231 protein-coding genes and 15 pseudogenes (1 of these 246 running past the window's edge) are annotated in these 223,264 nt (G+C 62.2%); 133 read left to right on the top strand and 113 right to left on the bottom strand.

Annotated features, from left to right (window positions below):
• The first annotated feature begins 330 nt into the window (after window positions 1-330).
• The 4 genes from DCN14_RS37065 to DCN14_RS39200 all read left to right on the top strand — a co-directional run bounded on the left by DCN14_RS37065 (window position 331) and on the right by DCN14_RS39200 (window position 4,101).
• Window positions 331-1,038, top strand: a complete 708-nt coding sequence (locus tag DCN14_RS37065) for a succinate dehydrogenase/fumarate reductase iron-sulfur subunit (RefSeq protein WP_096508777.1) — start codon at window positions 331-333, stop codon at window positions 1,036-1,038.
• A gap of 29 nt (window positions 1,039-1,067) precedes the next feature.
• Window positions 1,068-1,403: a cupin domain-containing protein gene (locus DCN14_RS37060; protein ID WP_012218134.1), complete on the top strand. Its 336-nt coding sequence runs from the start codon at window positions 1,068-1,070 to the stop codon at window positions 1,401-1,403.
• 1,109 nt (window positions 1,404-2,512) lie between these two features.
• Window positions 2,513-3,586, top strand: a complete 1,074-nt coding sequence (locus tag DCN14_RS37050) for a VIT1/CCC1 transporter family protein (protein WP_012218132.1) — start codon at window positions 2,513-2,515, stop codon at window positions 3,584-3,586.
• Between the two features lie 92 nt (window positions 3,587-3,678).
• Entirely contained in the window at window positions 3,679-4,101 is a 423-nt protein-coding gene (locus DCN14_RS39200; protein ID WP_012218131.1) for a DUF3331 domain-containing protein, read from the top strand.
• Window positions 4,102-4,547: 446 nt separating this feature from the next.
• Here DCN14_RS39200 and DCN14_RS37040 read toward each other — a convergent pair whose 3' ends face one another.
• On the bottom strand, window positions 4,548-5,042 hold the full coding sequence (locus tag DCN14_RS37040; protein ID WP_012218130.1) for a response regulator: 495 nt from the start codon (window positions 5,040-5,042) through the stop codon (window positions 4,548-4,550).
• A gap of 101 nt (window positions 5,043-5,143) precedes the next feature.
• On the opposite strand from DCN14_RS37040, the gene DCN14_RS37035 reads away from it, so the two are divergent.
• Complete coding sequence (locus DCN14_RS37035; RefSeq protein ID WP_011880236.1) at window positions 5,144-5,443, top strand: H-NS histone family protein; 300 nt, start codon at window positions 5,144-5,146, stop codon at window positions 5,441-5,443.
• A 659-nt stretch (window positions 5,444-6,102) separates the two neighbouring features.
• Here DCN14_RS37035 and DCN14_RS37030 read toward each other — a convergent pair.
• Complete coding sequence (locus tag DCN14_RS37030) at window positions 6,103-6,741, bottom strand: response regulator transcription factor (RefSeq protein ID WP_011880238.1); 639 nt, start codon at window positions 6,739-6,741, stop codon at window positions 6,103-6,105.
• Between the two features lie 983 nt (window positions 6,742-7,724).
• On the opposite strand from DCN14_RS37030, the gene DCN14_RS37025 reads away from it, so the two are divergent.
• From DCN14_RS37025 to DCN14_RS37000, 6 genes are read left to right on the top strand one after another with little or no spacing between them, the layout of a single operon-like run.
• The gene (locus DCN14_RS37025; protein ID WP_226103178.1) at window positions 7,725-8,336 is read left to right on the top strand and encodes a c-type cytochrome; all 612 of its coding nucleotides are present in this window, start codon (window positions 7,725-7,727) and stop codon (window positions 8,334-8,336) included.
• A complete protein-coding gene (locus tag DCN14_RS37020) occupies window positions 8,333-9,676 on the top strand; it encodes a cytochrome c (protein WP_007182915.1) in 1,344 nt (447 codons plus the stop codon). The genes DCN14_RS37025 and DCN14_RS37020 overlap by 4 nt, the downstream gene beginning before the upstream one ends.
• Window positions 9,677-9,685: 9 nt before the next feature.
• Complete coding sequence (locus DCN14_RS37015) at window positions 9,686-9,886, top strand: hypothetical protein (protein WP_007182914.1); 201 nt, start codon at window positions 9,686-9,688, stop codon at window positions 9,884-9,886.
• A gap of 10 nt (window positions 9,887-9,896) precedes the next feature.
• Window positions 9,897-10,484 carry a cytochrome c oxidase subunit II gene (locus DCN14_RS37010; RefSeq protein ID WP_011880240.1) on the top strand — a complete coding sequence of 196 codons (588 nt, stop codon included), beginning with the start codon at window positions 9,897-9,899 and terminating at the stop codon, window positions 10,482-10,484.
• Entirely contained in the window at window positions 10,474-12,099 is a 1,626-nt protein-coding gene (locus DCN14_RS37005) for a b(o/a)3-type cytochrome-c oxidase subunit 1 (RefSeq protein ID WP_007182912.1), read from the top strand. Before DCN14_RS37010 ends, DCN14_RS37005 begins: the two co-directional genes overlap by 11 nt.
• Window positions 12,096-12,896, top strand: coding sequence for a c-type cytochrome (locus tag DCN14_RS37000; protein WP_007182911.1), 801 nt, complete (start codon window positions 12,096-12,098; stop codon window positions 12,894-12,896). Before DCN14_RS37005 ends, DCN14_RS37000 begins: the two co-directional genes overlap by 4 nt.
• A 254-nt stretch (window positions 12,897-13,150) precedes the next feature.
• On the opposite strand, the pseudogene DCN14_RS36995 reads toward DCN14_RS37000, so the two are convergent.
• A pseudogene (locus tag DCN14_RS36995) lies at window positions 13,151-13,351 on the bottom strand (IS30 family transposase); the annotation flags it as partial.
• Between the two features lie 43 nt (window positions 13,352-13,394).
• Entirely contained in the window at window positions 13,395-14,933 is a 1,539-nt protein-coding gene (locus DCN14_RS36990) for an IS3-like element ISBmu11 family transposase (protein ID WP_012218041.1), read from the bottom strand.
• 296 nt (window positions 14,934-15,229) lie between these two features.
• Between DCN14_RS36990 and DCN14_RS36985 the strand changes: the two genes are divergently transcribed.
• The 5 genes from DCN14_RS36985 (at window position 15,230) to DCN14_RS36965 (ending at window position 19,682) form a co-directional block, all read left to right on the top strand.
• On the top strand, window positions 15,230-15,682 hold the full coding sequence (locus tag DCN14_RS36985; RefSeq protein WP_011880243.1) for a hypothetical protein: 453 nt from the start codon (window positions 15,230-15,232) through the stop codon (window positions 15,680-15,682).
• Window position 15,683: 1 nt separating this feature from the next.
• Window positions 15,684-16,433, top strand: coding sequence for an acetoacetyl-CoA reductase (phbB, locus tag DCN14_RS36980; RefSeq protein ID WP_012218127.1), 750 nt, complete (start codon window positions 15,684-15,686; stop codon window positions 16,431-16,433).
• A 106-nt stretch (window positions 16,434-16,539) separates the two neighbouring features.
• The gene (locus DCN14_RS36975; protein WP_226189492.1) at window positions 16,540-17,163 is read left to right on the top strand and encodes a hypothetical protein; all 624 of its coding nucleotides are present in this window, start codon (window positions 16,540-16,542) and stop codon (window positions 17,161-17,163) included.
• Window positions 17,164-17,219: 56 nt separating this feature from the next.
• Window positions 17,220-18,398 carry an acetate/propionate family kinase gene (locus DCN14_RS36970; RefSeq protein ID WP_011880246.1) on the top strand — a complete coding sequence of 393 codons (1,179 nt, stop codon included), beginning with the start codon at window positions 17,220-17,222 and terminating at the stop codon, window positions 18,396-18,398.
• 516 nt (window positions 18,399-18,914) lie between these two features.
• Window positions 18,915-19,682 (top strand): helix-turn-helix transcriptional regulator, encoded by a 768-nt coding sequence (locus tag DCN14_RS36965; RefSeq protein ID WP_011880248.1) that lies wholly within the window; start codon window positions 18,915-18,917, stop codon window positions 19,680-19,682.
• Window positions 19,683-19,725: 43 nt separating this feature from the next.
• On the opposite strand, the gene DCN14_RS36960 is transcribed toward DCN14_RS36965, so the two are convergent.
• Together DCN14_RS36960 and DCN14_RS38320 are read right to left on the bottom strand one after the other, a co-directional pair.
• Window positions 19,726-20,757, bottom strand: coding sequence for an AraC family transcriptional regulator (locus DCN14_RS36960; RefSeq protein ID WP_011880249.1), 1,032 nt, complete (start codon window positions 20,755-20,757; stop codon window positions 19,726-19,728).
• A 248-nt stretch (window positions 20,758-21,005) separates the two neighbouring features.
• A complete protein-coding gene (locus DCN14_RS38320; RefSeq protein WP_143331245.1) occupies window positions 21,006-21,494 on the bottom strand; it encodes a hypothetical protein in 489 nt (162 codons plus the stop codon).
• Window positions 21,495-21,554: 60 nt separating this feature from the next.
• Between DCN14_RS38320 and DCN14_RS36955 the strand changes: the two genes are divergently transcribed.
• The 10 genes and pseudogenes from DCN14_RS36955 (at window position 21,555) to DCN14_RS36910 (ending at window position 34,598) form a co-directional block, all read left to right on the top strand.
• Window positions 21,555-22,553 (top strand): HlyD family efflux transporter periplasmic adaptor subunit, encoded by a 999-nt coding sequence (locus DCN14_RS36955; RefSeq protein ID WP_011880250.1) that lies wholly within the window; start codon window positions 21,555-21,557, stop codon window positions 22,551-22,553.
• Window positions 22,554-22,556: 3 nt separating this feature from the next.
• On the top strand, window positions 22,557-25,385 hold the full coding sequence (rbbA, locus tag DCN14_RS36950; RefSeq protein ID WP_011880251.1) for a ribosome-associated ATPase/putative transporter RbbA: 2,829 nt from the start codon (window positions 22,557-22,559) through the stop codon (window positions 25,383-25,385).
• 2 nt (window positions 25,386-25,387) lie between these two features.
• Window positions 25,388-26,515 carry an ABC transporter permease gene (locus DCN14_RS36945; protein ID WP_011880252.1) on the top strand — a complete coding sequence of 376 codons (1,128 nt, stop codon included), beginning with the start codon at window positions 25,388-25,390 and terminating at the stop codon, window positions 26,513-26,515.
• A gap of 7 nt (window positions 26,516-26,522) precedes the next feature.
• The gene (locus DCN14_RS36940) at window positions 26,523-28,049 is read left to right on the top strand and encodes a TolC family protein (RefSeq protein WP_012218122.1); all 1,527 of its coding nucleotides are present in this window, start codon (window positions 26,523-26,525) and stop codon (window positions 28,047-28,049) included.
• Between the two features lie 124 nt (window positions 28,050-28,173).
• Window positions 28,174-30,399 (top strand): annotated as a pseudogene (locus DCN14_RS36935) (DUF3141 domain-containing protein); the annotation flags it as partial.
• A 50-nt stretch (window positions 30,400-30,449) separates the two neighbouring features.
• Window positions 30,450-30,644 (top strand): hypothetical protein, encoded by a 195-nt coding sequence (locus DCN14_RS36930; protein ID WP_012464895.1) that lies wholly within the window; start codon window positions 30,450-30,452, stop codon window positions 30,642-30,644.
• Between the two features lie 8 nt (window positions 30,645-30,652).
• A complete protein-coding gene (locus DCN14_RS36925; protein ID WP_011880255.1) occupies window positions 30,653-31,594 on the top strand; it encodes a phosphate acetyltransferase in 942 nt (313 codons plus the stop codon).
• Between the two features lie 11 nt (window positions 31,595-31,605).
• Window positions 31,606-32,784: an acetate/propionate family kinase gene (locus DCN14_RS36920; RefSeq protein ID WP_012218121.1), complete on the top strand. Its 1,179-nt coding sequence runs from the start codon at window positions 31,606-31,608 to the stop codon at window positions 32,782-32,784.
• The gene (fabI, locus tag DCN14_RS36915) at window positions 32,785-33,564 is read left to right on the top strand and encodes an enoyl-ACP reductase FabI (RefSeq protein ID WP_011880257.1); all 780 of its coding nucleotides are present in this window, start codon (window positions 32,785-32,787) and stop codon (window positions 33,562-33,564) included. It abuts the gene before it with no gap.
• A gap of 86 nt (window positions 33,565-33,650) precedes the next feature.
• Window positions 33,651-34,598 (top strand): IS5-like element ISBvi6 family transposase, encoded by a 948-nt coding sequence (locus tag DCN14_RS36910; RefSeq protein ID WP_059890401.1) that lies wholly within the window; start codon window positions 33,651-33,653, stop codon window positions 34,596-34,598.
• 39 nt (window positions 34,599-34,637) lie between these two features.
• Here DCN14_RS36910 and DCN14_RS36905 read toward each other — a convergent pair whose 3' ends face one another.
• Window positions 34,638-35,099, bottom strand: coding sequence for a TniQ family protein (locus DCN14_RS36905; protein ID WP_012218119.1), 462 nt, complete (start codon window positions 35,097-35,099; stop codon window positions 34,638-34,640).
• Between the two features lie 112 nt (window positions 35,100-35,211).
• On the opposite strand from DCN14_RS36905, the pseudogene DCN14_RS36895 reads away from it, so the two are divergent.
• The 7 genes and pseudogenes from DCN14_RS36895 to DCN14_RS36860 all read left to right on the top strand — a co-directional run.
• Window positions 35,212-35,604 (top strand): annotated as a pseudogene (locus DCN14_RS36895) (DDE-type integrase/transposase/recombinase); the annotation flags it as partial.
• A 54-nt stretch (window positions 35,605-35,658) separates the two neighbouring features.
• Window positions 35,659-36,057, top strand: a pseudogene (locus tag DCN14_RS36890) (IS5 family transposase); the annotation flags it as partial.
• Window positions 36,058-36,547: 490 nt separating this feature from the next.
• A complete protein-coding gene (locus tag DCN14_RS36880) occupies window positions 36,548-37,081 on the top strand; it encodes a helix-turn-helix domain-containing protein (RefSeq protein WP_012218115.1) in 534 nt (177 codons plus the stop codon).
• 32 nt (window positions 37,082-37,113) lie between these two features.
• A complete protein-coding gene (locus tag DCN14_RS36875) occupies window positions 37,114-37,782 on the top strand; it encodes a hypothetical protein (RefSeq protein WP_012218114.1) in 669 nt (222 codons plus the stop codon).
• The gene (locus DCN14_RS36870) at window positions 37,779-38,366 is read left to right on the top strand and encodes a hypothetical protein (RefSeq protein WP_143331197.1); all 588 of its coding nucleotides are present in this window, start codon (window positions 37,779-37,781) and stop codon (window positions 38,364-38,366) included. The genes DCN14_RS36875 and DCN14_RS36870 overlap by 4 nt, the downstream gene beginning before the upstream one ends.
• A 25-nt stretch (window positions 38,367-38,391) precedes the next feature.
• Window positions 38,392-38,580 (top strand): hypothetical protein, encoded by a 189-nt coding sequence (locus DCN14_RS36865; protein WP_226146541.1) that lies wholly within the window; start codon window positions 38,392-38,394, stop codon window positions 38,578-38,580.
• Window positions 38,577-39,023, top strand: coding sequence for a hypothetical protein (locus DCN14_RS36860; RefSeq protein WP_226146540.1), 447 nt, complete (start codon window positions 38,577-38,579; stop codon window positions 39,021-39,023). The genes DCN14_RS36865 and DCN14_RS36860 overlap by 4 nt, the downstream gene beginning before the upstream one ends.
• Here the strand turns inward: DCN14_RS36860 and DCN14_RS36855 are convergent.
• A protein-coding gene (locus tag DCN14_RS36855; RefSeq protein ID WP_115531492.1) for an IS5-like element IS402 family transposase occupies window positions 39,011-39,828 on the bottom strand; the annotation gives its coding sequence in 2 pieces (ribosomal slippage) (window positions 39,011-39,480 and window positions 39,480-39,828; 819 coding nt in all). The two genes, DCN14_RS36860 and DCN14_RS36855, sit on opposite strands and share 13 nt — an antisense overlap.
• Before the next feature lie 97 nt (window positions 39,829-39,925).
• On the opposite strand from DCN14_RS36855, the gene DCN14_RS36850 reads away from it, so the two are divergent.
• The 3 genes and pseudogenes from DCN14_RS36850 to DCN14_RS36840 all read left to right on the top strand — a co-directional run bounded on the left by DCN14_RS36850 (window position 39,926) and on the right by DCN14_RS36840 (window position 41,576).
• On the top strand, window positions 39,926-40,450 hold the full coding sequence (locus tag DCN14_RS36850) for a hypothetical protein (RefSeq protein WP_226146168.1): 525 nt from the start codon (window positions 39,926-39,928) through the stop codon (window positions 40,448-40,450).
• A gap of 137 nt (window positions 40,451-40,587) precedes the next feature.
• Window positions 40,588-40,686: pseudogene (locus DCN14_RS38520) on the top strand (transposase); the annotation flags it as partial.
• A gap of 65 nt (window positions 40,687-40,751) precedes the next feature.
• A complete protein-coding gene (locus DCN14_RS36840; protein ID WP_012218110.1) occupies window positions 40,752-41,576 on the top strand; it encodes a tyrosine-type recombinase/integrase in 825 nt (274 codons plus the stop codon).
• A gap of 91 nt (window positions 41,577-41,667) precedes the next feature.
• Here DCN14_RS36840 and DCN14_RS36835 read toward each other — a convergent pair whose 3' ends face one another.
• Window positions 41,668-42,087 carry a hypothetical protein gene (locus tag DCN14_RS36835; RefSeq protein WP_012218109.1) on the bottom strand — a complete coding sequence of 140 codons (420 nt, stop codon included), beginning with the start codon at window positions 42,085-42,087 and terminating at the stop codon, window positions 41,668-41,670.
• Between the two features lie 280 nt (window positions 42,088-42,367).
• On the opposite strand from DCN14_RS36835, the gene DCN14_RS36830 reads away from it, so the two are divergent.
• Genes DCN14_RS36830 through DCN14_RS38315 form a run of 3 tightly spaced genes read left to right on the top strand, consistent with a single transcriptional unit; the run spans window position 42,368 to window position 46,626 of the window.
• Entirely contained in the window at window positions 42,368-45,076 is a 2,709-nt protein-coding gene (locus tag DCN14_RS36830; protein WP_038442301.1) for a type VI secretion system Vgr family protein, read from the top strand.
• A complete protein-coding gene (locus DCN14_RS36825; RefSeq protein ID WP_230943711.1) occupies window positions 45,054-46,052 on the top strand; it encodes a hypothetical protein in 999 nt (332 codons plus the stop codon). Before DCN14_RS36830 ends, DCN14_RS36825 begins: the two co-directional genes overlap by 23 nt.
• Window positions 46,027-46,626: a hypothetical protein gene (locus DCN14_RS38315; protein WP_143331196.1), complete on the top strand. Its 600-nt coding sequence runs from the start codon at window positions 46,027-46,029 to the stop codon at window positions 46,624-46,626. The genes DCN14_RS36825 and DCN14_RS38315 overlap by 26 nt, the downstream gene beginning before the upstream one ends.
• A 347-nt stretch (window positions 46,627-46,973) precedes the next feature.
• Here DCN14_RS38315 and DCN14_RS38950 read toward each other — a convergent pair.
• Window positions 46,974-47,159 (bottom strand): annotated as a pseudogene (locus DCN14_RS38950) (cell division protein); the annotation flags it as partial.
• Window positions 47,160-47,423: 264 nt separating this feature from the next.
• Here DCN14_RS38950 and DCN14_RS38305 point away from each other — a divergent pair.
• From DCN14_RS38305 to DCN14_RS36800, 4 genes are read left to right on the top strand one after another with little or no spacing between them, the layout of a single operon-like run.
• Window positions 47,424-47,561 carry a hypothetical protein gene (locus DCN14_RS38305; RefSeq protein WP_009692939.1) on the top strand — a complete coding sequence of 46 codons (138 nt, stop codon included), beginning with the start codon at window positions 47,424-47,426 and terminating at the stop codon, window positions 47,559-47,561.
• 59 nt (window positions 47,562-47,620) lie between these two features.
• Window positions 47,621-48,742, top strand: a complete 1,122-nt coding sequence (locus DCN14_RS36810; protein WP_226189267.1) for a site-specific integrase — start codon at window positions 47,621-47,623, stop codon at window positions 48,740-48,742.
• Window positions 48,743-48,750: 8 nt separating this feature from the next.
• Complete coding sequence (locus DCN14_RS36805; RefSeq protein ID WP_009692941.1) at window positions 48,751-50,652, top strand: hypothetical protein; 1,902 nt, start codon at window positions 48,751-48,753, stop codon at window positions 50,650-50,652.
• On the top strand, window positions 50,649-51,470 hold the full coding sequence (locus DCN14_RS36800) for a hypothetical protein (RefSeq protein ID WP_240327519.1): 822 nt from the start codon (window positions 50,649-50,651) through the stop codon (window positions 51,468-51,470). Before DCN14_RS36805 ends, DCN14_RS36800 begins: the two co-directional genes overlap by 4 nt.
• A gap of 75 nt (window positions 51,471-51,545) precedes the next feature.
• Here the strand turns inward: DCN14_RS36800 and DCN14_RS38300 are convergent, their stop codons facing one another.
• From DCN14_RS38300 to istA (DCN14_RS36785), 4 genes are all read right to left on the bottom strand, one after another.
• On the bottom strand, window positions 51,546-51,704 hold the full coding sequence (locus DCN14_RS38300; protein WP_162826291.1) for a hypothetical protein: 159 nt from the start codon (window positions 51,702-51,704) through the stop codon (window positions 51,546-51,548).
• A 191-nt stretch (window positions 51,705-51,895) separates the two neighbouring features.
• A complete protein-coding gene (locus DCN14_RS36795) occupies window positions 51,896-52,207 on the bottom strand; it encodes a hypothetical protein (RefSeq protein WP_096509064.1) in 312 nt (103 codons plus the stop codon).
• Window positions 52,204-53,037 carry an IS21-like element helper ATPase IstB gene (istB, locus tag DCN14_RS36790; protein WP_115531503.1) on the bottom strand — a complete coding sequence of 278 codons (834 nt, stop codon included), beginning with the start codon at window positions 53,035-53,037 and terminating at the stop codon, window positions 52,204-52,206. The genes DCN14_RS36795 and istB overlap by 4 nt, the downstream gene beginning before the upstream one ends.
• A complete protein-coding gene (gene istA / locus DCN14_RS36785; protein ID WP_096509060.1) occupies window positions 53,034-54,515 on the bottom strand; it encodes an IS21 family transposase in 1,482 nt (493 codons plus the stop codon). The genes istB and istA (DCN14_RS36785) overlap by 4 nt, the downstream gene beginning before the upstream one ends.
• Before the next feature lie 242 nt (window positions 54,516-54,757).
• On the opposite strand from istA (DCN14_RS36785), the gene DCN14_RS36780 reads away from it, so the two are divergent.
• Entirely contained in the window at window positions 54,758-55,897 is a 1,140-nt protein-coding gene (locus DCN14_RS36780) for a hypothetical protein (RefSeq protein ID WP_240327517.1), read from the top strand.
• A complete protein-coding gene (locus DCN14_RS36775) occupies window positions 55,894-56,331 on the top strand; it encodes a TetR family transcriptional regulator (protein ID WP_009692943.1) in 438 nt (145 codons plus the stop codon). The genes DCN14_RS36780 and DCN14_RS36775 overlap by 4 nt, the downstream gene beginning before the upstream one ends.
• A gap of 66 nt (window positions 56,332-56,397) precedes the next feature.
• Here DCN14_RS36775 and DCN14_RS36770 read toward each other — a convergent pair whose 3' ends face one another.
• On the bottom strand, window positions 56,398-56,706 hold the full coding sequence (locus tag DCN14_RS36770; RefSeq protein WP_009692944.1) for a P-II family nitrogen regulator: 309 nt from the start codon (window positions 56,704-56,706) through the stop codon (window positions 56,398-56,400).
• 36 nt (window positions 56,707-56,742) lie between these two features.
• On the bottom strand, window positions 56,743-57,300 hold the full coding sequence (locus tag DCN14_RS36765) for a PCYCGC motif-containing (lipo)protein (protein WP_012211070.1): 558 nt from the start codon (window positions 57,298-57,300) through the stop codon (window positions 56,743-56,745).
• Between the two features lie 232 nt (window positions 57,301-57,532).
• On the opposite strand from DCN14_RS36765, the gene DCN14_RS36760 reads away from it, so the two are divergent.
• A complete protein-coding gene (locus tag DCN14_RS36760; protein ID WP_003158660.1) occupies window positions 57,533-60,448 on the top strand; it encodes a Tn3-like element IS1071 family transposase in 2,916 nt (971 codons plus the stop codon).
• Window positions 60,449-60,770: 322 nt separating this feature from the next.
• On the opposite strand, the gene DCN14_RS36755 is transcribed toward DCN14_RS36760, so the two are convergent.
• From DCN14_RS36755 to DCN14_RS36715, 9 genes are all read right to left on the bottom strand, one after another.
• Window positions 60,771-60,998 (bottom strand): DUF2933 domain-containing protein, encoded by a 228-nt coding sequence (locus tag DCN14_RS36755; RefSeq protein ID WP_012464982.1) that lies wholly within the window; start codon window positions 60,996-60,998, stop codon window positions 60,771-60,773.
• Window positions 60,999-61,050: 52 nt separating this feature from the next.
• On the bottom strand, window positions 61,051-61,338 hold the full coding sequence (locus tag DCN14_RS36750) for a hypothetical protein (protein ID WP_012211071.1): 288 nt from the start codon (window positions 61,336-61,338) through the stop codon (window positions 61,051-61,053).
• Window positions 61,339-61,457: 119 nt separating this feature from the next.
• The gene (locus DCN14_RS36745) at window positions 61,458-61,820 is read right to left on the bottom strand and encodes a hypothetical protein (protein ID WP_012211072.1); all 363 of its coding nucleotides are present in this window, start codon (window positions 61,818-61,820) and stop codon (window positions 61,458-61,460) included.
• A 51-nt stretch (window positions 61,821-61,871) separates the two neighbouring features.
• A complete protein-coding gene (gene dsbD / locus DCN14_RS36740; RefSeq protein WP_012211073.1) occupies window positions 61,872-63,743 on the bottom strand; it encodes a protein-disulfide reductase DsbD in 1,872 nt (623 codons plus the stop codon).
• Between the two features lie 75 nt (window positions 63,744-63,818).
• Window positions 63,819-64,169, bottom strand: coding sequence for a copper-binding protein (locus tag DCN14_RS36735; protein ID WP_012211074.1), 351 nt, complete (start codon window positions 64,167-64,169; stop codon window positions 63,819-63,821).
• The gene (locus DCN14_RS36730; RefSeq protein WP_012211075.1) at window positions 64,166-67,372 is read right to left on the bottom strand and encodes an efflux RND transporter permease subunit; all 3,207 of its coding nucleotides are present in this window, start codon (window positions 67,370-67,372) and stop codon (window positions 64,166-64,168) included. Before DCN14_RS36730 ends, DCN14_RS36735 begins: the two co-directional genes overlap by 4 nt.
• A complete protein-coding gene (locus DCN14_RS36725) occupies window positions 67,369-68,898 on the bottom strand; it encodes an efflux RND transporter periplasmic adaptor subunit (RefSeq protein WP_012211076.1) in 1,530 nt (509 codons plus the stop codon). The genes DCN14_RS36730 and DCN14_RS36725 overlap by 4 nt, the downstream gene beginning before the upstream one ends.
• An 11-nt stretch (window positions 68,899-68,909) precedes the next feature.
• On the bottom strand, window positions 68,910-70,202 hold the full coding sequence (locus DCN14_RS36720; protein ID WP_012211077.1) for a TolC family protein: 1,293 nt from the start codon (window positions 70,200-70,202) through the stop codon (window positions 68,910-68,912).
• A gap of 90 nt (window positions 70,203-70,292) precedes the next feature.
• Window positions 70,293-70,661, bottom strand: coding sequence for a hypothetical protein (locus DCN14_RS36715; protein ID WP_012464980.1), 369 nt, complete (start codon window positions 70,659-70,661; stop codon window positions 70,293-70,295).
• A 170-nt stretch (window positions 70,662-70,831) separates the two neighbouring features.
• Between DCN14_RS36715 and DCN14_RS36710 the strand changes: the two genes are divergently transcribed.
• Complete coding sequence (locus tag DCN14_RS36710) at window positions 70,832-71,161, top strand: four-helix bundle copper-binding protein (RefSeq protein ID WP_009688002.1); 330 nt, start codon at window positions 70,832-70,834, stop codon at window positions 71,159-71,161.
• 377 nt (window positions 71,162-71,538) lie between these two features.
• Here the strand turns inward: DCN14_RS36710 and DCN14_RS36705 are convergent, their stop codons facing one another.
• The 8 genes from DCN14_RS36705 to DCN14_RS36670 all read right to left on the bottom strand — a co-directional run bounded on the left by DCN14_RS36705 (window position 71,539) and on the right by DCN14_RS36670 (window position 77,514).
• A complete protein-coding gene (locus DCN14_RS36705; protein ID WP_080512418.1) occupies window positions 71,539-71,871 on the bottom strand; it encodes a DUF4148 domain-containing protein in 333 nt (110 codons plus the stop codon).
• 256 nt (window positions 71,872-72,127) lie between these two features.
• On the bottom strand, window positions 72,128-73,069 hold the full coding sequence (locus DCN14_RS36700) for a CopD family protein (protein ID WP_009688003.1): 942 nt from the start codon (window positions 73,067-73,069) through the stop codon (window positions 72,128-72,130).
• The gene (gene copC, locus DCN14_RS36695) at window positions 73,069-73,443 is read right to left on the bottom strand and encodes a copper homeostasis periplasmic binding protein CopC (RefSeq protein WP_009688004.1); all 375 of its coding nucleotides are present in this window, start codon (window positions 73,441-73,443) and stop codon (window positions 73,069-73,071) included. Before copC ends, DCN14_RS36700 begins: the two co-directional genes overlap by 1 nt.
• A 61-nt stretch (window positions 73,444-73,504) precedes the next feature.
• Window positions 73,505-73,852, bottom strand: coding sequence for a copper-binding protein (locus DCN14_RS36690; RefSeq protein WP_009688005.1), 348 nt, complete (start codon window positions 73,850-73,852; stop codon window positions 73,505-73,507).
• Window positions 73,853-73,917: 65 nt separating this feature from the next.
• Window positions 73,918-75,213 (bottom strand): copper oxidase, encoded by a 1,296-nt coding sequence (locus DCN14_RS36685; protein WP_012211080.1) that lies wholly within the window; start codon window positions 75,211-75,213, stop codon window positions 73,918-73,920.
• A 1-nt stretch (window position 75,214) separates the two neighbouring features.
• The gene (locus tag DCN14_RS36680) at window positions 75,215-76,711 is read right to left on the bottom strand and encodes a TolC family protein (RefSeq protein WP_012211081.1); all 1,497 of its coding nucleotides are present in this window, start codon (window positions 76,709-76,711) and stop codon (window positions 75,215-75,217) included.
• Window positions 76,708-77,025 carry a hypothetical protein gene (locus DCN14_RS36675; RefSeq protein WP_009693501.1) on the bottom strand — a complete coding sequence of 106 codons (318 nt, stop codon included), beginning with the start codon at window positions 77,023-77,025 and terminating at the stop codon, window positions 76,708-76,710. The genes DCN14_RS36680 and DCN14_RS36675 overlap by 4 nt, the downstream gene beginning before the upstream one ends.
• 87 nt (window positions 77,026-77,112) lie before the next feature.
• Entirely contained in the window at window positions 77,113-77,514 is a 402-nt protein-coding gene (locus DCN14_RS36670; protein WP_012211082.1) for a hypothetical protein, read from the bottom strand.
• A 290-nt stretch (window positions 77,515-77,804) separates the two neighbouring features.
• Between DCN14_RS36670 and DCN14_RS36665 the strand changes: the two genes are divergently transcribed.
• From DCN14_RS36665 to DCN14_RS36655, 3 genes are all read left to right on the top strand, one after another.
• Window positions 77,805-78,476, top strand: coding sequence for a heavy metal response regulator transcription factor (locus DCN14_RS36665; protein WP_012211083.1), 672 nt, complete (start codon window positions 77,805-77,807; stop codon window positions 78,474-78,476).
• The gene (locus DCN14_RS36660; protein WP_009693503.1) at window positions 78,473-79,867 is read left to right on the top strand and encodes a heavy metal sensor histidine kinase; all 1,395 of its coding nucleotides are present in this window, start codon (window positions 78,473-78,475) and stop codon (window positions 79,865-79,867) included. Before DCN14_RS36665 ends, DCN14_RS36660 begins: the two co-directional genes overlap by 4 nt.
• A gap of 211 nt (window positions 79,868-80,078) precedes the next feature.
• The gene (locus DCN14_RS36655; protein WP_044582804.1) at window positions 80,079-80,414 is read left to right on the top strand and encodes a DUF305 domain-containing protein; all 336 of its coding nucleotides are present in this window, start codon (window positions 80,079-80,081) and stop codon (window positions 80,412-80,414) included.
• An 89-nt stretch (window positions 80,415-80,503) separates the two neighbouring features.
• Here DCN14_RS36655 and arsN2 (DCN14_RS38945) read toward each other — a convergent pair whose 3' ends face one another.
• From arsN2 (DCN14_RS38945) to DCN14_RS36610, 9 genes are all read right to left on the bottom strand, one after another.
• Window positions 80,504-80,932, bottom strand: coding sequence for an arsenic resistance N-acetyltransferase ArsN2 (gene arsN2, locus DCN14_RS38945; protein ID WP_009693505.1), 429 nt, complete (start codon window positions 80,930-80,932; stop codon window positions 80,504-80,506).
• Window positions 80,933-80,953: 21 nt separating this feature from the next.
• Window positions 80,954-81,691 (bottom strand): arsenical resistance protein ArsH, encoded by a 738-nt coding sequence (gene arsH, locus DCN14_RS36645; RefSeq protein WP_012211085.1) that lies wholly within the window; start codon window positions 81,689-81,691, stop codon window positions 80,954-80,956.
• Window positions 81,669-82,091, bottom strand: a complete 423-nt coding sequence (gene arsC / locus DCN14_RS36640; protein WP_009693508.1) for an arsenate reductase (glutaredoxin) — start codon at window positions 82,089-82,091, stop codon at window positions 81,669-81,671. The genes arsH (DCN14_RS36645) and arsC (DCN14_RS36640) overlap by 23 nt, the downstream gene beginning before the upstream one ends.
• Window positions 82,088-83,320: an MFS transporter gene (locus DCN14_RS36635; protein WP_009693509.1), complete on the bottom strand. Its 1,233-nt coding sequence runs from the start codon at window positions 83,318-83,320 to the stop codon at window positions 82,088-82,090. The genes arsC (DCN14_RS36640) and DCN14_RS36635 overlap by 4 nt, the downstream gene beginning before the upstream one ends.
• A 1-nt stretch (window position 83,321) precedes the next feature.
• Window positions 83,322-84,395: an ACR3 family arsenite efflux transporter gene (gene arsB / locus DCN14_RS36630; RefSeq protein ID WP_012210993.1), complete on the bottom strand. Its 1,074-nt coding sequence runs from the start codon at window positions 84,393-84,395 to the stop codon at window positions 83,322-83,324.
• A 63-nt stretch (window positions 84,396-84,458) separates the two neighbouring features.
• Window positions 84,459-84,953 carry an arsenate reductase ArsC gene (locus tag DCN14_RS36625; RefSeq protein WP_012210994.1) on the bottom strand — a complete coding sequence of 165 codons (495 nt, stop codon included), beginning with the start codon at window positions 84,951-84,953 and terminating at the stop codon, window positions 84,459-84,461.
• Between the two features lie 17 nt (window positions 84,954-84,970).
• Window positions 84,971-85,465: an arsenate reductase ArsC gene (locus tag DCN14_RS36620; protein WP_009693514.1), complete on the bottom strand. Its 495-nt coding sequence runs from the start codon at window positions 85,463-85,465 to the stop codon at window positions 84,971-84,973.
• A 9-nt stretch (window positions 85,466-85,474) separates the two neighbouring features.
• Complete coding sequence (locus DCN14_RS36615; RefSeq protein ID WP_009693515.1) at window positions 85,475-85,954, bottom strand: ArsI/CadI family heavy metal resistance metalloenzyme; 480 nt, start codon at window positions 85,952-85,954, stop codon at window positions 85,475-85,477.
• Window positions 85,951-86,286 carry a metalloregulator ArsR/SmtB family transcription factor gene (locus DCN14_RS36610; RefSeq protein ID WP_009693516.1) on the bottom strand — a complete coding sequence of 112 codons (336 nt, stop codon included), beginning with the start codon at window positions 86,284-86,286 and terminating at the stop codon, window positions 85,951-85,953. Before DCN14_RS36610 ends, DCN14_RS36615 begins: the two co-directional genes overlap by 4 nt.
• Before the next feature lie 599 nt (window positions 86,287-86,885).
• Between DCN14_RS36610 and DCN14_RS36605 the strand changes: the two genes are divergently transcribed.
• Together DCN14_RS36605 and DCN14_RS36600 are read left to right on the top strand one after the other, a co-directional pair.
• Complete coding sequence (locus DCN14_RS36605) at window positions 86,886-89,471, top strand: heavy metal translocating P-type ATPase (RefSeq protein ID WP_012210995.1); 2,586 nt, start codon at window positions 86,886-86,888, stop codon at window positions 89,469-89,471.
• A gap of 153 nt (window positions 89,472-89,624) precedes the next feature.
• Window positions 89,625-90,301, top strand: a pseudogene (locus DCN14_RS36600) (NAD(P)H-dependent oxidoreductase).
• Here the strand turns inward: DCN14_RS36600 and DCN14_RS38295 are convergent.
• Window positions 90,298-90,489: a hypothetical protein gene (locus tag DCN14_RS38295; RefSeq protein WP_143331195.1), complete on the bottom strand. Its 192-nt coding sequence runs from the start codon at window positions 90,487-90,489 to the stop codon at window positions 90,298-90,300. The pseudogene DCN14_RS36600 and the gene DCN14_RS38295 sit on opposite strands and share 4 nt — an antisense overlap.
• 22 nt (window positions 90,490-90,511) lie before the next feature.
• Between DCN14_RS38295 and DCN14_RS36595 the strand changes: the two genes are divergently transcribed.
• Genes DCN14_RS36595 through DCN14_RS36575 form a run of 6 tightly spaced genes read left to right on the top strand, consistent with a single transcriptional unit; the run spans window position 90,512 to window position 98,747 of the window.
• Entirely contained in the window at window positions 90,512-91,819 is a 1,308-nt protein-coding gene (locus tag DCN14_RS36595; RefSeq protein WP_059888138.1) for a TolC family protein, read from the top strand.
• A gap of 25 nt (window positions 91,820-91,844) precedes the next feature.
• Window positions 91,845-93,320, top strand: a complete 1,476-nt coding sequence (locus DCN14_RS36590) for an efflux RND transporter periplasmic adaptor subunit (protein ID WP_009693522.1) — start codon at window positions 91,845-91,847, stop codon at window positions 93,318-93,320.
• On the top strand, window positions 93,313-93,456 hold the full coding sequence (locus DCN14_RS38290; protein ID WP_155295626.1) for a hypothetical protein: 144 nt from the start codon (window positions 93,313-93,315) through the stop codon (window positions 93,454-93,456). The genes DCN14_RS36590 and DCN14_RS38290 overlap by 8 nt, the downstream gene beginning before the upstream one ends.
• Complete coding sequence (locus DCN14_RS36585; RefSeq protein WP_012210997.1) at window positions 93,449-96,661, top strand: CusA/CzcA family heavy metal efflux RND transporter; 3,213 nt, start codon at window positions 93,449-93,451, stop codon at window positions 96,659-96,661. Before DCN14_RS38290 ends, DCN14_RS36585 begins: the two co-directional genes overlap by 8 nt.
• A complete protein-coding gene (gene irlR, locus DCN14_RS36580; protein ID WP_012464978.1) occupies window positions 96,661-97,344 on the top strand; it encodes a heavy metal response regulator transcription factor IrlR in 684 nt (227 codons plus the stop codon). Before DCN14_RS36585 ends, irlR begins: the two co-directional genes overlap by 1 nt.
• Window positions 97,341-98,747 (top strand): heavy metal sensor histidine kinase, encoded by a 1,407-nt coding sequence (locus DCN14_RS36575; RefSeq protein ID WP_012210999.1) that lies wholly within the window; start codon window positions 97,341-97,343, stop codon window positions 98,745-98,747. The genes irlR and DCN14_RS36575 overlap by 4 nt, the downstream gene beginning before the upstream one ends.
• A gap of 82 nt (window positions 98,748-98,829) precedes the next feature.
• On the opposite strand, the gene DCN14_RS36570 is transcribed toward DCN14_RS36575, so the two are convergent.
• Complete coding sequence (locus tag DCN14_RS36570; RefSeq protein WP_009693528.1) at window positions 98,830-99,114, bottom strand: DUF4148 domain-containing protein; 285 nt, start codon at window positions 99,112-99,114, stop codon at window positions 98,830-98,832.
• Window positions 99,115-99,319: 205 nt separating this feature from the next.
• Between DCN14_RS36570 and DCN14_RS36565 the strand changes: the two genes are divergently transcribed.
• Entirely contained in the window at window positions 99,320-99,637 is a 318-nt protein-coding gene (locus DCN14_RS36565; RefSeq protein WP_012211000.1) for a hypothetical protein, read from the top strand.
• 199 nt (window positions 99,638-99,836) lie between these two features.
• On the opposite strand, the gene DCN14_RS36560 is transcribed toward DCN14_RS36565, so the two are convergent.
• A complete protein-coding gene (locus DCN14_RS36560; RefSeq protein WP_012211001.1) occupies window positions 99,837-100,997 on the bottom strand; it encodes a porin in 1,161 nt (386 codons plus the stop codon).
• 316 nt (window positions 100,998-101,313) lie between these two features.
• Here DCN14_RS36560 and DCN14_RS36555 point away from each other — a divergent pair, with 316 nt between their 5' ends.
• Both DCN14_RS36555 and DCN14_RS36550 read left to right on the top strand, forming a co-directional pair.
• A complete protein-coding gene (locus DCN14_RS36555; protein ID WP_009693531.1) occupies window positions 101,314-101,589 on the top strand; it encodes a DUF4148 domain-containing protein in 276 nt (91 codons plus the stop codon).
• Between the two features lie 26 nt (window positions 101,590-101,615).
• Window positions 101,616-102,119: a hypothetical protein gene (locus DCN14_RS36550; protein ID WP_009693532.1), complete on the top strand. Its 504-nt coding sequence runs from the start codon at window positions 101,616-101,618 to the stop codon at window positions 102,117-102,119.
• A gap of 22 nt (window positions 102,120-102,141) precedes the next feature.
• On the opposite strand, the gene DCN14_RS36545 is transcribed toward DCN14_RS36550, so the two are convergent.
• The 3 genes from DCN14_RS36545 to DCN14_RS36535 all read right to left on the bottom strand — a co-directional run bounded on the left by DCN14_RS36545 (window position 102,142) and on the right by DCN14_RS36535 (window position 104,401).
• Entirely contained in the window at window positions 102,142-102,867 is a 726-nt protein-coding gene (locus DCN14_RS36545) for a hypothetical protein (protein ID WP_012211002.1), read from the bottom strand.
• 285 nt (window positions 102,868-103,152) lie between these two features.
• The gene (locus DCN14_RS36540; RefSeq protein WP_059888140.1) at window positions 103,153-103,944 is read right to left on the bottom strand and encodes an SOS response-associated peptidase family protein; all 792 of its coding nucleotides are present in this window, start codon (window positions 103,942-103,944) and stop codon (window positions 103,153-103,155) included.
• A 130-nt stretch (window positions 103,945-104,074) separates the two neighbouring features.
• A complete protein-coding gene (locus DCN14_RS36535) occupies window positions 104,075-104,401 on the bottom strand; it encodes an H-NS histone family protein (protein WP_012464905.1) in 327 nt (108 codons plus the stop codon).
• A 164-nt stretch (window positions 104,402-104,565) separates the two neighbouring features.
• On the opposite strand from DCN14_RS36535, the gene DCN14_RS36530 reads away from it, so the two are divergent.
• The 5 genes from DCN14_RS36530 (at window position 104,566) to DCN14_RS36510 (ending at window position 106,804) form a co-directional block, all read left to right on the top strand.
• Window positions 104,566-105,246 carry a site-specific integrase gene (locus DCN14_RS36530; RefSeq protein WP_012218083.1) on the top strand — a complete coding sequence of 227 codons (681 nt, stop codon included), beginning with the start codon at window positions 104,566-104,568 and terminating at the stop codon, window positions 105,244-105,246.
• A gap of 191 nt (window positions 105,247-105,437) precedes the next feature.
• Window positions 105,438-105,689 (top strand): AbrB/MazE/SpoVT family DNA-binding domain-containing protein, encoded by a 252-nt coding sequence (locus tag DCN14_RS36525; protein ID WP_012218082.1) that lies wholly within the window; start codon window positions 105,438-105,440, stop codon window positions 105,687-105,689.
• Window positions 105,683-106,033 carry a type II toxin-antitoxin system ChpB family toxin gene (locus tag DCN14_RS36520; protein ID WP_012218081.1) on the top strand — a complete coding sequence of 117 codons (351 nt, stop codon included), beginning with the start codon at window positions 105,683-105,685 and terminating at the stop codon, window positions 106,031-106,033. The genes DCN14_RS36525 and DCN14_RS36520 overlap by 7 nt, the downstream gene beginning before the upstream one ends.
• A gap of 10 nt (window positions 106,034-106,043) precedes the next feature.
• Window positions 106,044-106,556, top strand: a complete 513-nt coding sequence (locus DCN14_RS36515) for a hypothetical protein (protein WP_012218080.1) — start codon at window positions 106,044-106,046, stop codon at window positions 106,554-106,556.
• A 65-nt stretch (window positions 106,557-106,621) separates the two neighbouring features.
• Window positions 106,622-106,804: a hypothetical protein gene (locus DCN14_RS36510; RefSeq protein WP_012218079.1), complete on the top strand. Its 183-nt coding sequence runs from the start codon at window positions 106,622-106,624 to the stop codon at window positions 106,802-106,804.
• On the opposite strand, the gene DCN14_RS38285 is transcribed toward DCN14_RS36510, so the two are convergent.
• Window positions 106,801-106,962 carry a hypothetical protein gene (locus tag DCN14_RS38285; RefSeq protein ID WP_155295622.1) on the bottom strand — a complete coding sequence of 54 codons (162 nt, stop codon included), beginning with the start codon at window positions 106,960-106,962 and terminating at the stop codon, window positions 106,801-106,803. The two genes, DCN14_RS36510 and DCN14_RS38285, sit on opposite strands and share 4 nt — an antisense overlap.
• Window positions 106,963-107,046: 84 nt before the next feature.
• On the opposite strand from DCN14_RS38285, the gene DCN14_RS38280 reads away from it, so the two are divergent.
• The 12 genes from DCN14_RS38280 to DCN14_RS36460 all read left to right on the top strand — a co-directional run bounded on the left by DCN14_RS38280 (window position 107,047) and on the right by DCN14_RS36460 (window position 115,928).
• Entirely contained in the window at window positions 107,047-107,379 is a 333-nt protein-coding gene (locus DCN14_RS38280; protein ID WP_096508413.1) for a hypothetical protein, read from the top strand.
• Between the two features lie 23 nt (window positions 107,380-107,402).
• The gene (locus tag DCN14_RS38275) at window positions 107,403-107,972 is read left to right on the top strand and encodes a hypothetical protein (RefSeq protein ID WP_012218078.1); all 570 of its coding nucleotides are present in this window, start codon (window positions 107,403-107,405) and stop codon (window positions 107,970-107,972) included.
• 213 nt (window positions 107,973-108,185) lie between these two features.
• A complete protein-coding gene (locus DCN14_RS36505; RefSeq protein WP_012218077.1) occupies window positions 108,186-109,130 on the top strand; it encodes a hypothetical protein in 945 nt (314 codons plus the stop codon).
• Window positions 109,131-109,185: 55 nt separating this feature from the next.
• Complete coding sequence (locus tag DCN14_RS36500) at window positions 109,186-109,440, top strand: hypothetical protein (protein WP_038442290.1); 255 nt, start codon at window positions 109,186-109,188, stop codon at window positions 109,438-109,440.
• 9 nt (window positions 109,441-109,449) lie between these two features.
• Entirely contained in the window at window positions 109,450-109,893 is a 444-nt protein-coding gene (locus DCN14_RS38270; protein ID WP_143331194.1) for a hypothetical protein, read from the top strand.
• 18 nt (window positions 109,894-109,911) lie between these two features.
• A complete protein-coding gene (locus tag DCN14_RS36495; protein ID WP_012218076.1) occupies window positions 109,912-110,271 on the top strand; it encodes a hypothetical protein in 360 nt (119 codons plus the stop codon).
• A gap of 17 nt (window positions 110,272-110,288) precedes the next feature.
• A complete protein-coding gene (locus DCN14_RS36490) occupies window positions 110,289-110,498 on the top strand; it encodes a hypothetical protein (RefSeq protein ID WP_038442273.1) in 210 nt (69 codons plus the stop codon).
• A gap of 20 nt (window positions 110,499-110,518) precedes the next feature.
• Window positions 110,519-110,908, top strand: coding sequence for a hypothetical protein (locus DCN14_RS36485; protein WP_080512399.1), 390 nt, complete (start codon window positions 110,519-110,521; stop codon window positions 110,906-110,908).
• A 25-nt stretch (window positions 110,909-110,933) separates the two neighbouring features.
• A complete protein-coding gene (locus DCN14_RS36480; protein WP_089454094.1) occupies window positions 110,934-111,485 on the top strand; it encodes a hypothetical protein in 552 nt (183 codons plus the stop codon).
• Window positions 111,486-111,866: 381 nt separating this feature from the next.
• Window positions 111,867-112,187, top strand: a complete 321-nt coding sequence (locus DCN14_RS36475; protein WP_038442271.1) for a hypothetical protein — start codon at window positions 111,867-111,869, stop codon at window positions 112,185-112,187.
• 372 nt (window positions 112,188-112,559) lie between these two features.
• Window positions 112,560-112,790 (top strand): hypothetical protein, encoded by a 231-nt coding sequence (locus DCN14_RS36465; protein WP_012464914.1) that lies wholly within the window; start codon window positions 112,560-112,562, stop codon window positions 112,788-112,790.
• 204 nt (window positions 112,791-112,994) lie between these two features.
• A complete protein-coding gene (locus DCN14_RS36460) occupies window positions 112,995-115,928 on the top strand; it encodes a Tn3 family transposase (RefSeq protein WP_059888142.1) in 2,934 nt (977 codons plus the stop codon).
• An 83-nt stretch (window positions 115,929-116,011) separates the two neighbouring features.
• On the opposite strand, the gene DCN14_RS36455 is transcribed toward DCN14_RS36460, so the two are convergent.
• Complete coding sequence (locus DCN14_RS36455; RefSeq protein WP_081062881.1) at window positions 116,012-117,325, bottom strand: site-specific integrase; 1,314 nt, start codon at window positions 117,323-117,325, stop codon at window positions 116,012-116,014.
• Between the two features lie 407 nt (window positions 117,326-117,732).
• Between DCN14_RS36455 and DCN14_RS36450 the strand changes: the two genes are divergently transcribed.
• The 3 genes from DCN14_RS36450 to DCN14_RS36440 are packed head-to-tail and all read left to right on the top strand — an operon-like array spanning window position 117,733 to window position 120,171.
• A complete protein-coding gene (locus DCN14_RS36450) occupies window positions 117,733-118,221 on the top strand; it encodes a transposase (protein ID WP_111946431.1) in 489 nt (162 codons plus the stop codon).
• A complete protein-coding gene (tnpB, locus tag DCN14_RS36445; protein ID WP_027810102.1) occupies window positions 118,197-118,547 on the top strand; it encodes an IS66 family insertion sequence element accessory protein TnpB in 351 nt (116 codons plus the stop codon). The genes DCN14_RS36450 and tnpB overlap by 25 nt, the downstream gene beginning before the upstream one ends.
• A 31-nt stretch (window positions 118,548-118,578) precedes the next feature.
• A complete protein-coding gene (locus DCN14_RS36440; protein WP_059888143.1) occupies window positions 118,579-120,171 on the top strand; it encodes an IS66 family transposase in 1,593 nt (530 codons plus the stop codon).
• Here the strand turns inward: DCN14_RS36440 and DCN14_RS39195 are convergent.
• From DCN14_RS39195 to merT, 12 genes and pseudogenes are all read right to left on the bottom strand, one after another.
• Window positions 120,168-121,172 (bottom strand): annotated as a pseudogene (locus DCN14_RS39195) (nucleotidyltransferase family protein). The gene DCN14_RS36440 and the pseudogene DCN14_RS39195 sit on opposite strands and share 4 nt — an antisense overlap.
• Window positions 121,173-121,490: 318 nt before the next feature.
• A pseudogene (locus tag DCN14_RS36425) lies at window positions 121,491-122,375 on the bottom strand (LysR family transcriptional regulator); the annotation flags it as partial.
• Window positions 122,376-122,558: 183 nt separating this feature from the next.
• Window positions 122,559-123,428, bottom strand: a complete 870-nt coding sequence (locus DCN14_RS36420) for a patatin-like phospholipase family protein (protein WP_081062883.1) — start codon at window positions 123,426-123,428, stop codon at window positions 122,559-122,561.
• Window positions 123,429-123,442: 14 nt separating this feature from the next.
• Entirely contained in the window at window positions 123,443-124,516 is a 1,074-nt protein-coding gene (locus DCN14_RS36415) for a patatin-like phospholipase family protein (protein ID WP_059888147.1), read from the bottom strand.
• Between the two features lie 18 nt (window positions 124,517-124,534).
• Window positions 124,535-124,753, bottom strand: coding sequence for a DUF3330 domain-containing protein (locus tag DCN14_RS36410; RefSeq protein ID WP_115531502.1), 219 nt, complete (start codon window positions 124,751-124,753; stop codon window positions 124,535-124,537).
• Between the two features lie 85 nt (window positions 124,754-124,838).
• A complete protein-coding gene (gene merE, locus DCN14_RS36405) occupies window positions 124,839-125,072 on the bottom strand; it encodes a broad-spectrum mercury transporter MerE (RefSeq protein WP_059888149.1) in 234 nt (77 codons plus the stop codon).
• A complete protein-coding gene (gene merD, locus DCN14_RS36400; RefSeq protein WP_059888151.1) occupies window positions 125,065-125,436 on the bottom strand; it encodes a mercuric resistance transcriptional repressor MerD in 372 nt (123 codons plus the stop codon). Before merD ends, merE begins: the two co-directional genes overlap by 8 nt.
• Window positions 125,433-126,074 (bottom strand): organomercurial lyase MerB, encoded by a 642-nt coding sequence (merB, locus tag DCN14_RS36395; RefSeq protein ID WP_059888153.1) that lies wholly within the window; start codon window positions 126,072-126,074, stop codon window positions 125,433-125,435. Before merB ends, merD begins: the two co-directional genes overlap by 4 nt.
• 68 nt (window positions 126,075-126,142) lie before the next feature.
• Window positions 126,143-127,822, bottom strand: coding sequence for a mercury(II) reductase (merA, locus tag DCN14_RS36390; protein ID WP_059888155.1), 1,680 nt, complete (start codon window positions 127,820-127,822; stop codon window positions 126,143-126,145).
• Between the two features lie 39 nt (window positions 127,823-127,861).
• The gene (merC, locus tag DCN14_RS36385; RefSeq protein WP_059888157.1) at window positions 127,862-128,287 is read right to left on the bottom strand and encodes an organomercurial transporter MerC; all 426 of its coding nucleotides are present in this window, start codon (window positions 128,285-128,287) and stop codon (window positions 127,862-127,864) included.
• Between the two features lie 25 nt (window positions 128,288-128,312).
• Complete coding sequence (gene merP, locus DCN14_RS36380; protein WP_059888158.1) at window positions 128,313-128,588, bottom strand: mercury resistance system periplasmic binding protein MerP; 276 nt, start codon at window positions 128,586-128,588, stop codon at window positions 128,313-128,315.
• A gap of 12 nt (window positions 128,589-128,600) precedes the next feature.
• Window positions 128,601-128,966: a mercuric ion transporter MerT gene (gene merT / locus DCN14_RS36375; RefSeq protein WP_059888160.1), complete on the bottom strand. Its 366-nt coding sequence runs from the start codon at window positions 128,964-128,966 to the stop codon at window positions 128,601-128,603.
• A 71-nt stretch (window positions 128,967-129,037) separates the two neighbouring features.
• Here merT and merR point away from each other — a divergent pair, with 71 nt between their 5' ends.
• Window positions 129,038-129,457, top strand: a complete 420-nt coding sequence (merR, locus tag DCN14_RS36370; RefSeq protein ID WP_059888162.1) for an Hg(II)-responsive transcriptional regulator — start codon at window positions 129,038-129,040, stop codon at window positions 129,455-129,457.
• A gap of 282 nt (window positions 129,458-129,739) precedes the next feature.
• Here merR and DCN14_RS36365 read toward each other — a convergent pair whose 3' ends face one another.
• The 3 genes and pseudogenes from DCN14_RS36365 to DCN14_RS36355 form a co-directional block, all read right to left on the bottom strand.
• Window positions 129,740-130,150: a DUF4148 domain-containing protein gene (locus tag DCN14_RS36365; protein ID WP_081062886.1), complete on the bottom strand. Its 411-nt coding sequence runs from the start codon at window positions 130,148-130,150 to the stop codon at window positions 129,740-129,742.
• Between the two features lie 386 nt (window positions 130,151-130,536).
• A complete protein-coding gene (gene merC / locus DCN14_RS36360) occupies window positions 130,537-130,959 on the bottom strand; it encodes an organomercurial transporter MerC (protein ID WP_059888164.1) in 423 nt (140 codons plus the stop codon).
• A gap of 28 nt (window positions 130,960-130,987) precedes the next feature.
• Window positions 130,988-131,158: pseudogene (locus DCN14_RS36355) on the bottom strand (cation transporter); the annotation flags it as partial.
• Window positions 131,159-131,498: 340 nt separating this feature from the next.
• On the opposite strand from DCN14_RS36355, the gene DCN14_RS36350 reads away from it, so the two are divergent.
• Window positions 131,499-132,491 (top strand): DNA-binding protein, encoded by a 993-nt coding sequence (locus tag DCN14_RS36350; RefSeq protein WP_059888169.1) that lies wholly within the window; start codon window positions 131,499-131,501, stop codon window positions 132,489-132,491.
• Here the strand turns inward: DCN14_RS36350 and DCN14_RS36345 are convergent.
• The gene (locus DCN14_RS36345; protein ID WP_226146177.1) at window positions 132,452-133,510 is read right to left on the bottom strand and encodes a LysR family transcriptional regulator; all 1,059 of its coding nucleotides are present in this window, start codon (window positions 133,508-133,510) and stop codon (window positions 132,452-132,454) included. The two genes, DCN14_RS36350 and DCN14_RS36345, sit on opposite strands and share 40 nt — an antisense overlap.
• A gap of 125 nt (window positions 133,511-133,635) precedes the next feature.
• On the opposite strand from DCN14_RS36345, the gene DCN14_RS38265 reads away from it, so the two are divergent.
• The 5 genes from DCN14_RS38265 (at window position 133,636) to DCN14_RS36325 (ending at window position 137,811) form a co-directional block, all read left to right on the top strand.
• Window positions 133,636-133,983, top strand: a complete 348-nt coding sequence (locus DCN14_RS38265) for a hypothetical protein (RefSeq protein ID WP_143331728.1) — start codon at window positions 133,636-133,638, stop codon at window positions 133,981-133,983.
• Complete coding sequence (locus DCN14_RS36340) at window positions 133,983-134,525, top strand: hypothetical protein (RefSeq protein WP_096508093.1); 543 nt, start codon at window positions 133,983-133,985, stop codon at window positions 134,523-134,525. The genes DCN14_RS38265 and DCN14_RS36340 overlap by 1 nt, the downstream gene beginning before the upstream one ends.
• Window positions 134,526-134,599: 74 nt before the next feature.
• Complete coding sequence (locus DCN14_RS36335; RefSeq protein WP_060121541.1) at window positions 134,600-135,904, top strand: gallate dioxygenase; 1,305 nt, start codon at window positions 134,600-134,602, stop codon at window positions 135,902-135,904.
• 124 nt (window positions 135,905-136,028) lie between these two features.
• Entirely contained in the window at window positions 136,029-137,378 is a 1,350-nt protein-coding gene (locus tag DCN14_RS36330; protein ID WP_060121550.1) for an aromatic acid/H+ symport family MFS transporter, read from the top strand.
• A 73-nt stretch (window positions 137,379-137,451) separates the two neighbouring features.
• A complete protein-coding gene (locus DCN14_RS36325; RefSeq protein WP_240327532.1) occupies window positions 137,452-137,811 on the top strand; it encodes an amidohydrolase family protein in 360 nt (119 codons plus the stop codon).
• 118 nt (window positions 137,812-137,929) lie between these two features.
• On the opposite strand, the gene DCN14_RS36320 is transcribed toward DCN14_RS36325, so the two are convergent.
• The gene (locus DCN14_RS36320) at window positions 137,930-140,866 is read right to left on the bottom strand and encodes a Tn3 family transposase (RefSeq protein ID WP_059559649.1); all 2,937 of its coding nucleotides are present in this window, start codon (window positions 140,864-140,866) and stop codon (window positions 137,930-137,932) included.
• A 371-nt stretch (window positions 140,867-141,237) separates the two neighbouring features.
• Here DCN14_RS36320 and DCN14_RS36315 point away from each other — a divergent pair, with 371 nt between their 5' ends.
• From DCN14_RS36315 to DCN14_RS36270, 10 genes are all read left to right on the top strand, one after another.
• On the top strand, window positions 141,238-142,020 hold the full coding sequence (locus DCN14_RS36315; protein ID WP_096508092.1) for a hypothetical protein: 783 nt from the start codon (window positions 141,238-141,240) through the stop codon (window positions 142,018-142,020).
• A 33-nt stretch (window positions 142,021-142,053) separates the two neighbouring features.
• Entirely contained in the window at window positions 142,054-142,506 is a 453-nt protein-coding gene (locus DCN14_RS36310) for a hypothetical protein (RefSeq protein ID WP_045577997.1), read from the top strand.
• Window positions 142,507-142,653: 147 nt separating this feature from the next.
• Entirely contained in the window at window positions 142,654-145,062 is a 2,409-nt protein-coding gene (locus DCN14_RS36305) for an HAD-IC family P-type ATPase (protein ID WP_052691545.1), read from the top strand.
• Between the two features lie 168 nt (window positions 145,063-145,230).
• A complete protein-coding gene (locus DCN14_RS38940) occupies window positions 145,231-145,803 on the top strand; it encodes a DUF4148 domain-containing protein (RefSeq protein WP_224383344.1) in 573 nt (190 codons plus the stop codon).
• A 464-nt stretch (window positions 145,804-146,267) separates the two neighbouring features.
• Window positions 146,268-146,957 (top strand): response regulator transcription factor, encoded by a 690-nt coding sequence (locus DCN14_RS36295; RefSeq protein WP_045577996.1) that lies wholly within the window; start codon window positions 146,268-146,270, stop codon window positions 146,955-146,957.
• The gene (locus tag DCN14_RS36290) at window positions 146,947-148,260 is read left to right on the top strand and encodes a HAMP domain-containing sensor histidine kinase (protein WP_045577995.1); all 1,314 of its coding nucleotides are present in this window, start codon (window positions 146,947-146,949) and stop codon (window positions 148,258-148,260) included. Before DCN14_RS36295 ends, DCN14_RS36290 begins: the two co-directional genes overlap by 11 nt.
• Window positions 148,261-148,337: 77 nt before the next feature.
• Entirely contained in the window at window positions 148,338-149,735 is a 1,398-nt protein-coding gene (locus DCN14_RS36285; protein WP_059464115.1) for a TolC family protein, read from the top strand.
• Complete coding sequence (locus tag DCN14_RS36280) at window positions 149,732-150,796, top strand: metal transporter (protein WP_045577993.1); 1,065 nt, start codon at window positions 149,732-149,734, stop codon at window positions 150,794-150,796. Before DCN14_RS36285 ends, DCN14_RS36280 begins: the two co-directional genes overlap by 4 nt.
• 53 nt (window positions 150,797-150,849) lie before the next feature.
• Window positions 150,850-153,987, top strand: a complete 3,138-nt coding sequence (locus DCN14_RS36275) for an efflux RND transporter permease subunit (protein ID WP_059464114.1) — start codon at window positions 150,850-150,852, stop codon at window positions 153,985-153,987.
• A 140-nt stretch (window positions 153,988-154,127) separates the two neighbouring features.
• Window positions 154,128-154,424, top strand: a complete 297-nt coding sequence (locus tag DCN14_RS36270) for a hypothetical protein (RefSeq protein ID WP_059889796.1) — start codon at window positions 154,128-154,130, stop codon at window positions 154,422-154,424.
• A gap of 189 nt (window positions 154,425-154,613) precedes the next feature.
• Here the strand turns inward: DCN14_RS36270 and DCN14_RS36265 are convergent, their stop codons facing one another.
• The 4 genes from DCN14_RS36265 to DCN14_RS36250 all read right to left on the bottom strand — a co-directional run bounded on the left by DCN14_RS36265 (window position 154,614) and on the right by DCN14_RS36250 (window position 160,528).
• Complete coding sequence (locus DCN14_RS36265; protein WP_096508091.1) at window positions 154,614-157,682, bottom strand: efflux RND transporter permease subunit; 3,069 nt, start codon at window positions 157,680-157,682, stop codon at window positions 154,614-154,616.
• On the bottom strand, window positions 157,679-158,773 hold the full coding sequence (locus DCN14_RS36260; RefSeq protein ID WP_096508090.1) for an efflux RND transporter periplasmic adaptor subunit: 1,095 nt from the start codon (window positions 158,771-158,773) through the stop codon (window positions 157,679-157,681). Before DCN14_RS36260 ends, DCN14_RS36265 begins: the two co-directional genes overlap by 4 nt.
• A 4-nt stretch (window positions 158,774-158,777) precedes the next feature.
• Window positions 158,778-160,169 carry a TolC family protein gene (locus DCN14_RS36255; RefSeq protein WP_096508089.1) on the bottom strand — a complete coding sequence of 464 codons (1,392 nt, stop codon included), beginning with the start codon at window positions 160,167-160,169 and terminating at the stop codon, window positions 158,778-158,780.
• 170 nt (window positions 160,170-160,339) lie between these two features.
• The gene (locus DCN14_RS36250) at window positions 160,340-160,528 is read right to left on the bottom strand and encodes a hypothetical protein (protein WP_240327530.1); all 189 of its coding nucleotides are present in this window, start codon (window positions 160,526-160,528) and stop codon (window positions 160,340-160,342) included.
• Between the two features lie 361 nt (window positions 160,529-160,889).
• Here DCN14_RS36250 and DCN14_RS36245 point away from each other — a divergent pair, with 361 nt between their 5' ends.
• Window positions 160,890-161,195 (top strand): DUF4148 domain-containing protein, encoded by a 306-nt coding sequence (locus DCN14_RS36245; RefSeq protein ID WP_096508088.1) that lies wholly within the window; start codon window positions 160,890-160,892, stop codon window positions 161,193-161,195.
• A 217-nt stretch (window positions 161,196-161,412) separates the two neighbouring features.
• On the opposite strand, the gene DCN14_RS36240 is transcribed toward DCN14_RS36245, so the two are convergent.
• The gene (locus DCN14_RS36240) at window positions 161,413-161,655 is read right to left on the bottom strand and encodes a hypothetical protein (protein WP_096508087.1); all 243 of its coding nucleotides are present in this window, start codon (window positions 161,653-161,655) and stop codon (window positions 161,413-161,415) included.
• Window positions 161,656-162,039: 384 nt separating this feature from the next.
• A complete protein-coding gene (locus tag DCN14_RS38260; RefSeq protein ID WP_143331727.1) occupies window positions 162,040-162,237 on the bottom strand; it encodes a hypothetical protein in 198 nt (65 codons plus the stop codon).
• A gap of 30 nt (window positions 162,238-162,267) precedes the next feature.
• On the opposite strand from DCN14_RS38260, the gene DCN14_RS36235 reads away from it, so the two are divergent.
• Together DCN14_RS36235 and DCN14_RS36230 are read left to right on the top strand one after the other, a co-directional pair.
• Entirely contained in the window at window positions 162,268-162,930 is a 663-nt protein-coding gene (locus tag DCN14_RS36235) for a response regulator (RefSeq protein WP_045577986.1), read from the top strand.
• Window positions 162,927-164,258: an ATP-binding protein gene (locus tag DCN14_RS36230; protein ID WP_045577985.1), complete on the top strand. Its 1,332-nt coding sequence runs from the start codon at window positions 162,927-162,929 to the stop codon at window positions 164,256-164,258. The genes DCN14_RS36235 and DCN14_RS36230 overlap by 4 nt, the downstream gene beginning before the upstream one ends.
• A gap of 93 nt (window positions 164,259-164,351) precedes the next feature.
• Here the strand turns inward: DCN14_RS36230 and pstS are convergent, their stop codons facing one another.
• From pstS to DCN14_RS36215, 3 genes are all read right to left on the bottom strand, one after another.
• Window positions 164,352-165,353 (bottom strand): phosphate ABC transporter substrate-binding protein PstS, encoded by a 1,002-nt coding sequence (gene pstS, locus DCN14_RS36225; RefSeq protein WP_230943411.1) that lies wholly within the window; start codon window positions 165,351-165,353, stop codon window positions 164,352-164,354.
• Between the two features lie 485 nt (window positions 165,354-165,838).
• A complete protein-coding gene (locus DCN14_RS36220; protein ID WP_059464112.1) occupies window positions 165,839-166,282 on the bottom strand; it encodes a hypothetical protein in 444 nt (147 codons plus the stop codon).
• Window positions 166,283-166,841: 559 nt separating this feature from the next.
• Window positions 166,842-167,171: a hypothetical protein gene (locus DCN14_RS36215; protein WP_264159813.1), complete on the bottom strand. Its 330-nt coding sequence runs from the start codon at window positions 167,169-167,171 to the stop codon at window positions 166,842-166,844.
• A gap of 315 nt (window positions 167,172-167,486) precedes the next feature.
• Between DCN14_RS36215 and DCN14_RS36210 the strand changes: the two genes are divergently transcribed.
• From DCN14_RS36210 to DCN14_RS38255, 4 genes are all read left to right on the top strand, one after another.
• Window positions 167,487-168,455: a trypsin-like peptidase domain-containing protein gene (locus DCN14_RS36210; RefSeq protein WP_080938607.1), complete on the top strand. Its 969-nt coding sequence runs from the start codon at window positions 167,487-167,489 to the stop codon at window positions 168,453-168,455.
• Between the two features lie 51 nt (window positions 168,456-168,506).
• Window positions 168,507-168,941, top strand: a complete 435-nt coding sequence (locus DCN14_RS36205) for a hypothetical protein (protein ID WP_045577974.1) — start codon at window positions 168,507-168,509, stop codon at window positions 168,939-168,941.
• Window positions 168,942-169,038: 97 nt separating this feature from the next.
• A complete protein-coding gene (gene petA, locus DCN14_RS36200; RefSeq protein WP_045577973.1) occupies window positions 169,039-169,665 on the top strand; it encodes a ubiquinol-cytochrome c reductase iron-sulfur subunit in 627 nt (208 codons plus the stop codon).
• 159 nt (window positions 169,666-169,824) lie between these two features.
• On the top strand, window positions 169,825-170,217 hold the full coding sequence (locus DCN14_RS38255; RefSeq protein WP_140994548.1) for a hypothetical protein: 393 nt from the start codon (window positions 169,825-169,827) through the stop codon (window positions 170,215-170,217).
• Window positions 170,218-170,789: 572 nt separating this feature from the next.
• Here the strand turns inward: DCN14_RS38255 and DCN14_RS36190 are convergent.
• The 8 genes and pseudogenes from DCN14_RS36190 to DCN14_RS36150 form a co-directional block, all read right to left on the bottom strand.
• A pseudogene (locus DCN14_RS36190) lies at window positions 170,790-171,101 on the bottom strand (chloride channel protein); the annotation flags it as partial.
• 208 nt (window positions 171,102-171,309) lie between these two features.
• On the bottom strand, window positions 171,310-171,657 hold the full coding sequence (locus DCN14_RS36185; RefSeq protein ID WP_045578425.1) for a carboxymuconolactone decarboxylase family protein: 348 nt from the start codon (window positions 171,655-171,657) through the stop codon (window positions 171,310-171,312).
• 92 nt (window positions 171,658-171,749) lie between these two features.
• Window positions 171,750-171,953 (bottom strand): DUF2892 domain-containing protein, encoded by a 204-nt coding sequence (locus DCN14_RS36180; RefSeq protein WP_045578424.1) that lies wholly within the window; start codon window positions 171,951-171,953, stop codon window positions 171,750-171,752.
• A 512-nt stretch (window positions 171,954-172,465) separates the two neighbouring features.
• On the bottom strand, window positions 172,466-174,514 hold the full coding sequence (locus DCN14_RS36175; RefSeq protein WP_052691542.1) for a c-type cytochrome: 2,049 nt from the start codon (window positions 174,512-174,514) through the stop codon (window positions 172,466-172,468).
• Window positions 174,515-174,684: 170 nt separating this feature from the next.
• Entirely contained in the window at window positions 174,685-175,479 is a 795-nt protein-coding gene (locus DCN14_RS36170; protein ID WP_045577970.1) for a hypothetical protein, read from the bottom strand.
• A gap of 732 nt (window positions 175,480-176,211) precedes the next feature.
• Window positions 176,212-176,622, bottom strand: coding sequence for a group II truncated hemoglobin (locus DCN14_RS36165; RefSeq protein WP_059559668.1), 411 nt, complete (start codon window positions 176,620-176,622; stop codon window positions 176,212-176,214).
• Window positions 176,623-176,769: 147 nt separating this feature from the next.
• Window positions 176,770-177,579: a hypothetical protein gene (locus tag DCN14_RS36160; protein ID WP_140993534.1), complete on the bottom strand. Its 810-nt coding sequence runs from the start codon at window positions 177,577-177,579 to the stop codon at window positions 176,770-176,772.
• A 1,340-nt stretch (window positions 177,580-178,919) separates the two neighbouring features.
• Window positions 178,920-179,099 (bottom strand): annotated as a pseudogene (locus DCN14_RS36150) (hypothetical protein); the annotation flags it as partial.
• 208 nt (window positions 179,100-179,307) lie between these two features.
• Between DCN14_RS36150 and DCN14_RS36145 the strand changes: the two are divergent.
• Both DCN14_RS36145 and DCN14_RS36140 read left to right on the top strand, forming a co-directional pair.
• A pseudogene (locus DCN14_RS36145) lies at window positions 179,308-180,180 on the top strand (CaiB/BaiF CoA-transferase family protein); the annotation flags it as partial.
• A 4-nt stretch (window positions 180,181-180,184) separates the two neighbouring features.
• Window positions 180,185-180,451 carry a hypothetical protein gene (locus DCN14_RS36140; protein WP_060067705.1) on the top strand — a complete coding sequence of 89 codons (267 nt, stop codon included), beginning with the start codon at window positions 180,185-180,187 and terminating at the stop codon, window positions 180,449-180,451.
• A gap of 253 nt (window positions 180,452-180,704) precedes the next feature.
• Here the strand turns inward: DCN14_RS36140 and DCN14_RS36135 are convergent, their stop codons facing one another.
• The 19 genes from DCN14_RS36135 to DCN14_RS36055 all read right to left on the bottom strand — a co-directional run bounded on the left by DCN14_RS36135 (window position 180,705) and on the right by DCN14_RS36055 (window position 190,678).
• The gene (locus tag DCN14_RS36135; RefSeq protein WP_096508084.1) at window positions 180,705-181,748 is read right to left on the bottom strand and encodes a PDDEXK nuclease domain-containing protein; all 1,044 of its coding nucleotides are present in this window, start codon (window positions 181,746-181,748) and stop codon (window positions 180,705-180,707) included.
• Between the two features lie 600 nt (window positions 181,749-182,348).
• On the bottom strand, window positions 182,349-182,669 hold the full coding sequence (locus DCN14_RS36130; RefSeq protein WP_143331726.1) for a hypothetical protein: 321 nt from the start codon (window positions 182,667-182,669) through the stop codon (window positions 182,349-182,351).
• 188 nt (window positions 182,670-182,857) lie between these two features.
• Window positions 182,858-183,022, bottom strand: coding sequence for a hypothetical protein (locus tag DCN14_RS38250; RefSeq protein WP_162826292.1), 165 nt, complete (start codon window positions 183,020-183,022; stop codon window positions 182,858-182,860).
• Between the two features lie 16 nt (window positions 183,023-183,038).
• Window positions 183,039-183,329 carry a hypothetical protein gene (locus DCN14_RS38245; protein ID WP_096508083.1) on the bottom strand — a complete coding sequence of 97 codons (291 nt, stop codon included), beginning with the start codon at window positions 183,327-183,329 and terminating at the stop codon, window positions 183,039-183,041.
• Between the two features lie 12 nt (window positions 183,330-183,341).
• On the bottom strand, window positions 183,342-183,995 hold the full coding sequence (locus DCN14_RS36125) for a hypothetical protein (protein WP_096508082.1): 654 nt from the start codon (window positions 183,993-183,995) through the stop codon (window positions 183,342-183,344).
• Window positions 183,996-184,048: 53 nt separating this feature from the next.
• Entirely contained in the window at window positions 184,049-184,363 is a 315-nt protein-coding gene (locus DCN14_RS36120; protein WP_096508081.1) for an H-NS histone family protein, read from the bottom strand.
• Window positions 184,364-184,467: 104 nt separating this feature from the next.
• On the bottom strand, window positions 184,468-185,061 hold the full coding sequence (locus tag DCN14_RS36115; RefSeq protein ID WP_143331725.1) for a hypothetical protein: 594 nt from the start codon (window positions 185,059-185,061) through the stop codon (window positions 184,468-184,470).
• A gap of 198 nt (window positions 185,062-185,259) precedes the next feature.
• Window positions 185,260-186,384: a hypothetical protein gene (locus tag DCN14_RS36110; protein ID WP_143331724.1), complete on the bottom strand. Its 1,125-nt coding sequence runs from the start codon at window positions 186,382-186,384 to the stop codon at window positions 185,260-185,262.
• A gap of 81 nt (window positions 186,385-186,465) precedes the next feature.
• A complete protein-coding gene (locus tag DCN14_RS36105; RefSeq protein WP_096508078.1) occupies window positions 186,466-186,660 on the bottom strand; it encodes a hypothetical protein in 195 nt (64 codons plus the stop codon).
• An 11-nt stretch (window positions 186,661-186,671) separates the two neighbouring features.
• Entirely contained in the window at window positions 186,672-186,908 is a 237-nt protein-coding gene (locus DCN14_RS36100; RefSeq protein WP_115531500.1) for a hypothetical protein, read from the bottom strand.
• Between the two features lie 6 nt (window positions 186,909-186,914).
• Window positions 186,915-187,334: a DUF2513 domain-containing protein gene (locus DCN14_RS36095; protein ID WP_096508076.1), complete on the bottom strand. Its 420-nt coding sequence runs from the start codon at window positions 187,332-187,334 to the stop codon at window positions 186,915-186,917.
• Window positions 187,335-187,352: 18 nt separating this feature from the next.
• The gene (locus DCN14_RS36090) at window positions 187,353-187,760 is read right to left on the bottom strand and encodes a hypothetical protein (protein WP_096508075.1); all 408 of its coding nucleotides are present in this window, start codon (window positions 187,758-187,760) and stop codon (window positions 187,353-187,355) included.
• A gap of 74 nt (window positions 187,761-187,834) precedes the next feature.
• Window positions 187,835-188,044, bottom strand: coding sequence for a hypothetical protein (locus tag DCN14_RS36085; protein WP_096508074.1), 210 nt, complete (start codon window positions 188,042-188,044; stop codon window positions 187,835-187,837).
• A gap of 17 nt (window positions 188,045-188,061) precedes the next feature.
• The gene (locus tag DCN14_RS36080; RefSeq protein ID WP_240327536.1) at window positions 188,062-188,349 is read right to left on the bottom strand and encodes a hypothetical protein; all 288 of its coding nucleotides are present in this window, start codon (window positions 188,347-188,349) and stop codon (window positions 188,062-188,064) included.
• A gap of 285 nt (window positions 188,350-188,634) precedes the next feature.
• Complete coding sequence (locus DCN14_RS36075) at window positions 188,635-188,886, bottom strand: hypothetical protein (protein ID WP_096508073.1); 252 nt, start codon at window positions 188,884-188,886, stop codon at window positions 188,635-188,637.
• A 15-nt stretch (window positions 188,887-188,901) separates the two neighbouring features.
• Entirely contained in the window at window positions 188,902-189,087 is a 186-nt protein-coding gene (locus DCN14_RS36070) for a hypothetical protein (RefSeq protein WP_096508072.1), read from the bottom strand.
• 158 nt (window positions 189,088-189,245) lie between these two features.
• On the bottom strand, window positions 189,246-189,644 hold the full coding sequence (locus tag DCN14_RS36065) for a type II toxin-antitoxin system VapC family toxin (RefSeq protein WP_096508071.1): 399 nt from the start codon (window positions 189,642-189,644) through the stop codon (window positions 189,246-189,248).
• Window positions 189,641-189,886, bottom strand: coding sequence for an AbrB/MazE/SpoVT family DNA-binding domain-containing protein (locus DCN14_RS36060; RefSeq protein WP_096508070.1), 246 nt, complete (start codon window positions 189,884-189,886; stop codon window positions 189,641-189,643). Before DCN14_RS36060 ends, DCN14_RS36065 begins: the two co-directional genes overlap by 4 nt.
• A 102-nt stretch (window positions 189,887-189,988) precedes the next feature.
• Complete coding sequence (locus DCN14_RS36055; protein WP_096508069.1) at window positions 189,989-190,678, bottom strand: site-specific integrase; 690 nt, start codon at window positions 190,676-190,678, stop codon at window positions 189,989-189,991.
• A 168-nt stretch (window positions 190,679-190,846) separates the two neighbouring features.
• On the opposite strand from DCN14_RS36055, the gene DCN14_RS36050 reads away from it, so the two are divergent.
• Window positions 190,847-191,173, top strand: coding sequence for an H-NS histone family protein (locus DCN14_RS36050; protein WP_096508094.1), 327 nt, complete (start codon window positions 190,847-190,849; stop codon window positions 191,171-191,173).
• Between the two features lie 127 nt (window positions 191,174-191,300).
• Window positions 191,301-192,092: an SOS response-associated peptidase family protein gene (locus DCN14_RS36045; RefSeq protein ID WP_096508068.1), complete on the top strand. Its 792-nt coding sequence runs from the start codon at window positions 191,301-191,303 to the stop codon at window positions 192,090-192,092.
• Between the two features lie 172 nt (window positions 192,093-192,264).
• Here DCN14_RS36045 and DCN14_RS36040 read toward each other — a convergent pair whose 3' ends face one another.
• A complete protein-coding gene (locus DCN14_RS36040; RefSeq protein WP_012464904.1) occupies window positions 192,265-192,459 on the bottom strand; it encodes a hypothetical protein in 195 nt (64 codons plus the stop codon).
• A gap of 892 nt (window positions 192,460-193,351) precedes the next feature.
• Between DCN14_RS36040 and DCN14_RS36030 the strand changes: the two genes are divergently transcribed.
• The 10 genes from DCN14_RS36030 to arsN2 (DCN14_RS35985) all read left to right on the top strand — a co-directional run bounded on the left by DCN14_RS36030 (window position 193,352) and on the right by arsN2 (DCN14_RS35985) (window position 201,084).
• Window positions 193,352-193,858, top strand: coding sequence for an arsenate reductase (azurin) small subunit (locus tag DCN14_RS36030; protein WP_012218086.1), 507 nt, complete (start codon window positions 193,352-193,354; stop codon window positions 193,856-193,858).
• A gap of 11 nt (window positions 193,859-193,869) precedes the next feature.
• Window positions 193,870-196,359, top strand: coding sequence for an arsenate reductase (azurin) large subunit (locus DCN14_RS36025; protein ID WP_012218087.1), 2,490 nt, complete (start codon window positions 193,870-193,872; stop codon window positions 196,357-196,359).
• Between the two features lie 144 nt (window positions 196,360-196,503).
• Window positions 196,504-196,845 carry a metalloregulator ArsR/SmtB family transcription factor gene (locus tag DCN14_RS36020; RefSeq protein WP_012218088.1) on the top strand — a complete coding sequence of 114 codons (342 nt, stop codon included), beginning with the start codon at window positions 196,504-196,506 and terminating at the stop codon, window positions 196,843-196,845.
• Window positions 196,842-197,321 (top strand): ArsI/CadI family heavy metal resistance metalloenzyme, encoded by a 480-nt coding sequence (locus DCN14_RS36015; protein WP_012218089.1) that lies wholly within the window; start codon window positions 196,842-196,844, stop codon window positions 197,319-197,321. The genes DCN14_RS36020 and DCN14_RS36015 overlap by 4 nt, the downstream gene beginning before the upstream one ends.
• Window positions 197,322-197,330: 9 nt before the next feature.
• The gene (locus DCN14_RS36010; RefSeq protein WP_012218090.1) at window positions 197,331-197,825 is read left to right on the top strand and encodes an arsenate reductase ArsC; all 495 of its coding nucleotides are present in this window, start codon (window positions 197,331-197,333) and stop codon (window positions 197,823-197,825) included.
• 16 nt (window positions 197,826-197,841) lie between these two features.
• Complete coding sequence (locus DCN14_RS36005) at window positions 197,842-198,336, top strand: arsenate reductase ArsC (protein ID WP_021156950.1); 495 nt, start codon at window positions 197,842-197,844, stop codon at window positions 198,334-198,336.
• Between the two features lie 64 nt (window positions 198,337-198,400).
• Complete coding sequence (gene arsB, locus DCN14_RS36000; protein ID WP_012218092.1) at window positions 198,401-199,474, top strand: ACR3 family arsenite efflux transporter; 1,074 nt, start codon at window positions 198,401-198,403, stop codon at window positions 199,472-199,474.
• A gap of 21 nt (window positions 199,475-199,495) precedes the next feature.
• Entirely contained in the window at window positions 199,496-199,918 is a 423-nt protein-coding gene (gene arsC / locus DCN14_RS35995; RefSeq protein ID WP_012218093.1) for an arsenate reductase (glutaredoxin), read from the top strand.
• Complete coding sequence (gene arsH, locus DCN14_RS35990; RefSeq protein ID WP_012218094.1) at window positions 199,896-200,633, top strand: arsenical resistance protein ArsH; 738 nt, start codon at window positions 199,896-199,898, stop codon at window positions 200,631-200,633. Before arsC (DCN14_RS35995) ends, arsH (DCN14_RS35990) begins: the two co-directional genes overlap by 23 nt.
• 22 nt (window positions 200,634-200,655) lie before the next feature.
• On the top strand, window positions 200,656-201,084 hold the full coding sequence (gene arsN2, locus DCN14_RS35985; protein ID WP_012218095.1) for an arsenic resistance N-acetyltransferase ArsN2: 429 nt from the start codon (window positions 200,656-200,658) through the stop codon (window positions 201,082-201,084).
• Window positions 201,085-201,223: 139 nt separating this feature from the next.
• On the opposite strand, the gene DCN14_RS35980 is transcribed toward arsN2 (DCN14_RS35985), so the two are convergent.
• From DCN14_RS35980 to DCN14_RS35970, 3 genes are read right to left on the bottom strand one after another with little or no spacing between them, the layout of a single operon-like run.
• Window positions 201,224-201,661, bottom strand: coding sequence for a hypothetical protein (locus DCN14_RS35980; RefSeq protein ID WP_012218096.1), 438 nt, complete (start codon window positions 201,659-201,661; stop codon window positions 201,224-201,226).
• A complete protein-coding gene (locus tag DCN14_RS35975) occupies window positions 201,658-203,610 on the bottom strand; it encodes an integrase (protein ID WP_012218097.1) in 1,953 nt (650 codons plus the stop codon). The genes DCN14_RS35980 and DCN14_RS35975 overlap by 4 nt, the downstream gene beginning before the upstream one ends.
• The gene (locus DCN14_RS35970; protein WP_240327529.1) at window positions 203,607-204,590 is read right to left on the bottom strand and encodes a hypothetical protein; all 984 of its coding nucleotides are present in this window, start codon (window positions 204,588-204,590) and stop codon (window positions 203,607-203,609) included. Before DCN14_RS35970 ends, DCN14_RS35975 begins: the two co-directional genes overlap by 4 nt.
• Window positions 204,591-204,889: 299 nt before the next feature.
• Between DCN14_RS35970 and istA (DCN14_RS35965) the strand changes: the two genes are divergently transcribed.
• The 6 genes and pseudogenes from istA (DCN14_RS35965) to DCN14_RS38240 all read left to right on the top strand — a co-directional run bounded on the left by istA (DCN14_RS35965) (window position 204,890) and on the right by DCN14_RS38240 (window position 209,716).
• Window positions 204,890-206,371 (top strand): IS21 family transposase, encoded by a 1,482-nt coding sequence (gene istA, locus DCN14_RS35965; RefSeq protein ID WP_096509060.1) that lies wholly within the window; start codon window positions 204,890-204,892, stop codon window positions 206,369-206,371.
• A pseudogene (locus tag DCN14_RS35960) lies at window positions 206,368-206,739 on the top strand (ATP-binding protein); the annotation flags it as partial. The gene istA (DCN14_RS35965) and the pseudogene DCN14_RS35960, both read left to right, overlap by 4 nt.
• A gap of 430 nt (window positions 206,740-207,169) precedes the next feature.
• Entirely contained in the window at window positions 207,170-208,531 is a 1,362-nt protein-coding gene (locus DCN14_RS35955; RefSeq protein WP_011875602.1) for an IS110 family transposase, read from the top strand.
• A gap of 47 nt (window positions 208,532-208,578) precedes the next feature.
• A pseudogene (locus DCN14_RS35950) lies at window positions 208,579-209,058 on the top strand (ATP-binding protein); the annotation flags it as partial.
• Complete coding sequence (locus tag DCN14_RS35945; RefSeq protein WP_096509064.1) at window positions 209,055-209,366, top strand: hypothetical protein; 312 nt, start codon at window positions 209,055-209,057, stop codon at window positions 209,364-209,366. The pseudogene DCN14_RS35950 and the gene DCN14_RS35945, both read left to right, overlap by 4 nt.
• A 191-nt stretch (window positions 209,367-209,557) precedes the next feature.
• Window positions 209,558-209,716: a hypothetical protein gene (locus DCN14_RS38240; RefSeq protein WP_162826291.1), complete on the top strand. Its 159-nt coding sequence runs from the start codon at window positions 209,558-209,560 to the stop codon at window positions 209,714-209,716.
• Window positions 209,717-209,768: 52 nt separating this feature from the next.
• Here the strand turns inward: DCN14_RS38240 and DCN14_RS35940 are convergent, their stop codons facing one another.
• From DCN14_RS35940 to DCN14_RS35930, 3 genes are read right to left on the bottom strand one after another with little or no spacing between them, the layout of a single operon-like run.
• Window positions 209,769-210,662: a hypothetical protein gene (locus tag DCN14_RS35940; protein ID WP_240327527.1), complete on the bottom strand. Its 894-nt coding sequence runs from the start codon at window positions 210,660-210,662 to the stop codon at window positions 209,769-209,771.
• A gap of 14 nt (window positions 210,663-210,676) precedes the next feature.
• A complete protein-coding gene (locus DCN14_RS35935) occupies window positions 210,677-211,792 on the bottom strand; it encodes a site-specific integrase (RefSeq protein ID WP_021156948.1) in 1,116 nt (371 codons plus the stop codon).
• 59 nt (window positions 211,793-211,851) lie between these two features.
• Complete coding sequence (locus tag DCN14_RS35930; RefSeq protein ID WP_021156947.1) at window positions 211,852-212,142, bottom strand: hypothetical protein; 291 nt, start codon at window positions 212,140-212,142, stop codon at window positions 211,852-211,854.
• Between the two features lie 127 nt (window positions 212,143-212,269).
• Between DCN14_RS35930 and DCN14_RS39085 the strand changes: the two genes are divergently transcribed.
• The 8 genes from DCN14_RS39085 to DCN14_RS35895 all read left to right on the top strand — a co-directional run bounded on the left by DCN14_RS39085 (window position 212,270) and on the right by DCN14_RS35895 (window position 220,284).
• Complete coding sequence (locus tag DCN14_RS39085) at window positions 212,270-212,392, top strand: hypothetical protein (protein ID WP_009692938.1); 123 nt, start codon at window positions 212,270-212,272, stop codon at window positions 212,390-212,392.
• A 73-nt stretch (window positions 212,393-212,465) separates the two neighbouring features.
• On the top strand, window positions 212,466-213,182 hold the full coding sequence (gene imuA / locus DCN14_RS35925) for a translesion DNA synthesis-associated protein ImuA (RefSeq protein WP_096506495.1): 717 nt from the start codon (window positions 212,466-212,468) through the stop codon (window positions 213,180-213,182).
• Entirely contained in the window at window positions 213,103-214,581 is a 1,479-nt protein-coding gene (locus DCN14_RS35920) for a DNA polymerase Y family protein (RefSeq protein WP_205212628.1), read from the top strand. The genes imuA and DCN14_RS35920 overlap by 80 nt, the downstream gene beginning before the upstream one ends.
• Before the next feature lie 6 nt (window positions 214,582-214,587).
• Entirely contained in the window at window positions 214,588-217,737 is a 3,150-nt protein-coding gene (locus DCN14_RS35915) for an error-prone DNA polymerase (RefSeq protein WP_096506494.1), read from the top strand.
• Window positions 217,738-217,864: 127 nt separating this feature from the next.
• A complete protein-coding gene (locus DCN14_RS35910; RefSeq protein WP_096506493.1) occupies window positions 217,865-218,164 on the top strand; it encodes an H-NS histone family protein in 300 nt (99 codons plus the stop codon).
• Between the two features lie 98 nt (window positions 218,165-218,262).
• Window positions 218,263-218,655 (top strand): DUF2471 family protein, encoded by a 393-nt coding sequence (locus DCN14_RS35905; protein ID WP_096506492.1) that lies wholly within the window; start codon window positions 218,263-218,265, stop codon window positions 218,653-218,655.
• Between the two features lie 149 nt (window positions 218,656-218,804).
• Entirely contained in the window at window positions 218,805-219,734 is a 930-nt protein-coding gene (locus DCN14_RS35900) for a tyrosine-type recombinase/integrase (protein ID WP_096506491.1), read from the top strand.
• Window positions 219,735-219,804: 70 nt separating this feature from the next.
• Window positions 219,805-220,284, top strand: coding sequence for a hypothetical protein (locus DCN14_RS35895; protein WP_096506490.1), 480 nt, complete (start codon window positions 219,805-219,807; stop codon window positions 220,282-220,284).
• 131 nt (window positions 220,285-220,415) lie between these two features.
• Here DCN14_RS35895 and DCN14_RS35890 read toward each other — a convergent pair whose 3' ends face one another.
• The 3 genes from DCN14_RS35890 to DCN14_RS35880 all read right to left on the bottom strand — a co-directional run.
• Window positions 220,416-222,218, bottom strand: coding sequence for a hypothetical protein (locus tag DCN14_RS35890; protein ID WP_096506501.1), 1,803 nt, complete (start codon window positions 222,216-222,218; stop codon window positions 220,416-220,418).
• A 71-nt stretch (window positions 222,219-222,289) separates the two neighbouring features.
• Window positions 222,290-222,853, bottom strand: a complete 564-nt coding sequence (locus DCN14_RS35885; protein ID WP_096506489.1) for a phospholipase D family protein — start codon at window positions 222,851-222,853, stop codon at window positions 222,290-222,292.
• Window positions 222,854-222,940: 87 nt separating this feature from the next.
• Window positions 222,941-223,264, bottom strand: the 3' portion of a protein-coding gene (locus DCN14_RS35880) for a hypothetical protein (RefSeq protein ID WP_096506488.1). The gene runs 84 nt beyond the window's last position; the window shows 324 of its 408 coding nt (coding positions 85-408); the start codon falls outside the window, past its right edge; its stop codon occupies window positions 222,941-222,943.

The following is a 223,264-nucleotide window of genomic DNA, read 5'->3' as shown; positions in this document are numbered from 1 at the left end:
GCGGCCGGCTTCCGGCTATTACCATTACTACCAATATACGTCATGACGTGATATAACTTGAGCATCTTGGCAGCACAGGACTCGATGTGCCTGCCGCCGCAAGTCGGACGGAACATGGCCCAGCCCCTCGTGCGAAATCGCGTTCAATTTATGGCGGAATAGCCATGGCCTTCGCGTCTTGATGGGATCTGGCCGCGATGAAGTTTCAGCGGTGTCCAGCGGTGAGCAGATTCGCCGATTTGGATACCATCGGTTCGCAGGTGATCGCCGTGGAGTGGCGTAGCGGACAACGGGCTAGCTACGAAATCCTTTCCACGGAGGAGAAACATCGTGAGCGACACAAGAACCTTCGAGATTTTTCGCTACGATCCGGAGCGGGATTCCCGGCCGTACATGCAAAAATACGAGATAGTGGTTGCCGACGATGATCGGATGTTGCTCGATGTACTTGTCCGGCTCAAGGCATGGGACGAGACGCTCAGCTTTCGGCGGTCGTGTCGCGAGGGCGTGTGCGGCTCGGATGCGATGAACATTAACCGCAAGAACGGGCTCGCCTGCATCACCAACCTTAATGACCTTCCCCGCCATACGGTGCTGCGTCCGCTGCCCGGGTTGCCGGTCGTTCGCGACTTGATCGTGGATATGACCGCGTTCTTCAAGCAGTACCACTCGATCAAGCCCTACCTCGTCAACGACACTCCGCCACCCGAACGGGAACGGCGCCAGTCCCACGAGGAACGCGATCAGCTCGACGGTCTCTATGAGTGTATTTTGTGTGCATGCTGTTCCAGCGCGTGCCCGTCGTACTGGTGGAATCCGGATAAGTATGTCGGTCCTGCAGGCCTCCTTCAGGCTTACCGCTTTCTGGTGGATTCGCGCGACGAGGGCACGGGTGAGCGGCTGGACAATCTCGATGATCCATATCGCCTCTTCCGATGTAGGACGATACTGAACTGCACGGACGTTTGCCCCAAAGGCCTGAATCCGGCCAGGGCGATTGCGGAGATTCGCACTATGCTCGCGCGCCGGATGATGTAGTTCACGCAAACTGACAATGGGAGGCTGTTATGGCTGTGCCACGGGTGACGCAAGGGGAACTGATCGACGTTCGGCCCTTGGGTGAGACACTGCAAAACTCAAAATCCGTCACGCTCATGCGCTCGGACCACCTTGAGGTCGTTCGACTTGTGCTTCTGGCGGGCAAGCGGATCCCCGAGCATCGGGCGCCCGGAGAAATAACGGTGCAGTGCCTCGAGGGCGCCGTCAAATTCGGCACCGACATGGAAGCGCGGCTGATGCGCAGCGGAGATATGCTGTTTCTGCTGGCTGAGGAACCCCATTGGCTCGAAGCCGTGGAAAATTCCTCGCTGCTGGTAACCCTTTATCTCCCAAATGGCGATTAGTCCAGCCAGGTTCGGCAGCGGGACAAATTGCGGGAGCCCGGCCCGCAACTCGATTCCGATGCGAACATGAGCGAGCAGAGACGCTGTGCTTCTTATTGAACGCGAAGGACTCGCGCCAGCGCGACGCGCCCTGGGAGTCCTCTGTACTAGTCGCGCTCGAAGTTGGCGCGGCTGCTCCGTCTTGATGCAACGCGTTCGATTACGCGGCGCGTTCTATCTACGCCTGCCTACCATTGACGAGCACGTCATGGCGTATGGACGTGGCGGATGCCCGTTGGGTGAAAAGATCTGGAATCGAAGGACGAGCGGCTCAAATGCATGGTTGCAGAGCTATCGCTGATCATCGACGGCTAGAAACAAGATCGATCGAAAAAATGGGCGCCCGACGGGCCCGCGGGAAGTGCTAGAAATCGTGAGCCAGTAGCGGATCTGGCAACGCATGCGTGTTGCAATTTTAGGCTCAGTCGCGGTGTGCCAACCAATACACTGAAGCTCTATGGTTCGGAGACCTCTACGAAAAGCTGACCGGTCCTGCATTGACCAAAATTCTGACCCTAACGCCGGAGCTTTTCGAGCTTGGCAAGCAATTCGTTCGCTTGAACCGTGAGATGTCCGTAGTTATGGTGTATGGTGAGGTCGCGGATGGCATGGAGCCTTGTGATCCAATACCTTGGCTCACAGACTTCTAATCGCGGCGGAAACTGCCCTCGCCCCTCATCAAGAACTTGGGTCGCATTTCTCACATGCGCTAATTCCGTCTCGATCCTGTGGTACTGGTTCATGGCTTGCCCGAGTGAGTGCAGGGATGATGGTGCACGTCGTTCACGCGATACGAATGATCTGACGCAAAGAAATCGACACAGATCGCTTATCGGGGAGTGATCTCGGATGCAGATTGTAGACCGGCCCACCTTTCATAGACCTCTCCGGCTCATAATGTATGGTAGCAGAGTAGGTCAGAATGAGCGGGGAAAGAATTTCGGAATTCACGTTACTCCGTCATCGAGTATCGTTCTGCTATTGTCCAACCATTCCGTGGAGCGCGGTCAGCCATGCCGTCGTCCGACAAATCAGACATCGTTAGGCTTCGAACCAACCTGCGGGACGAGATGGACGGGGCCGCGCTATATGAAGCGCTTGCCGCTGCGGAACCAGACCCATCGCGCCGCGACGTATTTATGCAATTGGCCGAGGCCGAACATGAACACGCGGAAATATGGCGCGCCAAGCTACAGCAACGGGGTGTCGATGTAGCGACCATGAGACCGACATTCAAAACCAGAGCATTGCGTACGCTTATACGCGGCTTCGGTCCTCGCTTTGTACTGCCGGCGCTCGCCGCCGCGGAGTTCGCCGACCGGGACAAATATGCTCAGCAAACCGATGCGGGGGCACTGTCCGCTGACGAATCCACACATGCGGCGGTGGTTGCCGCCGTCGCGCGGAGCAACCCTTCTGGTGGCGTGAAGGGCTCCGATATCGCGCGCGCGGAGTCATGGCATCGCGGCGCGTCAGGTAACGATTTGCGAGCGGCGGTCCTAGGTGCCAACGACGGCCTCGTGTCGAATTTTTGCCTCATCATGGGCATTGCCGGAGCGGGTGCCTCCAACAAGACAATCCTTCTGACGGGACTGGCTGGACTCATTGCAGGTGCATCTTCAATGGCACTTGGAGAATGGTTGTCGGTCACGAACGCGTACGAGCTCGCGCAAACCCAGATTGCGCGGGAAAACGAAGAACTCCAGAGAACGCCAAAGGCGGAATTGCGGGAACTCGCGCTTATCTATCAGGCAAAGGGGCTCGATAGAGATGATGCGCGTCGGGTGGCCGAGGAAATGATGCGCAATCGTGACAAGGCGCTCGATACGCTCACACGAGAAGAGCTGGGCCTCGACCCGGAGGAGCTGGGCGGAAATCCCTGGCGTGCCGCTGGCACGTCGTTCGGTTTGTTTGCTCTCGGAGCGATATTTCCTGCTGTCCCGTTTTTCTGGGCTCGCGGAGTGGTGGGTATCGGAATCAGTGTTTCACTCAGCGTGCTTTGCTTGGCCGTGATCGGCGTAGTGACATCGTTGTTCAACGGCCGCTCTTCGTGGTTTTCTGTAACCCGCCAGATCGTGATTGGTTGCGTCGCTGCCGGCTTCACGTATGGTGTCGGCGCGCTGCTCGGTGTGTCCATGTCGTGACACCCGACAGCTCAAAAAAAGCGGGGCGTTCTTCGTTTCTATTATAGAAAAGTTGTGGTATTTTTATTCTAGAGCCGAGAGGAGCACGGAACATGGGATATGTCTGCCAAAAGAGTGACGCTTGGGCGAAGATCGTCGCGACGCTTGACAGACCTAACGACGTGGACCGTTTTACGCCAATAGGTCAAATAGTAGGCAAGAATCTTGGTGCGACCGAGCAGTTCAATACAAAAGGATCAGTTACGTACGACGTAATGCGCGTAGTAAAGATCGTTGACAGGCCGTCTCAAGGAACACTGTTGGTCTCGTGGAGCGACGCACAAAAATGTGTCTACCTCGAGCAAACCTGGAAATTGCGGGTGGCGAATAAACGTGGGCGCTGTGTTCTCAGTGGGCGAGAAATCCAGATCGGCTCGAGCGTATTCGTGCCGTTTTGCCGCCCCCGGCCACTTAATGCTGGGGCGATGATAATAGAAGAAGTGGCACCGATATTTTTCCATGCTAGCAAAGCGTAGGCTCACGCCAAAGCGTCCAAACCGGGCTCGACTCGCGGGGCTTGAAGTCTGCGAACTATTTTCCCGTCAGTCGGCTGTATGCTCCGCGAGCCTATGTGAGGCTAGTCCAATTCCGACGCACAATGCGGTCCGATGGGACGCAGAATTCCGACAGTACGTTTTTTGATTTAAACCACGTACGCCGGAAAAAATGCGGCGTTGTGAGAACGTCACGGGCACCTGTGTCCGACGGCTTTCAGTCGTCAGCGATGTTGGCATCGCCCTGCGACTGGGCGTTTGGGCGACGGCTACGTACTCTTCGGCAGATCTCTAAACGCGGTTCTGTACCCGAGATAGCGAGACGCGGGGCGTTGGCCAAAGGTGTTGACGGATCTCGTTAGGCGGCAGGTCGATGCTGACACAATTGACGGCATGGGTGCTACGCGCAATCGCTGCGTTGTTGCCCATTATCGACCACGCCCGAGCGACAATTTCGCCAGTAGCAGCTGAAGATTCATTGGTTTCGGCAGGTGATCGTCAAACCCGGCCGCGTTCGCTGCGTCTCGATCTTGAATCGAAGCGAGGCCTGTGAGCGCTAGAGCGTAGATGCGTCGCCGGTTCCCTTCTTGCTGCCGGATGCGGCGCAGCAGCGTGTGACCGTCCGCGCCCGGCATGGCAAGGTCGGTTATAAGAATGTCGAACGAGCCGGCCTCAAGACAGTTGAGTGCATCTGCTGCGCCGGTCGCAGTGTGGACTTGCGCACCTAGGTTGCGCAGCAAGTGAGCCAACACCTCTTGTGCCGCCACGTCATCGTCGACCAGCAGAAACGACAGGCCATCCAGCAGTGCCGAGCCGCTTGAGGCAGGAGCAGTAAATTCTTGATCCACAGATGTTTCGTGCATCAGCGGCAAGCGCACTGTAAATCGAGCGCCACGCTCTTCGCCACCACTGCTGGCCGTCACCGTGCCTCCATGCGCGATGACGAGATACTTGACGATTGATAGCCCCCCTTTCGCAATTCAAAACGGCTATCATATTTGTGATGCAACTAGAGGAGGGAAGCATGCCCACATACAAGGAGTTGAAAGCCCAAATGGATGCGCTGGCCGAAAAAGCGGAAGCTGCCCGCGTAGCTGAGTTCCAAGCCGTCGTTGACGACATCCGCTGCAAGATCGCAGAGTACGGTATTACCGAGAAGGATATCTTCGGCACGCGCCGCGGTCGTCCTGCAAAGCAGGCGACCGTGCAACCTGAAGCAAAGTATCGCGATCCGAAGACCGGCGCGACCTGGTCAGGCCGTGGACGTGCGCCGGCATGGATCAGAGACGCTAAGAATCGTAATCGCTTTCTGATTCAACAATGATCCTACAGATCGTACCGCTCATAAGGTGGAGCGGACTATCTCATTAATTCGGATACTCCCCCCACGCGACTACCCTCACTACGTCCCGACGATATTGCGCCGCCACTTCTGCGTCGATTGACCATCGTCGCTCGGGTGGCTGCAGGGAGTGGGTCGGAGCGGCGCCGTACCTCCAGCCTTTATGCTGTCGGCTGAGCGTGCCGCTGGAAATGGGAATACGGGAAAGAATGGACGCCGTCTGTGGTGTGGCGAGACGACGGCGTACCGGACACCCGGACGCTTCTCGTGCAGTAGATGCGGACCCTGACGGCGCAACTCTTTCATCAATCGAAGCATTTCGTTCGCTTCCACCCAGAGATCGCCGTAGTGATTGCGTCTGGCGAAACCGGGAATAGCGTGAGGCCCTATGGGATAATACTTTGGTTCGAAGACGACCAATCCTGACCGAAACCGCCCTCGAGATTCGTCAAGGATTTGATCCACCTAGCGCACGTGGTTCAATTGTTTCTCACTCGTGTGCTACGAGTTCATCCCATTTTATGGCTAATGCAGTGAGGATGGCGCACGACGCTCACGTGACGCGAATGATTGGCCGAAAGATCGACTCCGCGAGGTCATCTGGAGCTACGGGCCGAAAGGCTGGCTGAAAGCCGACGCGCTCAGTCTGGATCGACAATTTGATGCTCGAGTGCGTACCGAATCAATGCGGCTTCGGTGCGGACTTCAAGTTTTTTAAGTAGACGTGCTTTATATGTACTGACGGTCTTTGCGTTGATGCCCAGACGGCTAGCAATTTCCGATATACCGTTGCCGCATGCCAGTCCTTCGAGCACGGCCTTCTCTCGGGCAGTCAGGCGCGCGTGCAACTGCGCGTCGGGAGAAATATCAATCGTCTGGACCATGCGCTCCGCGACTTGTGCGCTCATGTACCTATGCCCAGCGAGCACCGAGTGCACCGCTCGGACCAATTCGGCCGCCGGGCTGCCTTTCGTGACGAAGCCGGATGCGCCGGCACTAAACACCGACTTTGCATAAGTCGGCTCGGCCGTGCTGCATAGTGCAAGAACTCGCATCATTGGGGTGCAGGATACGACTTGGCTGATCAATTCGGTCGAGCGAGCACCTATACTAATGAGGTCGACGATCGCAATGTCGAATGTTTCATCTCTGACTGTCGCAATCAGTGCATTTCCATCAGGCAACTCGCGAGCGACTTGGTACTCCCCAGTTTCTTGAAGGATGTACCGAATTCCGTCACGCGTGATCGCATGACGTTCCGCGAGAAGTACCTTCTTCATGCTCAATCCTCGTTGCCTTTTATCGGACGCGAGCTGCAACCCAACACGTCAGCTATATTCACCGTGCAATGGCGGCATACAGCGTCTTATGGCCTCAGCTTGATAAAGAGAACTCGCATATGTAACATGCCACCGCATAAAGCGTGCCGCGATTGAACTTTAGATGCTGCGTTTGACAAATGTCAACATAATTCGGCTGGCACGTCGGTTAAGTTCTAGCTCAGACGCTCTGTTTTTCGACTGCGGCGAGACGCGCTTAACGATCACGCTCGGGATCGCGAGTGTGTGCGAGCCGGCTGGCCGAGCCGATGGTGGGATTAGTAGCCTGCCGCGCCGGATTAGACGTTGGAGACATAGTCGGCGCATACGTGGGAGGCGCTCCGCTCGGCTCGGGTGATGCAGCAGAAATGTGCCGGCCGTCGTATCGGCAATGGCCCGGTGGAGAACGAGGTTCCGCAATGAGACTGGCCGATCAAACGGACCCTTCGGCGATCCGTTGTCATCATGGCGACGTGCTGTCGCGATTATCCTAGTGCTATTGTGGCAGCGTGGTGGCGTGAGCCCAACGCTCACCGGACAGACGTGCTGCCCGGTCTCCGACGGCTGTCACCGAAGATGTTGCAGCGCTGTCCACTCATCTCGTTCTTCGAAATAGCGTGATGCCCCGCTGGCTTCTGCACCCCGGGGCTATTTCAAGGGCAACCCAGAACGTTGACGCGCTGGTCGGGTCTGCTGCAGATGGCGATCACGGCGTCGAGTGTGAGCCGCCGCGGAGCAGGAATGGACGTTGAGTAATTTGTGTCCGTCGCCGTTGTTTTGGAACTTGCGGTTTATGGATACAGATGAGTAGAATCACCACACAGCCATGACAACAGGCGTTGCGAACAATGCTGAGAAGACTCGCAGGAGCCATACTGTTGTGCGCCGTTCCCTCCTGCTTTGTCTTCGGGCAGGATAGACCCACGGAACGCGCGCCGGACACCATGCAAGCACGGGTGCTTGCATGTGCGGCGTGCCATGGCAAAGCCGGGGAGGGGACCAATAACGATTACTTTCCCCGTCTGGCGGGTAAGCCTTCCGGCTATTTGTTCAATCAGCTCAAGGCATTCCGCGATGGCCAGCGCCAGTACCCGCCAATGAACTATCTCTTGGCGTATCTACCGGACGCCTATCTAAGAAAGATAGCCGATTTCTTCGCGGCCCAGCATCCGCCGTACCCGCCTGCCACAGCCCCTGCCGTCAGCGCGGAACTACTGCGGCGCGGCAAGCAACTCGTGAATGACGGCGACCGTACGCGCAACATCCCGGCTTGTGCTGCTTGTCACGGCGCATCGCTTACGGGTATGGAGCCGGCCATTCCTGGGTTGCTCGGCCTCCATGCGCAATATATCAGTGCCCAACTCGGCGCCTGGCGCTACGGAACGCGAGTTTCGACAGCACCAGACTGTATGCACGACATCGCCTCGCGTCTTGGTAACGACGACATCACTGCCGTCGCTGCCTGGCTCTCGTCATTGCCCGGTGCGGCGAACTCGGCGCCTGCGACTGCGGGAAGCGTGAAGTTGCCGATTGCTTGCGGGAGCGTACCTCAATGACGGAGCTCACGGTGCGTACCAGGTCTTTCCGGTTCAGTCGTTCGTTCGGTTCACTTCCGGTTAGCCGGATGAGCAAGGCGCTACGCGTTTGCTTGACCACCATCGCCGCCTCTGCGGCCTTGATAATCGCCCCCCCGAGGCTCGCGGTGGCGCAAGACGGTTCCGCCAAGGTGGACGTCATCAAGCGAGGTGAATATCTTGCGCGTGCCGGCGACTGTATAGCATGCCATACGCAACCCAGCGACAAACTCTTCGCGGGCGGTCGCGCGATGCCCACTCCGTTCGGGACGTTGTACTCACCGAATATCACACCAGACGCCGAAACCGGGATCGGCCGATGGAGTTCCGACGAGTTCTACGCGATGATGCACACGGGACGTTCCCGCGATGGCTCCATCCTGTATCCCGCCATGCCCTACGCTGCATACACGAAGGTCACACGCGAAGATAGCGATGCCATCTACGCTTACCTGATGTCCGTGCCGCCCGTCAGGCGGCCGAATCGTCCGCACGATATGAGGTTTCCGTACAACAATCGCGAGTTACTGCTTGGCTGGCGAACGCTGTATTTTCGTGAGGGTGTATACAAGCCCGATCACGAGAAGTCCGTTGAATGGAATCGTGGCGCATATCTCGTACAAGGCCTCGGCCACTGCTCGATGTGCCATACCGCGATAAACGCGTTGGGGGGCAGTTCGGAGTCGAAGGCGTTTGAAGGTGGCCTCATCCCAATGCAGGACTGGTACGCACCATCGCTCACGTCTAGTCGAGAAGCGGGCCTCGGCGCGTGGAGCATTGCAGACATTACGGACCTGCTGCAAAAGGGCGTGTCGCGGCGGGGCGCTGTCTACGGTCCGATGGCCGAAGTTGTGTACGACAGCCTTCAGTACCTTTCAGACGACGACGTCCGGGCGATGGCGGTCTATCTGAAATCACTGCCGCAGCACGGTGGCGAGGGAGCCGCCGAACCCACTTCATCAATGTCACGCGATGAGCGAAATCGACTCTTCAGGGTGGGCAGCAAGATTTACGATTCACAGTGCGCCACTTGCCACGGCAAGAACGGGGAGGGCAAGCTACCCGATTTCCCGCCGCTCGCGAACAATCAGTCTATCCAGATGGTGTCCGCCGTGAATCCGATACGGATGGTGCTCAATGGCGGGTATGCGCCGGGCACTGCGAAGAACCCCATGCCTTACGGCATGCCGCCCTTCGCTCAATCGATGTCCGACGACGAGGTGGCTGCGGTCGTTACGTTCATCCGCACTGCATGGGGTAACCGCGGCATGCCTGTGTCAGCCAAAGATGCCAACGCATTGCGTTCGGCACCGCTGTACTGAGGGGAACTCATGAGCGACTCAACTGAGGACGGAATACCCCAAGCGCCGATCGCCCGGCGTCTATCGGACGACGAGCAGCACGTCGATGACATCGTGCGCATGGGACCGAAGGGGGCACTTGCGCTGGCCGGGATCGCGACGTTTATCGTGATCGCAATGTGGTTTGCGTTCTACTTTCTGGTGTTTTTGCCTCGCGGCGTTATCCAGTAAATCCGAGCCCATGTCGAACACCCAAAACACGCCTCCGACGGCGCCGGCGAATCATGCCGACAGCCATGCAATAGCAGTCCGTACTGAGCGGCGCTGGGCCATGTTCTCGGTGGCGTTTGTACTGCTGCTTGTCGCAATAGTGGTCTTCACCGGTTTGCACTGGGCAATGATGCCCCCGTCGCGAGTAGAAACCATCGATCCGACCACGCTGCACGTGTCCGGAGAATTTATAGAAGGCAATCTCGGAACCGCACGCGAGGCGGACGGTTCGGTGACGGTACGCGTGGTCGCGCAGCAGTATTCATTCACGCCGCAATGTATTCTCGTGCCGGCCCGTACTCCTGTCACATTCAGGATCACGAGCGCGGATGTCGTTCACGGTTTCCTGATCGCGAATACAAACATTAACTCGATGGTCGAGCCGGGCTACATCTCCACGTTCCGCAGTACGTTCAACGAGCCGGGAGACCACTTGATGCCATGTCATGAGTATTGCGGGACAGGGCATGAGGGCATGTGGGCAAATGTGAAGGTGATCGAGGCCGCCGAATTCGACAAACTTGCGGCCGGTGCACGGAGGCTCAGCTGTGTTAAATAACCGACGACTCGTGCTCGCACATTTCTGGTTCGCTTTCGCGACCTTCGGGGTGGCATTGCTGTTGGGCGCCTGGCAAATGTACGTGCGCAGTCCGCTGCATGCTTGGTTGTCCGCGCCTGAGCTGTATTACCGTTCGGTGACGGCGCACGGCTCCGTGATGGCATACGTATTTCCGACACTGATCGCTATGGGGTTCGGCTATGCGATCACCGAGCTCTCGCTTGCGCAGCGGCTGGTCGGTAAGCGGTGGGCATGGGCCGGCTGGTGGCTCGTAGCGGTAGGCTCGATTGTGGCGATGGTGCCGGTATCTATGGGGCGTGCCTCGGTGCTTTACACGTTTTATCCGCCCATGATCGGCAACCCCTTCTATTACATTGGCGTGGTACTCGTGGTGGTCGGATCATGGATTTGGGTGGCACTCATGTCCGTGAACCTGCATGTCTGGAAGAAGGCGAATCCAGGTACGCCTGTGCCGCTGCCCATGTTCGCGAACGTCGCGGGCTCGTACCTGTGGGCATGGACGGCGGTGGGCGCCGCCATCGAAATCCTGTTTCAGATTCTGCCGGTCGCGCTGGGTCTCAGATCCACCATCGATTCGGGCCTCGCGCGCGTATTCTTTTCATGGACGCTGCACGCCATCGTCTATTTTTGGCTGATGCCGGCCTATATCGCGTACTACACGCTCGTGCCGCGCGCCGTGGGGGGCCGGCTCTACAGCGATGAGATGGCGCGCATCTCGTTCATCCTCTTTCTCGTGGTCGCGATGCCGATCGGCATTCACCATTTGTTCGCGGACCCTCAAGTGGGATCGGGCTTCAAGTTCCTGCAGTCCGTGTTCACGGCGCTCGTCGCGGTGCCCACGCTGCTCACCGTCTTCACGATCTGCGCGTCCGTGGAAATTGCAGGCCGACTGCGCGGCGGCAAGGGCGCGTTTGGCTGGATACGCGCGCTGCCGTGGCACGAGCCGATGATGCTGGCTGTGGCGTTCTCGTTCGTGATGCTGGGCTTCGGTGGCGCCGGCGGCCTTATCAACATGAGCTACCAGCTCGACTCGACGATCCATAACACGCAATGGATCACGGGGCACTTCCACCTGATTTTCGGCGGCGCCATCGTCATCATGTACTTCGCGATTGCCTACGAACTATGGCCGCAACTCACAGGGCGCTCGCTTAGGAGCGTGCGGCTCATTCGATGGCAGCTCTGGACGTGGTTTGTCGGGATGATCGTTACGACGTTCCCGTGGCACTATGCCGGCATCCTCGGTATGCCGCGTCGCATGGCATTTTTCGACTACAGCGACCCCGCGATTGCGCCCGAGGCTATCACCGTTGTGCTCTCGTTCGTCGGTGCTCTGATTCTGGTCGCTTCGGCGGTGTTGTTCTTTATCGTGCTTGCAAGGGGGCACCGGGGCGCAATTGAACCCGCGCGTCGCTTCGAATTTAGCGTGGCAGTGCATCCTCCTCGTACCCTCCCGGTTGCGCTCAATAGCTTCGGACTCTGGATCGCGCTGATGATCGGACTTACCGTAGTGAACTATGGCTACCCGATTGCGCAGTTGTTGGCGCTCCCTCAGACTTCCGTGCCGGCCGTCTGGATCGGAGGGCAGCGATGAGGACACCACCGTCACCCGAAGCGCGCCTGTTCTCGCTGCGCAACCGTTGGTTCACCGTGAGCGTAGGGCTGACAGTCGCAGTTGCCGGCGTCTCGGCCCTGATAGGGTTCGTGTGGTTACCGTCGGCCCAGACCGACCCGCAGTTCAAAGGACTGTGGAACGCGATCTGTAGCGCGGCCGGGGTGCCGCAGCAATGGCTCGTCTCGCAGCCCGTGGTTTCGTCCACGAAGACAAGCACGGCAGTGCTTACTCCGCAGACCTTCGCGGGAACGGATGGACTTTCGATTGGACGCGGTGCGACGCTCTCACTGCGATGCACGATGTGTCATGGGCCGCAGGGACTTAGCTTCGCAAACTCACCGAATCTCGCAGGGCAGTACGAAAGTGTTGTGTATAAGCAGTTGAAAGATTTCCAGAGCGGAGCCCGCACGAACGCCGTGATGACCCCCATGGCTACGAATTTGAGCGATCAGGACATGAAGGACTTGGCGGCATATTACGCCTCGCTGCCTCGCGTTCGGGTCGGCGCGTCTGCAGTGCCTGCACCCGCTATCGTTGCGACGGGTTCCCCAATGCGGAATATTGCTCCCTGTGCCTCTTGTCACGGAGCCGCTGAAAACAAGCTAGGTGCGCCGTGGTTGGAGGGTGAGCCGCTCGTCTACATACGCCAGCAACTATTGGCGTTTGCAGGAGGGGAACGACATAACGATACCAGCGAGCAAATGCGCAACGTTGCGAGAAATATGACTCGCGACGAGATCGAAGCGGCCGCCAAGTTCTACTCCGGTCAACCATAACGGAAAACTGCATCTCGCACTCGTGCGATTGAGTCACGGGGAGATGCTGCCTCGGAAGTTCGTAAAGGCGCGGGCCATTTTCCGTCCGACAAGGCCGTGCTCAAACTAATCTGGCCGCAACTGCGTAACGTCGTCGTCAAGAGGCGCCCCCGTGATTAGCAGAGCCTCTGACTCAGTTCGCGCTCCGTTGCCACGAACGGCTCAACACTTCGAATTCTGAATTTCGATCGCCTCATACACGGCGGTCTCAAGAGTCAAGTGCAACGTTTAGCCAATCCGGCGGCAGCCAACTCCATGGCCATGGCTTCTTCCGGCGTTTTCCAGCCGAGCGTCTGACGTGGGCGCCCATTCATTAATTTGGCGATGTCGTTCAACTGCATCTGGGTGATGCCCGATAGGTCCATGCCCTTGGGCAGAAACTGACGCAATAGCCCGTTGGTGTGTTGATGTCCACGCAGAACTGACCCACCGGGGATGCGGCTATTTTCTTGGACTGATTTACGTTGCTAACCCAAGGCTTTCACGGTACTCGATGGGGCTGAGATAGCCAAGGGAGCCCTTGATCCGTTTCTCGTTGTACCAGCGAACGTAGGCGTCCAGTACCTCAACGAACTCCGCGATGGTCGTCGAACGCCAGTCTCCTGGATAGAACATCTCGGTCTTTAGCCTGCCGAAGAATCCCTCACAGGCCGCGTTGTCCGGTGAACAGGCTTTACGCGACATGGAGCGGATCAGCTTAGCCTTTGCAACCCGCGATAGCCAGCCAGGCCAACGGTAGTGGCCACCCCGATCGGAATGCACGATCGGCGTCTCGTCGTCCTCGGTCACGGTCTCGATAGCCGCATCTAACATGGAATTCACGAGCTCTGCGTCGGGGCTTGTGCCAATCGACCAGCTGACTACCATCCCATCGAAGCAGTCGATCATGGGCGATAGATATACCTTCCCCGCAGGAATCTGGAACTCGGAAATATCCGTCACCCACTTTTCGTTGGGGGCGTTCGCGTGGAAATCGCGATTGATGATGTTATCTGGGGCAGGGCTGATTTCCCCGATATAAGAGCGATATCGGCGCCGCTTGGGCCTTGCTGCGTGGAGGCCGCCTTGTTTCATGAGGCGACGCACGACTTTCTCCGATAGAAACACCCGTTGCCTGCTAAGCGCTGCTTGCACCCGACGATAGCCGTAGGATCGGTGATTGTCCTCGAAGATCTCTGCAACGGTACGACGGACATCTGCATATTTGTCGGCAACCCGTATGGGCGACCGATGATAAAAATAGGAGCTGCGCGCCAGGTCCAACCGCTCAAGCAGCTCAGTCAAACCGTATTCTTCTCTCAGGGCGTCAACCAGCGTCGTCTTCTCCCGATTGCTCAGGAGTGACAGGTCGACGCCCAGGTCTTTTTTTACGAGTTCATTCGCCTTCTTCAACAGGTCGTGTTCAAGCTTCAGATTGCGAATGTCGCGCCGGAGCTCTTCGACCTGCCGCTCCAGTTCGTCCCGATCCGTCTCTGATGGTGATCCCTTGTCGCGCTTCATGGATGCAGGGGCCCCTCGGCCGAGTAACTGGTTCTTCCAGTTGTACAGCGACACCCTGTCGACGTCCAGCTTTTGCGCCACCGCCTGTGCACTTCCTTCCCGTGTGCACAGTTCGTACACCGCGAGCTGCCTGGTCGCCAATGACACGGCCGGTCGGCCTGCCTTGCCAACCACGCGTTTCCTGGTTTCCGGATAGCGCTCGCGAACCCACGCCGTCAGTATCTGGCGACAGGGATAGCCTAATGCCCTGAGGGTGAAGCTGAAGCTGCGCCCGTGATTGACGTAATGCTCAAGTGCCAGGTTCTTCTGTTCTTCTGAGTACTTCGGCTTTACGCGAACATACTCTTTCTGCAGATCGCCACTCTTCTCGAATTCCTCGCACCACGCCTTGAGAGAATTCTTCGTCGGGTAACCCAACTGGCGGATTGTCGCCTTGACGCGCTTTCCGAGTTTCAGGTACAGCTCGACCGCCCGAACGCGGTCTTCGTATGAATACATGGACTACCTCCAAAGTAGTCCAAGATTTTGTCCGCATCCCCGGTGGGTCAAGATTCGGTGGAAATCAACAGCATAAATCCGTCTGGGGTGGGGGCTATGCCGTCCTGGACGTCTTTTGTGCAACAAAGCCTCGGGAATAGCGGTTTTGTTCAAGCAGTACCGGATTATCGGCCGCACAATTCCAGCGTTTGCCGTGGCAGACGCGCGCCGGATAAATGCGAATGCGTGGAATGCCGCGAAGTTCTGTGCATTTTTCAGTCCGCTCAGTTTTCGATATTTCGCCAATTCAAACGAACATGATTACCGAACCGATTTCCCTGCACCTTTACAAAACCAATCGAGAATTTCAATTGCGTATCGCGCGTCTCCTGCAGGAAAGCGGACGCCAGTGGTTCGAAGCGGTCGAGCGCGCGACCGCCGACAGCATTGCCGAATCCGCGGCGGAGATCGAGACGCTGCGCGGAAAGACGGACTGGCCGTCCGTCGCGGCGTTGCCGGCCGAATCGCTCGGGCGTCTGTTCCAGCGGCGCGCCGACGATGCCCAGGCGGTCGCGCGGGAAGCCGTCAAGAGTCAGGCGGCCTTCACCGCCGGCTTGCAGCAGGCGCTGGGGGATTGGCAAAAGGCGGTCGGCGAGGTCGCCGGAGGCGTCAACGCCGCGTCGTCCGCGCAGGATTTCATCAAGCAATGGAGCGGCGCGTGGCAGGGCGCCACGGCCGTCGCCAACGCGAAAGTGCGAAAGGAGGCATGAGATGACGACGACCCAGGATCGCACCGCCCTCGTGACCGGGGGCATGGGGGGGCTTGGCGAGGCCATTGCCCGCGCGCTGTACGACGCGGGATGCCGCGTGCTGGTCACGCATGCGCGCGACGCGGCCTCGGCGGCCGAATGGCTCGCCGGCGAGGCGGACAAAGGCTACCGGTTTCACTCGTACGACGCGAACGTCGCCGATTTCGAATCCTGCAAGCGCATGGCCGATCGGATTCGGGCCGACGGGCTGCATGTCGACATCCTGGTCAACAATGCCGGCATCACCCGCGACGCCACGTTCCGCAAGCTGGAAAAAGACGGTTGGGACGCGGTGCTGCGAACCAATCTCGATTCGGTGTTCAACGTCACGAAACCGTTCATCGACGGCATGGTGGAGCGGGGCTGGGGCCGCGTCATCAACATTTCGTCGATCAACGGCAGCAAGGGGCAATTCGGCCAGACCAACTACTCCGCCGCCAAGGCCGGCATTCACGGCTTCACCAAGGCGCTGGCGCAGGAAGTCGCCAGGAAGGGCGTGACGGTCAATACCGTCTCGCCCGGCTATCTGGCGACAAAGATGGTGACGGCCGTGCCGGAGGATACGCTCAAGCAGATCGTCGCCGGCATTCCGGTCGGCCGCCTCGGGCAGCCCGACGAGATCGCGGCGCTGGTCGCCTTCATCGCCAGCGATGCCGCGGGCTTCATGACCGGCAGCAACGTCGCGATGAACGGCGGCCAGCACATGTACTAAGCGCGGCCCGTCCGCTTCGCGGCGCGGCATGGCGCGATTGCCGCCGCGTGCCGTTTCCCCTTTGCGCCTTTTTCAAAAGAAACTTTTGTACGCAGAATACCGTCCTATGATGGTATTTTCGCGGGAGGCCGCCATGAAAAGAAAGGGGAATGGCGCGGCGGCATCGGCCGTCGAAAGCGCGCAACCCGTTTCGGCACGCCGATCCCTTTTCGCTCCGCATTGTCGCGACAGGCAGAACGGCTTGCGCCGCAGCGGCATCGAGCAGAAGACATTCAACGGCCATGCCATGAACAAGCCCTTTTTCGCCACCCTGATTTCGGTGGTCATGCTGGGGGCGGGGCTGAGTCCCGCGTCCGCGTTCGCGCACGATCTCGACGAGCAGTTCACCTGCAAATCCAGCGCGCACGCGTTCATCTCCCGGCTCATCAGCGACCAGTCCATCGAGCCGTCGCCGATGCTCGTCGAGGCCAATTCGGTCAATGCGTTCAAGCCCCGGCACGACGCAGGGCTCACCGCATTCGGCCTGCGCGTTCGCGCGGTGTTCGGATACCAGCCGGGTGACCCGATGTTCAAGCCGGGGAACGGCAAGACGCCGTCGGGGCCGATCTACGGCGCCGTGGTGTTCGGCTCGACCGATTCCGTCGAAGCGCTCGTGCGGCAAGCGGGCAGCCACGCGGCGATACACCAGGTCATTCCGCTCATGCTCTCCGCGATCGTCTGCGAGAGCTGATCCCTCCGACAATCCCGACGCGCCGCTGGCATCCGGCGCTTGCTGCCTTCCACGCCATGAACGTCGTTCTCGTCATCAACGCAGGCTCGTCCAGCATCAAGTTTCACGCATTCGCGGTGGACGCGGCGCAACTCGAACCGATCGCGGGCGGCAAGCTCGAAGAGATTTACGAGCGTCCGCGCTTCACCGTCAAAGGCAGGGATGGCGACGTGATCGAGCACAGGGTCTGGCCGGCCGGCGAGTCCCTCGGGCACGATGCCGCGATCGCGTTCCTGCTCGACTGGCTGCGCGGCCACGCGGGCGATGCGACGCTGGTCGCGGTCGGGCATCGCGTCGTGCATGGCGGCGACGGTTATTCGGCCCCGGTGCGCGTGGACGATCGCGTGCTCGCGCAACTCGAGACGCTCATCCCGCTTGCGCCGCTGCATCAGCCGCACAACCTGACGGCGATCCGCTCCATACGGGCGCGTCACCCCGATGTGCCGCAGATCGCGTGCCTCGACACCGCGTTTCATCATACGCAGCCGGCCGTGGCGACACGCTTCGCGCTGCCGCCCGAGATCACGAGCCGGGGCGTGCGACGCTACGGTTTTCACGGCCTGTCGTACGAGTACATCGCCGGTGTGTTGCCCGAGTACGACGCGCGCGCGGCGAACGGCAAGACGGTCGTGCTGCACCTCGGCAACGGCGCGAGCATGACGGCTTTCGACAACTGCCGGAGCGTCGCGACCACGATGGGTTTCACCGCGGTCGACGGGCTCGTGATGGGCACGCGCTCGGGCAGCCTCGACCCGGGCGTCGTGCTGTGGATGCTGGAGGAGGGCGGCATGGACGCGCGCGCGATCGAGTCGCTGCTCTACAAGCGCTCGGGCTTGCTGGGCGTGTCCGGCCTCTCCAGCGACATGCGCACGCTGCTCGCCAGCGACGATCCGAGGGCCGCCGAAGCGGTCGACCTGTTCTGCTACCGGATCTCGCGCGAGCTCGGTTCGCTCGCGGCCGCGCTCGGCGGGCTCGACTCGATCGTGTTTACGGCGGGCATCGGCGAATACGCGGACGCTGTGCGCGAGCGCGTGTGCACGCTTGCGGCATGGCTCGGTGTGTCGCTCGACGCCGACGCGAACGCGCGCCACGGCCCGCGCATCAGCGACGCGAAAAGCGCGGTGGACGTATGGGTTATCCCGACCAACGAGGAACTGATGATCGCCCGGCACGCGCTGAGCCGGCTGGCGCGCTAGGGCCAGTGCGGCCGTTCCGGCCGGCCGCGCGGCGCAAGGCGTCGTCGGTCGGCATCGGCAGCGCACACTCGATTGCCTGCGGCCGCGCGCAGGCGTCTGGCGAATCCGGCGCGAATCGCGCGATCACCCGCCCGAACGATACAGCGGTGCTGGCATCGCCAGTGCCATCGCCATCGCGCGCCCGCACGTCGCCCGCACGCCCATGCCGAAGCGGATTCCGGCGCATCCGGCTCCCGCCGAACGAATCCCGGATGCTGTCCGAATAATCGAGGCTTTTGCTGTTCTTGCGCGAAGCCGCTTCGTTATACTCGAACGAAAAGCAGCGAGTGGCAAACGGCGGATGCGCGAAGGCTCCGTCCGGTCGCGAGCGATTCGAGAGACCGTGGGCGCATGGGCGCGTTCCTGTTTGAGAGGTGAGGTATGGGCGATCCTGTTGCGTCGTTGTCGATCTCCGAGGATTTTGCGACATACGTGTCTCCGCGCTTCGGATCGAGGGATTCGACGTCTCGCCCGTCCATGGTGATCGTGATCGGCGCGAGCGACGAAATCCGGCTCGTCACGGAGCGGGGCGCATACACGGGCCGGTGCCTGCTGGTTTCCCCAAATGTCAGCCGGTCGATCGAGGTCAACAATGCCACCGGCCTGTACAGCATCCAGCTGGACCCGGCGAGCCGGCTGAGTCAATACCTGCGGCGTCACGTGCCGGGCGAGAAACCGGTCGTCGATCTGTCGAAGAAGGCCGAGGGCTTCGTGCTGGAAACGTCTGGCGCCGCGCTCGGAAAGCCGCCGGGCGACCCGGACATCGCGGCGGCGTCGCAGCGCGTGCTCGATGCGTTGTTCGGGGACGCCGTCGCGTTCCCGGCCACCGAGTGCCGCGTGCAGACGGTCGCAGGCTGCCTGAAGGCCCGCGTCCCGGTGCGTACCGATCCCCGTTCGCTGGCGAGGCTGTGCGGCATTTCGGAAAGCAGGCTCGTGCATCTGTTCGCGTCGGTGACGGGCGTGTCCATCCGCGAGTACCTGCTTTGGGTCAAGGCGCGAAAGGCCGTGTCGATGTTCGCGTCCGGCAAGACGCTCACCGAAGTCGCCCATGCCACCAGCTTCTCCGACCAGGCGCACCTGAGCCGGACATTCAAGCGCTACTTCGGCCTCACGCCTTCTTTCCTCTCGAATCCGCGCCTGGTGCGCATTTCGAACAGCGCAACGGGGTGTCGCGCCGAACCGGATTGCGGGCGGCACTGCGGGCATTCGAGCTTCCGGATCGCCGATCCGGCGAAGCTCTGCTGAATGAAATCGCGCGTGCGCGACCGGCATCCGGCGCCGCGCGATCTCAATTCCGCACGCGCTTGCGGAATGCGCTCGGCGTGATGCCGTGCCGGCGCTTGAACGCCTGCGAGAAACTCGACAGGTCGCTGTAGCCGAGCCGCCCGGCGATTTCCGTGAGCGTCAGGTCGTCGGCGCCGAGCAGGCTCTCGGCGGCCGACCGGCGCGCCTCGGCCAGCAATTCCCGGAACGTGACGCCCTCGTCGCTCAGGCGGCGCTTCAGCGTCCGCTCGCTGACGTTCATCAGGCGGGCCATGCGCCCGAGATCCGGCAGTGCCGCCCCGGCGGCGCTCAAGTGATGGCGGACCGCCGCCGCGGTGCCGGTGCGCGCGCGTCTCGATTCCATGAGCTGCGCGCACATCTGTTCGCACATCGACGCCGTGACCGGATTCGCATGCGGCAATGCGCGGCTCAGGAGCGAGCGCTCGAACGACAGGCTGTTGAAGCGCGCGGAGAACTCGTGCTCCGTGCCGAGCGCGGTCGGCCACGCCCGGGACGGCCGGTACGCCGGCCGCGGCTCGTCGCCCCTGAACGCGAAACGGAGCGACGCGATGTCGCCGCCCAGGACGTCGCGCAGCAGGACGGCCGCGGCCGCCATGTCCCGCTCGACGAGAAATTGCCGGATGTCGTCCGCGAGGTGATCGAGTTCGCCGAATCGCAACACGCCGACGTGCTCGTGCTCGTGGTACGTGATCGAGGTGAACGCGTAGGAAAGCGGCAGGAAACGCAGCGCGAGCGTGAGCGCGTCTCCGACGGTCTCGCTGCTGATCAGGCCGTAGCCCAGCATCCCGTGCACCGAAAACGTATAACGGCATCCCACCTGGAGCCCGAGCCCGGGCGGGTGCTTCAGCAGCCGCAGCAAATTGCGCGCGATGCACAGCTCCTGCGCGGCGGCCAGTTCCAGGTTGGGGTCGTCGAGCTGGCCGGCGGCAAGGCGCGTGCCGGCCAGCAGGCGAGCGGCCGGCACGCCATGCTCCTGTCCGAAACCGATCAGAAGCCGCGCGCTCGCCGGGCCTCTCGTGAACTCCCCGAAACTCATGTCGACGGACCTCGTGGAAACATCGCTTTGGCCTGAATCATAAAATATTTGTCCTCTCGCAACATTGTAGTTTTTGTGCGTGGCGAGCAACATACGCATACGTTGCCAGTGTGCGCCGGATCGTTGTGCGTATTTAAACTGACGCGAAGCCAGCAAAAATGGCGATGCGACGAAAGCGGGTGCGTCAATCAGTCGTCGCATTTTCGTTGTCGATCCGGTAATGAGGCTCGCGCGTCGCGATAAATCCGCTAGGATTGTCGTCGCGCAGGGTTTATGCCGCCGCGCGATTCCCGTTTCGCCCTGTCCGCGAAAAGAGCCGTGGCGAACGCAAGCCGCCGCGGAACGCGCTGCGCCGCGCCTGCCGTGCGCGGCGTCTGCCCGGCCCGGCCCAATGTTTCGAGGGCCGCGGGCATGGGCGGCGGTCGTCGGTTCCACGAACCTTGTGCTTCAGCGAAATCGCGCGGGCGAATGACGCCGCGCGTCAGGCGGGCGGTGCGGTTCCGATCGGCGAATGCGGACGGCGAGTCAGGCGTGTGTTTTTTTCCGGCGCTGCGCTGGCGGCGCGCGTTTGTTTTTATGTCCGATTCGGACAGCGTCGTTTTGTCTCGCGGACGAACGTAAGGCGTGAGGCGAAATGCGTCGGGCGCTGGGCGATTGTCATGCGAATGAATCGGTTTATTTCCGGGAGATTGCGCACTGCCATGGTTGATATGTATTCGATGAATTCCGTCGGGCATTTCGGTTTCGCAGCAGTTGCATGCGGCGATCAGCCGGTTGTGCCCGCATTGATTTGACCCATGGTCGACAGAGTGCAGATGAACAAAAGACGCAGTTGGGCGATCGCGGCGGTCGTGGCGGTCGGATTGGCCGGCGCGGGCGCGTGGTGGGTGCATGACCGGCGCGGCGCATGGCCGGACGATATCGCGTTCGCGAACGGGCGGCTCGAAATGGCGCGCATCGATGTCGCGGTGAAGTACGGCGGGCGCGTGGTCGAGCTGCCCGTTCACGAGGGCGACGTGCTCGCGGCGGGCGCGGTGGTCGCGCGCGAGGACGACTCGGAATTGCTGGCGCAGCTCGACGCGGCCAGCGCATCGCGCACGCGCGCGGCCGGCGCGGCGACACGCGCGCGCGCCGAGGTCGATGCGAGCGCGGCAAACGAGCGGCTGGCGGGCCTCGAATGGACGGAGACGTCGAAGCTGTTCGGCGACGGGCAGGTGTCGGGCGTCGAGCGCCAGCGCCGCCGGTTCGCGCTCGACGGCGCCGAGGCCGGCCAGCAGGCCGCCCGCTCGGGGCTCGACGAGGCGCATGCGGCAATCGCCGAGGCCGACGCGCAGATCGCGCGGCTGAAGACCGTGCTCGCCGACACGACCATTCGCGCGCCGATCGCGGGCCGGGTCGAGTACCGGATCGTCGAAGTCGGCGCGGTGCTGCCCGCGGGCGGGCGCGTCGCGACGATGCTCAACCCTGACGACATCTATTTCACGATCTTCCTGCCGGCGCCGCAGGCGGGCAAGCTCGCGATCGGCGCCGACGCGCGCATCGTCCTCGACGCGTTCCCGAACGAACCGATTCCCGCGCGCATCGGCTTCGTGTCGAGCGACGCGCAGTTCACGCCCAAATACGTCGAAACCGCGGGCGAGCGCGCGAAGCTGATGTATCGCGTGAAGCTGCAGTTGCCGGTCGACGTGGCGCGGCGTCTCGCGCCACGGCTGAAGGCCGGCCTGACCGGCAACGGCTTCGTGCGGCTCGATGGCGCGCATCCGTGGCCCGCGGCGCTCGCCGTGCGCGGGAGCTGATCGATGGCTGCCACGCTCGGCACGTCGGGGGCTGGCCATGCGGCGGGCGCGATCCATGTCGCGAACCTGTCGCATCGCTATGGCTCGGCGCTCGCGCTCGACGACGTATCGCTGTCGCTGCCGGCGCACACGACGATCGGCCTGATCGGCCCGGACGGCGTCGGCAAGTCGACGCTGCTCGGCGTCATCGCCGGCGTGAAGCGCATCCAGCAGGGCGACGTGTCGGTGCTCGGCGCGGACCTGCGCGTGCGCGACCGGCGCGAGGCGATCCTGCCGCGCGTCGCGTTCATGCCGCAAGGGCTCGGGCGCAATCTGTACCCGACGCTCTCGGTGTACGAGAACATCGATTTCTTCGCGCGCCTGTTCGGGCTCGATGCGCATGCGCGCGCGGCGCGCATCCAGCGCCTGCTCGATGCCACCGGCCTTGCGCCGTTTCCGGACCGGCCGGCAGGCAAGCTGTCGGGCGGGATGAAGCAGAAGCTCGGCCTGTGCTGCGCGCTCGTGCACAATCCCGACCTGCTGATCCTCGACGAACCGACCACCGGCGTCGATCCGCTGTCGCGCCGCCAGTTCTGGACGCTGGTCGACGATCTGCGCGCCGAGCATCGCGGCATGAGCGTGATCGTCGCAACCGCCTACATGGAAGAGGCGCAGCGCTTCGAGCATCTGGTCGCGATGGACGGCGGGCGCGTGCTCGTCAACGACAGCACGCAGGCGGTGCTCGAGCGCGCGGGCACGGACGACCTGGAGCGGGCGTACGTGTCGCTCCTGCCGGGGGCCGGCGGCGCCGGCGCGGCCGCCCTTGTGATTCCGCCGCGCCCGCAGGACGGCGCGCCCGCGATCGTCGCCGACGGGCTCACGCGGCGCTTCGGCAGCTTCGTCGCGGTCGATCACGTGAGCTTCCGGATCGAGCGCAACGAGATCTTCGGCTTTCTCGGCTCGAACGGTTGCGGCAAGACGACGACGATGAAGATGCTGACGGGCCTGCTCGACGCGACGAGCGGGACCGCGACGCTGCTCGGCAAGCCGATCGACGCGACCGACATGAACACGCGGATGAAGGTCGGCTACATGTCGCAGTCGTTCTCGCTGTACGAGGAGCTGACGGTGCGGCAGAACCTCGACCTGCACGCGAAGCTCTACCGGATGGAGGGCGAGCGCGCGAGTGAGGCCGTCGAGCGGTCGCTGGCGAGCTTCGAGCTGCAGCCGTGCGCCGACGAGCGGCCCGCCGCGCTGTCGCTCGGCATCCGCCAGCGGTTGCAGCTCGCGGCCGCATGCCTGCACAAGCCGGAAGTGCTGATCCTGGACGAACCGACTTCGGGCGTCGATCCCGGCGCGCGCGACATGTTCTGGCGGCACCTGATCCAGTTGTCGCGCGAGGAACGCGTGACCATTTTCATCTCGACGCACTTCATGAACGAGGCGGCGCGCTGCGACCGCATTTCGCTGATGCACCGCGGCCGCGTGCTCGCCGTGGGCAGCCCGGAGGAATTGCGCGAGCAGCGTCACGCGTCGACGCTCGAAGAGGCGTTCGTGGCCTGTCTCGAAGAAGCCGAGGCGGCCGGCGCGACGGCGCCGGCCTCGCGCCAGCCGGATGCGGCGCGACCTGACGCTCAGGCGGACGCGACGGCCGAAGCGACAGCCGAAGCAACCGGCAAAGCGACAGCCGAAGGGGCCCCCGAAGCAACGCCCACCACAGCCCCCACCGCCGGCTCGCTCGCGCGCATCTGGGCCTTCGCGCGCCGCGAGTCGCTGGAACTCGCGCGCGACAGGCTGCGGCTCGCGTTCGCGCTGCTCGGCCCGGTGGTGCTGCTGCTCGCCGCCGCATGGAGCGTGTCGTTCGACGTGGAGAACGTGCGGTTCGCGGTGCTCGATCGCGACCATAGCCTCGAAAGCCGTACCCTGGTCGAGCAGTTTTCCGGCTCGCGCTACTTCGTGCCGACCGGCCACGTGTACACCGACGGCGAAGCGCACCGTCTGCTGCAGGCCGACGACGCGCAGCTGGTCGTCGAGATTCCGCCGGACTTCGGCCGCGACCTGCTCGCCGGGCGCCGGCCCGAGCTGTCGTTCCATGTCGATGGCTCCAGCCCGTTCCCCGGCGCGACGATCGGCACCTACGTGAACGCGGTGCTGCTCGACTACGTCGGCAAGGAAATCCGTCATGCGAGCGTCGCGATGCCCGCACTGCCGGTGTCGGTCGAGTCGCGCTTCATCTACAACGAGGAATTCCGCAGCATCTATGCGATTACGCCCGGCGTCATCATGCTCGCGCTGATCCTGATCCCGACGATGCTGACCGCGCTCGGCGTCGTGCGCGAGAAGGAGATGGGCTCGATCACGAATCTCTATGCATCGCCGGCGGGCGTCGGCGAGTACCTGCTCGGCAAGCAGGCGCCTTACGTGGGGCTCGCGATGGTGAGCTACCTCGTGCTCGTCGCGCTGACCGTCACGGTGCTCGGCGTGCCGCTGAAGGGATCGTTCGTCGCGCTCTCGATCGGCGCGCTGCTGTTCGTGTTCGCGGCGACCGGCCTCGGCCTGCTCGTGTCGACGTTCGTGCGCTCCCAGGTCGCGGCGATTTTCGGCACCGCGATTCTGTGCCTGATTCCGTCGGTCAATTTCTCCGGGCTGCTCTATCCGGTGTCGACGCTCACCGGGAGCAGCTACTGGGCGGGCCTCGGCTTTCCGTCGTCGTGGTTCCAGCTCGTGAGCCTGGGCAGCTTCACGAAGGGCCTGGGCGCCGCGCACTTCGGCACGATGTACGCCGCGCTGTCGGGCTTCGCGCTGCTCTACCTGATCGGCGCGTATTGCCTGTTGCCGAAGCAGGAGGCCTAGCCGTGACGCAATGGTTCAAGAATGTCGCGCGGCTCAGCCGCAAGGAGATCTTCAGCCTGTTCAGCGATGCGACGCTGATGGCGCTGATCGTGTTCGCGTTCACGCTCGCCGTCTACTCGGTCGCGAAGGGGATCAAGGCCGAAGTGTCGAACGCGTCGGTGGCGATCATCGACGGCGACCACTCGGAGCTGTCGCGGCAGTTGCGCGCGGCGATCCAGCCGCCGTATTTCAAGCCGCCGGTCGACGTCGGCCGGCAGGACATCGACGCCGAGCTCGACCGGGGCCGCTACATTTTCGCGGTCGAGATCCCGCCGCGCTTCGAGGCGGACGTGCTGGCGGGCCGTTCGCCTTCGGTGCAGGTGCTGGTCGACGCGACCGCGATGACGCAGGCGGGCCTCGGCACCGCGTACCTGCAGCAGATCTTCACGACCGAGACGTTCGCGTTCCTGCGCGCGCGCAACCTCGATGCGCGGCTGCCGGTGAATGCCGTCGTGCGCGTGCAGTTCAATCCCAACACGGAATCGTACTGGTTCACGTCGACCATGCAGATCGTCATCGACATCACGGTGCTGTCGATCATCCTGGTCGGCGCCGCGGTGATCCGCGAGCGCGAGCACGGCACGATCGAGCACTTGCTCGTGATGCCGGTGCGCGCGAGCGAGATCGCCGTCGCGAAGATCATCGCGAACGGCTCGGTGATCTTCGTCGTGTCGCTGCTGTCGCTGTGCTTCGTCGTGAATCTGTGGCTGAAAGTGCCGCTGCAGGGATCGATCGCGCTGTTCGCGCTGGGCACCGCGCTCTACCTGTTCTCGGTGACGGCGCTCGGCATGTGGCTCGCGACGCTCGCGCCCGCGATGCCGCAGTTCGGGCTGCTCGCCGTCCCGACCTATGCGATCGCGTATCTGCTGTCCGGGGCCGCGACGCCGGTGCAGAGCATGCCGGTCGCGATGCAGCCGTTCGTGAAGCTGCTGCCGACGACACAGTTCGTCGCGCTCACCCAGTCCATCCTGTTCCGCGGCGCGGGCATCGACATCGTATGGCCGCGCCTGCTGGGCATCGCCGCGGCGGGCGGACTTTTCCTCGCGCTGGCGCTCGTGCGCTTCCGCTCGATGCTCGCGCAACAAGGTTGAATCGCCGATGACCGACTTCAGAATCATTCAGAACGCTTGCGCGAGACCCGCGACGGGTGCCGATGCGCGCCGTGTGCCGGATCGCGCGCCGGGGCGTGCGTCGCGCCGGCGAGAGGGCGCCGCCGTGGCCGCCGCGATCGCGGCGGCGATGCTCGCCGCCTGCACGTCGATCGTGAAGGTCGACGTGCCGCCTCAGCGCGACGTTCCCGCCGCGTTCGAGCAAGTGCCGGCGGCGGACGGCACGCAAGCCGACCTCGCGCACTGGTGGTCGCAATGGCAGGATCCCGCGCTTGCCCGACATGTCGAGGACGCGCTGCAGGCGAACACGGATGTGCGCGTCGCGCAGGCGCGCGTGCGCGAGGCGCGCGCGCTCGCGGCGGTCGCCGAATCGGCGCGCTATCCGTCGCTGTCCGCGCGGGCGGGCGGCGTCCACGGCTTCGGCAACCTGCGCGATCCGTCGCAGATGCCCGACGGTTCGCCCGATCTCGACAGTTATGCGGGCGGCATCACGGCCGGGTGGGAAGTCGACATCTTCGGCCGCCGCGCGAGCGACGCGCAGGCCGCCGCGCTGCTGGCCGACGCCGCACAGGAAAAGCTGCGCGGCACGCGCGTCGCGATCGCGGGCGACGTCGCGCAGAACTACCTGGAAGCGCAAGGGCTGCAGCGCAGGCTCGATCTGCTCGATCGCAGCCTCGTCACGCTGCATGCGCTGCAACGCTATACCGACGCGCGGTTTCGTGCCGGGCAGGCCACGCGCTACGACGTGGCGCGCGTGAACGAGCAGATCGTCGCGCGCGAGGCCGAGCGTCCCGCGCTGGCGAGCCAGATCGACGTGCGCAGGCGGCGGCTCGCGATCCTCGCCGGCCAGCCTCCGCAACAGGCCGCGCCGCTGGCCGCGCCGGGGCCGTTTCGGGTGCCGGCCGTGCCGGCGGGCGAGCTGCCGTCGGCGGTGCTGGAGCGCCGGCCCGACGTGCGCGCGACGGCGGCGATGGTGCGCGCGCAGGCCGCACGGCTCGGCAGCGCGAAAGCCGACCTGCTGCCGCGCTTCTATCTGACGTTCGTCGGCCTCGACGGCCGCGTGCATCTCGACGGCCTGCCGGGGCTGAGCGGCACGGGCGGGTTGATCGGCATCGGCGCCGACCTGCCGATCTTCAACGCGGGGCGCATCCGCTCGAACATCGAGGCCAACGATGCGCGCCTGCAGGCCGCGCTCGCGCAGCACGACAAGACGCTGCTGCAGACGCTCGAGGAAGTCGACAGCGCGTATGGCGTGCGTCACGGCTTCGACCAGCGCAGCGAGCGGCTGGCGGCGACGCTCGAGATCGCGCGCCGCAACGCGGACGAGGCCCGGCGCCTTTACGAAGGCGGCCGGCGGACGTTGCAGGACGTGCTCGATGCGCGCATCGACGCGCTGCGGCGCGAAGACGAACTGGTGCAGTCGCAGACCGGCGAGGCGCTCGCGACGGTGCGGCTGTATCTCGCGCTCGGCGGCGGCTGGTCGAGCGGCGACGAGGCATCGCCCGGCAAGACGTGAGCGGCCGGCGCGAAGCTGGCGTGGCGAGCGAAGCGGGGCCGGGAGGCCGCGCGCGGGAACGAACAACTGAACCGTCAGTCCAGTCCGGCCGGTTCGCCGGCGACGGACGACAAAAGGGGTATTCATGGAAACGATCGACCAAGCAGCCGAAGCCGTTGAATCGACGTGCTTCCCGTTCCTGCGGGACAGCCTGTTCCCGTGGGGCGCGATGTCGTCCTACCTGGCCGACGCGTGGCAGCGCGGCATCCTGTACGCGGACGTGATGCGCGAGCGCGGCAACCGGTACAACGCGCATCTGGCGGAGAAAGTCCCCAACGTCCTGCATTTCCCCTGCGAACTGATCCTGTCCGGGCTCGACCTGCCGAAACCGGTGAACTACGGGCTCGTGCGCATCCTGCCCCATGCCGATGCACCGACCGACGAGACCAAGCGCCCGTTCGTGGTCGTCGATCCGCGTGCCGGGCATGGGCCCGGCATCGGCGGCTTCAAGCCCGACAGCGAAGTGGGCGCGGCGCTGCGCGCGGGCCATCCGTGCTATTTCGTCGGCTTTCTTCCCGACCCGGTGCCGGGGCAGACGGTCGAGGACGTGATGCGCGCCGAAGCGGCGTTCCTCGAAAAGGTCATCGAGCGGCACCCGGACAGCCAGGGCAAGCCGGCGGTCATCGGCAACTGCCAGGCCGGCTGGCAGATCCTGATGACGGCGGCCATGCGCCCGGAGCTGTTCGGCCCGATCATCGTCGCCGGTTCGCCCGTCTCGTACTGGGCCGGCTGGAAGGGCAGGAACCCGATGCGCTACGCCGGCGGCCTGCTCGGCGGCTCGTGGCTGACCGCGCTGACGAGCGACCTGGGCGCGGGGCGCTTCGACGGCGCCTGGCTCGTGCAGAACTTCGAAAACCTGAATCCGGCCAACACGCTCTGGACCAAGCAGTACAACCTCTATTCGAAAGTCGATACCGAGGCCGGGCGCTTCCTCGACTTCGAGGAATACTGGGGCGGGCACGTGTTTCTCAACGACGTGGAAATGCAGTACATCGTCGACAACCTGTTCGTCGGCAACCGCCTGGCCACCGCGGAGCTGATCACGTCGGACGGCATCCGCCTGGACCTGCGCAACATCCGCTCGCCGATCGTCGTGTTCTGCTCGTACGGCGACAACATCACGCCGCCGCCGCAGGCGCTCGGCTGGATCACCGATCTGTATCGCGACGACATGGACGTGCTGACGCATGACCAGACCATCGTGTACGCAACGCACGAGAGCATCGGCCATCTCGGCATATTCGTGTCGGGCGGCGTCGGGCGCAAGGAGCACCGGAAGTTCGCGGCGAACATCGACCTCATCGACCTGCTGCCGTCCGGAATCTACGAGGCCACGATCGGCGCGAACCCCGAGCAGAACGTTCAGCCCGCCCCGGTCGAGGGCGAATTTCTGCTCGACGTGAAGCCGCGCAAGCTGGACGACATTCGCGAGATCGTGCAGCCCGACCCGCAGAGCGACCGCCGCTTCGACACCGCCGCGCGCTGCTCGGACATCAATCTCGGGCTTTACCGGACCTTCGTGCAGCCGTGGGTCCGCGCGTGCGTGACGCCCGAATCGGCGCGCCGCCTCGAAACCCTGCATCCGCTGCGCGTGGGTTACGAATGGTGGTCGGACAGCAATCCGCTCGCCGCATGGGTGTCGGCCGTCGCCGGCGACGTTCGCGCGAACCGGACGCAGGTGCTCGCCGACAATCCGGCCTGGCAGGCCCAGGAGCGCGTGTCGGATGCGATCGAGGCGGTGCTGGACCAGTGGCGCGATCTGCGCGACGCCGCCTACGAGCAGACGTTCGAGGCCGTATACGGTTCGCCGTGGCTGCAGGCGCTCGTCGGGCAAAGGGCGGCCGACGACCGGCCGCCGCGTCCGTATCCGAGCGTTTCGCCTGAGCATCGTCAGTTCGTCGACCAAAAGCTCGCCGAGTTGCGCTCGGCCATCGACGAAGGCGGCCTGATCGAGGCGGCGCTGCGGGCGATCTTCTACGTGCTGCGGCATCGTCCGGAAATCGACGAGCGCCGCTTCAATCTCGCGCTGCGCCTTCACGAGTCGGGCGCAGTCAAGCGATCGTCGCGTCGCAAGGCGAACCTCATCGAGGCGTTCCGGATCATCGTGCGGCAGCAGACGAACCTGATGCGCCTCGATCTCGACGCGGCGATGGCCGCGATTCCGCAGTTGCTGGCGCGATCGGAGCCGAACGAAATCCGCCGGCTGGGCGATGCGCTGGAGCAGGTGTTCACGGCCGGCGATCCGCTCGGCGAAGAGGAGCAGGTGGACCTGCGGCACGCTCTGGCGATATTCGACGCTGCCGCGCGACGGTGAGCGCCGGGCGGCGCGGCGCTCGGCGCGCATGGAGACGCGAAGATGCTGTGCCGGCCGAGCCCGTCGCGCAACTCCAGCGCGCGACGCGCGCGCAACTGCAGACCGTCGATGCCTGCCTTGCGGCTGCGCGCGGCGAGATCCCGGCCGACCAACAGGAACGTCTTGCGCGCGTCGCCCGCGTGCTCGGCGTGGATGCGGGCGAGAAGCCCAACAAGCGCGGAAAGTCGACCGAAGCCGCCTGAGGATCCCCATGGAAAACAAACGAGAGAAATACGCGCGCCTGATCGCGTTCGCGAAGACGTTGCCGCCGACGCCGACGGCGATTGCCCATCCGTGCGATGAGAGTTCGCTCCGCGGCGCGGTCGAGGCCGCGCAACTTGGCTTGATCCAGCCGATCCTGGTCGGCCCGTCGGACCGGATCGTCGCGGTGGCGGGCGAGAGCGGGCTGGACATCGCGGATCTGCAGCTCGTCGATGCGCCGCACAGCCACGCGGCGGCCGATACGGCCGTGCGCCTCGTGCGCGAGGGACGCGCACAGGCCTTGATGAAAGGGTCGCTGCACACGGACGAACTGATGAGCGCGGTCGTCGCGCACGACACCGGATTGCGCACCGCGCGCCGCATCAGCCACTGCTTCGTGATGGACGTGCCCGGTCACGACGATCCGTTGATCATCACCGACGCGGCGGTCAACATCGCGCCGACGCTCGAGGACAAGGTCCACATCGTGCAGAATGCGATCGACCTTGCCCATGCGCTGCGATTTCCGGCCGCGCGCGTCGCGATTTTGTCCGCGATGGAAACGGTCAACCCGAAGGTCCCGTCGACGCTCGATGCCGCGGCGCTGTGCAAGATGGCGGACCGGCGCCAGATCGAAGGGGGCATTCTCGACGGCCCGCTCGCGCTCGACAACGCGATCAACGTCGATGCCGCCCGGCTCAAGCACATCGATTCGCCGGTCGCCGGGCACGCGAACGTGCTGGTCGTGCCGGATCTCGAGGCGGGCAACATGCTGGCGAAGAGCCTGTCGTTTCTGGCGGGCGCCGACGCGGCCGGCATCGTGCTCGGCGCGCGCGTGCCCGTGATCCTCACGAGCCGGGCCGATTCGGTGGTCGCGCGGCTTGCGTCATGCGCGGTGGCGGCCCTGGTCGCGCTCTGGCGGCGCGACCCGTTGCGCGCGGTCGTCAACTGAGCCGAGGGACCATGGACGTCATTCTGGTCGTCAACGCGGGTTCGTCGAGCCTCAAGTTTTCCGTCTTCGCGGTGAGCGGGAGCGCGCTCGATCCCGTCTGTCACGGCAATTTCGAGGAAATCGACACGCATCCGCAGGTCCATGTCACGGACGCGCAGGGCGCGCCGCTTGACGAGAAGCGCTGGCCTGAAGGCTTCCGGCTGGGCCACAGTGGCGCGATCGCCTTCCTGTTCGACTGGCTGCATGGCCACGCCGCCGGCTATACCGCGATCGGCGTCGGCCATCGGATCGTGCACGGCGGAAGCCACTATGCGAGCCCTGTGCGCATCGACGACGAGGTGATCGCCGACCTGGAGGCGCTGGTCCCGCTGGCCCCGCTGCACCAGCCGCACAACCTGGCCGCGCTCCGGATCATCGCCGCGCGGCGCGCGGATCTTCCGCAGGTCGCCTGCTTCGACACCGCGTTCCACCACGGGCAGCCGGCGGTCGCGACGCAATTCGCGCTACCGCGCGAGATCACGGAGCAGGGCGTGCGGCGCTACGGCTTCCACGGTTTGTCGTACGAGTACATCGCATCGGTGCTGGCGCGCTACGACGAGCGGGCCGCGCGCGGCAAGACCGTGGTGATGCATCTGGGCAACGGCGCGAGCATGGCCGCACTTGCGAACGGAAGGAGCATGGCGAGCACGATGGGCTTTACCGCGGTCGACGGATTGCCGATGGGCACGCGCTCGGGAACCGTCGACCCCGGCGTGCTGGTGTGGCTGATGGATCATCAGCACATGGACGCCCGCGCGATCGAGACGCTGCTGTACAAGCGTTCCGGCCTGCTGGGCGTATCCGGCATCTCGAGCGACATGCGGACGCTGCTCGCCAGCGACGATCCTGCCGCGGCCAATGCGGTCGAGCTGTTCTGCTACCGGGTGTCGCGTGAGCTCGGATCGCTCGCGGCCGCGCTGGGCGGACTGGACAGCATCGTCTTCACGGCCGGGGTCGGCGAGCATTCCGCCGCGGTGCGCGAACGGATCTGTCGCGCGGCGGCCTGGCTTGGCGTATCGCTCGACCCGGCGGCGAACGCGCGCCACGGGCCGCGTATCAGCACGGCCGGGAGCGTGGTGTCGGCGTGGGTCATTCCGACCGACGAGGAGCGGATGATCGCGTCGCACACTCTCGATCTGCTGGAGATCTGAATGGAAGACACGCCGAACCTGCCCCTCGCGGGCCGAAAGGTGCTGATCCTCGGCATCGCAAACGAGCATTCGATCGCCTACGGATGCGCGCGCGCGTTTCGCGAGCTGGGCGCCGAGCTGGCGATCACCTACGCGAGCGAAAAATCGAAAACCTATGTGGAGCCGCTCGCGCGCGAACTCGGGGCCACGCTGTTGATGCCGCTCGACGTGTCGAAGCCGGGTGAAATGGAATCGCTGTTCGACGCGATCCGCGACACGTGGGGCCGGCTCGACGTGGCGCTCCACTCGATCGCATTCGCGCCGAAGGCGGACCTGCAGGGCGGCCTGATCAACAGTTCCGCGGAAGGGTTCGCGACGGCGATGGACGTGTCGTGCCACTCGTTCATCCGGCTGGCGCGGCTGGCGGCACCGCTGATGGACCAGGGCGGGACGCTGTTTGCGATGAGCTACCTGGGTGCGTCCAGGGTCGTGCCGAATTACGACCTGATGGGGCCGGTCAAGGCGGCGCTCGAGGCGGCGTGCCGGTATCTCGCCTACGAACTCGGCCCGCGCGGCATTCGCGTTCATCCGGTTTCGCCGGGGCCGCTCAAGACGCGAGCGGCATCGGGCCTCAAGGATTTCGATCTGTTGCTCAACGAAGCACGCCAGCGCGCGCCGCTCGGCGAACTGGTCGACATCATGGATGTGGGCTTTGCGTGCGCGTATCTGGCGACGCCGTATGCGCGGCGCATCACCGGCAACACGATATTCATCGACGGTGGCGTCAGCATTGTCGGCTGACGTTCGTCCGTATTCCCGCTCGATGCGTTTGTGTGTCGGGCGGCTTTGTTGCGCAAATGGTCGCGGCCCGATGGTAGGCTTGCCGCATGACTCTCAAGAAGAAGACGCCGGTGCGCTACCGCACGACGAACTGGTCGCAGTACAACGCTGCGCTGAAGGCGCGGGGCTCCCTGGGGATCTGGCTTGACCCGGGCATGCAGTGGCTGGCGGCGGCCAGCGGCAAACGGGGGCGTCAGCAGCGGTATTCGGATGCCGCGATTCAATTCTGTCTCAGCGTCAAATATCTGTTCAACCTGGCTTTGCGCCAGGCGTTGGGTCTGGTGGAGAGCCTGCTCAAGCTGGCGGGGCTAGACTGGCCGGTGCCGGACTTCAGTACGGTATGCCGTCGTCAGCGCAACCTGCAAGCGCAACTGAGCTATCAGCCGCGGCATGGCGGACTGGATCTGCTGGTCGACAGTACGGGCGTGAAGTTCCTGGGCGAAGGCGAATGGAAGACCCAGAAACACGGCGCCGACTACCGCCGCCAGTGGCGTAAGGTGCATCTGGCCGTCGATGCGAATACCCTGGAGATTCGCGGTATCGAGGTCACCAGCAATGCGGTGGGCGATGCCCCGATGCTGCCCGAGTTGCTCAAACAAATTCCGGCCGACGAACCGATAGCGAGTGTCAGCGGTGACGGCGCCTACGATACCAAACTCTGCCATGCCGCAATAGCGGCGCGCGGTGCCCAGGCGATTATCCCGCCTCGTCGCAACGCCCAATTCTGGAAACCGGGGCGTGCCGGGGCAGCGGCCCGAAACGAGGCGCTGCGAGCCTGCCAATATCTCGGGCGCAGGCTGTGGAAGCGCTGGAGCCGATATCATCGCCGAAGCTTGGTGGAAACGAAAATGCACTGCTTCAAACGCCTGGGGGATCGCGTGGCTGCCCGCACGTTTGAACGCCAAGTGGTCGAGTTGCAGATCCGTGCGGCGTTGCTCAACCGCTTCAGCCAGCTCGGCCGGCCGAATACGGTCGCTGCGGCAGCTATGGCATAAGTCCGTCTGGGGTTTGGGGTAGTTTCGCCCCGAGCTGATTTACGCAACAGAGCCGCGATGAAACACAAATGGTGGAACCGTTTCAAGCGGCGTACCGTGCTCGCCGCAGTTCCGAATGGCCGGGTCAAGCCATGCCCGCCGCCAATAGGGGGTACTGACGTCAACCGGGTTGATCACGAGGCAGCGGTAGCAGTATGGCAAGCGCCGTCTCGGCGTCATCCAGCCCTCCGGCGTCTGAATTCGGTCGAGTGTCACAACGTCGATGCGAGCCAACACGGCCAGTTTGTGCATGGTGGTCTCGTCCAACGGCGGGAACATAATCCATACTGCATTGGTCAAGGCCGGCAACGAACCAAGTCCATTGGCCTCCCACGCCTCTTCGACTGTCATCCGATAGCGGCCCGCGATTCGTCCGAACCAGCTGCCGAATGCCTCATCGCCAAATGGGCGCGGCGCGTAAGGCCACGGACGCACGTTATCGCATGCTCGTGGAAGCGGCATCTCTCAGATGCTCCAGCTTGATTGATTCGTGTCCCCCGCGAATCGCGAGCTCGGCCGCCGTGTTCAAGATCCTGGAGACTTCCCCCGTGAGACCGCCGCTTGCCGCAAGGCCGCCGCGAAACGCTTCTTCAGGCGCGTGTTGGCAGCCTGCCCCGAGGCACCGAAGAAGATCGTCACCGATCAGTTGGGCAGTTACCCGGCCGCGAAGGCGGAGATACCGAAATTGACGAACGTGAAGCACGTATTCGTGAAGGCCAGTGCGCGCGTGAACAACCGCGCGGAGAACAGCCATCAGCCCACTCGAGAACGCGAGCGGCGCATGCGCGGTTTTCGCGACCCGCAGCGTACGCAGGCCTTCCTGTCGAACTTCGGTCCGATCCGTCAGCACTTCGCGCTCAAGCGACACCTGCTGCGCAGCTCACTCTATCGAAAGCAACTCGCCGCGCGGTTTGTCGCCTGGCGCGAAATCACCTGCCGCACCCAAAATCCGTCGATGGCTTGCTGAGCCACTCCCTCTCGTGCTTCTTCATCGACGAACTACGGCAAGTTGACAGTGCCCGGCGTTCCTGTCAGCGCGATCCTGACCGGCGCGAACCGCAACGATGTCACGCAACTGCTACCGCTGGTCGACGCTATCCCGCCGATTCGCGGCACTCGCGGCCGACCGCTTCGCCAGCCCAAGATCCTCTACGCCGATCGCGGCTACGATTCCGACTCGCATCGCCGCCGACTTCGCGAACGCGGCATCAAACCGGTCATCGCCAGACGACGCACCGAACACGGCAGCGGCCTCGGCAAATTCCGTTGGGTCGTCGAACGGACTCATTCGTGGCTCCATGGTTTCCGTCGTCTTCGCATCCGCTTCGAACGCCGATCTGACATTCACGAAGCATTCCTCAAACTAGCCTGCTCACTCGTCTGCTGGAACATCTTCAAGATAGCTGAGCGGCCTTTTTGAACTGGCCTTTAAGGGACATTCGTTAAAGGACGCTTTCGCCGTACCGTAGGGATCACATCAACCGGCTCGGCTCCTATCTGCTCGACCTCCAGCGGAAAGTACCACCGCTCGATCCGACGATCAATTTTGATTTCTCTTTCAAATCAGCCGCTTAAGGCCATTTTGGCGAAAATTTTACGAATCCCGGCCGACCCTCTATGCGGACTGGCGCCTGTGCGTCGAGCACGCGACACTGGCCAATTACTTTCTCGATCGGCTCGTGTTTTCCCGGTGGCCGCGCTGGTGCCAACGGTTGCGGATGAAGTATTCGCCCAATGATCTCGATACGCGTTCCGAGGCGTTGCTGAAGCCCGGCCCGTCGCCAGCCGCCGCCGCGGCGGCCACGTTCACCTGACCGGCGTCGAAGACGACTATTAGACATATACAACGACGCGATAGCGTGCTACTGTGTGAGTATGACTAATAGACATATCGTCTAACGAGAATCGACATGACCCAAACCATCAAACGCCGGCCCCGCCCGGATAGTCCGACGCCCGACGAGATCGTCGCGAAGCGCCAGCAAGCCGGCCGCACGCAAATGCAGGTTGCCCTGCTGCTTCGAGTGAGCCTGCGTCAGGTCCAGCGTTGGGAGCGCGGCGAGCAGGACATGCCGTCGGCGACGTGGCGTTTCTTCAAGCTGACCTGCGGGTATTACTACCCGGTCGATTTCGAGCGCGTGGAAGATTTTGAGCGCGATTGGGACGGCCTGCGCGACCGGAAACGCGACACCATCGAGCACGGCGACATGGTCGAACTGCGTGCACTGGACGGCAAACGCATGCGAGCGTCGGTGTGGCTTGACCGCGTGCACGACGGCCTCGTCGACGAGGAATCGTATGGCGCGATCGTGCGCGAGTTCCCTGACCATCCCGCACAAGCGCAGCTCGGCAAGTTCCGGATAGAAGACCGAGTGACGTTTGCGCGTTCGAATGTGATTCACCTGACGCAACGGCTGCCGGCCGATCCGGTGGCGCAGTCCTGAGATAACGCAAGCCAACATATATCGGAGATGCCATGCCAGAAGTCGGCCGCCTTCACGAGGGGCTTGCCGTCGCCGGCGAACGCTATCGCGTCGTCATCCAACCGCGTTCCTATCCGTTCGCTCTTGATGAATCCGACGTCACGTTGTTCATTGCGGTCGACGCGCGATCGCAGTCGTGGGGCAACGAATGGGCGCGGATCAGCGGCGACGCCGTGATCCCGGCTCGGCGGCAGGATGTCCGTCTCGCGGTGACAGCGGGCGGATCGGACGAACTGCAGGTGCTGCCCGCGCGGCACGCGGACCTGCCCGAGTTCCGGACCGGTATCACGCTGACGCTCGAACCGGGGATGCGCGACCCCATTCTCACCGCGCTATCGCGCGTGGAACGTGTCGCCCAGCGGACCGCTGCCGATTGCCAGGCCATCGAGCCGATGCTCGGCCGCACGCTCGCCCCCTACTCACCGACGGTGCTCAAGCCGCATGAAGTCAACGCGATCGCGGCGATTGTGGCCGGCATCGTGCTGCAAGGTAAGGGAGTCCCTGATGCGATCAGCTGGTCGGTACTGCTGTCACCGGAGTATTCGACGTGGGCGTTTGGCGAGAACGGCGATCACCCGCACTACGCGGAACTGGGGACGGCGCTGCGCCAACCCGCCGTGCAGGCGATGCTCGCTGAAGCAGGGCGTGACGTTCGCGCGTGAGCGCCGGGCTGGCGCCCGAGCGAACGGTATTTTCTAGGAGCGATTCCGATGGACCTGATGAAAACGCTGATGCCCCCGATGTCGATCAAGGCGCTCGCCACGGGCGTCCTTTACCGCGCCTTCGTGGTCTTGCCGCCGGCACTTTGCCGCGCGGGTCAAACGTTCGACGGGCGGACGGTGTTTTCGAAGTGCCGCATGGCAAGGATGAGGTCGCGCACCTCGAGCAGCTGCTGGCGCATGCCTGGTGCGTTGACACACGGGGCTGGACTGAGGACGGCGCCATTTACAACATTTACAGCGCAGCTGAGCTGTACGAGGACAAGTCGGACCCGGCCGTCGACCTGCGCCTGCTCGATATTGGTGGCGGGTCGGACGGGGTCGGCCCGGCCAAGGCGTATTACGCACGGACCCCTGTCGTGGATCTGTTCGTGACGCCGCGCGTCGCCATGCGCCTACGCGAGCTGCTGGCCGTGGTCGATCAAATGTACGAGCACAGCCCGACGGGCCGAGCGCGTGATCGGGCTATTTCCAACATCCGGAGACCCCATGAAAACGACAGCGAGATATACGAAAGGTCGCGGTGAGGCGTCCGTCCACGCACGCGCGATTGTGCGGGCCCATGCCGACCACGACCTGGTCGAGATCGACATTGCTGGGCAATTGAACAGCGAGCATCACTTCCGGCCGATCAGCAGCGCCGACGAAGCCGAGATGCTTGCGCGGCAACTGCTCGACGCCGCGGCGAAGGTGCGCGCGGTCGTGCCAGCCGCGCGCGTGTCGACGCCCAAGGTCGCATGAGCCTGCGCGAGTGGTTCTTCCGTCGCGCGATGACGCGAGCAACGGCCAAACCGGCGCCTCCGCGGATACCGATGTCGGGGGACCGACTGATGCAGCGGGATTACTTCTCGGTGACATTGAGCGACCTGGCCGAGGGCGACGTGCTGGTCGACGCGCTGGAGCGCGGCGATGTCGTCGGTCGCGCGTGGGTTCCGGCGACCGACGAGGGCAAGTACGGCGAGTACGCGAAGGAGGTGCGAATTCCGCTCCACCGTGCGGCAGCGGCGAGGGTTCAGTACACCTACTATTTGCGTCAGTACGAATATAACGAACGCGATACAGTGACGTTTTGGTTGCGCCTGTTGGGTCGTGACTACCGTCTCCACGCGTGGTTGGAAGACGCGCGGCAGGGCCGCTACAACCGTCAGCGGATCGCGCGTAAGAGACGGTTTCATAAAGACTGATCGGCCCGCCGAAGGGTATTCCAGCAGATCAGACAGCAACCGAGTTTGAGGAACGCGCCGTGAATGTCTGCACGGCGCTCGAAACGAATACGGAGACGACGGAAGTGATGCAGCCAGGCATGCGTGCGTTCGACGACCCAGCGATATTTGCCAAGGCCGCTGCCATGTTCGGTACGGCGCTTGGCGATCACTGGCTCGATACCGCGATCGCGCAACGCGCGCCGATGTCGCTCGGAGTCGTAACCGCGATCCGCGTAGACCACACGCGGCCGCTGCAATGGGTGGCCACGCAATCCGCGGATCGGCGGAATCGCGTCGATCAGCGGCAGCAATTGCATGACGTCGTTGACGTTCGCGCCGGTCAGGATCGCGGCGAGCGGCGTACCGTTGGCGTCGGTGACGATGTGGTGCTTGGAACCGGGTCGCGCGCGATCGGTGGGGTTTGGCCCAGTTTTTGGCCTGCCCCAACGGCGCGAATCGATGATGAATCGACGGCGGCTCGTGAGAAGTCGATCTGGTCCGCTGCGCGCAGCTTTGCGAGCAGTAGCTCGTGCAAGCGATCCCAGACACCGGCTGCTTGCCAATCGCGCAGCCGGCGCCAACATGTCACGCCCGAGCCGCATCCCATCTCGGCCGGCAGGTCGCGCCAGCGTAGTCCGGTCTTGAGAACGAACAGGATGCCGGTCAGCGCGGCGCGATTCGAAACAGGCAGGCGGCCCGGGTTCTTCTCGCGCCGCGGCTTGGGTGGCGGCAGTAACGGCTCGATCAGTGTCCACAATTCATCGTCGATGATCGGCTTGGCCATCTCCTCAGTCTCGGTTGTTCCGATGCCTGAGGTTAACAGCTCACCGCGAAAGTTAACAGCCCCACGGGGCCTTTTTGAAACCGTCTCTAAGGAACGCATGGATCTGTTGCTGTGGCTGATCGACGAGTCCGTGGCTGCCTCACGCGATCGTACAAGCGCTTACCGATCCTCGCTTGAATTCCTGACGCGGCAGCATACCCGGCGTTGGTTGCGTCACCCTGCTGCGCTCGACCTGATGCATTACACCAATTTCCAGCTCGACTCATTGAGGGTGCAGGGGCTCGTCGAGAAGGATGCTGACGGTTCGGGCTATCGGGCATGCCCTGCGGCACTTGCGGAAGTCGACCGTTACGCGACCGAGGAGCGACGGCACGCGGCGAGCCAGGCACTGCAGCATTGGGTCATTCTCATCGGGGGGCTGGCGCTCGTCGCCGCGGCTGCTCAGGCGGCCGCCAATATCAAGCAGGCGTGGTTCGACAAACAGGAAACGGGTGGCGCCGTAGAGCAACGCCTGCCGTCCTCCAATGCCGTTCCTTCGCCGGAATCCGCGGCCACCGCGCATCACGATGCGCGTGGCCATCAACGTGATGAACCTCACAACAACGCAAGGGAGTCGCAGTGATGACCGGTGTGACCTACGAACAAATCACGAAACGGGCCGGACGCGAAAGTGAAGCGTGACCCTAGCCCACAAAACTGTCCCATTTGAAAGTGGAAAATTCCAGCATGACGTTGTCATCAAGACCAGGAGGTCATGCCGTGAAGAAGAGCAGGTTCACCGAAGAGCAGATCGCATACGCGTTGAAGCAGGCCGAGCTGGGTACGCCTGTCGCGGAGGTCTGCTGCAAGATGGGGATCCCGTCTGCGGCCAACCACCAGTCTGCTTCGAAGGTCCTGTTTCTCTGTCATCACGGTCTGAGTGCATGTGTCCACTCGGACACTTAGCATCTGACCTTCTGCCTACCATTGGTAGGGCGTCGTTCATTGACGGCTTACGACTCATCGATGCGTTGCGCGCGCAACTGCGCGCGCGCCCGGTGCCGCTGACGCTCGAAACCGCGCCGGCCGACACGCCGCTGATCGCGCATCTGGTGACCGGCGAGGCACTGCATCCGGACGCGGTCAGGCGACTGTTCAAGGGAATTTTTGCGCGGGCTGCCGACCAGCTGGCGCTTACGTACCCGAACGCGGCCGCCGACCTACGCCGCACCAGTACGCATTGGCTACGCCACACCTTCGCGAACCACGGCCTGGACGCCGGCGCGGACATTCGTGATATGCAAGAGCTGCTCGACCACGCGAGCCTTGGCACGACAACGCTCTACACGAAGGCAGACGCCACGCGCCAGTTCCAGTCGGTCGAGGCGTTGTTCAATGCGGCGCTCGATGGCGCGGATCCGCCGCCGTCCGCGGCCGTGCCCATCGCGACGCCGCCGGCGTCGGCGTCCGCGTTCACGACGCGCCATGCCGACCCGGGCACCGCGGCCGAGCTGGTCAACGTGCACGTGACGCTGCGCGTCGAACCGAAGCGCGCCGGTGGCCGTGGCTGGGCCCGCGTGCTCGAGCGGGTCGAGCGCGAGGTGCTGGCCGGAGTCGCGCACTCGCTGACCCGCGACGGCGTGACCGTGCTGCAGGTGCCGTTCGAGAACGACGACGCATTCGGCCGGCGCGTCGACGACCTTGCTGGTTGCGATCGCGCTCATCGTGGAGCAGCATCGCTGTACCACGCAAAGCGGGGCGTGGGCTGAAGATGCGGTGAGCATTGGCGTTGGTAAGTGCGCCGCATCATCGGGTTGTCGGGTGTTGATTGCTGAGCCCGGGCCGACGTTGACTGGCTTGTCAGATTTTGGTTTTGGCGAGCCACCGACTGAGCTCGCCGCTACCGAGCAACATGAAGAGCACTACGAGCGCAAGGCCTGCGGAATAGTGCGCCACAATACAGACGATGGCCCCTCCGAGCAGGAACAATCCCGCCACCCCGACATAGCTCAGGATGGTCAGCCGCTGTATAGCCATCGGGTGCTCGATCTGAAGCAGTCGTGACGCTTCATCCTTTGCCATGTAGATTGCAAAGAAAAGGGGGAGTGCGACGGATGTGAATCGAATGGCCCAGGTGAGCATGGGGTTGAGTGGGAGCTGGACAGTCAGCACGCCGACGATGATTAGCAGGCAAACGCCTGCTAATCCGAGGCTTGCCTTTTCGAGGAACACGTTAAAGTCTTTCACTTTGTTGCTGCGGTCACCGTTTGCATCTGCCATTATTTTCCTACCTTGATTGAGGTGCTGCGTATGGGGCGCGGCGCAGGTGCCGTTCGAGAATGACGATGCGCTCGACCGGCGCGTTGACGACCTCCTGGTCGCGATCGAAAGCATATTAATCTTCTATGGGCAGAGACAGGAACAGCGCGACGTCCCGATTTGAGAACGGGCATTAACTATTCTTGAGACTTGCAGAAAATCCGTTCTGTACAATCGCGTATGAGGGCAAGGCGGGATTCCCGCTTCGCAAACTGGCGTAAGAATATAGAAAGGTGTGCGGATGGATGCGCTTGAACTGATGCGAGTCATTCGAGGCGGCCTGATTCAGCAGGACCGCCTGCTTCGGCTGGATACGGCGGTGGGAAATGACGTTTTGCTGCCCCATCAAATGATTGGCGAATCGCGGCTGGGGCGGGACTTTGAATTTGTCGTCGACGTCGTCACGACAACACCGAACGTCGAGCTCAAGAATCTGATCGCGCAGCCGGCTACGCTGTGGATCCAGCAGCCCGGCGCAGTGTATGCGCCGCATAATGGCTACGTACATACGGCGAGACGGCTTGGTGCCGACGGAGGGCTGACGTTCCACCAAATATCCATCGCCTCATGGATGCATTTCCTGCGCTTCCGCCGTGATCAGAGAATTTGGCAGGACAAGCCAGTCGACACGATCGTCGCCGACGTTTTTAATGCGCATCCGCAGGCCCGCGGGTTCTTTGAGTTTCACCTGTCCCGTGTGTTGCCGTCCCTTTCGTTCTGTCGTCAGGACGAGACCGATTGGAACTTCGTCCATCGGCTGCTGGAGTCGGAGGGGCTCTACGGCTATTGGAAACATGACGCCGACGGCAGAGCGCACCGGCTCGTCATCACCGACCGGCTCGCAGCACTCGAAGAAGCGTTGCCGGTCACGTTTTCCCGCTCCGGAACAACCGTCGCGTCAGATGCCCTCAGGCAATGGAGCGCAACGCGGACACTGCAGAGCACGTCGCTGACCACCCGAACGTTCGACTATAAGAGTCCGGCGAGTGCCGTCAATGCGAAGGGAACCTCGATGCCCACTATGCCTAACCAGGGTGATCTACCGGATCAGGCCGAGATCTACGAGTACACCGGTGCCTACACCTTCTTGACGCAGGAGCGGGGCGACGCACTCTCGAAGACTCGCCTCGAGGAATGGGAGTCACGGTCGAAGCGTTTTTTCGGTATCGGCGGTTGGCGCGCAGCCGACGCAGGCAAACGTTTCACATTGAATGGCCATCCGGATCACGACTGCGACTCGCCTGAGCAGCGCGAATTCGTAGCAATCGGCGTGCGCTGGATCGTTCGGAACAATCTGCCGATCGCTGCATCAGCGGCGAGGATGCCCCATAGTCTGGACAAACCAATCGCGGAATCCGGGATCGACGACTTGGACGTTGCTGGGTACGTCTCGTCATATGCCGATGGCTCCATCGGTGCCTACCAAGTCGAGGTCGAAGCACAACGGACCACGATACCGTTCCGGTCTCCATTCGAGCACGTTAAGCCGCAGACGCATCTCGAGACCGCGATCGTCGTCGGGCCGCAAAACGAAGAGGTCTACACGGACGAGTTGAATCGCATCAAAGTCCGCTTCGTTTGGGATCGCATCAACCCAGGAAACGAGGGTGCTTCGTGTTGGGTGCGCGTCGTGCAGTCCGACACCGGAAATGGCTACGGTGCCGTACATCCGCCGAGGGTCGGCGAGGAAGTCTTGATCGACTACGTCGGCGGGGACTGTGACCGCCCGATCGCCATCGCGCGCGTGTACAACGGCGCGACGAAGCCCCAGTGGCACACGCACGGTCTCTTATCAGGCTATCGCTCGAAGGAATTCGCCGGTGCGGGATATAACCAGATGGTAATGGACGACTCGACCGGCCAAAACCGCCTGCAGTTGTTCAGCAGCCAGGGTAATTCCGCACTCCATCTCGGCTACCTGATCCAGCAGACCGGCAACGTACGGGGTACCTATCTTGGGAGCGGATTCGACCTGCGTACCGACAACTACGGCGCCGTTCGCGCGAATCGCGGGTTGTACGTCACCACGTATCCGAATGCGGCCGACAGCCAGCCGCTCGACGCGCGTGACACGCAACAGCAGCTGGTGCGCGCCGAGAGCTTGCTTGAATCGTTGTCTGACGTGGGCACTGCACACAACGCCGAGAGCCTACAGGCCGGATACGACGCGCTGAAGCAACTGACAGATGCGACGCAGGAATCGATAGCGGGATCCGCATCCGGCGGACGAACTGCTGGTGGAGGCACCGGAGCCGCGAACGCCTTTAAAGACCCGGTGATGCTGTTCGGTAGCCCTGCAGGCATCGGATTCTCCACGAATGAAACCGTTCATATGTCAGCGGCTCAGCACGTCAACATCGTCAGTGGCCAGAGCACTCACTTCGCGATCGGGAAATCGCTGATCGCGAGCGTCGCCAATAAGCTGAGCATCTTCGTCCAGAGCGCCGGCATGAAGCTGTTTGCCGCCCGCGGCAAGATCGAAGTGCAGGCACACTCGGACAACATCGAGCTCACCGCGCAAAAGACCGTCAAGGTGCTTTCGGCGACTGCAAATGTCGAAGTCGCCGCAGATCAGGAGGTCTTCCTCACGTCCGGCGGCGCCTACATCCGTATCGCGAACGGCGACATCCAGATTCATGCGCCGGGGAAGATCGACATCAAGGGAGCGACGCATAGCCTGAACGGGCCCACTGCGCAGGGTTACGTGCTCCCAGGGCTGCCCCATGCGGGCGACGTTCCGCGATATCACGAACAGTTCCACCTAGTCGACGAGGACGGCAAGACGGTATTGCCGCACACGCGCTACGAGATCGAAAGTGAATCGGGCAAAAGGTGGAGCGGCTATAGTGATGCAAACGGCTTTACCCAGCATGTGTATACAGACCAGCCCGAGGCCCTTTCTCTGACAGTCTACAAAGAGGTCGATGATGACAGCGACGAAGAAGCGTAAAACCGAGAAGCGTCACGTGAAGCACGCGTCGACCACCGGCACCGATCAGGATTCGCTGGTGAAGGCTGTGATACAGAACGATTCAGGCGAGTGGGTGCGGCCGGCAACCGGCGACAAGTTCGTAATCGACGAGACGCCAAAATTTCCGGTCATCACTTTCGAGATCAAGAGCGAGCAGCCTCCGCCGTATCAATGGAAGTGGACGATTACGTGGGACGCACAGGTGAGCGGTCTCCGAGAAAAACCGCGCGGCAAAAAACTCAAAACCTTTTCGGATACCGGCTCATTCTCGAGCAATGACAAAACGTGGGTTGCCGATCTGGACGGGAAGATATTGGGCGGCAAACTAGTGGTCGAGGTCACCGCGGGTACGGAGCAGTTCCGACGCACCGTCTTTATCGTCGGTACCAACCCAAGCAAGGATGCTGTGCTTGAGTTCCTGAAGGCCCAGAAGGACGCAGTCGGCTTCGATCGAGTGATCAATCAGGAAAGTCACTACAAGAATTTCATCAACGCGGACAACGAACCAGTGGTCGCATTCGACAATGGGTACGGAATGACCCAGATGACCAATCCAGCTCCTACGTACGAGCAAGTGTGGAACTGGAAGGAGAATATCAAGGTGGGCATCAAGCTCTATCAAGAGAAGCAGGGGTACGCCAAGAAGGACTTGGCTGGCCATCCGTATACCGAGGACCAATTGATCCGTGCGACGTTCTCTCGATGGAATGGCAGCGTCTACTACCGATGGGACGAAGCATCGAACGCTTGGGTGCCGAATGGGACGATTATGTGCGATCCGGACACCAGCAATATTGGCTGGGATATGTCGAAAGATGCGAACAAAGATAAGACCGTGGAAGAATTGCACAAACGCGACAAGGACACCTACAAGAGTGGGAAGTCAGGTCGTTCCGATGAACACGCTTGGATCTATTCGGGTATTTGTTATGCAGATCACATGGCGAACAATTAAGGGGAGCTTGTGTGCGGCGATTGTCGGTACTTTTTGTGCCGGCGCAATTGCACAAACACCGCAGCCCCAGTTTGTTCAACTGAGCGCCGGGCCGATTGTGCAGGAACATTCGCATCGGCTAGTAGTGACCGACACGCGGCATGGGAAGTTACGGACGCTGGAGGTCCCAAGCGCGATACGGCGTGCGTTGATGTCGTCGTCGAGCGTGGCATTTCCTGCGGCACGGTCGAGCGTGATCGACGGTCACGAATTCGTCATGGTTGTGATCAATCAATCGTCTAGCGACAATCCGACGGGCTACTGCGGGGCAGGCGAGGAAGGGACGCTTTACGTACTTCGGTTAGATGGCAAGCATGCAGAACCTGTCTACTCGACTCTGGTGCAGAGTTGCCTCAAGAATATTGATTTGTTCACCGATTCTGGGAACAAGTCTCCCTATCTTGCGATCGCATGGACGGATGGAGGAGACGGGTTCCGGATTCACTGGGAAAATTACGCGAAACCAGAATCCCTGACTCGGCAATATCGCTACGCGAATGGAAGATTCACCGTCGATAGCGAGCGTCCCAATTGAGCCGTGGATTCGTTCGTCGCGCTAGACCGATGGAGGGGCTTTGCAGCCGGCGAAGATGCGTTGGCTGCATGTGCCGAAGAAAGACCGGTGGGACCGTCTCATCCTTTCCAATCAGGAGACTGGATGGTAAGCGACGCCAAGCGCGAGCCCATGCTCGCGCCCGGCGGCACGCTCACGGATCTGCGTGTCCGGCGCGAGCGTAAGCCCGCCCTAGAGGTGCATGCGGGCAACCACGCTGAGCTCCCGCGCGGCACGATTGAGCGCCACGACGCGGCCGCTCTCGAGCACGACGAGCCCGCGCGCATCGTCAGACGACGGCGCCATCGCGGGCAAAACTTCAAGGTTGATGCGGCAGATACACGCCGATCCGGGCTTACACGGTGGTTCAACAAAATTGGCGAGGGGTACAAGGGTACGAACAGCGCCGTGTCACCTGCGGGGCCACGACGCTTCACGAATGTGACGTCGACGCCATCGCGCTTCAGCGCCAGCGTGAGCCGCGAGGGTGCCGGCGACGTGTCGTGCACGGCGGCCGCCGACGCCTGAGTTTACGCAGCGAGCCGGTGCTCGTAGTGCGGCCGCTCACGGTCGACGAGGATCTCGAGCAGCTGCGCGCGCCGGATTGGATCCGGTGCTAGCCAGGCGTCGACGTTCGAGGATTTAATGGGCACGATACACCTGTACGAATACCTCGTTTTGTTAGTAATAAATGGGTTGACAGACATCGTCCTGTGTACTGCTATTCAATTTCTTGAAGTCGAGTAGCGGGATGGAATTCGGGGGAGATTTGGCAACCTATGGATGATCCGGAAATAGGGCGGCTGCATTGCCTCGCGGCGCGCGCGATTGCTGACGGTGCCGACGACCTCGTGATGCGCCAATGGCGCGTGCCATTCAAGCAAGCAGCGAAGATGTTGCGCGAGGCCAGCGCGTGAGGTACGTACGCGCCACTGATGAGTTTGTCTTCGCCGGACGCCCGCGGCCGGGATTCCCCTTGATCCTCGACGATTCGATGGAGCCGGCGCAACCGTTCCATGACTACCTGCTGTACCGATTGCTTGAGAGCGGAAAGGCGCTTGATCAAAAGACGTGGGAGGCGTACGGTCGCCGGCTATGGGATTTCGCTCGATTTCTACAAGCGAACGAATGGTGTTGGGACGATCCATTCATGTCGGTTGGGCAGAGCGTCGTCAGTGTTTACCGCGATTGGCAGGCCCAAGACCTCAAGCTGGACCCCGCAACCATCAACGCCCGGTTGGAATTGGTCACGGCAATGTACCGGTGGGCACATGAACGCGGGCGGATCGACCGCTTGCCCTTCACCTGTTCCGACGTCGCAGTGTACGGCATTGAGCATGACCTGACTCATATCACCGGCGGTCGGAAGAGGTCGAGCCGTCCGGCAGTGCTGCTCAACGAGTGGAACAAGGAACCTGCGTTCCTGACAGCCGATCAACTGAAGATCGTGCGGCAATCGATTCGCTCTGCAGCGCAGCGGCTGCTGTTCGACCTGATGGCGCGGGTGGGTTTGCGCTCAGTCGAGGCACGTACCTTCCCGCTGTCGTACGTGGTTGATCCACGGACCCAAAAGGCTTGGAAGCCAGGCACCTTTATCGACGTGCGCCTCGACCCACGGGACATGGAGATCAAGTTCAACAAGTCCCGCGTTGTGCACGTGCCATACAGCCTGATGGAGGACATGTACGCATATACGACATTCGAGCGCAACGGTCTTGCCGACGCGGCAGACCGCAAGGAACTGATCCTGACGATTCACGGGCAACGCTACAGCAAGGAATCCGCGGTGAAGGTCTACACCGATCTCAGCAACACGGTGGGCTTCCGGGTGCGCCCGCTCATGCTGCGCCACAGCTACGCGATTCATACCCTGCTGCTGCTTCGCAGCCGTCCCGAGATACCGATGGAGCCGCTCATGTACGTCCGCGACCGCCTCGGCCACGCGAGTGTCCAGACCACCATGGTGTATTTGCAGCAGATAGAGCGGCTGCTGGGCGCAGAGGCGCTCGCGATGATGGACGAGTTTGACCGGCTCTACGGGGTTGGCAAAGCATTGGCCACGGCGCCGCATGCATCCACAGTCGATCCTCGACACTGAGCGACGCCATGGTCAGAAAGAAGAACTACAACGTCAGCGAGAATCGCGCCGCACCGGTCGGTGTCATATCGGCATCACTCGAACGGCCGAAGCCCGGCGCCGACGACGCCTGCATCGACATGGTCGCGCTGTTGGGGCTCGAGGCACGCTTTCCTCAGAGAATCAAGACGCTCGACCTTCGTGACTGGCTGGGCCGAGGCATCGACGACTGGGTATGCTCATCGGGCTTCTGCCTCAAGGCGATGCTGCTCTCGGGTGCACGCGCGACAGCCTCCGTCACCACGTACTTCGGGCAGCTGCCTTACCTGTTCGAGTACCTCGCGGGCAGTTCGCAAACCCCGCTGCCCCAGCGACCCAAGTTGCCGTCGGACCTTTCCCCGATGCATGTCCAGCATTTCATCGGATGGTTGCAGAAGCGAGCTCAGGCTGAAGGCTGGCGACCGAGTTCGACGCGCAATACCTACAGGGGGGTCAAGGCCGTACTCGCCGAAATGTTCGCGCAGGGCTTCATCGAGGGCGAGCCTTCTCGCTTCTTCCGGCGCGGCGCGTTGCCCTGGAGCAGCGAAGACAGCCTGCAGACTAGCCTGAGTGACGCGGAGCAAGAGCGCCTGGCCAAGGCGATCAAGTCCGACCTCGTTGATGTTCACCACGGCCGCTTGCAACTGAAGCAAAGTGCCGTGCAGGGACTCAGGCTGTTGTTGGTGGCACACCGTCAAGGGCTCAACCCGACGCCCCTGCTCGAAATGTGCCGCGATGCCTTAGCGCCGGGATTTCTGCCTGGCACGATCCTAATTCGTACTGCAAAGCACCGCAGCAAGAAGATTCGTTCCAATGTTGGCCGCTCCGCTCTTGGACGGCACGCATCAAATCAACCGAACGAGCAAGCTGACGAGCAGAACCTTTGCTTCGACCTCTCCGAGGGCGCAGTCTTGCAGCAGGCCATCGCAAGCACCCGCGAACTGGTGGGTGAGGCGCCATCCGCGTTCAAGACACGGATCTGGCTGTATCGCGCTGAAGCAAGTGCAGGGTCGACAAAGAGGGGCAACATCACGTGCCTCGACAGCAAGTCCCTCAACAGGGCAATCGAAGGCGTCATCGAACGCCGCAGTCTACTGGGAGACGGCGGCCTGCCGTTGCGCGTCAACCTGAGTCGCCTGCGTAAGAGCCGCTTCGACCGTGCTCTGCGTACCGCCGACGGCGACATAGCCATCACCGCCAACCTGATGGGCAACACACCGAGGGTCGCCGGAGTGAATTACCCGTCGATGAATGAGGCGCGCAAGGCCGATGCAGCGAGCTTCATGAACGGCGACTATACCGTTTTGATGCGGGCCGAAGCACAGGCTCCGAGGGGGAATGAGATTCGGCCAGTGCAAGTGGAACCTTTCAAGGTCGGCAAAGGCAGCATAAGCGCCCCGCCAAGCCCGACGCCCGTCTCCGCATGCTCGGACTCGATCAGCGGCGAGCATGCGCCGAATGATGGCCGCAGCCACTGCGATCGCTACGTCATGTGCTTGTTCTGCTCGAGCTTCGCGATCGTCGGCACCGTGGACGAACTCTGGCGCTTGTTCAGCTTTCAGATGTTCGCGCAGGCCGAACTCGACTACCTTGACGAAGCCTTGGGTCCGGAGCGCACGACCGACGGACTGCTTGAGGACCTGCGCGACCGATACCGGGTGGTCATCCCCTACATCGACGACTTCACGCAACGCCAATTCGCGCGCAGCCGGGTCGCGCAGGCCCGCGCCAAGACCGTCTCGGGCTTGCACCCTTACTGGCAGCACCAGATGACCATGAGCCGCCGCGCACGACACCGTGCGTCAGCGCCGGATCTGCGCGTTGATGGCTCGCACGGCGATACGGCGATACCGCGGATTCGCGGAACGCAGCAGGCAGGACCCAGGGCATGAGAAGTACCTCTGCCTCGATCCTTGACACGCCCCAAACGCTATCTGGGGCTCGCGCCGTGCCGGCCACATCCTTGCCCGCCCCACGTGCCCTGCGGGCCTTCGAGTTGCTGGCGGCTCAGCCGATCAGCCTGGTCGGCATTCCGCCGGCCGAACGTGACGCTATCGTGGTGACTGCCGTGGCCGATGCCGCAGGCCACGAGCATCCAGTGAGTCGTTTCGGTGATCGGGTCTGGGACCTCGCGCCGGAGATCGAGGCGAAGAACCGCAAGGGTTCGGCCCTGAAGATCGTTTGGCCGGACGACGTACCGAAAGCACTGATCGACGATGCCAAGGCGGCACTCTATTGTGCTCAGCGACGCGGCCCCCACGGGCGAAAGTGGTCCGGCAGCTCGATAGCGGATATTGGCCGCTCGGGCGTCCTGGCTCTGAGATATCTCGCACAATTGGGGCTGGCCGACTTCAGTCAGGTACGAGCTCTGCACCTGTCTGACCACATCGCGGATTTGCGGCGTACGCTCAAGCCCGTGTCGGTGCGTGGTCGGCTGCAAATTGTCGACCTGGTCTGGACGTTCCATACGGAAGTCCTGCACCCGTTGCTCGAGCACCCGTGGGCGGGGCTCGCCCTTTGGGATGCATGTGGCGGCAATGAAGATAATCGGATGCCGTCAGGGCGGACCGGCACGACCCCCGTGATCCCGCGGTCGGTGCAGCGCATACTTTTCGCCTACTGCGAGGCCAGTCTTGCGCAGGCGGACGAGCTGTTTCAGGCTCGAGACGCGGGCGGGCTCGGGGCGCCTGTGGCGCGACAATCTGGATGAGAGACGCGCGACAATCAGGATGAGAATGTCGCGGCGGGGTTGATGATGCCGATGTTGATTGGCGCTGACAAGCGTTTATTGATTGACGCGCAGTTTTTGATTGACGCTGGCGCGCGTGTGCCGCGCGACAATCAGGATGAGAACGGCGCCCGAGCCGGTGAGGACGATTGCGTAATGCGTGGCGATGGCCTGGAGCACACGCTTTACGCTGTCGCGTTTGATCTCGATGAGCATCGTGGAACGTCGCCGGCGTCCAATGCCGCCAAGCCGTCGCCGGGCAGAGCCTGCAGCGTTACGCTGCAGGCATTCTGTGCCGCGCGACAATCAGGATGAGAATGCTGCGGCGAGGTTGATGATGTCGATGTTGATTGACGCTGGCGAGCGTTGCCTGCCTGCCGCGCGTCAATCAGGATGAGAACAGCGCGTCAGTCGGTGAGATCGATTGCGTAACGCGTGACGATGGCCTGGAGCACACGCCTTACGCAGTGGCGTTTGCTCTCAATGAGCCTTGTCGAAGTGTCGCTGTTATCCAATGCCGCCAAGCCTTCGCCGAGCAGGGCCAGCATCGTAACGCGTGACGCGCAGGCTTCCTCACCAATGGCGTCTATAACGGCCCGTTTGCGGCGTAAGCGGTATGCGCGTTGCCGTTGTGCGGCCGTGCGTGCGATGGGCTTCGTCGTCGAACTATCGGATGTATCGTCACGCGTTACGAGCTGCAGATGTGCGTTGTGCTTCATTGCTGATCCTCCGGGCGCGGCGGCACGCCGACGTTGTTTGGTGTCGCGATACTGGCCGGGCGTCCCGGTCCCTGCTGCTTGCGCTCCAGGGCGGTACGCCTACGGTAGCTTTCGACGTTCAGTTCAAAGATCGTCGAGTGATGGACCAGCCGGTCGACGGCGGCTACCGTCATGGCCCGGTCGGGGAAGATACGGTCCCATTCGCCAAATGGTTGATTTGCAGTTAGCAAAAGAGAACGGTGCTCATACCTGGCGCTGATGAGCTCGAACAGCACCGACGTCTCGGCCTGATCCTTGCTGACGTATGCAAAGTCGTCCAGAATAAGGAGATCGAATCGATCCAGCCGGTTGATGGCGGACTCCAGCGACAGCTCGCGGCGTGCGACCTGCAACCGCTGCACGAGGTTGGTGGTACGGGCGAACAGGACCTTCCAGCCGTTCTCCAGCAGGCTCAGTCCAATGGCCGACGACAAGTGCGACTTGCCGCCTCCGGACGGCCCCAGAAGAATCAGGTTGGCGCCGTTGCGCAGCCAGCCGTCGCCAGCGCAAAGCGCCGAGACGTGCGCTCTCGACACCATCGGCACCGCGTCGAAATCGAAGTTCTCCAGCGTCTTGCCCGGCAGCAGCCTGGCGTCCCTGAGGTGACGTTCGATGCGACGTCGATCGCGCTCGGCGATCTCGTGTTCGGCCAGCGCCATGAGCAGGCGCGCCGCGGGCCAGCCTTCCGTGTCGGAACGCTCGGCAAAGCTCGACCAGATCTGCTTGATGGCGGGCAGCCGCAAATCGTTGAGCAGCAGCGACAGGCGGGTGGCGTCGAATTCGTGATTCATGCTGCCACCTCCATTTGCAGGCCAAGCAGGGCCTCGTAGTCGCGCAACGAAGGCAGCTGGACGTTCACCTGCGGCAGGCTCGCGGGTTTCGCTTCGAAACGGGAACTCAGCGCGTGCAGATCGGGCAGTTGCCCGTCGGCCAGGCACTGCTCGAGTGCCTGCGCCAGTTGTGCCTCGCAGTTGCGCTCGTGGGCCAGGCTGAGCAGTTCAACCATGGTCTTGCATGCCGCACGCTCCGGCAGTTGCTCGCACAGGCGTTCGAAGGTCAATCGATAGGCCTCACGCGGAAAGACCTGATCGCGGTAGACCAGGTTGAGCAGCGCCATGGGCTTGCGGCGCAGCGCGTGGATGATGTGCCGGTAGTTGACGACGTGGCCGTGCTTGCCACTGGGACCCGGACGGCCGCGCTGCAGCGTCATCAGGGCGGTGCTGCCCAGGAACAGTTCCAGCCGGTCGTCATACAGCCGCACGCGCAGTCGATGACCGATCAGCCGGGACGGGACGGTATAGAACACCTTGCGCAGGACAAAGCCGCCGGTGGAGCTGACGTACACACGCGTTTGCTCGTAGTCCGTCGTGCGCTGCGGCGGCAGTGGCTGAAGCTGCGGGCGCTCGGCATCAATGCGCTTGCCATTGCGCGCGTTGATGCGACAGACGTGCTCGTCGATGAAGCGGCGATAGGTATCGAGGTCGTCGAAGTCTTTACTGCCGCGCAAAAGCAACGCATCACGCACCGCGTTCTTGAGGTGGCCGTGAGGGCTCTCGATGGAGCCGTTCTCATGGGCAACGCCGCGGTTGTTGCGCGTAGGCTGCATTCCGTAGTGAGCACAGAGCGCTTCGTAACGCGTGGTGAGATCGTCGCGCGCTTCGCGTTCCAGATTGCGGAACGCCGCCGACAGGCTGTCGCTGCGGTGCTCGCGCGGTGCGCCACCGAGCACCCACAACGCGTTCTGCAGCCCTTCGGCCAGCGCGACATAGCTCTCGCCGCCGAGGATGACGTGAGCGTGCTCAAAGCCCGAGCACGCCAGCCGGAAATGATACAGACGGTGGTCCAGCGCGACACCCGCCACGGTGACGCCCAGGCTGTCCATCTCGGTGAAGTCGGACAATCCGAGGCGACCGGGCTCGTGCACCTGGCGGAACATGACGTCACGCTCCTCGCCATGGAGTGCCCGCCAGTCGCGAATACGCCGCTCGAGCGTGCGACGCACGTTGCCCGGGAGGTCTGGATGGCGCCGAAGCATCTCGTCCAGTACGGCCACGGGCCGGATGCCGGGAGCGGACTGGAGCAGCGGGACGATCTCGGCGTCAAAGATTGCTGCCAGGGGATCAGCACGGCGACGCGTGCGTGGCGCCTTCTTCTTCGATGGCGGTCTTGGGTCCTGTTCGATGCGATAGGCAGTGGCGGCGCTGAACCCGGCGCGTGCGCCTGCCTTGGTCGGTTGTTCCTTGCTTCTGTACTTCATATAGAGCCTCATCTGGTGGTCGTTGACGTGACGCCCGGGCACCGTAGCCTCCCGTGAAATGGAAGGTTCCTTCATACCCGATCCACCGCGACCACCGACAAGGCTCCCCGACGACGGGGGGACTGTTCGGCGCGGCGTGGCGGCAGCGGTTTCCGGGCTACGCCCTCCACCGCTGCCGCCACGCCAGTTCTCATCCTGATTGACGCGCTGTTCTCATCTTGATTGACGCGCGATAGGCGCCCAAGCGCCCCGCAATGACTTCGATCCGCAATGCGGTCCTATACCTCTTGCAGATCTCCTCCGGAATGCGCAACTCGGAGAGCACCGGCGTGACCAGCGGATGTTGGCGTACCGAACAGCGCAACGGCGTGACGTATCACTGGGTGCGCACGCGCGAAGTCAAGACGACCGGCGGAACCGAGGTCGACTTTCTGGTGCCGCCGGAGGCTATTCGCGCGCTTGAGATCCTGCAGCGCTACGCCCAACCGCTCCAAGCACGGTTGGTCGGCGAGGCGCGATGGCTCGAAGACCTGATGGCGCAGGGCCCCGATCTCACCGGCCACCTGTGCAACGGCATGAAAATGGCTGAGGCCGCGCACCGCCTGAACCATGTGCGAGAGATCGGCCGGCATCTGGTTCTAGGACTGAACGTGAAAGCCTCGGATCATCTGGGAACCGGTTCGCGGGTCGAGGTGCTGAGTTCAGCATCCTGCGGGTACCAATTGAAGCAATTGGCCGCGGCCGCCGGGACAGAGTGGAACCTGGCCAACCATCAGTGCCGCCGCACCTTCGCGTACAACGTCGCGAACTCGCGGTTGGGCCGAATGGGCCTCGTCTTCCTGAAGTGGCAACTCAAACATGCGTCGATGTCGTGGACGCAGCTCTACGCTGCCAGCCCGCACCAGGATCACGCCCTATATCGCGAGTTCGAGGAGGAAATGGCCGACGCGCGGCTGGGGCTGCTGGAAAGTTGGGCGCATTCCGATGCGCTGCTCAGCGGGGGTGCCGGCAAGAAGATCATGCAGACGCGCACGCGTGCCGCACGCGACCTCAAGCAACTCCTGAGACAAACCGCCGAGTCGATCGAACTGCGCAGCACCGGACACGCGTGGTGCATCAGTGGTACGCGAGGATGTCACGGCCAGGGGGTGTACGACCCATCAATGTGCGCGGGGTGCTCGCAGGCCATCATCGACCAGGGGCAAGCATCTGCCTGGCAGATGATTCACCTGGACAACCTGCGGCTAGCTGCGATCACCGACTGCGGTCCCGCAGTGGCCGATAAGGCGCGGCGCGTGGTGGAGCGCTCGACGCAGGTGCTGCGGGATCTCGGCTGTGCGCTGCCGACCGATGACCGGGCCCGGGCGTACACTGCCGCGCTGGAGGGAGCATGAGCAGCCGTGCAGGCACCTCGCCCGACGATACGCGGCCCGGGTCGGCGCCCCGGCGCCGTAGCAGAGGGAAGACGCGCGAAGCGCTACAGCTGGCGATCCTCCGGGTCAAGACGAGGGGACTGAAATTGAGCATCTCCTCCGTCGCGGCGGAGGCTGGCGTAAGCGCCGGCCTCATTCACAATACGTACCCCGACATCGCCGAAGAGATCCGCACTCAAGTCGGCCGCGGCATTCGGCAGCAGCGCGACGCCACGGTTGCGGAGGTCAAGAAGGTAAGAGAACAGCTGAAGACCGTCCGCGCGGAGCGAGACGCTGCACTGGCTGATGTCGCGACGCTGGCGTCGATTAATGAAACACTGCGTCAGGAGATTGCAACGCTGCAGGCGGTAGCTTCTGGAAAGATCCATGTTCTGCCCCCTGTGAGGGACGTTTAAGTCGTATGCTGGGATCCCTTTGATCTCATTGCATTTTCCCGGTAACCGACAATCGCCAAACCGGTGTTACGGAGTCGCCGACCGCACTCGGAGAAACCGTTCTACCGGTACGACGGCCACGACGCCATCGCCGCCCGATTGTTCGTTCGCGACCGTCGTAATTTCCTCGACCAGCGCGTCGACGCTCTCTGCGACCGTAAAGACTTCGATCCTGATGTGTTCCGTTGTCCAGTCGTTGCCAAAGAAGTTGGGATGCGCGCCGAATCCCTTTGCCTTGGTCACCGTCATTCCATGGATGTGCAACGCACCCAATCGCTGCTCGAGCGCGGTGAGCACCTCGGGCCGCAGCACTGCGACAACGCATTTCAGTTCCATCACATCCTCCTGCTTCGAAATTGAAACGCCCGGCGGCTATCCCTTCGGCGCCCACTTTGCATCGACTGCCGCTTGAATCTTCGCTGCGTCCCGGACACCAGCTTGCGTCATCTGGTAAGCGATTTCGGCTGTGCCTTGGCAAACCGGGCACGACACCGCCATCTTGTCCTCGAAGCACTGAAGGTTCGAACGATGCTCGCCGCGGTTCTCGCATCCGCACCAGCAGTAGAGCTTGTTGAGCGTCGCGGGGATCTGGGTCGCGACCCAGTACGCGTGCCGCACAGCAATGTCGGGAAACTGCACCGGGTTCAGTACATGCGAGGCATCCGATACGCCCGATGAAATGATGCGCAGTCCATCTGGGCGCAGCATTCCGACTCGCCAGCCGGGTACCTGCTGGACCGTGTTCTCCAGCGTGACCGCAGCGCTTTTTGGACCAAAGGCCCAATGCACAAGTGAAGGCCCCCAAACCAACGCCGTCGATACCGCGAGAATCAGGGCAAGCAGAGACAGCAGATTCAACTTCACCTTGACGACACGACCGGAGCGCTCGTTGGCGGCGCTGCCAGACTGATGTCGTTTGTATCGTTTCATTTTCAATCTCCCAAACTCCCGCTCAGGTTCCGGAACGCGGATACATCGTGCTTCCACACGACAGCATGCCGTGCATCATCCCGCTATGGGGTCTCCTCGTTTTCAGTGCAATAAGTGACGGTACGCAAAGCTAGCACTGGCGCGGGGGTGGTCTGGGTAGACCGTTGATTTCATTGACTTTCCTGTTCGCTTTGTAAACGGGTATGGTGGCCTCCCACTTTTGAGGTTCACGATGCAGGGTTGGCACACAACGTTTTTGGGGATGCGTGGGCTCCCCCGCGATATCAGCGACTTCGAGATGAAGGCATTTTTCACCTTCGATGGTGCCGAGCGCGACGCAATCAATGCACGCCGAGGTGATTCCCACAAGCTTGGTCTGGCGCTCCATATTGGTTTCCTGCGCATGAGTGGGCGTTTGCTCGGTGCCTTTCGGGTAATTCCAGTAGCCTTGTGGCGCCACCTTGGCAACGAGCTTGGCATTGCAGCACCAGAAGTCGCCTCGCTGAGAGCCATGTATGAACGCGGGCGCACGCTATTCGATCACCAACAAGTAGCCTGCACGGTCCTTGGATTCCAGTGGATGAGCGAGCACCAGCGCCGCTCACTGGTACGTGAACTGCGCGACGAAGTGGCGCGCTGCGCCGACCGCGATCAGCTACTCGTGCGGGCGCGTCAATGGCTGTACAAGAACAAGCTGGTGATCGTGCACGAGCGGGCAATTCGGACACTGATTGCGGCGGCACTTGCCCAGCTTGAAGTTGAAACAGGCACCGCCATCGCCGCCAGCGTTGATCCAGCAACACTTGATCGCTGGCGAGCCTCAGTTTCAGAGCTGCGCCCAGATGGACAAACCCAGCAGAGTTGGCTATGGGCTGCACCGGCGAAACACTCAACCCGCCAAATCAGCGAGGTACTGGAGCGCATCGACCTGCTTTACACGCTGGACGTTCATAAGCACCTGGCAGACATCCCCGATCTCATCTTGCGCCGCTACGCGCGCCGACTTGTCTCCAGGCCGCCCTCAGCCGGAGCCAAGATCAAAGAGCCAGCGCGCACCGTGGAGGTCGCATGCTTTCTTCGGTATTGCCTGTTCACCACCACAGACCAGTTGATCCTTATGGTGCAGCGCCGGATCGCCGATCTGTGGCGTCAGGCTGCCGCCGATGTCCCCGCTACCGTCAATTGGGCCGCAATGTACAAAACGCTGCTCGGCGAACTTGTTGCCTTGAGCGCGCAAGGTGCGGTGCCAGATGCTGAGTTGCGTGCCCGTCTTGAAGCCTTGATCACCGAAACCCAGAAACGCAAACCACCGAGCAGGGCCTCCCTGGTCCGCGAGGGATTGATTGATGGAATTCGCCCCGTGCGGTCGTTGCTCGTCGCCATTGCAAAGCTGCCCTGGCAGGCCACCGGCGAGCATCCTGCCATCGAGTACCTTGCCAAGCTGCAAGCTTTATATCTCAAAGGATCCAGAAAGCTGCCAGTTGAAGTGGTGGCACCAAGTCTGGGAATGATCTGGCAGGTTTCGATCTCCAGCCCAGACCGGGAACGGGCGTTTCAGGCGTTGGAGGTGGCCACCCTGTTTGCCCTGCGCCGCGCGGTGCGCAATGGCTCGGTCTGGATTGAGCACAGCCTGAGCTTTCGGGGTCGTGCGCGCTTGTTCTTCACGGACGAGCGTTGGCAGGCAGAGTCCAAGAAACACTATGCCCGTCTATCGTTACCCAGCAAGGCTGCCACTTTCTTGAAGCCTTTGCTGGCCAGAGTAACTGCCGGTGTCGATGCGGTGGCCGCTGCAGCCCGCAGTGGCGTACTGCGCGTGGATGATGAACTCCATTTGTCGCCATTGCCCGCAGAGGACGAAGACCCAGAAGTGACCAAGCTGCGCGCGGCTTTGGATCACCGCATCGGTGAGGTTCAATTGCCGGAAGTGATTCTGGCCGTTGACGCCCAGGTGCGCTTTAGCTGGATCATGCTCGGACGTGAGCCGCGCTCTACCGACGAGCTGCTGATGGTCTATGCCGGCATCATGGCCCACGGCACCAGTCTGACTGCGGTCGAATGCGCGCGCATGATTCCGCAATTGTCTGCCACCAGCATTCGCCAGGCCATGCGCTGGGCGCGGGACGAACGGCGTCTGAGCCAGGCCTGCCAGGCTGTGCTGGAATTCATGCAGCGACACCCGATTGCCGCCACCTGGGGGCGGTCCGATTTGGCATCTTCTGACATGATGACCATGGAGACCACCAAACGGGTGTGGCAAGCCCGGCTTGATCCTCGGCGCAACACACCTTCCATTGGAATCTACTCCCATGTAAAAGACCGGTGGGGCATCTTCCATGCGCAGCCCTTTGTGCTCAATGAGCGCCAGGCGGGCGTGGCCATTGAAGGTGTCATCCGCCAAGAAAAGCTGGAGACCAGCCAGCTTGCTGTGGATACCCATGGCTACACCGACTTTGCCATGTCACATGCCCGTTTGCTTGGTTTTGATCTTTGCCCGCGGTTGAAGGAACTCAAACAGCGCCACCTCTTTGTGCCACGCGGCACCAAAGTGCCCGCAGAAATCGCTGCGGTGTGCGAAGCCAATGTCGACGTCGCTTTGATCGAAAAGCATTGGGATAGTCTGGTGCACCTGGCAGCCTCGGTCATGAGCGGACATGCCAGTGCGGTGGCAGCTCTTGCGCGGTTCGGTTCTGCCGCCCAGGGCGATCCAATCTATGAGGCTGGCGTGCAATTGGGGCGGTTGCTGCGTACGGCGTTTTTGGCTGACTACTTTGTCAAGGACGCTTTCAGGAACGAGTTGCGCCGGGTGCTCAATCGGGGCGAGGCTGTTAACGCCCTCAAGCGCGCCATTTATACCGGCCGGATCAGCCCGGCGCAGGCCAAACGTGTCGATGAAATGCAGGCTGTGGCCGATGCGTTGAGCCTGATGGCCAACATCGTGATGGCGTGGAATACCTCACAGATGCAGGCGGTCCTGGATCGCTGGTCGAACCGCCGCCAGGTCATTCCACCGGAACTGATCGGGAAGATTGCGCCCACCAGGCTGGAGAGCATCAACTTGCGGGGTGTGTTTCGCTTCCCGGTTGACCGCTATGCTGACCAAATCCTGCCTTCGCGGCCAAATGCATCGATAACTGGCACCAATGGATGAAACCGACCACGGTTTGACGCCACGAATCGCAGATTTGAAAGTGAACAGGAAAGTCAATGAAATCAACGATCTACCAACACCACCTCCGCGCCAGTGCTAGCTTTTCGTACCGTCACTTATTGCACTGAAAACGAGGAGACCCCGCTATGCATCCCCCACATCGCGGCCGTGCCCAGCACCGCTAGCAGGCCGATGGCCGCGAGTAGGCCAATGATGAAATTGACGATTGGTTTCCCAGTGAACATATACGCTCCGTGAAGCGGACCGGAGCGGTGGCAAATGCCATCGCTCCGGCCCGATGTACCGACGTAAGTCGGCGGGCTCAGTGTTCGGCTTTGTCCGTCAGGCGAGTGTCCACACCGGAACCGTCAGCGTGAGATTGCATGCCGCGCATCATGAAAATCATCGATAGCGGGCAGATAAACCCACTGGCGATAACGGCGAGCGTTGCAAGCGGGCCTCTGAGCGGAGGAAATGCCCAGTACCCGAGGGCGATGACGGCGACCAGTGCGGACCCAACAGCCACCATGGTTTTCCAGTTGCATTTCATGTGAAGTCCTTGTCAAGCGGAATTCAATGCGAGTCATGTGGTCTGGCTTGCGTCACTTTGACGGTGCCGCACCCGCCTGGTCGGAATACTTCATCATGATGTCGCTCATCGCGCGCATCATCTCGGCGTGCATTCGCATTGCGGTCTTCGAGTCCAGTCCGGCGCTCCCCCCCATCATCGGGCAACCACCCATCATGCCGCCCATCATCATCGAGCCGTGACCGTGCTCACGATCTTGCGCCGACGTGCCGGACGCTGAACCAGTGGCAGCGAAGCTCACTGCGCTCGCTGCAACCAATAGTGTGGAAAGGACCGCCATTCGTGCATGACTTGCGTTCATGTATATCTCCATCTGCATTCAAAGAATCGAACATGCGACGCTTCCCGGATGAATACGCGGGCCACGAGCGAACTCGGGCCGCGGTACGGAACCGCTGGGCAAGCGTCGACGGATGAGAGTTACAACGAACGCGGGGGTGGTGCTGGCAGCTCAGGAATGAACTGCTCGGCGAGGAACGGCGTGATGGCCCGATAGTCGGCCGTAGAAACGACGATGCCGACGCGATGCGACATCGGTATAGCCAGCATCCCGCACACGGCACTTCCCATGCCCGCGTGGCACGCAGATGGACGATCGCTGGTACCGAGAGGCTTCGTACCGGACGTGCATCCGGTCGCTTCGATCGCACTTGCTGCCTTCATGTGATGCTGTACCGCTGGCATCGACGACATTTCTGGACACAACGCCGCCTGTGCGGGGTAACCGAGCATTGGCAACCACGCAATCAGAAAGCAGGCAACGAGTTTGACCCAGAATTTCATGATTTCCAGTATAGGCGCCGATCAGTCCCGCTGCGACCGCCGGCAGCTGCGCTATTGCGCCACATCGCCCGACTGCAACCGCTTCAGATGGGCCAGGAACGTGTCCGCGCCAATAAATCCGATCAATTGCGCATCGGGCTGTGGCCGACCAGTCTTGTCGAAGAAGATCAGCGCCGGAGGGCCGAACAGACCGAACCGCCGCAACATGGCCGTGTCGGCCTCGGTGTTCTTCGTCACGTCGATGCGCAGCAACTTCCAATGCGTGAACTCGTTCATCACGCGCGCATCCGTGAACGTGAAGCGTTCGAGTTCCTTGCAGGTGATGCACCAGTCCGCGTAGAAGTCCACCATGACAGGTTGACCTCGTGCTGCCTTGAGCGCCTCGTCCAGCTTCGCGTTCGAGGTTATCGTGTCGAATTGCGTTGCCGCACTTGTGCCGCCGCCCGCCGACGTCGATGTCCGAGTCAATCCGCCCAGCGGCGTCAAAATGTCGAAGTTGCCCGATGCGACGCCAACAAACTCGGCAATACCAGCGACCAGCAGCAACACACCGAGCGCTTTGCCGACTCGCGCGATGCCCGTAGCATCCGCCGGTAACGGGTCGATCGCCCGCAGCATCGTCCCGCAAGCGGTGAGCAGCAACGCGATCAGCGACATCAGCAGCCACGCGGGCAGCAGCGAATAAACGAACCACAGCGCGGCGGCCAACAGCATGACCCCCAGCGTGTTCTGGACGGCGACCATCCAGTGTCCCGACTTGGGCAGCAAGCGCGTTCCGAACGTACCGACGAGCAACAATGGAATGCCGATTCCGATACCCATCAGATACAGCGCCAGCGCACCGCCTGAGATGTCACGACTGTTTGCGATGTAGAGCAGTGCGCCGGCCAGCGCCGGTGTGGAACACGGCCCTACGATCAGCGCGGACAACATGCCCATCACGAACACGGGCCCAACACGGCCGCCGGGCAAGCGCTTGCTCCATCCCGCAAACCGCGTCTGCCAACCCGTCGGCAGTTGCAATCGGAACACGCCGAACATACCGAGCGCGAACGCGAGCATGAGCATGCCGAACGTGGCCAGCAACCAGGGTTTCTGCGTCAGCGCCACGAGCGGAATGCCGATGACGGCCGCGACAGTTCCGGCTGCCGCATACGTGATCGCCAGTCCTTGCACATAGGCCAACGACAGCGAGAACCCGCGCCATACCGGCAACCGCTCGCGAGTACCGTCAATGACCGCCGTGACGATCGGAATGAGCGGATACATGCACACGGTACCCGCCATCAGCAGACCCGCCAACAGGAAGCCAAGCATTTCGGCGATGCCGATACCATTGGCCGGCCGCAGCGGTAGACCGAGTACGGTGGCCTGCCGGTCTTTCTCTGCGACAGGGAAGTCCGCCCCCTTCGCGCTCCCCACGAGCGCGGCAGGCGTCACCCCACCGTCCGCAGCGATCCGAAAGCGGCGAGTCTGAGGCGGATAACAGACACCAACGTCTGCACATCCCTGGGATGTCACCGTCAGCGTGGCGCTTGACGTGACGGCGGCGGACAGCGGAAGAAGAATTCGGACCGGCTGGTGATAGACCTGCACGACACCGAACGTGGGGTCGTTCTTGGTTTCGGAGGGAGGCATCGCAACCGGTTTTACCGGCGCGCCGCTCACCGCAAAGCTGAATCGGTCACGATACAGGTAATACCCGGGCTTCGTCTTGAAGTCGAGCACGACCTCCTTATGGCTCGCAAGGCTGACGGTCAACGGAAATGCCTGCTCGGGCGCCAGCAATTCGGATTCGTTGACTGCGTATGCCGCAAAGGATACAAGTCCGAACACCAGCACAAGGACGAAGCGAAGCATGCGACTCAACGCGTCCGCTGTTCGATAGACGTACCGATACGTGTTAGAGGATGTCGTGCGCATGTTGGTCTCCTCGGCCGCCCCTTTGGCGTACCGGCGCGCGGACAGACGCCTGCGCGCCGGGCACCAATGTTTTCGTCAGGAACGCTTTTCCAGTTTCACGATGGTCAGGGTGCCGTTGACTTCTTCAACGCGCACCTTGACCTTGTCGCCTTCCTTAATCTGCTTGACCATCGCGGCATCCTTCGCTTTGAACGCCATCGTCATCGGCGGCATGCCGACGTTTTCGAGCGCGCCGTGCTTCAACGTGACCATGCCGGTCGCCGTGTCGACCTTCTTGACCTCCGCGTCGGTGAGTGCGTTGTTCGACGACGCCTTCATCGCGGAAGCTTTGGTCGACATGTCCATGCCAGCCATGTCGTTGCCGGCAAATGCGGGCGTGACGAAAGCGGCTGCGAGTGCGGCAGATACAACGATGAGCTTCTTCATTGGACTTCTCCGGTTTGGTTGACTGGCACGTTCGTGCCGGAAGGTACTGCTTGGGGGAAACTGGCAGCAGGCGCCTGTCGCGCGCGACGGCGCTGCAACAGGAACCACGCTGCGGGAATCACGAACATGGACAGAAGTGGTGCGGTCACCATGCCGCCGACCATCGGCGCGGCGATCCGCTGCATGACCTCCGACCCGGCGCCATGTCCGACCATGATGGGAATGAGGCCCGCGAGCACGACGGCCACCGTCATGGCCTTCGGCCGCACGCGCAGCACGGCGCCTTCGCGGATCGCATCGAACAGCAGCGCCTCGGTGAGCGGCTCGCCATCCTCCAGCCGGCGATTGAGCGCGCCTTTCAGGTACAGCAGCATCACCACGCCGAATTCGGCAGCGACGCCCGCGAGCGCGATGAATCCGACTGACGTCGCAACCGACACCGCATGGCCGAGCATCCAGATGAGCCAGAACCCGCCGACCAGCGCAAACGGTACGGTCGACATCAGCAGCAGCGCATCGGCAGCCGAGTTGAAGGTCAGGAACAGCAGCACGAAGATGACGACGAGCGTGACGGGGACCACCGTGCGCAGCTTGGCCGCCGCGCGTTCCAGGTACTCGAACTGGCCCGACCACGCAATCGAATAACCGGGTGGCAATTGGACCTGCTCGGCCACAACCTTCTGCATCGCCTTCACGGCGGACTGCAGGTCGGTGTTGCGGATATCGACATAGACATATCCGGAGAGCCGTGCGTTTTCGCTGCGAATCATCGGTGGGCCGTCGGCGATCGTGATGTGCGCGACGTCGCCGAGCTGGATTTGCGCGCCGCGGTCAGTGACGACCGGCAACTGTCGCAATTTCTCGAGCGAGTCGCGAATTTCGCGTGGATAACGGATGTTGATGGGGAAACGCTCACGCCCCGCAATTACCTCGCCGACGTTCTCGCCGCCCACCGCCGAGGACACGACCGACTGGATATCGGCCACCGACAGTCCGTAGCGGGCCGCGGCAAGCCGGTCGATATCCACGTCGATATAGCGTCCGCCGTTCAGCCGTTCCGCGAGTGCCGACGTCACGCCAGGCACACCTTTGACGGCCGTTTCGACCTGGGTCGCGATACGATCGATTTGCGTCAGGTCCGGCCCGGAAATCTTGACACCCACCGGCGTCTTGATGCCGGTCGACAACATGTCGAGACGATTGCGGATCGGCGGCACCCATACGTTCGACAGACCGGGCACCTTGACCGTCCGATCCAGCTCATCGACCAGCTTCTCCGGCGTCATGCCCGGCCGCCACTGGCTACGCGGCTTGAACTGAATGGTGGTCTCGAACATCTCGAGTGGCGCCGGGTCCGTGGCCGTATCCGCGCGACCAGACTTGCCGAATACCGTCTCGACCTCGGGCACGGTCTTGATCAGGCGATCGGTCTGCTGCAGCAGTTCGCTCGCTTTCTGGGCCGAAATGCCCGGGAGCGCGGTCGGCATATACAACAGATCGCCCTCGTCGAGTGGTGGCATGAATTCGCCGCCTAGACGCGAAATCGGAACGATCGTGAGCACCAAGGCAACCGCCGCGAGACCAATGGCTGTCCACGGCCGACGCAACGTCGCCTCGAGCAACGGACGATACAACCGTATCAGCACGCGGTTGATCGGGTTCGCGTTTTCGTGCGGAATCCGCCCGCGGATCAGATAGCCCATCAACACGGGCACGAGTGTGACCGACAAGCCGGCCGCCGCCGCGATCGTGTAGGTCTTCGTGAACGCCAGCGGCGAGAACAGCTTGCCTTCCTGTCCTTCGAGCGAGAACACCGGAATGAACGACAGCGTGATGATGAGCAGCGAGAAAAACAATGCCGGCCCAACCTCGGCGGCCGAAGTCGCGATGAGCTCCCAGCGTTGAGCGGCGGTCATCCGTGTATCGGGATGCTCATGATCGAACGCTTCCAGGTGTTTGTGCGCGTTCTCGATCATCACGATGGCCGCGTCGATCATTGCGCCGATCGCGATCGCGATGCCGCCAAGCGACATCAGGTTCGCGTTGACTCCCTGATAGCGCATCACAATGAACGCGGCCAGCACGCCAAGCGGCAACGACAGAATGGCGACGAACGCGCTGCGCAGGTGAAACAGGAACACGGCACAGACGAGCCCGACGATGATGAACTCCTCGATGAGCTTGTCCTTCAGGTTGTCCACCGCTCGTTCGATGAGTTGCGATCGGTCGTAGGTGGTGACCACTTCGACGCCGGGTGGCAGCGAGCGCTTCAGGTCGGCGAGCTTCGCCTTGACCGCATCGATGGTCTTCAGCGCATTCTTGCCCGAGCGCATCACGATGACGCCGCCGGCGACCTCGCCCTGGCCGTTCAGCTCCGCGATGCCGCGACGCATCTCGGGGCCGATCTGGATGCGTGCGACGTCGCCCAGCAGCACCGGCGTGCCGGCGTCGTTGGTCCGCAATACGACATGCCGGAAATCGTCGAGCGAGCGCAGGTAGCCAGACGAGCGCACCATGTACTCGGACTCGGCCATCTCCACCACCGAGCCGCCCGACTCCTGATTCGCCTTGCCAAGCGCATCGGCCACCGCGGCCTGCGTGATGCCGTACGCGCGCAGCTTGTCCGGGTCGAGCACGACCTGATACTGGCGCACCATGCCGCCGATGCTGGCGACCTCGGAGACATCCGGCACTGCTTTCAGCTCGAACTTCAGGAACCAGTCGTTCAGCGCGCGCAGCTGACCGAGGTCATGCCGTCCGCTCCTGTCGACGAGCGCATACTCGTACACCCAGCCCACGCCGGTCGCGTCCGGACCGAGCGAGACCGTCGCACCTTGCGGCAGGCGGCTTTGCACCTGATTCAGGTACTCGAGCACGCGCGAACGTGCCCAATACTGGTCGGTCTTGTCGTCGAACAGCACATAGACGAACGCATCGCCGAACGACGAGTACGCACGGATGGTCTTCGCCCCCGGCACGCCGAGCAGCGTCGTCGTGAGCGGGTACGTCACCTGGTCCTCGATGACCTGCGGCGCCTTGCCCGGATACGACGCTTTGATGATGACCTGCGTGTCGGACAGGTCGGGCAGTGCATCGAGCGGTGTCTCGGCGACCGAGTACAGGCCCCAACCCGTTACGAGCACGGTCGCGAGCAACACCAGGAAGCGGTTGTGGATGGACCAGCGGATGAGCCGGGCAATCATTGCGCGCCTCCGACCGGTTCGACCTTCGTCAGTTGGTAGCCTTCATCCGACTGCTTGAAGACGAAGTGCACCATCTGTCCGGCCTTGATGTCGGGGAATGCGCTCGGCGCCGGCTTGTTGAACGCCATCGTCATCGCACCCCAACCGAGCGCCGGCACGGGTTGATGAGAGAACGTAATGTCTGCGGCGGTCACTTTCTCGACCTTGCCGGTGGTCTCATAGGTCTGCGCAGTGGCGACAGGCGCGGACGCCGGCGCGGTTGCGCTTGCCCCTGAGCCACCTTCCAGCCGCGGCAACACGGACTTCAGGCTCGCTTCGGAATCGATCAGGAATTGGCCGGAAGCGACGACCGTGTCGCCATCGTTCAGGCCGCTCAACACCTCGGTTTCGCTGCCAATGTCATTGCCAACGGTCACTGTCGCCGGCTGAAGGCGCCCGTCACCGTTCTTCACGATGACGACCGAGCGTTTGCCGGTCGTGATGACCGCTTCGGACGGCACCAGCAGTCTCGACACAGCCTTCTGACCGGCAACGCGCACGCGCATCAGCATGCCCGGCGTCAGCTTGAGCGAGGCGTTGTCGATTTCGAGGCGCGCCTGCAGCGTGCGGCTGGTGGTGCTGATGCCCGGCAGGATCTCGCGAATGCGCCCGGCGAAATGTTGTGCCGGATCACCGGCGAACGTCGCGTCGACCGTCATGCCGGGCTGTACGCTCAGCGCGAGCGCCTCGGGAATCTCGACGATGAGCCAGAGCTTCGACAGGCCGGCAATCTTCGCGAGCGTCTGCCCGGGCGCGACCATCGCGCCGTCACGGACGTTCAGTTCGCTAACGACGCCAGCCTCGGGCGACGTCAGTACGACGTGTGTCTGGGCCCTCCCGGTTCGGTCGAGGCTCGCGATGATGCCGTCCGGAATCGACATCGCGCGCATCCTCGCACGCGACGCTTCGAGGAGGCTGGCATCCATGCCGCCGCGCTTGAGCGCAAGATATTCTTCCTGCGGCGCGAGCCAGTCCGGAACGAACAACGACGCAATCGGCGCACCTTTCGCGATGCGTTGCATCGGCGCACTGGCATACAACCGGTCGATGTAGCCTGTAACGCGCGACTGCACGACATCCGAGCGCGACTCGTCGAATTGCGTTGTGCCGACCGCGTCGAATCCCCCCGTCGTTTCCTGCCGGCGCACGGTCGCATAGCGAATTCCGAGGTTCTGTTGGAGGCCCGGGTCGATCTTGATGCCGGAAGAGCCGCCACCGTCGTCCGCATAGACAGGCTCCAGTTGCATGTTCATGAAAGGCGACTTGCCGGGCTTGTCGAAATGCTGGTTCGGCACCATCGGGTCGTGCCAGTACAGCACCTTCCTGCCGGTCTTCGGGTCAATCTTTTCGCCTGACGAAGCCGTTACCGTCGAGGCCGCGGCCGCGGGCGTTGCTGCATGGCGTGTGCCCGCAAAATAGCCAGCTGCGAGCAAGGCCGCGCCGGCGAATACAGTCAGCACCGCGCGCACCAGTGGTTTTTGGGTCATATCGTTCTCCTTCACTGCGCAGCAGCCATCGTGGACGGCACCACTTGATATTCGAGCTGGGCCCAGGTCTGGGACACTTCGCGCTTGAGGTCGAGCACCTGCAGTTCGGCCTCGAGCTGCGCGCGGCGAGCCGCGAACGTGTCCGCGAGCGAGCCGCTTCCCGCGCGATAGGCGGCGTTGGCGAGTTGCACGCGCTGGTCCGCAGCGGGCAGCAATGACTGACTCAAATTGGCGATGCGTTCGCGTCCGCTCGCCAGCGTGGCCGATTGCGTGCGAATGTCGGCCTGAACCTGTCGCAGCGCGTCCTCGTACATCAACCGCGCCTTCGTGGCGAGCTCGGCTTTCTCCGCGACGTCGCGGTTCTGGCGATTTTTCCGATTCAATGGCAACGGAATGGTGACGCCGATCGACACCATGTTCGAGTACGCACCGCCGCGTTGCTGATATGCGACCTCCCAAGTCCAGTTCGGGCTGCGCTCGCTGTTGGCGACTGCCGTATCGGCTTCGGCGACCGAAATGTCGTCCGCGGCAGCCACGAGCGTTGGCTGCGACAGGCGCAGTTCGTCGGGAGGGAGCGACGATACGAACGACTCGGGCGCCGGCGGTTCGCCAGTCACCTCGGAAACGGGAGCGGCCGTCCAGCGCGACAGCCCAATGAGCGCTGTTTGATAAGTCTGTTGCGCCTTGAGCACCTGATCCTGAGTCTGCGCAAGCATCGCCTGCGCTTGCACCACATCAGACGCGCCGGCCTTGGCGCCGCGATATGACGCCTTCGTCGCAGCCAGCTCGTGATGCATGTGGTCGAGCAGCGCCTGTTGCAGGGCGAGCGCCTGTTTCGCGTACACGGCGTTCAGCCAGGCCGTGGCGGTTTGCTGCCGCACGTTCGCGAGTTGCACGAGGTAGCCGGCGCGCTCGCGCCCGACCATTCGGTCGGCGAGCGCCGAGCGCAGCCGCCGCTTGTCGCCGGAGACCCATTCCTGCTCGATGCCGATGCGCCGCATCGTCATGAAGTCCTGGCCGACGGTGAAGCGCTGAGGACCGTTGATCGGCAGGTTGTCGATACCCGCCTTGAGCATCGGGTCCGGAAGTTGGCCGGCTTTGACTGCCGCCTCGGAACTGGCGCGGACGGACGCCTGCGCAGCCTGCATCGATGCGGAGCGATCGGTCGCCGACTGTAGCGCAGCATCAAGCGTCATCGGTGCCTGCTGGGCATGAACGACACCCGCGAGGAATAGCGCAGAAACAAGCGCGTGCGCACGCCAAGGAACACGCCGACGCAGCGGCGTGCCGAAAATGAATAGCATGTTCTAACCCCAATGCGAAATCCCATAGGGATTCCACGTCCGGCATAGGACGAACCTCACCGCAACTGCGGTGAACCTGTCAGCGAGGGATTAGACGAGACGCGGAGGGCGCCATAACCCGTTCGGGTCACGGACCGGAAGAGACTGGACGTAATGGAAGATGACGGGCGTACCGACCGCAGCGGGACGGCTGATGTCGGTCTTGGCGGCTGGATGATAGAGGCTGCCGAACTGACACTGGGCGGTCACTTTGCAGAACACGCTCTTGGCCTTGGCTTTATCGACGGACGAGGACTTCATCAAATCGCAGCCCGGCATATCGCCGGACATGCTGGCATCCGCGCCCATGGACATGGTTTGCTGCATCGGACATTCACCGGTCAAGCCACTGGCTGCCAGCCCGCTGATGGGCAGCACCGCGCAGAGCAGCGACAGGATGAAGGTCCGGAGCAATTTCATAGCCAGCATTATAGTCCGCCGATGCCGGTGATTACATCGGAATTGTACTGACGTTTCAACGCTGAAACGTCCCCGCCACTGGAGCCGCGTGGGGCTAATCCGGAATGTGGGTACAACGCTTGCGCGACGAGTCGGGCCCGATCCGGGCAGTCCACGATAGGAGAGTCAAAATGGCACATCAACAATACCAGACATGCATCTCGGCCTGCGACGCTTGCGCGACCGCTTGCGATCATTGCGCGGCCGCGTGTCTTGAAGAGACCCAAGTCGGCCAGCTTATTGACTGCATCAAACTCGACCTGGATTGCGCCACGCTGTGCCGCCTCGCTTCCGCAGCGATGGCGCGAGGCAGCAAGCAAGTCAAGGCAGTTTGCTCGAGTTGCGCGACTTTGTGCGACGCGTGCGCAACCGAATGCGAGAAACATCAACATGCGCATTGCAAAGAATGCGCACAAGTTTGTCGACGCTGCGCTCAGGAATGCCGGACGATGGCTCAGTAGACGGTCAGCTCCGTGCCACGCCCGGCGTCGGTGATATCGCGCACGCAAGAGGCGTGGCACACGTTGCCGTCAGCGCGGCGGGCAATTCGCCGAACGCACGTGCAGATTTTGACACGGATAGGACTTCGGTAATCGGGTCGTTGCGGAACGGGAGTCCGGCATCCGCGTCTTCCCATCCGTATTGCCCGTCGCGCTCGCACATCCATCAAGAGCCAGGACCGTAGTAATCGCCGTCACATAAATCCATATGCCGGGTATCGGTCTCATCGCGTGAACTCCTCTATCTGGTCTGGCGAGCCTACGTTCCACATGGAATATGGCCGGAGTCGTGTACGTTCAGGCTGAGCAACGCCTGGCTTTCCGCAACGGTGCGTGCCTCAATGCTGTGCGGCCCACTTCGGCTCACTTAACTGATGGAGTTCCTTGTTGCGCGCGATAGTCGCTTCGCTGGGCGGATAGTCATGCTTGCTCGTTGGCAGCAAACCATCGTGATAAGCCTGAATAAGTTCCTGTTGAACCTGCTCTCGGGTCTTGCCGCGCGATACCGTGTTTTCAATTTGCGCCGTTGCCGGTGCAGCAACGCTTTCGTTCGATACCACGCTGCCGTTTCGCGTAACGTCGGGATAACCGTGCCCGCTATCAGCGAATGCAGACGCGGACGTGGCGGCACAGGCGACCACTATGAGGGCGGCGACGATTTGAAGTTTCATGTTTTCTCTCCATTGCGAGGCATGGAACCGCACATGCGACTCCATTGAAAGTCATTGTGGAGAGCAGCCACTGATCGAGCCGTGACATGAATATGATCTTTTGGTCACGCGTCCTTCATCTGGAATCGTCGACCAAACGCAATGCGGAATGAAAAAAGAGCCCGGCTGGAGGGCCGGGCTGCAAAGAGATGGCCCGCTCACGCGCAACTCGCACATGAGTGACAGACCACCTGCGTGGACGGAGGGACCGACGAATTTATGTGGTTCCCGGCAACGGGCTCGATACGAGCACGGCCGCTACCATCAAGACACCAAGCAAAATCAGTGACTCGACGTGAAGCACCGTACTGAATCGTCGAAGCGGCACGGTCGGGACTTCTTGAGCAGGGTTCTTCAGCGTCGACATTAGCGTCGGCATTTCAAAGAAGCGATTGTGTCCGCCCAGCGCGGCGGCGACCAGCACGAGCACGAACTTCAGCAGTAGGATCTGTCCATACGTCGATGTCCACAAATTCGCCGGCGTACTGACGCCTCGCCAGCCGTTGTATGCGCCAGTGCTGAACAAAATCACCAACGCGTACGTCGAGGTGTCGGACAGCGATTGCACGAATGATGCACTGGTCTGCCGTTCGCTTCCAGGGGCATCGAGCAGCCGCGGCATGACGACGTAGGTCGTCACGAGAACGAGCCCGACCCACGCGCTGATGGCTAGCAAATGCAACCAATCGACCCACACCGGAAGGCTGAAGAGTCCGGAATCGACTGGATGTCCGCCATTGCTGCGTGCCAATGCTACGGCGGCCAAAGCAAGCCAGATTCCGGTCGGGAAACTCCCATCGCTACCCGATCGCAGCAATGCCAGCACGACCACGCAAACCATGAAAACTGCAGCGACCAGCCACGCGTGTCCAAAGCCGGTTCCCACGAGCATCGACCACACCGCGGGCCCGGCCTCAAGCAACGTTGACTCACTCATCAGCGCGCAATGTGCCCAGAACGACAACACGCTCGCGAGCAGAGCAAGCGTGGACGCCATCCGGACTGTCAGGACGAGCCGTCGGCCCACGTCGGCTTGCCACGTGGAGTCACCGCGCGCGAGCCATTGACTGCTGAGCAACGCGCCTACGATGACGGCGAAGCCAACGTTCTGGATCGCTACGGCGATCAGACGCAGGATGCCCAGGAACCCGTCGTTCATTACTTCACCTTGAACGTGTACGTACCCTTGGTCTTGTGCGCGTCCGAAGTCATGACGGCCCACTGAACCGTATACGCTCCCGACGCGAGCTTCGGTACGACGAGCGTCATGACGCGCGGATTCGACGCATCGATCTTCGCCTTTTCTTTCGTCACCGGCGCACCCGTAGCATCGGCGATTTTCACCGAGCTGAAGGTCGACTCGAGGTCTTCATTGAAGGTCAGGCGCAATGCGTCCGGCGCGACGTCGACGGTACTGCCCGACGCCGGCGTTGCGCTTTCCAGTTTGCCGTGTGCGAGCGCGGCGATGGGCGCGAACGCAACAGCACTAGCGACGGCGAGGCCGGCAAAATGTCTGAGGGTCAAAATCTTCATATTGTTGCTCGTCTCGAAGAATGAGACAGGGACCGCGGCTGCGCGTCCCCGTCGATTGTCGTCACTGCTTCTGCAGCTTGACGACCGTCAGTGCGCCGTTGACTTCCTCGGCGACGAAATCGATCTTGTCGCCGACCTTCACCTGCGACAGCATCGCCGGATCCTTGGCCTTGAACACCATCGTCATCGCTTCCATGCCAAGGTTTTCGAGGGGACCGTGCTTGATGGTCAGCTTGCCTGCAGTCGTGTCGACTTTCTTGATCTCGCCGTGCGACATGCTGCTCTTCGCGTCGGTACTTTGCTTTGTGCCACCGCTCATGTCCATGTTGCCCATGTCGCCTGCCGCGTACGTCGACGCAGAGAACGCCAGGGCGCAGCCTATTGCAATCGAGAACAGTGCTTTCTTCATCGTGCTTCTCCAGAGTTGAGGTGATGAAACCGACGGTCGGGCGTGCCCCGACCTTGTTGTGTAAATCAACTGTCCGGCAGTTCACCGGTGTATTCGTATGCGACGGTGCCTTTGGGATGCTTGAACCAGCCCGGGTCGCGATAGTCGTTCCGCCCGAGCCCTTGCCGGACCTTGGCGACTGTGAACATGCCGCCCATCTCCAACGGCCCGAATGGGCCCGTACCGGTCATCATCGGCAGTGTGTTGTCGGGTAGCGGCATCTCCATCTCGCCCATTGCGCCACCGGTGCTGCCCATGGCCATGTAGTCGGGAACGAGCTTGTTGATGCGTTTGGCCAAGTCCTTCTGCGGCACGCCGATCATGTTCGGAACGCTATGGCCCATTGCGTTCATCGTGTGGTGCGACTTGTGGCAATGGAACGCCCAGTCGCCAGGACGATCGGCGGTGAACTCGATTGCGCGCATCTGGCCGACGGCGACGTCGGCCGTCACCTCCGGCCAACGAGCGGCCGGCGGGATCCAGCCGCCGTCCGTACCCGCCACTTCGAAGTGGTAGCCATGCAGGTGAATCGGGTGATTCGTCATCGTCAGATTGCCGAACCGGATGCGCACGCGGTCGCCGGCCCGAATTGGCAACGGATCGATGCCAGGGAATACGCGTGAGTTGAACGTCCACATGTTGAAGTCGGTCATCTCGTTCACACGCGGCGTGAAGCTGCCCGGGTCGATATCATAGGCGGACAGCAGGAACACGAAATCGCGGTCGACCGGCATCACGCTGCGGTCCTTCGGGTGCACGATAAACATGCCCATCATGCCCATCGCCATCTGAACCATCTCGTCCGCGTGCGGGTGATACATGAACGTGCCATGCTTCTCGAGCTGAAACTCGTAGACGAACGTCTTGCCGGGCGGGATGTGCGGCTGCGTCAAGCCGCCGACGCCGTCCATGCCGTTCGGTAGCAGCATCCCGTGCCAGTGGATCGTGGTGTGCTCCGGCAGCTTGTTGGTGACGAAGATGCGGACCTTGTCGCCTTCGACGGCCTCGATCGTCGGGCCAGGCGACTGACCGTTATAACCCCACAGATTGGCCTTCATCCCGGGAGCCATTTCGCGCACGACGGGCTCGGCTGTCAGGTGAAACTCCTTCCAGCCGTTCTTCATGCGCCACGGCAGCGTCCAGCCGTTCAACGTCGCGACCGGTGTGTATGGCCGACCGTTGGGTGGCACGAGCGGCGGCTGCATCGTCGCCTTTGCCATGGTCGGTGCTTCCGGCAACGAAGCCGCGCCGGCCTTGCTGACCATCGCGGCGCCGAGGATTGCGGCCCCCGAGCCGCTGAGAAATTGTCGACGGGACACCATGTTATTTACCTTCCGAATGCGTTTCATGCGCCGGTTGCGCGGTCGAGGCAGGCTCCGGCCGGGCTGCCGGTCTCGGGGCGGACTGCGGTGCGGAATTCGGCCCCGGAGGCGTCTGCTCGGTTTGCTCGGCCCCAGCCCTCGGTAAACGTCCGCCCAGCGCTTGCTGGAGATCCGTTTCGGCGAGCCAGTAGTCCTTCAGCGCGTCGATGTAGCTGTTCACCGCGCCGACTTGCTCGCGCGAGTCGGCGAGCAGTTCGAAGACACTGGCGAGCATGCCGTTGTAGCGGAGCAGAAGTTCGTCAGAAATCGTCTTGCGAATCGGCACAACCTCGTCGCGATAGTGTTTCGCGACGTCGTAGCTGTTCACGTACGCGGAATACGCCTCGCGGACCTCCGATCGTGCATCAATCGCCGTTTGGGCAAGGCGGTTCGCCGACTGCATGTAGATGGCTTCCGCGCGGGCGACCTTGGCGCTGCCGAAATCGAAAATGGGAATCTCGATACTGATTTCGTAGCCGTGCTCGTGACCCTTGTCGGTTTCGTAGTTGTTTTGGTAACCAACATCGATTGCGTTGATGAACCGCGTTGCCTTGCTGAGGCCCAACGACGATGCGACGCCTTGCGTCTGCAGCTTCGCTGCCTGGATGTCGAGCCGGTTCTGCATCGCAAACCGCTCAAGATCTTTCAGTTCCGGGCGGTCCTTTGGCAAGTCCGGTAAACGCTCAGGCAAGGTGTACTGCGTACCAGTGCCCCATACGCCCATCGTGCGCGTGAGTTTCTCCCTGGCCGATACGGCTTGCTGCCGGGCCTTGGCGGCCTGGGCGACCGAGTCCGCGTAGAAGGCTTGCTCTCGCGCATAATCGAGTTTGCTGAAGTTTCCGGCCTGCCGCATGCGTGAAGCGAGTTCGGCGCCTGCGTCGGCCGAATCTTTTACCTGTTCCGCGTACTTGGCAGCCTGCTCCGCGGCCACCGCGTTGACGTACGCCCGCCGCGCCTCGGCGGCGAGCTTCAGCATCGTATCGGCAGTCTCGAGCTTCGTCTGTTCGAAGCGTCGGCCCTCGATGTGGGCAGCGAAAGGCAGCGTCAGAATACTGAGTACGTTCGCGGAGAATGTGCGGCCGATGCTCAGGTCGCCGTTGCCCGCTCGCGTGCGGCTGAAGGTGAAGCCTGGATTCGGCAGTCGCCCGGCCTGGACCAAATCGGCTTCCGACAGCCCCAATTCCGCATACGAGGCCTGCAGTCCTCGGTTGTTCAGCAGGGCGACCTGTACGGCATCGTCCATCGACAGCGGCTTGGCGAGCAATTCCTGCGTTCGCTTCGCCACTGCATCCCGATCGGCATCGGTTTTGACGATAACCGCGTCCTTACCGAGCCGCTCCGTAGCCGTCGACGACACCGTACCGAATCCACCGTCCTTCGAGAAGGTGGTGCAGCCAGCCAGAAACACCATGATGGAAACGCCCGCACCCATGCGCGTTGAAACGAGTCGCTTCATCATTTGGCGGGCTCCCCATGCTGCGAATGATTCGACTGATGGTCGCCAGCGGGCTTGTTCATGGCGCCGCCGTGGCCCATTGCGCCGCCGTGCGTCATGCCGCCCTTGGCCGGCTTCTCCTGGACCGCTTGATTGAGTTGTTGCCAGGTCGGGTTGTCGGCGTCGTTGTAGGGGCGATAGCCGTTGAAGGCCGACGGCGCCGAAATCGCCGGGACCGAGGCCGCGGCATCCGTCGGGTCGGGAATCGTTGTGGTGGCGTGCACGAGCGTCGGCAATGAAGCCGCCGCGCCGAGCAGCGCCGCAGAAATCAGTCGCATAAATTTTCTCGTCGTGAATCATCTGACGGGTCCACGCAAGACCGTCAGTACGAATGGCACATCGCGGGCATTACCCGCGGTGGAGAATCAGACGAGGGTGTGGCGAGGAGGTCGCTCGATGCCGTCGGTCAGGAAAGACACGACACCGGCAGAAGGCGGAATCGAGGTGGTGACGCGTGTTACGTCCGACGATACGACGACGGAGGGAACCGCGGGTAATCCCGTGCCGAAGCAGCAGGCTGCGCATGTCGAACATGAATGCGCGTGATGACCGCCGCCGTGGTGATAAGTGTGATGGTCGTCGGCCGCGAGCGCCGCTCCATGCATGTCGCGATGATGCCCGGACATGGACTGCCCGGCATGCACGATCGGCGTTTCGCTGGCTTCGGCATGCGAAGCGACGCAATTCATCGAGATAGCCGCGAACGACTGAACCGGCAGGCTCAGTGCCAACAGCACGACGACGAAGAGTTTGCGCCAATATGACATGGGTGCGGAGTCTAGCACGAGCAGTTCGAAACGATAACATCGAGAACGTGTCCGGGTGTAACCACAAGCGGTATAGCCGGTATTTAGCTTAACGGCCGATGCGTGACGACGGCGTGGTCGAAAGATGACCATTTTTTCATCCAGCGGCGGTGGACGGCTCTCGCTGTTCCGGCGCTCGGAGATTCATGAAAAAATTGTCATCCGGCCGTCATTTTTTGCGCGCTTTCGCGGCCGTATGCTGAGCGCAGCGCTCCCCGCGTCGAACCCGTTGACAGTCCTACTGCACTCCCATGCGGATACTGATAGTCGAAGACGAACCGAAAATGGCGTCATATCTCCGAAAGGGACTGACGGAAGCGAGCTATACCGTCGATGTTGCCGAGAACGGCAAAATCGGATTGTTTCTCGCGCTGCATGAAAATTTTGACCTCGTCGTGCTCGACGTCATGCTCCCGGAGCTGGACGGGTTCGAGGTGCTGAAGCGCCTCCGCGCGGAAAAGCAGACACCCGTGCTGATGCTGACCGCCCGCGAAGCAATCGAGGACAAGGTCGCTGGGCTTGAACTTGGTGCAGACGACTATCTACACAAACCGTTCGCCTACGCGGAATTTCTCGCACGCATCCGTTCGTTGCTACGGCGCGCACCGCGGAGCATTCGGGACATTCTGCTCGTTGCGGACATGGAGATTGACCTCCTCAAGCGGCGAGTGCGTCGCGGCGACAATCGCATCGACCTGACCGCACAGGAGTTCGCATTGTTGCAACTCCTGGCTGAACGAGAGGGCGAGGTTTTGACGCGTACTTTCATTACCTCGCAGATCTGGGATATGAATTTCGATAGCGATACGAACGTGGTCGATGCCGCGATCAAGCGCCTGCGCGCCAAAGTCGACAACGCGTACGATAAGAAACTGATCCATACCATCCGGGGCATGGGATACGTGCTCGAGGACCGTTCATGACGGGGAAGGCGGCACCTTACTCACTGCTCACTCGGTTGACCGTCGCCTTCGCTGTCGTCGCAGGACTAGCGTTTGCGCTGACTGGAGCTTACCTGTATCGGTCCCTGTCGATTGAACTGCAGCGCCGCGACGACATCGAAATCGGTGGCAAGCTGAGCCAGTTTCTGCAGTTGGCTCACGCCAGCGGTTCGGTACAGGCCATTCGTGCAACGCCTGCGGTATTTCACGAGGTACTGCTCTCGCATCCCGGTGTGTATCTTGGGATCTACGACGGGCAAAACAATTCGCTGATCGAGCACACGGCCGCGCCGGGCGTGACGTTGAAGTCGATCGCCTCGAGCGACCGTCCGCCTCGTATTCCATACACGTGCGATCCGACGGGAATCGGGCCATCACGCTGTGTTTTCGCGCGCGACAGGCTGCCGTCAGGCGAAGATGTACGGATCGCCCTTGTACGGACCGCGACCGACCGGCAGTCGCTTCTGAAAAGCTATCGCGTCGACATCTGGCTGGCGGTCGCCGTCGGCGCGATATTGCTCGGTGGCTTGGGCTATGCGATCGCACGTCGAGGCCTTCGTCCAGTGGAAAGTCTGGGCCGCCAGACGTCAATTATCGAAGCGCACAATTTGAGCGAGCGACTCGACATTCGCGGCGGTCCGATGGAGCTCCGCGAACTCGCGTCGTCGGTCAATCGAATGCTGGATCGACTTGAACGTGCGTTTGTGCGCCTTTCTCAGTTCTCCTCCGACCTCGCCCACGATATGCGCACCCCGCTTGCCAACGTGATCAGCTCGTCGCAGGTCACGTTGTCGCGACCGAGAACGAGCGACGAATATGAGGCGTTGATCGATTCGAACATCGAAGAATGCGAACGTCTGCAACGGATGATCGAGAACATGCTGTTCCTTGCACGTACAGAGAATGCACACCTGCACCTGAAGGTATCGGACCTTGATACTGAGATGGAACTGCAACGACTGGCGTCCTATTATCAGAGCATTGCGGACGAAAAGGGGGTCAATTTTGTCGTCGTCGGCGACGCGCATGTGGTCGCGGATGCAACGCTTTTTCGACGAGCGGTGAGCAACCTCATATCCAACGCTTTGGACCATGCGTTCGCAGGCACGGCAATCAAACTCGCCTCGTCTCGCTCGCTGCAATACGTCGTCGTTGAAGTGACCAACCACGGACGGCCTATCGCGCCGGAACATCTTGATCGAATCTTTGAGCGCTTCTACCGTGTCGACGCGTCACGTCATGGATCCTCGAAGAATGCCGGGCTGGGACTCGCGATCGTGAAATCGATCATGGAACTGCACCGGGGACAAGTCCAGGTTTCGAGTAACGACGTCAGTACGACGTTCCACTTGCAATTCCCGCGGGAACGATGAGGATTCTCCTCGAAGGGGTACTAGTGCGCGGCACAGGAGCGTGGATTGCGCCGTCATGAAGCCTCGAATCAGTGTCGAAAGTGGAAAAAGTTCGACCAGCAAAAATTGTTCGTTTCCCGAAAGCATAATTTTTATGCATCAGGAGGTAAATATGCAAACGCGAATTTCCATCCCGTGGTTCGTCATCAACGTAATTGCAACGCTCGGCCTGATGATCGGTACAACGAGTGCTCAGCAAGCCACGTCCATGCCAGACATGAATATGGGGCAGTCGACTAAAGCTAATTCGGCGTCTGTACAAGCCTTCAAGGGTGCAGACCAGAGGATGATGCGAAGGATGCAAGGACAGACCTACACCGGCGACGCTGACAAAGATTTTGTTTCCCACATGATTCCGCACCATCAAGGCGCAATCGATATGGCGGCAGCCGAACTGAAGTACGGCAAGGATCCTGAGATGAGAAGGCTTGCCCGAAGCATCGTCAAAGCACAAAAGGAAGAAATTACGAAGATGAAGCGCTGGCAAGCGAAATACGGCAGCCAATAATCTTTGACCGGGGGCGACCACCGGTAAATCGCATCGAAGGCAAGCAGATCCCCCTTGTCGGACCGATCCCTTGGTGCTCCCGTCAATGGCTACAGAACTCGCAACATCGAGACGGCCGATCCCGGACATACGCCTTGGAATTGGCTCGACGCCAACACCAAGGGCATTACGTCGCCACGCGCAACGCGCACGAACCCTAGACGGGTGAAATAGTGCTCCGCGGTCGTGGTGAGCAGCACAAGCGACCGAACTTGTAGCGCATGACACTCGGCGACGAGCCGCGACACGATACGTTGCCCCGGACCAGAATCGCGTGCACGTTCAGCTACCGCAATAGAGCGCACAAGTGCGGCGTCACCATAGTGCTCAAGGCCACCGCATCCGCACATCATTGAACCTTCCGTCGCGACTACGAAGTTCCGCAAGTGGTCGCTGACGCCAACGACGGGAAGGCCACATTGACGCAGCAGCGTTTCGATCGACGCTAGGTCGTCGACAGTGGCGGGGCGGATCTCCATCCTTACTCCTTGGACCGGATTCTAGATACTTCGCTGGTTCACGCGCTTCGACAGTTCCTCGGCGCTTTCCTTTCGCTCGCTGTACCGGTCGACCAGATACGGGCCGATATCTCGGGTCAGCAGAGTGAACTTGACCAGCTCTTCCATGACATCGACAACACGATCGTAGTAGGGCGATGGTTTCATCCGACCCGCTTCGTCGAATTCCGCGAACGCCTTGGCCACCGACGACTGGTTCGGGATGGTCAGCATGCGCATCCAGCGTCCGAGCACGCGCATCTGGTTCACGGCGTTGAACGACTGCGAACCGCCGCTGACTTGCATCACCGCAAGCGTCTTGCCCTGCGTCGGCCGGACTGCGCCGACCGACAACGGAATCCAGTCGATCTGCGATTTCATGATCCCCGTCATCGCGCCGTGTCGTTCCGGCGAGCACCACACCATGCCTTCCGACCATATCACCAGCTCGCGCAGCTCGACCACCTTCGGATGGCTTTCCGGCGCATCATCGGGCAGCGGCAAGCCGCTCGGATTGAACACACGGACTTCGGCCCCCATCGCCGTGAGCAAATGCTCGGCTTCCTCGACCAGCAGACGGCTGAACGAACGCTCGCGCAGCGAGCCGTACAGAAGCAGGAGTCGAGGCGGATGCGTCGACGGTGTCGCCGGCCGCAATTGAGCGGCGTCCGGCACGCGGAACAGCGTGGCGTCGAGCTGCGGCATGTCGTTCAATTGCTCAGACACGCTTGCCCTCCGCATCGATCACGACTTCGCCATCTTCCTTGGTGAAAGGCCCCGTCTGCGGGTTCGGCAGGATATCCAGCACGGCTTCGGACGGCCGGCATAGCTTCGTGCCGATCGGCGTAACCACGATCGGCCGGTTCATCAGGATCGGATGCTGCCCGATGAAGTCGAGCAGTTGCTCATCGGTCCACTTCGGATCGCCCAGACCGAGTTCCGCATAAGGCGTGCCTTTCTCCCGCAGTAACTCGCGTACGGTCAGGCCGGCATCGGCCAGCAGCTTGACCAGCGTTTCCCGCGACGGGGGCGTCCTGAGATACTCGATGACGACAGGCTCCTCGCCGCTGTTGCGGATCAGGGCCAGCGCGTTGCGCGACGTGCCGCAATCCGGGTTGTGATAGATCGTGATGTTGCTCATGTCGAGATTCCTTGCTTCGATAGAGGGACAGCGTGATGGCGCAAATGCAAGATCGCGTAGCGGAACAGGATCGCACCTGTCGCGCCGATGCCGGCCAGGGCCAATAGCGTGCCGGGATAGCCGTTCCCGGCGACATACAGGAGTGATGCAACGAACGGACCGGCGGCGATGGCAATCTGCACGGGCGTCGCCATCGCCCCGCTGATCGCGCCATAGGCGGTTCGCCCGTACAGTTCCGCAGGCAATGCACCGCGGACAATCGTCATGACGCCGTTGCCGATGCCATACAGCGCCGCGAAAACAACGTACACGGGCAGCCACGTCCCGGACGCAAAGAGCAGGACCAGCGAAAGCGGCAGCAACGCCATCGCGGCCATGCCGACCTGGCGCGTGCTCGCGCGTTTGCCGATCGTCGTTTCCAGCACGCGGCCGAGAACCTGCATCGGCCCAACCAGCGCCCCCACCCATGCCGCGTTCGCGGCGGAAATGCCATGCGCCTGCAAGACCGCGATCATGTGCAGCGACATCGCGGCGAACACCAGCGCATTGAGCGTGACCGCCGCGGTCACCAGATAGAAGGCCGGGTCGCGCAGGACAGCGCCAAGGTTAGCGGCCGGCTGTTCCGTTTGCGTTGGCGTCACGCCATGCGGTGCGTGTGAACGACTTGGCAGCGCGACATGCACGGGCACGCAGATCGCCAGATTCGCGCCGGCATAGAGCTGCCATGTGTCGCGCCATCCGACGTGCTGCAACAGCGTTTGCGTCAGCGGCCAGAACACCGTGCTGGCGAAACCGCCGAACAAGGTCAGGTGCGTGATCGCGCGGCGGTAGTCGTTACCGAATATCTGCGTGATGACGGTGAACGCAGGCTGGTAGAGAGTTGCGCTCATCGCAACGCCGATGCCGGCCCACACGAGATACAGCCCGACCACGTTATTCACCCGTGACAAGCAGACAAGCATCAGCGCCGCCAGCAACGATCCGCCCGCCATCAGGGCGCGCCCGCCGACGCGGTCGATGATGCTGCCGGCCGACGTGGACAACAGCCCCGAGATCAGCAGCGCCACCGAATAGGCGCCGACGACGACTGGCTTCGACAGACCCAGCTCGTCCTGCATCGGTTGCATCAGGACGCCGTACGCGTAAAACATGGAACCCCAGCCGACGATCTGCGTCAGCCCGAGCGACGGCGTCAGCCATGCGTGCGGGCGGGGTGCATGCGTGGACATGTCAGGTCCGGCACTCGTACCAGCCCTTCGACTGGTTGACGATGCGCACCACCAACAGCATGACCGGCACCTCGATCAGCACGCCGACGACGGTAGCCAGTGCCGCGCCGGAATGGAAACCGAACAGGCTGATCGCGGCCGCGACGGCAAGCTCGAAGAAGTTGGATGCGCCGATCAGCGCCGACGGGCACGCGATGTTGTGCTTCTCGCCTACGGCGCGGTTGAGCCAGTACGCGAGCGCCGAGTTGAAGAACACTTGAATCAGGATCGGCACCGCGAGCAGCGCGATCACCAGAGGCTGCTTCAGGATCGCTTCGCCCTGGAACGCGAACAGCAGCACAAGCGTGGCCAGCAGCGCCGCGATCGACCAAGGGCCGATCCTCGCCATCGCGGCATCGAATGCAGCCTGACCATTCGCGAGCAGCCGCTTACGCAGGATCTGCGCAATGATCACCGGGATAACGATGTAGAGCACGACGGACGTAAGCAACGTCGCCCACGGCACCGTGATTGCGGACATGCCGAGCAGCAGGCCGACCAGTGGCGCGAAGGCGATCACCATGATGCTGTCGTTCAGCGCGACCTGCGACAACGTGAACAGCGGATCGCCGCCCGTCAGTCGACTCCACACGAACACCATCGCCGTACACGGTGCTGCGGCCAACAGGATCAGGCCGGCGATGTAGCTGTCGAGCTGGTCCGTCGGCAGCATCGGCGCGAACAGATGGCGGATGAACAACCAACCGAGAAACGCCATCGAAAATGGCTTGACGAGCCAGTTGACGACGAGCGTGACGCCGATGCCTTTGACGTGCTGACGCACTTCATGCAGCGCGCCAAAGTCGACCTTGACCAGCATCGGGATGATCATCACCCAAATCAGCAGCCCGACCGGGAGATTGATCTGGGCATATTCCATCCGCCCGATCTGCTGGAACAGGCCGGGCAGCACCTGGCCGAGCGTGATGCCGGCGACGATGCACAGCGCCACCCAGACGGTGAGGTAGCGTTCGAAGAAATTGATGGAAGGCTTTGCGACGGCCTTGCCCGGCGGGGCGACATTGGACGTGTTCATGGATAGGGTTCAGTCTTGAAGTCGTCGGCGGCCGCGCGGTTCAGCGGACCGCCATGCGAATGGTCAGTTTTGCGAGATCTCGGTCAACGCCGTCTGGAGTTCGGCATTGCTCATGCGATCAAGCGGCAGCGCCAACAACTGCAGCATGCGATAGCCGATCGCCTGGCGCGTGAGTTCGAAGGCGAGTCGCTTGCCTTCGTCGCCGCCCAACGCGTTCGACGGATCGGCGTAGCCCCAATGCACTTTGACGGGGCTGCCGGGCCAGTACGGGCACGTCTCGGCGGCCGCGCTGTCGCACACCGTAATGACGACGCGCATCTCCGGCGCACCATCGCCGACGAACTCGTCCCAGCTCTTGCTGCGGTAGCCGCTCACGTCGACGCCAGCGGTCGTCAGCGCTTCCAGCGCGAACGGATTGAGGCGACCGCTCGGCGCACTGCCGGCGCTGTATGCGCGGACGTCCTTGCCGAGCTTCGCGGCCCAATGATTGAGCATCCCTTCGGACAGCACGCTGCGCGCCGAGTTGTGGGTGCAGAGGATCAGTACGTTCGTGGTCATGGGTTGACGATCCAAAGTTACTTTTGCCCGATCTCGGTCAGGGACTTTTGCAGTGCGACGTTGTCGAGTTTGGCGAGCGGCAATGACAGCAGCAGGTCGATACGACGCTTCAACGTCAGCGCGGCGTCGTGCATGGCCTGCTGTTTCTGTTCGTCGGAGCCCTCGACGTCGGCCGGGTCAGGCACACCCCAATGTGCGGTGATCGGTTGACCGGGCCAGATCGGGCACACCTCGCCGGTGGCCTTGTCGCACACGGTGAAGACGAAATCGAGCGCCGGTGCGCCGGGTGCCGCGAATTCGTCCCAGCTCTTGCTCCGGTAGCCTTCGGTCGGCAATTGCCAACGCGCCAGCTCGCGCAGCGCGAACGGATTCACCTCGCCTTTCGGATGACTGCCCGCCGAGTACGCCACGAAGCGGCCCTCGCCAAGGCGGTTCATCAGTCCCTCGGACAGGATCGATCGGGCGGAATTGCCGGTACAGATGAACAGCACGTTGTAGGGCTTGTCGCTCATGGTTGGACCTCAGCAGCAGGACGATTTCACCGGCACGCCGATCGGCTTGCCGCGTGCAGGGGAACAGCAAGCAGAAGCGTCGGCATTCGATTCAGCCGCCGACGCGTTACGGGATTCGCCGAAGGTGGGGACGTCGCCGAGCGTCTGGTACGTTTCCCATGCGATGCCTTGCGGGTCGACCGTCCAGTACTTGTCGGAGCGGGCGTAGCAGCACGCCGTACCGATTTGCTCGTCGACCGGCAGCGCGGCGCCGTTCAAGCGCGTATGCATCTCCGCCAGCTCGGCATCGTTTTCGACCTGCACGCCAAGATGATCTAGACCGGGCGCCGCGCCGCGCTGCGAGATCGCGAAGTCGACGCGAGGATCGTCGAGCATCCATTTCGCGTAGTCGCTCTTGACGACGGTCGGCTCAGCGGCGAACAGCGCCGAATAGAAACGGATGCTGTCAACGAGATCCGGCACGCTGATGTGCACATGGAAGCGCTTCATGAGTGTTGCTCCTTGACCGGGGAACACGCGCCCGCAGGCGAGCAGGGATTGCCGCCGCAGCAGTTCTCCGTGAGGTAAGCCAACAGGCCGTTCATCGTGGCGAAGTTCGCGCAGTAGAAGACGAAGCGGCCTTCCTGGCGGCTGGTGACGAGTTGTGCATGCGCCAGTTCCTTCAGATGAAAGGAAAGCGACGACGGCGGCACGTCCAGCAGCGTGGCGATCTGCCCGGCCGGCATGCCCTCCGGCCCCGCTTGCACGAGTGCACGAAAGACGGCGAGCCGGGATTCGTGGGCGAGTGCCGCGAGGGCGGCAATGGTTTGGTTTGTTTCCATGTTTCAATAGTAGTCGAAATATCGAAAGCAGGAAAGAAATCGGTCGATATTTCGGCCCTGCATTGGAATGCCTGGATTTGATAGTGTCGAACCGCGGCCCCTTGTCGGGCGCAAACTCGAGCGATGCGGGCACCTACGGCAAAAATTAGAGCGCTCCGATGTTGGCGAGCGGCAAACTGTTCGTAGTGGAAGTGCATACCAAAACAACGACTTACCATCGTGTAACAGTTAGTAGAGGGTCCGCCGGGATTCGTGAATATGCGAACCTTCGCATAAGTGCTTATCCCGGCCGACCTTCAACCTGTCAGCGAGGGATTAGACGAGACGCGGGGGGCGCCATAACCCGTTCGGGTCACGGACCGGAAGAGACTGGACGTAATGGAAGTTGGCGAATTTCACGTCCTGACCCGCGCGACGTCGGCCCCTATCTGATTGATTGGTATCCTGATCTCAGCTCGGAGCATCTGCTTCGGGCAGCGCAGCCGGCGCTATTTGCCGGCGATTGGAACGGACTGATAGACTCTCTTGCTGATGGAGCACCCTGGTGGCCGGTGAACCTTCCGGGCCGGCTGGCCATTTGTATGAAAATGGAGCCGTTCATGAGCGACATCCAGAAGCTGCGGCTGGATCTGCCGTTGGTTCTGCCGGACATATATGGCGCCGAAGACCGCTGCGTGAGCCGCCTGCAAGACAAGCTGGCGGACAGGCCTGGCATTGAAGGGGCTCATATCACTGGCGCGGCTGAAGGAGAGCCGCAGTTGTGTGTGCACTACGACCCCGCCGTGATCTCACTAAGCAGGCTGCGTGAGCTGATTCGGTCTGAAGGGCTCGCTGTGGCGGGCCGCTTCGCGCACATTGTGGGACGAGTGAATGCGCCGATGCATGTGCGTGCCACCAGGCGTGTTGCTGAGCAGCTGCGCTCACTCGGTGGGATCATTGAGGCCGACGTATCGCCAAGCGGCGTTGTCCGCATCGAATACGACCGTTCCCTCACTGACGAGTCCGATCTCACGCAGCGCCTGACCTTACTCGATATCTCTGTGAATTGGGCAACGCCGGCTGTTCAGCCGACCACGGCGGTCCGCTCTTGCAAGGCATCCGCAGATTCCGGCACGGCAGGGCATAAGGCGGCTGCCAATGACCACCGTGCGCTGCAGCGAGCCAACCACACTTGCGGGAAAGACGAGGGCGGCGAGCACAGCCATCGACACGGCGGGTTGTTCGGCGAAAAGACCGAGCTGATCTTTGCTTGCTTGTCCGGAGTCTTCCTGATGGCTGGATGGCTCGTGGGGCGACGCGGCACCGGTCTTGAATGGCTGTCCACCCACTGCTACGTGGTTTCGTACTTCTTCGGCGGCTACTACACCATCCAAGAAGCCATCGAGAACCTGCGTGCCAAGCGTTTCGAGATCGACACGCTCATGCTCGTAGCGGCTGCGGGTGCCGCGGCTCTGGGCTCCTGGGGAGAAGGCGCTTTGTTGCTGTTCCTCTTCAGCCTTGGGCATTCGCTCGAGCACTACGCCATGGGTAGGGCCCGGCGTGCCATCGAGGCCTTAACCAAGCTTGCACCTGACACGGCCACGGTGCGGCGCGATTCCGGGACGGAGGTTGTGCCACTGGAGAAGCTGGAAGTAGGCGACGTCGTCGTCGTGAAGCCCAACGAGCGGCTGCCTGCGGACGGTGTTGTGGTCGTTGGCACTTCCAGCGTCAATCAGGCACCGGTCACGGGCGAGAGTGTTCCAGTCGACAAGCGCCCCGTCGAGGATGGCCGAATCACAATCGGGCGCTTCGAGGGCGTAGCGGCTGAGAGCCGCGTCTTCGCCGGCACGATCAACGGCGCGGGCGCCATGGATATCATGGTCGCCCGAAAGGCCGATCAGTCGACGATGGCGCGCGTCATCAAGATGGTCACTGAGGCGGAGGCCCAGCGCTCGCCGACACAGCAGTTCACCGAGAAGTTCGAGCGCATCTTCGTGCCATCAGTGCTGGTGTTGGTCGGTCTGCTGCTGTGCGCTGGTGTTGTTATCGATGAGCCATTCTCCCACACCTTCTACAGGGCGATGGCCGTGTTGGTGGCTGCCAGCCCCTGCGCGCTCGCAATCTCAGTGCCCAGTGCAGTTCTCAGCGGCGTAGCGCGCGCCGCGCGGAGCGGTGTGCTGGTCAAGGGTGGTGGGCCTTTGGAGAACCTGGGCACGCTAACCTCAATTGCCTTTGACAAGACCGGCACGCTGACCGAGGGGAAGCCGAAGCTCACCGAGGTGGTCCCAGCTCAAGGCGTGCCTGAGCACGAACTGCTGGCAGTGGCGCTGGCGGTGGAAGAACACAGCGACCACCCGCTCGCCGCGGCGATTGTCAACGGGGCGAAGGAACGGCTGCGAGACAAGACCGATCTGCCGCAGGCTGTGGATGTCAAAAGCATCACCGGGCGCGGTGTCCGGGCTCAGTTAGGGGGCGAGACTGTCCACATCGGCAAGCCGATTCTGTTCAGGGAGCTGTCTGATTCAACCGTCCCTGATGACATCGACGAGGCCAACAAGAAACTCATCGCCGACGGACATACGACGATGATCATCCGCAAGGGAGCGCGCTTCCTGGGCGTGATCGGCGTCATGGACACGCCGCGCCCCGTCGCTGGCCGAGTCATGGGCGAACTCAGGAAACTCGGCATCGAGCGGCTAATTATGATTTCCGGCGACAGCCAGAAGGTGGCCGAGGCCGTTGCGCAAACCGTTGGCCTGACCGAGGCCCAAGGAGACCTTATGCCCGAGCAGAAGGTCGAGGAGATCAAGAAACTGCGCACCGAGCACGGCAAGGTGGCGATGGTGGGAGACGGCGTCAATGATGGACCCGCCATGGCTAACGCGACCGTGGGCATCGCGATGGGTGCCGCAGGCTCCGATGTTGCGTTGGAGACCGCCGACGTGGCACTGATGGCCGACGATCTGGCGCAATTGCCGTTCGCTGTGGGCCTGTCGAGAAGTACGAGCCGCGTCATCAAGCAGAACCTGTGGATGAGTCTTGGCGTCGTGGCGGTGCTGATTCCGGCAACCGTGCTAGGGCTGAACATCGGTACGGCGGTCATCTTCCATGAGGGGTCTACCTTGCTCGTGGTTGCCAACGCGCTGCGGTTGCTGGCCTACAAGCCTTTCGACAAGAGTGCCACGGCAGCTGAGCCTGCCACGTAACGTTAAAACAATGGGAGGGGGGACCGCCATGCCTTCCGAAGACAGTGAGCCAGGGTAGTTAATGCAGACCGCGGACGGTACCGGTGACCTGACCGACGATTGCCTACCCGCAGAGAGGTCCGTGCACCAAGGAAGGCGGCGGAGTCGTAACCGATGCGGAGGGCAAGCGCGTCTGAACAATTGGACGACCCGCCTCAGTTCGACACCACGCTGATCCTCGTGCCGGAAGGCGCGGCCGACGCCACCGTCGACCCATCCGCCCCGGCTCGTGCTTCTGCACGGCTCCCTGCATGAACGCTTGTTCAGCTGCTTGCCGGTCGAGGAAGCTGCGCCGCCGTTCACAGCGATTGGTGCCGGGTACGCGTGTTCAATCCAAGTGGGCGGCCTTCGTCCGATTTTGCACCCGAGAGCCACCCGAAGGTGGCCGGGTTGCGCGGGGTGGTGACGTGAGCGGAAGGCATAGTGTAGTGCTCGCCGGAACGGCACGGCGCAATGACCGGCATCATGAAATCACGGATCGACTGGATTCCTTCGTCGGTCGGCGCGGTGCGGCCGAAGCAGGGCAAGACGCTCGCGGTGATGCAGGTGGGCGGCGGATCTCAGTCGTTCAACGCTGTAAACCGGATGCGCATGCTCTGAGGCTGGATGCGCATGCTGATGATCCCGAACCAGTCGTCGTCGGCCAAGGCGTTCGCGGAATTCGACGAAGCAGGGCGGACGAAGCCGTCGGCCCATTACGATCGGCTCGTTGACGTTATGGAGGAGCCAGTCAAGTTCACTCTACCCGAGACGACGGCCCAAATCTGGTCGACCGATACAGCGAGCGCTAGGAAAGGGCCGAGGAACTGGCGCCGCGCGCGTACCAGAGAAAGATCTGATGATCGATGGGCAGCGAGACTTTCACACAACCTTTACCCCAGCCGTGGGTTTCCGAAGTGCTTTCTTGACTCTCCCAAGATGACGGAAACGTCATCACCGTGTCATGTTCGCGCTGCGGCGTGATCGTAGCATCGGTCACAAACCGTTACCGCAGGACCAACATGCTCAAACCCAACCTCGCCCTGGCCATCGTGTTCGCGATGGCCGCGACGGCTCATGCGCAGCCATCGCTGTCGCCGGGGCCGGCCCCGGGTGCCGCCGCCGCGCCGATCGGCGCACCGCCGTCCGATGCGCTTCCTGCGTCGTCGTTGACGTTGTCCGACGCGCTCGCGGTCGCGGCCCGGAACAATCCGGCGCTGCGCGGCGCACGCGCGGATGTCGATGCATCGGCCGGCGTGCTGATGCAGGCCGGCGCGCGGCCGAACCCCGAAGTGTCGTTCCTGCAGGAAGGCTTCAGTCGCGCCGAACGCACGTCCACCGCGCTGATCAACCAGACCATCGAGTTGGGCGGCAAGCGCCGCGCACGGCTCGACGTCGCGTCGTACGGCCGGGAGGCGGCCAGCGCGTCGCTCGACGAGCAGGGCGCCGCCGTGCGCGCCGACGTGATCGCCGCGTTCTACGGGCTGCTCGCCGCGCAGCGCCAGCTTCAGGTGACCGAAGAATCGGCCGCGATCGCCGCGCGTTCGGCGGATCTCGCGGGGCGTCGCGCGCAGGCCGGCAAGGTGTCGCCGGTCGAGGCGACCAAGGCGCAGGTCGCGGCGGCCGGCGTGCAGATCGAAGTCGTGACCGCGCGCGGCCGTGTCGAGGTCGCGCGCGAGAAACTGAACGCGGTGATGGGCGAGGCGCGCAACGACCGGCTTGCGGTGCTCGGCGACCTGGAAACCGTGCCGCCGGTCGAGCCGTTGTCCGCGCTGACCGCGCAACTCGACGATGCGCCGCTCGCGCGGGTCGCGCGCGCCGAGATGCTGCGCTCGAACGCGGCCATATCGCTCGAACGCGCGCGGCGCATTCCGGACGTGACGGTCAGCGCCGGCGTGAAGCGCGTGACCACCGGCGGCGTGCCGAACAACCAGGCGGTGGTCGGCGTGTCGATCCCGATTCCGCTGTTCAACACGAACAAGGGCGCGCTGCTCGAGGCGACGCACAAGGCCGAGCGCGCGAACGCCGATCTCGATCGCGAACGCACCCGCCTGCGGCTGGAGTTGACGCAGGCATACGCGAATTTCGAGGCGGCCGAGCAGGAAGCGCAGCGGCTGAAGTCCGACATCCTGCCGGCCGCGCGCCTCGCGCTCGACGCGATGTCGCGTGGCTACGAACTCGGGAAGTTCAGCTTCCTCGACGTGCTCGACGCGCAGCGCACGCTGTTCCAGGGCCAGTCGCAATACGTCCGTGCGCTCGCCGGCGCCCATGCGGCCCGCGCCGATATCGGCCGGCTCGTCGGCACGCCGCTCGCGGCCGTCGCGCAATAAGCGCGCCTCTTACTGGAGGATCATCATGTCACGCAGCAGAATCTTCGTTATTGCGGCGGCCGTGCTCGGCGGCGCAGGGATCGTGATTGGCGCGCTCGCCGTCACGCGGGGCGGCAGCGGCGCGTCGGCGCCGACCGCCGCCGAAACCGCGCAGCCGACCGACGCCGCCGGCGTCGGCGCGCGCGGCGGTGTCGTGCTCAAGCGCGGCAAGCTGTCGGTCGAGATCGTGATGACGGAAAAGCCCGGCGACGCGCGGCTCGTCGTCTATCCGTTCGTCGACGACAAGCCGGCGACCCAGGGCGTGACCGTGTCCGGCACGCTGGTGCGCTACGATCGCACGCACGAACCGTTGCGATTCGACGCGGCCGGCCAAAAGTTCGTGTCCGCGCAGTCGATTGCGAAGCCGCACGTGTTCGATGCGACGATCGACGTGAAGTCCGGCAACGACGCCGCGTCGTTCCCGTTCGCGCGCGCCGACGGTGCGATCGCGCTGACCGACGCACAACTGGCGACGTCGAGGATCGCGCTCGCGAAAGCCGGCCCCGCGCAGATCGCGACGCCGTTCCAGCTTCCCGGTGAAATCAAGTTCAACGAGGATCGCACCGCGCACGTCGTGCCGCGCGTGGCCGGCATCGTCGAGCAGGTGTCGGTGTCGCTCGGCCAGAACGTCGCGAAAGGGCAGGTGCTCGCCGTGATCGCGAGCACCGATCTGGCCGACCGCCGCAGCGAGCTGCTGACGGCCGAGCGCCGGCTGTCGGGTGCGCGCGCAACCTACGAACGCGAACGCACGCTGTGGCAGGAGCGTATTTCTGCCGAGCAGGATTACCAGCAGGCGCAGGTGCAGTTGCGCGAGGCCGAGATCGCCGTGCAGAACGCGCGGCAGAAGCTCGCCGCGCTGAATGCGCCGGTCGGCGCGGGCGCGCTGAACCGTTATGAACTGCGCGCGCCATTCGCGGGCACGATCGTCGAGAAGCATGCGACGCCCGGCGAGGCGATTGCCGCCGACGCGAGCATGTTCGTGATCTCTGACCTGTCGACCGTGTGGGCCGAGATGGCGGTGCCCGCGCAGCGGCTCAACGACGTGCGCGTCGGTCGCGATGCCACGGTGAGCGCGACCGCGTTTGAATCGCGTTCGAGCGGCCCGATCGCGTACGTGGGGTCGCTGCTCGGCGAGCAGACGCGCACCGCGCCGGCGCGCGTCGTGCTGCCGAACCCGGATCGCGTGTGGCGCCCGGGAATGTTCGTCAACGTGTCGGTCGACGCCGGCAGGCAGGGCGTGCCGCTCGCGGTCGCGAGCGACGCGTTGCAGGACGTCGACGGTGCGCCGTCGGTGTTCGTGCGCTCGCCGAAGGGCTTCGTCGCGCAGGCCGTCGAAACGGGGCGGCGCGACGAACGGGCGACCGAGGTGCTCAAGGGGCTCAAGCCCGGCCAGGAATACGCGGCGTCGAACAGCTTCGTGCTGAAGGCGGAGCTCGGCAAGGGGAGCGCGGAACATGAATGAGCAGCAATACGCGTGCGCCGTGGCGCGACTGGCGGCCCGCTATGCGGCCTGCTTTCCGGTCGGCCGGGTGACCGGCCGCGCGGCCCGTCCGGTGCGGCCGACCGTGCCCCGTTTCAAGGAATCCCGACATGTTTGAGCGCCTGATCCGCTTTGCAATTGCGCATCGCTGGCTGGTGATGCTGGCGATCGCGGCCGTGGCTGCGCTCGGCGTATTCAGCTACCAGCGGCTGCCGATCGACGCGGTGCCCGACATCACGAACGTGCAGGTGCAGATCAACACGTCCGCGCCCGGCTACTCGCCGCTGGAGGCCGAGCAGCGCATCACCTATCCGGTCGAGACCGTGATGGCCGGGCTGCCGGGGCTGGAGCAGACGCGCTCGATCTCGCGCTACGGGCTGTCGCAGGTCACCGTGATCTTCAAGGACGGCACCGACATCTACTTCGCGCGGCAGCTCGTCAACGAGCGCATCCAGGAAGCGAAGGACAAGCTGCCGGCCGGCATCGCGCCCGCGATGGGGCCGACGTCGACCGGCCTCGGCGAGATCTACCTGTGGACCGTCGAGGCCGACGCCAACGCGCGCAAGCCCGACGGCACGCGCTATACGGCGACCGACCTGCGCGAGCTGCAGGACTGGGTCGTGCGACCGCAACTGCGCAACGTGCGCGGCGTGACCGAGGTCAACTCGATCGGCGGCTACGTGAAGGAATACCGCGTCGCGCCGAATCCGGCGAAGCTGATGTCGTACGGGCTGACGCTTGCCGACGTCGTGCGCGCACTCGAGCGCAACAACGACAACGTCGGCGCCGGCTACATCGAAAAGCGCGGCGAGCAGTATCTGGTGCGCGTGCCGGGCCAGGCGCGCACCGTCGACGACATCGCGAACATCGTGCTGACCAACGTCGGCGGCGTGCCGGTGCGGATGAAGGACGTCGGCGTGGTCGACATCGGCCGCGAACTGCGCACCGGCGCCGCGACGTCGAACGGCGAGGAAGTCGTGCTCGGCACGGTCTTCATGCTGATGGGCGAGAACAGCCGGACGGTGTCGAAGGCCGTCGCCGCGAAGATGGAGGACGTGAACCGCACGCTGCCGGCCGGCGTGAAGGCGATTCCGGTGTACGACCGCACGGTGCTGGTCGAGAAGGCCGTCGCCACCGTGAAGAAGAACCTGCTCGAAGGCGCGGTGCTCGTGATCGCCGTGCTGTTCCTGTTCCTCGGCAACATCCGCGCGGCGCTGATCACCGCGCTCGTGATTCCGCTGTCGATGCTGATGACCTTCACCGGCATGGTCAACGCGAAGGTGAGCGCGAACCTGATGAGCCTCGGCGCGCTCGACTTCGGGATCATCGTCGACGGCGCGGTGGTGATCGTCGAGAACTGCGTGCGGCGGCTTGCGCATGCGCAGTCGGCAGCCGGCCGGCCGCTCACGCGCGACGAGCGCTTTGCCGAAGTGTTCGGCGCATCGCAGGAAGCGCGCCGCGCGCTGATCTTCGGGCAACTGATCATCATGGTCGTGTACCTGCCGATCTTTGCGCTGACCGGCGTCGAAGGCAAGATGTTCCATCCGATGGCGATCACCGTCGTGATGGCGCTCGCCGCCGCGATGGTGCTGACCGTCACGTTCATTCCCGCGGCCGTCGCGTTGTTCATCGGCGAGCGGGTCGAGGAGAAGGAGAACCGGTTGATGGGCTGGGCGCGGCGTGCGTACGAACCGGTGCTCGCCGCGTTCATGACGCGCCCGGCGCGCGTGATGATCGGGGCGGGCGCGATCGTGCTGGTCACGCTCGGGCTCGCGACGCGGCTCGGCAGCGAGTTCATTCCGAGCCTGAACGAGGGCGATCTGGCCGTGTCCGCGCTGCGGATTCCCGGCACGAGCCTGTCGCAATCGGTCGAGATGCAGAAGTCGATCGAGAAGACGCTGAAGGCGCGCTTTCCCGAGATCGAGCGCGTGTTCGCGCGCACCGGCACGGCCGAGATCGCGGCCGACCCGATGCCGCCGAACCTGTCGGACGGCTACATCATGCTGAAGCCCGCCGACACGTGGCCCGACCCGAAGAAGCCGCGTGACCAGCTCGTGCGCGAGATCGAGGAAGCGCTCGCCGAGCTGCCTGGCAACGCGTACGAGTTCTCGCAGCCGATCCAGCTGCGCTTCAACGAACTGATTTCGGGCGTGCGCAGCGATGTCGCCGTGAAGATCTTCGGCGACGACATGGCCGTGCTGAACCAGACCGGCGAGCAGATCGCGGCCGCGTTGCAGAAGGTGCCGGGCGCGTCGGAGGTCAAGGTCGAGCAGACCACGGGCCTGCCGGTGCTGACCGTCAACCTCGACCGCGACAAGCTCGCGCGCTACGGCGTGAGCGTGGCCGACCTGCAGGACTCGGTGGCCGCGGCCGTCGGCGGGCAGAAGGCCGGCACGCTGTTCCAGGGCGACCGCCGCTTCGACATCGTCGTGCGGCTGCCCGACGAACTGCGCTCCGACATCGAGGCGATCAAGCGGCTGCCGATCGCGCTGCCCGCGCCGGCCGCCGGCGCCAGCGCGCCGCTCGCGGCGGCGCCGTACGTGCCGCTCGCGGAGCTCGCGACGATCGACGTGGCGCCCGGCCCGAACCAGATCAGCCGCGAGGACGGCAAGCGGCGGGTGGTCGTCAGCGCGAACGTGCGCGGCCGCGACGTCGGCTCGTTCGTCGCCGATGCGCGCGAGCAGTTGCAGCAGGACGTGCGCGTGCCGGCCGGCTACTGGGTGTCGTGGGGCGGGCAGTTCGAGCAGTTGCAAAGTGCGAGCGAGCGCCTGAAGCTCGTCGTGCCGCTCGCGCTGTTCATGGTATTCGTGCTGCTGTTCGTGATGTTCAACAACGTGAAGGACGGGCTGCTGGTGTTTACCGGCATTCCGTTCGCGCTGAGCGGCGGCGTCGTGTCGCTGTGGCTGCGCGGGATTCCGCTGTCGATCACGGCGGCGGTCGGCTTCATTGCGCTGTCCGGCGTGGCCGTGCTCAACGGTCTCGTGATGATCTCGTTCATCCGCAACCTGCGCGACGAAGGCATGCCGCTCGACGCCGCGGTGCACGACGGCGCGCTCACGCGGCTGCGGCCCGTGCTGATGACCGCGCTGGTCGCGTCGCTCGGCTTCCTGCCGATGGCGTTCGCGACCGGCACCGGCGCCGAGGTGCAGCGCCCGCTCGCGACGGTCGTGATCGGCGGTATCCTGTCGTCCACGGCGCTGACGCTGCTGGTGCTGCCGGTGCTGTACCGGGTCAGCCATGCGGTGTCGTGGCGCGCGGCGTTGCGCGGCGGCTTCGGCGCGGGCGTGCTGCGCCGGCTGGGTTTTTTCAAGGGTAATGCGTGATGCGAATTCTGATTGTCGAGGATGAACCGAAGACGGGCGCGTATCTGCGCAAGGGCCTGACCGAGGCCGGCTACGTTGTCGACTGGGTCGAGGACGGCATCACGGGCCAGCACCAGGCCGAAACGGAGGAGTACGACCTGCTCGTGCTCGACGTGATGCTGCCCGGGCAGGACGGCTGGACGCTGCTGCAGAACCTGCGGCGCAGCAAATCGACGCCCGTGCTGTTCCTCACTGCCCGTGACGACGTCGGCGATCGCGTGAAGGGGCTCGAGCTCGGCGCGGACGACTATCTCGCGAAGCCGTTCGACTTCGTCGAGCTGACCGCGCGCATCAAGTCGATCCTGCGGCGCGGCCAGCCGCGCGATTCGAACACGCTGCGCGCGGCCGATCTCGAACTGGACCTGACCCGCCGCAAGGCCACGCGGCAGGGCGACACGATCCTGCTGACCGCGAAGGAGTTCGCGCTGCTGTGGCTGCTGATGCGCCGCGAAGGGGAGATCCTGCCGCGCGCGACGATCGCGTCGCAGGTATGGGACATGAACTTCAACAGCGACACGAACGTCGTCGATTCGGCGATCCGCCGGCTGCGCTCGAAGATCGACGACGCGTACGAACCGAAGCTGATCCACACGGTGCGCGGCATGGGCTACGTGCTCGAAGCGCGCGGCGGCGCGGCCGCATGATCGCGCGCCTGCTGCCGCGAACGCTGCGCGGCCGGCTGACCGCGCTGATCATCCTGTCGACGTCGGTGATCCTCGCGTCGAGCGGCGTCGCATTGTACGAAGCGCTGAGCAACCGTGTCGAAACGACGGCAGCCGAGCAGATGGCCGGTATTTCCGCCGCATTGGGCGCACACCTGGCCGAGGCGCGCACGACGGCCGACGTCGCGCGCAACACCGATATCTGGATCGACCAGTTGCACGGTCATCCGAACATGGATCTCGCGATCTTCGATGCCGCCGGTACGCGCCTCGTCGGCACGCCCGGCTTCCGTCCGTACGCGCCGCTGATGTTGACGAACGCCGGGCGCGTGCCGGTCGGCATCGCCCCGCCCGGCGCAAGACACCAGTATCTGCTGACGACCGTGCCGCTCGCCGGCGCGGGTGCGCCGGTGGTGCGCGTCGCCGTGCAGTACGATCGCAGCGCCGACGTGCTGCTGCTGCGCACGCATGCCTATACGATCGTCGTGATCGAGGTGTTCGGCGTGGTGCTTGCGGCCGCGATCGCATACGGCATCGCCGCGCTCGGGCTGAGCCCGCTGCGGCGGTTCGCGGCGCGCGCGGAGCAGATGTCGTCGAGCCGGCTCGCGCATCCGCTGCCGGAACTCGATACGTCCGGCGAGCTGAAGGAGCTCGAGCATGCGTTCAACGGCATGCTCGCGCGGCTGAACGAATCGTTCACGCGGCTGAGCCAGTTCTCGTCGAATCTCGCGCACGACATGCGCACGCCGCTGACGAACCTGCAGGCGGCCGCGCAGGTTGTGCTGTCGCAACCGCGCAGCGCGGACGAATACCGGAGCGTGATCGAGTCAAGCATCGACGAATACCAGCGGCTGTCGCGGATGATCGAGGACATGCTGTTTCTCGCGCGTTCGGAACAGGCCGGCACGTCGATCGATGTGCGGCGCCTGAATGCGGCGGAGGAGGCGGAGCGGGTGGCCGGCTACTACGAGCCGCTGGCGGAAGATGAAGGCGTGACCGTGAAGGTCGACGGCCACGCATGGGTCGATGCGGACCTGACGCTGTACCAGCGCGCGTTGAGCAACCTGCTGTCGAATGCGCTGACCTATGCGCCGCGCGGCAGCGTCGTGACGATCGATTGCGTCGAGCAGGGCGGTGCGACGACGATCGCCGTGTCGGATACGGGGCCCGGCATCGCGGCGGAGCACGTCGGGCGGATTTTCGAGCGTTTTTATCGCGTCGATCCGTCGCGCCACAATTCGGCGTCGGGCACGGGGCTCGGCCTCGCGATCGTCCGGTCTATCATGGACAATCACGGCGGCGAATGCGGCGTCGACAGCGAGCCGGGCCGCCGCACGACCTTCTGGCTGCGCTTTCCGCGACGGCCGGCCGCCATCAGCACCTGACAGCGCGGGCGGACACTCCCGCGCGTTCGCCGCAAGGCGGCCTCGCGCGGCGCGTCGCCGGCGGCGGTGTGGCTGCGGTTCATTACTTCGCGGCGAGGGCGTCGTGGTTGTCGGTCTGCGGCTTCTTCTCGCCGCCATGGACCGAAATCCCGTGCAGTTCCTTGTTGCGCGCGACGACCTCGGCGGTCGGCGGGTACTGCGTCTTGTTGATCGGCACGATGCCGTCGTGCTGTGCCTGCTTCAGTTCGTTGATCACCTGCGTGCGGGACTTGCCCTGCGTTTGCGTTTGGGCGAACGCGGCCTGCGTGGCCATGCCGAGCGACAGCGTGGCGGTGACGAACAGTGCTGCGAGTTTTGCCGTTTTCATCGAGTGCTCTCCTTGATCAGGGCCGCCGGGTGGCGAACCATGGACCCAGTATGCGAAAGCAGCCGTGCGTGATCGTGATAGCGAGATGAAAAATGCGTCAGATTGCGAGGTGCGGGATGTACTGGACGGACTCGGTCGATATGACGCAATCGTCATGTTCGCGTCACGGATGCGATGAGCGGGAAGCGGAACATGAAGCCCGCCGTTGGCCGATGCGCCGGCGGCATTCGTGCCGATCGCGACAGCCGCATCGATCGCGGGCGGCGTCGTTCAGACCTTCATTCCGGACCGGAAATTGCCTCGTCCCGCCATTCGCCTCGCCTTGATCGCAGCCCTGACCGTCCCGTTGTACGCGGGCTGCGTATCGACTCGTTCCGATACCACTGCCGCCGCCCGCAAGGCGGCACCGGCCAATCTGATGCCGGGCGAGCAGGTAGACTACGCCGGGCATCGCTGCGGTAATCCGAACATGCATGTTAAGACGCATCCATGCCTGTTCCCGCAGTCTAATTCCAGGCCGTGATCGTCGAACGCCCAAAAAAAAGCCCGGTACTCGATGAGTCCGGGCCCAATGCGTGATCGTGCCGTGTGGCAGCGACCCGCTGCGTGGATGGGAGCGGGCAGGGCCCGCCACCGTTCCGATCGTAGCGCCACGACACATCGCGAAGTTGATCGGAACATGAAATTTTCGTCACACGGCCCGCATGGTTGATCGCCGTGATTCAGAACCGGTGGCGCAATCCGAGATTGATGATGCCCTGCGTGCGCGTACCACCGTAGCCGTAGGAACCGATCGACGCTTGCGCTGGCTGCGTGCCGCCGTCGAGCGTGCGCTGTTCGCCATTCGCGCGCTGCCACGCGCCGACTGCATAGAGATCGGTGCGCTTTGACAGCACGTAGTCGGCGCCGGCGGACACCTGATGGTAGGTCGCGCTCGTATCGCCGCGCGCCTTCGTGTAGCTGTAACCGACGCCGACGAGCAGGCTGGCTGTTGTCTGATAGTTGAAGAATCCGCGCGCGGTGTCGTACTTCTGCGTGCCGCGAAAGGCCGACGTCGCATCGGCCTTGTACTGCGCATTGCTGTAGTCGATGCCGACCGTGAACGGCGCGAAGGTGTAGCGCAACGCACCGCGCGCGATGCCGATCGATTTCGCGGAGATATAGCCACCGTTGACGAGCGACCCGTCGAATGTGCCGTCCGATGTGCCGTTCCACCCGGTCCGGATGCCATTGGCGAGCGATGAACGGTTGGCCGCGTAGTAGTAGCCGCCTGCCGCGTCGAACGGGCCGTTGCTGTACGACAGGCCGGCCGACCAGGTTTGCCCGGCGCCGCTCTTGCCGGCTACGCCGCCAAGCGCGTACATGCCGACGAACTGGAAGCCGCCGACCACGGGTGACGTGTACTTCACCGCGTTGTCGGTGCGCGACGACGTGTCGTAGTTATCGACGTCGCCGGGCGTCGCGTACACGCTGCCGAAGTAGAAATCGCCGGTGATCGGCCATGCGACATCGGCGAGCGCATCGTACTGGCGGCCGATCGTCAGCGTCCCCCAGCGCGCGCTTTCCAGCCCGACGAACGCCTGCCGGCCGAACATCCGGTTGCCTTGCCCGAGCGCGCCGGTGTTTGGGTTGAAGCCGTTTTCCAGCGTGAAGATCGCCTTCAGCCCGCCGCCGAGATCCTCCGCGCCTTTCACGCCGAAGCGGTTGCCGAGCAGGTTCCCGTTACCGAGGCCGACGAGGTTCTTGCCTTGCGCATCGGCATTCCACACATACGTAAGCGAAGTATCGAACAAGCCGTAGAGCATCACTTCCGTGGCATGCGCAGCATGCGCGGTCGTCAGCAGCGCTCCCGACATCATGACGAGTCGAACCGGATTATTCATGGTGTGTTCCTGAAGTTGAAGGTGATCGTTTCGTGCATCGTTCGATGCCGGCGCCGAACTTGTGTCGCGACGGGCCGGAATATCGCGATTGCGGTGGCGATTCTGGAAAGCGTTCGGATCGTGGAGGTGATGGACAAATGAGAAAAATGTCATCGCGGTGTCATGCGTGCGGAAACATGCGGTGATTTCGATTCGTACTGCGATGTACAAGATGCGCGGACGGTGACGAAAGCGTCATGAAGCGGTCACGCATCCGCACCGCCGCGGGATCAAAGTGACGGCTCCTGTCACGGAATTCCAGTAAGGAGCCCACCCCATGAACATTCCGCGTCCGCTGATCGGCATTGCCGCCGTCGCGCTGTCGATTGCCGCCTTCTCGCAGGCCGTGGCCGCGCAGCCGAAGAGCCGCCAGGAAGTGTTTCAGGAACTCGTGCGTGCGCGCCACGACGGCGTGATCCCGAGCCCGAATCACGACTATCCGGCGAGTCCGGCCGCCGTCGCGCGAAATCAGGAGGTTCATCGCTCGACCGTTCATCGTGGCGAGAAGATGCCGATGGTCGACGCGCACGACAACCGCTTCGCGGTGCTTTGATCGTTGATTCAAGAAAAGGAGGGGCGATGCGAAATATCGTGAAAGGAATCGTGCTGGCGGCGTGCCTGATGTCGACGGCCGCGACGGCGGCAGGCTGGCCGGAACGTGCGCTGTCGCACGCGCCGGCCCACGACGTCGGCAGCCGCGCGAACGAGCGGATGCTTTGCGAATTCGCGGTCGTGCCAGCCGGCGCGTGGACCGCGAGGTTTGCGCGCGGGCTATGCGAAGTCGACAACGGCTGGTTGACGTTCGTGCCGGCCGATACCGGAGACGATTCGGCGGTCGCGGAGACGCGGATCATGCTCGGCGACGTTCGCACCGCGTCGCATCAGTCACGCAAGCTGAAGGAGCAACTGCAGCTGACCACACGCGACGAAGTGATCGCGCTGAACGTGCTGGCCGACGACGGCAGCCGCAAGTCGCGCGAACATGCAATCGATCTCTGGACCGCGTTACGCGACGAGGGTGTCACGCCGGTCAACGGCACGCGGATCGTCGATACCTATCCGACTGGCGCGACGACCTGGTAACCGCCGCGCCGTTACGCCCGGTTCATCCGACTTTCACCGATCCTTCGATCAGGAAGAACACGATGAAGCCGATGAAGAACGAAGCCGTCGCGAACGGCGATTCGGGCACTTCGTGCGCTTCGACCAGCAGTTCCTCAGTGACGAGGTACAACAGAGCGACGGTGCCCAGCCCCAGCAGCGCTGCATAGATATTCGCCGGCAGCCCGGCGAACGCCGCATTGCCGACAACGGCCGCGACGCTCAGCAGGGCCGCGAGCGCGACCGGAACGACGATCGACAGCAAGCGGCCGATGCCAGCCGCGGCCAGCGCCGCGCTGACCGAAAGGGCGAGGAACAACACCTCGAGCGTCAGTGCGACGGTCAGGATGATGCCGCTTTCGTCGCTCGCGGAAAAGGCAATGCCGAGCACCAGGCCGTCAACGACGAGGTCGATCGCGGTGATGATGATCAGGCTCACCGGCAGCCGCGCTGTCTCGAAGCGCGTTTCGATCGATCCGGATAGCTCGCTGATCGCGAGCATCAGTGCGATCCCGAGCACGAAACCGACGACGACCGGAATCAACGCATGCGCACGGTCTTGGGGCAGCAGTTCAAGCGCGGCGGCCGCGAACACGATGCCGCCCGTGAAATGCTGGATCACGCTCGACGTTTTCGGGCCCGGCGCTCGCCAAGCGGCCGCGAGGGCGCCGAAACAGGCCGCCAGCACGGGCGGTAACGTGAGCAAGGCGAGCTTTGCAGTCGGTGTCATGGAGTCCAAGCGGTTGGCGTGTGGCAGGCGGGTAGGGCTGAAGCCAGGTAGCGATACACGATTCCGTCATGCCGGAAGCGGCAGCGAACTCGTCCAACGGCGAATTAGGGATCGAATACCCGGAAGGGACTTCAGGATCGTGGCATTTGACAATGGCTGGAAACTCAGTCGGAGGATAGCTGACGATTATTGAATCGTATTAACGTGGCCGGCGCGCGGCAAACTATTCGTTGTCAAAATCCACATTCAATCAACGAGTTACGATCGTCTAACGGCTAATAGTATTCAGATGCATCGGTCGTGGCCGGCTGCCGCCACTTCCGGCGGTGGGTCGTCGGTGATTGCCGCGAACGACCATAAGTCGTCGCCCCCTGGGATCTCGGTGCGCGTCCACAGGCACGCGACCTGCATCTGTTGAGGCGGTGTTGGATCGAAGCGCAGCACGACGTTCTGGCCGTCGCGCTTTACGTTTTCAAAAAACGCGTCGACCAGCAGTAAGCCGTGCGTGAAGCCGAAGACCTTGCGCCACGCCGTGGAGAGCGAATCTACCCGGCTGTTATACGAGCCGGGCTTGGCCCGCTCATCTGCCTCCGTCCACCCCGGTATGCGGCATCGATATCGCATTGGCACGATCAGCCGCTTGCCTTCGAGCTCGATCAGCACGGGCGCATACCAGCCAGGATAGATCCGCGCGTCGCGCTCCTGCAGGTCGGTCCGACGAAGATCGTCGAGCCCGCGCATCGCCGCTTCGATCTTGTCGGTCGCGATGCGAACGTCCTCGCTGGCCGCCTTTGTGACCTTCGTGGCCAGCTTTTTCTCGGCGGCCGCGAGCCGCGCACGCTGCTTGAAAAGGTCGGATTCGAGTTCGCTGGCGCGGTGAGTTCGATACGCGGCGATTGCGCCCGAGATCTCGTCGTCGAGACCTGCGAGCGCCGCGTCGACCGCTTTCGGAATCTTGATGTCGCTCCCGGCCGCACGCGCGAAGAACAGGCGGCGGAACGTCTCGATGTCCATCTCGGCACCGTAACGTCGCACGTACTCACGATAGTTGGCTTGGATCTTTGCCGAATAGCACATCGCCGACTCCCAGGGCAACCGTACCGAAACAGGGTAACGCAAGTATCGGATTGCCGGTGGCGATCGCTGTCGTCAGGTAAGCCCCGACCGTGGAGCACTCTATCGGTGCGAAATTCGCTTGCGCGCGTCGTCAGGCGTCTTCTCCGGGCCACCACGGTTTCGCCGCACGCTCAATCAGGTAGTCGTCGAGATTCTTGCCTTCCAGCCATTTCGGTCTTGGGCCGAATCCCGACCATTGCTTACCCGACGAGGGGTCGTAGTACTTCGCTTGTGCCTGCCGTTTGCGCGCTTTCCGGAAGCCGGCCGCGCGTAGCAGTTCATCTTCGGTGATGCCGTAGAGCGCAACGCGCTCCTGGACGCCGGCCAAATACGCCTGCTTCTCGTCCTTCTTCACGTCCGCGAGTCGAATATTCAAGTCGCGGAGCTGAGCCTGTAGGTCTTGTAGTTCGGTCGTCACGATCGTGCTCGAGTTATTGCAATAGAGCGAAATGGTAATGGAATCTCAGCGCCGCGCCGAATTTTCCGAGGTTGGCTTGTAGGATGGTGTGTTAGCCTCGAAAAAGAGCCTACGCGGTTTTCTCTCTGAATGATCCCGATTTCTATCCTGTTCAGAGAGCCAGCATGTCCAACACCGTAACGCGAGCGGCCGTCCTGTCGCCCTGTCAGATCCGTCATCTACTTCGAGTCACTGAGGCAACAAGCAGGCATCCAGCGCGCGATGCCGTGATCCTGCTGCTCGGCATGAGCGTCGGTATGCGAATCACCGAGGTCGCGCAATTGACGGTCGCGGATGTCATGTTTCGCAGTGGTGCGCTCCGCACCGAAGTCTCACTTCGCGCGGCGATTACCAAGGGTTGCCGCCAGCGCGCCGTGTATTTCTCGTCTCGAAAGCTGGTCGATGCGATAGAGCGGTATCTGGCATTCCGAGTCACGCACGAGCTCGGCACCACGCTCGACAAATCTCGCTTTCGCGGTCTGATCCCTGACCTTCCGTTGATTCTGAGCCGCAAGAGATATCCGTATTCGCTGAATCGCAAGAAGCGTTTCTCGGCCGACGGACAGTTGATGGACTACTGGGCAGCGGATTCGCTTCAATCCTATGTGACGAGCCTCTATAAAGCGGCGGGTATCAAGGCCTCCAGCCACAGCGGTCGACGTACATTTGCGACCAGATTACTCGGTCGTGGCGCAACAATTGAACAGGTCCAGCTGCTGCTCGGCCATGAATCGATTGATGACACCCGGCGCTATATTGACGTGGACCGAGAGGTGCTCAGCCGCATCTTGGAGGAGGCGATTTGACTGCGGGAGATTTGTCCGGCTATCGCGCGATTGCCTCGCCCGACCCATTCAGGATTGGCCCCTGGCCCGCCGATAATTTGCCGCGCACGCGGAGCGCCACATCCGCGCACTACGTATATCCAAAGTAGATACGTCTTTCTTGACGTCTCGCGGCGCTGTATCTACAATGGATCGACATTCGGAGTGATGCCATGGAACTAAAAATTCAGAAATGGGGCAACAGTGCGGCGGTGCGACTCCCCGCCGTGTTGCTCGAGCAGATGCACGCCTCGGTCGGCGGCTCGCTGAACGCCGACGTGCGTCCGGACGGCGTATTGCTGACCCCCGCGCGCCGCAAGTATGCGCTGGACGAACTGGTCGCTCAGTGTGATGCGAAAGCGCCTTTCCCGGCGGACATGGCTGCATGGGGTGAGGTCAGGCCGGTAGGGCGTGAAGGATGGTAAAGCGGGTCAAGTTCGATCGGGGCGACATCGTGCGCGTTAGCCTGAACCGGACCATCGGGCGCGAGCAGCAGGGCGATTTCCGTCCCGCGCTTGTGCTGTCTCCCGCCGCATTCAATGCCTTGGGGGTGGCGCTCGTCGCGCCGATCACGCAGGGCGGGGAGTTTGCGCGCTTCGCAGGATTCGCCGTGCCGCTCTCTGGCTCGGGCACCGAGACGCAGGGCGTGGCCTTGGTGAACATGGTCCGGATGCTCGATCTGGAGGCGCGTGGCGCACGGACGATCGAGCGGGCTCCGGCCGAGGTGGTCGAAGATGCGCTGGCTCGGCTGCAATCGATAATCGAGTAGGAAAAACACCATGCAACTCTCTGACGCCGATCTGCGCAGGCCGCCGGCACGCTCCTCCACCGGCACCCGGCCGCTCGGCGCCATTCTCGGCACGGTCCAAGTGCCCGCGCACGTCATTCGTCTCTCTGATCAGTTGGTTGGCGAGTGCTACACCGCCGCCGAGGAAAGCGACTTCAGCGATCAGGTCGAGACCTTCGCAATCCCGTCCTGGGCCAAGCGCGACGGCGCCCCGTGGCTTCCGAATCTCGCTGCCCTCGGCTACTGCCACGCTGACAGCGGCTACCGGGGCCGTGATGAACAGTTCGTGGCGACCGCAGCCGTAGACATGCACACGGACGACGAGGGCCTGGTGCTGATGGTTGTACTGCATAACGACGGCCTAACCTTCCGACAAGGAACGGTCCGCCACAAGCCGAAGGCGGGTGACTGGTTCATCTTCGACGATCGTCTGCCTCACGGTGTTGTTGAGGCGCCCGGGCGGGCCGCGTTTCTCGGCTGGAACATCCCGATCATACCGCTCTGATCAACCGGTATCGGTCCAATGAAGATTTGCCGGCCCGGCCGGCTCAAGAAATGCAGGAGCAGATGATGTTCGATACGATGCGCAGAGAGCTGAGCGAACTGATGCAGCGCGTGAAACGCGCGACCGAATGGGATACGACGATCGCATGCGGGAAAGTTCATCTCGATGAGGTTTCGCCGGAAGCGCTCGCGAAACACCGAGCCGACACTCAACGTATCGCGGAGCTGATGGCGAAATACGGTCTCTAATAGGAATACATCAGCATGCCTTTTTTTACATGGCCGGCTTTGACGCTGAAGAGGTCGAGTTGCGTCGCGCGCTCGACGTAATGGAATACCCCGGCAAGATCGTGCGCGACCGTAACGGGAATGTCGTTGAACGGCCAGAGGTCGCCAAGGGGCCGCATCTGCGTCTCTTTGTCGACAACACTTAACGGAATTGAATACGCAGAAAGAGACTAGACGACGAGCTCAACGATGGAGACCAAAAAATGGCAGTGACTGGATATACCCAGCAACAGTTATCAGATTTCCTGGAAAACGGGGGGAGACTTACTTTCAAAGTCCACGCCTCCGACATTGACGAAACCAATGGTGATGCCTTCGAGCGGTCGCCGTCGATCGCCCCACAATTGATGTCGGGCTTCGAGCTTCCACCCACGTCGATCGTCATCGATGACGTGCATGCGTACGTTGACGCACAAGTCCGTGGCGATTTTTGGACGCGGATAGTAACGGCGGTATATGCGAAAGGCGGGCGTATTGTCTATCGAAAGACAGGGCCACAGATCTACGATGCCGAAGCAAGTTGGGGCTTACGTTGAGCAAGTTTCCAGACGGGGAAAAGATGGACAAGGTCAGCAAGGCTCCCGTCATTGACGGGATCGACCTTTCACTGGCCATGACGTGGTCGCGGCACCAACAATTCGCGGCATATTCCGGCCAAGTCGTTAGGGCACACCGATACATCGAAGATTTGATGGATGTCCTTTTAAAGGATTTTCGACTTCGCGTTTGTCGAAACGGGAAGCCAACTTTACGGCCCACGTATCACGAGAAGTACAAGTGTTTGAATCGACACTGGGCGAAGAAGTCTCAGGCGGGAAGATGGGTTTGGGAAGCGGTGCGACTTTTGAACGACTGCCGTAACGAAATGGCACATGGCGTTTCACGTTCGGATGCGCCGCCATGGCGACTCGCTCGCGCGCAATTGAAGCGGTACGTAGAGTACGTCGAGAAGCATGGCCCCGACGTAGTTGAACCTGCGGCGGGCGTACTTCCCGCCGGTACGTTCAACACGGTAACTGTTGTACTGGCGCTATCGATTCAGCGGTTGGCTCTAGCAGAGCGACGCGCGATCCTGCAATCCGATGAAGAGCCACATCAGCGCGATGCACTTCGAGCACTGTTTGAATGACCGCCAAGAACTGGAGAAGAAAATTCAACGGCAGCCCGACTGGATGAACGCTCCGCGCGGGCCAGATGACGTATAGGAAGACAGGCAACACGACGATCACCACTGTTGGGGCCGCAGAAATCGTGACTACCTTGGTTACAGACGTCGTCAGTATTGCGATTTTGATGAAAGAATGAGACAAACAACTTTCTGAGGGTCCGTCGAGATCGGCACATGACGAAGAGACGAAAAGAACCGAGGCAAAAAGCGAACGCCGGGATTCTGAGCTGGCACGCGTCCGACCAGCCAAAGGTGAGGGCGATGCCGTCCCAACCTGCGCTGCCTGCGGCAAGAGTGCTTGCGGTCAAGACCCCTGCGAAGTTGGCCCGGGAGTCCGTGACCGCCTCGAAAGATGTGAGCCTGCTCAATTCGCCAGACCGTATAGTCGAGTCCGTATTTCGGTGTGATCTGAAGCCGAATTCCAGCCAGAAAGCCGTGCTAGACGCACTATTCTCCGGACCGCTTCTCCTTAAGGCGCTTCTAAAACAGGTCGACCCGAAGCCGCGGACCTCGCACGATGCCTCGATGTTCCTGCTCCGGCATCGTAGGGAGCTCGAGCCGTATCTCGCCACCAGTGACCGCAGCGATTCGGTCGACCTCTTGACCCAACTGGTAATCCAATGGGGCTCCCGAAGCCCGACGGCGATCGAAATCCAGTTCTGCGAGGATTGCACGATATCCGGGGCCAACGAGATCTACGTGCCGATTCCCCGACTCGGTGGCCTAGCCGTTTTCAATGAATCCCGACTTGCCGAGGCACGCTACCGATCGCGCTACAAGCCATCTTTTGCTCTCGTCCACTCGTCTCTTGGGTACCTGATCGAGATCGTGTTTCTCCGACGAGAGCAAACGAGAGAGGTCGCGCCCTACGTCTCTGGGCGATTGGATTTGCCTACTGAGGGTGGAAGCGCACCATCCATCGCGAAGAAAAGTGGTCGCTCGGAAACCAAAACCGGACGCATCCAGGTCGCTCGGTTTGTTGCTTTGTTTGGCGCGCTAGACCGTGCCAGGGCTGCCGAGGCAAGGGTGGGAAAGAATTTTGTGAGGCCGGATTTCGGTACGCTGGAAGGTCGAGCTGTTCAAGGCGGCCTTCCGTCGCTAGGCAAACGAAGGCGATAGCTGGCGTGCACTCGGCGTCCATGACGCTGGAACTGTAGAAATATCGGAAAACGCGATGCAAATCACGCTCGACACCGCTAAGGCGGTATACCGCAAGGCAATTGACCCGCGCGCCAGTGACGGTGAGGGTGCGGCATGGTGGGATGAGGTTGCTGACGAAGTTCGGGACGTGATCGCCGCGCGTTCGTTGGCCGACGCTGCCGCGTTGATCGAATGGTGGCATCACGACTGGACGGAGGTATCCGACACGTCGCGCGATGCCGCCCGGCGCATTCGAGAGGCGGCCCGAGCGCTGCGTCCGAACGCATAGGAAAACGATATGAAACTGGGGCTGGGGTGGCTGGTGTTCTGCCTGCCAGTGCTGGGATTTGCAAACCCTGTATGTACCGAGATACCCGAAGGGGCGCGATTGCAACCCTACGTGATCGAAGACGTGGAATATAAGCCCCCTGGCTACCCTCGGGCAATTTATGCAGTGACGGACGGTGAGGTCCTATGGGTTCGGTTTGATACGCCCCCGCCATGGCCACGCCCCTACACGCCGGGACCGAAGGACGGGGCAGATCTTATTTTGAATTGGCATGCGTCGAAAGATTGTCTTATGGTCATGAAAGAAGGCCACTATGCCAACGGAAAGCGCGACGCATTTACAACCTTTCCGGATGAGGTGTATCTCGCCCAGGATGGCCGCAGGACCCGCTTAGCGACCACGCCGTTTGAAATGCCGACACCGAACTGGGCGACGCCCACCAAATCGAAATGAGCCTCGGAAAACACCAACATGAACAGCACGCGCGGGTTCAAGAAGCCAACTATCAAGGACAAGGGGCGAGCCTATGTTCGGCTGTTTCAGTATTTCGAGACACCGGAAAGCTGGCTCGAGTTCTTGGATCAATACGCGATCGAAACTCAAACATTCGGATCACGTTGGGACGCCGACTGCGAGGTGCGTGTGATCGATCGGACGACGGGTGATTTGGCAGTCGTCGGACTGCAAGTACCAAATCACATCAAGTACCACACCTTCGCGGCTGAACGTAGCTTTTGGAACGAATGGTATTCGAGCGCCACTGAAAAGCGGCACCGGGTTATTGAAGTTGGCTATGACCGGCCGTCGAAAGACGAAACCGTGCCGAGATAGGAAAACTGGAGAGGGTAATGGCAACTACGGTGTACTTCGAAGAAACGATCCGAGATCAAGGCGACAAGGCATCGTTCGATGTGGAGTTGGGACGATCGTCTTTCTATAAAGAGGACAGCATCTACCTCACAGTCGACGGCAAGACAGTCATCATGGATCGTGCGACAGCGAAGCGGTTTGTGGAAGCTGTCGCTAAGGTCGGCCGATACCACGGTATGCTTGACTAACTCGTTACTCGGGAAAACAGATGCAGAAATTGCTTGCGGCAAAAAAGGCGTATGACGAGGACAACGGTAACGACCCCATCCGCCTCTCCGACTATATTGCGGCACTCGACGCATTCGAGTCCATCGTCGTGAAGGTTCAGGTGCCAGACTCATATGAGACGGATTTCCGTAGAAACCTACCGGCCGGCGGTTGGAGAGGTCTCGAAGTCGCACCTACGCTGAAGGATCGGATTGATGACGTAAGGGCATTTGTGAGGACCCGTCCGGTATATAGCCCTGCGGGCGCCGCACTGCTGGACAATTTGATTTCATGCATCCAGCTATGCTCCGGGCAGGGTGTAGATGTGCCGGGTGCCATGTCCAGCCCGGAGGCAATACTTGTCCGAGTGGGCCGTGGCGAGTTGCGCTAGGAAAACAATCGAAAGGAATGACTCGATGGGTAAGACGCGTTCAAGAGCAGTGGTTCTGGTCGGCCTTACCATCAGCGCCGCAGCATGCGCGCAGACGGGCCACCCATCCCAACTGCTAGAGTGCTCGGGCTCGATGTCGTGGGAAGGGCATAATGCACCGAAAGATGCAGTTATTCCCGCTGCTGGTCAGGCGACCGGCCGCTTCACGTTGAGCGGCACCACGCTCGAACCCAGCAGTGCCGGCGACTATCCGGCGCGGAAGCTCACGCTTTGCAGCAGTACGGTTGAACGCTATGTGTTCTCAAGCGATTGTACCGCTAACCCTCGGACGTACATCAGCGATTGGTTGCAGGAAACGGACTTCGATACGCAGACGAGCCCGTTTTTCAAGAGTCATCGCAACAGTATGTTCGATCTCGACATCGTTCGAATGGACCGTGTAAGCCTCGTTCTCGTTGAGACTTACTATGCAAACGACAATCGCATCGACATTAGGGGGCCACACATAACGAATACCCCATATGTAGTCTCGAGTCGGTTTGTGGCGACGTGCCATGTAGCAAAGCCGAAGATCTGAAAACACCGAACTCGCGATGAACTTCCAACGGGAAGAGAACCGGAGAAGCCCAGCCCATGCTCCAGTACGCTCTGCTGAAGAATCACGCCGGACTGCTGCTGTGTGGCGACTATAACTCTCTCCGCGAGTTGCATGAGGTTGTGCATGAGGTAAACGAGAACTCAGTGCTGGTAATGGATAAGGAGGGGGCTGCTCTTGTCCCTGGCATATGACGTTAGGAGAGCGTATGAAGGGCAACGTCGCGTTCTGCCACCATCGGACGGGTATCCAGAGGTCGGAACCAGCTTCGGAGTAGAGATTCTTTGGCCCGTTGCGCTTTTTCAGTGCTCGATGCTTCGCGCGTCGTTAGCGTTCTTCGACAGTACCAAACTGCAACAGGGAATGACGTTCTTGCTCGAGGACATCATGGAGGCCGCCTTGCGCGCGGACTTTGGGCCTCAAGCTGAATCAATCATAGAGCAGTGGCGGCGCATCGATCCGCGTCACGAATGGGCCGAGGAGAAGATTTATGGTCGTACCGCGCAGTTCTGTGCTTGGACAAGGGCGCAACGCAAAAACGGTCTTTCGGGTCTGCTCTCTAGCCTTGACCCGATGTACCCGGCGTTCTATCCAATCTGGGTTCGAAACGGCGTGGCAAACCTCGTTTCGCCCGAGATCTTGGACACATTTGACGGCGCAGAATGGGACGACCCTAAGTGGTAACTGAAAACGGCAGGGAAAAATCTCATGGATGATCTGCGAGAACGTGCCCGCGAGGCTGTCGCTCGGGCGATCTGCGTAGCTTGCGGCGAACAACCAGACACGCCGGGCGATGCGCGCGGTAACGCGTTTCGTTGGCAGGACTACGGCCAGACCGCTGACGCCGTGGTGCACGAGTTACGGGCGGCGGAATCCGGCGAACCTGGGCGAAGTTCCGTACGACACCTGGCCACAGTAATCGCGCAAACCTGCGATGACGGACCGGAATCGGCGTTGCTTTATGAGCGTGCAGCTGGCGACGCAGTGCGCGCCTACGCGTCTTGCTAAACAGGGAAAACGCTCGTGCTCGATGCGCGGGCCATACAGGAAAACATCGTGACGAAATCGGGGCGCCCAAATCCGGACTTATTGCCCGACGGCGACTACTGGGCAACATGCCGCGAACGAAATGAGATGTCAGCTGCCATCAACGGCCATAGCGCCGTGTTTCCGCAAGCCCGGATGACCGTCGCAAAAGGTTGGGCAGTTTTCTACCGTAACGGGGAAGAAGTCTGGACCTGCAATGCACGGTACGCGGCGGCGAACTTCAACATTCAGAAGGCGTAGGAAAACTATGGCAGCGATTCGCAAACTAGCTAAACGCATCTCGGGGTAATCATCCTTTTCGTGCAAAATCTGGCGGTTTCGTCGCAAAGCCTTCTGTAGCAAGGCTTTGCGGTCGATTCTGACTATCGTCGGCAGTCCCGGCCGGGATCTGCGGTAAGCTATCTGCCCGCAATTTTCAATTGCGACCGTGACGGGAGGCAGTAGATGCCAGGCCTGGAATTTCGGTATGTGGGGCAGGATCGCTTGCCCGCGCGACTGTCGGAGTTCGACGTCGAGCGTTACTTTGCGCTGAGCGACAGCGACGTGGCCGCGATCAATGAACGTTTCCGGCGCGATCGCCGCGCAGGCGCCGCCGTCCAACTGGTCTTTCTGCGGGCCAGCGGCCACACGCTGGATCATGTCGGGACCCTGCCACGGCAACTGCTGCGCTATGTCGGCGAGCGACTCGGCCTGCCGACACCGTCGATCGCGTCGCTGCGCACGCTCTACCAACGCTACAAGACCCAATACGAGCATCAGGTGTGGGCGTGCGAATACCTCGGCCTGACGTCGATGGGCGCTGACCAGTGGTCTGGCCTCGAAGCGTGGATGCGGCAAGATGCTGCCGAATCGCTGGCGCTCGACGAACTGGTGCAGCATGCGCACCACTGGCTGTACGAGCGGCGGCTTTTGATTCCCGCCGAGCGAACGTTACGGGACCTGGGGCGAGCGATCTGGGCGGAGGCAGAACGTGGCCTGCTCGCGACGATCCAGGCGACCGTCAGCAACGCCCAACTGGTGCGCGCCGACGCGGTTTTGTCCACCCAACACGGTACGTCGGGGATGACGGTGCTCGAATGGCTGAAGACGCCGCCGGCAAGACACAGCCCGTCCACCATTACCGAGACCCTGTCGAAGGTTCGCTTCCTCAAGTCACTCGGCGTCCATACGTGGGTCCTGGATGCGGTGCCGATCGAGAAACAACGCGCCTATGCACAGCGCATTCAGGCCCGGCGTCCCGCCAAGGTTCGTGAACTCAAGGCGTCGACGCGGACGATCGAGCTGATCTTCTTCCTGCACGTCACGCTGCTGGAGCTGACCGACGCGCTGCTCTACCAAACGGGGCGCCGCGTCTCCGATCTCGTCCGGCACGCCTACGATCGGACGACAGTCAAACAGGCTCGGTCCGCTGTCGAGTACCGGCAGCAACTGATTGCGATCAAGGCAATGGTCAACGATACTCGCCGCTCTGCGGAAGAACGGCTCGCCGAGATCAGCAAGCTGCTCGAGGACCTGTCGGACAAGCCGCCGACGAGTCACGCAGCCAGCGTCCGCGAAACGCTGACCGATGATCATCATCGCATCCGCAACCTGCTGGTGCCGTTACGCGAACTGGAACTGTCCGGCCGGGAGGCCGAGCCGAGCCTCCGACAACTCGAACTCCTCGGCACGCTGCACGACCGCGGCGCGACCGAACTGCCCGCCGACTGCGAGGTACCGGTGAGCGCAAGCTGGCGGGATCTCGTCGAGGGGAAGGACCGCGTACGGGCGATGCGGGCACTGGAGGCATCGGCGATCACGGGGCTACGCAAGGGTTTGCGGCGCGGCTCGGTCTGGATCAGCCATAGCCTGTCGTTCCGCGCCCGCGATCAAATGCTGATTCCGCCGGCGCAGTGGGAGCGCGAGCGCGATCGGCACCTGTCATCGCTCGGTTTGCCCCACAAGGCTGAGCCCTTCCTGGCGCGACTGTCGAGCCACCTGAAGGCGGGGCTGGCGGCACTCGAGGAAGCGCGGGAGGCTGGGCGTGTCACGGTCGGGACCGACGGCGCATTGCACCTGTCGGCGCTCGAAGCGTTGCCCACCGACGGGATCCCGAGACGCACGCGCGACTTGATGTTCAAGGAAATCGGCACAACGCAGTTAGCCGATCTGCTCATCGAGATGGATGTCCACACTGGCTTCAGCGAAACGCTGCTGGCGCGACGCGCGCGCGATGCGAACGAACTGGTCTCGTTATACGTGGCGCTGATTGCACACGGAACGGATCTCGACGCGAAGAGCGTCGTGGCGATGGTCCCACAACTCGACTTGGCGCCTATCGCGACGGCGATGCGGGCACTCGAGATGCCCGGTCGCCTGGCGCGCGCGAACGAGCGCGTGGTCGAGTTCCAGCGCACGCATCCGATTACCGAACTGTGGGGCACGGGGCGGCACGCATCCAGCGATTCCATGAGCCTGGATACTTCGCCGCACCTCTTTTATGCCCGCGTCGATCCGCGGCGCCGAACCCACGCGGTCGGCATCTATACGCACGTGCTGGATCAGCATGGCATTGTCTATAACCAACCGATCGTGCTGAACGAACGGCAGGCGGGCGTGGCCATCGAAGGCGTACTGCGGCATAACGAAAGCCGCGACGATGGCGGTCTGCTGCGGCTTTCGGTCGATACGCACGGGTACACGAGCGTCGGGATGGCCGTGTCGAAGCTGCTCGGCTTTGACCTGTGTCCGGGCCTGCGCAACCTGGCCGAGCGCAAGTTGTATTTGCCGCGCGGATTTGCCGTCTCCGAAGGTCTGGCGCCAGCCGTGGCCTACGACGTTTCGCTCAAGGCAATTCGCGACGGCTGGGACGAACTGCTGCGGCTCGTCGCCTCGATTCAGTCCGGCCGCGTCAGCGCGGTGGTCGCGCTGCAGCGGTTCGGCAGTGCCGCACAAGGCGACCCGGTGCATCGGGCCGGCGATCAACTCGGCAAGTTGCTGCGCACGCTTTTCCTGTGCGATTACTTCAGCAACGTGGCGTTCCGCCGGGAGCTGCATACGCTGCTGAATCGCGGTGAGTCGGTCCACCAGCTTCAGCGCGCGATCTACACCGGCAGAGTGGCCCCCGAGCGCGGTCGACGTCGCGATGAAATGGTCGCGATCTCGGGGTCATTGACGCTGTTGACGAACCTCGTGATCGCCTGGAACACGCAACGCATGCAGGCGACGGTCAACGACTGGCGTCACAAGGGGCGACAGGTCGACGACGAGTGGTTGCGTCGGATGGGTCCTGCGCATTTTGCGCACGTGAACTTCAGGGGCACATTGAGCTTTCCCGTCGACCGATACGGCGACGTGCTGCTGGAGGCTGCGCCCTGGCAACGCGGCACGGGATCATGAAACGGGCTGGATGGAGACGGACGGCGCATCGGCACCATGGAGGATTGACGTTCGTCCGATGAAGTGGACGTCGACCAGCGCCATCAGCGCCAATACCTATCTGCGACAGGATCGTGCAGCACCGCCTCAGCCATGCAGTTACACATCTCCGCAGTAAAGTGGATTTCGCCGAGCAGTTCCTCGATCGCCGCTTCCAGTTCGGCTCCGTGTGCAAACGGCATGGTGATCTCGTATCGCGTGCGCTGCCGGTTGACGCAACGCATCTCATATAGGGAATGACAGAAATCTTCGATCCAGCGGCGCGCCTTGGACATGCCTCGCACGAATTTGCTGTTGCGCTCGATGACCAAATGCAGGTTCAGGTGGGTGTGCGGCGTCGACGATGTCGTTACCTCGTCCGCCAACAACTGAGTTTTTGCGGGTTCGGTGATCGCGGGCTGCGTGGGTGCCGGTGGCGGCATCGTTGTAAGTGCCGACTCGATGCGATGTTGTGCGAACGGATCGGCCGCATCGATGTAACGCATTGCCGAACGCACATCTTTCCAGCCGACATATTCCATCAGCATTTTCAGGTCCCAACCGTTCGAGTTGGCCCAGGTCGCAAAGCCCCGCCGCAGTGAATGGCTGCTGTAGCTGTCGGGCGCCGGTAGCCCCGCCGCACGAAACAGGGTGCGCAGAAGTGGCACGAAGCTGCCGGCATGCAGACCTGCGTCGCTCACGTTCCCCCAGCGGTCGACGCTGCGAAAGACCGGGCCTTCGGTCAGGCTTGACGCGGCAATCCACGCCTCATATGCGGCTACCGGACAGAGACGAGAGAGCGCCGGGGCCTTGAATGTCGTGCCGAGTTGCGCGCGATCGCCCTTCGTGCGCGGCAGGAACAGCGTCATGCCTCGGGCCGGCTCGACGGCGATGTGCTCGATTCGCAGGCGGCTCAACTCGTCAGAGCGAAACCCCCGCCAGAAGCCAAGCAGCACCAGCGCCCGGTTGCGAAGGTGCGTCAAGCGCATGCGCGTATCACCGTGTTCCTCGGCTTCCCTGATCTGTCCGTCGAGCCAGGCCGCGAGGCGCTCGAGCTGCGCGAGTTGCAACGGTCGGGCACGCTTCTCGGTCACCGGATGCAGCGCCGCGATGCCCTTGATCACCTTGCGAACATGGGGCGTCTTGGTCGGGTCCGGAAAACCTTGCGTCTGGTGCCATTGCGCCAGCGCCGCAAGCCGGGCGCGCAGCGTGTTGACCGACAGTGACTGCGCGTGGTCCGCGAGGTACCGCGCGATCTCGTCGGCACTCGCCGGCAGAAAGCCACCCCATTCGACCTCAAAATGCCGGATCGCGGATTGATAGCTGCGCCGCGTGTTTTCGCGTGTGGCGGCCTCAATGTAGCGATCGACGGCGGACATGGGACGTGATGGCGTGCGTCAAGCGTGGGTGCATGCATGATACCGAAAGCGGCAGCGTTCTCGGATCGGGTCACCGTCGGCGGTATCCGCATGCATGCGTCATTGTGCCAGTGGCACTACCCATCCGAACAGCTACCGGAGCGCAACCGGTCGAACGACTCGGAGCCCGGTTTGCCTGAGGTGGCTGGCCCGGATCGAAGCCCGCCGGCGCATGAAATGCTCGCTTCCAGCGCGGTGAGCATCGGACAGGCATCGAGCGGAGCATCCGCGACCGCACAGGTGTCGATCATCGCATCCAGCGCGTGTGCCATGACTTGCAGCGTAAGCGATCGAATAACGACGCCCTTGTGTAGAAATCGCTGCACTCTGATGCTACGTGTCCACGTGGACAGCTGGCATCAGAGTGTATGAGTGAAAAACAAGACTTGCGTAGCCGACTGGTTGTTGGCCGAAAACGAGATGGCCGTCGAGAATACGACGATGCTGCCCGCGACGAGTTGGTGCAACTTTGTCTGCAGCCTGGTGTGTCGATAGCGCGAACGGCAATGGAGCACGATCTAAATCCAAATCTGCTGCGCAGCTGGGTCGCCCGCCATCAAAAGATACAGGCCCAGATCGAGCACGATCGGGTAGCTCGGTCGCCTGCAATTTCCGACGGCGTCACAATCGATATTCCCAATACATCACCAGCATTCGTGCCAATCGCGTCGATTTCCGCATTGCCGCCAGCACTCCCGCCTGATCCACCACCTTTGGAGAAATCGATGGCGCTCTCCTTGCATGTGCGCCTGTCCAATGGTGTCGAATTCGATCTTGGCGAGGCGGGCGTCGATGAACTGGCCACGGTGATCCAGATGCTGGGGAGGCTGCCTTGTTCCGGTTCGACGAAGGGCTGAAGGTCTACCTGCATCGCGACCCGGTCGACTTCCGAATGGGCATCAACGGACTGTCGATTCTGGTCGAACAGGCGATGCGTCTGAACCCGATGACCTCGGCGCTGTTCGTGTTCGGCAATCGCCGTCGTGATCGCATCAAGATCCTTGGCTGGGGTGGCAACGGCTTCTGGTTGCTGCTCAAACGACTCGAAGCCGACCGCTTCATCTGGCCGAACGGAGGAGACACAATCACGCTCAGCGCCGAACAGTTGCACTGGCTGCTCGACGGCATTGACCTGGCCGTGATCCAGAAGCATCCCCAGCGATATTACGCGCGGATGAGCTGAACACCACGCAGGTGGCATGGTCTAATCGGCCATGCCGAATAGACCCGTCATGTTGAGCGCGGAGGAGTACGAAGCGCTGATTGCCGCGAGCGCCGAACGCGATGCGCTGCGTGGTGAGCTTCGACTCGTGACGGCCCAGCGCGATCTGGCCGAAGAGAAGCTGCGGGCCTACAAGCACGAACTGTTCGGCGCCTCTAGCGAGGCGCGCCATGCCGACCAACTCGGCTTGTTCAACGAAGCTGAAGCATTGGCCACCACTACCAATGCGCCCGCGCGCGAGGACGCGCCCGGCACGTCTGTCGCCGCCCACACGCGAGGCAAGCGCGGACGCAAACCACTCGATCCGAACTTGCCGCGCGAGGTCGTGCGGCACGAACTACCCGAGTCTGAACGATTCTGCGCGCACGACGGCTATGCCCTCGTGGAGATCGGCGTCGAGACGAGCGAACAGCTTGACGTGATCCCCGAGCAGGTCCGCGTCGTTCAGCACCAGCGTGTCAAGTACGCGTGCCCGTGCTGTGATCTCGGCATCAAGGTCACGCCGGCGCCAGCGCGTATCATCCCGCGCGGGTTGCTCACGGAATCCGCGCTAGCGTGGATCATCACTGGCAAGTACCAGTATGGTATGCCACTGTATCGCCAAACCTCGCTGCTGCGTCGCTTCGGCGGCGACATCTCGTCGAACACGCTGGCCGCCAGCGTGGTGCGGGTGGGACTGGCCACGCAGCCGGTGATCAACCTGATGCGCGACGCGCTGCTCGAATCGGACCTGATCTACGGCGACGAGACAACGTTCCAAGTGCTGAAGGAGCCAGGACGCAGGCCGCAGGCGAAGAGTTACCTGTGGGCGCAGGTCAACGGCTCGGGGCCGCCAGTACGGATGTTCTCGTACTCGCCGGGGCGCGGCGCCCAGCACGCGCAGAAGCTCTATGCTGGCGTGCACCCTGGCACCGTGCTGATGACTGATGGGTACGAGCTCTACAACGGAATCGCCCACGATCACCAGCTCGTGCATCTCGGATGCTGGGCACACGTGCGCCGCGGCTTCATCAAGGCCGAGGAGTCGGTGCCGAAGGCTGCACGCTCGCCGGATCTGCTGGCCACGCGCTTCGTCGTGCTGATCGGCAAGCTGTTCGCGGCCGAGGCGCGCAGCGCGAAGTGGAAACCCGAATGTCGGCGGCGACTGCGTGCGCGATACAGCACCCGCGTGCTCGGCATCATCGAGCGCATGCTGGTCGAGCATCTACCGGGCGTCGTGCCGTCGAGTCTGCTCGGCAAGGCATTGCAGTATCTAAGCGGACAGTGGCCCAAACTGGTTCGCTACGTCGAAAACGGTACCTGGCCGATCTCGAACAACCTGTGCGAGAACGCGATCCGACCGTTCGTCGTCGGACGCAAGGGCTGGCTGTTCTCCGATACGGTAGCCGGCGCACAGGCCAGCGCCAATCTCTACTCACTGGTCGAGACCTGCAAGGCGAATGGCATCGACCCATACCGCTATCTCGTCTGGCTGTTTGCTAATCTGCCGCACGCTTCAACCGCTGACAGCTACGCGGCCCTGCTGCCTTGGGCGTCACCATACAATAACCAACCGACTGGCGAGCCACCGAGTACGAGCCCTTAGCAGTGAACGATGGTCACGCGAGGCCAGCGATTGCGATACTGCTTCTCTTGTACCCGCTGCCGATACGTCGCGACACTGACTCGCTCGGGATTCCGACGAACCACCATGGCGAACAAATCATCCAGCCCATACGGTGCAAGAACCTTGATCGTGTCATCAGGAAGTAGAGTCTACCCGACTGCGGTTGCATACTCTGGCCACGACGCGACGGCGGCCTCCAGCGACTTCAATGGTGGCACGGCGTAACCAAAAGCCGCCTCGAACCAGGTATGAACGGCGGCTTGATTGGTGACCTCCCATGGCAATTGGGGGTGCATCCTGCTTAGATGAGACTGAAACGTTGCGTCGCGCTCTGCAGAAAGATCAGCGCCATCAAAGTACGCAACATCGACGTCACGCAATGCTGACGATGTCTCCAATCCATGCAAAGAGTCCCAGACGAGGTTCCGTACGGCACCAGCACCAATGCACCAGGAGGGTAGATTCAGGGACCGGACTGCAACCAGTGCAGGCCAAAACCATGAAGACTCTCGCGCAAGGGCAACGAGGTGTGCTTCGAAATCAGTTGATGGCATGGGCGAAGAGTCCGCTGGGTAGAGGCGACGATCTGCCGCTGAGCAAACTCGCCGCTCACGGCAAGTCGATCTTAACCGAGTGTGACGCAGATGGAGGAGAGAGGCGTCCTTTACCGACCGCTTACCTTGCAGCGAACGAATTTTCTGTTCCAGTTGCAGCTTTTTCTCGAACGCATAGCGACGGATATCCTGGCAATGGGAATCAGTCCGGCTCGTGAGTGCGAGCAATTCCCGGATATCCCAGAGCGATAACCCGCAGTGCTGGGCATGCTTGATGAAATGCAAGCGGCGCACCGCCTGGTCGTCGTAAAAACGGTAACCGTTCCCGCTTCTCCCGACAGGCGCCAACAGCCCCTCTTTCTCATAGTAGCGAACCGTGTCGATGCTCACGTGAGCCTGCGCGGCGACTTTGCCGATGGTCAGCATGGTGGTTCTCCCGTCTCAGGGCGGCGCACACTGCTAAGCTGGGGTGTCAGCTTCACGATCAGCCTCCGCGGCCCAGTGAGCATCGATCTTTTCGGTCCGGTCCGTCGGTCGCAGGTGGTCGTCAGTGCCCCCGCACCCTGCAAGCGTCTCCGCGAAGGAGTGGGACAGCTCACCGTCCGCCCGCCAGCTCGTGAGGCGAGGCCAGGACGGCGGGCCGGCCTCCGGGCGAGCGTGACTGCCGAGCGGATCTCGCGGCGGGGTTGCTTGTGCCTGCATAGCAGCGACACGTAAAGCGGGATATGCGCCCGCTGGCTGCAACGCGAATTGCTCAATCAGGTGATCGATGAACGTGCGCACTTTTGCCGGCAGGTAATGCCGACTCGGATAGGCGATGTGCACGTCCACACACGGCAGTTGGTACTCGGGCAGCAGACTGACAAGTCGTCCGCTCGCGATGTCGCGTTCGATCAGATAGCTCGGCAGGATTGCGATGCCGTGGCCGAGTAGCGCCAGTTGTCGCAGCATCTCGGCGTTGTTCGCGAACGCCACATTGGTCGGACGCACCCGAACCGCTTCGCCGCCCGGGGCGGTGAAGATGTATGCGTCTCCGCCCTGATCGGCCGGCAGCGACAGACACTGATGCTCGAGCAGCTGTTCCGGCCGCTGCGGCACACCATGCCGTTCGAGGTAACCGGGTGTCGCACACACGGCGATGCATCCGCTCGTCAATCGCCGCATCACGACACTGGCACTGCGCACGCGCTCCGCGATCACGATCCCGACGTCGAAGCCTTCTTCGACCATATTGACCTCGCGGTCGACCAGGGTCACATTGGGCACGACCCTCGGATAGCGCTGTGCGTAGGCATGCAGCGCAGGCGCGAGGTTATTCAGGCCGAACACGACCGGGGCGACGATCCGCAACGTGCCGACGGGCTCGTGGTTGCGGGCAACGAGGCTGTGCTCCAGCTCGTCGAGATCGTCGAGAATCTGCGTTGCCCGCTCCAGGTACACCTGGCCGGACTCGGTCAGCGACAGCGAGCGAGTGGTGCGGTTCAGAAGCCGCGCGCCAAGGCTTCGTTCAAGCTCGGCGATATGCCGGGTCACGACGGAATTCCCCATCTCCAGCGCTATGGCGGCCTTGCAGAAACTGCCAAGCTCCGCGACCTTAATGAAGACGCGCATCGACTGTAAACGATCCATGGATCACTCCCGCGTCAATCGACGTTGGTGGTTGCACTGCGCATGTGAGTGCTGCCGCGCAAGAGGGAGCGCCGTTCATCGCGGCCGGTGCCCCGCTCGCGCTGAATCTCCTCACTCTGCCTTGATGCTAGACCCTGGTGCTAACTCCAGAGTCAAGCAGAACTGGCGTGGCATCCCGATTCCTCACGATGACGCGCTTCGGTCGGTCAAAGGAAGCTGTTCAAGAGCACGGCGTGTCTGGCGGTAAGCGACCTCGATCAGCTCCACGCTGTGCCGGAAATCCAGCAGGTCGATCTCGTCGGTGAGCTGCGGACGCACCACGAAGACCTCGAGTCGGCCGTGAAAATGTTCGCGTTCGGCGGCGTATTTTCCGGCGAGCGCAATCGAAAAGCTGCGCATCAGAATATCCGCCCAGCCGCGCGGCGGTCGCGGACAACGCTGCGCACAGGCGCACTCGATCAGATAGACGGCTCGGGCGCCGAGTGCTTCGGCTTTCGCGAATGGCACATCGTTCGCGAGGCCGCCATCGACGTGCGGCCGACCGCCTAGTTCGACGGGGGGAAAGATGCCGGGCAGGCTCATCGAGGCGATCAGGGGCTCAATCAGATCCCCCTGTCCGGACCAGTAGCACGCGGAACCCGACTGCAGATCGGTGGTGACGATCGTGAGCGGGATCGCGAGCTGCTCGAATCGCGTGGCCGGCAAGGTTCGGCGCAGCATGGCCCGTAGCGGGTCGAGCCCGAGCAGGCCCGCGCTGCGGCCCCCATGGCGCAGCCAGTCCCAGTTCAGGGACACGGCCTGACGCAACCGGAACTCGCGCCACAGTTCGATAAGCCGGGGTGCCGCGATGCCGCCGGCGATATACGCGCCGTTCAGCGCCCCGATCGAGCTGCCGAGCACCATGTCTGCGCGCACGCCGCATTCAGTCAAGGCCTGGTAGAACCCCACCTCCATGGCGCCCCGGCTGCCCCCGCCGCACAGCAGCAAGGCCTTGCGCCCCGGACCAATACCGGCTAACGGTGGTTCCGTTGCGAGCCCTGCGTGCATTGTCATGGGACGCCTCAATTTCAGTCGATCGAGTCCGAAGGTGCTGGCCGTTCACGCGACGAGCTGGCGCGAGCCGCCACCGGCCGCCAGGCCGATAGTTCAAGTGTGGTCCTGCACCCCAGGTCGGCGAAGTGCTCTGTGAGCCAGCGCCCGGCGGCTTCCCGGCCGGAATCGCGCAGCCGGGCAAGGAACGCCGGGTGCGTGTCGAGCTTGGTGCGACTGCCAAGGTCTCTGAACACCTCCTCGGCGGCTATGCGATGAAAATACACGCACCGATATCTCGGGTCCTTCACCACGCCGGCCGCGATCAGCCGCGTGATGCCCGCGATCGCGCGGATCTCTCGCATCAGGCTGGCGTTGAAGCTGATTTCGTTGACTCGGCTTGCGATCTCCTGCGCGGTGCGCGGCACCGCGTCGCGCCGGAACGGATCGACCTGTACCAGCACGATATCGGCAAAGTCCGTACAGCCGTCAACGAGCGGCTCGAGCACCGGGTTCCCCAGAAAGCCGCCATCCCAGTAGTACTCGCCGTCGACCGCGACAGCCGGATAGATCTGCGGCAGGCAGGCCGAAGCCAGCAGCACCTCGACGGAGAGCTCCGCGCCGGTGAAGAGACGCAGGTTGTTGGTCCGCACGTTGGTGGCCGAGACGTACAACCGGATCTTCTGACAGCGCCTGACACACGCGAAGTCGATCGTCTGGGACAGCACCTCCCGGAGCGGATTGAAGTTGAACGGGTTGAGCTGATAGGGCGAGAACGCCTGGCTGATCCAGTCCCACCACTGCGCGACGGGTGACCAGTCCGGTCCCAGCGGATTCAGGGGCCCCGATCGATAAGGGCTGAAGGTGCCGGCCCTGGCCATCGCGGTCCAGAACCGGGAGAGCGCCTCCCTTGCGCCCGGGGCCCCGCCTTTTTCAAAGCCGTCGGCCAGGACGGCGGCGTTCATCGCGCCCGCGCTGGTGCCGCTAATGCTTTCGATGACGAGCCGCTCGTCTTCGAGCAGGCGGTCGAGCACGCCCCAGGTGAAGGCCCCGTGGGACCCGCCCCCCTGCAGGGCGAGCGCAATTTTTTTCATGGATCGATGGCGCACCATCCGTCCTCTCCCGCGGCGCTATGCTTTGGACACGCCGCCACTACCCACAGCGTCGCGCCCATTTCCGGACAGGAGCCGGGGGCGGTCATGTGCGGCGCGTTCGGTGAACCGGCGATAACAGTCCAGTCCGCAGAAATGCATGACGTAGTCGGCTCCCTCCGGCGTGAATGCCGCATCGAGCGGGATCTCCCTGCAACAGACGCCGCAATCAACGGTGCTTGCGTTGCCAGTCTTCATGATCGAATCCCTCCTTCGCCCGCGTCGCCTGAGGCAGGCCACCGAGCGCCCGATTGACAGGCCAGTGGTCCAGGGCCGCAACCGCCTATGGAAGCTGGCGTGCCCGCCCCAGCGCGTTCAGCAGCGCGAAGACAAACAGCGCGAGCAGTACGAGCAGGGCAATGCCTTCGTGTTCGGTGACAAACGCCCCGACCATCGTCCCGGACAGCAGCGCGATGAGAATGGGCAGGTGGCACGGGCAGGTCAGGACGGCCAACGTTCCCCACATCCAGGTACGCCAGCGTGGGCGAGGCGATGCAGTTGGATCAGGACTACGCATGATGGCTCTCCAGTTCGGTCGCGGATCGCGCGGCGCGGATCATCCCGGCAAGTTGCTGGTCGAGTGCCTCCAGGCCTGCACGCCGCGCGACAATCAACGACCGCAGGTGCGCCAGGGATTCGACGGCGGCGTCGCTCCCTGTGTCGAGTTCGCGACACAGCCGGATCAGGTCATTCAGGCCGATGCCGGCCTCGAATGCCGCGCGCACAAAACGCAGGCGCGTCAACGACTGGGCGTCATAGAGGCCGTACCCGCTCGCAGTGCGCTGTGCAGGGCGGAGCAGCCCGCGCAACACATAGTCGCGCACGACATGGATGCTGACGCCAGCCTCGCTGGCGAGATGGGAGATGGTGTAGGCATTCATGATGATTCGACTCCCGCATGCCCGAGCAGCTGGTTCCCGACCGCCCGCCCGAATTGAAAGGCTTCGTCGACGCTCATGAGCAGCTCGGCTTCTCCGGTCTGCGAGATCCACCGCTCGCCTGCCGGACGAGAGGCGAAGAAATGCACACAGCAGCAGAACGCCTGGCGAATGCTGGCCGTGGTGTGCGGACGCCGCAGTGAGATGACCGCACCCGGCGGCTCGATTCCCGTGACGCGCTCGGGGGTCACGACGAGGGACACCGGCCTGCCGGTTGCCGGGCAACTCGACGCCACGCGAGCGCGCTTGCCGATCATCGCCGGGAACATCAGGGCGTCCAGCGCGCACCACACGTACAGCCGGTGGCCATCGACCTCGAACGTGTGCGGTGTCTCGCGAAGCGTGATGCCGTAGCCGGCTATATGGCCCCGATCGTCGTACTCGATATCGGGCATCCCGTCGAGCATCGCATTCACGCGCCCCGCCGACCAGCCGAGCGCGGTGGACAGGGTCTGCCGCGATACCGCCGTCCCTTTCGCGAGTTCACGAAGCAGCACAACAAAAAGCTGGGCAAACCCCTCCCGGCGATTGACCATCGCGAGTCCGTCGACAATCTCCGAGACGTAATTGGCGGTGTTCATCCTTTCGCACCTCGCATACTTTGAATGTCACTGCTTCGATAATCGGCGTGGGCCTCGTCGCGGGCGGGTCATCCTGCGCAACAGGACAGTTGCGTCACGTCCTTCGAGAAGGTCTGCGCCGCGAGCTTCAGTCCCTCGACCATCGTCAGGTACGGGAACAGCTGGTCGGCCAGCGTCTGGACCGTCATCCCCGCCCGGATCGCGATCGCCGCCGTCTGGATCAGCTCGCCCGCTTCCGGCGCCACGGCCTGTACGCCCAGAAGCCGATGGCTGCCTTCCTCGACCACCAGCTTAATGAAGCCACGCGTGTCGAAGTTGGCCAGCGCGCGCGGCACGTTGTCGAGGGTGAGCATGCGGCTGTCGGTCTCGATCCCGTCGTGGTGGGCTTCCGCTTCGCTGTAGCCGACGGTCGCGACCTGCGGGTCGGTGAACACCACGGAGGGCATCGCGCTCAGATCGAGCGCAGCATCGCCGCCGGTCATATTGATGGCCGCCCGGGTGCCGGCCGCCGCCGCGACATACACGAACTGCGGCTGATCGGTGCAGTCACCCGCGGCGTAGATGTGCGGCACGCTGGTGCGCATGCCCTGGTCGATCACGATGGCGCCTTGCGCATTCACCGCCACGCCCGCGGCGTCCAGGCCCAGACTGCGTGTGTTGGGCGTGCGGCCAGTCGCGACCAGCAGTTGGTCGGCGCGCAGCTCACCGTGCTCGGTGGTGAGCACGAATTCGTCGTTCTCGTGCGCGACGCGACTGGCCTGCGTGTGCTCGCGCACGTCGATGCCCTCAGCACGGAACGCGGCGGTGAGCGCCTCGCCGATCGCCGGGTCTTCGCGGAAGAACAGCGTGCTGCGCGCGAGGATCGTCACCTCGCTGCCGAGACGCGCGAAGGCCTGTGCCAGTTCCACCGCCACCACCGACGAGCCGATCACGGCCAGGCGCTTGGGTAGCGTCGCGCTCGCCAGCGCTTCGGTCGAGGTCCAGTACGGGGTGTCTTTCAGGCCCGGGATCGGTGGGATGGCGGGACTGGCGCCGGTCGCAATCAGGCAGCGGTCGAACACCACTTCCTGCTCGTCGCCTTTGTTCAGCCGCACGACCAGATGCCGGTTGTCCTTGAAGCGGGCTTCGCCGTGCAGTACCGTGATCGACGGGTTGCCGGCCAGGATGCTCTCGTACTTGGCGTGCCGCAGTTCGTCGACGCGCGCCTGCTGCTGCGCCAGCAGCCGGTCGCGCAGGATCGCCGGCGACGTCGGCGTGATGCCCTCATCGAAGGGGCTGGCCTGCCGCAGGTGTGCGATGTGCGCGGCGCGAATCATGATCTTCGACGGCACGCAGCCGACATTGACGCAGGTGCCACCGATCGTGCCGCGCTCGACGAGCGTCACGCGCGCGCCTTGCTCGACCGCCTTCAACGCGGCGGCCATGGCAGCGCCACCACTGCCGATCACGGCGACGTGCAGCGGCAGTTCGCTCCCCTCGCGCTGCGCGCCGGCACCGAACCAGCCCCGCGCCTTGTCGAGCAATCCAGCCGGCGGCGTCGACGTGCCGGCCGGACGGGCGCCGTAGCCAACCCGCGCCACGGCGGTGGTCAGTGCTTCAACCGTCACGTGCGGGTCACTTTCCACCTCGGCCTGTGCCTTCGGATAAGACACGCTCGCCGCGCGCACGCCCGGCTCCCGCTCCAGGGCGTCCTTGACGTGCATCGCGCATGAGTCACAGGTCATGCCGGTAATCTTCAACTGAATCATGCAAAAGCTCCTTTGTCGTTGCGCCAACGCGTGGGGTGGTCAACCGTGTTTGGGTGGAAGTTCGCAGCCATCGGGGCCGCACCGGCGAGTTGCTGGGGCGCGGAGATCCCAGATCGACATGCCGACCATAAATACCAGGCCAACGTAGAGCAGCGGCGCGGTCGGCAGGCCATAGAACCGCATCAATACCGCGGCGGACAACACCAGCAACGGCCCGATCACGCCCAGTGCCGTACGGTGCCATTGGCGGTGACTGAACCAGCCCAGCCCGTTGGCGAGCAGCGCCAGCGCCGCGAACAGCGGGATCAGCGTGGTGATGAAAAGTCCCTCCCATCGGGCGAGGAAACCGAGTCCGATCGCCGCCCCCAGGCTGGCGAGGGCGGGAAAGCACGCGGCACAGCCCATTGCAGAGGCGATACTGCCGAGTACTCCCGCCTTGTCGGCGATGCGTGTAATCAGTCCCATGATGTCGCTCCCGAGTGTATGGCCGCTACTGCTTGACGCTGGACGGATAACCGGCGTTCTTCGTCGCGTTGATGAGCGCAGCGACGTTGGTCCTGGCATCGTCATACGTCACCTGGATATCCGTCTCGCCGATCACGGCGATGTCCTTGACGCCATCGACGCGCTTAAGCGCAGCCCGAACGGTGACGGGGCAGGATGCGCAGGTCATGCCGGGCACCGAGAGCGCCACGGTCTTCATGGCGGCCCAGGCCGGGGCGCTGAGGGTAGCTGCGAGGGCAGCCAGGACAACGAATCGCTTCATGACAATCTCCTTTTAATAAAACAGCGGCATGACGTAAGGGAAGCCGAGCGCGATCAGCATCAGGGCAGCGACGACCCAGAAAATGAGCTTGTAGATGGCGCGCACCTGCGGTACCGCGCACACCTCGCCGGGCTGGCAGGCGTGTGCCGGACGGAAGATGCGGCGTCCGGCAAATAACAGTGCGACGAGCGCCACGCCGAGGAAGACGGGGCGATACGGTTCCAGTGCGGTTAGGTTGCCGATCCAGGCACCGCTGACCCCCAGTGCCACGAGCACCAGCGGCCCCAGACAGCAAGTCGAGGCGAGAATGGCGGCGAGGCCACCGGCCGCGAGCGCACCACGACTGGTCTTCAGTTCGTTTCCGGGTTCCCCCTGCATCGGCGTCTCCTTTCAGATGATTGGACGATGATGTAACCTTAGTTCCGTAGTCCAGTACGGAGTCAAGGAGTATGTTCAGCGATCCGCAAAGCCTGACCATTGGGGCCGTTGCCAGGGCGGCCAACGTCAATGTGGAAACGATCCGGTTTTATCAGCGCAAGGGGCTGCTGCCCGAGCCGGACAAGCCCTACGGTGGCATTCGCCGCTATGGCCCGGCCGACGTGGCGCGGGTGCGTTTTGTCAAATCGGCCCAGCGGCTCGGCTTTACGCTGGATGAGGTTGCCGACCTGCTCCGGCTCGAGGACGGCACGCACTGTCATGACGCAAGCAGCCTCGCTGAACACAAGCTCAGCGATATCCGGGCGCGGCTCGCGGACCTCGCGCGGATGGAATCCGTGTTATCTCAGTTGGTGTGCGCCTGTCATGCGAGCAAAGGCACGATTTCCTGCCCGCTGATCGCGTCGCTTCAACATCAGTCGTCGCAAGCCTGAGTAAGGTAGAGTCGATCGAACCCGAGGCCGCTTCCACCTGTCCCGGCAGGTAGTCGGCCGATGCGTGCTGTAATCACAGCGTGCCGGCACGACGGGCACCCGTCGGCGGGGCGAGGCCGATCTCATGCGGGACCGGCTCGCCGCCACATCAGGCGCCGCGACAGACCCGACGCGCGGCTGGCAACATGGGCCGCGTGCTCAATGCGACGCAGGCAAATGCTCATTGCGGCCATGTCGGCTGACCGCCGGCATAGCCGAATGACGTGCACACGTTGTCGATGGTCAATGGCCTCGGTAGAGACCGCACTTTGGATCCATCGAGCATGGCATTGCGCCATGCTGCCACGTGCCTCGAGCATCCGCCGGCGAGCCGGCCTCGGATTTTTCCGCGGCTTTGCCGCCGTAGGATTCATCCGTTACAGCCGCCGTTCCCGCCTTCGCCGCCCCGGTGGCCTCCCGTTCCCGTTGCGCGAGCGCCTCATGCCGTTGCTGAACGATACGCTCGGCAGCCCGAATATCGGCCGGGTAATAGGGATCATTAGCGCGCCCCGGCTGGTAGCCGGCCTGCTCCAGCTCGATGAGTTCAGCGCGCACTTGCGCGCGTGTCACGGGGCCGCTCGATTGTTGCGCGAATGTCATGGCCGGGACGGCCAGGAGCGATGCCGCGACTGCTGCATGGATCAGCGATTTCATGATGATGATCTCCACGACTTTGCGCTGCCGGCGTCAAACACAGCGCCAGAAGCTGAGACTCGGCCACGCGAGGTGTTGGCAGTCGGCGCCGTACTCCGATGAGTTCAATCGCGCCCTGGTGGCTGATTCCAGCTTATGTCCGGAGCAATGTACGGTTTCAAGACTAATCTTGCGGCTGCATCGGATAATGCCGAGCGATACAAGCCCGCCGGCGCAGCGATGGCGTACGGTCTGGCTCTCGCCACCGTTTCCCGATAATCCCGCGGACTCCTTACGATTGCCGTGTCGCCTGGCCACGAAGTGCGCAGGTATCCGCAGGCGCTCGACCCGCGGCGCAAGATTGCGACTGCCCCATCCCGACCGATTCGGTTCACGATCGCGTGCCGTTAGCCACGGCTGTTCGGTGGCAGTTCGCAACCGTCCGGCCCGCAGCGGCGACGAGCGGGCGACATGAAATCCCAGATTGACATGCCAACCATCAACGCAAGACCGGCATAGAGCAGCACCTCACCGCGCCAGCCATAAGTCAGATACACCGCGGACAACACCAGCAGTGGCCCGATGACCCCGAGTGCCGTGCGACGCCATTGGCGGTGACTGAACCAGCCCAAGGCATTGGCCAGCAACGCCAGCCCAGCGAACAGCGGTAACAAAAGGGTTATAAACACGCCCTCGAACTGGCTTAGAAAACCCAGCCCGACCGCCGCCCCGAGGCTGGCGATTGCGGGGAAGCACGACGCGCAGCTCATCGCGGAGACGATGCTACCCAGGATCCCCGTGTTGTCTGCAAGGCGAGTGAACAGTCTCATGATGTCTCTCCCCGGATTAGTCCGCTGACTACAGCTTGAGGCTCGACGAATAGCCCGCCTCCGCGGTCGCTCGAGTCAGTTTCTCGACGCTGGTTTTCGCCTCGTCAAACGTGACGACGGCCTCGCGTTTCTCGAAAGCGACGTCGACCCTGGCCACGCCGTCAACCTTGGCGAGCGCCGCTTTGACGGTGACGGGGCACACAGCGCGGATCATGCTGCCGAATGGCGATGATTAACGTTACTTCCGTAGTCCGGTACAGAGTCAAGCGGCACATCCCGACGCGCGGCACCAGCGCGGCTATAGGGGGCGCCACATCGCGTGCCGGGAGATGCATTCCATCTGGCCACTCGCCTGAAATCGGGTGGCCAAACCGCTTTTCGTACCGTTTCCGGCTGACCGAGGCAATTTTCGGGGCTTCACACTGGATAACCCATCTTTATCGCATATAAAAAATTCCAATTTCACACCATCCTTGACCGGCAGTCTTGGTACATATATACATGGTATGTAATACAGTACGATATTCGAAGGAGGCCCCATGGCTCGCGCCGGCCTGACCCGTGTGGACATCAAGCGTGCGCGCGATTCGCTGATCGCGCAGGGTATGCACGCGTCGATCGATGCGATACGTATCGCGCTTGGCAATACCGGTTCGAAAACCACCATCCACCGCTACCTGAAAGAGCTGGAGGAAGAAGAAGGCGCGTCGCTGACGCGCGCGGCGTCGCTGTCCGACGCCATCCAGGATCTCGTCGCCCGCCTCGCGGCCCGCCTACACGAGGAAGCGCAGGTGCGCGTCGATCAGCAGGCGGCCGCCGCAGCCGCCCAGCGCCAGCAGGCCCACGCCGAGATCGCTAAGCTCACTGGCGAGCTCGCCGCGCTGCAGGCGCAACTGGCCAACGCGACCGCCGCGCTCTCGAGCGAACAGGATGCGCACGCCGATACGCGCTTGGCGGCGCAGCAACGTGCGATCGACATCGAGCGACTCTCGCAGCAGGTGCATGATCAGACCGTGCGGTTGGCCGAGCACGAAAGCTTCCGCCAGTCACTCGAGGAGAAGCTGAAGCACGCGCACGACGCGCTGGAACACTACCGGAGCGCCAGTCGCGAGCAGCGCGAACAGGAAGCGCGCCGGCACGAGACGCAGGTCCAGCAGCTGCAGGCCGAACTGCGCCAGGCCAACCAGACAGCAATCGTGAAGCAGAACGAAATTACCCAACTGAACAAGGACAACGCGCGGCTGGTCGCCGAGTCCGGCGCGGCGAGTAAAAGTCTGCGAGAAGCGCGGGCACACGGTGAGCAGATACGGGAGGCGCTCGACCGGATGCGTGCCGATCACGTCCGTCTCGAGACCGAACGCGATGCCCTACGCGCGACGGTCAGCGCGCAGTCGGGGGAACTGGAAAGCGCACGTGCGTCGCTCGGCGTAGCGACGGCGGAGCGGACAAAGCTGGCGGCGCAGGTCGACGCCCAGATGTTGCTGCTGGCTGACTACCGGGTGCGGTTAGGTCTGGGCGGCGCTGCGGGCTGAAGCGCCAGATTTTGCATCCGGAGGACACAGTTTCGCGAAATCGGCCTCTTGCTAAGCCTATGATTTTGCGTGGAATTTCGAACGAAACCGCCAGATTTTGCACGAAAAGGACGATTACCCCATTGCGCACCGGCGAGGCTCGCGAGCCGGAGGTCGCGCGCGCCAGCGAGCGGGTGATCGTGCCGCGCGAGCACGACGAGGTTCTCGGACATCAACCGCTCGCTCTCGAGGTCGCTCGCCGGATCGCTCGCGCGCAACGCACCGAGGATGAAGTCGATGTCGCCCGCGCGCACGCCGGCGACGAGCGCCTCGTATGCGCTTTCGTCGGTGATCACGCGCACCTTGGGAAATCGCGTGACGACACGCGCCACCGCTTCGGGCAGGATCAGCGTGCGGCCGAGCGGCAGCGCACCGACGGTCACGACACCCTGGATGCTGCCGTGCAGCGCGGCGACGTCGTCGGCGACGTGCCGCAATTCGTTCAGCGCGCGCCGCACATGAAGCAGAAACGCCTCACCGTCGGTCGTGAGCAGCAGGCCGCGCGGATGCCGATGGAACAGCGCGAAACCCGCGCCGTTTTCGAGAATCCGGATCGCGCTGCTGACGGCCGGCTGCGTGACGCCGAGCGCGCGCGCGGCGCTGGGCATATGCCGATGCCGCGCAAGCGTCGAGAACAGCTGGAGCCGCCGCGTGTTGAGCAGATACGCGGGCAGGCCGCCTTCGGCCGATGCGCGGCGGCTCGACTGGCGCAGCGCACACCAGCTCGCGAGCGCGCCGAGTTCGGCGAACACGCGCTCACCGCGTTTCAGCACCGCGCGCCCGACCGGCGTCGCGAGCATGCCCGATGGCTTGCGATCGAACAGCGATTCGCCGAGGGACGTTTCGAGTTCCTGCACCGCGCGCGTGACCGCCGATTGTGCGCGAAACAGCGTTGCGGCGGCGCGGCTTACGCTGCCGGTTTCGGCAACGCGCTGCACCGCATACAGGCAGGCGAGGTTCGGGAGTTCGGTGTTGTCCATGGGTCGGTCGGGCGGTGTGCGCCGCGGCGGCGATCGCGCATGACTTGCGTGCATCCGCGCGGGCTGCGCCAGCATCGAAGCGCGTTGACCGACTTTACCGGAACGGCGGCGGCAGAACTTGCATCATGCTTATTCAGATATCTGTTTTATTTATCGATCGCGAATCGACGGGCAACGGGTCCCGATCAGCAACCCAGCGCCTCTCCATCCGCGAGCGCCATGCCCGGCGGGCGTTCCAGGTATCGGCGGCGCTGTTCGCATGCTGGCTGAAAGCGTGTCGGACATGCCGTTTCGCGGCGATTAAAGGGTTTACCCTGACTGTTTCGCCCCGCTACCGAATGAGTAATTTCTGTTCCGGCGACTGCAAGCGCGCGGTTGCCGGCGCATCGGGCCGCCATCTGATTCATTGTTCGTCCGATCACAAAGGGGTCGCGCGAAGCGCGGCGCCCGCATTCATGAACGAGGCAGCCTAATGGGACAGCAGCACATCATCGGAGCGCGCGGAACGACGCAAGCAGCGCAGGACAGCACGACGTTTGCCGACACGGTACGCGCGGGGATTCGCGGCGGCCTCGCGGGGGCCGTGCTGATCTGGGTCTACGAGGCGCTCGTCTGGGTCGGTGCGCAGCACCTGATGCCGCTCGCCGGCATTCCGCGCAACGCGACGGGGCTCGTGTTCGGCAAGGCCGCGCAGGATGCGCTGGGCATCGGCGCGTACTTCATCGGCACCGCGATCCACTTCGCGTTCGCGCTGTCGTGGGGCATCGTGTTCGCGGCGATCTGGCCATGGTTTCGCCGGCGCGGCTTCGAGGCGACGTTCGTCGCGCTGTTCTTTGCGATCGTCGCGTGGATCGTGATGCACGCGCTGATCATGATCGCGTCGAGCAATCACCCGAACTATTTCGATCCGAACGTCATCATCGGCGGGTTCATGTCGCATTTCGTCTTCGCCGTGCCGCTCGCGCTGGTCGTCAAGCGCAGCCTCGCGCCGCAGCCGAACGGCCGCGTGGCGTAAGCGGACGCGCACGCATTCATCAGTAGCGGACGGCGAAACCGGACCGCATTCGAGCATCACGAAGGAGCATTGGCATGGCACGGATCATCGGAGGCATCGCCGCCTCCCACACGCCCACGATCGGGTTCGCGTTCGACAAGAACAAGCAGCACGACCCTGTCTGGGCACCGATCTTCGAAAATTTCGCGCCGCTGAGCGCGTGGCTCGCCGAAAAACGCCCCGACGTGCTGCTGTTCATCTACAACGATCACGTGACGTCGTTCTTCTTCGATCACTATTCGGCGTTCGCGCTCGGCGTCGGGCCACAGTGGCATCCGGCGGACGAAGGCGGTGGCGCGCGAGACCTGCCTCCGATCGCCGGTCACCCGATGCTGGCCGCGCATATCGGCCAGTCGCTGGTGGCCGACGAGTTCGACATGTCGTTCTTCCAGAACAAGCCGCTCGACCACGGCTGTTTCTCGCCGCTGTCGGTGCTGTGCCCGCATCGTCCCGACTGGCCGGTGCAGCTCGTGCCGCTGCAAATGGGCGTGCTGCAGTTGCCGGTGCCGTCCGCGCGCCGCTTCTATCGGCTCGGGCAGGCACTGAGGCGCGCCATCGAGAGCTATCCGGAGGACCTGCGCGTTGCGATCGTCGCGACCGGCGGGCTGTCGCACCAGGTGCACGGCGAGCGTTCCGGCTTCAACAATCCCGAATGGGATGCGCGCTTTCTCGATCTGCTCCAGGACGACCCGGAGCGCTTGGCCGGGATGCCGCTCGGCGAATATGCGACGCTCGGCGGCTTCGAAGGCGCCGAGGTCGTGATGTGGCTCACGATGCGCGGTGCATTGCCGGCCGGCGTCGTGTGCCGCCACCGCAGCTACTACCTGCCGTCGATGACGGGCATTGCAACGGCTGTCTACGAGCCGGCCGACACCGACGTTGATGGGGCGGCGGCCGAACGCCATCGACAACGGATGGCGGCGGAGCTTGTCGGCGTCGAGCAACTGCAGGGCACCTACCCGTTCACGATCGATCGCGCGGTCCGCGCGTACCGGATCAACGACTATCTGCACCGGATGATCGAGCCCGCGCATCGCGCGCAGTTCCTGAGCGACCCCGACGCGAGTTTCGAAGCTGCGGGCCTCGACACGGCGGAGCGCGACCTGATCCGCCGACGCGACTGGCTCGGCCTGCTGCGCTACGGCGTGATCTTCTTCCTGCTGGAGAAGCTCGGTGCGGTGACGGGCGTATCGAACCTGCATATCTACGCGGCGATGCGCGGCGAATCGCTGGAGGCGTTCCAGCGCACGCGCAACGCGCCGGGCGCGCTGTATTCGGTGGCCGGCAAGAGCGCCGGGCCCATGGGCTGGGACGACGCGGACAAGCCGCACAACTCCTGACGCATGACGAAGGCGCGCGGGATCACGGCGCCTTCGTGGTCGGAAATTCGGCATCGCATCGGGCTATATAAATAGGACGACGAATCGATCAACCGATCGTCGACAAGGAGGCAGGAGAGTCATGATGGACAGTGGAAAGACAATCGACATCAAGGCATTCATCGACGAGAGGCCGGTGTCGCGCTACCAGTGGCTGCTGGTTGTGCTGTGCTGCCTCGTCGTGATGGCCGACGGGATGGACGTCGCGATCATGGGGTTCGTTGCGCCGTCGGTGATTCGCGACTGGGCGATCTCGCGGCCTGAATTCGGCCTCGTGATGAGCGCGGCGCCGATCGGTCTCGTGATCGGAGCGCTGCTGGCCGGCCCGAGCGCCGACCGGTTCGGGCGCAAGCGCGCGCTGATCGCGTCGGTGTTCCTGTTCGGCGTGTTCACGATCTTGACTGCGCACGCGCACTCGCCGTTCGAGATGGCGATGCTTCGGCTGCTGACCGGCATCGGTCTGGGCGCGGCGATGCCGAACACGACGACGTTGTTGTCGGAGTATGCACCGCAGCGGATGCGCGCGCTGATGATCACCGTGATGTTTACCGGCTTCAACCTCGGCTCGGCGCTGATCGGCTTCGTCGCCGGCTGGCTGATTCCGCTGCACGGCTGGTGCTCCGTGCTGCTGTTCGGCGGCGCGCTGCCGCTGCTGCTGATACCGCTTCAGCTTTGGCTGCTGCCCGAATCGGCGCGGCTGCTGGCCGTGCGCGGCGCGCCGTCGCAACGCATCGGCGCGTTGCTGAACCGCGTGTGCGGCGAGCAATTCAGCGGCAACGAGACGTTCGTGTCGAACGAGCCGCCGCTGCCGACGCGCAAGCCGATCGGCGTACTGTTCTCGCAAGGCTATGGCCGCGTCACGCTGTCATTGTGGATCACCTACTTCATGGGCTTGCTGGTGATCTACCTGCTGTCCGGCTGGCTGCCGACGCTGATCAAGGACGCGGGCCTGTCCGTCAGCACGGCCGCGAACGTGACCGCGATGTTCCAGATAGGCGGCACGATCGGCGCGATCGGCGTGGGCTGGCTGATGGACCGCGTGCGGCCGGCGCCGGTGATCGGCGCCGCGTATCTCGGCGGCGGGCTGTGCGTGGCCGTGCTCGCGTGGGCTGGCGCGCTGTCGTCGTCGCTCGCGCTGCTGGTGTTCGCGGCCGGCTTCTGCATGAGCGGCGCGCAGACGGGGCTGAACGCCTATGCGCCGGGACGCTATCCGACAGTTGCGCGCGCAACCGGTGTGAGCTGGATGCTCGGGATGGGCCGTTTCGGCAGCATCTTTGGCTCGGCAATCGGCGGCGCGCTGCTCGGCTTCGGCTGGAAGTTCGACGCGATCCTGTCGATGCTCGCGGTGCCGGCCACGCTGGCCGCGATCGCGATCATGACGACGCAGCACACGGCCACGCCCGAACCGCGGGAACTCGAAAACCCGGCGCACTGACGCACGTTGCGCACCGCCGTCCGGCGCGGTCGTCGGCAGGGTGCCGGACACATCATCAAACGCAGGAGCATCAATGATCATCGACATTCATGGTCACTACACCACCGCGCCGAAGGCGCTGGAAGCGTGGCGCAATCGCCAGGTCGCGGCGCTCGGCAGTCCGTCCGAACAGCCGAAGGTCGCCGAGCTCAACATCGGCGACGACGAACTGCACGAATCGATCGAGCACAACCAGCTGCGGCTGATGCGCGAGCGCGGCCTCGACCTGACGATCTTCAGCCCGCGCGCGAGCTTCATGGCACATCACATCGGCGATTTCCAGGTATCGAGCACATGGGCAGCCGTATGCAGGGGTGCCTTTGATTTCTATGCGCTTTTCCGGTTAGACGCCTTTAAGCCTGGCAAGGCTTTGCCTTGTGTCCCCAAAAAATGATTCCAACAAAACAATGGGTTAGTGTCTACCCTTCGCTAACGAAGCAGAGGGCATCTCCAGACGTGACCGCGTTGAAGATGAGCGGTCCCTCGACCGGCGGCGCCAGTACACCCCGTCGTTAGGCGCTCCGACTGGTTGACGGAATGGGGTTGTCGGCCGCGATGCTCGGTAAGATCCGCTTTGCGTACAGTGACACGGGAAAATTGAAGGTACCGCGCAAGTTGATGCCCTCGATATGAGTGGGGGCGATTCGCCGGAGTTGCTCGGTCGCTATCGGTTGCCCTCGGCTAGCTTCGATGTTCTCCAGGGCTCGTTGCATGTGGGTGGTGTTCCAAGCCATCAAGATGTTCGAGAGCAGGGTCAACGCCGATGACACTGCCGCGAGAGATTCTTGGCGCCGAGCTAGCTCCACCGGAATGCGACCGATGTGAATTGCGCGTTGCACGGTATGCACCGCTTCTCCCCGATTCAGGGCATGTTGCAACTCCGACCGGAAAGAGGCATTGGTGAAGTAGTCGATCAAAAAGATACTTCTGAATAAGCGGCCGATCTGAACGCCGCCATCGTACACAGCCTGCCCTCGAGCAGCTGATCCGAATCTGGCAATCGCTTCGACAGCCGTGCATTGACCAGAGCGAATCGATGCGGCGATCCTCACGAAGTCGTCCCACACGTCAACGATGAGACCGAGTCGGACGTCCCGATCCGTGACCCCTGCGAGCCGCGCCGGTATCGCCTGACTGCGAGGCACGTGTAGACGTCTGTCACGAAGGTGTGACAGGCGAGGGCATAAATCAAAGCCAAGTGCCCGGGACACTCCCATCGCGAAATCGGTGTAGCCGTGGGTATCGACAGCGAGCTGAGCGATGTCCTTGGTAGCGTTTTGCCGGACGACGCCCTCGATTGCTGCACCTGCCTGCCGCTCATTCAGGACGATGGGTTGGTCGTAGAAAATGCCCCAACGATCCAGCACATGCGTGTACATCCCGATGGATGCAGTCCGGCGACGTGGATCCGCACGCGCTCGCCAAATCGTCCGGGTTGTCTCCAGCGACATCATGTCGGACGATGCTAGATCAGCTCGCCCCCAGTGGGCGGCGATCGGGTGTTCGTGCATGAATTCAAGGACGGCGTCGGCCGCTGTACGCAGCATTCGTTCGTCCGCGAGACGCTTCATCATTTGGCGAATCGCCTCAGTTGACACTTCCGGGACCATCCGAGAAATATCAGCAGCCGTCAGCGATGTGCCGTGAGCCAGGATCGCCGAATACACCATCAGTAACTCGGTGCGCGACCGCGGCTCGCGTCCAAGCAGGGTCCAACTGAAGCGTGTCGCACTATCGATCTCGAGGATGATCTCGGGAAATTGGCCTGGCGGATGAGCTTCGAAGATCTGACGGCGAAGTTGATCGGCTTGTGCGTCTGGATCCTGCGCAGCCATCGGGTCGAGGTGGACAGCAGTATCAACACGGATCGAACCATTGACCACGGCATCATCGAGTAGTGCGAGGCGCTGTTCGAGCTGTTCAAGGATTGGTCCGAGAAATTCGTTCGGGTCTTGGGGCAGGCCGAGGTGTCCGTAGTGATTGTTACGCTTTGCCTTCCACTGCTCGGCCGAGATCAGCATATGCAGCTGACTTCTGAACGAGAAGCTGTGGTCGATGAAAACTGAGCCGTTGCGGAGGGCGACACGGAGCGCAAAGAGGGTGGCCCACTCGAAGGCAACCATGGCCCGAAGCCGATCGTAGCCATCAATCGCCTCGCGCCACGCGCGCCCAAGCCTGATATTGACCCCGTCGGGTAGAAGAAAAGCGCGACGTCGATACAGCCCACGTAATAGTGAGAGTGCATCGACTACAGGATGAGCAGCCTCGGACTCGAACGGCAGCTGCACGATCCGATTCAAAAGGTTACGGGCGTAGTACCGCTTTCGGACCAGACACTGCCGGATCTGGCTCCGACGGCTGGTGGGATGCGGTCGCAAAACATCATCTGCAAGCAGACAAAGCTTCTCACCGAGCTGTTCGCGCGAGAGGGTTTCATCATTGGCGAGTGCTTTGACGGCAAGCGCGAACTCGCGGAGTTGATCCGCGGCCTTCATCCGCATCGCATCCACTTCGCGCGACGTGTCGTTGACAACCTTCAGTACCCATCTCCGGAGCATCTCGAGTACCTGATCAGTCGCGATACAGAGGGAATACCGCATGAAACAGGCGGCTTCGATTCGTCGGCTTTGGGGTTCGATTCGCTTGCTGATCGATGGTGGGCGACTTGCGCAACGGCGGGCGTAGTGGCGCACCATGGCATCGTTGCATTCAATCGGCCAACGCGTTGCCACCTCGTACATCGTGAGCAAATTGACTTTGTCGAGGATCTCGCTCATCTGATGGGTCGAGTTGCGCAGCGGAACGGCCCACAGCCATCGCTGGAGACTTGAATGTTCTCCATGGGGCTGAGCCAGAACTCGCGCCCAACTCTCGAGTTTTTCCATACCAACAGCCTGCTCGAGCGCGCCGTGCAGTTGCCCCTCAATGTCGCGTACAGCCTGGACGACAAACTGCCTGAGCATGCGCTCCGGTGGTATAACGATGCGATGCTCGTAGAACCAACGTTTGAGATCGTTCGTCAACTGGCCGCGCTCTGGGCGGCCGGTGAGTTGCTCTTTGAGCCAACGGATCACATACCGACGTTGATGTTCCGCGATGGCGCGAAAATTGATGGCGTCCCGAGCAAAGCGCTGGTGGTCAGATAAGGTCTTGAGGTTGCCATCGTAAAGTGAACGTAGCGTGCCGAGGTCTGGCGGCTTCACGTTCAGCTGTCGGCCAAGATGTCGCCAAAGAACAGTGGGGATCTGCTTGTACGAGCCAAGCGGCCGGCCGGTCATACGCAGAAAGCCGATGTGCAATGCGACCGCGAGCCGAAAAAGGTCCGTGCGTCGTGAATCAATGGCGACGCGCTCCCGCTTGGAGAACGTGAAGAATGTGGCGAGCTCGAATTCGCTCAGTTCGCGCGGCACCTGCCGGATTCCGAGATAAGCCAATCGCCAGTGATCCATCAGCGGCTCCGCATCGATGATGAGAGCGGCCCAGCGTAGCGAGGTAAAAATTGAAGTGCTACAGGGAAAGTCGGGATGGCAGCTGTAGCCGTCGATCGCCTAAGGATGGTGTCAGAACGACAACGAGTCGGGGCAACAAAACGGGCGCGACGCGGTCATTCGGGGCACGCCCGTGCGGCAGCCGCATCTGGCCCGAAAGACGTATTTTTCTTGCGACCCTAAAAAATTGCTAGTTTAGCTTATGTCAAATTTATGCCTTCGAAAATGGCGCATATGACGGCCCTGGTTTTCCGATTTCTCCGCCACACTAAGGTTCCCCTAAGTCTGCTCAGCTAGACTGCGTGGCACTCAACTCCTGAGGAATCGCCACCATGTCGCCCGCTACCGACAAGCCTATCTCCCGCTGGCTCAACAAGGTTCCTGAGATCACGCTTGCGTTCTGGATTATCAAAATCATGTCCACCACCGTCGGTGAAACTGCCTCCGACTACCTGGCCGTCAACGCGGGCTGGGGCCAAGGTTTTACGCGCGGCTTGATGATGTCCTTGCTTGCAATAGCGCTTGTCCTGCAGATGCGCACGCGACGCTGCACTCCGTGGATCTACTGGCTCACGGTCGTCCTGGTAAGCATCGTCGGAACCCAGATCACCGATCTGCTCACTGACGGCCTCGGCGTCAGTCTGTATGTCAGCACGAGCGTGTTCGCCGTCGCTCTCGCCGCGATCTTCACGATTTGGTATCGGATCGAAGGGACGCTGTCGATCGATGCAATCGACACGCCGCAGCGTGAGTTGTTCTATTGGTCCGCGATCCTGTGCACATTCGCACTGGGTACCGCTGCGGGCGATCTCGCGACCGAAGCCTTGGGGCTCGGTTTCTCGCTGGGTACTGTTGTATTCGGCGTGCTGCTCGCACTGGTGTATGTCGCATGGAGCAGCGGCGTCAACGCGGTGCTCACCTTCTGGATTGCGTACATCCCTACGCGACCGTTCGGTGCATCGCTCGGCGATCTGCTCACCCAATCGCGCAATTACGGCGGGTTCGGTCTGGGTGCTGCATCGACGAGCCTACTGTTCCTGTCCGTGATCATCGTGCTCGTCGCTTTCGCGCAGTTCGGCGCCAGCAGTCGCGCGCGTGCAGAAGCGGTCGAGTGACTTCCTCAACAAACCTCGAGGCGAGGCTTCTTCATGAATGGTCGAATCGCATCTTCACGTCTGCTCGTCGCGCTTTCCGCGTGCACGATGCTTGCTCTCGCCACCGGCTGCTCAAAGCAAACCGATAGTCCTGCTGTGGCGGCACCGGCGTCCAGCGCGACCGATGCGCAGCACGGCGCATCGTCGAACGTATCGAGACTCGGCGACCTCTCCCAATTCCGTACAATCGCAACCGACGTATCCACTCTCGTGGCGAAAGGTGATCTCGCGGGCGGCAGGACACGCATCAAGGATCTGGAGGTTGCGTGGGACAGCGCGGAAGCCGGTTTGAAACCGCGCGCGGCTGCGGATTGGCATGAACTCGACACGGCAATCGACCGTGCCCTCGAAGCGCTGCGGGCTGATCGCCCGATTCAAGGCAATTGCACGGCAGCGTTGAGCGACCTGCTGAAAACGTTCGACAAGCTTGAGGGCAGGAATTCCTGAGTTGTATTGACGCACATCAATGGCCGCGGGATCGACGCTGGATAATCTCCAAGCGTCCACTCGCACAAGCCGACTATTCAGTGCTTCGGTAGTGCGGAAGGCGGTTTCCGCCGTTGTCCGCGTATCGAACCGTTCGATTACAGCGACATGCCATTGTCCGCAAGCACGTCATCCTCGGTCGCGGGTACTTCGGACGCGGAAACCGCAGCCGAATCCACGACGACCGCCATCCCGACGGGCCTATCGACCGCCGAAGCGCAGCAGCGTAGGGGCAGATTCGGACCCAACGTGGTTGGCGAAACGCTGCCCTCCTTCAGACGACTCCTGCTGACCAAGTTGTGGGCGCCAGTGCCATGGCTGCTGGAAGGCGCAATTGCCCTGCAAATCTTGCTCGGTGCTTATATCGAGGCAGCAATCATCAGCTTGCTCCTAGCGTTCAATATCGCGTTGTCTCTTGCGCAAGAGCAACGCGCCTCCGCCGCACTATCGATTCTGCGGAAGCGGCTCGAACCGACGGCCCGAGTGTGCCGCGACGGGAAATGGCACCGGATTCCGGCCGCCGAACTCGTGCCCGACGATGCGATCGAACTCCCGATCGGTTCGGTCTCCCCTGCGGACGTGCGCGTGACGAGCGGATCCGTCGCCGCCGATCAGTCGATGCTGACAGGAGAATCCGCGCTTGTGGACATTTCGGTTGGCGCAACGATTTATGCCGGTGCAATCGTGAAGCGCGGTCACGCATTCGGCGTTGTCGCGGCCACCGGCACACGCACATATTTCGGCAGGACCGTCGAACTGGTGCGCATCGCGCGTGCACCGAGCGCCGAACAGCACACAGTGCTGGCAACAGTCCGTAACCTGGGCGCAATTAACGGAGTCGTCGCACTGGCTGCGCTAGGCTACGCCCTCCACCTCGGCTTCGCCACAGCGGAATTGCTTCGTCTCGCGCTGACGATGCTGCTCGCATCGGTGCCCGTGGCACTACCGGCGACGTTCACTCTTTCCGCCGCGCTCAGTGCGCTTACGCTAAGTCGCCGGGGCGCGCTGCTGACCAGCCTGTCAGCTGTCCACGAAGCAGCAGCCATGGACGTACTTTGCTCCGACAAGACCGGTACGCTGACGCAAAACACGGCGGAAATCGCCGAGATCGTGCCGATGCCCGGCTTCACGACTGAGCAGATCCTGCACCTCGCGGCGCTGACCTGCGAGCCGACAGGCGACGAGCCGCTCGATGCTGCGATCCTTCGAGCGGCAGCTTTGAGAGACAACATCGGCGTCGAGGATCACATGACTCGTCGCGAGCCATTCGATCCGGACACGAAGATGTCGCAGGCCTGCTTCCAAGCTTCCGACGGTGGACAGATGCGTGTCGCGAAGGGAGCATTGCAGGCCATCGAGAGAATCGCGAATGTCGAGCCGGACGTGCGCCGGAAAGCGGATGACCTGGCGAGCCGGGGGAACCGAATCATCGCAGTTGCGGTGGAAGCCGCTGCCACGCAAGCCGTCCTGGCCGGTCTGATCGCCCTCAGCGATCCACCTCGCGAGGATGCAGCAAGCCTGATCGCGTCGCTTCGCGATCTGGGGGTACGAACGGTCATGGTAACGGGCGACTCGGCCGCGACGGCGACCGCTATTGCGCGAGACGTCGGACTGCGCCCGGAGCCCGGTCCGCACGGTGATGGATTCAACCGGGCCGCGCTATCGGGTTTCGATGTGTTTGCGCGTGTGATGCCTGAAGACAAATATCACCTCGTACAGGCATTTCAGGCGAGCGGTCACGTCGTCGGCATGTGCGGCGACGGCGTCAACGATGCGCCTGCCCTGCGTCAGGCACAAGTCGGCATTGCTGTGGCGAGCGCCAGTGATGCAGCAAAGGCAGCCGCTGCGATCGTGCTTACCGAGCCCGGACTATCCGGAGTCGTTGCAGCCATCATTGAGGGCCGAATGGCATTCCGCCGGTTGCTCACCTACACCTTGAACATGCTCGTGAAGAAAATCGAGGTCGTGCTGCTGATGGCATATGGACTCATCGCGCTACACCAACCGGTGATCACACCGATGATCATGATCATCCTGCTCGTCACCAACGATTTCTTGACGATGTCGCTGACCACCGACCACGTCGAGCCGCGACGCGAGCCTCAGAACTGGAACATGAAGCAGATCGTCTTTACGGCGGCGTTCTTCGGCGGATGCAAGCTTGTGTTTTCGGCAGGGATCGTCGCAGTCGGTGCATTCGGTGGCCAATTGTCGCCGCACGCTGTACAGACATTGGCCTTTCTTGCCATCGCGTTCGGCAATCAATCAATGATCTATGTACTCCGGGCGCAGAACCATCTATGGGATTCGAAACCGAGTCGCTGGCTGGTCTTCTCCTCGGTTGTCGATACCGCGATTGTCTGCGGTCTCGTGCTTTCAGGCGTGCTCGTGACCGCGCTTCCCCTTCCGTGGGTGCTCGGCGTCGGCATCGCTGCCGCGGGCTTCGCGCTTGTCCTCGATCAAGTCAGGGGTCTCGTCAGGCGAGTGCCTGGACTCGGGCACCGTATCGCTCGCTGAGTCTCATATCAAGAGTTCAGTTTACGCGTTACCCATTTCCGTTAAGCTTAAGGATAACTTAAGTATGGCATGGCAACGTGCATATGCCGCGCCCGTTCGATACCGTGCGGCTCTTGTTTCGTTCGTCCACGCAGAGTGACGGTAAACGCAGCAAGCAACAATCGACGCTTGAAATTCGTTGCTTGTCGTTCGCCGCGCTCGTTTGACCCGGTGCGAGTCCGGGTCTTTTTTTGTTCCGACACCTTTCCCGCTGCGATAGGCCGGCGCGAAACGCCCACCTGGGCCCGCGCACCGCACATTCGCATTGCACTTTCGAACCGCCTCATCAACGTCATCGTTAACATTATCTTCAGTTCGGAAGGCGCATGCTGTTTCTACGGCATCGCACATCGTGTGACTGCCCTTCCCAACTCACTGGAGATCACGGCCATGAAACTCGCCATTCGAACCGTCATGCTGGCACTTGCGGTGGTTCCTGCACTTGCGTTCGCGGGACAAGGTCTTACGCGAGCGGAAGTTCGTGCACAACTCGTTCAGATCGAGCACGCCGGATACAACCCGGCCCGCAAAGACATTCACTATCCGCAATCCATCCAGCAGGCAGAAGCGCGGCTGAACTCGTCCCAGTCGACTGCCCAGGCCGACACAACAGGTTACGGCTCCGCACAATCCGCAGGTAGCAACTCGGGGCATGCCCTCACGACTCACGCTGCGTCGCGCTCGATCTATCTTCATCACTGACGGGCTGTCCACGGCGTTGTTTGTCGTCCGGCCGGCGATCCATCGCCGGCCGGACGATACCGTTCGACACCGTCCGCATGCGTGGCGAATCTTCATCGCCGCCTGCTCGTCAGCGTCAACGAAACAACGGCAAAGTATGAATATACGCGTGTAATCCGCACAAACGCGTTGCTCGACGAAAGGAAGCTTCACTTGGTGTTCGACGCGAGCCTTTGGTTCGAGGCAGCTTTCGCGCTTTCCGAAGTGCTGGCGGGACCTTCCTGGTGTCTTCGTTCGATTTACTTCCGTACCAGTAATCTCGCCCTGCCTTCGGGTCACCGGGACGGTGCTTTAGGATCCACCATCTTCCGATAATGTGCGGGGTTGAGCTGATCGACGCGCTTGCTGACCGGAATGCGCCCCTGCACGGCAAGGTCGGCACATGCATCCGAAGCACGCAGAAACTTACCGTTGCCCATTCGCTCATGAAAGTGCTCATCATCGAAGACGACGCAGCGATCGCCGCGAACGTCTATGACTATCTGGAAGGCCGCGGCTTTCATGTCGACGTCGCGTCAAGTGGCCCTGCAGGGCTGCACCTCGCCCTTTCTGACGCTTGGGATGCGATCTTGCTGGATATCTCGCTGCCCGGGATGGACGGCCTGATGTTGTGCCGCAAGCTGCGCGACGAAGCGCATCGCGACACGCCGGTCCTGATGTTGACCGCCAGAGATGCGCTCGACGACAAGCTGAGCGGCTTCGAGTATGGCGCGGACGACTATCTGGTCAAGCCGTTCTCGCTCAAGGAGGTCGGTGCGCGTCTGGACGCGCTGACCAAACGCTATCGCGGCCTGGTTGCCGTACCGGAACTTCGCTTCGTGGACGTGCGGCTCGATTTGGGCACGCTCGCCGTCGAGCGCGCCGGCCGTCCGATCAAGCTTCAGCCCAAATGCCTGCATCTGTTGCGCATCCTGATGCAGTCCCCGACCCGCGTATTCACGCGCGCAGAACTCGAAAGCGAGGTCTGGGGCGACGAGCTGCCGGGCAGCGACACGCTGCGCGCGCACGTCTATACGTTGCGCAAGGCATTGAACCAACCCGGCGAGACGGAATTGGTCGAGACGATCCACGGGATCGGCTACCGCCTCGACGCGGACGACTCCCATGCGTCGTAGCCTGCGCGTCAAGGTCGCGCTCGTTTTCTCGGCGCTCGCGATTGTCCTGCTCCTCGCCCAGGCGCTCGGCGTCAGGGTGCTCGCGGAAGCTCAGGAAGAAAAGCTGATCGCCGCGCTGATCCAGGACGATATGGCCAGCGTGCTGCGCGGCTACAACGCGGATCCGTCCGAGTTGCCGCCGTTCGACCAGCGCCTGCGGGGGTACGTCTCGACGACGGACAGGCCGCCGATCGCGCTGCCCGCAACGGTCGGCGCGCTGCCTGACGGAATCCACGAGATTATCGTCGGCGGGCGAGAGATCCACGTTGCGATCGCCCCGTTCGGCACGACGCGGTTCTACCGCGTCTACAACTTCAGTCGTTACGAAGAGCATTTCAAGAAGGTGATCAACGCGCTGATGGCCGGCACGGGGGTGTTCGCGCTGCTGACAGTCTGGCTCTCGTTCGGAGTGTCGGGCCTGCTGGTGCGTCAGGTGGCCAGCCTTGCGAAGCAGGTCAAGGCGCTCAAACATGAACGGACAGCATCGATCGATCCTGGCAGGTATGACGAAGCCGAGCTCGTCGGGCTGGTTGACGCGTTCAATGACTACCATCGAGGCATGGCGGACATGATCGAGCGGGAGAAGGAATTCACCGGCAACGTCAGCCATGAACTGCGCACGCCGCTTACCGCGATCAAGACTAGCTGCGAGTTGCTCGAGCAAGATCCCGCCATCAGTGGCAAGTCGCGCGCGCGGCTTGCGCAGATTGACCGGGCGGCAGACAGCATGCGCGAGCGGGTCAATGTGCTCCTGATGCTGGCACGTGAAGATTCGGTGCGGGACGTCGAACCTGTCGGACTCGTGGGCTTGATCTGGACGGCACTGACGCCGCTCGCGGATCGCCTGGCCGACAGGGGCATCGAACCGGTAGTCGATGTGGCCCCCAGTACGCAAATAGAAGCGAACCGGTCCGCACTCGCCATCGTGCTCTCGAACCTGATCGACAATGCGGTCCGACATACCGACCACGGGCACGTGCATGTCTCCTACGCCGATGGCTGGCTGCATATCGAGGATACCGGCCCAGGTATCCCGGAACACGCGCTGCCGCATGTGTTCGACCGTTTCTATCAGGCGGACCGGACGCACGCGGCGGAACGCGGCTTCGGCATCGGCCTCGCGATCGTGAAAAAGATCTGCGGCCGTTACGGCTGGCAGATCAAACTCGAAAGCGAACCGGGGCGCGGCACGCGCGTGTCGCTGCGTCTGCCTGTCGGCAGCCCTGCCGGGACGGGGGATGGTGCCTATCCGGCCCCCTCTTGACGAAAATTTCACAACTGGTTGCGTAGCATCCGGGTCTGGGGCCGCCTGAACGGGCAGCGAGACTCGTGGATGCCGGAATGCACCGAGCGATATTGATTGCATTTACCCTGCTGTCTGGCTGTGCGACCTACCACGCGCAGCCGATCGCGTCGGCCCAGATGGCTCGACAGTTCGAGGAGCGCTCGCTCGCGAGCGACGGGCTGCGTACGTACCTCGCGCACGAACTCGGGCACGACGTTCAATCATGGCCGCCGGCGCGCTGGAACCGCGAGATGCTGACCCTGGCGGCCTGGTATTACAGCCCGGCGCTGGATATCGCGCGAGCGCAGTGGGGCACCGCCAAGGCCGGTATCCGGGTTGCTGACGCGATTCCGAACCCGGTCCTGCAACTGCCATTCCAGTACGCGACGCCCAACCCCGGACCGGGCGCTCCGTTCACGTGGGGGCCGGCCCTCGACATCCCGATCGAGACCGCGGGCAAGCGCGGCTATCGCGTCGATCAGGCGACCCACCTGTCGGAAGCCGCCCGGCTGAACATCCTCAACGCGGCTTGGACGGTCCGTGCCCAGGTGCGCGCTGCCATGCTCGCTGTCTATGCCGCTCGTGAACGCATGGCCTTCGTGTCTGCCAGGGCTGAAGCCCAGCGGCAGATCGCCGTGATGAGCCGCCACCGACTCGCCGTCGGCCAGTATTCCCAGCCCGACGTCGAGGCGGCCGTCCTTTCTGACACCCAGGCCCAGGGTGATCTGGCCGCCGCGCGCAGCGCCGAACAGGACGCCCGCGCCCAACTGGCTGCCGCGATCGGCGTGCCGGTCGCCGCGCTCGACAGCGTGGCGCTCGACCTCAGCGCGTTCGGCACGGTTCCTCCTGCGCCGCCCGCTGCCGATGCGCAGCGTACAGCCATCTTCCATCGCGCCGATCTGCTCGCTTCGCTCGCCGGTTACGCTGCGGCCGAATCGGCGCTTCAGCTCGAGGTCGCGAAACAGTATCCGGACATTCACCTCGGCTCCGGCTACACCTACGACACGGGCACCAACAAGATCGGTTTCGGACTCGCCGGTATCACGATGCCGATCTTTGACCGGAACCAGGGCGGCATCAAGGAAGCCGAGGCGAAGCGCAGGGAGGCGGCAGTGCGTACCGCTGCGCTGCAGGACAGGATTCTCGGCGATCTTGAGCACGCGTTGACGCGCTACCAGGCGAGCCTCGAAGCGCTGCAGCTGTCCGATGCCCATCTGGCGAGTGCCCGCCGGCAGCTCGACAGCCAGGCGGCCGCTTTCTCCAGCGGCAGTACGGACCGACTGACCTTCACGCAGGCGAAAGCCGACTATCAGACCAGCGAGACCGCGCGGCTGGACGCCGAGGTCGCCGTCCAGCAGGCCGCCGGCGCGCTCGAAGATGCAATGCAGAGCCCGCTTGCTCCCGTCGGCCATGAGGCAGTGAGCCACACCCTCGGTGAGGAGACAACACGATGAAACTCCGACTGATTCTTCTCTCCGTCATTTCGCTGGCCTTCGCCTCGGGCGCGGGCTGGTACATCTATCAGGCAGTTCACGATCCGGGAGCCTCGACAACCGCCGATGCGCCGTCGTCCCCACCGTCTGCGGTGCAAACGGTCAACGGCGAAACGGTCGTGGTCGTAAGCCCCGAAGCGCAGCGCGCCAGCCACATCGAGGTTGCGCCGCTCGCAACTGTCACGAGCCAGTCCGGCATCAGCGCCGACGCCACGGTGATCGACCTGCAGCCGCTCTTCGATCTGCGCAACCGGCTCGCCAGCGCGCGCGCGAACGTCGACACGCTCACCGCGCAGGCGGTCAGTTCGCGTACGCAGTACCAGGGCAGCCGCACGCTATACGCCGACGACCGTAATGTTTCGCTGAAGAGTCTGCAGGCTGCACAGTCAGCGATGCAGGGTGACGACGCAAAGCTGCAGTCCGCCCGGGTCACGCTGGCCGGCCTTGAGGGCACAGTGCGGCAGCAGTTCGGCGACGCGCTCGCGAATGCCACAGCGGCACCCGCCTCGAAGCTGTTCCAGCGCCTCCAGTCGGGCCAGGCGGTCGTGCTGCGTGTCACGTTGCCCGCAAGCTTTGGCATGGCGCCGCCCGAGCGCATCGTCGTCGGTACGACCGACGGCCGCTGGGTGCCGGCCCAACGACTTTCCGCCTCGCCGCTTGCCGATCCTGCTGTGCAGGGCAACCCATGGCTTTACATCGCCGATGCCGCGCTGCCAGCCAATCTGCGCACGAGCGCGCGCGTGCCGACATCGAGCCAGGCCGTGTCCGGCCTGATGATCCCGCAGCGGGCGGTGGTGTGGTACGGAGGCCAGACGTGGGCCTATGTGCGCACGGCACCCGGGCGCTTTACGCGGCGCTACGTGCCGGCCGGCACCGAGGGCGACCACGGCTTCATGGTGACGTCTGGCTTTCACGCCGGCGACCAGATCGTGACGCAGGGGGCGCAGCTGCTGCTTTCTGAAGAGCTCAAGCCTCAGGGCATCGCCACCGCCTGCAAGGATCCGCCTGAGTGTGATGACTGATCCTGCGATCGACCTGTACATGCGTCGGCCAGAACAACGCGACTCCACGTCCCATGCTTAACGCGATCATCCGCTTTTCGCTGCGCTTTCGCGGCGTCATCTTCTCGCTGGCCGTCGTGGCCGCCGGCTACGGGCTCTTTACACTGACGCGCGCCAGGCTCGACGTCTTTCCTGAATTCGCGCCGCCGATGAGCATCGTGCAGACGGCCGCGCCAGGCACGACCAGCGAGCAGGTGGAAATGCTCGTTACCCAGCCGGTAGAAAATGCCCTGGGCGGCATGACCGGCCTGCAGTCGATTCGCTCGCGGTCCATGCAGGGCCTCTCCTCGGTCACGCTTGTGTTCGATGACCACGCCAATGTGATGCAGGTCCGGCAGCTCGTCACCGAGCGCATTGGCGGGCTCGCGGGCGCGCTTCCAGTGGGTGTCACAGCCCCCCAGCTCCTGCCGCTCACCACGACAACGAGCGTTGTGCGCACCATCGGCCTCACGTCGAAAACACGCTCGCTCGCGGACCTCTACGACATCGCCCAGTGGACCGTCAAACCGCAGTTGCTCGGCACCTCCGGCGTGGCCGACGTGATCGTATTCGGCGGCGAGACGCGCCAGATGCAGATCCAGGTCGACCCTGCGAAACTGATCGGCCATGGGCTGTCGATTCAGGAGGTGATTGCCGCGGCGCGCCAGGCCACCGGCGTGCACGGCGCCGGGTTCATCGAGAACAGCAACCAGCGCATCGCCATCAACGCCGATGGCCAGATCGCAACACCGCAAAAGCTCGCCAGCGTCGTACTGCGCTCCAGCAACGGCGGGGCGGTTCGCCTGGGCGATATCGCCAACGTGACATGGGGCGATGCACCCGCGGTAGGCGCCGCATCGATCATGGGCAAGCCCGGCGTGATGGTCGTGATGGAAGCCCAGTATGGGACCAACACGATGGCCGTGACGCGCGCCATCGAAAGGACACTCGCCGGACTTGAGCCCGCGCTCGCCCGGCAAGGCGTGGACGTGAACACCAACGTCTTCCGGCCTGCCAACTTCATCGAGGCCGCCGTCGCTCACCTGCGCACGACACTCATCGTCGGCGCCGTGCTGGTCATCGCCGTGCTGTTCCTGTTCCTCCTGAACGTGCGCACTGCAGTGATCTCCGCGGTCGCGATACCGCTGTCGCTGCTGGTCGCGATCATCGTATTGACGTCGTTCGGCGTTAGCCTGAACACCATGACCCTGGGCGGGCTCGCCATCGCACTGGGCGAGGTGGTCGACGATGCCATCATCGACGTCGAGAACATCTACCGGCGCCTGCGCGAGAACTGCACCCTGGCCCAGCCGCTTCCAGCGTTTCGCATCGTGCTGCGCGCATCGCTCGAAGTGCGCAGCGCCGTGGTGTTCGCCACCTTCATCGTGATGCTGATCTTTCTGCCCGTGCTCACGCTCACGGGTATCGGCGGACGGCTCTTCGCACCGCTCGGCATCGCCTACATTCTCGCGGTGCTGGCGTCGCTGGGCGTCGCCCTGACGCTCACACCGGCGATGGCGCTCGCGCTGCTGGCGAAGGGACCCTTGCCCGAGCGGGAGCCGCGCCTGATCGGGCGCCTGAAGACACGCTACATCGCCATGCTGACGAAAGTCGAGCAGCATGTGAAGGTAATCATGGTGATCGTCGCGGTCTTGTGCGCCGCCGCGCTCGCGTCGCTGCCTTTCATGAGCGGGAGTTTTATTCCGCAACTGCGCGAAGGCCATTACACCGTTCACATGGGGCTCGCGCCGGGCACGTCGCTTGCCGAATCCATACGCATCGGCACGCAGGTCTCGAACGCGCTGATGCAGGTGCCGGGCGTGCGTCTCGTGGCGCAACGTGCCGGCCGCGCCAACGGTGTGGTCGATCCGACCGGCGTGCAGCTCTCCGAGTTCGAGGTTGACCTCAAGCCGATGGGCGCATCGGGCCAGAGCTGGGCGCTCTACCGGATCCGCCAGGCGCTGTCACGCTTTCCGGGCCTATCCACCTCGGTCAACACCTTTCTCGAGGAGCGCATCGACGAAACCATTTCGGGCGCCACAGCCCCGGTGGTCGTGAAGGTGTTCGGCAACAATCTGGACGTCATCGATCGCACAGCGCAGCAGATCGCCCAGTTGATCGGCACGATCCACGGCGTTGCCAGCGTGAAGGTGGATTCGCCACCAGGCATTCCGGAACTGGACGTGACGCTGAATCCCGACGCACTGAGCCGCTGGGGCTTCCGGCCCGTCGAGGTGCTCGATGCGATCCAGGCCGCCTACGCCGGCGTCACCGTAGCGCAAATCTACGAGGGCAGCCGTACTTATGACGTCGCGGTCGTGCTTGACCCGGCCCAGCGTCAGACCGTCGGCAACATCGGCAAGCTTGCGGTGCGCAATGCCGACGGTTTTGCCGTGCCGCTTTCCACGCTCGCGACGATTCGTCAGGTCGCTGGCCGCTATCAGATCACCCATGACGGTGGCCAGCGCGTGCAGACAGTATCGGTCAATCTCGGCAATCGGCCAGTCAGCGACTTCGTGAATGAAGCCCAGGGGCGTGTGAATCGTGAGATCAAAATGCCGCCGGGCACGTATGCCGTCTTCAGCGGTGAGAGCGAAGCGCGCGCGCAGTCGCAACGCGACCTGATCGCGTACGGCGGGATTGCGCTGGTCGGTATCGCGCTGTTGCTGTTCCTTGCAATGAAGAGCCGTCGCGGCGTGCTGCTGGTCATGATCAATCTGCCCTTCGCACTCGTGGGCGGGGTATTGAGCGTGGTGCTAACCGGTGCGAACCTGTCGCTCGGCAGCATGGTGGGCTTCGTCACACTGCTCGGCATATCGCTGCGCAATTCGATCATGCTGATCAGCCACTACGAGCGCCTCGTGCACATCGACCGCCTCGCGTGGGACATGAACACGGCGGTGCGCGGTGCGTCGGAACGGCTGGTGCCGATCCTAATGACCGCGCTCGTCACCGCGCTCGCCTTGCTGCCGCTCGCCGTGACAAGCGGTGCATCGGGCAACGAAATCGAGGGGCCAATGGCGATCGTCATTCTCGGCGGCCTGCTCACCTCGACCGCCCTGAACCTGATCGTGCTGCCAACCCTGGCACTGCGTTACGGGCGTTTCGGGCGTGACGAACGGGCTGGACCCGGGCCATCGTCGGCACAGGGGGAAGCGGGAGGCAGCCAGTGACGGGCAGCCAGCGATACCGGAATTTCCCGACCGGGGCACAGCTTTGGTGACCGCAAGCGTGCAACAAGGCGAGGCAAACCGGGGCCGGGCGCAGACCACCCGCAACCCACATGGCATGCGCCGGTAAGGAGGGACGTTTCGTGCAGACCTGGCTCATGGCGATCAAGCACCACCCCTATGCCGTTCTCACTGTGTTGCTTGCCGTCGCGTGCGCCGAGGCAATTGCCTCCGTCGGCGCGATCGCGACGAGGCTGGCGCGTGTTCTCGTGTTTTTTGCGGGTGCTCTCGTCGGTGCCGGCGTGCTCAATGGCTGGCTGACGCTGGCATCCGTGGTACTGGGAGCCATCCTGGGCGTTGGGCTGGCCTACGAACTGGGCCGGCGCTATCACGCCGACATCAGGCCGTGGATCGAGGCGAGCGGTCATCACGACAGTTGAGTCCGCCGCGAGCAGTTCGTCGAGCGACATGGCGTCGGGAGTCTGGTGCGCGCCCGTCTTTGCGCACCGGTACGCCCGCTCGTGCCACTGCTATACGGTAGCACGCGCATGGGGCGGCTGAAATTCTATGCAGTTAACCTTGCATCCGCACTGGCGTGGGCTCCCGCGTCGCCAGCCTCGGAAACCGGCTCAATGGTCCGACAGTCCTGCCGACCCGGATCCCGCAACCAGCACACGCAACAGAACCGGCAGCACCAGCAAAACCAACGGAAGCTGTACGATCAGCCCCGATATGATCGCCACCGCCAGCGGTTGCTGCATCGCCGAACCCTGACCGAGCGCGAACGCAAGCGGCAGCAATGCCAGGATCGCGGCGATCGTCGTCATCGCGATCGGCCGCAACCGGTTGCGGCCGGCGGCGAGCAGCGCGACATCGGGCGCCATTCCTTCATCGCGCACGAGCGCCTGGAACTCGGAAACATAGAAGATCGCGACTTCGGTCACGATACCGACGATCATCGTCATCCCCATCATCGCCGAGATGTTCAGTTCGATACCCGTTACCCACAGACCGATGAAAACCGCGCCGGTCGCGCACAGCGGCATCGCCATCACGGCGAGCGCGACGCGGAACCGTTCGTAGAGGAACAGCAGCAGGCCGAAAACTAGCGCCACGGCGGCGCCAAACACGGCAAGCAGTCCGCGGAATGCGATCTGTTGTTGCTGATACAGCCCGCCGAGCTCGTAATACACGCCGGGCGGCAACAGATTCGCCTCGCCGAGCGCACGTTGCACGTCCGCGATCGTCGAGCCCAGGTCGCGTCCGTCGATTCGTGCGGTGACGGCTACCATTCGCTTCAGGTTGTCGCGGCTGATCTCCGGCTGACCGCTAACCGTGATGAGATCAGTCACCCGGTCGAGCGGGAACAGGTGCCCGTCAGGCGCGCGGATCTGCAGTTCTCCGAGCCCCGTGCCATTCGTGCGCATCGCATTCGCGACCCACACGCGCACCCCGACCGTTTTGGGTCCCTGCTGGAATTGCGTGGCGACGTTACCCTCGAGCAGATCCGACACTTGCTGCGCGATCGCCTGCGGATCCATACTTTCCGCCGCTGCCGCATCGGGCCGGATGTGAAGGTCGAGTGCATCGCCTGCCGGATTGATGCCGTCGTCGACGTCGACGATGCCTTGAATTTTTCCGATCCGCGCCGCGACCCGCCTTGCTGTCGAATCCAGCACGTGAGGATCATCCGAATAGATCTTGATCTGCACCGGTTGCGGCACCGCGGTCAGGTCACCTATCAGGTCCTCCATCAGTTGGGCGAGTTCGATACTCACGCCCGGAACGTTCGTTTCGATTTTCGACCGGATCTCCTCCATCACCGTGTCGATCGGCTCGCGGGCCCCCGACTTCAGGCGCACGAAGAAGTCGCCCCTGTTGGGTTCGTTGAGGTCGCCGCCAAGGCCCGCGCCGGTGCGCCGGGAATACGTCGCGACGTTCGGGTTCTCGCGAATGATCGTCTCGATTTCACGCATCAGACGATCCGTTTCGGTGATGGATGTCCCGGGCGCCGTGTGATAGTCGAGCACGAACCCGCCCTCGTCCATCGACGGCATGAACCCGCTGCCGACACGCGTAAACGCCAGCGCGGCCACGATCAGCAGCGGCACCACACCTGCCAGCGCAAGCAACGGCCTGCCGCTCACTCGTTCGATCAGGGCCGCATAGCGGGTGTTCATCCAGTGCGACAGACGCGACTCGCGATGCTCCTCCGCATCGGCGGGCGTCAGCCAGTGATCGCACAGGATCGGGATGGCAAGCCAGCTCACGACGAACGAAATGAACAGCGCGCTCGCCATGGTGATCGACAGCGCCTTGAAAAACGCGCCCGTCACGCCCGACAGGAACGCGAGAGGCACAAAGATGATCAGCGTCGCGGCCGACGATCCCGCAAGCGGACGCGTGAATTCGAGGGCCGCGCTCATCACGCGGCCGTGGAATGCATGGGCGCCAGCCTCGCGCATGCGCCTCGCGATGTGCTCGATCATCACGATCGCATCGTCGATCACGAGTCCGACCGCCGCGGCCATCCCGCCGAGCGTCATGATGTTGAAACCCATTCCGAACACATCGAGCAGCAGGATCGTCGCGCTCATCACGACCGGCACCAGTGCAACGGCAATCGCGGTGATTTTCCAGTTGCGCAGGAAAACGAACAGTGTGATCGCGGCCAGTACCACGCCGATCAGAATCGCGTCGCGCACGCTCGACGCCGATGCAATCACGAGTTGACTCTGGTCATACCAGTTTGCCAGATGCACGCCAGGCGGCATCTGCTTCTCGAAAGCGGCCAGCTTCGCGCGGATCGCCTTGGCCATCGCGACGCTGTTCGCACCCGGCTGCTGGAATACGTTGACCAGGACCGCGTCCTGCCCGTCCGCCGTGACGCGTATCCACTGCGGAACCGTGCCGCGCGACACGGTCGCGATGTCGCCGACGCGTACCTGATTGCCGCCCGCAGACGACACGACTGCGTTGCGAAGCGTATCGAGCGACGTAATCGTGGTATCCGCGACGACCAGGTACAGCTTGTAGTGGTCCTCGATCCGTCCGGTCGCCATCAGCACGTTGCCCGCACCGATCGCCTTTGATACGTCCTCGACCGACAGCTTGTACGCCGCGAGCCGGGCGGGATCGATGGCGACTTGCAACTCGTCCTGCGCCCCCCCGGTCACTTCGACGCGCGCGACGCCGTCGACCGACGACAGCAGCGGGCGCAACTGGAACTGCGCGAGATCACGAAGTTGCGCAAGCGATTGCTGCGACGACGTGAGGCTATAGGCAAGCACCGGGAACACGGTGGGATCCATCCGCCTCACCTGCATCTTCGTGCCGGGCGGCAACGACGGCAGGATTTCGGCAATTGCGGACTGCGCCTGCAGCGTCGCCTGCGCCATGTCGGTGCCCCAGTCGAAGTTAAGCGAGATCTCGGCCGATCCCCGGCTGGTCTTCGACTCGACGTCGCGCACGTTGGGCACGCGCCGCAGCGCTTCTTCGACCGGCATCGTGACAAGCGTCGCCATCTGTTCGGCCGGCCGGTCACCCGCATCGAGCGAAACGACCGCGCGCGGGAACGACACGTTCGGAAACAACGAGATCGGCAAACGAAAGGCCGTCAGCGCGCCGGCGACTGCAAGCAGCGCCACGACAAACAGCAGCGATCGTCGATGCATCTGCATCCATTGCCCGAAATTCATTGGCGCGCGCCTCCGGCCATTCGCACTGCCATCCCGTTCTGCAACTCGTAGTTGCCGGTGACAACCAGCGGTTCCGCCGCGTCAAGCGGTCCGTCAACGCCATAGCGATTGCCGCTTTCCACGCGCACCACGACGTCGACGCGCTGCGCAGTGTGCTTCGGCGTCACCTGGAACACATAGGCCCCCTTCCTGTCGCTCAGCACTGCGGCGCGCGGCACCACCCACCAGGTTCCGGTCTGCGTCGCAATATCGGCGCTCACACGTGTACCCGGGATAAACGCGGTACCGCCAAGCGGTATGTTGGCACCGACGTTCACGAGCTGGCTTTGCGGATCGATTGCCGCGCCCGCCACGACGACTCGCCCCGCAGGATGAGCGTGCTCAAGCGCGGTCGACAGCCCATTCAGCACGACGGAATCTCCCGCGTGAATCGACGCCGCGGCCGACGGGTCGACACCGAGCGTCACGTTCGCTTGCCAACTCGACGCATTCGCGACCGCCGCGATCTGCGCGATCGTTGCGCCGGCCTGGATCTGATCGCCCGGGAGTGCGGTCAACTGCGACACGACGCCTGCAAACGGCGCGGCGATCGTCACGTTTCCGGCATGCGCCCCCATTTGATGCTGGGCTGCCAGTCCCTGCTGTGCGTCATTCAGCGCCTTCCGCGCCGCGGCAAGCTGCGATTGCGTTGCAAGACCGGCGTCGAACAGCGAGCGCGTACGCTCGAGTTCGCCATGCGCAAGGGTCAGCGCGCTGGTGGCCTGCGATGCTGCCAGTACCGCAGCGGGGTCGGCTTCTACCACGACGAGCGCCGCGCCGCGGGCTACCGTCTGGCCGGGCAGCACAAGCACCTTTCGAATGCGCGCGGCATAAGGCAGGTTGATCGAAGTGACGCTCGACGACGATGCCGCGACGATGCCGTATGCCCGAACCTGCTGAGAAATCGGTTCTCGGTGTACTGCTACGGTATCGACCGATGCGGTCACAGGTTCGTCGGCCCGCACGGGCCCCGCACACGGCGCGAGCACGGCAAGCGCGACGGACACGGTGGCTATACGGCGGGAGAAGGGAAAATCGGGAACGGGTGACATGAGATCAACGCTGAGTGGAGTCGGTGGAGAATGCGTCCGGGATCGCACTGCCGAGTAGCGCTTGCAGCCCGATACGCTGTTCGGCAAGCGCATCGCGTTGGGTTTCCGCATCAATCTGCGTCGTCAGCGCGGCGAGCTGCGCATCGACGTACTGCCCCATCGCGATATCGTGTGCCGCGAACGCGTTCCGTGCGCGCCCGGCTGCTTGCACGAGCGCCGGCAGTGCTGCCTCGTCCTGCGCGAGTTGCGCGCTCGCGAGGCGCGAATCGTTGCGCAGGTGCGCAATGTCCGCGTACGCAGCATTCAGCCGGACCCGATATTCGTCGCCGAGACGCTGACGAGTCGCCTGTTCGATCGCGATATTGCCGCGGTTGCGGTTGAAGATCGGCAGGCTCAATGCGATCTGGAAACCGGTCGTATAGATGCCGGACGTGTCACGTGCACGATCGAATCCGACCGTCAGGCTCGGAAACTGGTTGAGGATCGCGGCGCGGTATTTCTGCTCCTGCGCTTCGTAGCCTGCCTGCAGCGCAATCAAGTCGGGGCGTCGCTTAGGCAACGCTGCCAATGCGGCTTCGAGCGACGCGCTCGCCAGCGGTTTCGTCCTGCTCGAACCGACGAGCTTCAGCTCGACGTCGGGTGCAATCCCCAGCAACAGGTTGAAGTCATGATGCGTCTGCGCGCGGGCACGAACCATGTCGTCATATTGCTTGCGCGCGTCGCTGTATGTCGTCAATGCGACACTCACGACGTCATCGGTCGTGTTCCCGGCCTGCCGGGCATGCTTGAGCCGGGTGTAGCGCGTCTGGTCGAGATCGAGCGCCTGCTTCAGCAGCGGCAGTACGGCGTCTTCATAACGCGTCTTTGTATAAAGCTGCTTGGCTTGAGCGACGATTTGCCATTCCTGCCACAGCAGTCCAAGGTCCGTCTTTCGCACAGTCGCGGTGGCGGACCGCTGGTTGGCACTTCGCGAGATGATCGCCATCACGTCCATGCTCAGTCCGTAGTTGAACGCGCGCTCAAGGCCCGCGGCACCCGGAAAGTCGCTCGAAACCGATACCTGTGGATCGGGCAGGAGACCTGCAGAAAAGGCCTGTGCCTGCGCAATGCCGAGATCATCGCGCGCAAGCTTCAGATCCGGGTTGTTTGCGACGGCCAGCATCGCAACGTCCTCGATGTCGAAGCCTGCGGACGGATCGAAACGATGTGCCGCTAGTTCGGGTAACGGCATCTTCCGGGGATCGATCTCGAAGCGATCGAGGTCGTGCTGAGACAGCGCGGTCGATGATCGAGAAAGCGGCTTTGCGTGATAGGTCGTGCAACCGGTGATGAAGCCGCACAACGCAACGCATAACGATGCCGACTTCCAACGGCTAGACAGAGTGTAATCAACCATTGTTGACGCCAAGGTAGTAAGACTAGAAAGCGAAATGCAATCGATAGTGCCGCGTCGCGGTGTACATGAAAATTTTCTCGTTTCCCACCTTAAGTGCGCGTTAACGATGCTCCGGCCGAGCAACGAATCCAGTGCATCGCATCAATGCTTTGACGATGCACGGCGCCGTCTCAGTCGAGTGTGTCTTGGTCGTCGCGATCAGCACTGTCGACGGTGGCCGAGAAGACGGTTCCCCGGTTCGCGTCGACACGAACGTCGTATGCCTTGCCGTCGCCGACTACCCAGCCTTTGTTCTGAACGTGCTGTTCGGCGGCAGTCACTGCCTGTGCGATCGTCACGGGTGTGTGCACGATCGACATTGCGTCGTTTTCCCCATTTCTGTTCGCGGCATAGCAGCGGCGACGCCCGCTGCGACCAGGACGGCAAGAAAAGAAAGTCGGGTATGGCGATACATGATTCTTCCCCGGAGAGGCGCAGGAACCTGCGCAAGCCGAAGGGTACGCCGAGAGACTTAGCCTTACCTTAGCCATGCCGGATTCCTCCGTGAAATTCAGGAGATCCGGTCGGCGATCCTTTTCATGAACGTAACCTCAATCGGATACGTCGTTTTCTCTACATCAAGTTAACCGCATCTTAAGTTTGGAATGCGAATCTTGAGGTGCCGGATGCAAGTCATTTTCCTTCGCACCGGAAATACGTGACTTTATAGAGAAACCAATCATGAACGTGAAACTCAAGCTGCTCGCACTGTCGCTGGCCGTGCTTTCTCCAGTGGCGTCATTCGCCCAATCCGGCAATGCGCCACTTACCCGCGCTCAGGTGCGTGCGCAACTTGTTCAGGTCGAAAATGCCGGCTATTTTCCGGCGCGCAAGGAGCCCAGCTACCCGGACTCGATTCAGGCCGCCGAGCGTCGCATTTCGCTTGAACGAACCGGCAGCGGTGTCGGAAGCGAGCCTGCTAACCAAGCCGGGTCGGGACGGCATGTTTGGAAGAATGACCAGAGCCAGTTGTACCGGCATCACTGATTCCGGGTTCCTTGCAGCACGATCGCACCGCCTCAGGAACTTCGGGTCAAATGCACTCTGCGCCGGAATGGCTTGGGCGGCCATTCCGGAAATCCAGTTGTCCGGTTTGTCCTGCCGCGTGGGAGGCGGAAAACTCGAACCGTCCAGGGTTTGCTCAGCCACCCGATGAGCGAAATGCCGCCCCGATCGGTCGGACAGGTAAGCCGCAGCCGATGCACTAGCGCTGCAATGCCTTCCCGGCGTCACGCCCTTGTGCACCCTTGCCCTCGGGCGATGTCGTCGACATCCGTCGCTCCACCGCGTATCGAGCGTCATCGATCGCATGATCTTCACGTTCGACCCTTACACGCTCGAGCGTCACATCCGCGATCGCGATACCGGTACCCTGAACTTTTGCGGAAGCAAACGCGGGAACCACGGCAAGTGCTAAAGCCAGTAAGGCATTGATAGGCGGTTTCATAGATTTGTTCCGCGGTCGCGGCTCCTGTTCTTCACATCGTGACGAAATTCAAGTTGTTCGCTGTCGGTTCGACGGCACGGCGTTGCTTGGTTCGACGCCGGGCATGCGGACATCGCGTCAATTCCCCTCGCGCTCCCGCTCGCTGCCCGGGATCGAGCCGTATCGGCTCCGTCGCAAATGGATCCGAACGACAGATGCGACCAGCGTAGCTCGACAACCTTAGGGAAAGCTTAGGGCATCCCCCCGGCGCTTGAATTGGCAAAGTGGCCAAGCTTGCATGTCCGCCCCACCATCTCGCTCGCAATGCACACGCGTGGCGGCAAGCCGCCACGATTGACGTTCGTCGTGTGCGGCACCCGTTAACCATTCCTTAAGCATGCGTCATCATGATCTTTCGAAGCGGGCGTCGATCCGCGACTGTCGAGAGGCTATGGCGATGGATTCAACGGTGCGGTATGCGGTACTGGCAGCGACGATTTCCAGCGAACTTTCCGGGCGCCTTGCCAAAAAGGCAGCGATCAATCCCGTGCCGCGGTTCGATTCGCTTTCGTATGCCCTGCCAGAGGGCAATGCAGCGATCATGTCATCGCGATCAACCGAAACGGAGTCGGCATGCGCGTTTTGGTAGTAGAGGACGATGCGCTGATTGGCAATGGTTTGCTGCGCGGGCTACGGCATTCGGGGTTTGCTGTCGACTGGGTTCGGGACGGCGAGGCCGCGTCGACCGCATTGCGCTCCACACAATACGGTCTGATCCTGCTCGATCTGGGACTCCCCGGCGAAGACGGTTCATCGGTTCTCGCAAGGTTGCGCCAACGAAACGATCCGACGCCGGTCATCATCGTCACGGCCCGCGATGCCATTGGCGATCGCGTGGCCGGCCTGGATGCCGGTGCGGATGACTACCTTGTCAAGCCTTTCGCGCTGGAAGAGCTGCTCGCGCGCATCCGCGTCGTTTTCCGCAGGCAAACGGGAAGCCCGCAAACCGTGTTCCAGTCCGGCACACTGCGGCTCGATCCCGCGCAACACCGCGTCTGGCTCCGGGCCGAAGAAGTGCCGCTTACGGCGCGGGAGTTTGCCATCCTGGAGGAACTGATCCGCCGTCCAAAGGGGATCGTTAAGCGTGAGCAACTCGAGGAATGCCTCTACGGATGGAACGAGGAAGTCGAGAGCAACACGGTCCAGGTTCACATTCACCATCTGCGCCAGAAGCTCGGTACGGACGTCATCGTGACCGTACGAGGCATCGGCTATCGAATCGGAGCACCTGGATGAAATCGCTCAGGCGCAGACTCCTGCTCTGGCTCGTGCCCGCGACATTGTTGATTGGCGTAATCGCCAGCGCAACCACGTACTGGGGTGCGTTGACCGAAATCGACGAGTTGCTGAGCGATCAGTTGAAGGCGGTCGCCCGGCACGTGAACGTCGATGCCAACGGCCGCCTGTCACTGACGGGTGTCAGGCAAAGTGACGACACCAGCTTGTCGGGCCAGCAATCGCACGGCGTATTGCTTGAAATCTGGCGTGGATCGGGTGTTCTTTTCAGCACCGACCCCGACTCGTTGCTGCCCCCGCCACAAGGCCCCGGGCTCGCGGACGTCGCCAGTCGAGGGCAGCTATGGCATACCTACGTGTATCGGAGCGGTGACACCCTGATTCGTGTCGCGCAGGTGCAGCGCGCACGCTGGGAGGCAGTCGCGGAAATCGCAATGCATCTGCTGTGGCCGGTTCTATCGTTGCTCCCCGTTCTTGCGCTCTTTCTATGGTTCGGCATCGGCTACGGATTGCACCCGCTTCGCGAGATCGCATCGACACTTCGACGGCGCGACGCCGACAACATGCAGTCGATCGACACGGCAACGATGCCCGGCGAAGTCGTTCCCTTGGCCGACGCCATCAACGATCTCCTGCGCCGACTCGACCAGTCGTTTTCCATACAGCGCCGCTTTATCGCCGACGCCGCTCATGAACTGCGCACACCGATCATGGGGCTCGGCATCCAGGCCGAACTGCTTCCCCTTGTCCGGGACGAACAGGAACGCGATGCGATAGTCACGCAGATTCGAATCGGTACGTCCAGGCTCGCGCATCTGGCGGAGCAACTGCTGACGCTGGCGCGCCTCGCGCCGCAGGCCCCGGAGGCCCTGTCCGAACGGATCGACATTGCCGCGATCGCGCTTTCCGTCGTGAGCGATCGGGAACGCGTTGCGCAGGCGCATCATGTCGACCTGGGGTTGGTTGCCCCGCGCGCCGTGATCGTTCGTGGAAGTCAGGAAGAGCTGCGGATTTTGCTTAACAATCTGGTCGACAATGCGATCCGGTACGCTGGCGCGGGCGCATGCATCGATGTCGTGGTCGAGAAGGACGGAGATCGTCCAGTACTGGAAGTTCGAGATACCGGGCCCGGTATCCCCGATAACGAGTTGACGCGAGTGTGGGAGCGTTTCTATCGCGGTGCGGGCCAGCCCGCTTCGGGTACAGGCCTGGGCCTCTCAATCGTGCAAAGTATCGCGGAGCATCACCAAGCGGAGTTGCATTTGACCAATCGGGAAGACACACGGGGACTCAGCGTTCGAGTCGTTTTTCCTCATAGAGCAAGCTGAGAAGAAACGACCCGATTCCCGCCATGTCGCGCCTGTATATGTCCATCTCCCCCTGATACGCCCTTGAGCGCTTCAGGGGGATGCGTGGCGTGATCAGGGGGCGACGGGGTTGCCGGTCGTATCCTTGACCTTGACCTTCCATTGGCCCTCGATCTCGCTGATCACCGATTGCGGCAGCGAAATGTAGTCGAGACTGTCGGCGGCCGCAGTGCCGTTCCTGAATGACCAGTCGAAGAACTTGAGCGTTTCCTTCGCCTGCTCCGGCTTATCCTGTACCGTATGCAACAGCACGAACGTCGCGCCGACCACCGGCCACGCATTCTTGCCAGGCTCGTTCGTCAGAATCTGATAGAACGATTTCTTCCAGTCTGCACCGGCCGCGGCAGCTTTGAAGGTTTCGGTCGTCGGCTCGACCACCGCACCCGATTCGTTCTTCATCGCCGTGTAGATCATCCGGTTCTGCTTGGCGTACGCCCACTCGACATAACCGATCGCGCCCGGCAGACGCTGCACGAAGGCGGCGACGCCATCGTTGCCCTTGCCGCCCGAACCGGTCGGCCATGCCACGGTCGTGCCTTCCCCAACCTTGCTCTTCCACTCGGGGCTGACCTTCGACAGGTAGTTCGTCCAGATGAAACTCGTACCCGAACCGTCGGCGCGACGAATGACGGCGATGTCGAGGTCAGGCAGCTTGACCTTGGGGTTCAGCGCAACGATGGCCGGATCGTTCCACTTCTTGATCTTCCCGAGGTAGATGTCGCCAAGCACCGGGCCGGACAACGTGACTTCTCCAGCCTTCATCCCCGGCACATTGATCGCCGCCACGACACCGCCAACGACGGTCGGGAACTGAAACAGCCCGTCTTTCGCCAGTTCGTCATCCTTGAGCGGAGCGTCCGAGCCGGCAAAATCGACGGTCTTGGCCTGAATTTGCTTGATTCCGCCCGACGAGCCGATCCCCTGGTAGTTGATTTTTCCACCGCCCGACTTGTGATAAGCATCCGCCCATTTGGCGTAAATCGGTGCAGCGAACGTGCTGCCCGCACCGGTGATGTCCACCGCATGAACAAGCGACGAGGAGAGCATCGTCAGCATCAGAACCGGGATCGCTTTCAATTTCATTTCCATTCCTTCCGAGTGTGGTAGCGCGGGACGATAGCGGTCACATGTGACAGTTTCGGGACAGTATTGCCGAGCTCGCGCGCGCCGGCTCCGCGCACGACCGCACGCACCGTCAATCGCGCCGAAGGATCGAGCCGCACCAGTCAAGATAGACCCTCGTTGTGCCGACGCCGCACGGCGGATCGCCGCGCGCCACTTATCTTGGTGTCGGACTTTCACGCCGCATCTCGGCGACACCAGCTCAGTTCCGGTGTGGCTCCGTGAGATGCGATCCGATCATAGTAGGTGCAGATTCACCGACGTCACGGCAAGCATCAAAGCATGGATGAAATCCTGATTTTTCCTGCTGCTGCTCGGATATTCGCTTTGACCAGCTATGATACAACCTCGCCGATTCGAAGCACTCGCTGCCCGCATTAGTCACGCGTAGCAAACCGATGAGCGCCATCGGTTGCATGTTAGTTTGCAGGGCCGACGATGAGATCGCTATACATCGCAGAGCGGTAGTGTCCTGGCTCGTTGCAAAACACGAGGTATCTTCCCGGCTTCAGTGAAAATCGCGCTGTTACGATCTCGCGCTGATTCAGGTCCTCGATACCCTGTAGCCCTTTCAGCTTGTCTTCGGCCACCTGCTGTGTTTTTGAATAGTAGGGTAACGCTACATCGGAGCCGGACCATCGAATGATCATAAACTCGTGCTTCATCGTATGCGACTCGTTCTCTATCGTGAACTCGACGGGACCGGCCGCGACCTTCGACGGGCTTAGACTCAGCGACATCCTTCCATTTTCCCCGTCTGAAAGCCTCACCCTAACCGAAGCCGGCTCGGCGGCCCATACAGACGACGAGATAATCGCGAGTGCGATGACTTGGGTCCCCATAAACAAGATTTTCGGCAACATGGGCTGCCTCCTTCATAGCGATGCATTGATTTTGTTGAATCGCATGTGTGCACGCCGCGTCGCCCACGGCGCTAGTGATGGGCGTACAACGCGTGTTGCGACTTGCTCAACGACATCCTGCCGGTTTGCTGGCCGGCCTCCATTCCGCCGTAGCCCGACTCGTCCGGCCCTGGAAAATTAATTCTGGCTCGAGGCGGCACCCCATGTCGATCGGTCGACTCCCGCTGAGTCTCCCCCCACTGGTGTGCACCGCGTATTCCGGGTGGTGTTGCTGACGCGTAGAGCGGCGCCGTGGCGGCAAGCACGCTGGCGATCAGGAGCAAAGATTTCATCGCAAGCCCTCCAATGACACTTCATCCCGCGTTCATCCGAACTGGCCACCGCAATGCACAACACGAATGTCCAGCTGATGTCATCAGCGTAGGATTTGCACCTTAAGGCTTCCTTATCGCAGTCGTGATTGCGCATACTGCGCCAACGGCGATCAGAGTTCAGGTTAATGATGACCTGGCGTTTCGTTCGAAGATGATCGGTGGTCGCCAGCCTCAGGAGTAAGCGTTCATGTTCCAGCGAAATAGCCAATGGCGCGACGAAAGCGGACTGGCCGCTGTGGCATTGGACTTGCTATCGATGACGGGCGCTGCAGGAAGCCGGCTGCCGCTATAGTCGTTGCGACGATGGATAACGACATGCCGGCCACCACGCTTTCGCGCGCGATCTGCCGTGACCGTCGTGCGATGCGCATCGCATCCACGAGTCGATCCAGACGATCGACGAGCGACGCCACGTCGGCGGCTTCGGAAGACGCAGCCGCTCCCCACGCGCTCATCGCGATCCCGACATTGGGACCCTCCAGCGCCGGCGTATCGTTCACACCGTCGCTAACCATGTTTGCCCTTTCCGAATGCGCCGTTCAATGGGGATGGCTGGGCAGCGTCTCGACTTTGCTGCGGTCGAAACTGATCGTCTTGCCAATCATTCCTCCGTTCATTGGCTTGCGTAGGCGCGCACTCTCGCCTGCCCGGCCATGACGCCCTTGTAGCTCGAGGAGCCGCAACGCTCGCTCCTTTGAACGGACACACTGATTCCGGACTTTTAAGCAAAATTTAATTCTGGCGACCTACGGTGGAATGGTCGTGTCATGAAATAGCCGTGTGGGCGGCTATGCGCAGTGCGTTCGGCACGGCGCGATGGGAGCGTAGTCATGGCAAGCATCGGGTTCAAGCGTATCGGGCTTACCAGTCTGGCCATTGCAGCCGTGTCCGCGAGTTGCATGGGGAAGGAATCACTGTCACCTGCAACGGCGCCACGCGCTCCGCAGGCTGTTTTGTCCGCAAGCCCGGGTTTCACGGCCTACCCGGGAATCGTGTCCGACTTCGAGAACATGACGCGAATCGACGGCCCCGCCGTCGTGACCGTCAAGGTGTCCAGGACCGACACAATACCGAGTGTGCGGCAACTGTGGCCCCCGCCAGGCAGCGCGAACGTGCCGTTCCTCGGTTTCTTCGAGGAATTTTCACCTCCACCCGGCGCCGATCGCGGTGCCCTGGCACAGCGGCACGCCAGCGGCTTCATCATCTCGTCGGACGGCAACATCCTCACCGATGCCGGCGACGTTGCGGGCGCATCGAGGATCTCCGTTACCCTCGCCGACGGGCAAACGTACCACGCACGGTTGATCGGCAGCGATCCGGCGAGTGGTGTCGCGCTGCTTCATGTTCATGCGACGGGTCTGGCTGTCGCCCGGATCGGATCACCTGCGATGCTTAAGGCCGGCGAATGGGTCGCCTCGATCGGTTCGCCCTACGGGCTGGGAACCTCGATCGTCAAAGGTGTCGTCAGCAACCTCTCCCGTCTGCTTCCCGATCAATCGTACGTTCCGTTGATCCAGACCGATCTTACGGAACACTCCGGGGACGGCGGTAGCCCGCTCCTGAACCTCAAGGGTGAAGTCGTCGGTATCGAAACGCCACCTCCGGACGACGGCAACGTGTATCAGGGTCTCGCCTTTGCGATACCCATCGACAAGGCCATGAAGGTCGAACGCCAGTTGAAGTTGCATGGCAAGGCCGTGCATGGACAACTCGGAGTCTCGGCGAAGGAGGAGACGCCCCCGCTTGCCAAGGCGTCCCGGCCGATGCGGCCAAACGATCGAGTCACGGACGCAGGTTGAGCAAGTTTCGCTGCCGGCAGCTCGGTATGGCGCACATTCAAGGAGTCGGTCATGACGTACTCGTCCAGAACAGCGCTCGGCGTCGTCGCCGTGACGATTGCCGTGTTCACCCATGACGCGTTTTCCGCCGAGCAGGCATCACTGCCGCAGCCCGAACACGCTGGCAACGTGACCTATCTATCCGGCGGCATCGGTAGTGATCAATCGGCCGCAATCAAACAGCAGATGGGCAAGTATCCGCTCGTGCTCGAGTTTGCGGGGCATACGAGCAGCGGGAACGACTATTTGGCCGATGTTCCTGTCAAGATCGTCGATGCACATGGCAAGACCGTGCTTTCGACACGAACCACCGGGCCATTCCTGCTCGTCTCGATGCCCGACGGGCGCTATACCGTGTCGGCCACCTATAACAGGCAGACCATGCGGCGAAGTGTCGACGTACGTGAATCGTCCCATGCCCACTCGATGTTCGTCTGGACAATGTAGCTCGACCTCTAGGAGCCTGCCCCATCTGCTCGGCCAAGGTGTCGGGCATGGCAGCGACCCGGAAAGCATGAGAGACGGCTGCATCGAAGGAGTCGACATGGACGAGAATCCGACCGAGCCGGTGGGGCCCGACATCAAGCGTCGCCGTTGGCTGATCGCGACATCCGTCGCGAGCGGCATCGGCGGCATCGCAGCCGCCATCCCTTTCGTTGATTCCCTGACACCACCCGCCAATGCGCTGGCCGCTGGCGCACCGGTCAAGGTCGACATCGGCCGCTTGACCGAAGGCGCAATGTTGACCGTTGCATGGCGCGGGAAGCCAGTGTTCATCGTCGACCGCTCGCCGGCTATGCTTGAAAGCGTCATCAAGGCGACTCCGCTCGTCGCTGATCCTGACTCGCGCCACGCCTTCTCAATGCCATTGCCGCTCTATTGCCAAAACACCTTTCGCTCGCGAGCGGACCATCGGAACATTCTGGTCGTGGTTGGCGTCTGTACGCACCTCGGTTGTACACCGACACCTCGGTTTCAACCAGGGTCTCAGCCAAACCTGCCGGATAACTGGCCAGGCGGCTTCCTGTGTCCCTGCCACGGCTCGACCTACGATCTTGCCGGACGGGTATTCCGCGACAAGCCAGCACCGCAGAACCTCGACGTGCCACGTTACATGTTCTTGTCGCCGACCGAACTGTTGATCGGTCAGGACGAACATGGGGCCGCGTAGCCTTCCGAGACGATGCGCCGGAACGCTGCATATCGATCGAAACAAAAATCCGCCAGGGCGAACGCTCAACCCTGCGCCGTCGATGTACTCTTGTGCCACACTGCGATGCAATTTCGTCAACGGATCCCACCTCGGGCCGCATCGACACGGAGATCACCGATGAACAATTGGCAGATGGCGATTGCAACAGGGTTCTGTGTACTGCTTGTGGCGTGTTCGCGCCGAGACGGCGTCTTCTCCCTATCCCCCGTATTCGCGGAGCAATCGAGCCTATCTGCGTCCGAGGTCGCGAACTGCGTCGTCCATCGCTGGAAATCAAGTACGCGGCAACTGCATCGCGCGGAAGGTGCCGGGGCGATCCTGCTTCGTGCCGAATCATTCTTCCGCGGCGTGCCGATCGGATTGCGCGTCTTGACTGACGGACGGCACTCCCGCGTCGAATACTTCCGCCGGCGCCGTACAGACCCGCTGTACGGGTCGATGGTGCGCGGATGCCTGCGTCCCGATGTGATCCGTGGCACAGCCGGCACGCCGGCCGTTCCGCGATCATGACAGGCCGCGCGACGCACGAGGCTCGGGATCCGGCTCGATCGTTTGACAGCACCTGCGCACAATTTAAGCTCACCGCTCGCGTCAGTCGCGGCTCGCCATGCGCGAGGCGGCCGGCCTCTCATTCCATCGGCTTCATTGCAATACCCGCCACATGCGTGCGCCAGATGTCGCACTTTGCCTTCACGGGAAGCCAGGCAGCACGCTGTCGAAGGCGTGCGGAAGCGCGAATAGTTCCCGTTGAATGCACAGACAGTCCATTGTCGGCACTCCCGTCTATCGCGCGAAACGCGCGAACTTTGCCCTCAGCTGACGACCGTCAGGTGCAAGATACATGTCGTATTTCGACGAGGTTCGAATCCATCGGTCGATTTCCGCGACGCAATCGATGACGACCGGACGAACATTAATACGCGCCAGATAACGATAATCCTCTGAAATCGTATCGTCAGCGCTGCATCGTGCCGCATACGCAAACAGAAGCATCAACGCGGAGAGAAAGATGAGCGGCCCCTCCATGAGTAGTACCGGACGAGGTTAATCATGTCCTGTACCGCGAACCGATGCCCTCGAGGTCACCGGTGATCTCCGGGGAAAAAACGCGTGGAAAGCGCTTCATACAGCGGCGGAGCGAAGAATCGCGACACGCGGCTGGCAATCAGGGCCGTGGCCATCAGCGAAATGACGGGCGCATGGCCGTTGATCATCTCGATGACGATCACGAACGCCGTGATCGGGCTCTGCGTAACCGCGGCGAGATAGCCGACCAGCCCGAGCGCGATCAGCATCTGCAACTGCATTCCCGAAAACACGATGTGCAGCGTATTGCCGATGCTCGCACCGATCGCCAGAGACGGTGCGAACAGGCCACCCTGTGCTCCGGGAAGTTGGGGCAGTCGCCGATGTCGATCATGTAATGAGGATTCAGCCCGTGCCAAGGATACAAGTCATCACAGCATAGCAGACGTCGTGATAATCGAGCGACAACTCGGATGAGCCGTTCCGAGGTTCGTTTCGGGCAATCAGGCGTGGCGGCTTACCGCCCGGCGACAGCTCGACCTGAACTGCGGACGGACCAAGCCATTCAAGCCCGGATCAGGACGATAACTGTTCAAATGCAGCGAGCGCGTGCATGGCGTACATCATCGAGGGACCACCTCCCATATAAACGGCGGTTCCTAGCACGTCCTCTAGTTCGGCGCGTGTGGCGCCCAGCTTGACGAGAGCTTGGACGTGAAAGCCAATGCAGTCATCGCATCGGTCCGCGACTGCGATGCCGAGCGCAACAAACTCTCGCATTTTCTTGCTCAGTGCGCCATCCTTGGTGCCGGCTGCAGCCAATTGACCGAATGCGGTCATTAACTCAGGCTGGGACCCGCGCAGGTGACGCATGAGGCCCGATACGTCGTTGACGACCGCTTTGAAATCGGGTATCCCGCTCATAAAGTTGCTCTCCTTGATCAATCGCGAAGCAAACGTCACGTGACGCTGATGCGCGCGAGCAGCCGGGCGACTTGCGACCGGCCAAGTTCGAATTATTTAGCGTCGGTCTTCGACGCCGAGCACGTCTTCACGCCCAGAACGCTGTACAGAGGGCAGATGCGCACGATGCCTGTCAGGAGTGGCACGATGCCAAGCCAGCCCCACAAGCCAACGTGCCCTGTTACGGTCAATCCGATCAATATCAGCCCAATGAATATTCGCAGGGCGCGGTCGATATTTCCAACATTTGCTTTCACAACAGACTCCTCGGTGATCATGAGGTGGCATGTTCTCTTAACTGAATGAGTTTGCGGCCCCTTACGGCTGGCTCTTGATTCACCCCATTCTTTGCACATTCTGGGTTTTGACCAGCGTTTCGCCATGATGTAACTCAACTTCGAGTGAAACGACGAATCGCACCCTTCGCGCTTCCATAGCAGGCTGCCGGAAAATTGTTATGACGGCGCCTACCCCCCGATTCACGGGTGCGTTGCCGGTCGTACAAGTCGCGTAAGCGGCGCGTGGGGTGTTTAAGAAGTCTGTAAACTTCGACGCAGCCCTCCCCGGACGTTTATCAACAGTTCGATAGAGCCAGCCATCTCTATGCGCGAGCGTCTCGATACACCGACCGTCGCGCCGACGTATTCCCTCCCCCATAGCCGGCCCGCATCCACGACACCAAGCGCGAAGCTCAATGACTGCATGGAATGCGCAAGTGGCGATATGTGTCGCAATGTTGCCGGTTGATCGCCCAAATCGGTTACGCGATTCAATAGCGGGCATCAGCCGGCTTGCCGCCCACGGGCCAGTCTCGAATCTTCCCAGGGAAGTCTGGGCGCGGCTGCTGTGTGAAATACGCTGCGACGTCGAGGGCATCCTGATCGCTCAAGCCGCCCTGTGCTAGTGGAAAGCCGCTGTGCGATCCGATCGGCATGTTGTGCTTGACGAAGGCGGCAGCAGTATAAAGTCGCGCCATGCCCGCCCCGACGTTGAACGACTGCTCGCCCCACAACGGCGGATAAATGTACTGCCTCTCCGACCCTATCGCCCCCTCGCCGTTCGCACCGTGGCACGACGCGCATTGCGCCGCATACACCGCTTTGCCGTGGGCCACGTCAGGTGTCAGGTGCGTGTCGATCTTCCCCACACCGCGCCCCGGTACCTTTTCGTTTGGCCGGGCTCCGTCCTTCATCCAGTCGAAGTACGCGATCATCGCCTTCATATCCGCGGAATCGACAGGTATCGGCTTGCCGTTCATCGAACGTTGGAAGCAGCTATTGATGCGCTCCGCCAACGAAATCACCTTCCCCGCGCGCGACGAATAACTCGGGAATTGCGGGGAAACGCCCACAAAAGGCGATGCGTGCGCAACGGTCCCTCCTTCGAGATGGCAGCTGGCGCAGTTGAGCGAATTGCCGACGTTGCCCGGCAAAAGCGCTTTCGTTTCCAGATGCAACTGCATGCCGCGCACGAGTTGCGCCGCATTCGGCTGATCGAGCATCGCAGCGAAGCGCGGCGTCTCGAACGCCGATGGCGTGGGCGTCTTTACTCCCAGTTCCCGACGCAGTTTGCCCACATCGGACGCGCTTACTGGAGCCTGGCGATTGCCCCACGAAGTGCGGACGAAGGTCAGGATATCGGCCAGTTCTCGGTCGGACAACAGGTTGAAGGCCGGCATCGTATAGACCTTCGGATGGGCGGCGGTCTTCGGGGTCTGCCAACCGGTCAGCACCACGTGAATCGACGAAACTGGATCGGCAGACAGCACGGCCGGGTTCTCCGACAGCGGCGGAAACACGGCGGAAAAGCCACGACCGTCGACCTGATGGCAAGCGGCACAAAACTGGAGATAGGCGAGACCGCCGCGGGTCGTCAACAGGCCCGTGGGTTCCTTGGTAGTGTGTTGCGCACCGGATGCCCGCTTCGCCTCCTCGCCAGGCGAATTCGCAGGCAGTGATGTCAGATATATCGCGATCGCACTGAGATCCAAATCGCTCGTGTATTGCGTGCTATGACGAACCACGTCGCTCATGCCACCTGCTGCATAGGTATAGCGGTTTTGCCCGGTCTTGAGCAACGCAACGAGGTCAGCGGCGGTCCACGATCTGCGCAGATTGACGGCGCGCCAAGAATCGACCGTCGCCCCGGAAAGATAGGCGCTGCCATCACTGCCCGCATCGGACAGGGCTTTTTCCTGAAACCCGATACCGCGCGGTGTATGGCATGCACCGCAATGGCCCAGGCCCTGCACGAGGTACGCGCCGCGGTTCCAGATGGCATCGTGCTTCAGATCGGGGATGTAAGGCTTGTCGTCGAGGAAGAGCCCGTTCCAGACAGCGAGCGTCCAGCGCATATTGAACGGCCACGGAATGTCGGGAGCCTTGTTCGCACGACTCACCGGCGCGACACCGTGTTTCAGATATGCAAACAGCGCGCGCATGTCTTGGTCGGTCATCTTTACGTACGACGGATAAGGCATCGCGGGATAGAGATTGTGACCGTCCGCGGCGATACCTTTTCGCATGACCCGCTCGAATTGGGCGAAAGTATAACGACCGATGCCCGTCGCGTCGTCGGGCGTGATATTGGTTGAATACACGGCGCCGAACGGCGTATTGAGCGGCAGACCACCGGCCATCGGTTTGCCATCAGATGCGGTATGACAAGCGACGCAATCGCCGAGGCGGGCGACATAAGCCCCATGCGCGACAAGATCGGCATTCGATACCTTGGGAGAGTCTGATTGAGCAGCCCCTGCGTAATGGCCGCATGTCGCCAACGCGGCGACAATCCAACGTGTGAGCGTTCGATAATTCATGTCGTATCGGTATCTGTCGGCACATTGTGGGACCGACGCAAGCCTTGCGCGAGGTTCTGTCGAGCCTCTAAAGATCAGCGGATGGGATCGGTTATCTCTCCGACGGCCGCCCTCTACTGCGCCGCGTACTCACCCGGTTCAAATTACTTGAAAGTCGGCATAGACTGCGGCTATTTTGCGTAATGGAATCCGGATTGCTGAAGCTCCACGAGCGTCGCGACCGCTCCGGGTGTAACAATCACGCCTGGAAGTACGTGATTGGTCAGTTCAGCGGCGAGTGCCTCGAGCGACAGTTTGTCTGGGTTCGTTCCGGCATCGATCAGTTTCTGGGCGGTCTCCCAGATGGAGTTATGACAGCCCAGAAAAACGGCACCCCGTCGCTGCAGCACGGGGATGCTAGTGTCATGTGGCGACAAGACCCCGCGGAGAATCTCTTGATCGGTCGCATCTGCAGTCGCTCCAGCACGTTCGTTGATGAAGGCGTTGGATGCGAACTTGCCACCGGTCAGTCTCGCAAGTTCATATTTGTCCCACATAGCCTGATCGAACAATGCAAGATGCGCCGTGCCGTGCGTGGCCGACACGACCAGAAAATCCGGATGTTTGAAGGACCAGATCTGCGCATTCAGCGCATTGCGCATGAGATTCAGCCAGGGACCGGCCAATTCCGTGTTGTCCCATACTTGACGAGGGCCGCCACGATACGCGATGACCTCGGCGAGCGCCTCATCATCCCACTGTTGAGGACGCTCCAGGATCATCGGAACGGTCTTGAATGATCGGCGTCGCGGAGCATCAGCCAAGTGCTGCGTCAAGTGCCTGAGCGTCGAGGCTCCCTCCGGCAACGACGCAGACAGCTCAGCCGGACGCGCCGCGCGCGGGTGGCTGATCCCCCCAAGCAATGCCGCGCCCGCCGTGACGCCGATCGTCTTGAGCGTCGCGCGTCGTGTGGTGGTCTCCGACATGTAATGATCTCCCGTTGGTATGGTCTATTCGACCCGCTTGTCCTCGGCCCCCGCTTTGCAGAAAATTCGCTGGATGCCTCCGTCCGAACGTTCGGCCCGCCCGCCCGCTCGACGTAGGCCGCTTATTCCAAAAAGGAATAAGCATATTCTAATTCGCAATTTAGAATTCGCACGTGCCGTGCGTCAATTCGGCGCAATGCGATGAACGCATTCCGTGTTTGGTGTGGTCCATGTGGCGATCCCGCCGACCGGCGTTTCAGCACAGACCGCGCGTGCGGCGCCGAGCTTTCGCCGACACGCCACTAGACAGATCGCGTACCCGAGTGCTAGTGAGGCCACCTCTCGTCCGATCCGCACTGTGGCCTCCGTGCTCTGGGCCTTCGGGCGGATAGTCGTGATACGTGAGGAGCCGTGTTTCAAGCAGCAAAGCCAACAGTCTATGGATAGAGCGATCTAGCTCGTGTATGCCGCCCTCTGAAACGTCGCAGAGAGCCGTGCCGACATTCTGCATGAACGGGAAATCGCCCACGACGACGGCGTCGCTGTTTTGGTACGCCACATCGGCGGGACGATTGCCACGAACATGGAGCGCCCTGCCCGTCACGCCCCTCTCGAGCCGGCGCCGCAGTCGTCAGCGGGCTCAAGTAGGATCGCAGGAGTTCAGCCGGCGCCTGATTTACCCGCTTACGCAGTCGTTCCACCGATGCATTGCCCGGCAGACAGCCGCGTGCCTCAGTCTGCACGATTACGCATCCAGTCCGCGGTTTCACCGAAGGAGTGGAGCAGCCGCTCGCGCAGTTCCTTTGGCAGGTCGATTTCTCTCATCGCCATTGTCATGCAGTCGACCCATTGATCTCGGTCCGCTGATGCAATGGGATACGGCATATGCCGTGCACGCAGGCGGGGATGGCCAAAACGGCTAACGTAGTGATCCGGACCACCGAGCCAGCCGCACAGGAACCAGAACAACTTATTTCGCGTGTCGTCGAGCGTTGGCGGATGCATCGCGCGAAGCTGCTTGAATTTGGCTTCGAGATCCATCAGGTCATAGAAGCGGTCGACGAGCTCGCGCACTCGTACCTCCCCCCCAATGAGATGGAAGGCCGTTGTTTGCTCGATATCTTCGTGAGGTAAATCAGCCATTTAGGAAATCCTTATGAAAATTGCAGAAATGATGGAGCCAGGTTCATATGCCGGCATGGCGAAAGTCTCAAAAAATAAACAAGAACGTCAGGGGCGGTGGCGATGCCGCGAGCGAGCTGTGCACGCTTTCATCGATTCGCTCCAACATTATTTTTTGCGGCTCCACGATAGTGCCGAGCGCATGACGCCCCCTGTAGCGCGACCGCCTACCGGCAGCTGGCGTCCTGCGCCGATTTCGACACGCACTAGTTCGCTCAGCATCTGAGCCAAATTGATTTCGCGCGGTGTCCGAGGAACTACGCGCAGAATCGAGACTCCGCCCACACGCAGCCTATCTATCCCGGACGGCCAGTCGGGCGGACCGAGCTGCGCTCGCCCGGCATGATCGCAACCCATCAAGCGGCAAATGCTCTCTCCCCCGTGCACGCAATTGACGATCGGGCATTGCGAATCAGAAACCTGCCGGCGGTGCAGCACCGGCAGTTCGATCTCGCACGCCGCGCCGCGCGCATGCTTAAGCGCTTGCATAGCGTCGCCCGCGCACACCGCATTCATGACCCACCGCGTGGCCCCCCACTCGACAAGTCGGCGTAGTGTGCTCGCGCCGTCGCATGGAATCTCGGGCCCTGCGACGAAAGACGCATTCCCTGCCAGCAACGCCAGCGAGTTCGCATCCCCGGCCTCGATCCGGAACCCGGATTCTCTGATCCACTTTGTAGCGCTGTCGGCGGCGACTTCCTCGCTCGATCGGCGGACAGACAACACGACCTCCTTTCCGCTCGACGCAAGTTCGCGAGCAATTGCCAGCCGCTCCCGACGTTGAACGACGGGGCGCGACGAACACAGGACGTTCCCGATATACACGATGTCCACGGACGACAACGCCACGGCATCGTAGAAGTTCGTCACTGCGTCACGGGACCAGCATGCAGGAAGGGGCGCAATGGAGACTTTCATGAGCGTTTGCATGTTCGATGTGCACCGGAGGGATAACGCACAAAGCGGAAAAGGCCCTTCCCGGCGGGTCCGCCATCCGCACATTCAGCCGCTCTCTGACCACCACTCGCCTTTGCTGCGTGGCGGCCAGCAAGCCATGCGCCGCCATAAACAGCCCGATCATCGCCGCGTGAATCAACCACGAGAGATACCAAGCGCCGTAATCCCGGACCACCACGCCACCTCGACGCGTCGTGCTCCGCCTTGACCTTGCCGCGCATTATGTGAAGTCGCCAGCTCATCTACGCGAGAATGAACACGCCGACACATGCTGCCGTCCAGGTCAAGATGTTCGCAGCGCGACGCGGCATTCCCGATAGTCCGGCTCTCGCAGGGGGCTCGACAATGACATCAGAAGTAACAACAGGCTTGCGCTTGCAGTACCGATCGCTGGCGCGATGCGCCACCATGAGAGCAACGGACAGTCAGCGAGGGTCGCAAGCAGGTCGAGCTGCATGTCGGCAGGCCCAGTTCGGGGGCAAGCGCCAGAACCGCATGCGCGCGCAAATTGTCACGCCGCGCACCGCCAGGCGGCACGGCGCCCTGCTGTACCGAACCCAGCGCGAGGCTTGACACCGGAGAATGGTCGAGCCCGTGGCATCTGCGGATGCGCGACACTGAAGCCGCCGATGGTAAAGAGCAAGGTCGCACGAATCGCGCCGACTGTCGCGACGCGAAAGTGCCAAAATACTTTCAGTTGGTCGACATTAATTCGGGAAATGATACGTCGAGCAAAGCTCATGAATGACACAAACCTGTTCATGCAGATCCCGACCGTCACGCATCGAAATGCTTTGCATCCAGCGGCGCGCTCTGCCACGGCGACATCCCCCTCCGACCGATACGCCGCAGACATAGAATTGGCACAGTGTTAGGCCGTGCGACAAGCTCGCCTGGCGGCCGAATGATGTGATCTTGCATTGAGGTGGGTTAACAGCAACTTATCAATTGCCTATTATCGCAACTATGCAATAGTATAGTTTGACCGTGGTGCTGGACGATGCGCGACACGGTGCCGCATATGCATACGAAGTCTTGGCTGCCATTGAAAGTTTGTAAGTATAGCTAACGATGGCCGTTCGCGCGCAGATCAGCCTTGTTAGCATAGGATTCTGATTCGGTAAGCGCGCGGATCTCGACACCGTGATGTTGCCCGAAGCGCAACGTCGAAGTTCGCTGCCCTTCGGAAGATAGTGGAGCATCTCGAGGAGACGGTGGTGCGCTCCGGAGTATTCCGCCTACGGATCTAGCCATTCCCTCCTCCACCGCGGTTCCGATACGTGAGTGCGAGCTGGCTTACCGAGTAGCGAGGTCATCAGCGCACGCGTCGCGCCTTGGCCCCAGCCGGCATTGACAGCGAGAAAGTCCGCGCCGGTCTCGCCGACCGTCGTGGACATGACCTTGATGATCCAGAACGAGAGCGCGACGTCAGGAACCTTGTTCAGCCAGGGCGAAGTCGGGCGGTCGAAAGGCGAGAGCATGCCGTTGCCTCCTGAAGATTTGGGGTACAGGCAGTCTGATCGTGCAGACTTAGCTCATCCATAGCGGCGCTGCAAGAGTGGCGCCACTCACCGATCCATCAGGAAGTGATTGATTCGACTGAGAATTATTTTAGGAGCGGAACGCCATGCCCTGTCGCGACTAGATCGGCCTACCCCGGAAAAATGCACTGAAATCAAGGGGACCCCGACGCTCAGCGCCGAGAACCCGCGCCTGATCTACTGCTCGATTACCGGGTTCGGGCAGACGGGCCCGTATGCGTCACGTGCCGGCTACGACTTCCTGATACAAGGGATGGGCGGCCTAATGAGCGTGACGGGGCGCGCAGACGGCACGGAAGGTGCCGGTCCGGTGAAGGTCGGCGTCGCGCTGACCGACGTGATGACGGGGCTGTATGCGACGGTTGCCGTGCTGGCCGCCGTTGCCCATCGTGAGCGCACGGGGCGCGGACAGCACATCGATCTGGCGCTGCTCGACGTGCAGATCGCCGCGCTCGCGAACCAGGCGGCCAATTACCTGATCGGCGGCAGTGTGCCGCACCGGATGGGGAACGCGCATCCGAACATCGTGCCGTACCAGGATTTCCCGACGGCCGATGGCCACATGATCATCGCAGTCGGCAATGATGGCCAGTTCACCAGCCTGTGCGGGGTGCTCGGTCAGACGCAATGGGCGAGCGATGCGCGATTCGCAACGAATCCTCTACGCCTACAGCATCGCGACGTACTGGTCGCGCTGATTGGCGCGGTGACCACGTGCCGGTCGACCGACGAATGGGTCATCGCGATGGAGGAGGCGGGCGTGCCGTGCGGGCCGATCAATGGGCTCGACCGGGTATTTGCGGACGAACAGGTCAAGGCACGCGGCATTCGTATCGAGATGCCGCATGCATCGGCCGGCAACGTGCCGCTCGTGGCGAATCCGATCCGAATGTCCGATTCGCCCGTCCAGTATCTTCGTCCGCCGCCGCGACTCGGCGAACAGACCGATGAGATTCTGGGTGCATGGCTGGGACTGAGCCACGACGAGATCGACGCATTGCACGAGCGAAAAATCATCTGACATCATGATTTCGATCCATGACCCATCATCGGGCTGGAAGGCAATCTGCGAGGCCCGGATGGCCGCCGCCGCTACTGCGAACGCCGACGACGCGTCGGTGTGGAGATGGTTTGCGGCGATGCTCGAAGAGCGGCGCATCCGCTGGCGCTTCATGTTCAATGCGTGGGTCGTTCATGTGGACCGGAAAGAGGTCGCGATTGAACCCAGCTTCTATGAGGCGATCCGATCCGCCAAGTGCGAGTCGGAAGAGCTTGGCCTTGGCGCACTTTAGTATTACTTGACCTAAGTCTGACAGTATCACTTGCGGTGCCAATGCAGACTGTTTCGCGAACGGGCGTAAACGGTCATTCCGTCGGGCGAGCACCACAGCGACTAACTCGGTGGCGAGATTTTCGTGCGGATCATATCGACGGAATGATTTGAGAATCTTTAACTTGACATAATTAACATTATCGAATAAATGGGGTCGGTACCCGACATCTCGAAGATTTTGCAGGGCCGTCACTGCAGTAGACTAACCCGACTCAGTCTGAACCAGACAAATCGGGGCCCAATTCTGCTTCAATTTGGTCAATGGATGGCAGTCCCGCTTCAAGCGACGCGGGGACGTCCCGAAGGAGCTGGTATTCTGCGACGCCCATCGGATTTGCCATGCCACGCAGCGCATACTCGGCAACCAAACGGTTCTTTTCCCGGCACAGAAGCAGCCCAATGGTCGGATGATCATCAGGCGACTTCAGTTCCGAGTCGACCGCGGACAGGTAGAAGTTCAGTTGCCCGGCATATTCGGGCCGGAACGGTGTCGCCTTCAGTTCCACCACCACATAACTGCGAAGTTTCAGGTGGTAAAACAGCAGATCGATGAAGAATTCGTCGCCGCCGACTTCGAGCCGATACTGTCGGCCGACAAACGCAAAGCCGGCGCCAAGCTCAAGTAGAAATCGGGTAATGTGCCGCGTCAGCCCCTGCTCGATATCGCGTTCCTGAGCATCTTCGGACAATCCGAGAAAGTCGAAGATGTACGGATCTTTGAGCGCTTCGCGCGCCAGATCTGATTGATGCGGCGGCAAGCGTGCGTCGAAATTGGTTACGGCCGCACCCGTCCGCGCATGTGCTTGCGTGTCAATTTGCATCGCGAGAACGTTGCGGGACCAGCCGTGCTCAAGCGCCTTGCCAGCGTACCAATCGCGGACCGCCGGGTCCTTTGCCTTGTCGAGCAGGGTACAGAGATGAAACCACGGCAATTGTGCAGCAGGCTGCTGCACAAATTCCGATGATGGCCATGCTTGCGCCAGAGCCCGCATGTATTTCAGGTTACGCGGCGAGAATCCCCGCATGTCGGGAAACGCGGCCTTCAGATCCTGCGCCAGCCGATCGATGACCTTTGCCCCCCACCCTTGTCGCTCCTGGCGTTCGAGAATGTCGCTACCGATCTGCCAGTATAGTGTCACCAACTCGCGATTCACACTTGCCGCGGCGCGTGCACGGGCAAGCTCGACCCGCTGCTTGAGCTCCGTGAGCCAGCGGCGATAGTCTTCGTCACCCTGCGGGGTAAGGGAATTTGTCATCCGGCCTTTCGTTTGCAGTGTCGTAGTCAAAAAGACAGTGGGCATTATCCCGGCTGCAACCGGAATGAGGCAATGCCTTGCCGAACCGGAGCGACCGTTGGTCGAGCCCTAAAGGGTCCATTCCCAACATCTTCTTCGCCATGCCCCTGGATCGATCCCCAGCGAAGCGTCGAAATGCTGCCGAATTTTCCAGCGGGTATTTTATTTTTACTCGATCGAGCGCCCGTGGAATTTCCCGATCTCCGCGCGACGGCTTTCTCTTCGACCGTTATGCATTCGGACGTCGTCTGAAGCGAAGCAGGCCCGAGTAACTGCTGCACGACGTCGAGCGGTACGTCGGCAGCTAGCGGACACGCCCGAGCGCCCCCTGCGGACTCAGGAGAGTCCGCAGGTCCTTCCGATTCCTTACGCCGAACAGTCTTTAAATTCAGATTCCGAATTAATATTTAAATAATGGAATTTAGCAAATTTTTTAGGTTGTAAGTGCAAAGAGTTGTGGCGCCCAAAAAAGATGGCTCGCCTGCACCCAGGCGTTCGCGTGGAGGCCCGATGCTAAAGCGCCCGGAGTTCAAAGGAGAGCCGAATCAATCGAATTTTTTGTTACTTGACGTCAGCGATATTGAGCAGTGCCCAAGAATCCCCAGAGCCATCGGTGCCCTCCGCTACGATCACTAGTTCGCAATCGCTGCCAGACGGCTCAATATGCATTTGCATATCACCTTCCGTGACGGTTATAGTGAAACTAAAGTCAGAATCCGAAGCCGTGAATGTAAATGTTTGTGACGTATCGTTCATTGTCCAATACACGGACTGGTCTCCTGGTGGGATCGTCGCCTTCCCATACATCGGCCCACCGTTAGGGCAAGAAAGATTTAAGGTGCGGAAACTGTTGCTGTTAACCCCTACGATGAAATTCGACATAACACGCTTCTCCTATGCAAGTGCGGACCGATCATCTTAGTTCCTCCGGCGGACCTGGCGCACGCCGTTGCGGACCGGGAGGGTACGAGCCTGGCTCGTTTTCCGTCGTCTCACTGAAACGATTCGTGGAGCCGCGCTTGAGCGGCGATTTCGCCGGCGGGAAGCTGCCGCACGTCCTGCCCGTCGATCTACCACTGGGCTCCATCGGCGAGACGCGCGGTAAGCACGCCTTCGCGTCCGAGCACCGCGAAGCTACGCGTGGCTTCTACGACCGCCGCGGCTGTCGGATCGACCATTCGGATAGCGGCGTCGGCTTCCTCAACCCACTGCTTGTTTGGCTGCAGCAAATTCATCTGGTTTTCCGGCCTTTCAGTTACGCGTTTCGAACAGCGAAGCAGACCGCGCTGCATACGAAACGCTATCCAGTCTCACGACCAAAGGCGCGAGTGTCTGCGCAACATTTGCTGGCAAGCCAGCGCGAACTACTTCCGCTTCGCTTGCAGCAACGATGAAGTCTTTGATAACGGCCCGATCCGGTAACGTACAAGCAAGCATGAACGCTGCGTGACGCTCTTCGTCAGTCAGGTCCGTGAATGTGAACTTACCGAGTGTGTGCGCTAGATATTCGCTCGCTTCGGCTTCGATTTGGTCCATGTTCATTTGCCTGGTTTCCTAGGTGCCGACCAGGTCGGCATTAGCCTCACAATCGTCCCAGTACCGTAACGGATCCAGATGATGCGGATAGCGCAAGCTGAGCCACCCTGAAAGCCGAGCCCAATCCGGATGGTTGCTGCCTATCAGTGACGACCAGATCGAGGAACGTTCGAGAATCCGCCCAGTGGCACGATCGCGTACCAGCAAGCTGCCCATCCCGCTCGAACTGTTCGACTGTGTCTCGACCAGATAGCGTGGCAACAGCCGCAGTTCGGCATCCTCCGCCCAGCCATACACTGCTCGCACCACGTTCGACGGATCTCGCAGTTCGATGGGGCCAGTGGCCGGACGAACGGCTTTCCATCCTTCAGGAAACTCGGCAACAACCTCGTGGTCAGCTTCCCTCACCCATCTCACCCGCAAAATGCGCGCTATCGCGTCGCACAAGTGGGACAGCGACGCGTAGCCGGCAGGCAAAGCGATCGCGCTCGGTAGCGTGATCAGATTGTCTTTCCAGAGCCGGGTTTCGTCATCGGCGCGCTGGGCCGTATCGAACGCGCTGGCTTCGAATGGATTCACCGGCCGACCCGACATGCTCGAGTTCCCGCTTGGTAATCCCGTAAAAAGACGCTCGGCGTCCTGACGGGTAAGTTTTGGTTTCCCGCGTTTCATGAGATTTTTGTACAGTTCCTTTCCTATCAATGGTCGAAGAGCGTCTACCCTACTCAGATGGCGAGCAGGTCGGGCTGAATTAGGAACGCTGCAGGATCGTTACCGAGCCATGCTGGCTGTCGCCCCCTGCCAGACCAGGTTTTACCTGTAGCAGGGTCGCGGTACTTCGGAACGGTCGGCACGCGCCTCGAGTCGCGCTTATGCCCTTTCTCTTGCAGATCCTGAACGCTGAGATCGAAGTCCTTCATCAGGGCCTTGATCTGTCCGATCGCCGCTGAACGTTCGGCTTCGCGAGCGGCGTTGATTTGCGCATCCAGTGCCTCTCGTTGCGCAATTAGAGCTAGGTAGCCTGTCGGTTTGGAGTTCATGTTCTCTCTTTTCCTTGCGCCGGCATGGCCGGCGTTTTCCTTGGTCCGGTGCTCCCGCGTTTTCTGTTGTAGATGCGCGTGCGCCTCACAATCTCCGTCGGCCACTAACCAGCGCCCTTTCTCACGACAGCCGCAACGAACTCCGCCATATCTCTTTCGTGATCGAGGAGTAGAGCAATGTCGTTTGGCACTTCTCCCGTAACCCGCTCGTACGCGGCGTCAATCAGCGGTTTCAATAGCGACCTCGTTTCATCGATCCACCCTTCATTGCCGATCGTCCCGGAGTAGTTGATGCGCGCTGCACCTCGATCTGAATACCACGGGAAGAATGCCTCATATGCATCCAGCGAGTATCGTATCAAGACTGAGAAGCTATCCAGCCGGGTCGCGATCCTATCGTAAAGCTCTCGGTCATCGAGCAGTGTGGCAGCCGCGGCAAGCTTCGATATGCTATGACTTGCCTTTCGAATCGTTGTGTATGTGCCCATCGGATCCCGGAGGTCGCGCTCACCTGCGAGCGCAATGTGCGCTTTCAGCCCGCATTCGAAAGCCATCAAAAGATCGACGAATGATTTGATCCGGCCGGTCTTGTTAGTGATCCGATCCCACGTTACATCGAAGCGTTCCCAGAAATCGTGCGCATCAAATGCGTACAGCTGTCCGACTTCATGAAGAATGGAAGCTGTTTGTTGTGCCATTGTTGCGTTTTCCAGTGCCGGCCTCGCCGATGGTTTCCGAGTCAGTAAGGTGGGGCATCTGATCGCGAGCAAGCTCGTCGACAGGTCCGAGTTGTTCGGCGCATTGCCGACAACGTCAAGGGAGTTTTGTTGATAATGTGATCATTCGGGGAGCATCGCCAGTGGAATGTCCCCTGCGGATGAGAGTTACACAACTGTCTAGTCACCGAAGATTTCCCTCACTGGGTTTTCCGCAGCCGTAGGAGGAAGACGAGTTAAGCTCCACCCATCTTTCCCGTTGAACAGACTATCCCGATTGACCTTCAAGATATCGAATAGTCGATGGACGCTCTCACGTGCCAAATGCTCGAGGGCGGGAGTTTCATTGCCCAATACTCTCGCGGTCACCCAGCCGCCTTTGGTCGCCCATTCGATAGCATCGTCCCAGCTCGCCATATAGGCCCATGGGACGTTATTAAACATTGCAACGACTTCCTCTCGGTTTCCATTCATAAAGAAGCGATTGTAGTCGATGAGCTTCCACCTCCCGGGAAGCAGTCCTTGCCATACCGCGACCTCCGCACCTCGCATCGCCGGTTCGGTAAACAGGTCGGGAATATTCTGAGGCCACGCAACCTGATAGCTATTGATTAGGTCCGTGACGTCAGTGAGCTTGCCGTAGTTGCTCACGACGCGGTTCAGCACGTCAACATGAGCCTTTGCGAGCTGATTGAACTGATTTTCAACCTGCTCACGATACTTTTCCAAAGTTGCACGGAACTTCGCTTCGAATGGATCGGCGCTTCCGCCATTGCCCATCGCGTCAATCGCAATCGAGACGATGCCGCGGAGGATGCCCGATAGGGCTCCGCCAACATATGGTATGAGCGCAATACCCGACAACATCGCGCCGAAGATATCGCCAAATGGGATAACAATCGGAGTTTTCCGTTCAACGAGAGAGACGTAATACGCTACTTCCTCGATTAGAGTGTTTGTGCGATCCTTGATCTCTAGGCAATAAGTACTAAGACCGGCGAAGAAATCTCGTATTGCGTCCTTCCGCCCAACTGTCTCTTCGATCGTGGCGATAAGCCTCGCCCACTCCGGATCGTGGGGGTCGCTGATCGGCGGTAGCGCTGCGATGGCGGCGATGTAACCGAGCTCTACCTTGAACAAATCGTCCCAGATTCGCAGCTTATATCTCTGCGTCATTTCATTTGAAAGCGCGTCAAAATATTTGTTGTCAAGCCCGGGCCACGGGGCATCGCTCGATTTGACTATTTCCGTTATTCGATCAGCAAGTTCGGACGGATCGGATTGTTTAACTGTTGCTCGATTCATTTCGCTTCCCCGTTGAGAGATATTTTGAAACGACGCAGAACAAATGACAGGGTCGGTCCTCCCATGCTTTTCCGTTCTCCGTTACTCGTAGGTCCTGACCGGAGGCAGGCCACGCTGCTCCAGAAGCACATCCTCCGCATGTTCCATCGACGCCCGGCGATACTGCGCCGATGAGAAGTCGGGAGGATCGAGCGCCCACACGTGCGGTTCGCGTGCGCGAGCGAAGGCCTCGATCTCTTCATTCGTCGGCGCCTGCGCGGTGGTTTGGTAGCTCATTGTTTTCCGGTCTACTGGAGGACGTCCAACGGACGCACGCCTGTGAAGTAGGTGCCGTCAGGCCGCACCGCGATAAAGCCGAAGCCCGGACCGCTGTATTTCGGGTCACAGGTGATGTACAGATTTTCTGCTTCGTCAAACTGCCAGTTCCCGGCACCGAAAAGTCGGTCCATAAACGCGGGGATGTCTTTCGCGACCTCTGCATTCAGTGCCGCGCGCTCCTTGGCGCCCATTTGATTCTTACTCATGTTTTCCTATGTGCCCAACGCGCGCTTCAAAGCGTACCCGGTGAGTGCCTTGATGGCGTCGAACGTCAGTTCGATGCCCTTAGTCCGAGCGGTGGATTTGATTGATTCCCAGATCGTGGCCGATCGCATGGTATCGAGCAGATCGTGTCCAGCCATGGTGAGGCGCGGCGCAGACACGCCGTACGAGAAGTGACTGTCGGCACCCCGGAGTACTTGTAGGCCTTCCACGTAGCCGCTGTCGATGAGAAGCTCCAAGTGGCCAGCAATTCGCTCTTCCACGGCCCTTTGGTCTTTCGCGAGGTTATCGAAGGCTTCCCACGTCAGGTCATCGGTCCATTTCGGCACATCTGGAATGTCTGCGAGGACATCGTGTCCTGCCTCTATGTCCGTCAGTTGCTTTCGTGGCAGATCCCAATCTCTTTTCATAGCCCCTTCCCCCTTTTCCTACGCTTCGTCGTCTGGCCGCAGCATTTCCGCGAGTGACGCTCGGATCGCGAGCGACAGTTGTTCGCGCAAGCGTTTCGCCATTGCAGGCGCGACTTCGATGAATGTGTCGTCATCGATTCTCAACACCACCATGCCCTGGGAATTTGTAAAGACCTCCAGCGTTTCGCTCTCGGCCTCGGGGCCACGCGCAAAGTAGCGGATAGGGATGCGATCCGTCGTGGCAGCTTCAGCCTCTTCTGCTGCGTCGCCTGCCGCCTCGTAGAGCCATTGGGCGACAAGCGGTGTCTGCTCAACTGTCAATTCGATGCGCGGGTCAGGCTCATTCAGATCGTTGACTTGCTGTGTCAATACCACCAAACCGTCCTCGTCAACTTCGACGGATATGGGCTGCATTTTCTTAAGCATGCTTACTCCCTGGGTTTTCGCGTGTGCGAGCGAAGAAACTTCTGCGCTCGATCGTTCCCTTGTTTTCCGATCAGTCAAAAGGGCGTCCAGGTGCCGTTCGGACGTCTGGCATACATGTCCAGTTGCTCCATGTTGTCCGTCGGAATACTCATCACCTGCGCCGCCTCGTCATCTACGACCTTTCGGGGTTGTGGCTTCAGAGGATCGTGACCGGCAGCCGCTGCATATTCCCCGGCGCAGATGCGCGCCCATACATTATTCAAATCGTCCTGTGACATAGCCATTTTGCTTTCCTGTTTTCCTAGTCTTTGAAGGGGATGTGCTCATCGGCGCGCGACTGCATCCCGAGCTTCCCTTCACTCCCCATCGCGTCCTGCCACGCGATCATCGCGTCTGCAACGGCATCTTGATCGCCGCTGAACGCGAGGACAGTTTCCCCGCACGACGGACAGATTCCGCCGAAGGCTGCGCGGATACCCGTCATGTTCCGCGTGTCCATAGCATCGAAATCGGTAAATGCTGTCTTGCACACGCCACACACCAACTTCTCTGGTCGCAGCGCTTCAATCTTCGCCTGTGCTTGCGCAATCCGTTGCTCTCTCGTACCGCGCTACTTTGCTTGGCCCATCTATTGCCTCCCGTTTCGCAGGCGCGAAAATCGCACCGCTGGTTTCCGTAGTGTTATCCGTTGCGTGCTTCTTCCACGTCGCCCTGCGTCTCGCCGATCAACAGAAAGCCCACTGGGGCCTTCGCGGAACCCGGCGCCCTATAAAAAAAGACTCCAAACCCAGCTCAGCCAGCCCCTGGCGAAGCCGCGCCACCTTCTCTCTGACCAAAGCCGCTCGTGCCTCATTCATGATGATCTCCGCTTCGTTTATTCGTGACCGCCGCTTATGCGATATAACGTGTTGTCAATGTCTGCTTGCGCTTGCTTCAAGTGGGTACACAGGCCTTGCGGCTCTCCTGAGTCACCGCATTTGCTCTCTGCGATCGCCATCTGAATCTGTTCATTCGCAGCACGAGCGGCCGACAACTGCGACTCTTTTGCGTCGTCGGACGCTTGATGCTGGCTGCAGCCATATCCAATCACCGCAACGAGCGCAACGATGTATGCGGCGGTTCTCATTGCTCTCGTTTTCCGTTACAGGTCGTATTTGGCACGCAATTCAACAATCCGCTCCAAGCGCGCGTGATGCTCCGAGCGAGCGTCGGCCGAAACGTCCGCGAGATTCACCTTCCCACACGCGACCGACGTGTCCCATTCGGTCGTTCGCCGAACAAGGTCGACCAGCTCGCGCAGTTCGCGCTTCATCATGTCGAACACCATCGCCTCCCCCTTTTCCTATCGACCCGTTCCGTTCTTACAGTGGCAACACCACAGCCCCTTACTTGCGCTACACAACGCAAGTCGGCCACAGTGCGGGCAGCGGATCGTGATCGCTCCGAGATTCATTGTGGTTTCCTGTTTATCGGCTTGCACGGTGATTACTTGATCAACTGCATCCCTGCGACCTTGGCAGCCCCGACATCAAAGGTAGCTGTGTACTCGCAATCGGCTGCGTGGCCGGAACGCTCGATCAGGCAGTCTGCAAAATCCGCCTTTGAAGATGCTGTGTACACGCGAAGTGCCTTTCGCACCGTGTCCGCACCTTCGATGACCAGTTCCTTGGTGCCGATCATCGAGTCGATGAGGTCCTTCATCTGCTCGCGCTCGACGCCGTAGCACCGCCCGAGCACCCACACGACCTCGACCAGCGCGACCTGTGAAACGTACCCCGGTCGCTCGGCCGACAGGGATTCCATTAGCGCGGTCGCCTTCTTCGACTGGACGGCATCGTCCTGTGCGAAATAACGGACCAGCACATTTGTATCCAGGCCGATCATCGCGCGGATGCCCCCTGCTCGGCTATCGCCCGATTCATGTCCTCGATCGACACTGGTCTCGCCGGCTTCTTCACGATCCCCTTGAGGGACGCAAGCGACCGCGTGGCCGGATAGACCTCATACCGGCCCGTCGCCTCGTTGAAGCTGAATTCGATCCGGTCGCCGGACTTCAAGCCAAGCTGATTCCGCACGTCCACAGGGATCGTGACCTGGCCCTTTGAAGTAATAGTTGCTGCTGTCATGGTGACACCTCCGATCATCCTTACTTTATGGTAAGGAGGAGCGGAATGCAAGGGCAAGGGTGCGCGTGCTACACGACTAACTACACCCTACCGTGGCATGCGTCACTCGCCGAGATCAATCGCGGCGACAGCCTCGCGCTGATCGCGTTCGGACACTTCCAAATATGGAGAGAGGTGATCGAGGTGAGCATGGCCCAAAAGAATCTGGACCGTTTCGAGCGAGTGCCCGTTCGCCATCAGGCAACTAGCGAAGGTCCGTCTGCCAGTATGACTGCTGTAACCGGCGCCGAGCCTTGCGGCACGGTACAGGCCAGTCACATAGCTCTGGAGGCTATCGGCGGCCAGATACTCGATCGATTCGCCCTCGAAATTGACGCGCCGCTTGACGCTCAGCTCGAACGCGCCCCCCTTCTGCGTGAGGATCAACCTCGTTCTCGGCATCAGGCCACGGTACTCGCGACGATCCAGCGACACCCCACGTCCACGGCGATATCGCCACTCGACGTAGCGTTCGAAGGCCTCGACCGTCTTCGCGTGCGAGAGAAACACGCAGCGCGGCCGGCAGCCTTTGGTGATCGAACCGGGCAACCCGATTTCTTCCTTCCTCGTGCCTGACTTTGAGAGCACATGATGTACTTCAATACGCGCAATCTCGGTCACGCGCATACCGCATGTGATGCCGAGCAAGAGGATCAGAGTGTCGCGTTCAGGAAAGCGACTCGTCGCTTCGGTGACGCTCAGAAGGTGGCGGAATCTCGCCGGTGTGAGGGTTTTGGCGTGTTTGGGTTCCATGCTTCCGTATCTCGTAATGCGCTCGAAAATCGAGCCTGTTACGAGAGAGAAAGCGTTTGACGCTCCTTTCCAGTGTAACCCGCGTAGTGCCTCGCTTCCTCGGAAAATCCGGCATCGCGTCGATCATCCGTTACCATTCCGCCGTATTGTAATAACTCGGCGATGATCGTGATCACTGAACTACAAGACCTACAGGCTCAAGTCCGCGAACTGAATATTCGACTCGCGGACGTGAAGAAGGACGAGAAGCAGGCGTATTTGGCCGGCGTCGAGGAGCGCGTTGCGCTCTACGGCATCACTGAAGACGAACTGCTGCGCGCAGCGGGCTTCCGAAAATCGCGCAAACCGCGGGCACCAGCGAAGTACTACGACCCCTCTTCGGGCAAGCAGTGGTCCGGATTCGGGCCGCGACCGAAATGGCTGGAAGGCAAGAATCTCGACGACTACCTGATCGAGCGTGCGGCGAAACCGTGGTGGCCCGGAGAGAGCGCCTGATGGCTCGTCCCCGCGACGACCTTGCGGGGAAGATGTTCGGCGGTCGGCCGAACACCGGGACGGTGCTGGGCCCCTACTCAAAACTTGCGGTACCCTGTCCCAGAACGGTTGCTTATGGGGCACGGCAATGTGCTATTCCGCCAAGATCCAAGCCAACTACCGGGAATACGTTCGCCTCTATGGCGCCGACATGGACATCGAGACATTCCGGCGCATCTTCTTTGCGCGAGCGGCCGGGAACGACGTCAAGATCCCGAAAGCGGTCGACGCCGCGTTCGCGGGCGTCGACGAAGAGATCACTGCCGCGATCGCCGCGTATCGTAGCCAGCGAACACGGGAGCTGGAGACCGATCTGTTCGAGCAGCGAGCGCGCCTCGCCGCGGCCGAGAAGAAGCTCGCCGAGAAGGTCACGAAGAAGGCCAGCGAGGACGTCCGGATCGCCACGAACAAGATCGATGCGGCGACGCGCGGACTCGACGATCTCCGCCGACAGGACCTGCAGGAGCGTGATTCGCGGATCTTCCCTGGCTGGTATGCGCCCGTGCTGATCGAACTCGACGGCAAGCGCTTGGTCGTACCGATGCGGTATCGATGCCGCATACCGGGCTGGACCGAGGCGGATGAGAAGCAAAAGCCCGGAAGTTACAATGCGAGGTCCGACGCGCTCGGCACGGCCTGGCGCAAGGTTTTCGGCTTCACGCATGGCCTCGTGCTCGTCGATGCGTTCTTCGAAAACGTGAAGCGCGACGGCCAGAACATCGTGCTTCGCTTCGACCCGACGCCTCCACAGCACATGCAGGTCGCCTGCCTTTGGACGCGCACCGAGATCCCGGGCGGCGACGAATTATGGTCGTTCGCGGCGATCACCGACGACCCACCGCCGGAAGTGGCGGCAGCTGGCCACGACCGATGTGTCTGAATACTACTAACTATTAAATCATCGTAAGTCGTTGATTTAGTGTGCAACTCCACAACGAACAGTTTGCGGCTCGCTGCAGGCGTCGCCGTGATTTGTGTGCGCTTTGCCGGCATCGCCTGGCCTAGGCGCGACAAGGGTCTCCGGTTTGCCCCTATAAAAATATGGATTTGATTCAATGACTTCCTGTCTGGCCGTTCGTCAGGCTTCGTCCCAAAAATGCGTATGCGACATCAAGCTGCTCGAAATCGAGTGACTGCAGTGCAATGACTTCGATTGCGCAAAGCAGATGTTCCGCGACTTCGAACTCTCCTTCTTCGCACGACCGGGCGAAGACGGCCAGCACGTCGTCCCGCAGCGAACACGACATAGCAGTTGCTCCCGCATTAAAGCAGCTTGGTTTGCGCACGGTGCCACCGGACCAATGCCGCTAATTGCAGTGTTCACCTTCCAACCATGGGAGGGTCAAGGAAAGGATGAGATTCTTGCCATGCGCGTTTCCAGGATATCCGTACTGTCCGAGGAATTCGCCTCGACTATTCGTTCTGGACCACCTGCGTAGGGATTCGTCGTACGTAGTCTTTGGGCAACCGCGTAAATGATCCGCAGTCAGACCAAGCCTTGGTGCCACATCGCCCTAGAAGTCCGACGCGTCGAGTTGAATGGCCTCGCCATAGTTCGGCAATTGATGTCGACTGATAGCACGTGCGATTTGCTCCTGGTGGAGTTCGAATGTCGCGAGCAAATGGTCAGGAGTCGTTGCGCCGGCGCCGAGCTTGTCGCACACGACGGCTGCCGGAAGTCTGACTGCGACGTATCCCCAGCCATGACCATATGCAGAAAAGCGCAAGCCTGAATCGTCGCAGACGAGAGGCCGTGTAAGGCAGGTAATCGAGGCAGGCATGGTGCAGTGTGACGCTTCGTGGCGAATCTTTGAAGTATTGCATCCACGAACAAAAATTCAACTGGCGGACGGGGCACGAAGCCAGTGACACCGTTCGGCGTGGATCATGAGGGGTGCAGAAAACCGAGACGCCCGCTCGTGCGATGTCCACGTAAACCCGGCGGCATGGCTTTTGCTCGCCCGTGCACCTTGAAATTCTGAAAGGTTTGCTCTACACCCGAATCAATAATTCAAGAAATATAAAAATCTGGGTGCCGCACTTCATACAAGAAGTTGCGTCCGCCACCATTTCGATTGGAATCCAGTTCGTACATGCGATCAAGCAATCCGCCTATCAAATGTCGAAATGGAGGAGACCATGGGTCTTAACCGCAGGCAATTTCTCAAACTCACTGGCGGGGCAGCCGCCGGCGTAACCGTGGCTGGGGCTCCATCGGCACAGGCCGCTCAGGTCGACGCCGGACGAACGACGCTGCCCTATACCCCGAAAGTGATCGCACGCGCCGGGCAATTGCGACCAAACGTACCCCTCGCGTTTACCTTTCCGGATGCGTCATCGCCATGTGCGGTAGTCAAGATGCGGACCCCCGTCCCCGGTGGCGTCGGCCCCGATAAAGACATCGTCGCGTTCAGCGTGTTGTGCACCCACATGGGCTGTCCGGTTGCATACGATGGCACCACACGCGAATTCAATTGCCCTTGCCACTTCAGCAAGTTCGATGCTGAAAAAGCCGGTCAGATGATTTCGGGACAGGCAACGGAAAAGCTTCCCTCGATCGTGCTCGACTACAACGCCAGCAATGGCACGGTACGCGCGATTGCAGTGGATGGGTTGATTTACGGCCGCCAAGCCAACCTGCTGTAGAGGGAACGATCATGGCTACCAACAAGGATCGGGTGGCACTGCCGCCCGTTCAGGCCCAGCGCACGAATCTGACCTGCCACTTCTGCATCGTCGGATGCGGATACCACGTGTTCAAATGGCCCGAAAACGTCGAAGGCGGACGAGCACCGAACCAGAACGCATTGGGGCTGGATTTCCGCACCCAGTTGCCGCCGTTGTCGATCGTCATGACGCCGGCGATGCAAAACACGATCACCGACAAGGACGGTCGCCGGTACAACATCATGGTCGTGCCGGACAAGACCTGCAGCGTCAACCGTGGCTTGTCGTCGACACGCGGCGGACAGCTTGCGAAGGTCATGTACAACCCCGATGGTGGCGTCGCCAAAGAGCGCTTGCGCAGCCCTCGCATATATCTGTCCGATCAATGGATGGATACGAGCTGGGAAGACGCGCTCGCGCTGTATGCCGGCCTGACCAAGAAGATCCTCGATCGCGACGGCCCGTCGGTGCTCGCTTTCGATTGCTTCGACCACGGTGGTGCTGGTGGCGGCTTCGAGAACACATGGGGAACGGGCAAGCTGATGTTCACCGCGCTCAAGACGCCGCTCGTGCGCATCCACAACCGGCCGGCCTACAACTCGGAGTGCCATGCCACACGTGAAATGGGCATCGGCGAGTTGAACAACAGCTATGAGGACGCCGAGCTGGCCGACGTCATCATGGCGATCGGCTGCAACTCATATGAAACGCAGACGAACTACTTCCTTGCCCACTGGCTGCCGAACCTGCAGGGGCAGACCATCGACAAGCGCAAGCAGCGCTTCCCCGGCGAGAGTGTCGCAGCCGCCAAGATCATCTTCGTCGACCCGCGACGCACCACCACGGTTGCGATCGCCGAGAAGGTCGCCGGCAAACAGAACGTCTTGCATCTGGACATTGAGCCCGGTACGGATATCGCGCTGTTCGACGGCTTGCTGACCTACGTGGTAGATCAGGGATGGCACGACAAGGCCTTCGTTGCGGAATACACCAGCGCCTTTGACGATGCCTTGAAGACGAACCGCTTGTCGCTGGATGAAACCAGTCGTATTACCGGTGTGCCGGTCGAGCGTCTGAAGCAGGCGGCCGAATGGGCGTACAAACCCAAGGCATCGGGGCACCGCCCGAGGACCATGCACGCCTATGAAAAGGGGATCATCTGGGGTAACGACAACTACCTGATCCAATCTGCGTTGGTCGACGTCGTGCTCGCGACGCACAACGTCGGTCGGCGCGGCACCGGCGTCGTCCGGATGGGCGGACACCAGGAAGGCTACACACGGCCTCCGTATCCCGGCAACATGAAGATCTACGTCGACCAGGAGATCATTCACGGCAAGGGCATGATGTACACGGCCTGGGGCGCGAATCCATTCCAGACGACATTGAACGCGGAAGAACATCGCGCGGTCATCTTGCACCGTGCCGGCATTGTGCGCGAAGCAATGTCGCGCGAGCGTGGCGCTTCGACTGCGCAGCTCGTCGACGTCGCCTATGACGCCGTGAAGAACAAGGGCGGGCTGTTCTTCGCGAACATCAACCTCTATCCGACCAAGCTTGCCGAAGCGGCACATCTGATGTTGCCGGCGGCACACCCCGGCGAGATGAACCTGACGTCAATGAACGGCGAGCGACGCATGCGACTCTCCGAGCGCTTCATGGACCCGCCCGGCTCCGCGATGCCGGACTGCCTAATTGCAGCCGCGATCGCGAACACGCTCAAGCGGATGTACGAGGCCGAAGGGAAGAGCGACATGGCCGCCCGGTTTGCCGGCTTCGACTGGAAAACCGAAGAAGACGCATTCAATGACGGCTTCCGGCAGGCGGGCCAAGCCGGCGTCGGACCAATCGACAGTCAGGGCGGCAAGACCGGCAATCTGGTGACCTACGCGCGGCTTCGCGCGATGGGCAACAACGGTGTCCAGTTGCCCGCCAAGTCATTCGAAGGCGGCAAGCTGATCGGAACCGAAATGCTCTACATGGACGGCAAGTTCGACACGGCCGATGGCAAAGCGCAATTCAAGCCGGCCAAGTGGACTGGCCTGCCGAAGCCGGTGGCGGATCAGAAGGCGAAGTACAAATTCTGGATCAACAACGGCCGCGTCAACGAAGTCTGGCAGACCCTTTATCACGACCAGTACAACGAGTTCGTGCGCGAACGCGTGCCGATGGCTTTTCTCGAGCTCAACCCGGACGACGCGCGTTCGCTCGGCATCACGTCCGGTGACGTCGTCGAGGTCTATAACGATTATGGTTCGACCTACGCGATGGCCTACCTCGAGCCCGCGATCAAGCATGGCCAGACGTTCATGCAGTTCGGGCATTTCAACGGGATCATGGGCAACGTGACGACCCCATGGACGGACCGGAACGTCGTGCCGTACTACAAGGGCACGTGGGCGAACCTGCGCCGGGTGGGGTCGGTTCAGGATTTCAAGGAAACCGTGAGCTTCAAGAGCCGACGTATCGACGCAACCTGAGTGCACTTGGTTGATTTCGGATGCAACGCGGCGCGATGGCGGCTCAACCGCTGTCGCGCCGCTTTTTGTTGCCGGATGGCGGCGTCGTTCGATCGGTGCGCGGAGAGGCTGTGCAATGTTCAATATTTCAACTATGATTGAAACATGGAAACGAACTCTGTCGTCCGCGCCCTCGGCGCCTTGGCTCAGGAATCCCGGCTGGCCGTCTTTCGACTACTCGTGGAAGCGGGCCCCGGGGGGCTGCCTGCCGGTCAGATTGCCGAACGGCTGGGCATCGCTCCCTCGTCGTTGTCCTTTCATATGAAAGAGCTCACCTACGCGAATCTCGTCACGGTCGAGCAGCGTGGCCGCTTCATGATCTATTCGGCCAACTACGCGGCGATGAACGATCTGCTGGGCTTTCTGACCGAAAACTGCTGCGGGGGCAATCCCTGCACACCCATCGGGGCCGGTGGCTGCAAGCCCTCAAAGGAGAACGCGTCGTGAAACGTCTGCACATCCACCTCTCCGTCGAAGATCTGACGGCCAGCATCCGGTTTTATTCGGCGCTATTCGCGAGCCAGCCCACCGTTGAAAAGGTCGATTACGCCAAGTGGATGCTCGACGATCCACGCGTCAATTTCGCGATCTCGCAGCGCGGCGCCGCGCCGGGGCTCGATCATCTCGGCGTTCAGGTCGAGAACGAGGCCGAGCTTGCCGAAATGCACGCACGCCTGAGCGGCGCCGCGGTGCCCGTCGACGAGCAAATCGGCACGGCGTGCTGTTACGCGCGCTCCGACAAGTACTGGGCCGTCGACCCGCAAGGCATCGCTTGGGAGACGTATCAGACGCTCGGAGACGTTCCGACCTTCGGTGAATCGCGCAACTCGCAGTCGGCTGAATCGAATGCCGAAGCTTCTGCTTGCTGTTCCCCTGCACGCGGCAAGCCGATCGGCGTGCCGGTGAAATCATCCTGCTGCTGAGGTCCATCCATGAGCGACAAGCCCTACAACGTGCTGTTCATCTGCACCGGCAATTCCGCCCGATCGATCCTGTCCGAAGGCCTGATGAACCAGCTTGGCAATGGGCGCTTCGTCGCCTTCTCCGCCGGCAGTCATCCGAAAGGCGAGGTGAATCCGTTCGCACTGCGCGAGCTCGCGCGCTGGCATTTGCCAACCGACGGGTATCGGAGCAAGAACTGGGACGAGTTCGCCGCACCTGGCGCGCCAACGCTCGATTTTGTGTTCACCGTGTGCGACAAGGCCGCTGGCGAAGTCTGCCCCATCTGGCCCGGTCAACCGATCATCGCGCATTGGGGCGTGCCCGATCCGGCCGAAGTCGAGGGCTCTGACGAACAGAAGCAACAGGCCATGCACGACGCCGCGCTGACGTTGAAGCGTCGGATCGACCTGCTGCTGTCATTGCCTATCACCGAACTCGACAACGTCGCGCTGCAGAAGTCAGTGCGCGAAATCGGCCAACAGTAAATCCGGATGCTCTGACATGACCACGAATGTACTGATTCTCTGCACCCACAATTCGGCGCGAAGCGTGCTGTCGGAAGGGATGCTGAATCATTGGGCCGCGAAGCTTGGCAAGGACGTGCGCGCGTACAGCGCCGGCAGCGCGCCGAGCGGTCGCCTCAATCCGTTCGCGCTGGAAGCGTTGACGAACGCCGGTGTCGACGTCGACGGATATCGCAGCAAGAGCTGGGACGAGTTCGTCGGCGACGGCGCGCCGGAAATGCGCGTCGTCATCACGGTATGCGACAGCGCAGCGGCCGAGACGTGCCCGTACTGGCCCGGCAGCCCCGTCAACGTGCACTGGGGCTATGCCGATCCGTCGAACGCAACGGGCGGGGACGAAGGCAAGCGCCTCGCCTTTGAACTCACGCGCCAGGCAATCGGCTATCGCATGCTGCAGTTGCTCGCGCTGCCGCTCGATCGCATGAGCAATGCCGGACTCCAGACGGCGCTGATCGAGATCTCGCAAAACTAATCATTCGCATAGCGGTCTGCAGAAACGAGCGACTGCCAACGACCTTAAGACTGAACATCGCCCAATGAATACATCCAACGTCGCCCCACCGGGCAAGGCCGTCGCAAAGCCTGCCATCAATTTCTTCGAACGCTATCTGACCGTCTGGGTTGCGCTGTGTATCGTCGCCGGCATCGCGCTCGGCCAGGTGCTGCCCGGCCTGTTCCAGCAAATCGGCCGGATGGAGTACGCGCAGGTCAACCTCCCGGTCGGGTTGTTGATCTGGGTGATGATCATCCCGATGCTGGTCAAGGTCGACTTCGGCGCGTTGCATGAAGTGCGTCAGCACGTCAAAGGCATCGGCGTCACGCTCATCGTGAACTGGCTCGTCAAGCCGTTCTCGATGGCGTTTCTCGGCTGGCTGTTTATCCGCCATCTGTTCGCGCCGATGCTGCCGGCCGACCAGCTCGACAGCTACATCGCGGGCCTGATCCTGCTGGCCGCTGCGCCTTGCACGGCGATGGTGTTCGTGTGGAGCCGGCTGACGGGCGGCGATCCGCTGTTCACGTTGTCGCAGGTCGCGCTGAATGACAGCATCATGGTGATCGCGTTCGCACCGCTGGTCGGGTTGCTGCTCGGCATGTCCGCAATCACGGTGCCGTGGGCGACGCTGCTCACGTCGGTGGTGCTCTACATCGTCATCCCGGTGATCCTCGCGCAGATCTGGCGCAAGGTGCTGCTCGCGAAGGGGCAGGCGGCATTCGATGCTGCAATGGCGAAGATCGGCCCGTGGTCGATCGCCGCGCTGCTCGCGACGCTCGTGCTGCTGTTCGCGTTCCAAGGCGAAGCGATCCTGAAACAACCGCTGGTGATCGCGCTGCTCGCGGTGCCGATCCTAATCCAGGTGTTCTTCAATTCGGCGCTGGCCTACTGGCTCAACCGCGCTGTCGGAGAGAAGCACAACATCGCGTGCCCGTCGGCACTGATCGGCGCGTCGAACTTCTTCGAACTGGCCGTCGCGGCCGCGATCAGTCTGTTCGGTTTCCACTCTGGTGCGGCGCTGGCCACTGTCGTCGGCGTGCTGATCGAAGTGCCGGTCATGCTGCTGGTGGTGCGCATCGTGAACCAGTCGAAGGGCTGGTACGAGTGCCGCGCTTGATACGAACAGAGAAATCTCGACATGACTGATATCACCATCTACCACAACCCCAACTGCGGCACGTCGCGCAACACGCTGGCCCTGATCCGTAACAGCGGCGAGGAGCCTATCATTATCGAGTACCTCAAGACGCCGCCGTCGCGAGAAACGCTAGTCAAGCTGCTGGCTGACGCGGGCCTGACCGTACGCGAGGTACTGCGTGAGAAGGGCACGCCTTATGCGGAACTCGGCCTTGATGATCCGAAGTGGACCGATGAGCAGTTGCTCGATCTCATCGGGCAGCATCCGATTCTGATGAACCGGCCCATCGTGGTCACGCCGATCGGCACGAAGCTTTGCCGGCCGTCGGAAGCTGTTCTGGACATTCTGCCGAACCCGCAGAAAGGATCGTTCACCAAGGAGGACGGCGAGGTCGTGATCAATGCGGAGGGCAAGCGTGTCTGAGCAACTGAAAGACCTGTCGCAGCTCGACGCAACACATTTTCGCGTGCCGGACGCCGCTGAACTGCGGCCTGCGGCGCCTTCCACTCATCCGCCGCGGCTCCTGCTGCTTTACGGTTCGCTGCGTGAGCGTTCGTTCAGCCGCCTGCTGGTCGAGGAAGCCGAGCGCCTGCTGACGGCGATGGGCGCCGAGGTGCGCGTGTTCAATCCGAGCGGCCTGCCGCTGCCCGATGACGCGCCCGAGAGTCATCCGAAGGTGGTCGAACTGCGCGAGCTGGTAATGTGGTCGGAAGGGATGGTCTGGTGCTCGCCGGAACGACACGGCGCGATGACCGGGATCATGAAGTCACAGATCGACTGGATTCCGCTGTCGGTCGGTGCGGTTCGGCCGACGCAGGGCAAAACGCTTGCGGTGATGCAGGTGAGCGGCGGCTCGCAATCGTTCAACGCGGTGAACCAGATGCGCGTGCTGGGGCGCTGGATGCGCATGCTGACCATCCCGAACCAGTCGTCGGTGGCCAAGGCGTTCGCTGAATTCGACGAAGCAGGCCGAATGAAGCCGTCGTCCTATTACGATCGTGTTGTCGACGTCATGGAAGAGTTGGTGAAGTTCACTTTGCTGACCCGGGACATCGGTCCCTATCTGGTCGATCGGTACAGCGAGCGAAAGGAAAGCGCAGAGGAACTGTCGAAGCGCGTGAACCAGCGGAGCATCTAGAACCCCGTCCAAGGAGTGACAAATGGAGATCCGTCCCGCCACTGTCGATGACCTGGCGTCGATTGAAACCCTGCTGCATCAATGCGGTCTGCCTGTCGTCGGTGTGAGCGATCATTTGCAGGATTTTGTGGTCGCAATGGAAGGTTCGACGATGTGCGGGTGCGGCGGCATTGAGCATTACCGCGACGCTGCGCTTTTGCGCTCCATTGCGGTGGCGGAACATGCCCGCGGTTCTGGTGTGGGGCAGCGTATCGTGTCGCAGCTAGTCGCCGCGTGTCATTCGCTACAAGTCCGGTCGCTAGTGCTCCTCACCACGACCGCGGAGAACTATTTCACCCGTCAGGGCTTCGTGCGCGTTGCGCGCGACGACGTACCGCCCTTGGTGTTGGCGTCGAGCCAATTCCAGGGCGTATGTCCGGGGTCGGCCGCTTCGATGTTGCGAGTTCTGTAGGCTTTGACAGGAACACCGACAGATCGACGCAACATGAGCGACGTACCTTGGTCCGAACCATCTCATCGGGACTGCGCCTCAGCTAGACCGACTTTCACCGGTAAAATGCGGCGAGACCAAAGGGATCCAAGCAAACGGCTTAAACGTCCATCTGAGGGGGCAAAACGACCATCTTTCCAGAAGCTGCCGCCCGCAACATTGCGACCTCCTGACGCAGCGTTTCATTGATTGAGGCCAGCCTCGCGACGTCGGCCAGTGCAGCGTCTCGCTCCATGCGCAGGGCCTTCAACCGCCCTCTTACTTCCTTGACCTCCGCAACCTTGGCGTCGCGCTGCTGCCGAGTGCCCCGACCGACTTGAGCGCGGATCTCTTCGGCGATGTCGGGATACGTGTTGTGGATGAGGCCGGCGCTCACGCCGGCCTCGGTGGCAACTGCGGAGATGCTCAGCTTCAGCCCCTTGTTCTTGACCCGCAGCATCGCCAGTTGCAGTTCCTCCCGCGTCTTCCCTCTGCTCCGGCGACGCGGCGCCGACTCGGTCTGGGGCTCGGCGGGCGTGGTGCCTGCACGGGTGCTCATGCGCCCTCCCGCGCGGCCGTATACGCCTGGGCCTGGTCATCGGTCGGCAGCGCGCAGCCGAGATTGTGCAGCACCTGCTTCGAGCGCTCGACCGCCCGCCGCGCCTTGTCGGCCACGACGGGGCCGCAATCGGTGATCGCCGCTAGCCGCAGGTTGTCCAGGTGGATCATTTGCCACGCAGATGCTTGTCCCTGGTCGATGATGGCCTGCGAGCAACCACCGCACATTGACGGATCGTACACCCCTTGGCCGTGACAGCCGTGCGTGCCACTGATGCACCACGCGTGTCCGGTGCTGCGCAGTTCGACCGACTCGGCCGTTTGTCTCAGGAGCTGCTTGAGGTCTCGTGCGGCACGAGCCCGCGTCTGCATGATCTTCTTGCCGGCGCCCCCGCTAAGCAGTGCATCGGGATGTGCCCAACCTTCCAGCAGCCCCAGCCGCGCCTCGAACATCTCCTCCTCGAACTCACGATATAGCGCGTGATCCTGGTAGGGGCTGGCGGCGTAAAGCTGCGTCCACGACATCGACGCATGTTTGAGTTGCCACTTCAGGAAGACGAGGCCCATTCGCCCCAGACGCGAGTTTGCGACGTTGTAGGCGAAGGTGCGACGGCACTGATGGTTGGCCAGGTCCCACTCCGTCCCGGCAGCCACAGCCAGTTGCTTCAATTGGTAGGCGCAGGAAGTTGAGCTCAGCACCTCGACCCGCGACCCGGTTCCCAAGTGGTCAGAGGCTTTCACGTTCAGGCCCAGAACCAGATGCCGGCCGATTCCACGCACATGGTTCAGGCGGTGCGCGGCCTCAGCCATCTTCATGCCGTTACTCAGGTGACCAGTGAGATCGGGGCCCTGTGCCAGTACGTCTTCGAGCCATCGTGCCTCGTCGGCCAACCGAGCCTGCAGCGGTTCGGCGTAGCGCTGCAGGATCTCGAGCGCGCTGATGGCCTCCGGGGGCACCAGGAAGTCGACCTCGGCTCCGCCGGTCGTCTTGATCTCGCGCGTGCGCACCCAGTGATACGTCACGCCGTTGCGCTGTTCGGTACGCCAACACCCGCTGGTGACGCCGGTGCTCTCCGAGTTTCGCATTCCCGAAGAGATCTGCAGCAGATACAGGACCGCATTGCGGATCGCGGTGAGCGCGGCGCGATTGGGGGCTCCGACTTCACCAGCGTCTCGAGCCCAGAACAGGTCCTCTGCCTGAGCGAGGCTGGCTTCGCAGTGAGCAAAGAGTATGCGCTGCACCGAGCGCGGAATCACAGGGGTCATGCCGGTGCGGCCCGATGGCCCCCGGTCGCCCTCGTTACCGCCACATACGTCCCAGAGGGCAAGCCCCATCCACGGGTGCTCAGGCAACGGGTGCAGGACTTCCATGTGGAATGACCACACGAGGTCGATAATCTGCAGCCGCTTATGCACGGACATCGGCTTGAGCGTGCGCCGCAGATCCGTAATGTGATCAGACAGGTGCAGCGCGCGTACCTGACTGAAGTCGCCCAGCCCCAATTGTGCGAGGTGCCTCAGCACCTGGACGGCCCTGTGGCCAATCTCCGCAATAGAGCTACCCGACCACTGCCGCCCACGGGGGCCGCGTCGCTGGGCGCAGTAGAGTGCCGCCTTGGCATCGTCGACCAGCGCGTTCGGCACATCGTCCGGCCAGACGATCTTCGAGGCCGAACCCTTGCGGTTCTTCGCCTCGACCTCCGACGCGAGGTCCCAGACGCGGTCGCCGAAGCGGCTCACTGGGTGCTCGTGGCCAGCGGCATCAGCCACGGCGGTCACCACGATGGCGTCACGCTCAGCCGGCGGGATGCCGACCAAGCTGATCGGCTGAGCCGCCAGCAACTCGAAGGCCCGCAGGGCACGTGGCGCCGGCATAGAGCCGACCGGCACGACAAGGTCTTCAGCGTGTTCTTGGGGCGTACCAAGGACCAAGGCAGAGGTGTGACTCATGCCCTGGGTCCTGCCCGGCGCGTTCTGCGAGCCTGCAGTCCGACAGCGACGCTCTGCGATGCGTCATCGTGCGGTTCCGGCGCTAAGACACGGCTGCGTGCGCGGCTACTCATGGTCATCTGGTGCTGCCAGTAGGGGTGCAGGCCTGAGGCGGTCCTGGCACGAGCCTGCGCGACCCCGCTGCGCGCGAACTGGCGCTGAGTGAAATCGTCGATATAGGGGATGGCCACCCGGTATCGATCACGCAGGTCCTCGAGCAGGCCGTCGGCCGTGCGCTCCGGACCCAGGGCTTCGTCAAGGTAGTCAAGTTCGGCTTGCGCGAACATCTGGAAGCTGAACAGGCGCCAGAGTTCGTCCACGGTGCCGACGATGGCAAAGCTCGAGCAGAACAAGCACATGACGTAGCGGTCGCAGTGGCTGTGGCCGTCATTCGGCGCGTGCTCGCCGCTGATCGAATCCGAGCACGCAGAGACCGGCGTCGGAGTCGGCAAGGCGCTTGCGCCGTCTTTGCCGAGCCTGAAGGGCCGCACTTGCACTGGCTGGATCTCGGGCCCCCTCGGCGCCTGACCTTCGGTCCGCATCAAAGCAGTGTAGTCGCCGTTCATGAAGCTCGCCGCTTCGGCCTTGCGCGCCGCGTTCATCGACGGGTAGTTCGCCCCGGCGACCCTCGGCGTGTTACCCATCAGGTTGGCAGTGGTCGCGATGTCGCCGTCGGCGGTACGCAGTGCGCGGTCAAAGCGGCTTTTGCGCAGGCGACTAAGATTGAGGCGCAACGGCAGGCCGTCGTCTCCCAGCAGGTTGTGGCGTTGGATGACGCCTTGGATCGCCCTACGGAGGGACCTGCTGTCGAGACAGGTGATGTTGCCCCTCTTTATCGACCCAGCACTTGCTTCAGCGCGATACAACCAGATTCGCTGCTTCAGGGCGGGCGGTGCCTCACACACCAGCTCGCGGGTGCTCGCGATGGCTTGCTGCAGCACAGCGCCTTCAGAGAGGTCGAAACAAAGGTCTTGCTCGGCGGGGGGCTCGCTCGGTTGCGTTGACGCTTGCCGTTCATATCGCGCGTCAATCAAGATGAGAACAGCGCGTCAATCAGGATGAGAACTGGCGTGGCGGCAGCGGTGGAGGGCGTAGCCCGGAAACCGCTGCCGCCACGCCGCGCCGAACAGTCCCCCCGTCGTCGGGGAGCCTTGTCGGTGGTCGCGGTGGATCGGGTATGAAGGAACCTTCCATTTCACGGGAGGCTACGGTGCCCGGGCGTCACGTCAACGACCACCAGATGAGGCTCTATATGAAGTACAGAAGCAAGGAACAACCGACCAAGGCAGGCGCACGCGCCGGGTTCAGCGCCGCCACTGCCTATCGCATCGAACAGGACCCAAGACCGCCATCGAAGAAGAAGGCGCCACGCACGCGTCGCCGTGCTGATCCCCTGGCAGCAATCTTTGACGCCGAGATCGTCCCGCTGCTCCAGTCCGCTCCCGGCATCCGGCCCGTGGCCGTACTGGACGAGATGCTTCGGCGCCATCCAGACCTCCCGGGCAACGTGCGTCGCACGCTCGAGCGGCGTATTCGCGACTGGCGGGCACTCCATGGCGAGGAGCGTGACGTCATGTTCCGCCAGGTGCACGAGCCCGGTCGCCTCGGATTGTCCGACTTCACCGAGATGGACAGCCTGGGCGTCACCGTGGCGGGTGTCGCGCTGGACCACCGTCTGTATCATTTCCGGCTGGCGTGCTCGGGCTTTGAGCACGCTCACGTCATCCTCGGCGGCGAGAGCTATGTCGCGCTGGCCGAAGGGCTGCAGAACGCGTTGTGGGTGCTCGGTGGCGCACCGCGCGAGCACCGCAGCGACAGCCTGTCGGCGGCGTTCCGCAATCTGGAACGCGAAGCGCGCGACGATCTCACCACGCGTTACGAAGCGCTCTGTGCTCACTACGGAATGCAGCCTACGCGCAACAACCGCGGCGTTGCCCATGAGAACGGCTCCATCGAGAGCCCTCACGGCCACCTCAAGAACGCGGTGCGTGATGCGTTGCTTTTGCGCGGCAGTAAAGACTTCGACGACCTCGATACCTATCGCCGCTTCATCGACGAGCACGTCTGTCGCATCAACGCGCGCAATGGCAAGCGCATTGATGCCGAGCGCCCGCAGCTTCAGCCACTGCCGCCGCAGCGCACGACGGACTACGAGCAAACGCGTGTGTACGTCAGCTCCACCGGCGGCTTTGTCCTGCGCAAGGTGTTCTATACCGTCCCGTCCCGGCTGATCGGTCATCGACTGCGCGTGCGGCTGTATGACGACCGGCTGGAACTGTTCCTGGGCAGCACCGCCCTGATGACGCTGCAGCGCGGCCGTCCGGGTCCCAGTGGCAAGCACGGCCACGTCGTCAACTACCGGCACATCATCCACGCGCTGCGCCGCAAGCCCATGGCGCTGCTCAACCTGGTCTACCGCGATCAGGTCTTTCCGCGTGAGGCCTATCGATTGACCTTCGAACGCCTGTGCGAGCAACTGCCGGAGCGTGCGGCATGCAAGACCATGGTTGAACTGCTCAGCCTGGCCCACGAGCGCAACTGCGAGGCACAACTGGCGCAGGCACTCGAGCAGTGCCTGGCCGACGGGCAACTGCCCGATCTGCACGCGCTGAGTTCCCGTTTCGAAGCGAAACCCGCGAGCCTGCCGCAGGTGAACGTCCAGCTGCCTTCGTTGCGCGACTACGAGGCCCTGCTTGGCCTGCAAATGGAGGTGGCAGCATGAATCACGAATTCGACGCCACCCGCCTGTCGCTGCTGCTCAACGATTTGCGGCTGCCCGCCATCAAGCAGATCTGGTCGAGCTTTGCCGAGCGTTCCGACACGGAAGGCTGGCCCGCGGCGCGCCTGCTCATGGCGCTGGCCGAACACGAGATCGCCGAGCGCGATCGACGTCGCATCGAACGTCACCTCAGGGACGCCAGGCTGCTGCCGGGCAAGACGCTGGAGAACTTCGATTTCGACGCGGTGCCGATGGTGTCGAGAGCGCACGTCTCGGCGCTTTGCGCTGGCGACGGCTGGCTGCGCAACGGCGCCAACCTGATTCTTCTGGGGCCGTCCGGAGGCGGCAAGTCGCAGGTATCTATAGCAGTGCGGGGTTGACGCCGAGGGGCAAGTCGATGATAGGGCTTCAGGGCGCCTCGACGAAGTGATCGCGGGTCGACCTTCGCACCGTCGAATTCGATAGCTTCTTGTCTGAATCGGGGTGCAGGACGTACGCCGAGGGGCAAGAGTATGAGGCCGAGCTTCTGTCGCTTCTGACTCGCCGTTCAACTCCGCCCGCTCGCTCGCTGGTACTCTTGCCTGCGGGCACCGGACCCGGCGACCTTAAGAACGTGGGAGAGCCCGCAAAGTTCGTCCCGACGATGTGAAGCCCATGGTTGCGGGGTTCGGGCTGGCGCAGGCAAGAGTAACGAGATGGTGGCGCATGAATCTGCGAGTTTCAAGCGGCCACGAATGAAACACCTGGCAGTGCTGCCCAGCGACGAGCCCTCTGATTCGTTGATAAGGAGAACAATAACTCATGGCTTCTATCAGCAATGCACCCGTGCGTCACCGGACCGTCGGCATCGATCTGGCAATAAGTGCAGTTCAGGTCGCGCAGATCTTCGATGATGGACGTGCAATTGGCAAACCGATCCGCTTCCGTTTGACGTCAACCGACCTCAGGCGTTTCGTGTCAGCCATCAAGAGCGGCGTCGGCGCCGATACGCCGATCACAGCCGTGATGGAGCCAACCGGCATGGCATGGTTTCCGGTGGCCAACTGGCTGCAGCGTGCCGGAATCAAAGTCATTCGGGTCAAGGGTCAGCGCGTGAAGGCGTTACGCAAATACCTCAGCGAGCATGCCAAGACCGACGCGGCCGATGCACATGTATTGGGCGCAATACCCGGCTTTGGTGGCCGTGGCCTCGACCCAGTTCATGTGCCAGGGCCCGAGCAACATTCACTACAACGACTGACCAAACAGCGTCACCGCTATCAGGAGCTAGTGTGTTCCGCGCGGCGCCGCGTTCTTGACCTCATCCGCTGGGCGTGCCCGGCGCTTGAGCCTGTGTTGCCCGATACGGTCACGCAACTCACGCTAGCAATTCTCGGCGAGCTGTTGGATCCGCGCAAGGTCGTAGCCATGCGACGCGATGTGCTCGCCCGATTCCTGTCACAACACGCCTCAGGGAATCATCCCAAGAGCGGCCCCTTCATCGATTCGCTGGTCGAGAAACTTAAGGCAGCGGCCGAAGAGACCATTGAGCTCCACGGCGATAGCGTCGATTTCACCGCTTTGCAATTCGAGGTGGCGCAAGAAGTCGAACATTTGCGACTGTGGGATCGCCACGTCCGCGCGATCGAGCGTGAAGTGGAGCAGATCTATCAGCGGGTGCATCCGTCCGATGCGCTTCGATCTATTCCTGGCATAGGGGCGACCTTGGCTCCGCTGCTCATCGGCGTACTCGGCTACGCGAAACGCTTCCGTAACGAAGATCACATACGCGGATTCTGCGGTATGTTTCCTACCAGAAGTTCGTCCGGTGGTATAGAGAAGCCCGGTCAAAGGCTGACAAAGAGTGGTAGTGATCGCGTCAAGCGGGCGCTGTACATCGCTGCGGACGTTGCACGAAAGATCGATCCAGATCTTGCCGCCGTGTACTGGCGTCTTATGGTGAACAAAGGGCATCACCACAAGCAAGCCATCTGCGCAGTTGCGACGCGCTTGATCAACCGGATCTATCGCGTGTTGAAGACCGGCGAGCCGTACGTGCTTCGAGATCAGGAAGGTAACTCGATTTCCGTCCAAGAGGGCAAACGTATCGTTGCTGCGCAATTCAAAGTGCCGCTCGAGGTCCGCCAGTCTCGCCGCAACCAGCCTATGCCCGAACCGGCGTAGAGCCCTGCTCCGAAGCCGCGAACATGCGTTGACAGTCGGTACGAGATCACTTGTCGTCGGCCATTGGACTGAGCCTGCTGGAGAACGGCTGGAAGGTCCTGTTCGCCCGTACCACCGACCTCGTGCAGCGGTTGCAGGTCGCACGCCGCGAGCTGTCGCTGGAGTCCGCCATCAACCGGCTGGATCGATTCGATCTCCTTATTCTGGACGACTTTGCATACGTCAGCAAGGATCAGGCCGAGACGTCGGTGCTGTTCGAGCTCATCAGCGCCAGGTATGAGCACCGTTCTCTTTTGCTAACTGCAAATCAACCATTTGGCGAATGGGACCGTATCTTCCCCGACCGGGCCATGACGGTAGCCGCCGTCGACCGGCTGGTCCATCACTCGACGATCTTTGAACTGAACGTCGAAAGCTACCGTAGGCGTACCGCCCTGGAGCGCAAGCAGCAGGGACCGGGACGCCCGGCCAGTATCGCGACACCAAACAACGTCGGCGTGCCGCCGCGCCCGGAGGATCAGCAATGAAGCACAACGCACATCTGCAGCTCGTAACGCGTGACGATACATCCGATAGTTCGACGACGAAGCCCATCGCACGCACGGCCGCACAACGGCAACGCGCATACCGCTTACGCCGCAAACGGGCCGTTATAGACGCCATTGGTGAGGAAGCCTGCGCGTCACGCGTTACGATGCTGGCCCTGCTCGGCGAAGGCTTGGCGGCATTGGATAACAGCGACACTTCGACAAGGCTCATTGAGAGCAAACGCCACTGCGTAAGGCGTGTGCTCCAGGCCATCGTCACGCGTTACGCAATCGATCTCACCGACTGACGCGCTGTTCTCATCCTGATTGACGCGCGGCAGGCAGGCAACGCTCGCCAGCGTCAATCAACATCGACATCATCAACCTCGCCGCAGCATTCTCATCCTGATTGTCGCGCGGCACAGAATGCCTGCAGCGTAACGCTGCAGGCTCTGCCCGGCGACGGCTTGGCGGCATTGGACGCCGGCGACGTTCCACGATGCTCATCGAGATCAAACGCGACAGCGTAAAGCGTGTGCTCCAGGCCATCGCCACGCATTACGCAATCGTCCTCACCGGCTCGGGCGCCGTTCTCATCCTGATTGTCGCGCGGCACACGCGCGCCAGCGTCAATCAAAAACTGCGCGTCAATCAATAAACGCTTGTCAGCGCCAATCAACATCGGCATCATCAACCCCGCCGCGACATTCTCATCCTGATTGTCGCGCGTCTCTCATCCAGATTGTCGCGCCACACCGTTCAAGAGCGGCGCGGCCGATACTGGAACGGACCTTTTTGCTGCGGTGCTTGGCAGTGCGCATGCGGATCGTGCCAGGCAGGAATCCCGGCGCCAACGCGTCACGGCACATCTCGAGCAGGGGCGTCGGGTTGAGCCCCTGGCGATGCGCCACCAGCAATAGCCTGAGACCCTGCACGGCACCTTGCTTCAGCGGCAGACGGCCGTGGTGAACATCAACGAGATCGGACTTGATAGCCTTGGCCAGGCGCTCTTGCTCCGCGTCACTCAGGCTAGTTTGCAGACTGTCTTCGCAGCTCCACGGTAACGCACTGTGCCGGAAAAAGCGCGAAGGCTCACCCTCGATGAAGCCCTGTACGAACATTTCGGTGAGTACGGTCTTGACGGCCCGGTAGGTATTGCGCGTCGAACTCGGTCTCCAATCTGCAGCCTGCGCCCGCTTCTGCAGCCAGCCGATGAAGTGCTGGACATGTTGCGGAGACAGGTCCGACGGGAGCTTCGGCCTCGGGGGCACAGATGTTTGCGAACTGCCCGTGAGGTACTCGAACAGGTAATGCAATTGCCCGAAGTACGTGGTGACGGAGGCTGTCGCGCGCGCGCCAGAGAGCAGCATCGCCTTGAGGCAGAAGCCGGATGTGCACACCCAGTCGTCGATGCCACGTCCCAGCCAGTCACGAAGATCGAGCGTCTTGATTCTCTGAGGGAAGCGGGCCTCTCGCCCCAACAGCGTCGCCATGTCGATGCAGGTGTCGTCGGCGCTGGCCCTCGGCGATTCGCGTGACGCCGATGTGGCGCCGACCGGCGCGGCGCGATTCTCGCTGACGTTGTAGTTCTTCGTTCTGCCCATGGCGTGGCTCAGTGTCAAGGATCAACGGTGGATACCTGCGGCGCCGAGGCCAAGGCTTTGCTCACCCCGTAGAGCCTGTCAAACTCGTCCATCATCGCCAGCGCCTCGGCGCCCAACAGCCGCTCGATCTGCTGCAGGTACACCATTGTGGTTTGGACACTCGCGTGACCGAGACGATCGCGGACGTACATGAGCGGCTCGAGCTTGATCTCGGGACGGCTGCGCAACAGCAGCAGGGTATGAATCGCGTAGCTGTGACGCAGCATGAGCGGGCGTACCCGGAAGCCGACCCGGTTGCTGAGATCCGTGCAGACCTTCACCGCGGCTTCCTTGCTGTAGCGCTGGCCGTGGATCGTCAGGACCAGTTCCTTACGCTCCGCCGCTCCTACGAGACCGTTGCGCTCGTATGTCGTGTATGCGTACATGTCCTCCATCAGGCTGTATGGCACGTGCACGACCCGGGCCTTGTTCAACTTGATCTCCATGTCCCGCGGGTCGAGGCGCACTTCGATAAAGGTGCCCGGCTTCAGAGCTTTTTGGGCACTGGGATCAAACACGTACGACAGAGGGAAGGTGCGTGCCTCGACTGAGCGCAGACCAACCCGCGCCATCAGATCGAACAGCAGCCGTTGCGATGCAGAGCGTATCGATTGCCGCGCGATCTTCAGTTGGTCTACTGTCAGGAACGCGGGTTCCTTGTCCCATTCGTTGAGCAGCACTGCCGGACGGCTCAACGTCTTGCGACCGCCAGTGACGTGGGCCAGGTCATGCTCAATGCCGTACACGGCGATATCGGAACAGCCGAAGGGCAAGCGGTCGATCCGCCCGCGCTCATGTGCCCATTGGTACATCGCTGCAACCAACCTCAACCGGTCGTTGACGGTTGCCGGGTCCAGTTTGAGGTCTTGAGCCTGCCAGTCGCGGTAGACACGCACGACGCTCTGCCCAACCGACATGAATGGATCGTTCCAGCTCCAATCGTTCGCCTGCAGAAATCGGGCGAAATCCCAGAGCCGGCGCCCATACGCCTCCCAAGTCTTGGGATCCAGCGTCTTGCCACGCTCGAGCAACCGGTACAGCAGGTAGTCGTGGAACGGCTGCGCGGGCGTCATCGAGTCGTCGAGGATCAAGGGGAATCCCGGCCGCGGTCGTCCGGCGAAGACGAACTCCTCGGTGGCACGTACATACCTCACGCGCCGGCCTCGCGCAACATCTTCACCGCTTGCTTGAATGGCACGCGCCATAGGTGCATCACGAGGTCGACGGCACCGCCGCCGCCCTTGCGTTCCCGCGTGTCGAAGAAGCGAGCGCCGTCGACCAACAACTCCCAGTCGGCGCCGGCAGCAGTCACGTGCACGCGTCGGGTGTTGAAGGCGCGCACAGGAGCGAAGTCCCGATCGAGCTTCGTGTGTTCGGCCATCAGATGAAGCACGTCGAGCACTGCGAGGCCGCGCAGCCGCTCTAGTTCCGAGTTATCCACAGGCCGCATCCCTTCCCCCGGACCCCCATCCCGCTACTCTTCTCAAAGAAATTGAATAGCAGTACAGAGTGCCATGTCTGTCAACACATTTCTTACTAACAAAATGAAGTATTCCTACCGATGCATCGTGCCGATCAAGTCCTCGAACGTCGACGCCTGGCTCGCACCGGACCCGTCCCGGCGCGCGCAGCTGCGTGAAATCCTGGCCGACCGCGAACGGCCGTACTACGAGCACCAGCTGGCAGCGTAAACGCGGGGGTTGGAGGGGCGGTAATCTATGGCATATACTGTACAAACATACAGTATTTTGCGTAACCGACCCCATGCACCCCGCCCTCGCCCATCCAGAGGCAATCCATCCGAGTTTATGGCGAGCCAGCCAACTGGCTCGCTCGAGCGTGCGCGGCGTCGACACGGGCCATCCGGAGTTGACGGCCGAACTGCCCGGCGGCGGCTGGCCGGCTGGCGCGCTGATCGAGCTGCTCGCGCCGCAGCCTGGAATCGGCGAGCTGCGGCTGCTGGCGCCGGTGCTCGCGCGCGCGGCCGGCAAGTCGATCATGCTGATCCAGCCGCCGCATGCGCTGCAACCGCTGGCGCTCGCGTACTGGGGAATCGACCCGTCTGGGTTCGTGACGCTACCGGCGCCGCGTACGGCCGACGCGCTGTGGGCCGCCGAACAGGCGCTGCGCGCCGGCACATGCGCTGCCGTGCTGCTCTGGCAGCAGCACGTCCGTGCGGACGCATTGCGGCGGCTGAACCTGGCTGCGCAGAGCGGTCAAGCGCTGTTCTACTTCTTCCGACCGGCGGCCGCCGCGCGCGACGCGTCGCCGGCACCCTTGCGTCTCGCGCTGGCGCCGAAGCGCGACGGCATCGACGTCACGTTCGTGAAGCGCCGCGGGCCGGCGCGCGACACGCCGCTATTCGTCCCCTTGTCCCCCTCGCCGATTTTGTTGAACCGCCATGCAAGTCTGGATCGGCGTGCATCTGCCGCACCTCAACCTCGAAACGTTCCGGCCGCGATCGCCGGCGCCGTCGCCTGACGATGCGCGCGGGCTCGTCGTGCTCGAGGGCGGCCGCGTCGTGGCGCTCGATCGCGCCGCGCGTGCGCTCGGCGTGGTCGCCGGCATGCGCCGCGGTGGCGTGCTGTCGCTCGCGCCGGACGCGCAGATCCGCGAGCGCGACGCCGCGCGCGAGCGCGAGCTCGTGCTCGGCGTTGCCTATGCGCTCCTGCAGTTCACACCGAGCGTCGTCGACGCCGAAGAAGCCGTGGTGGTGCTCGACGTGACGGCGAGCCTGCGCCTCTTCCATGGCATCCGCGCGCTGCGCCAGCGCGTGCGCGACGTCGTCGCGTCGTTCGGTGTCACCGCAGCGATATCCGTCGCGTCGTCGGGTCCGGCCGCGTGGATGGTCGCCCGCGGCCTGCGCGGCGGCCTTGCGCTGTCCGCACGATCGCTGCACCGCGCGCTCGCGCGTGTGTCGCTCGTCGTGGCGCCGGACGCCCGGCGCTACGCGAACTGGTTTGAGGATCTCGGCTGCGAAACGCTGGCCGACCTGCAGCGCTTGCCGCGCGCCGGATTGCAGAAGCGATGCGGCACGCAACTGCTCGACTGGCTCGACCAGGTCGCCGGCACCGCGCCGGCCGCCTACGACTGGCTCGAAATGCCGCCGTCGTTCGACACGCGCGTCGAACTGATGGATCGCGTCGAGCACGCCGAGGCGCTGCTGTTCGTTGCGCGCCGGCTGATCCTGCAGCTGACCGGCTGGCTCGCTGCGAAGCAGCTGGACGTCGCCGCGTTCGCGCTGCTGCTCGAGCACGAGCGCGGGCGGGACGCGATCGCGCCGACCGAGATTGAAATCGCGTTGGGCGCCCCTACCCGCTTCGAGGAACACCTGACGCGGCTCGTCAAGGAGCGGCTCGGCCAAGTCGAGCTCGCCGGGCCCGTGATTGCGGTTCGACTGATCGCCCGCAGCGTGCAGGAAGCGGCCGCACCGAGCGACTCGCTGTTCCCGGAGCCCGGCGGCACCCCGCAGGATCATGCGCGCCTGCTCGAACTGCTGACTGCGCGGCTCGGCGCCGAGAACGTGCTCGTCCCGGCTCCCATAGCCGACTACCGTCCAGAGCCAGCCGCCCGATGGGTGCCGATGCGCGACGCGCCAAAGCCGGCACCGCTGCCGGCGGATCTGCCGCGCCCGGCCTGGCTGCTTGCCAAGCCGGTGCCGCTGCTCACGCGCCAGCATCGGCCGTTCTATGGCACGCCGCTGCGCATGGTATCGCCCGGCGAGCGCATCGAAGGCGGCTGGCAGGATGCGCAGACCGTGACACGCGACTACTTCGTCGCTGAGGACGACAACGGCATCTGCTACTGGATCTACAAGGAGCGGCCGACGGCCAGCGACGAAAGCGAAGCGCGCTTCTTCCTGCACGGCCTGTTCGGCTGATCCGTCATGGACGCCGGCAGCTTCGGCGCCCTGCCCGCGTACGCGGAACTTCAGGTCGCCTCCGACTTTTCTTTCCTGCACGGTGCGTCGCGCGCGGAGGAATACGTCGCGCGCGCAGCGCAGCTCGGCTACAGTGCGATCGCGATCACCGACGAATGCTCGCTCGCCGGCGTCGTGCGCGCGCACGTCGAAGCGAAGGCGGCGAACATGCCGCTGATTGTCGGCTCGCACTTTCGGCTGACGGCCGCAGACGGCTCGCCCGCGCTCGCCTTCACTGCGCTCGCGATGAATCGCGACGGTTACGGCAATCTCTGCGAGTTCATTTCGCTCGGTCGCATGCGCAGCAAGAAAGGCACGTACCGGCTGGCGCCGCTCGATCTCGAACATCCGGAAGCACCGTACACCCACCTACGCGGCCTGCCCGACTGCATCGCGATCCTGTCGCACGACTTCCCGGCCAACGAGCAACGCCTCGACGCGCAGGTCGAATGGCTCGTGCGCGTGTTCGGCGATCACGCATGGGTCGCACTGACGCTGCACGCCCGCGCGATGGACGATATCCACCGCGGCGTTGTCGAGCGCGTTGCCGCGCGCCACGGCGTACCGGTAGTGGCCACCAGCTGGCCACTCATGCACGTGCGATCGCGCAAGCCGCTGCAGGACGTGCTGACCGGGATCCGGGTCGGCCGGCCGGTGTCGGAGTGCGGGTATGAGCTCGCACCGAACGCGGAGCGTCACCTTCGATCGCGTTTGCGGCTCGCCAACCTCTATCCCGCCGGCGCACTCGAGGAAACCGTGCGTGTCGCGCGGCGCTGCACGTTCTCACTCGACGACCTGAAGTACGAGTATCCCGACGAACTGGTACCGGCCGGCACCGATCCGGCGACATACCTGCGCGAGCAGACCTACATCGGCGCGCGGCGGCGTTTCCCCGCCGGCATCCCGGTCGACGTTCAGGCGCAGATCGAGCACGAGCTGCAGCTGATCGCCGACCTGAAGTACGAGGCGTATTTCCTGACCGTCTACGACATCGTGCAGTTCGCGCGCGAGCAAGGTATCTTGTGCCAGGGACGCGGCTCGGCTGCGAACTCGTCCGTTTGCTACTGCCTCGGCGTGACCGAGGTCGACCCGTCGCGACAATCGATGCTGTTCGAACGGTTCATCTCCAAGGAGCGCAACGAGCCGCCGGACATCGATGTCGATTTCGAGCATCAGCGCCGCGAAGAGGTCATGCAGTACATCTACCGGAAGTACGGGCGCGATCGCGCCGCGCTGACGGCCGCCGTCACGACATACCGACCGCGCAGCGCGTTGCGGGAAGCCGGGAAGGCACTCGGTGTGGATCCGGCGATCGTCGACCGCGTGGCGAAGCAGCATCACTGGTTCGATTCGCGTGCTGATCTGCTGCAGCGGTTTTCCGAGGCCGGCCTCGATCCCGAAGCGCCGTTGAATCAGCAGTGGGCCGCATTCGCCGCGCAGCTGCTGGGCTATCCACGGCACCTGTCGCAGCACTCGGGCGGCTTCGTGATCAGCCGCGGCAAACTCACGCGGCTCGTGCCGGTCGAGAACGCGGCGATGGAGGATCGCTCGATCATCCAGTGGGACAAGGACGACATCGAGGCGCTCGGCATCCTGAAGATCGACGTGCTCGCGCTCGGTATGCTGTCGATGGTGCGCCGCGCGCTCGACATGATCTCGGAGAAACGCGGCGAGACATTCGAGTTGCAGGACATCCCGGCCGAGGACAAGCCGACCTACGACATGCTGTGCGACGGCGACAGCATGGGCGTGTTCCAGGTGGAATCGCGCGCGCAGATGTCGATGCTGCCGCGCCTGCGGCCGCAATGCTTCTACGACCTGGTGATCGAAGTGGCGATTGTCCGACCAGGCCCGGTTCAGGGCGGCATGGTGCATCCGTTCCTGCGCCGGCGTCAGGGGCTGGAGCCCGTCACGTACCCGTCACCCGACGTCGAGAAGGCGTTGAAGCGCACACTCGGCGTGCCAATCTTCCAGGAACAGGTCATGCAGGTGGCGATGCTCGCGGCCGGCTTCTCGGCCGGTGAGGCCGACCAGCTGCGGCGTGCGATGGCGGCCTGGAAGCGCAAGGGCGGCCTGGAACCGTATCACGAGCGTCTCGTCAGCGGCATGCTCGCGCGCGGCTACGATCACGAATTCGCCGAAGCGATCTTCGCGCAGATCAAGGGTTTCGGCGACTACGGTTTCCCGGAGAGCCACGCGGCCAGCTTCGCCCTGCTCGTATACTCGAGCGCGTGGCTGCGCCGGCACGAGCCGGCGGTGTTCCTCGCGGCGCTGCTGAACAGCCAGCCGATGGGCTTCTACACGCCGTCGCAGCTGCTGCAGGACGCGCGACGTCGCGGCGTTGAGGTGCTGGCCGTCGACGTGAACGTGAGCACGTGGGACTCCGCGATCGAAGGGCCGACTACATCGTCGCCCGTGCGGCTAGGATTCTCGCTCCTGCGCGGCATGCGCGAAGACGTGGCCGGGCGCATCGAGCTCGCGCGGGCGGTGCGGCCGTTCGTCGACGTCGCGGATCTCGCACGGCGTGCGCAGCTCGACAGGCACGACCTGCAAGTGCTCGCGCGAGCGAACGCGCTGCGCTCGCTCGCCGGCGGCAACCGGCGTGCGGCGCTCTGGCTGGCCGCCGCCGCCGTGCCCGATCGGGATCTGCTGCGCGGCACCGAGCGCGACGACGCGGTGCCGGCGCTGCCGCAGGCGTCCGAAGGCAAGGAGATCGTGACGGACTACAACGCCATGGGCTTCACGCTAGGCCGGCACCCGCTGGCGCTGCTGCGCGATCGCCTGGCGCTCGATCGTCTCCAGTCAGCCGAACAGCTGGCGACACTGCGCAGCGGGCAGCTCGCGCGCGCATGCGGACTGGTCACGGTACGGCAGCGGCCGGGCACGGCCAACGGCGTGCTGTTCATGACGCTCGAGGACGAGACGGGCCAGGTGAACGTGATCCTGTGGCCCGGCCTGCTGGAGAAGTTCCGGAAGGAAGCGCTCGGCGCCGCGCTGCTCGCCGTCTACGGCGTGTGGCAGGCCGAGGGAAAAGTGCGGCATCTGATCGCGAGCAAGCTCGTTGACCGGACCGAATTGCTCGGGGCTCTTCCAACAACCGCGAGAGAGTTCTGCTGAGTGATTCGGCTACCATTCGACTCGTTTCCGTCGAGTGTTCGATATACATCGAGACGCAAGCTTGACTTCGCGAATCCATCGCTAAGCTGGTCGATATCACCTCACCAACCACGATCGGAGAGAGATCATGTCGACCTACCAGGAGCTTCTCGCGAAACGTACCGCCCTCGAAGCGGAGATCGATGCCGCCAAAGGTGCGGAACGGGCCGCCGCGCTTTCCAACGTTCTCCGGCTCGTCAACGAATTCGATATCAGTTCACGTGAGATCTACGGTGTTGCTCGCAAGGGGACGCGCCGCCGCCCCGATCCCAAGTATCGCGATCCCGAATCCGGTGCGACGTGGAGCGGTCGCGGCCGCCCGCCGGCGTGGATCGATGGCAAGGACCGTGTGCCCTTCGAAATCAAGCGGCACGGCGCCCTCTCTTGAACTGCGGCCCAACGCTCGCTACATTGCCAGTGAATTCCCCCAGCCTGCCGAGCGAACGTACGGCTCAGCAGGCTGCTGTCCCAACCAAGTTGCTCGCTATGAATCTTGCTTCAACCGCCGCTCACCCGGATTCGGAAGTGGATCCAGTCTGGTACGCGCACGCGCTTACTCTCGCCACCGAAGATTTGCGACGCGTCGTGATATCGCTGACCGAGCGTTACGTCGGTGCGGGCCTCCCTCATGCAATTAGCTGGCCGCTATTGCTCGAGATCGAAGAGCAGGCGTTTTCCGATCTGGCCTTTCAGAGCCGCAACGAACCAGCGATCGTCGCCGCGTTGCCGCGGATCGGACCGACTACGATGCCCGGCGTCAATTTCAGCGGCCTCATCGACTGGAGCCACACGGATCCGTCGTTACCGATGGTCTATCGATGCGTCCGCGATCTTCTGGTCGGCGTGTCTACCACTGCGGTCGGTCGCGACGCAGCGTGAACGACGCACTCCGTGAGCTGAACACGGCGATTGGAAGCGTCTGGGTGCGAGCGCGGGTGCAAGGTGGCCCCTTCCTTCTGCTGGCTAGTAACGCGAATCGAAGATTCGCGCTATGCTCGACGGACCTAACATTCGGTATATAAGATCCGATGGACGAACCGACTCTCTGGCTGTCGGCACCGACCGAGGCCTATCAGCAGTGGCAACGCACGGAAGCCGCAGGCGCCGATCGGCGTGCGTTCTCGCCGAGGTCGATCGTCCAGCACGAAGCGATGTTTGAACGCTTCATGCGCCACCTCGCGGCCGCGCAACGGTCGCTGGCCACCTTCGGGCCCGACCACCTCGAATCGTTCTTCGCTGATCTCGATCGCCGGTGCAAACCCGGCACCACGACGCGCCTGCGCTATGAGAAGCTTCTCGACAGGCTTGGCCGACACCTGGTCAACGTCGGCGTGCGCAAGACCAATCCAGCGGCCGCCTATGCGTTGACGCAGACGTGGCCGGAGGACGAACCCGTCCCGGTGTACCTGCTCGAAGCCGATGATCATCGACTGCAGGCGTCGATCCGAGCCATTGATGGGCTCGACGATCGCGCGTTGCGGAACCGCGCCATCGTTGGCTTATTGCTCTCGACCGGCATCACCGCGCAGGAAATCCGGCAGGCGACCGCCGTCGACCTCGACCTGTCGCCGGCGCGGCCGCACCTCCAAATCCCGAAGCGCGGCCCGCGCGAAGCACGCCGGGTCAACATAGCCGAATTCGCGGTACCAGCGCTCACGCAATGGCGAACCCTGTCCGCGGCCGCCGACAGCCCACTGCTGTTCCCATCCCCCCGTGCAGGCGGGCCGATGACCGACGAGATGCTCGGCCGCATCGTTCGGGACGAGCTCCTCGCGATCGACGTTCGGCTCCCCGATATGAGCCCGCGCACCCTGCGGAACACGTTCGCCAGACGCCTGCTGCTCGCCGGCAGAAGCAACGACGACGTCATGCATCTCTTGGGCTTGACGAGCCAGCGCACCGTGATCCGCATTCGCGCAACCATCCCGACCGAGCCTCAAGCGGCACTCCAGACTTGACTTCCGCTCCGCCTCGATAGCCTGAAAAAGCCAGCAAGTTCGCTGGCTTTTCGCTATTGGAGCATTCATTATGGACTACGTATCACGCTACATGGACCTCGTCTACTCCACCAACGGCGGCATCGCCGTCTGCCGCTACCGGCTACTCGCGCTCGCGCCGGAACCGACGCAACTCGTCATTCAGGTCGAGAACCACGGCGGTAACAAGGACATCCTGATCACCGATCACATCGTCCGCGACGGAATCCTCAACCGAATCGCCGATCGCGAACTGACGGGCGTTCCGTTCGACATGCTTTGCGTCGCGTTGACCGAGGCCGGCCAACATCACATCGTCTTCGTCGAAGCCGATCTCGAGGACTACATTCATCGCGGATATCCGTATGAGCGATCCGCACAGCCGGCCGCACGTGGCCGGCATATTGAGCGCATCTCGATCAATTCCCGTGACCTGGTGGTCGGCCGGGCCCGCCTGCAGACCGCGCATGCGACTCCTACGCTCGCAGACGACAGTCTCGCGGCCATCCTCGACCGGCCGACGTCCGCGTAAGCGCCTAATACGCGGGCGTGTAGCCTCGGCTGGGCATCACGTACCGAGTCCTATCGCCAACAACAACGGATGCGACAGGCAGAAAAAAACCCGGTGCAGACGCACCGGGTTGGATTCCAAAGTGTCGGGCTTCAAGCCGCCTGCGAGAACAGATCGACAGGCGCCAGGTTCTGCATCGTGAGGTGCTCGGTGTTCGATATCGCGCGGTCGACGAGAAATCGATCAAGCTCCGCCGGCGTCAGGTTGTGCCGCTCGGCCAGATGCGCAAAGTATTGCCCGCGCTTGGCCATCTCCTGATACCGGCCCGCCATACCTGCCGGAAGCCGAAGAATGCCCTCGTTCAGCCAGAACCGCGCCGACTCCATCCCCGAGTGCTGCTGCGCCTTCACGGCCCAACCAGCATCGAAGCTGCAGGTCACGAACGCACACGCTGCCTCGACGTCCACGTCGAACTGATCGCCCTCTTCGAAATAGACGATCTGCTCACCGGACCTCGTGCGCGCATATCGGCTTGGTCGCTCCGGTTGGCGGTAGCGATTCCACTGTTCCGCGGCGTAATCGCGAAGTCCATCCGTGGGCACCTCGGCGTCGTACGCGCCGACAAAGAACCACCCATGATGCGGGATGTCGATCTTCGGCAGCGGGTCCACGACCGGCACGTGGTAGCGCCGTCCGAGCCGATGCACGTCGAACCAGACCGACAGCGCTGGAAACGCATGCGGCGCGTAGTGGTGCATCGAGAGATAAAAATCGATCGCCACCAGCTGCGCCGGCGTGATCATCTCGAACTGCACGTCGCAGAGCACCCGGTTCTCCGGCGTTTCAGGTATCTCGCCCGTGGCCAGCGCGGCCTCATGCCGCTCAGCGCGCTCGACCTCAAGCGCGTCAAGCGTCAGCAGGTACTGCAGCAATCGAACACGCTCCAGGTACGAAAGAACGTCCGGCTTGACCGCCAGATACCCGGCTTCGCTCAGCTTCCGGCTGACGAGCTCGCGACGGCCGAGATCCCATTGCACGGCCATCAGGTAGTTGCGGAAGCGATTCAGGCCCTCCAGATGACGGTGGCCAGCTTCCTTCACCATCGACTCCATCGAACGATCACGCTCGCCGGTCACGCAACAGAACGCGCATCCGAATCGAGAACCGCACGCGGCACGCGCGCCGCCCTCTCCCAGAATCACACCGCATGTTCCCTCGTTGCCAGCGCGGTATAGATCCGAGAGCCGCCGGATCGACTCGCTGGACACGGGCGACGGAAAGGGGCGACCTGCATCCTCCGCGAAGAGCGAAAGCATCGTCCAAACGCAGCCGGTGGACCACTCGGCGACCGGCGAAAACGTGAGAAATCCGTCCGCATTCCGGACGGGTCTCAGCGCATTCTCGTTGCGAGCGGCCATGGCCGTTGCGCGACTACCACTTTCCCCGAACCGGTTGCCGAGGATGGTGACGACTTCGCCACTTCCGCCAGCGGCCGCCGAGCGCTCGAGTGTGACGCGCAGGCGATTCTGCGGGTCGACCTTCCAGTCCGCGGCACAGGCACGTATGCGCTTTCCATTCTTCACCCCGTTTTCCGGGGTGCGGGGAAGCGTCCCGCGCCCGATCGTCGCAACGACGAACTGAGACGCCAGTGATGGCTTCGCAACATGCACCGATACCGGTGCATCTGCGTGCGCATAACCGTCGCGGATCTCATCCAGCATGGCATGAAGGTGCCAGTGCATACTCGGATTTTCGATTGTCGTGTCTGCGCTCGTCATGAAGTGCTCGCGCGACACGTCGGTGCCGGCACGCCTGACGGCTTCCAGCATCAGGATCGCCGTACACGTCGAATCCTTCCCACCGCTCAGGGCATTCGACAGGGTATAACCCTGCCGAATCAGCGCGACAAGTGCGTCGATCGCCGATTCCATCTTCACCAAGATTTCAGAAAACATATGCTGCTCCAGGTGCACGGAAACAGCCCCATGCGGGAGCCATTCCCGCATGGGTTGAGGATCGATGCCGATCAGGGCGCGCGGTAAAGTTCGCCGCGCGCAGAGACCGATTCCCAGTTCTTCAGATAGACGTCGGCGATCCGCGCGTCGCCGCGCAGCACCACTACGTTCTCCGAGTTGTACCGGGCCGCCTGTTGCGAGTAGTTGTAGCTGCCGGTCTGAACCGTGACGTTGTCGATGACGATAATCTTCGAGTGCTGAGCCGCGTAGCTGCTCACGACCCGAACCGGAATCCCGGCGTACGTGAGCGCTCCGAGCGCGGCGCGTGCTCGGCCGCTGCGATCCTCGTCGAAGTTGCTGCGGGCATCGACCGTCACCGCGACGTCGACGCCTCGCCGTTTCGCGGTGATCAAGGCTCGAGTTACTGCCGGTGCGGTGAACGAGTAGGCCAACACGCGAATCGACTGGCGCGCTTCGCCGATCGTCCGCAACACCAGCGCCTCAGCGCCACCATCCGGCGAGAACGCAATTTCGACCCGCGGCAGGGGCTGCGCCTGCGCGCGGCCGCCCAGCGCGATCGCAACGCAACAGCACAGCCATGCCACCAGCACGGCCCAACCGATTTGCTTCTTCATAGAGGTATCTCCAAAGGAAAAGAAAAGCGCCGCTCCATTCCCGTGCGGGGCGTTGAGAGGCGGCATCGAAACGTTGTGACGAACGAATTAGCGGTTCGCCGATGCTTTCGCCACATCACGCGCGGTGACGGTCAAAAGCCACCGATCGCTGTCTTTCCGCGGCCACTTGGCGAACTCCGCGTACCCCTCTTTCTGCGGAACAGCTGAACTGCCAACCGCAACGAGAAAGTCGAAGCGATCGGCGGGAACGCGTAGTAGCGCGCAGCTGGTTTGGAGCGCGATCCGGACCGCCGAAAGCCCGACGTATGCCGGGGCGTCGATCACCGTCAGCGCATGCAGTGCAACATCACGCACCGACGAGTTCTCTGCTCGATCGGCGATGATCGATAGCGTCGCCAGACGCGCCCGAAC

This window comes from Burkholderia sp. IDO3, from assembly GCF_003366075.1.
GTDB classification, from domain to species: Bacteria; Pseudomonadota; Gammaproteobacteria; order Burkholderiales; family Burkholderiaceae; genus Burkholderia; species Burkholderia anthina.
This window is presented reverse-complemented; position numbering and strand designations above follow the sequence as displayed.

Bases quoted from the DNA above. Each gene is read 5' to 3' on its own strand.
- DCN14_RS37060 (WP_012218134.1), top strand. From the start codon at position 1,068: ATGGCTGTGCCACGGGTGACGCAAGGGGAACTGATCGACGTTCGGCCC.
- DCN14_RS37050 (WP_012218132.1), top strand. From the start codon at position 2,513: ATGGACGGGGCCGCGCTATATGAAGCGCTTGCCGCTGCGGAACCAGAC.
- DCN14_RS39200 (WP_012218131.1), top strand. From the start codon at position 3,679: ATGGGATATGTCTGCCAAAAGAGTGACGCTTGGGCGAAGATCGTCGCG.
- DCN14_RS37035 (WP_011880236.1), top strand. From the start codon at position 5,144: ATGCCCACATACAAGGAGTTGAAAGCCCAAATGGATGCGCTGGCCGAA.
- DCN14_RS37030 (WP_011880238.1), bottom strand. From the start codon at position 6,741: ATGAAGAAGGTACTTCTCGCGGAACGTCATGCGATCACGCGTGACGGA.
- DCN14_RS37025 (WP_226103178.1), top strand. From the start codon at position 7,725: ATGCAAGCACGGGTGCTTGCATGTGCGGCGTGCCATGGCAAAGCCGGG.
- DCN14_RS37020 (WP_007182915.1), top strand. From the start codon at position 8,333: ATGACGGAGCTCACGGTGCGTACCAGGTCTTTCCGGTTCAGTCGTTCG.
- DCN14_RS37015 (WP_007182914.1), top strand. From the start codon at position 9,686: ATGAGCGACTCAACTGAGGACGGAATACCCCAAGCGCCGATCGCCCGG.
- DCN14_RS37010 (WP_011880240.1), top strand. From the start codon at position 9,897: ATGTCGAACACCCAAAACACGCCTCCGACGGCGCCGGCGAATCATGCC.
- DCN14_RS37000 (WP_007182911.1), top strand. From the start codon at position 12,096: ATGAGGACACCACCGTCACCCGAAGCGCGCCTGTTCTCGCTGCGCAAC.
- DCN14_RS36990 (WP_012218041.1), bottom strand. From the start codon at position 14,933: ATGTATTCATACGAAGACCGCGTTCGGGCGGTCGAGCTGTACCTGAAA.
- DCN14_RS36985 (WP_011880243.1), top strand. From the start codon at position 15,230: ATGATTACCGAACCGATTTCCCTGCACCTTTACAAAACCAATCGAGAA.
- phbB (WP_012218127.1), top strand. From the start codon at position 15,684: ATGACGACGACCCAGGATCGCACCGCCCTCGTGACCGGGGGCATGGGG.
- DCN14_RS36975 (WP_226189492.1), top strand. From the start codon at position 16,540: ATGATGGTATTTTCGCGGGAGGCCGCCATGAAAAGAAAGGGGAATGGC.
- DCN14_RS36970 (WP_011880246.1), top strand. From the start codon at position 17,220: ATGAACGTCGTTCTCGTCATCAACGCAGGCTCGTCCAGCATCAAGTTT.
- DCN14_RS36965 (WP_011880248.1), top strand. From the start codon at position 18,915: ATGGTGATCGTGATCGGCGCGAGCGACGAAATCCGGCTCGTCACGGAG.
- DCN14_RS36960 (WP_011880249.1), bottom strand. From the start codon at position 20,757: ATGAGTTTCGGGGAGTTCACGAGAGGCCCGGCGAGCGCGCGGCTTCTG.
- DCN14_RS38320 (WP_143331245.1), bottom strand. From the start codon at position 21,494: ATGCCCGACGGAATTCATCGAATACATATCAACCATGGCAGTGCGCAA.
- DCN14_RS36955 (WP_011880250.1), top strand. From the start codon at position 21,555: ATGGTCGACAGAGTGCAGATGAACAAAAGACGCAGTTGGGCGATCGCG.
- rbbA (WP_011880251.1), top strand. From the start codon at position 22,557: ATGGCTGCCACGCTCGGCACGTCGGGGGCTGGCCATGCGGCGGGCGCG.
- DCN14_RS36940 (WP_012218122.1), top strand. From the start codon at position 26,523: ATGACCGACTTCAGAATCATTCAGAACGCTTGCGCGAGACCCGCGACG.
- DCN14_RS36925 (WP_011880255.1), top strand. From the start codon at position 30,653: ATGGAAAACAAACGAGAGAAATACGCGCGCCTGATCGCGTTCGCGAAG.
- DCN14_RS36920 (WP_012218121.1), top strand. From the start codon at position 31,606: ATGGACGTCATTCTGGTCGTCAACGCGGGTTCGTCGAGCCTCAAGTTT.
- fabI (WP_011880257.1), top strand. From the start codon at position 32,785: ATGGAAGACACGCCGAACCTGCCCCTCGCGGGCCGAAAGGTGCTGATC.
- DCN14_RS36910 (WP_059890401.1), top strand. From the start codon at position 33,651: ATGACTCTCAAGAAGAAGACGCCGGTGCGCTACCGCACGACGAACTGG.
- DCN14_RS36905 (WP_012218119.1), bottom strand. From the start codon at position 35,099: ATGCCGCTTCCACGAGCATGCGATAACGTGCGTCCGTGGCCTTACGCG.
- DCN14_RS36880 (WP_012218115.1), top strand. From the start codon at position 36,548: ATGACCCAAACCATCAAACGCCGGCCCCGCCCGGATAGTCCGACGCCC.
- DCN14_RS36875 (WP_012218114.1), top strand. From the start codon at position 37,114: ATGCCAGAAGTCGGCCGCCTTCACGAGGGGCTTGCCGTCGCCGGCGAA.
- DCN14_RS36860 (WP_226146540.1), top strand. From the start codon at position 38,577: ATGAGCCTGCGCGAGTGGTTCTTCCGTCGCGCGATGACGCGAGCAACG.
- DCN14_RS36850 (WP_226146168.1), top strand. From the start codon at position 39,926: ATGGATCTGTTGCTGTGGCTGATCGACGAGTCCGTGGCTGCCTCACGC.
- DCN14_RS36840 (WP_012218110.1), top strand. From the start codon at position 40,752: ATGTGTCCACTCGGACACTTAGCATCTGACCTTCTGCCTACCATTGGT.
- DCN14_RS36835 (WP_012218109.1), bottom strand. From the start codon at position 42,087: ATGGCAGATGCAAACGGTGACCGCAGCAACAAAGTGAAAGACTTTAAC.
- DCN14_RS36830 (WP_038442301.1), top strand. From the start codon at position 42,368: ATGGATGCGCTTGAACTGATGCGAGTCATTCGAGGCGGCCTGATTCAG.
- DCN14_RS36825 (WP_230943711.1), top strand. From the start codon at position 45,054: ATGACAGCGACGAAGAAGCGTAAAACCGAGAAGCGTCACGTGAAGCAC.
- DCN14_RS38315 (WP_143331196.1), top strand. From the start codon at position 46,027: ATGCAGATCACATGGCGAACAATTAAGGGGAGCTTGTGTGCGGCGATT.
- DCN14_RS38305 (WP_009692939.1), top strand. From the start codon at position 47,424: ATGGATGATCCGGAAATAGGGCGGCTGCATTGCCTCGCGGCGCGCGCG.
- DCN14_RS36805 (WP_009692941.1), top strand. From the start codon at position 48,751: ATGGTCAGAAAGAAGAACTACAACGTCAGCGAGAATCGCGCCGCACCG.
- DCN14_RS36800 (WP_240327519.1), top strand. From the start codon at position 50,649: ATGAGAAGTACCTCTGCCTCGATCCTTGACACGCCCCAAACGCTATCT.
- DCN14_RS38300 (WP_162826291.1), bottom strand. From the start codon at position 51,704: ATGCTCATCGAGATCAAACGCGACAGCGTAAAGCGTGTGCTCCAGGCC.
- DCN14_RS36795 (WP_096509064.1), bottom strand. From the start codon at position 52,207: ATGAAGCACAACGCACATCTGCAGCTCGTAACGCGTGACGATACATCC.
- istB (WP_115531503.1), bottom strand. From the start codon at position 53,037: ATGAATCACGAATTCGACGCCACCCGCCTGTCGCTGCTGCTCAACGAT.
- istA (WP_096509060.1), bottom strand. From the start codon at position 54,515: ATGAGGCTCTATATGAAGTACAGAAGCAAGGAACAACCGACCAAGGCA.
- DCN14_RS36780 (WP_240327517.1), top strand. From the start codon at position 54,758: ATGACTTCGATCCGCAATGCGGTCCTATACCTCTTGCAGATCTCCTCC.
- DCN14_RS36775 (WP_009692943.1), top strand. From the start codon at position 55,894: ATGAGCAGCCGTGCAGGCACCTCGCCCGACGATACGCGGCCCGGGTCG.
- DCN14_RS36770 (WP_009692944.1), bottom strand. From the start codon at position 56,706: ATGGAACTGAAATGCGTTGTCGCAGTGCTGCGGCCCGAGGTGCTCACC.
- DCN14_RS36765 (WP_012211070.1), bottom strand. From the start codon at position 57,300: ATGAAACGATACAAACGACATCAGTCTGGCAGCGCCGCCAACGAGCGC.
- DCN14_RS36760 (WP_003158660.1), top strand. From the start codon at position 57,533: ATGCAGGGTTGGCACACAACGTTTTTGGGGATGCGTGGGCTCCCCCGC.
- DCN14_RS36755 (WP_012464982.1), bottom strand. From the start codon at position 60,998: ATGAAATGCAACTGGAAAACCATGGTGGCTGTTGGGTCCGCACTGGTC.
- DCN14_RS36750 (WP_012211071.1), bottom strand. From the start codon at position 61,338: ATGAACGCAAGTCATGCACGAATGGCGGTCCTTTCCACACTATTGGTT.
- DCN14_RS36745 (WP_012211072.1), bottom strand. From the start codon at position 61,820: ATGAAATTCTGGGTCAAACTCGTTGCCTGCTTTCTGATTGCGTGGTTG.
- dsbD (WP_012211073.1), bottom strand. From the start codon at position 63,743: ATGCGCACGACATCCTCTAACACGTATCGGTACGTCTATCGAACAGCG.
- DCN14_RS36735 (WP_012211074.1), bottom strand. From the start codon at position 64,169: ATGAAGAAGCTCATCGTTGTATCTGCCGCACTCGCAGCCGCTTTCGTC.
- DCN14_RS36730 (WP_012211075.1), bottom strand. From the start codon at position 67,372: ATGATTGCCCGGCTCATCCGCTGGTCCATCCACAACCGCTTCCTGGTG.
- DCN14_RS36725 (WP_012211076.1), bottom strand. From the start codon at position 68,898: ATGACCCAAAAACCACTGGTGCGCGCGGTGCTGACTGTATTCGCCGGC.
- DCN14_RS36720 (WP_012211077.1), bottom strand. From the start codon at position 70,202: ATGCTATTCATTTTCGGCACGCCGCTGCGTCGGCGTGTTCCTTGGCGT.
- DCN14_RS36715 (WP_012464980.1), bottom strand. From the start codon at position 70,661: ATGAAATTGCTCCGGACCTTCATCCTGTCGCTGCTCTGCGCGGTGCTG.
- DCN14_RS36710 (WP_009688002.1), top strand. From the start codon at position 70,832: ATGGCACATCAACAATACCAGACATGCATCTCGGCCTGCGACGCTTGC.
- DCN14_RS36705 (WP_080512418.1), bottom strand. From the start codon at position 71,871: ATGAAACTTCAAATCGTCGCCGCCCTCATAGTGGTCGCCTGTGCCGCC.
- DCN14_RS36700 (WP_009688003.1), bottom strand. From the start codon at position 73,069: ATGAACGACGGGTTCCTGGGCATCCTGCGTCTGATCGCCGTAGCGATC.
- copC (WP_009688004.1), bottom strand. From the start codon at position 73,443: ATGAAGATTTTGACCCTCAGACATTTTGCCGGCCTCGCCGTCGCTAGT.
- DCN14_RS36690 (WP_009688005.1), bottom strand. From the start codon at position 73,852: ATGAAGAAAGCACTGTTCTCGATTGCAATAGGCTGCGCCCTGGCGTTC.
- DCN14_RS36685 (WP_012211080.1), bottom strand. From the start codon at position 75,213: ATGGTGTCCCGTCGACAATTTCTCAGCGGCTCGGGGGCCGCAATCCTC.
- DCN14_RS36680 (WP_012211081.1), bottom strand. From the start codon at position 76,711: ATGATGAAGCGACTCGTTTCAACGCGCATGGGTGCGGGCGTTTCCATC.
- DCN14_RS36675 (WP_009693501.1), bottom strand. From the start codon at position 77,025: ATGCGACTGATTTCTGCGGCGCTGCTCGGCGCGGCGGCTTCATTGCCG.
- DCN14_RS36670 (WP_012211082.1), bottom strand. From the start codon at position 77,514: ATGTCATATTGGCGCAAACTCTTCGTCGTCGTGCTGTTGGCACTGAGC.
- DCN14_RS36665 (WP_012211083.1), top strand. From the start codon at position 77,805: ATGCGGATACTGATAGTCGAAGACGAACCGAAAATGGCGTCATATCTC.
- DCN14_RS36660 (WP_009693503.1), top strand. From the start codon at position 78,473: ATGACGGGGAAGGCGGCACCTTACTCACTGCTCACTCGGTTGACCGTC.
- DCN14_RS36655 (WP_044582804.1), top strand. From the start codon at position 80,079: ATGATCGGTACAACGAGTGCTCAGCAAGCCACGTCCATGCCAGACATG.
- arsN2 (WP_009693505.1), bottom strand. From the start codon at position 80,932: ATGGAGATCCGCCCCGCCACTGTCGACGACCTAGCGTCGATCGAAACG.
- arsH (WP_012211085.1), bottom strand. From the start codon at position 81,691: ATGCGGAGGGCAAGCGTGTCTGAGCAATTGAACGACATGCCGCAGCTC.
- arsC (WP_009693508.1), bottom strand. From the start codon at position 82,091: ATGAGCAACATCACGATCTATCACAACCCGGATTGCGGCACGTCGCGC.
- DCN14_RS36635 (WP_009693509.1), bottom strand. From the start codon at position 83,320: ATGTCCACGCATGCACCCCGCCCGCACGCATGGCTGACGCCGTCGCTC.
- arsB (WP_012210993.1), bottom strand. From the start codon at position 84,395: ATGAACACGTCCAATGTCGCCCCGCCGGGCAAGGCCGTCGCAAAGCCT.
- DCN14_RS36625 (WP_012210994.1), bottom strand. From the start codon at position 84,953: ATGACCACGAACGTACTGATCCTCTGCACCCACAACTCGGCGCGCAGC.
- DCN14_RS36620 (WP_009693514.1), bottom strand. From the start codon at position 85,465: ATGAGCGACAAGCCCTACAACGTGCTGTTCATCTGTACCGGCAATTCC.
- DCN14_RS36615 (WP_009693515.1), bottom strand. From the start codon at position 85,954: ATGAAGCGCTTCCATGTGCACATCAGCGTGCCGGATCTCGTTGACAGC.
- DCN14_RS36610 (WP_009693516.1), bottom strand. From the start codon at position 86,286: ATGGAAACAAACCAAACCATTGCCGCCCTCGCGGCACTCGCCCACGAA.
- DCN14_RS36605 (WP_012210995.1), top strand. From the start codon at position 86,886: ATGAGCGACATCCAGAAGCTGCGGCTGGATCTGCCGTTGGTTCTGCCG.
- DCN14_RS36595 (WP_059888138.1), top strand. From the start codon at position 90,512: ATGCTCAAACCCAACCTCGCCCTGGCCATCGTGTTCGCGATGGCCGCG.
- DCN14_RS36590 (WP_009693522.1), top strand. From the start codon at position 91,845: ATGTCACGCAGCAGAATCTTCGTTATTGCGGCGGCCGTGCTCGGCGGC.
- DCN14_RS38290 (WP_155295626.1), top strand. From the start codon at position 93,313: ATGAATGAGCAGCAATACGCGTGCGCCGTGGCGCGACTGGCGGCCCGC.
- DCN14_RS36585 (WP_012210997.1), top strand. From the start codon at position 93,449: ATGTTTGAGCGCCTGATCCGCTTTGCAATTGCGCATCGCTGGCTGGTG.
- irlR (WP_012464978.1), top strand. From the start codon at position 96,661: ATGCGAATTCTGATTGTCGAGGATGAACCGAAGACGGGCGCGTATCTG.
- DCN14_RS36575 (WP_012210999.1), top strand. From the start codon at position 97,341: ATGATCGCGCGCCTGCTGCCGCGAACGCTGCGCGGCCGGCTGACCGCG.
- DCN14_RS36570 (WP_009693528.1), bottom strand. From the start codon at position 99,114: ATGAAAACGGCAAAACTCGCAGCACTGTTCGTCACCGCCACGCTGTCG.
- DCN14_RS36560 (WP_012211001.1), bottom strand. From the start codon at position 100,997: ATGAATAATCCGGTTCGACTCGTCATGATGTCGGGAGCGCTGCTGACG.
- DCN14_RS36555 (WP_009693531.1), top strand. From the start codon at position 101,314: ATGAACATTCCGCGTCCGCTGATCGGCATTGCCGCCGTCGCGCTGTCG.
- DCN14_RS36550 (WP_009693532.1), top strand. From the start codon at position 101,616: ATGCGAAATATCGTGAAAGGAATCGTGCTGGCGGCGTGCCTGATGTCG.
- DCN14_RS36545 (WP_012211002.1), bottom strand. From the start codon at position 102,867: ATGACACCGACTGCAAAGCTCGCCTTGCTCACGTTACCGCCCGTGCTG.
- DCN14_RS36540 (WP_059888140.1), bottom strand. From the start codon at position 103,944: ATGTGCTATTCGGCAAAGATCCAAGCCAACTATCGTGAGTACGTGCGA.
- DCN14_RS36530 (WP_012218083.1), top strand. From the start codon at position 104,566: ATGTCCAACACCGTAACGCGAGCGGCCGTCCTGTCGCCCTGTCAGATC.
- DCN14_RS36525 (WP_012218082.1), top strand. From the start codon at position 105,438: ATGGAACTAAAAATTCAGAAATGGGGCAACAGTGCGGCGGTGCGACTC.
- DCN14_RS36520 (WP_012218081.1), top strand. From the start codon at position 105,683: ATGGTAAAGCGGGTCAAGTTCGATCGGGGCGACATCGTGCGCGTTAGC.
- DCN14_RS36515 (WP_012218080.1), top strand. From the start codon at position 106,044: ATGCAACTCTCTGACGCCGATCTGCGCAGGCCGCCGGCACGCTCCTCC.
- DCN14_RS36510 (WP_012218079.1), top strand. From the start codon at position 106,622: ATGTTCGATACGATGCGCAGAGAGCTGAGCGAACTGATGCAGCGCGTG.
- DCN14_RS38285 (WP_155295622.1), bottom strand. From the start codon at position 106,962: ATGCGGCCCCTTGGCGACCTCTGGCCGTTCAACGACATTCCCGTTACG.
- DCN14_RS38280 (WP_096508413.1), top strand. From the start codon at position 107,047: ATGGCAGTGACTGGATATACCCAGCAACAGTTATCAGATTTCCTGGAA.
- DCN14_RS38275 (WP_012218078.1), top strand. From the start codon at position 107,403: ATGGACAAGGTCAGCAAGGCTCCCGTCATTGACGGGATCGACCTTTCA.
- DCN14_RS36505 (WP_012218077.1), top strand. From the start codon at position 108,186: ATGACGAAGAGACGAAAAGAACCGAGGCAAAAAGCGAACGCCGGGATT.
- DCN14_RS36500 (WP_038442290.1), top strand. From the start codon at position 109,186: ATGCAAATCACGCTCGACACCGCTAAGGCGGTATACCGCAAGGCAATT.
- DCN14_RS38270 (WP_143331194.1), top strand. From the start codon at position 109,450: ATGAAACTGGGGCTGGGGTGGCTGGTGTTCTGCCTGCCAGTGCTGGGA.
- DCN14_RS36495 (WP_012218076.1), top strand. From the start codon at position 109,912: ATGAACAGCACGCGCGGGTTCAAGAAGCCAACTATCAAGGACAAGGGG.
- DCN14_RS36490 (WP_038442273.1), top strand. From the start codon at position 110,289: ATGGCAACTACGGTGTACTTCGAAGAAACGATCCGAGATCAAGGCGAC.
- DCN14_RS36485 (WP_080512399.1), top strand. From the start codon at position 110,519: ATGCAGAAATTGCTTGCGGCAAAAAAGGCGTATGACGAGGACAACGGT.
- DCN14_RS36480 (WP_089454094.1), top strand. From the start codon at position 110,934: ATGGGTAAGACGCGTTCAAGAGCAGTGGTTCTGGTCGGCCTTACCATC.
- DCN14_RS36475 (WP_038442271.1), top strand. From the start codon at position 111,867: ATGACGTTCTTGCTCGAGGACATCATGGAGGCCGCCTTGCGCGCGGAC.
- DCN14_RS36460 (WP_059888142.1), top strand. From the start codon at position 112,995: ATGCCAGGCCTGGAATTTCGGTATGTGGGGCAGGATCGCTTGCCCGCG.
- DCN14_RS36455 (WP_081062881.1), bottom strand. From the start codon at position 117,325: ATGTCCGCCGTCGATCGCTACATTGAGGCCGCCACACGCGAAAACACG.
- DCN14_RS36450 (WP_111946431.1), top strand. From the start codon at position 117,733: ATGAGTGAAAAACAAGACTTGCGTAGCCGACTGGTTGTTGGCCGAAAA.
- DCN14_RS36440 (WP_059888143.1), top strand. From the start codon at position 118,579: ATGCCGAATAGACCCGTCATGTTGAGCGCGGAGGAGTACGAAGCGCTG.
- DCN14_RS36420 (WP_081062883.1), bottom strand. From the start codon at position 123,428: ATGACAATGCACGCAGGGCTCGCAACGGAACCACCGTTAGCCGGTATT.
- DCN14_RS36415 (WP_059888147.1), bottom strand. From the start codon at position 124,516: ATGGTGCGCCATCGATCCATGAAAAAAATTGCGCTCGCCCTGCAGGGG.
- DCN14_RS36410 (WP_115531502.1), bottom strand. From the start codon at position 124,753: ATGAAGACTGGCAACGCAAGCACCGTTGATTGCGGCGTCTGTTGCAGG.
- merE (WP_059888149.1), bottom strand. From the start codon at position 125,072: ATGCGTAGTCCTGATCCAACTGCATCGCCTCGCCCACGCTGGCGTACC.
- merD (WP_059888151.1), bottom strand. From the start codon at position 125,436: ATGAATGCCTACACCATCTCCCATCTCGCCAGCGAGGCTGGCGTCAGC.
- merB (WP_059888153.1), bottom strand. From the start codon at position 126,074: ATGAACACCGCCAATTACGTCTCGGAGATTGTCGACGGACTCGCGATG.
- merA (WP_059888155.1), bottom strand. From the start codon at position 127,822: ATGATTCAGTTGAAGATTACCGGCATGACCTGTGACTCATGCGCGATG.
- merC (WP_059888157.1), bottom strand. From the start codon at position 128,287: ATGGGACTGATTACACGCATCGCCGACAAGGCGGGAGTACTCGGCAGT.
- merP (WP_059888158.1), bottom strand. From the start codon at position 128,588: ATGAAGCGATTCGTTGTCCTGGCTGCCCTCGCAGCTACCCTCAGCGCC.
- merT (WP_059888160.1), bottom strand. From the start codon at position 128,966: ATGCAGGGGGAACCCGGAAACGAACTGAAGACCAGTCGTGGTGCGCTC.
- merR (WP_059888162.1), top strand. From the start codon at position 129,038: ATGTTCAGCGATCCGCAAAGCCTGACCATTGGGGCCGTTGCCAGGGCG.
- DCN14_RS36365 (WP_081062886.1), bottom strand. From the start codon at position 130,150: ATGAAATCGCTGATCCATGCAGCAGTCGCGGCATCGCTCCTGGCCGTC.
- merC (WP_059888164.1), bottom strand. From the start codon at position 130,959: ATGAGACTGTTCACTCGCCTTGCAGACAACACGGGGATCCTGGGTAGC.
- DCN14_RS36350 (WP_059888169.1), top strand. From the start codon at position 131,499: ATGGCTCGCGCCGGCCTGACCCGTGTGGACATCAAGCGTGCGCGCGAT.
- DCN14_RS36345 (WP_226146177.1), bottom strand. From the start codon at position 133,510: ATGGACAACACCGAACTCCCGAACCTCGCCTGCCTGTATGCGGTGCAG.
- DCN14_RS38265 (WP_143331728.1), top strand. From the start codon at position 133,636: ATGCTTATTCAGATATCTGTTTTATTTATCGATCGCGAATCGACGGGC.
- DCN14_RS36340 (WP_096508093.1), top strand. From the start codon at position 133,983: ATGGGACAGCAGCACATCATCGGAGCGCGCGGAACGACGCAAGCAGCG.
- DCN14_RS36335 (WP_060121541.1), top strand. From the start codon at position 134,600: ATGGCACGGATCATCGGAGGCATCGCCGCCTCCCACACGCCCACGATC.
- DCN14_RS36330 (WP_060121550.1), top strand. From the start codon at position 136,029: ATGGACAGTGGAAAGACAATCGACATCAAGGCATTCATCGACGAGAGG.
- DCN14_RS36325 (WP_240327532.1), top strand. From the start codon at position 137,452: ATGATCATCGACATTCATGGTCACTACACCACCGCGCCGAAGGCGCTG.
- DCN14_RS36320 (WP_059559649.1), bottom strand. From the start codon at position 140,866: ATGGATCACTGGCGATTGGCTTATCTCGGAATCCGGCAGGTGCCGCGC.
- DCN14_RS36315 (WP_096508092.1), top strand. From the start codon at position 141,238: ATGTCGCCCGCTACCGACAAGCCTATCTCCCGCTGGCTCAACAAGGTT.
- DCN14_RS36310 (WP_045577997.1), top strand. From the start codon at position 142,054: ATGAATGGTCGAATCGCATCTTCACGTCTGCTCGTCGCGCTTTCCGCG.
- DCN14_RS36305 (WP_052691545.1), top strand. From the start codon at position 142,654: ATGCCATTGTCCGCAAGCACGTCATCCTCGGTCGCGGGTACTTCGGAC.
- DCN14_RS36295 (WP_045577996.1), top strand. From the start codon at position 146,268: ATGAAAGTGCTCATCATCGAAGACGACGCAGCGATCGCCGCGAACGTC.
- DCN14_RS36290 (WP_045577995.1), top strand. From the start codon at position 146,947: ATGCGTCGTAGCCTGCGCGTCAAGGTCGCGCTCGTTTTCTCGGCGCTC.
- DCN14_RS36285 (WP_059464115.1), top strand. From the start codon at position 148,338: ATGCACCGAGCGATATTGATTGCATTTACCCTGCTGTCTGGCTGTGCG.
- DCN14_RS36280 (WP_045577993.1), top strand. From the start codon at position 149,732: ATGAAACTCCGACTGATTCTTCTCTCCGTCATTTCGCTGGCCTTCGCC.
- DCN14_RS36275 (WP_059464114.1), top strand. From the start codon at position 150,850: ATGCTTAACGCGATCATCCGCTTTTCGCTGCGCTTTCGCGGCGTCATC.
- DCN14_RS36265 (WP_096508091.1), bottom strand. From the start codon at position 157,682: ATGAATTTCGGGCAATGGATGCAGATGCATCGACGATCGCTGCTGTTT.
- DCN14_RS36260 (WP_096508090.1), bottom strand. From the start codon at position 158,773: ATGTCACCCGTTCCCGATTTTCCCTTCTCCCGCCGTATAGCCACCGTG.
- DCN14_RS36255 (WP_096508089.1), bottom strand. From the start codon at position 160,169: ATGGTTGATTACACTCTGTCTAGCCGTTGGAAGTCGGCATCGTTATGC.
- DCN14_RS36250 (WP_240327530.1), bottom strand. From the start codon at position 160,528: ATGTCGATCGTGCACACACCCGTGACGATCGCACAGGCAGTGACTGCC.
- DCN14_RS36245 (WP_096508088.1), top strand. From the start codon at position 160,890: ATGAACGTGAAACTCAAGCTGCTCGCACTGTCGCTGGCCGTGCTTTCT.
- DCN14_RS36240 (WP_096508087.1), bottom strand. From the start codon at position 161,655: ATGAAACCGCCTATCAATGCCTTACTGGCTTTAGCACTTGCCGTGGTT.
- DCN14_RS38260 (WP_143331727.1), bottom strand. From the start codon at position 162,237: ATGATCGCTGCATTGCCCTCTGGCAGGGCATACGAAAGCGAATCGAAC.
- DCN14_RS36235 (WP_045577986.1), top strand. From the start codon at position 162,268: ATGCGCGTTTTGGTAGTAGAGGACGATGCGCTGATTGGCAATGGTTTG.
- DCN14_RS36230 (WP_045577985.1), top strand. From the start codon at position 162,927: ATGAAATCGCTCAGGCGCAGACTCCTGCTCTGGCTCGTGCCCGCGACA.
- pstS (WP_230943411.1), bottom strand. From the start codon at position 165,353: ATGCTGACGATGCTCTCCTCGTCGCTTGTTCATGCGGTGGACATCACC.
- DCN14_RS36220 (WP_059464112.1), bottom strand. From the start codon at position 166,282: ATGTTGCCGAAAATCTTGTTTATGGGGACCCAAGTCATCGCACTCGCG.
- DCN14_RS36215 (WP_264159813.1), bottom strand. From the start codon at position 167,171: ATGGTTAGCGACGGTGTGAACGATACGCCGGCGCTGGAGGGTCCCAAT.
- DCN14_RS36210 (WP_080938607.1), top strand. From the start codon at position 167,487: ATGGCAAGCATCGGGTTCAAGCGTATCGGGCTTACCAGTCTGGCCATT.
- DCN14_RS36205 (WP_045577974.1), top strand. From the start codon at position 168,507: ATGACGTACTCGTCCAGAACAGCGCTCGGCGTCGTCGCCGTGACGATT.
- petA (WP_045577973.1), top strand. From the start codon at position 169,039: ATGGACGAGAATCCGACCGAGCCGGTGGGGCCCGACATCAAGCGTCGC.
- DCN14_RS38255 (WP_140994548.1), top strand. From the start codon at position 169,825: ATGAACAATTGGCAGATGGCGATTGCAACAGGGTTCTGTGTACTGCTT.
- DCN14_RS36185 (WP_045578425.1), bottom strand. From the start codon at position 171,657: ATGAGCGGGATACCCGATTTCAAAGCGGTCGTCAACGACGTATCGGGC.
- DCN14_RS36175 (WP_052691542.1), bottom strand. From the start codon at position 174,514: ATGAATTATCGAACGCTCACACGTTGGATTGTCGCCGCGTTGGCGACA.
- DCN14_RS36170 (WP_045577970.1), bottom strand. From the start codon at position 175,479: ATGTCGGAGACCACCACACGACGCGCGACGCTCAAGACGATCGGCGTC.
- DCN14_RS36165 (WP_059559668.1), bottom strand. From the start codon at position 176,622: ATGGCTGATTTACCTCACGAAGATATCGAGCAAACAACGGCCTTCCAT.
- DCN14_RS36160 (WP_140993534.1), bottom strand. From the start codon at position 177,579: ATGAAAGTCTCCATTGCGCCCCTTCCTGCATGCTGGTCCCGTGACGCA.
- DCN14_RS36140 (WP_060067705.1), top strand. From the start codon at position 180,185: ATGATTTCGATCCATGACCCATCATCGGGCTGGAAGGCAATCTGCGAG.
- DCN14_RS36135 (WP_096508084.1), bottom strand. From the start codon at position 181,748: ATGACAAATTCCCTTACCCCGCAGGGTGACGAAGACTATCGCCGCTGG.
- DCN14_RS36130 (WP_143331726.1), bottom strand. From the start codon at position 182,669: ATGTCGAATTTCATCGTAGGGGTTAACAGCAACAGTTTCCGCACCTTA.
- DCN14_RS38250 (WP_162826292.1), bottom strand. From the start codon at position 183,022: ATGAATTTGCTGCAGCCAAACAAGCAGTGGGTTGAGGAAGCCGACGCC.
- DCN14_RS38245 (WP_096508083.1), bottom strand. From the start codon at position 183,329: ATGAACATGGACCAAATCGAAGCCGAAGCGAGCGAATATCTAGCGCAC.
- DCN14_RS36125 (WP_096508082.1), bottom strand. From the start codon at position 183,995: ATGAAACGCGGGAAACCAAAACTTACCCGTCAGGACGCCGAGCGTCTT.
- DCN14_RS36120 (WP_096508081.1), bottom strand. From the start codon at position 184,363: ATGAACTCCAAACCGACAGGCTACCTAGCTCTAATTGCGCAACGAGAG.
- DCN14_RS36115 (WP_143331725.1), bottom strand. From the start codon at position 185,061: ATGGCACAACAAACAGCTTCCATTCTTCATGAAGTCGGACAGCTGTAC.
- DCN14_RS36110 (WP_143331724.1), bottom strand. From the start codon at position 186,384: ATGAATCGAGCAACAGTTAAACAATCCGATCCGTCCGAACTTGCTGAT.
- DCN14_RS36105 (WP_096508078.1), bottom strand. From the start codon at position 186,660: ATGAGCTACCAAACCACCGCGCAGGCGCCGACGAATGAAGAGATCGAG.
- DCN14_RS36100 (WP_115531500.1), bottom strand. From the start codon at position 186,908: ATGAGTAAGAATCAAATGGGCGCCAAGGAGCGCGCGGCACTGAATGCA.
- DCN14_RS36095 (WP_096508076.1), bottom strand. From the start codon at position 187,334: ATGAAAAGAGATTGGGATCTGCCACGAAAGCAACTGACGGACATAGAG.
- DCN14_RS36090 (WP_096508075.1), bottom strand. From the start codon at position 187,760: ATGCTTAAGAAAATGCAGCCCATATCCGTCGAAGTTGACGAGGACGGT.
- DCN14_RS36085 (WP_096508074.1), bottom strand. From the start codon at position 188,044: ATGGCTATGTCACAGGACGATTTGAATAATGTATGGGCGCGCATCTGC.
- DCN14_RS36075 (WP_096508073.1), bottom strand. From the start codon at position 188,886: ATGAGAACCGCCGCATACATCGTTGCGCTCGTTGCGGTGATTGGATAT.
- DCN14_RS36070 (WP_096508072.1), bottom strand. From the start codon at position 189,087: ATGGTGTTCGACATGATGAAGCGCGAACTGCGCGAGCTGGTCGACCTT.
- DCN14_RS36065 (WP_096508071.1), bottom strand. From the start codon at position 189,644: ATGATCGGCCTGGATACAAATGTGCTGGTCCGTTATTTCGCACAGGAC.
- DCN14_RS36060 (WP_096508070.1), bottom strand. From the start codon at position 189,886: ATGACAGCAGCAACTATTACTTCAAAGGGCCAGGTCACGATCCCTGTG.
- DCN14_RS36055 (WP_096508069.1), bottom strand. From the start codon at position 190,678: ATGGAACCCAAACACGCCAAAACCCTCACACCGGCGAGATTCCGCCAC.
- DCN14_RS36045 (WP_096508068.1), top strand. From the start codon at position 191,301: ATGTGCTATTCCGCCAAGATCCAAGCCAACTACCGGGAATACGTTCGC.
- DCN14_RS36040 (WP_012464904.1), bottom strand. From the start codon at position 192,459: ATGTCGTGTTCGCTGCGGGACGACGTGCTGGCCGTCTTCGCCCGGTCG.
- DCN14_RS36030 (WP_012218086.1), top strand. From the start codon at position 193,352: ATGGGTCTTAACCGCAGGCAATTTCTCAAACTCACTGGCGGGGCAGCC.
- DCN14_RS36025 (WP_012218087.1), top strand. From the start codon at position 193,870: ATGGCTACCAACAAGGATCGGGTGGCACTGCCGCCCGTTCAGGCCCAG.
- DCN14_RS36020 (WP_012218088.1), top strand. From the start codon at position 196,504: ATGGAAACGAACTCTGTCGTCCGCGCCCTCGGCGCCTTGGCTCAGGAA.
- DCN14_RS36010 (WP_012218090.1), top strand. From the start codon at position 197,331: ATGAGCGACAAGCCCTACAACGTGCTGTTCATCTGCACCGGCAATTCC.
- DCN14_RS36005 (WP_021156950.1), top strand. From the start codon at position 197,842: ATGACCACGAATGTACTGATTCTCTGCACCCACAATTCGGCGCGAAGC.
- arsB (WP_012218092.1), top strand. From the start codon at position 198,401: ATGAATACATCCAACGTCGCCCCACCGGGCAAGGCCGTCGCAAAGCCT.
- arsC (WP_012218093.1), top strand. From the start codon at position 199,496: ATGACTGATATCACCATCTACCACAACCCCAACTGCGGCACGTCGCGC.
- arsH (WP_012218094.1), top strand. From the start codon at position 199,896: ATGCGGAGGGCAAGCGTGTCTGAGCAACTGAAAGACCTGTCGCAGCTC.
- arsN2 (WP_012218095.1), top strand. From the start codon at position 200,656: ATGGAGATCCGTCCCGCCACTGTCGATGACCTGGCGTCGATTGAAACC.
- DCN14_RS35980 (WP_012218096.1), bottom strand. From the start codon at position 201,661: ATGAGCACCCGTGCAGGCACCACGCCCGCCGAGCCCCAGACCGAGTCG.
- DCN14_RS35975 (WP_012218097.1), bottom strand. From the start codon at position 203,610: ATGAGTCACACCTCTGCCTTGGTCCTTGGTACGCCCCAAGAACACGCT.
- istA (WP_096509060.1), top strand. From the start codon at position 204,890: ATGAGGCTCTATATGAAGTACAGAAGCAAGGAACAACCGACCAAGGCA.
- DCN14_RS35955 (WP_011875602.1), top strand. From the start codon at position 207,170: ATGGCTTCTATCAGCAATGCACCCGTGCGTCACCGGACCGTCGGCATC.
- DCN14_RS35945 (WP_096509064.1), top strand. From the start codon at position 209,055: ATGAAGCACAACGCACATCTGCAGCTCGTAACGCGTGACGATACATCC.
- DCN14_RS38240 (WP_162826291.1), top strand. From the start codon at position 209,558: ATGCTCATCGAGATCAAACGCGACAGCGTAAAGCGTGTGCTCCAGGCC.
- DCN14_RS35940 (WP_240327527.1), bottom strand. From the start codon at position 210,662: ATGGGCAGAACGAAGAACTACAACGTCAGCGAGAATCGCGCCGCGCCG.
- imuA (WP_096506495.1), top strand. From the start codon at position 212,466: ATGCACCCCGCCCTCGCCCATCCAGAGGCAATCCATCCGAGTTTATGG.
- DCN14_RS35920 (WP_205212628.1), top strand. From the start codon at position 213,103: ATGCAAGTCTGGATCGGCGTGCATCTGCCGCACCTCAACCTCGAAACG.
- DCN14_RS35915 (WP_096506494.1), top strand. From the start codon at position 214,588: ATGGACGCCGGCAGCTTCGGCGCCCTGCCCGCGTACGCGGAACTTCAG.
- DCN14_RS35910 (WP_096506493.1), top strand. From the start codon at position 217,865: ATGTCGACCTACCAGGAGCTTCTCGCGAAACGTACCGCCCTCGAAGCG.
- DCN14_RS35905 (WP_096506492.1), top strand. From the start codon at position 218,263: ATGAATCTTGCTTCAACCGCCGCTCACCCGGATTCGGAAGTGGATCCA.
- DCN14_RS35900 (WP_096506491.1), top strand. From the start codon at position 218,805: ATGGACGAACCGACTCTCTGGCTGTCGGCACCGACCGAGGCCTATCAG.
- DCN14_RS35895 (WP_096506490.1), top strand. From the start codon at position 219,805: ATGGACTACGTATCACGCTACATGGACCTCGTCTACTCCACCAACGGC.
- DCN14_RS35890 (WP_096506501.1), bottom strand. From the start codon at position 222,218: ATGTTTTCTGAAATCTTGGTGAAGATGGAATCGGCGATCGACGCACTT.
- DCN14_RS35885 (WP_096506489.1), bottom strand. From the start codon at position 222,853: ATGAAGAAGCAAATCGGTTGGGCCGTGCTGGTGGCATGGCTGTGCTGT.